The 223,863-nt window shown below is 71.9% G+C and carries 212 protein-coding genes, 1 rRNA gene, 1 pseudogene and 1 riboswitch (1 of these 215 only partly in view); of the genes and pseudogenes, 118 read left to right on the top strand and 96 right to left on the bottom strand.

Annotated elements, in window-relative coordinates:
• Positions 1–143: 143 nt before the first annotated feature.
• The 11 genes from rrf (at position 144) to ABZZ20_RS00055 (ending at position 10,618) form a co-directional block, all read left to right on the top strand.
• Positions 144–260: ribosomal RNA gene (gene rrf / locus ABZZ20_RS00005) — 5S ribosomal RNA — on the top strand.
• A gap of 118 nt (positions 261–378) precedes the next feature.
• Entirely contained in the window at positions 379–969 is a 591-nt protein-coding gene (locus tag ABZZ20_RS00010) for a CDP-alcohol phosphatidyltransferase family protein (protein WP_356865007.1), read from the top strand.
• Between the two features lie 99 nt (positions 970–1,068).
• On the top strand, positions 1,069–3,564 hold the full coding sequence (locus tag ABZZ20_RS00015) for a mannose-1-phosphate guanyltransferase (RefSeq protein WP_356865009.1): 2,496 nt from the start codon (positions 1,069–1,071) through the stop codon (positions 3,562–3,564).
• 133 nt (positions 3,565–3,697) lie between these two features.
• Positions 3,698–4,612 (top strand): DUF881 domain-containing protein, encoded by a 915-nt coding sequence (locus ABZZ20_RS00020; RefSeq protein ID WP_356865011.1) that lies wholly within the window; start codon positions 3,698–3,700, stop codon positions 4,610–4,612.
• Positions 4,609–4,941, top strand: a complete 333-nt coding sequence (locus ABZZ20_RS00025) for a small basic family protein (protein WP_030158423.1) — start codon at positions 4,609–4,611, stop codon at positions 4,939–4,941. Before ABZZ20_RS00020 ends, ABZZ20_RS00025 begins: the two co-directional genes overlap by 4 nt.
• A 5-nt stretch (positions 4,942–4,946) precedes the next feature.
• The gene (locus tag ABZZ20_RS00030) at positions 4,947–5,858 is read left to right on the top strand and encodes a DUF881 domain-containing protein (RefSeq protein ID WP_356865013.1); all 912 of its coding nucleotides are present in this window, start codon (positions 4,947–4,949) and stop codon (positions 5,856–5,858) included.
• Positions 5,859–6,341: 483 nt separating this feature from the next.
• The gene (locus ABZZ20_RS00035; RefSeq protein ID WP_356865015.1) at positions 6,342–6,884 is read left to right on the top strand and encodes an FHA domain-containing protein; all 543 of its coding nucleotides are present in this window, start codon (positions 6,342–6,344) and stop codon (positions 6,882–6,884) included.
• 42 nt (positions 6,885–6,926) lie between these two features.
• Entirely contained in the window at positions 6,927–7,688 is a 762-nt protein-coding gene (locus ABZZ20_RS00040; protein WP_356865017.1) for a MerR family transcriptional regulator, read from the top strand.
• 64 nt (positions 7,689–7,752) lie between these two features.
• Positions 7,753–8,226, top strand: coding sequence for a bifunctional nuclease family protein (locus ABZZ20_RS00045; protein ID WP_030009777.1), 474 nt, complete (start codon positions 7,753–7,755; stop codon positions 8,224–8,226).
• Between the two features lie 179 nt (positions 8,227–8,405).
• Positions 8,406–9,044 (top strand): MerR family transcriptional regulator, encoded by a 639-nt coding sequence (locus ABZZ20_RS00050; RefSeq protein WP_356865019.1) that lies wholly within the window; start codon positions 8,406–8,408, stop codon positions 9,042–9,044.
• Positions 9,045–9,145: 101 nt separating this feature from the next.
• The gene (locus tag ABZZ20_RS00055) at positions 9,146–10,618 is read left to right on the top strand and encodes a DNA polymerase IV (RefSeq protein WP_356865021.1); all 1,473 of its coding nucleotides are present in this window, start codon (positions 9,146–9,148) and stop codon (positions 10,616–10,618) included.
• Positions 10,619–10,680: 62 nt separating this feature from the next.
• On the opposite strand, the gene ABZZ20_RS00060 is transcribed toward ABZZ20_RS00055, so the two are convergent.
• On the bottom strand, positions 10,681–11,055 hold the full coding sequence (locus ABZZ20_RS00060; protein ID WP_356865022.1) for a PRC-barrel domain-containing protein: 375 nt from the start codon (positions 11,053–11,055) through the stop codon (positions 10,681–10,683).
• Between the two features lie 113 nt (positions 11,056–11,168).
• Positions 11,169–11,267, top strand: a riboswitch (glycine riboswitch).
• Between the two features lie 198 nt (positions 11,268–11,465).
• Here ABZZ20_RS00060 and gcvP point away from each other — a divergent pair.
• Complete coding sequence (gene gcvP / locus ABZZ20_RS00065) at positions 11,466–14,351, top strand: aminomethyl-transferring glycine dehydrogenase (protein ID WP_356865024.1); 2,886 nt, start codon at positions 11,466–11,468, stop codon at positions 14,349–14,351.
• A 118-nt stretch (positions 14,352–14,469) separates the two neighbouring features.
• Here the strand turns inward: gcvP and ABZZ20_RS00070 are convergent, their stop codons facing one another.
• Positions 14,470–14,676, bottom strand: coding sequence for a DUF5999 family protein (locus ABZZ20_RS00070; protein WP_356865026.1), 207 nt, complete (start codon positions 14,674–14,676; stop codon positions 14,470–14,472).
• A 323-nt stretch (positions 14,677–14,999) separates the two neighbouring features.
• Positions 15,000–15,620 carry a hypothetical protein gene (locus tag ABZZ20_RS00075; protein ID WP_356865028.1) on the bottom strand — a complete coding sequence of 207 codons (621 nt, stop codon included), beginning with the start codon at positions 15,618–15,620 and terminating at the stop codon, positions 15,000–15,002.
• A gap of 493 nt (positions 15,621–16,113) precedes the next feature.
• On the opposite strand from ABZZ20_RS00075, the gene ABZZ20_RS00080 reads away from it, so the two are divergent.
• Both ABZZ20_RS00080 and ABZZ20_RS00085 read left to right on the top strand, forming a co-directional pair.
• Complete coding sequence (locus ABZZ20_RS00080; RefSeq protein WP_356865030.1) at positions 16,114–17,649, top strand: glutamate-cysteine ligase family protein; 1,536 nt, start codon at positions 16,114–16,116, stop codon at positions 17,647–17,649.
• 101 nt (positions 17,650–17,750) lie between these two features.
• Complete coding sequence (locus ABZZ20_RS00085; protein ID WP_356865032.1) at positions 17,751–18,548, top strand: type II CAAX endopeptidase family protein; 798 nt, start codon at positions 17,751–17,753, stop codon at positions 18,546–18,548.
• Positions 18,549–18,583: 35 nt separating this feature from the next.
• Here ABZZ20_RS00085 and ABZZ20_RS00090 read toward each other — a convergent pair whose 3' ends face one another.
• Positions 18,584–19,402 (bottom strand): PhzF family phenazine biosynthesis isomerase, encoded by an 819-nt coding sequence (locus tag ABZZ20_RS00090; RefSeq protein ID WP_356865034.1) that lies wholly within the window; start codon positions 19,400–19,402, stop codon positions 18,584–18,586.
• 170 nt (positions 19,403–19,572) lie between these two features.
• Between ABZZ20_RS00090 and ABZZ20_RS00095 the strand changes: the two genes are divergently transcribed.
• Complete coding sequence (locus tag ABZZ20_RS00095) at positions 19,573–20,202, top strand: PadR family transcriptional regulator (protein ID WP_356865036.1); 630 nt, start codon at positions 19,573–19,575, stop codon at positions 20,200–20,202.
• Between the two features lie 158 nt (positions 20,203–20,360).
• Here ABZZ20_RS00095 and ABZZ20_RS00100 read toward each other — a convergent pair whose 3' ends face one another.
• Positions 20,361–20,789 (bottom strand): SRPBCC family protein, encoded by a 429-nt coding sequence (locus tag ABZZ20_RS00100; protein ID WP_356865037.1) that lies wholly within the window; start codon positions 20,787–20,789, stop codon positions 20,361–20,363.
• 171 nt (positions 20,790–20,960) lie between these two features.
• On the opposite strand from ABZZ20_RS00100, the gene ABZZ20_RS00105 reads away from it, so the two are divergent.
• Together ABZZ20_RS00105 and ABZZ20_RS00110 are read left to right on the top strand one after the other, a co-directional pair.
• A complete protein-coding gene (locus tag ABZZ20_RS00105) occupies positions 20,961–21,917 on the top strand; it encodes a DMT family transporter (RefSeq protein ID WP_356865039.1) in 957 nt (318 codons plus the stop codon).
• Positions 21,918–22,083: 166 nt separating this feature from the next.
• The gene (locus ABZZ20_RS00110) at positions 22,084–23,082 is read left to right on the top strand and encodes an EamA family transporter (protein WP_356865041.1); all 999 of its coding nucleotides are present in this window, start codon (positions 22,084–22,086) and stop codon (positions 23,080–23,082) included.
• On the opposite strand, the gene ABZZ20_RS00115 is transcribed toward ABZZ20_RS00110, so the two are convergent.
• The gene (locus ABZZ20_RS00115) at positions 23,064–23,738 is read right to left on the bottom strand and encodes a pyridoxamine 5'-phosphate oxidase family protein (protein ID WP_356866081.1); all 675 of its coding nucleotides are present in this window, start codon (positions 23,736–23,738) and stop codon (positions 23,064–23,066) included. The genes ABZZ20_RS00110 and ABZZ20_RS00115 overlap by 19 nt on opposite strands.
• Before the next feature lie 64 nt (positions 23,739–23,802).
• On the opposite strand from ABZZ20_RS00115, the gene ABZZ20_RS00120 reads away from it, so the two are divergent.
• Complete coding sequence (locus ABZZ20_RS00120; protein WP_356865043.1) at positions 23,803–25,134, top strand: aminotransferase class I/II-fold pyridoxal phosphate-dependent enzyme; 1,332 nt, start codon at positions 23,803–23,805, stop codon at positions 25,132–25,134.
• Between the two features lie 173 nt (positions 25,135–25,307).
• Here ABZZ20_RS00120 and ABZZ20_RS00125 read toward each other — a convergent pair whose 3' ends face one another.
• Complete coding sequence (locus ABZZ20_RS00125; protein ID WP_356865045.1) at positions 25,308–26,270, bottom strand: DMT family transporter; 963 nt, start codon at positions 26,268–26,270, stop codon at positions 25,308–25,310.
• 74 nt (positions 26,271–26,344) lie between these two features.
• On the opposite strand from ABZZ20_RS00125, the gene ABZZ20_RS00130 reads away from it, so the two are divergent.
• Positions 26,345–27,244, top strand: a complete 900-nt coding sequence (locus ABZZ20_RS00130) for a LysR substrate-binding domain-containing protein (protein ID WP_356865047.1) — start codon at positions 26,345–26,347, stop codon at positions 27,242–27,244.
• Between the two features lie 39 nt (positions 27,245–27,283).
• Here the strand turns inward: ABZZ20_RS00130 and ABZZ20_RS00135 are convergent, their stop codons facing one another.
• Complete coding sequence (locus ABZZ20_RS00135; RefSeq protein WP_356865049.1) at positions 27,284–27,742, bottom strand: pyridoxamine 5'-phosphate oxidase family protein; 459 nt, start codon at positions 27,740–27,742, stop codon at positions 27,284–27,286.
• A 76-nt stretch (positions 27,743–27,818) separates the two neighbouring features.
• On the opposite strand from ABZZ20_RS00135, the gene ABZZ20_RS00140 reads away from it, so the two are divergent.
• Positions 27,819–28,433, top strand: a complete 615-nt coding sequence (locus ABZZ20_RS00140) for a cysteine hydrolase (RefSeq protein WP_356865051.1) — start codon at positions 27,819–27,821, stop codon at positions 28,431–28,433.
• 93 nt (positions 28,434–28,526) lie between these two features.
• On the opposite strand, the gene ABZZ20_RS00145 is transcribed toward ABZZ20_RS00140, so the two are convergent.
• Both ABZZ20_RS00145 and ABZZ20_RS00150 read right to left on the bottom strand, forming a co-directional pair.
• A complete protein-coding gene (locus ABZZ20_RS00145; protein WP_356865053.1) occupies positions 28,527–29,462 on the bottom strand; it encodes a hexose kinase in 936 nt (311 codons plus the stop codon).
• Positions 29,463–29,551: 89 nt separating this feature from the next.
• Positions 29,552–29,731, bottom strand: coding sequence for a hypothetical protein (locus tag ABZZ20_RS00150; protein WP_356865055.1), 180 nt, complete (start codon positions 29,729–29,731; stop codon positions 29,552–29,554).
• Between the two features lie 245 nt (positions 29,732–29,976).
• Here ABZZ20_RS00150 and ABZZ20_RS00155 point away from each other — a divergent pair, with 245 nt between their 5' ends.
• The 10 genes from ABZZ20_RS00155 to ABZZ20_RS00200 all read left to right on the top strand — a co-directional run bounded on the left by ABZZ20_RS00155 (position 29,977) and on the right by ABZZ20_RS00200 (position 39,366).
• Complete coding sequence (locus ABZZ20_RS00155) at positions 29,977–31,059, top strand: lysylphosphatidylglycerol synthase transmembrane domain-containing protein (RefSeq protein WP_356865057.1); 1,083 nt, start codon at positions 29,977–29,979, stop codon at positions 31,057–31,059.
• Between the two features lie 93 nt (positions 31,060–31,152).
• Entirely contained in the window at positions 31,153–32,088 is a 936-nt protein-coding gene (locus ABZZ20_RS00160) for an ATP-binding cassette domain-containing protein (protein ID WP_356865059.1), read from the top strand.
• Entirely contained in the window at positions 32,085–32,912 is an 828-nt protein-coding gene (locus ABZZ20_RS00165; protein ID WP_356865061.1) for an ABC transporter permease, read from the top strand. The genes ABZZ20_RS00160 and ABZZ20_RS00165 overlap by 4 nt, the downstream gene beginning before the upstream one ends.
• 344 nt (positions 32,913–33,256) lie before the next feature.
• A complete protein-coding gene (locus tag ABZZ20_RS00170) occupies positions 33,257–34,102 on the top strand; it encodes a HipA family kinase (RefSeq protein ID WP_356865063.1) in 846 nt (281 codons plus the stop codon).
• On the top strand, positions 34,099–34,482 hold the full coding sequence (locus ABZZ20_RS00175; protein WP_356865065.1) for a DUF3037 domain-containing protein: 384 nt from the start codon (positions 34,099–34,101) through the stop codon (positions 34,480–34,482). The genes ABZZ20_RS00170 and ABZZ20_RS00175 overlap by 4 nt, the downstream gene beginning before the upstream one ends.
• A 180-nt stretch (positions 34,483–34,662) precedes the next feature.
• Entirely contained in the window at positions 34,663–35,424 is a 762-nt protein-coding gene (gene fabG / locus ABZZ20_RS00180; RefSeq protein ID WP_356865067.1) for a 3-oxoacyl-ACP reductase FabG, read from the top strand.
• Between the two features lie 21 nt (positions 35,425–35,445).
• Positions 35,446–36,216 (top strand): SDR family oxidoreductase, encoded by a 771-nt coding sequence (locus ABZZ20_RS00185; protein ID WP_356865069.1) that lies wholly within the window; start codon positions 35,446–35,448, stop codon positions 36,214–36,216.
• 152 nt (positions 36,217–36,368) lie between these two features.
• Positions 36,369–37,952 carry an ABC transporter substrate-binding protein gene (locus ABZZ20_RS00190; RefSeq protein WP_356865071.1) on the top strand — a complete coding sequence of 528 codons (1,584 nt, stop codon included), beginning with the start codon at positions 36,369–36,371 and terminating at the stop codon, positions 37,950–37,952.
• 125 nt (positions 37,953–38,077) lie between these two features.
• Positions 38,078–38,746, top strand: coding sequence for a uracil-DNA glycosylase (locus ABZZ20_RS00195; protein ID WP_356866083.1), 669 nt, complete (start codon positions 38,078–38,080; stop codon positions 38,744–38,746).
• Positions 38,747–38,841: 95 nt separating this feature from the next.
• A complete protein-coding gene (locus tag ABZZ20_RS00200; RefSeq protein ID WP_356866085.1) occupies positions 38,842–39,366 on the top strand; it encodes a hypothetical protein in 525 nt (174 codons plus the stop codon).
• A 40-nt stretch (positions 39,367–39,406) separates the two neighbouring features.
• Here ABZZ20_RS00200 and ABZZ20_RS00205 read toward each other — a convergent pair whose 3' ends face one another.
• Both ABZZ20_RS00205 and ABZZ20_RS00210 read right to left on the bottom strand, forming a co-directional pair.
• Positions 39,407–39,967 carry a hypothetical protein gene (locus ABZZ20_RS00205; protein WP_356865072.1) on the bottom strand — a complete coding sequence of 187 codons (561 nt, stop codon included), beginning with the start codon at positions 39,965–39,967 and terminating at the stop codon, positions 39,407–39,409.
• Between the two features lie 126 nt (positions 39,968–40,093).
• Positions 40,094–40,618, bottom strand: a complete 525-nt coding sequence (locus tag ABZZ20_RS00210; protein WP_356865074.1) for a DinB family protein — start codon at positions 40,616–40,618, stop codon at positions 40,094–40,096.
• An 83-nt stretch (positions 40,619–40,701) separates the two neighbouring features.
• On the opposite strand from ABZZ20_RS00210, the gene ABZZ20_RS00215 reads away from it, so the two are divergent.
• A complete protein-coding gene (locus tag ABZZ20_RS00215; protein WP_356865076.1) occupies positions 40,702–41,607 on the top strand; it encodes a Gfo/Idh/MocA family oxidoreductase in 906 nt (301 codons plus the stop codon).
• On the opposite strand, the gene lnt is transcribed toward ABZZ20_RS00215, so the two are convergent.
• From lnt to ABZZ20_RS00240, 5 genes are all read right to left on the bottom strand, one after another.
• Complete coding sequence (gene lnt, locus ABZZ20_RS00220) at positions 41,552–43,144, bottom strand: apolipoprotein N-acyltransferase (protein WP_356865078.1); 1,593 nt, start codon at positions 43,142–43,144, stop codon at positions 41,552–41,554. The two genes, ABZZ20_RS00215 and lnt, sit on opposite strands and share 56 nt — an antisense overlap.
• A gap of 58 nt (positions 43,145–43,202) precedes the next feature.
• Complete coding sequence (locus ABZZ20_RS00225; RefSeq protein ID WP_356865080.1) at positions 43,203–43,673, bottom strand: nuclear transport factor 2 family protein; 471 nt, start codon at positions 43,671–43,673, stop codon at positions 43,203–43,205.
• 69 nt (positions 43,674–43,742) lie between these two features.
• Entirely contained in the window at positions 43,743–43,919 is a 177-nt protein-coding gene (locus ABZZ20_RS00230) for a hypothetical protein (protein ID WP_099893904.1), read from the bottom strand.
• A gap of 124 nt (positions 43,920–44,043) precedes the next feature.
• Positions 44,044–44,922 (bottom strand): undecaprenyl-diphosphate phosphatase, encoded by an 879-nt coding sequence (locus tag ABZZ20_RS00235; protein ID WP_356865082.1) that lies wholly within the window; start codon positions 44,920–44,922, stop codon positions 44,044–44,046.
• A gap of 48 nt (positions 44,923–44,970) precedes the next feature.
• On the bottom strand, positions 44,971–45,696 hold the full coding sequence (locus ABZZ20_RS00240; RefSeq protein WP_356865084.1) for a TVP38/TMEM64 family protein: 726 nt from the start codon (positions 45,694–45,696) through the stop codon (positions 44,971–44,973).
• A 49-nt stretch (positions 45,697–45,745) separates the two neighbouring features.
• Here ABZZ20_RS00240 and ABZZ20_RS00245 point away from each other — a divergent pair, with 49 nt between their 5' ends.
• From ABZZ20_RS00245 to ABZZ20_RS00265, 5 genes are all read left to right on the top strand, one after another.
• The gene (locus ABZZ20_RS00245; protein ID WP_356865086.1) at positions 45,746–46,465 is read left to right on the top strand and encodes a DNA alkylation repair protein; all 720 of its coding nucleotides are present in this window, start codon (positions 45,746–45,748) and stop codon (positions 46,463–46,465) included.
• A 52-nt stretch (positions 46,466–46,517) separates the two neighbouring features.
• Complete coding sequence (locus tag ABZZ20_RS00250; protein ID WP_356865088.1) at positions 46,518–46,688, top strand: hypothetical protein; 171 nt, start codon at positions 46,518–46,520, stop codon at positions 46,686–46,688.
• Between the two features lie 101 nt (positions 46,689–46,789).
• The gene (gene tuf, locus ABZZ20_RS00255) at positions 46,790–47,971 is read left to right on the top strand and encodes an elongation factor Tu (RefSeq protein WP_356865090.1); all 1,182 of its coding nucleotides are present in this window, start codon (positions 46,790–46,792) and stop codon (positions 47,969–47,971) included.
• Positions 47,972–48,090: 119 nt separating this feature from the next.
• Positions 48,091–48,936, top strand: coding sequence for a patatin-like phospholipase family protein (locus ABZZ20_RS00260; protein ID WP_356865092.1), 846 nt, complete (start codon positions 48,091–48,093; stop codon positions 48,934–48,936).
• A gap of 90 nt (positions 48,937–49,026) precedes the next feature.
• Positions 49,027–49,818 carry a fused MFS/spermidine synthase gene (locus tag ABZZ20_RS00265; protein ID WP_356866087.1) on the top strand — a complete coding sequence of 264 codons (792 nt, stop codon included), beginning with the start codon at positions 49,027–49,029 and terminating at the stop codon, positions 49,816–49,818.
• Between the two features lie 27 nt (positions 49,819–49,845).
• On the opposite strand, the gene ABZZ20_RS00270 is transcribed toward ABZZ20_RS00265, so the two are convergent.
• Both ABZZ20_RS00270 and ABZZ20_RS00275 read right to left on the bottom strand, forming a co-directional pair.
• The gene (locus tag ABZZ20_RS00270; protein WP_356865094.1) at positions 49,846–51,180 is read right to left on the bottom strand and encodes an MFS transporter; all 1,335 of its coding nucleotides are present in this window, start codon (positions 51,178–51,180) and stop codon (positions 49,846–49,848) included.
• A gap of 94 nt (positions 51,181–51,274) precedes the next feature.
• Positions 51,275–52,291: a hypothetical protein gene (locus tag ABZZ20_RS00275; RefSeq protein ID WP_356865096.1), complete on the bottom strand. Its 1,017-nt coding sequence runs from the start codon at positions 52,289–52,291 to the stop codon at positions 51,275–51,277.
• A 96-nt stretch (positions 52,292–52,387) separates the two neighbouring features.
• On the opposite strand from ABZZ20_RS00275, the gene ABZZ20_RS00280 reads away from it, so the two are divergent.
• The 4 genes from ABZZ20_RS00280 (at position 52,388) to ABZZ20_RS00295 (ending at position 54,672) form a co-directional block, all read left to right on the top strand.
• Positions 52,388–52,840, top strand: coding sequence for a DUF4442 domain-containing protein (locus tag ABZZ20_RS00280; RefSeq protein ID WP_356865098.1), 453 nt, complete (start codon positions 52,388–52,390; stop codon positions 52,838–52,840).
• 251 nt (positions 52,841–53,091) lie between these two features.
• Positions 53,092–53,226 carry a twin-arginine translocation signal domain-containing protein gene (locus ABZZ20_RS00285; RefSeq protein WP_356865100.1) on the top strand — a complete coding sequence of 45 codons (135 nt, stop codon included), beginning with the start codon at positions 53,092–53,094 and terminating at the stop codon, positions 53,224–53,226.
• Positions 53,227–53,775: 549 nt separating this feature from the next.
• A complete protein-coding gene (locus tag ABZZ20_RS00290; RefSeq protein WP_356866089.1) occupies positions 53,776–53,949 on the top strand; it encodes a fibronectin type III-like domain-contianing protein in 174 nt (57 codons plus the stop codon).
• Between the two features lie 57 nt (positions 53,950–54,006).
• Positions 54,007–54,672, top strand: coding sequence for a DedA family protein (locus tag ABZZ20_RS00295; RefSeq protein ID WP_356865102.1), 666 nt, complete (start codon positions 54,007–54,009; stop codon positions 54,670–54,672).
• A 140-nt stretch (positions 54,673–54,812) separates the two neighbouring features.
• On the opposite strand, the gene ABZZ20_RS00300 is transcribed toward ABZZ20_RS00295, so the two are convergent.
• Positions 54,813–55,364, bottom strand: a complete 552-nt coding sequence (locus ABZZ20_RS00300) for a gamma carbonic anhydrase family protein (RefSeq protein ID WP_356865104.1) — start codon at positions 55,362–55,364, stop codon at positions 54,813–54,815.
• Positions 55,365–55,501: 137 nt separating this feature from the next.
• On the opposite strand from ABZZ20_RS00300, the gene ABZZ20_RS00305 reads away from it, so the two are divergent.
• Positions 55,502–56,287, top strand: a complete 786-nt coding sequence (locus ABZZ20_RS00305) for an acyltransferase (protein ID WP_356865106.1) — start codon at positions 55,502–55,504, stop codon at positions 56,285–56,287.
• A gap of 42 nt (positions 56,288–56,329) precedes the next feature.
• Here the strand turns inward: ABZZ20_RS00305 and ABZZ20_RS00310 are convergent, their stop codons facing one another.
• Positions 56,330–57,196: a DMT family transporter gene (locus tag ABZZ20_RS00310; RefSeq protein ID WP_356865108.1), complete on the bottom strand. Its 867-nt coding sequence runs from the start codon at positions 57,194–57,196 to the stop codon at positions 56,330–56,332.
• Between the two features lie 131 nt (positions 57,197–57,327).
• On the opposite strand from ABZZ20_RS00310, the gene ABZZ20_RS00315 reads away from it, so the two are divergent.
• Complete coding sequence (locus tag ABZZ20_RS00315) at positions 57,328–57,924, top strand: XRE family transcriptional regulator (RefSeq protein ID WP_356865109.1); 597 nt, start codon at positions 57,328–57,330, stop codon at positions 57,922–57,924.
• A gap of 31 nt (positions 57,925–57,955) precedes the next feature.
• Here the strand turns inward: ABZZ20_RS00315 and ABZZ20_RS00320 are convergent, their stop codons facing one another.
• Positions 57,956–58,366 (bottom strand): CoA-binding protein, encoded by a 411-nt coding sequence (locus ABZZ20_RS00320; RefSeq protein ID WP_356865111.1) that lies wholly within the window; start codon positions 58,364–58,366, stop codon positions 57,956–57,958.
• Positions 58,367–58,466: 100 nt separating this feature from the next.
• On the opposite strand from ABZZ20_RS00320, the gene ABZZ20_RS00325 reads away from it, so the two are divergent.
• From ABZZ20_RS00325 to ABZZ20_RS00335, 3 genes are all read left to right on the top strand, one after another.
• A complete protein-coding gene (locus ABZZ20_RS00325) occupies positions 58,467–59,093 on the top strand; it encodes a YigZ family protein (protein ID WP_356865113.1) in 627 nt (208 codons plus the stop codon).
• 100 nt (positions 59,094–59,193) lie between these two features.
• The gene (locus tag ABZZ20_RS00330) at positions 59,194–60,360 is read left to right on the top strand and encodes an exonuclease SbcCD subunit D (protein ID WP_356865115.1); all 1,167 of its coding nucleotides are present in this window, start codon (positions 59,194–59,196) and stop codon (positions 60,358–60,360) included.
• Positions 60,357–63,368 (top strand): SMC family ATPase, encoded by a 3,012-nt coding sequence (locus tag ABZZ20_RS00335; RefSeq protein ID WP_356865117.1) that lies wholly within the window; start codon positions 60,357–60,359, stop codon positions 63,366–63,368. The genes ABZZ20_RS00330 and ABZZ20_RS00335 overlap by 4 nt, the downstream gene beginning before the upstream one ends.
• Here the strand turns inward: ABZZ20_RS00335 and ABZZ20_RS00340 are convergent.
• On the bottom strand, positions 63,358–63,804 hold the full coding sequence (locus tag ABZZ20_RS00340; RefSeq protein ID WP_356865119.1) for an Lrp/AsnC family transcriptional regulator: 447 nt from the start codon (positions 63,802–63,804) through the stop codon (positions 63,358–63,360). The two genes, ABZZ20_RS00335 and ABZZ20_RS00340, sit on opposite strands and share 11 nt — an antisense overlap.
• 93 nt (positions 63,805–63,897) lie before the next feature.
• Here ABZZ20_RS00340 and ABZZ20_RS00345 point away from each other — a divergent pair, with 93 nt between their 5' ends.
• Positions 63,898–64,449, top strand: a complete 552-nt coding sequence (locus ABZZ20_RS00345; RefSeq protein ID WP_356865121.1) for a rhodanese-like domain-containing protein — start codon at positions 63,898–63,900, stop codon at positions 64,447–64,449.
• An 81-nt stretch (positions 64,450–64,530) separates the two neighbouring features.
• Here ABZZ20_RS00345 and ABZZ20_RS00350 read toward each other — a convergent pair whose 3' ends face one another.
• The 4 genes from ABZZ20_RS00350 to ABZZ20_RS00365 form a co-directional block, all read right to left on the bottom strand.
• Positions 64,531–66,240 carry a DUF885 domain-containing protein gene (locus tag ABZZ20_RS00350; RefSeq protein ID WP_356865123.1) on the bottom strand — a complete coding sequence of 570 codons (1,710 nt, stop codon included), beginning with the start codon at positions 66,238–66,240 and terminating at the stop codon, positions 64,531–64,533.
• 119 nt (positions 66,241–66,359) lie between these two features.
• On the bottom strand, positions 66,360–67,814 hold the full coding sequence (locus tag ABZZ20_RS00355; protein ID WP_356865125.1) for a GNAT family N-acetyltransferase: 1,455 nt from the start codon (positions 67,812–67,814) through the stop codon (positions 66,360–66,362).
• Positions 67,815–67,986: 172 nt separating this feature from the next.
• The gene (locus ABZZ20_RS00360) at positions 67,987–69,573 is read right to left on the bottom strand and encodes an alkaline phosphatase D family protein (RefSeq protein WP_356865127.1); all 1,587 of its coding nucleotides are present in this window, start codon (positions 69,571–69,573) and stop codon (positions 67,987–67,989) included.
• A gap of 116 nt (positions 69,574–69,689) precedes the next feature.
• On the bottom strand, positions 69,690–70,541 hold the full coding sequence (locus ABZZ20_RS00365; RefSeq protein WP_356865129.1) for an alpha/beta fold hydrolase: 852 nt from the start codon (positions 70,539–70,541) through the stop codon (positions 69,690–69,692).
• 296 nt (positions 70,542–70,837) lie between these two features.
• Between ABZZ20_RS00365 and ABZZ20_RS00370 the strand changes: the two genes are divergently transcribed.
• Entirely contained in the window at positions 70,838–71,596 is a 759-nt protein-coding gene (locus tag ABZZ20_RS00370; RefSeq protein ID WP_356865131.1) for a GntR family transcriptional regulator, read from the top strand.
• A 134-nt stretch (positions 71,597–71,730) separates the two neighbouring features.
• Here the strand turns inward: ABZZ20_RS00370 and ABZZ20_RS00375 are convergent, their stop codons facing one another.
• The 3 genes from ABZZ20_RS00375 to ABZZ20_RS00385 form a co-directional block, all read right to left on the bottom strand.
• Positions 71,731–72,888 carry an ROK family transcriptional regulator gene (locus ABZZ20_RS00375; protein WP_356865133.1) on the bottom strand — a complete coding sequence of 386 codons (1,158 nt, stop codon included), beginning with the start codon at positions 72,886–72,888 and terminating at the stop codon, positions 71,731–71,733.
• Between the two features lie 101 nt (positions 72,889–72,989).
• Positions 72,990–73,640: a response regulator transcription factor gene (locus ABZZ20_RS00380; RefSeq protein ID WP_356865135.1), complete on the bottom strand. Its 651-nt coding sequence runs from the start codon at positions 73,638–73,640 to the stop codon at positions 72,990–72,992.
• Between the two features lie 4 nt (positions 73,641–73,644).
• Positions 73,645–74,820, bottom strand: a complete 1,176-nt coding sequence (locus ABZZ20_RS00385) for a histidine kinase (RefSeq protein ID WP_356865136.1) — start codon at positions 74,818–74,820, stop codon at positions 73,645–73,647.
• Between the two features lie 108 nt (positions 74,821–74,928).
• Between ABZZ20_RS00385 and ABZZ20_RS00390 the strand changes: the two genes are divergently transcribed.
• From ABZZ20_RS00390 to ABZZ20_RS00400, 3 genes are read left to right on the top strand one after another with little or no spacing between them, the layout of a single operon-like run.
• Positions 74,929–75,840 (top strand): ATP-binding cassette domain-containing protein, encoded by a 912-nt coding sequence (locus ABZZ20_RS00390; protein WP_356865138.1) that lies wholly within the window; start codon positions 74,929–74,931, stop codon positions 75,838–75,840.
• A gap of 30 nt (positions 75,841–75,870) precedes the next feature.
• The gene (locus ABZZ20_RS00395) at positions 75,871–76,620 is read left to right on the top strand and encodes an ABC transporter permease subunit (protein ID WP_356865140.1); all 750 of its coding nucleotides are present in this window, start codon (positions 75,871–75,873) and stop codon (positions 76,618–76,620) included.
• 40 nt (positions 76,621–76,660) lie between these two features.
• Positions 76,661–77,095, top strand: a complete 435-nt coding sequence (locus tag ABZZ20_RS00400; protein ID WP_356865142.1) for a hypothetical protein — start codon at positions 76,661–76,663, stop codon at positions 77,093–77,095.
• A gap of 2 nt (positions 77,096–77,097) precedes the next feature.
• Here the strand turns inward: ABZZ20_RS00400 and mug are convergent, their stop codons facing one another.
• The 5 genes from mug to ABZZ20_RS00425 form a co-directional block, all read right to left on the bottom strand.
• Positions 77,098–77,652, bottom strand: coding sequence for a G/U mismatch-specific DNA glycosylase (gene mug, locus ABZZ20_RS00405; RefSeq protein WP_356866091.1), 555 nt, complete (start codon positions 77,650–77,652; stop codon positions 77,098–77,100).
• Positions 77,649–79,082, bottom strand: coding sequence for an adenylosuccinate lyase (gene purB / locus ABZZ20_RS00410; protein ID WP_356865144.1), 1,434 nt, complete (start codon positions 79,080–79,082; stop codon positions 77,649–77,651). The genes mug and purB overlap by 4 nt, the downstream gene beginning before the upstream one ends.
• Positions 79,083–79,153: 71 nt before the next feature.
• Positions 79,154–79,945, bottom strand: coding sequence for an SGNH/GDSL hydrolase family protein (locus ABZZ20_RS00415; RefSeq protein WP_356865146.1), 792 nt, complete (start codon positions 79,943–79,945; stop codon positions 79,154–79,156).
• Positions 79,946–80,012: 67 nt separating this feature from the next.
• A complete protein-coding gene (locus ABZZ20_RS00420) occupies positions 80,013–81,038 on the bottom strand; it encodes a hemolysin family protein (RefSeq protein WP_356865148.1) in 1,026 nt (341 codons plus the stop codon).
• Positions 81,035–82,375 carry a hemolysin family protein gene (locus ABZZ20_RS00425; protein ID WP_356865150.1) on the bottom strand — a complete coding sequence of 447 codons (1,341 nt, stop codon included), beginning with the start codon at positions 82,373–82,375 and terminating at the stop codon, positions 81,035–81,037. Before ABZZ20_RS00425 ends, ABZZ20_RS00420 begins: the two co-directional genes overlap by 4 nt.
• A 204-nt stretch (positions 82,376–82,579) precedes the next feature.
• On the opposite strand from ABZZ20_RS00425, the gene ABZZ20_RS00430 reads away from it, so the two are divergent.
• Positions 82,580–83,005: a GNAT family N-acetyltransferase gene (locus ABZZ20_RS00430; protein WP_356865152.1), complete on the top strand. Its 426-nt coding sequence runs from the start codon at positions 82,580–82,582 to the stop codon at positions 83,003–83,005.
• A 3-nt stretch (positions 83,006–83,008) separates the two neighbouring features.
• Here ABZZ20_RS00430 and ABZZ20_RS00435 read toward each other — a convergent pair whose 3' ends face one another.
• The 4 genes from ABZZ20_RS00435 to bioB all read right to left on the bottom strand — a co-directional run bounded on the left by ABZZ20_RS00435 (position 83,009) and on the right by bioB (position 87,152).
• Positions 83,009–83,671: a class I SAM-dependent methyltransferase gene (locus tag ABZZ20_RS00435; protein WP_356865154.1), complete on the bottom strand. Its 663-nt coding sequence runs from the start codon at positions 83,669–83,671 to the stop codon at positions 83,009–83,011.
• Positions 83,672–83,892: 221 nt separating this feature from the next.
• Complete coding sequence (gene bioD / locus ABZZ20_RS00440) at positions 83,893–84,612, bottom strand: dethiobiotin synthase (RefSeq protein WP_356865156.1); 720 nt, start codon at positions 84,610–84,612, stop codon at positions 83,893–83,895.
• Position 84,613: 1 nt separating this feature from the next.
• A complete protein-coding gene (locus tag ABZZ20_RS00445; RefSeq protein WP_356865158.1) occupies positions 84,614–85,927 on the bottom strand; it encodes an adenosylmethionine--8-amino-7-oxononanoate transaminase in 1,314 nt (437 codons plus the stop codon).
• The gene (gene bioB, locus ABZZ20_RS00450; RefSeq protein ID WP_356865160.1) at positions 85,920–87,152 is read right to left on the bottom strand and encodes a biotin synthase BioB; all 1,233 of its coding nucleotides are present in this window, start codon (positions 87,150–87,152) and stop codon (positions 85,920–85,922) included. Before bioB ends, ABZZ20_RS00445 begins: the two co-directional genes overlap by 8 nt.
• A gap of 156 nt (positions 87,153–87,308) precedes the next feature.
• Between bioB and ABZZ20_RS00455 the strand changes: the two genes are divergently transcribed.
• The gene (locus ABZZ20_RS00455) at positions 87,309–88,481 is read left to right on the top strand and encodes an 8-amino-7-oxononanoate synthase (RefSeq protein ID WP_356865162.1); all 1,173 of its coding nucleotides are present in this window, start codon (positions 87,309–87,311) and stop codon (positions 88,479–88,481) included.
• A gap of 4 nt (positions 88,482–88,485) precedes the next feature.
• Here the strand turns inward: ABZZ20_RS00455 and ABZZ20_RS00460 are convergent, their stop codons facing one another.
• Together ABZZ20_RS00460 and ABZZ20_RS00465 are read right to left on the bottom strand one after the other, a co-directional pair.
• Positions 88,486–88,707 carry a DUF397 domain-containing protein gene (locus tag ABZZ20_RS00460; protein WP_356865164.1) on the bottom strand — a complete coding sequence of 74 codons (222 nt, stop codon included), beginning with the start codon at positions 88,705–88,707 and terminating at the stop codon, positions 88,486–88,488.
• A 12-nt stretch (positions 88,708–88,719) separates the two neighbouring features.
• Positions 88,720–89,604 (bottom strand): helix-turn-helix transcriptional regulator, encoded by an 885-nt coding sequence (locus ABZZ20_RS00465; protein WP_356865166.1) that lies wholly within the window; start codon positions 89,602–89,604, stop codon positions 88,720–88,722.
• 196 nt (positions 89,605–89,800) lie between these two features.
• Here ABZZ20_RS00465 and ABZZ20_RS00470 point away from each other — a divergent pair, with 196 nt between their 5' ends.
• Positions 89,801–90,250 (top strand): ATP-binding protein, encoded by a 450-nt coding sequence (locus ABZZ20_RS00470; RefSeq protein ID WP_356865168.1) that lies wholly within the window; start codon positions 89,801–89,803, stop codon positions 90,248–90,250.
• A 7-nt stretch (positions 90,251–90,257) separates the two neighbouring features.
• On the opposite strand, the gene ABZZ20_RS00475 is transcribed toward ABZZ20_RS00470, so the two are convergent.
• On the bottom strand, positions 90,258–90,647 hold the full coding sequence (locus ABZZ20_RS00475; protein ID WP_356865170.1) for a VOC family protein: 390 nt from the start codon (positions 90,645–90,647) through the stop codon (positions 90,258–90,260).
• 351 nt (positions 90,648–90,998) lie between these two features.
• Between ABZZ20_RS00475 and ABZZ20_RS00480 the strand changes: the two genes are divergently transcribed.
• The 7 genes from ABZZ20_RS00480 to ABZZ20_RS00510 all read left to right on the top strand — a co-directional run bounded on the left by ABZZ20_RS00480 (position 90,999) and on the right by ABZZ20_RS00510 (position 97,450).
• Positions 90,999–91,301: an urease subunit gamma gene (locus tag ABZZ20_RS00480; RefSeq protein ID WP_356866093.1), complete on the top strand. Its 303-nt coding sequence runs from the start codon at positions 90,999–91,001 to the stop codon at positions 91,299–91,301.
• 14 nt (positions 91,302–91,315) lie between these two features.
• Positions 91,316–91,627: an urease subunit beta gene (locus tag ABZZ20_RS00485; RefSeq protein WP_356865172.1), complete on the top strand. Its 312-nt coding sequence runs from the start codon at positions 91,316–91,318 to the stop codon at positions 91,625–91,627.
• Entirely contained in the window at positions 91,620–93,341 is a 1,722-nt protein-coding gene (locus tag ABZZ20_RS00490; protein ID WP_356865174.1) for an urease subunit alpha, read from the top strand. The genes ABZZ20_RS00485 and ABZZ20_RS00490 overlap by 8 nt, the downstream gene beginning before the upstream one ends.
• A 43-nt stretch (positions 93,342–93,384) precedes the next feature.
• The gene (locus ABZZ20_RS00495; RefSeq protein ID WP_356865176.1) at positions 93,385–94,059 is read left to right on the top strand and encodes an urease accessory UreF family protein; all 675 of its coding nucleotides are present in this window, start codon (positions 93,385–93,387) and stop codon (positions 94,057–94,059) included.
• A 29-nt stretch (positions 94,060–94,088) separates the two neighbouring features.
• Positions 94,089–94,784 (top strand): urease accessory protein UreG, encoded by a 696-nt coding sequence (gene ureG / locus ABZZ20_RS00500; RefSeq protein ID WP_356865178.1) that lies wholly within the window; start codon positions 94,089–94,091, stop codon positions 94,782–94,784.
• On the top strand, positions 94,781–95,587 hold the full coding sequence (locus tag ABZZ20_RS00505; protein ID WP_356865180.1) for an urease accessory protein UreD: 807 nt from the start codon (positions 94,781–94,783) through the stop codon (positions 95,585–95,587). Before ureG ends, ABZZ20_RS00505 begins: the two co-directional genes overlap by 4 nt.
• A gap of 192 nt (positions 95,588–95,779) precedes the next feature.
• The gene (locus ABZZ20_RS00510) at positions 95,780–97,450 is read left to right on the top strand and encodes an alpha/beta hydrolase (protein WP_356865182.1); all 1,671 of its coding nucleotides are present in this window, start codon (positions 95,780–95,782) and stop codon (positions 97,448–97,450) included.
• Positions 97,451–97,546: 96 nt separating this feature from the next.
• Here the strand turns inward: ABZZ20_RS00510 and ABZZ20_RS00515 are convergent, their stop codons facing one another.
• The 6 genes from ABZZ20_RS00515 to ABZZ20_RS00540 all read right to left on the bottom strand — a co-directional run bounded on the left by ABZZ20_RS00515 (position 97,547) and on the right by ABZZ20_RS00540 (position 103,008).
• Positions 97,547–98,257, bottom strand: a complete 711-nt coding sequence (locus tag ABZZ20_RS00515; protein ID WP_356865184.1) for a lysophospholipid acyltransferase family protein — start codon at positions 98,255–98,257, stop codon at positions 97,547–97,549.
• A gap of 274 nt (positions 98,258–98,531) precedes the next feature.
• Positions 98,532–98,690 (bottom strand): hypothetical protein, encoded by a 159-nt coding sequence (locus ABZZ20_RS00520; protein ID WP_356865185.1) that lies wholly within the window; start codon positions 98,688–98,690, stop codon positions 98,532–98,534.
• Positions 98,691–98,722: 32 nt separating this feature from the next.
• A complete protein-coding gene (locus ABZZ20_RS00525; protein WP_356865186.1) occupies positions 98,723–99,679 on the bottom strand; it encodes a cytochrome c oxidase assembly protein in 957 nt (318 codons plus the stop codon).
• A gap of 92 nt (positions 99,680–99,771) precedes the next feature.
• A complete protein-coding gene (locus ABZZ20_RS00530) occupies positions 99,772–100,797 on the bottom strand; it encodes a 6-phosphofructokinase (protein ID WP_356865188.1) in 1,026 nt (341 codons plus the stop codon).
• Between the two features lie 224 nt (positions 100,798–101,021).
• Positions 101,022–101,750 carry a glutamine amidotransferase gene (locus tag ABZZ20_RS00535; protein ID WP_356865190.1) on the bottom strand — a complete coding sequence of 243 codons (729 nt, stop codon included), beginning with the start codon at positions 101,748–101,750 and terminating at the stop codon, positions 101,022–101,024.
• A 19-nt stretch (positions 101,751–101,769) separates the two neighbouring features.
• Positions 101,770–103,008, bottom strand: coding sequence for a MurT ligase domain-containing protein (locus tag ABZZ20_RS00540; protein ID WP_356865192.1), 1,239 nt, complete (start codon positions 103,006–103,008; stop codon positions 101,770–101,772).
• A gap of 123 nt (positions 103,009–103,131) precedes the next feature.
• Between ABZZ20_RS00540 and def the strand changes: the two genes are divergently transcribed.
• Entirely contained in the window at positions 103,132–103,686 is a 555-nt protein-coding gene (def, locus tag ABZZ20_RS00545; RefSeq protein WP_356865194.1) for a peptide deformylase, read from the top strand.
• Between the two features lie 93 nt (positions 103,687–103,779).
• On the opposite strand, the gene ABZZ20_RS00550 is transcribed toward def, so the two are convergent.
• Complete coding sequence (locus ABZZ20_RS00550; RefSeq protein ID WP_356865196.1) at positions 103,780–104,424, bottom strand: TetR family transcriptional regulator; 645 nt, start codon at positions 104,422–104,424, stop codon at positions 103,780–103,782.
• A gap of 193 nt (positions 104,425–104,617) precedes the next feature.
• Between ABZZ20_RS00550 and ABZZ20_RS00555 the strand changes: the two genes are divergently transcribed.
• The gene (locus tag ABZZ20_RS00555) at positions 104,618–105,847 is read left to right on the top strand and encodes an acyl-CoA dehydrogenase family protein (protein ID WP_356865198.1); all 1,230 of its coding nucleotides are present in this window, start codon (positions 104,618–104,620) and stop codon (positions 105,845–105,847) included.
• A 172-nt stretch (positions 105,848–106,019) separates the two neighbouring features.
• On the opposite strand, the gene ABZZ20_RS00560 is transcribed toward ABZZ20_RS00555, so the two are convergent.
• A complete protein-coding gene (locus ABZZ20_RS00560) occupies positions 106,020–106,457 on the bottom strand; it encodes an SRPBCC family protein (RefSeq protein WP_356865200.1) in 438 nt (145 codons plus the stop codon).
• Positions 106,458–106,612: 155 nt separating this feature from the next.
• On the opposite strand from ABZZ20_RS00560, the gene ABZZ20_RS00565 reads away from it, so the two are divergent.
• Positions 106,613–106,798 (top strand): DUF5999 family protein, encoded by a 186-nt coding sequence (locus ABZZ20_RS00565; RefSeq protein ID WP_030300124.1) that lies wholly within the window; start codon positions 106,613–106,615, stop codon positions 106,796–106,798.
• A 143-nt stretch (positions 106,799–106,941) separates the two neighbouring features.
• Here the strand turns inward: ABZZ20_RS00565 and ABZZ20_RS00570 are convergent, their stop codons facing one another.
• Together ABZZ20_RS00570 and ABZZ20_RS00575 are read right to left on the bottom strand one after the other, a co-directional pair.
• Positions 106,942–109,041, bottom strand: a complete 2,100-nt coding sequence (locus tag ABZZ20_RS00570) for an NB-ARC domain-containing protein (RefSeq protein WP_356865202.1) — start codon at positions 109,039–109,041, stop codon at positions 106,942–106,944.
• 85 nt (positions 109,042–109,126) lie between these two features.
• Positions 109,127–110,077: a fibronectin type III domain-containing protein gene (locus ABZZ20_RS00575; RefSeq protein WP_356865204.1), complete on the bottom strand. Its 951-nt coding sequence runs from the start codon at positions 110,075–110,077 to the stop codon at positions 109,127–109,129.
• Between the two features lie 508 nt (positions 110,078–110,585).
• Here ABZZ20_RS00575 and ABZZ20_RS00580 point away from each other — a divergent pair.
• Positions 110,586–110,780 (top strand): hypothetical protein, encoded by a 195-nt coding sequence (locus ABZZ20_RS00580; RefSeq protein ID WP_356865206.1) that lies wholly within the window; start codon positions 110,586–110,588, stop codon positions 110,778–110,780.
• 302 nt (positions 110,781–111,082) lie between these two features.
• Here the strand turns inward: ABZZ20_RS00580 and ABZZ20_RS00585 are convergent, their stop codons facing one another.
• From ABZZ20_RS00585 to ABZZ20_RS00595, 3 genes are all read right to left on the bottom strand, one after another.
• Entirely contained in the window at positions 111,083–111,700 is a 618-nt protein-coding gene (locus tag ABZZ20_RS00585) for a cytochrome b/b6 domain-containing protein (RefSeq protein WP_356865208.1), read from the bottom strand.
• Positions 111,684–112,349 carry a molybdopterin-dependent oxidoreductase gene (locus ABZZ20_RS00590; RefSeq protein WP_356866095.1) on the bottom strand — a complete coding sequence of 222 codons (666 nt, stop codon included), beginning with the start codon at positions 112,347–112,349 and terminating at the stop codon, positions 111,684–111,686. The genes ABZZ20_RS00585 and ABZZ20_RS00590 overlap by 17 nt, the downstream gene beginning before the upstream one ends.
• Positions 112,350–112,582: 233 nt before the next feature.
• Positions 112,583–113,251 (bottom strand): DUF6445 family protein, encoded by a 669-nt coding sequence (locus tag ABZZ20_RS00595; protein ID WP_356865210.1) that lies wholly within the window; start codon positions 113,249–113,251, stop codon positions 112,583–112,585.
• 157 nt (positions 113,252–113,408) lie between these two features.
• Between ABZZ20_RS00595 and ABZZ20_RS00600 the strand changes: the two genes are divergently transcribed.
• A complete protein-coding gene (locus ABZZ20_RS00600; protein WP_356865212.1) occupies positions 113,409–114,068 on the top strand; it encodes a DUF2278 family protein in 660 nt (219 codons plus the stop codon).
• 33 nt (positions 114,069–114,101) lie between these two features.
• On the opposite strand, the gene ABZZ20_RS00605 is transcribed toward ABZZ20_RS00600, so the two are convergent.
• Positions 114,102–114,530, bottom strand: coding sequence for an LPXTG cell wall anchor domain-containing protein (locus ABZZ20_RS00605; protein ID WP_356865214.1), 429 nt, complete (start codon positions 114,528–114,530; stop codon positions 114,102–114,104).
• Positions 114,531–114,707: 177 nt separating this feature from the next.
• On the opposite strand from ABZZ20_RS00605, the gene ABZZ20_RS00610 reads away from it, so the two are divergent.
• The 3 genes from ABZZ20_RS00610 to ABZZ20_RS00620 are packed head-to-tail and all read left to right on the top strand — an operon-like array spanning position 114,708 to position 117,393.
• On the top strand, positions 114,708–115,955 hold the full coding sequence (locus tag ABZZ20_RS00610) for a sensor histidine kinase (RefSeq protein WP_356865216.1): 1,248 nt from the start codon (positions 114,708–114,710) through the stop codon (positions 115,953–115,955).
• Entirely contained in the window at positions 115,943–116,593 is a 651-nt protein-coding gene (locus ABZZ20_RS00615; protein WP_356865218.1) for a response regulator transcription factor, read from the top strand. The genes ABZZ20_RS00610 and ABZZ20_RS00615 overlap by 13 nt, the downstream gene beginning before the upstream one ends.
• On the top strand, positions 116,590–117,393 hold the full coding sequence (locus tag ABZZ20_RS00620; protein ID WP_356865220.1) for a hypothetical protein: 804 nt from the start codon (positions 116,590–116,592) through the stop codon (positions 117,391–117,393). Before ABZZ20_RS00615 ends, ABZZ20_RS00620 begins: the two co-directional genes overlap by 4 nt.
• A gap of 132 nt (positions 117,394–117,525) precedes the next feature.
• Here ABZZ20_RS00620 and ABZZ20_RS00625 read toward each other — a convergent pair whose 3' ends face one another.
• Complete coding sequence (locus ABZZ20_RS00625; protein ID WP_356865222.1) at positions 117,526–118,356, bottom strand: hypothetical protein; 831 nt, start codon at positions 118,354–118,356, stop codon at positions 117,526–117,528.
• Positions 118,356–119,636, bottom strand: coding sequence for a VWA domain-containing protein (locus tag ABZZ20_RS00630; protein ID WP_356865224.1), 1,281 nt, complete (start codon positions 119,634–119,636; stop codon positions 118,356–118,358). The genes ABZZ20_RS00625 and ABZZ20_RS00630 overlap by 1 nt, the downstream gene beginning before the upstream one ends.
• Positions 119,637–119,812: 176 nt before the next feature.
• On the opposite strand from ABZZ20_RS00630, the pseudogene ABZZ20_RS00635 reads away from it, so the two are divergent.
• The 3 genes and pseudogenes from ABZZ20_RS00635 to ABZZ20_RS00645 all read left to right on the top strand — a co-directional run.
• Positions 119,813–119,973, top strand: a pseudogene (locus ABZZ20_RS00635) (dipeptide epimerase); the annotation flags it as partial.
• Complete coding sequence (locus ABZZ20_RS00640) at positions 119,950–120,093, top strand: hypothetical protein (RefSeq protein WP_356866158.1); 144 nt, start codon at positions 119,950–119,952, stop codon at positions 120,091–120,093. The pseudogene ABZZ20_RS00635 and the gene ABZZ20_RS00640, both read left to right, overlap by 24 nt.
• Positions 120,094–120,220: 127 nt before the next feature.
• Positions 120,221–120,499 carry a hypothetical protein gene (locus tag ABZZ20_RS00645; RefSeq protein WP_356865226.1) on the top strand — a complete coding sequence of 93 codons (279 nt, stop codon included), beginning with the start codon at positions 120,221–120,223 and terminating at the stop codon, positions 120,497–120,499.
• Positions 120,500–120,571: 72 nt separating this feature from the next.
• Here the strand turns inward: ABZZ20_RS00645 and ABZZ20_RS00650 are convergent, their stop codons facing one another.
• Positions 120,572–124,051 carry a M28 family peptidase gene (locus ABZZ20_RS00650; protein WP_356865228.1) on the bottom strand — a complete coding sequence of 1,160 codons (3,480 nt, stop codon included), beginning with the start codon at positions 124,049–124,051 and terminating at the stop codon, positions 120,572–120,574.
• Between the two features lie 178 nt (positions 124,052–124,229).
• Here ABZZ20_RS00650 and ABZZ20_RS00655 point away from each other — a divergent pair, with 178 nt between their 5' ends.
• On the top strand, positions 124,230–125,189 hold the full coding sequence (locus tag ABZZ20_RS00655; protein ID WP_356865230.1) for a LysR family transcriptional regulator: 960 nt from the start codon (positions 124,230–124,232) through the stop codon (positions 125,187–125,189).
• Between the two features lie 51 nt (positions 125,190–125,240).
• Here the strand turns inward: ABZZ20_RS00655 and ABZZ20_RS00660 are convergent, their stop codons facing one another.
• The 4 genes from ABZZ20_RS00660 to ABZZ20_RS00675 all read right to left on the bottom strand — a co-directional run bounded on the left by ABZZ20_RS00660 (position 125,241) and on the right by ABZZ20_RS00675 (position 130,541).
• A complete protein-coding gene (locus tag ABZZ20_RS00660; RefSeq protein WP_356865232.1) occupies positions 125,241–125,870 on the bottom strand; it encodes a TetR/AcrR family transcriptional regulator in 630 nt (209 codons plus the stop codon).
• Positions 125,871–125,979: 109 nt separating this feature from the next.
• A complete protein-coding gene (locus ABZZ20_RS00665; RefSeq protein ID WP_356865234.1) occupies positions 125,980–128,043 on the bottom strand; it encodes a discoidin domain-containing protein in 2,064 nt (687 codons plus the stop codon).
• A 343-nt stretch (positions 128,044–128,386) separates the two neighbouring features.
• Positions 128,387–129,574, bottom strand: a complete 1,188-nt coding sequence (locus ABZZ20_RS00670; RefSeq protein WP_356865236.1) for an aromatic amino acid transaminase — start codon at positions 129,572–129,574, stop codon at positions 128,387–128,389.
• Positions 129,567–130,541, bottom strand: coding sequence for a DMT family transporter (locus ABZZ20_RS00675; RefSeq protein WP_356865238.1), 975 nt, complete (start codon positions 130,539–130,541; stop codon positions 129,567–129,569). Before ABZZ20_RS00675 ends, ABZZ20_RS00670 begins: the two co-directional genes overlap by 8 nt.
• Before the next feature lie 127 nt (positions 130,542–130,668).
• Here ABZZ20_RS00675 and ABZZ20_RS00680 point away from each other — a divergent pair, with 127 nt between their 5' ends.
• A complete protein-coding gene (locus ABZZ20_RS00680) occupies positions 130,669–131,127 on the top strand; it encodes an Lrp/AsnC family transcriptional regulator (RefSeq protein ID WP_356865240.1) in 459 nt (152 codons plus the stop codon).
• Here ABZZ20_RS00680 and ABZZ20_RS00685 read toward each other — a convergent pair.
• Together ABZZ20_RS00685 and ABZZ20_RS00690 are read right to left on the bottom strand one after the other, a co-directional pair.
• Positions 131,109–131,744, bottom strand: a complete 636-nt coding sequence (locus ABZZ20_RS00685) for a hypothetical protein (protein WP_356865242.1) — start codon at positions 131,742–131,744, stop codon at positions 131,109–131,111. The genes ABZZ20_RS00680 and ABZZ20_RS00685 overlap by 19 nt on opposite strands.
• Complete coding sequence (locus ABZZ20_RS00690; RefSeq protein WP_356865244.1) at positions 131,744–133,207, bottom strand: hypothetical protein; 1,464 nt, start codon at positions 133,205–133,207, stop codon at positions 131,744–131,746. The genes ABZZ20_RS00685 and ABZZ20_RS00690 overlap by 1 nt, the downstream gene beginning before the upstream one ends.
• Before the next feature lie 430 nt (positions 133,208–133,637).
• On the opposite strand from ABZZ20_RS00690, the gene ABZZ20_RS00695 reads away from it, so the two are divergent.
• The 18 genes from ABZZ20_RS00695 (at position 133,638) to ABZZ20_RS00780 (ending at position 157,521) form a co-directional block, all read left to right on the top strand.
• Positions 133,638–134,921, top strand: a complete 1,284-nt coding sequence (locus ABZZ20_RS00695) for a tryptophan 2,3-dioxygenase (protein WP_356865246.1) — start codon at positions 133,638–133,640, stop codon at positions 134,919–134,921.
• Between the two features lie 30 nt (positions 134,922–134,951).
• Entirely contained in the window at positions 134,952–135,836 is an 885-nt protein-coding gene (locus ABZZ20_RS00700) for a hypothetical protein (protein WP_356865248.1), read from the top strand.
• A 15-nt stretch (positions 135,837–135,851) separates the two neighbouring features.
• Positions 135,852–136,151, top strand: coding sequence for an acyl carrier protein (locus ABZZ20_RS00705; RefSeq protein WP_356865250.1), 300 nt, complete (start codon positions 135,852–135,854; stop codon positions 136,149–136,151).
• Positions 136,148–140,533: an amino acid adenylation domain-containing protein gene (locus tag ABZZ20_RS00710; protein ID WP_356865252.1), complete on the top strand. Its 4,386-nt coding sequence runs from the start codon at positions 136,148–136,150 to the stop codon at positions 140,531–140,533. Before ABZZ20_RS00705 ends, ABZZ20_RS00710 begins: the two co-directional genes overlap by 4 nt.
• A 253-nt stretch (positions 140,534–140,786) precedes the next feature.
• Positions 140,787–142,109, top strand: a complete 1,323-nt coding sequence (locus ABZZ20_RS00715) for a hypothetical protein (protein WP_356865254.1) — start codon at positions 140,787–140,789, stop codon at positions 142,107–142,109.
• Between the two features lie 32 nt (positions 142,110–142,141).
• Positions 142,142–143,212 (top strand): SAM-dependent methyltransferase, encoded by a 1,071-nt coding sequence (locus ABZZ20_RS00720; protein ID WP_356865256.1) that lies wholly within the window; start codon positions 142,142–142,144, stop codon positions 143,210–143,212.
• Complete coding sequence (locus tag ABZZ20_RS00725) at positions 143,212–144,591, top strand: MFS transporter (protein ID WP_356865258.1); 1,380 nt, start codon at positions 143,212–143,214, stop codon at positions 144,589–144,591. The genes ABZZ20_RS00720 and ABZZ20_RS00725 overlap by 1 nt, the downstream gene beginning before the upstream one ends.
• A gap of 260 nt (positions 144,592–144,851) precedes the next feature.
• Positions 144,852–145,592 carry a GNAT family N-acetyltransferase gene (locus ABZZ20_RS00730; protein ID WP_356865260.1) on the top strand — a complete coding sequence of 247 codons (741 nt, stop codon included), beginning with the start codon at positions 144,852–144,854 and terminating at the stop codon, positions 145,590–145,592.
• Positions 145,593–145,653: 61 nt separating this feature from the next.
• A complete protein-coding gene (locus ABZZ20_RS00735; RefSeq protein WP_356865262.1) occupies positions 145,654–146,937 on the top strand; it encodes an ATP-grasp domain-containing protein in 1,284 nt (427 codons plus the stop codon).
• Between the two features lie 99 nt (positions 146,938–147,036).
• On the top strand, positions 147,037–147,408 hold the full coding sequence (locus ABZZ20_RS00740; protein WP_356865264.1) for a cupin domain-containing protein: 372 nt from the start codon (positions 147,037–147,039) through the stop codon (positions 147,406–147,408).
• Positions 147,405–148,493, top strand: coding sequence for a histidinol-phosphate transaminase (locus ABZZ20_RS00745; RefSeq protein ID WP_356865266.1), 1,089 nt, complete (start codon positions 147,405–147,407; stop codon positions 148,491–148,493). The genes ABZZ20_RS00740 and ABZZ20_RS00745 overlap by 4 nt, the downstream gene beginning before the upstream one ends.
• Before the next feature lie 55 nt (positions 148,494–148,548).
• Positions 148,549–149,238: a GNAT family N-acetyltransferase gene (locus tag ABZZ20_RS00750; RefSeq protein ID WP_356865268.1), complete on the top strand. Its 690-nt coding sequence runs from the start codon at positions 148,549–148,551 to the stop codon at positions 149,236–149,238.
• A 36-nt stretch (positions 149,239–149,274) separates the two neighbouring features.
• Positions 149,275–150,696, top strand: a complete 1,422-nt coding sequence (locus ABZZ20_RS00755; protein ID WP_356865270.1) for a lysine 2,3-aminomutase — start codon at positions 149,275–149,277, stop codon at positions 150,694–150,696.
• Positions 150,693–151,772, top strand: coding sequence for an L-erythro-3,5-diaminohexanoate dehydrogenase (locus tag ABZZ20_RS00760; RefSeq protein WP_356865272.1), 1,080 nt, complete (start codon positions 150,693–150,695; stop codon positions 151,770–151,772). Before ABZZ20_RS00755 ends, ABZZ20_RS00760 begins: the two co-directional genes overlap by 4 nt.
• Entirely contained in the window at positions 151,769–153,412 is a 1,644-nt protein-coding gene (locus ABZZ20_RS00765) for a lysine 5,6-aminomutase subunit alpha (RefSeq protein ID WP_356865274.1), read from the top strand. The genes ABZZ20_RS00760 and ABZZ20_RS00765 overlap by 4 nt, the downstream gene beginning before the upstream one ends.
• Entirely contained in the window at positions 153,409–154,260 is an 852-nt protein-coding gene (locus ABZZ20_RS00770; RefSeq protein ID WP_356865276.1) for an OAM dimerization domain-containing protein, read from the top strand. The genes ABZZ20_RS00765 and ABZZ20_RS00770 overlap by 4 nt, the downstream gene beginning before the upstream one ends.
• A 68-nt stretch (positions 154,261–154,328) precedes the next feature.
• Positions 154,329–155,939 (top strand): amino acid adenylation domain-containing protein, encoded by a 1,611-nt coding sequence (locus ABZZ20_RS00775; protein WP_356865278.1) that lies wholly within the window; start codon positions 154,329–154,331, stop codon positions 155,937–155,939.
• A gap of 241 nt (positions 155,940–156,180) precedes the next feature.
• A complete protein-coding gene (locus tag ABZZ20_RS00780; RefSeq protein WP_356865280.1) occupies positions 156,181–157,521 on the top strand; it encodes a diacylglycerol kinase family protein in 1,341 nt (446 codons plus the stop codon).
• Between the two features lie 220 nt (positions 157,522–157,741).
• On the opposite strand, the gene ABZZ20_RS00785 is transcribed toward ABZZ20_RS00780, so the two are convergent.
• The 5 genes from ABZZ20_RS00785 to ABZZ20_RS00805 form a co-directional block, all read right to left on the bottom strand.
• On the bottom strand, positions 157,742–160,462 hold the full coding sequence (locus ABZZ20_RS00785) for an HAD-IC family P-type ATPase (protein WP_356865282.1): 2,721 nt from the start codon (positions 160,460–160,462) through the stop codon (positions 157,742–157,744).
• 64 nt (positions 160,463–160,526) lie between these two features.
• Positions 160,527–161,546 carry a polyphosphate kinase 2 family protein gene (locus ABZZ20_RS00790; protein ID WP_356865284.1) on the bottom strand — a complete coding sequence of 340 codons (1,020 nt, stop codon included), beginning with the start codon at positions 161,544–161,546 and terminating at the stop codon, positions 160,527–160,529.
• Positions 161,547–161,549: 3 nt separating this feature from the next.
• Positions 161,550–162,026 carry a three-helix bundle dimerization domain-containing protein gene (locus tag ABZZ20_RS00795; protein WP_356865286.1) on the bottom strand — a complete coding sequence of 159 codons (477 nt, stop codon included), beginning with the start codon at positions 162,024–162,026 and terminating at the stop codon, positions 161,550–161,552.
• Positions 162,027–162,736: 710 nt separating this feature from the next.
• A complete protein-coding gene (locus ABZZ20_RS00800) occupies positions 162,737–163,084 on the bottom strand; it encodes a hypothetical protein (RefSeq protein WP_356866097.1) in 348 nt (115 codons plus the stop codon).
• Positions 163,085–163,089: 5 nt separating this feature from the next.
• The gene (locus ABZZ20_RS00805; protein WP_356865288.1) at positions 163,090–163,689 is read right to left on the bottom strand and encodes an RNA polymerase sigma factor; all 600 of its coding nucleotides are present in this window, start codon (positions 163,687–163,689) and stop codon (positions 163,090–163,092) included.
• A 441-nt stretch (positions 163,690–164,130) separates the two neighbouring features.
• Here ABZZ20_RS00805 and ABZZ20_RS00810 point away from each other — a divergent pair, with 441 nt between their 5' ends.
• A complete protein-coding gene (locus ABZZ20_RS00810; protein ID WP_356865290.1) occupies positions 164,131–164,346 on the top strand; it encodes a hypothetical protein in 216 nt (71 codons plus the stop codon).
• A 235-nt stretch (positions 164,347–164,581) separates the two neighbouring features.
• Here ABZZ20_RS00810 and ABZZ20_RS00815 read toward each other — a convergent pair whose 3' ends face one another.
• On the bottom strand, positions 164,582–166,282 hold the full coding sequence (locus tag ABZZ20_RS00815) for a protein kinase (RefSeq protein ID WP_356865292.1): 1,701 nt from the start codon (positions 166,280–166,282) through the stop codon (positions 164,582–164,584).
• Between the two features lie 781 nt (positions 166,283–167,063).
• Here ABZZ20_RS00815 and ABZZ20_RS00820 point away from each other — a divergent pair.
• Both ABZZ20_RS00820 and ABZZ20_RS00825 read left to right on the top strand, forming a co-directional pair.
• Positions 167,064–167,552, top strand: coding sequence for a hypothetical protein (locus ABZZ20_RS00820; protein WP_356866160.1), 489 nt, complete (start codon positions 167,064–167,066; stop codon positions 167,550–167,552).
• A gap of 703 nt (positions 167,553–168,255) precedes the next feature.
• Positions 168,256–168,438, top strand: coding sequence for a hypothetical protein (locus tag ABZZ20_RS00825; RefSeq protein ID WP_356865294.1), 183 nt, complete (start codon positions 168,256–168,258; stop codon positions 168,436–168,438).
• Between the two features lie 191 nt (positions 168,439–168,629).
• On the opposite strand, the gene ABZZ20_RS00830 is transcribed toward ABZZ20_RS00825, so the two are convergent.
• A complete protein-coding gene (locus ABZZ20_RS00830; RefSeq protein WP_356866099.1) occupies positions 168,630–169,085 on the bottom strand; it encodes an SAM-dependent methyltransferase in 456 nt (151 codons plus the stop codon).
• 21 nt (positions 169,086–169,106) lie between these two features.
• Positions 169,107–169,895: a hypothetical protein gene (locus tag ABZZ20_RS00835; protein WP_356865296.1), complete on the bottom strand. Its 789-nt coding sequence runs from the start codon at positions 169,893–169,895 to the stop codon at positions 169,107–169,109.
• 136 nt (positions 169,896–170,031) lie between these two features.
• Here ABZZ20_RS00835 and ABZZ20_RS00840 point away from each other — a divergent pair, with 136 nt between their 5' ends.
• The gene (locus ABZZ20_RS00840) at positions 170,032–170,946 is read left to right on the top strand and encodes an oxygenase MpaB family protein (RefSeq protein ID WP_356865298.1); all 915 of its coding nucleotides are present in this window, start codon (positions 170,032–170,034) and stop codon (positions 170,944–170,946) included.
• A gap of 66 nt (positions 170,947–171,012) precedes the next feature.
• Here ABZZ20_RS00840 and ABZZ20_RS00845 read toward each other — a convergent pair whose 3' ends face one another.
• Positions 171,013–171,612: a methyltransferase domain-containing protein gene (locus ABZZ20_RS00845; protein WP_356865299.1), complete on the bottom strand. Its 600-nt coding sequence runs from the start codon at positions 171,610–171,612 to the stop codon at positions 171,013–171,015.
• Between the two features lie 209 nt (positions 171,613–171,821).
• On the opposite strand from ABZZ20_RS00845, the gene ABZZ20_RS00850 reads away from it, so the two are divergent.
• The 5 genes from ABZZ20_RS00850 to ABZZ20_RS00870 all read left to right on the top strand — a co-directional run bounded on the left by ABZZ20_RS00850 (position 171,822) and on the right by ABZZ20_RS00870 (position 176,902).
• Positions 171,822–172,631 carry an MHYT domain-containing protein gene (locus ABZZ20_RS00850; RefSeq protein ID WP_356865301.1) on the top strand — a complete coding sequence of 270 codons (810 nt, stop codon included), beginning with the start codon at positions 171,822–171,824 and terminating at the stop codon, positions 172,629–172,631.
• A 69-nt stretch (positions 172,632–172,700) separates the two neighbouring features.
• Entirely contained in the window at positions 172,701–175,403 is a 2,703-nt protein-coding gene (locus tag ABZZ20_RS00855; protein WP_356865303.1) for an ATP-binding protein, read from the top strand.
• Complete coding sequence (locus ABZZ20_RS00860; protein WP_356865305.1) at positions 175,403–175,846, top strand: roadblock/LC7 domain-containing protein; 444 nt, start codon at positions 175,403–175,405, stop codon at positions 175,844–175,846. The genes ABZZ20_RS00855 and ABZZ20_RS00860 overlap by 1 nt, the downstream gene beginning before the upstream one ends.
• Positions 175,847–175,862: 16 nt before the next feature.
• Positions 175,863–176,243 carry a DUF742 domain-containing protein gene (locus tag ABZZ20_RS00865; RefSeq protein WP_356865307.1) on the top strand — a complete coding sequence of 127 codons (381 nt, stop codon included), beginning with the start codon at positions 175,863–175,865 and terminating at the stop codon, positions 176,241–176,243.
• A complete protein-coding gene (locus ABZZ20_RS00870; protein WP_356865309.1) occupies positions 176,243–176,902 on the top strand; it encodes an ATP/GTP-binding protein in 660 nt (219 codons plus the stop codon). Before ABZZ20_RS00865 ends, ABZZ20_RS00870 begins: the two co-directional genes overlap by 1 nt.
• A gap of 29 nt (positions 176,903–176,931) precedes the next feature.
• On the opposite strand, the gene ABZZ20_RS00875 is transcribed toward ABZZ20_RS00870, so the two are convergent.
• A complete protein-coding gene (locus tag ABZZ20_RS00875; protein ID WP_356865311.1) occupies positions 176,932–177,360 on the bottom strand; it encodes a PPOX class F420-dependent oxidoreductase in 429 nt (142 codons plus the stop codon).
• A 108-nt stretch (positions 177,361–177,468) separates the two neighbouring features.
• Between ABZZ20_RS00875 and ABZZ20_RS00880 the strand changes: the two genes are divergently transcribed.
• Both ABZZ20_RS00880 and ABZZ20_RS00885 read left to right on the top strand, forming a co-directional pair.
• Entirely contained in the window at positions 177,469–177,867 is a 399-nt protein-coding gene (locus ABZZ20_RS00880) for a roadblock/LC7 domain-containing protein (protein ID WP_356865313.1), read from the top strand.
• 191 nt (positions 177,868–178,058) lie between these two features.
• On the top strand, positions 178,059–178,877 hold the full coding sequence (locus tag ABZZ20_RS00885) for a DUF6397 family protein (protein WP_356865315.1): 819 nt from the start codon (positions 178,059–178,061) through the stop codon (positions 178,875–178,877).
• Here ABZZ20_RS00885 and ABZZ20_RS00890 read toward each other — a convergent pair.
• The 3 genes from ABZZ20_RS00890 to ABZZ20_RS00900 are packed head-to-tail and all read right to left on the bottom strand — an operon-like array spanning position 178,841 to position 182,743.
• Positions 178,841–179,242: a YchJ family protein gene (locus tag ABZZ20_RS00890; RefSeq protein WP_356865317.1), complete on the bottom strand. Its 402-nt coding sequence runs from the start codon at positions 179,240–179,242 to the stop codon at positions 178,841–178,843. The two genes, ABZZ20_RS00885 and ABZZ20_RS00890, sit on opposite strands and share 37 nt — an antisense overlap.
• 8 nt (positions 179,243–179,250) lie before the next feature.
• On the bottom strand, positions 179,251–180,168 hold the full coding sequence (locus ABZZ20_RS00895; RefSeq protein WP_356865319.1) for an acyl-CoA thioesterase II: 918 nt from the start codon (positions 180,166–180,168) through the stop codon (positions 179,251–179,253).
• A gap of 52 nt (positions 180,169–180,220) precedes the next feature.
• On the bottom strand, positions 180,221–182,743 hold the full coding sequence (locus tag ABZZ20_RS00900; RefSeq protein WP_356865321.1) for a DUF3516 domain-containing protein: 2,523 nt from the start codon (positions 182,741–182,743) through the stop codon (positions 180,221–180,223).
• A gap of 144 nt (positions 182,744–182,887) precedes the next feature.
• Between ABZZ20_RS00900 and ABZZ20_RS00905 the strand changes: the two genes are divergently transcribed.
• Positions 182,888–183,679, top strand: coding sequence for a metal-dependent hydrolase (locus tag ABZZ20_RS00905; protein ID WP_356865323.1), 792 nt, complete (start codon positions 182,888–182,890; stop codon positions 183,677–183,679).
• A 188-nt stretch (positions 183,680–183,867) separates the two neighbouring features.
• Here ABZZ20_RS00905 and ABZZ20_RS00910 read toward each other — a convergent pair whose 3' ends face one another.
• The 4 genes from ABZZ20_RS00910 to ABZZ20_RS00925 form a co-directional block, all read right to left on the bottom strand.
• Positions 183,868–185,649, bottom strand: coding sequence for an ABC transporter ATP-binding protein (locus tag ABZZ20_RS00910; RefSeq protein WP_356865325.1), 1,782 nt, complete (start codon positions 185,647–185,649; stop codon positions 183,868–183,870).
• The gene (locus tag ABZZ20_RS00915; protein WP_356865327.1) at positions 185,646–187,487 is read right to left on the bottom strand and encodes an ABC transporter ATP-binding protein; all 1,842 of its coding nucleotides are present in this window, start codon (positions 187,485–187,487) and stop codon (positions 185,646–185,648) included. The genes ABZZ20_RS00910 and ABZZ20_RS00915 overlap by 4 nt, the downstream gene beginning before the upstream one ends.
• A gap of 150 nt (positions 187,488–187,637) precedes the next feature.
• A complete protein-coding gene (locus tag ABZZ20_RS00920; RefSeq protein WP_356865329.1) occupies positions 187,638–190,574 on the bottom strand; it encodes an FAD-binding and (Fe-S)-binding domain-containing protein in 2,937 nt (978 codons plus the stop codon).
• Between the two features lie 67 nt (positions 190,575–190,641).
• A complete protein-coding gene (locus ABZZ20_RS00925) occupies positions 190,642–191,103 on the bottom strand; it encodes a MarR family transcriptional regulator (RefSeq protein WP_356865331.1) in 462 nt (153 codons plus the stop codon).
• 85 nt (positions 191,104–191,188) lie between these two features.
• On the opposite strand from ABZZ20_RS00925, the gene ABZZ20_RS00930 reads away from it, so the two are divergent.
• Positions 191,189–193,120: an ABC transporter ATP-binding protein gene (locus ABZZ20_RS00930; RefSeq protein ID WP_356865333.1), complete on the top strand. Its 1,932-nt coding sequence runs from the start codon at positions 191,189–191,191 to the stop codon at positions 193,118–193,120.
• A 63-nt stretch (positions 193,121–193,183) separates the two neighbouring features.
• Positions 193,184–194,083 (top strand): endolytic transglycosylase MltG, encoded by a 900-nt coding sequence (gene mltG, locus ABZZ20_RS00935; protein WP_356865335.1) that lies wholly within the window; start codon positions 193,184–193,186, stop codon positions 194,081–194,083.
• Here the strand turns inward: mltG and ABZZ20_RS00940 are convergent.
• From ABZZ20_RS00940 to ABZZ20_RS00955, 4 genes are all read right to left on the bottom strand, one after another.
• The gene (locus tag ABZZ20_RS00940; protein WP_356866100.1) at positions 194,080–195,204 is read right to left on the bottom strand and encodes an FAD-dependent oxidoreductase; all 1,125 of its coding nucleotides are present in this window, start codon (positions 195,202–195,204) and stop codon (positions 194,080–194,082) included. The genes mltG and ABZZ20_RS00940 overlap by 4 nt on opposite strands.
• Before the next feature lie 73 nt (positions 195,205–195,277).
• A complete protein-coding gene (locus ABZZ20_RS00945) occupies positions 195,278–196,639 on the bottom strand; it encodes a cytochrome P450 (RefSeq protein ID WP_356865337.1) in 1,362 nt (453 codons plus the stop codon).
• A 213-nt stretch (positions 196,640–196,852) separates the two neighbouring features.
• Complete coding sequence (locus tag ABZZ20_RS00950; RefSeq protein ID WP_356865339.1) at positions 196,853–197,521, bottom strand: HAD family phosphatase; 669 nt, start codon at positions 197,519–197,521, stop codon at positions 196,853–196,855.
• 64 nt (positions 197,522–197,585) lie between these two features.
• A complete protein-coding gene (locus tag ABZZ20_RS00955; RefSeq protein WP_356865341.1) occupies positions 197,586–198,065 on the bottom strand; it encodes an Lrp/AsnC family transcriptional regulator in 480 nt (159 codons plus the stop codon).
• Between the two features lie 152 nt (positions 198,066–198,217).
• On the opposite strand from ABZZ20_RS00955, the gene ABZZ20_RS00960 reads away from it, so the two are divergent.
• The 3 genes from ABZZ20_RS00960 to ABZZ20_RS00970 are packed head-to-tail and all read left to right on the top strand — an operon-like array spanning position 198,218 to position 202,531.
• Positions 198,218–199,960 carry an SDR family oxidoreductase gene (locus tag ABZZ20_RS00960; RefSeq protein WP_356865343.1) on the top strand — a complete coding sequence of 581 codons (1,743 nt, stop codon included), beginning with the start codon at positions 198,218–198,220 and terminating at the stop codon, positions 199,958–199,960.
• An 18-nt stretch (positions 199,961–199,978) separates the two neighbouring features.
• The gene (locus tag ABZZ20_RS00965; RefSeq protein WP_356865345.1) at positions 199,979–201,352 is read left to right on the top strand and encodes a deoxyribodipyrimidine photo-lyase; all 1,374 of its coding nucleotides are present in this window, start codon (positions 199,979–199,981) and stop codon (positions 201,350–201,352) included.
• Positions 201,353–201,397: 45 nt separating this feature from the next.
• Positions 201,398–202,531: a MerR family transcriptional regulator gene (locus tag ABZZ20_RS00970; protein WP_356865347.1), complete on the top strand. Its 1,134-nt coding sequence runs from the start codon at positions 201,398–201,400 to the stop codon at positions 202,529–202,531.
• Here the strand turns inward: ABZZ20_RS00970 and ABZZ20_RS00975 are convergent.
• Positions 202,458–203,033 (bottom strand): sigma-70 family RNA polymerase sigma factor, encoded by a 576-nt coding sequence (locus ABZZ20_RS00975; RefSeq protein ID WP_356865349.1) that lies wholly within the window; start codon positions 203,031–203,033, stop codon positions 202,458–202,460. The genes ABZZ20_RS00970 and ABZZ20_RS00975 overlap by 74 nt on opposite strands.
• Before the next feature lie 130 nt (positions 203,034–203,163).
• Here ABZZ20_RS00975 and ABZZ20_RS00980 point away from each other — a divergent pair, with 130 nt between their 5' ends.
• From ABZZ20_RS00980 to ABZZ20_RS01005, 6 genes are all read left to right on the top strand, one after another.
• A complete protein-coding gene (locus ABZZ20_RS00980; RefSeq protein ID WP_356865351.1) occupies positions 203,164–203,757 on the top strand; it encodes a histidine phosphatase family protein in 594 nt (197 codons plus the stop codon).
• A 47-nt stretch (positions 203,758–203,804) separates the two neighbouring features.
• A complete protein-coding gene (locus tag ABZZ20_RS00985) occupies positions 203,805–206,000 on the top strand; it encodes an FUSC family protein (RefSeq protein ID WP_356865353.1) in 2,196 nt (731 codons plus the stop codon).
• A 159-nt stretch (positions 206,001–206,159) separates the two neighbouring features.
• Positions 206,160–206,840 carry a class I SAM-dependent methyltransferase gene (locus ABZZ20_RS00990; protein ID WP_356865355.1) on the top strand — a complete coding sequence of 227 codons (681 nt, stop codon included), beginning with the start codon at positions 206,160–206,162 and terminating at the stop codon, positions 206,838–206,840.
• A gap of 288 nt (positions 206,841–207,128) precedes the next feature.
• Positions 207,129–208,622 (top strand): FUSC family protein, encoded by a 1,494-nt coding sequence (locus tag ABZZ20_RS00995; RefSeq protein WP_356866102.1) that lies wholly within the window; start codon positions 207,129–207,131, stop codon positions 208,620–208,622.
• 321 nt (positions 208,623–208,943) lie between these two features.
• Positions 208,944–210,080: a nitric oxide synthase oxygenase gene (locus tag ABZZ20_RS01000; protein WP_356865357.1), complete on the top strand. Its 1,137-nt coding sequence runs from the start codon at positions 208,944–208,946 to the stop codon at positions 210,078–210,080.
• A gap of 86 nt (positions 210,081–210,166) precedes the next feature.
• On the top strand, positions 210,167–211,225 hold the full coding sequence (locus ABZZ20_RS01005; protein ID WP_356866104.1) for a lactonase family protein: 1,059 nt from the start codon (positions 210,167–210,169) through the stop codon (positions 211,223–211,225).
• 152 nt (positions 211,226–211,377) lie between these two features.
• On the opposite strand, the gene ABZZ20_RS01010 is transcribed toward ABZZ20_RS01005, so the two are convergent.
• The 3 genes from ABZZ20_RS01010 to ABZZ20_RS01020 all read right to left on the bottom strand — a co-directional run bounded on the left by ABZZ20_RS01010 (position 211,378) and on the right by ABZZ20_RS01020 (position 214,209).
• Complete coding sequence (locus ABZZ20_RS01010; protein ID WP_356865359.1) at positions 211,378–212,298, bottom strand: hypothetical protein; 921 nt, start codon at positions 212,296–212,298, stop codon at positions 211,378–211,380.
• Positions 212,299–212,407: 109 nt separating this feature from the next.
• Positions 212,408–213,094 carry a uracil-DNA glycosylase gene (locus ABZZ20_RS01015; protein WP_356865361.1) on the bottom strand — a complete coding sequence of 229 codons (687 nt, stop codon included), beginning with the start codon at positions 213,092–213,094 and terminating at the stop codon, positions 212,408–212,410.
• 23 nt (positions 213,095–213,117) lie between these two features.
• Positions 213,118–214,209 carry an exo-alpha-sialidase gene (locus ABZZ20_RS01020; protein ID WP_356865363.1) on the bottom strand — a complete coding sequence of 364 codons (1,092 nt, stop codon included), beginning with the start codon at positions 214,207–214,209 and terminating at the stop codon, positions 213,118–213,120.
• Positions 214,210–214,424: 215 nt separating this feature from the next.
• On the opposite strand from ABZZ20_RS01020, the gene ABZZ20_RS01025 reads away from it, so the two are divergent.
• From ABZZ20_RS01025 to ABZZ20_RS01035, 3 genes are all read left to right on the top strand, one after another.
• A complete protein-coding gene (locus ABZZ20_RS01025; RefSeq protein WP_356866106.1) occupies positions 214,425–215,795 on the top strand; it encodes a wax ester/triacylglycerol synthase family O-acyltransferase in 1,371 nt (456 codons plus the stop codon).
• A gap of 80 nt (positions 215,796–215,875) precedes the next feature.
• The gene (locus ABZZ20_RS01030) at positions 215,876–216,997 is read left to right on the top strand and encodes an NADH:flavin oxidoreductase/NADH oxidase (RefSeq protein WP_356865365.1); all 1,122 of its coding nucleotides are present in this window, start codon (positions 215,876–215,878) and stop codon (positions 216,995–216,997) included.
• 105 nt (positions 216,998–217,102) lie between these two features.
• Positions 217,103–217,459, top strand: coding sequence for a helix-turn-helix transcriptional regulator (locus ABZZ20_RS01035; RefSeq protein ID WP_356865367.1), 357 nt, complete (start codon positions 217,103–217,105; stop codon positions 217,457–217,459).
• On the opposite strand, the gene ABZZ20_RS01040 is transcribed toward ABZZ20_RS01035, so the two are convergent.
• Positions 217,456–218,844, bottom strand: a complete 1,389-nt coding sequence (locus ABZZ20_RS01040) for an FAD-dependent oxidoreductase (protein ID WP_356865369.1) — start codon at positions 218,842–218,844, stop codon at positions 217,456–217,458. The two genes, ABZZ20_RS01035 and ABZZ20_RS01040, sit on opposite strands and share 4 nt — an antisense overlap.
• Positions 218,845–218,896: 52 nt before the next feature.
• Positions 218,897–219,550 carry a DUF305 domain-containing protein gene (locus tag ABZZ20_RS01045; protein WP_356865371.1) on the bottom strand — a complete coding sequence of 218 codons (654 nt, stop codon included), beginning with the start codon at positions 219,548–219,550 and terminating at the stop codon, positions 218,897–218,899.
• A 77-nt stretch (positions 219,551–219,627) separates the two neighbouring features.
• Between ABZZ20_RS01045 and ABZZ20_RS01050 the strand changes: the two genes are divergently transcribed.
• On the top strand, positions 219,628–221,112 hold the full coding sequence (locus ABZZ20_RS01050) for a hypothetical protein (RefSeq protein ID WP_356865373.1): 1,485 nt from the start codon (positions 219,628–219,630) through the stop codon (positions 221,110–221,112).
• 13 nt (positions 221,113–221,125) lie between these two features.
• On the opposite strand, the gene ABZZ20_RS01055 is transcribed toward ABZZ20_RS01050, so the two are convergent.
• From ABZZ20_RS01055 to ABZZ20_RS01070, 4 genes are all read right to left on the bottom strand, one after another.
• A complete protein-coding gene (locus ABZZ20_RS01055) occupies positions 221,126–221,758 on the bottom strand; it encodes a helix-turn-helix domain-containing protein (RefSeq protein ID WP_356865375.1) in 633 nt (210 codons plus the stop codon).
• A 102-nt stretch (positions 221,759–221,860) separates the two neighbouring features.
• Entirely contained in the window at positions 221,861–222,529 is a 669-nt protein-coding gene (locus tag ABZZ20_RS01060; protein WP_356865377.1) for a phosphatase PAP2 family protein, read from the bottom strand.
• Between the two features lie 74 nt (positions 222,530–222,603).
• Positions 222,604–223,542: a M56 family metallopeptidase gene (locus tag ABZZ20_RS01065; protein WP_356865379.1), complete on the bottom strand. Its 939-nt coding sequence runs from the start codon at positions 223,540–223,542 to the stop codon at positions 222,604–222,606.
• 81 nt (positions 223,543–223,623) lie between these two features.
• Positions 223,624–223,863 carry the 3' portion of a DUF5134 domain-containing protein gene (locus tag ABZZ20_RS01070; protein WP_356865381.1) on the bottom strand. 306 nt of this gene lie beyond the right edge of the window, so 240 of the gene's 546 nt are visible here — the last part of the coding sequence; its start codon lies off the right edge, out of view; its stop codon occupies positions 223,624–223,626.

Raw genomic sequence — 223,863 nt, forward strand, 5'->3', positions numbered from 1 at the left:
CCAGATGTGGAAGCCCGGTAACGGGTGGAGCTGACTGGTACTAATAGGCCGAGGGCTTGTCCTCAGTTGCTCGCGTCCACTGTGTTAGTTCTGAAATAACGAACGGCTGTGAAAACACCAGCATGTTCTAAATTTCATAGTGTTTCGGTGGTCATAGCGTTAGGGAAACGCCCGGTTACATTCCGAACCCGGAAGCTAAGCCTTTCAGCGCCGATGGTACTGCAGGGGGGACCCTGTGGGAGAGTAGGACGCCGCCGAACAATCATTGTGAGAAAGCCCCGCACCTTATGGTGCGGGGCTTTCCTGCGTTCAGGGTTCCTTCCTGTTCCTGTAGGGTCAGGAGGCATCGTTCGTACGTTCAACAGTGGAGGCCCCCGGGTGGAGGTCCAGGAGACTCGGGTTCAGACGGACCGAATTTTCACGATTCCGAACATCCTGAGCATGGCTCGCCTCGCAGGCGTGCCCCTGTTCCTCTGGCTGATTCTGGAGGAGTACGACGGCTGGGCCCTGGCCGTCCTGATGCTGAGCGGGGTCAGCGACTACCTCGACGGCAAGCTGGCACGGCGCTGGAATCAGATCAGTAGCCTCGGCCGACTGCTGGATCCGGCTGCGGACCGGCTGTACATCCTTTCCACGCTCTTCGGCCTGACCTATCGAGACATTCTGCCGCTGTGGCTCACCGGGGCGCTGCTCGCCCGTGAGCTGATGCTGCTGGTCATGGTCTGGATCCTGCGCCGTCACGGCTATCCGCCACCGCAGGTCAACTTCCTCGGCAAGGCCGCGACCTTCAACCTGATGTACGCCTTCCCCCTGCTGTTGCTCAGCGACGGCACGGGTTGGTTGGCCTGGATGGGGGCAGTTTTCGGATGGGCGTTCGCCGGATGGGGTACAACCCTCTACTGGTGGGCAGGAATCCTTTACGTGGTGCAGGTCCGCCGGCTCGTGAAGGCGGACGCCGCGGCCGATTGAGCTCGCTCGGCGTCGGGCTGACACGGAGGATTTGCGAGTCACCGTCCGAGACGGGTGTGGTCGGCGAGAACGTCGTCTCTCAAGGAGGACTCTTCCGACATGAAGGCCGTCGTGATGGCCGGTGGCGAAGGCACTCGTCTTCGCCCCATGACCTCGAGCATGCCCAAGCCGCTCCTACCGGTGGCCAACCGGCCGATCATGGAGCACGTGCTCAGGCTGCTCAAGCGGCATGGGCTCAGTGAGACCGTGGTCACCGTGCAGTTCTTGGCATCGCTCGTCAAGAATTACTTCGGTGACGGCGAAGAGCTCGGAATGGAGCTCACCTATGCCAACGAGGAGAAGCCACTCGGCACTGCCGGCAGTGTGAAGAACGCCGAGGAGGCCCTGAAGGACGACGCGTTCCTCGTCATTTCCGGTGATGCCCTCACGGACTTCGACCTCACTGACCTCATCCGCTTCCACAAGGAGAAGGGCGCACTGGTCACGGTGTGCCTGACCCGGGTGCCGAATCCGCTGGAATTCGGCATCACCATCGTGGACGAGGCGGGCAAGGTTGAGCGTTTCCTGGAGAAACCGACCTGGGGACAGGTGTTCTCGGACACCGTCAACACCGGTATCTACGTGATGGAGCCCGAGGTCTTCAATTACGTGGACCCGGATGTTCCGGTCGACTGGTCCGGCGATGTCTTCCCACAGCTGATGAAGGAAGGCCGGCCGATCTACGGCTACGTGGCCGAGGGCTACTGGGAGGACGTAGGCACCCACGAGAGCTACGTCAAGGCGCAGGCCGACGTACTGGAGGGCAAGGTCCAGGTCGAGATGGACGGCTTCGAGATCTCGCCCGGGGTGTGGATCGCCGAAGGCGCCGAGGTGAGCCCCGACGCGGTGCTGCGCGGGCCGCTGTACATCGGGGACTACGCCAAGGTCGAGGCCGGTGTGGAGATTCGCGAGCACACCGTCGTCGGGTCGAACGTCGTCGTCAAGAGCGGGGCGTTCCTCCACAAGGCCGTCATCCACGACAACGTCTACATCGGGCCCCACAGCAATCTGCGCGGTTGTGTCATCGGTAAGAACACCGACATCATGCGGGCCGCCCGGATCGAGGACGGCGCCGTCATCGGTGACGAGTGTCTGGTCGGCGAGGAATCGATTATCCAGGGGAACGTGCGCGTCTACCCCTTCAAGACGATCGAGGCCGGTGCCTTCGTCAACACGTCGGTGATCTGGGAGTCGCGCGGGCAGGCGCACCTCTTCGGTGCCCGTGGAGTCTCCGGGATCCTGAACGTGGAGATCACACCCGAGCTGGTGGTCCGGCTCGCCGGTGCGTACGCGACGACCCTGAAGAAGGGGGCGACGGTCACCACCGCACGTGACCACTCCCGAGGCGCCCGCGCACTGAAGCGGGCCGTGATCTCGGCGCTCCAGGCCAGCGCCATCAACGTGCGCGACCTGGAGAACGTTCCGCTTCCCGTGGCGCGGCAGCAAACCGCGCGCGGCAGTGACGGCGGAATCGTGCTACGGACCTCGCCCGGTGTGCCCGACTCGGTGGACATCATGTTCCTGGACGAGAGGGGAGCGGACCTCTCGCTCCAGCAGCAGCGCAAGTTGGACCGGGTGTACGCGCGGCAGGAGTACCGGAGGGCGTTCCCGGGCGAGATCGGTGACCTCCAGTTCCCGGGCAGCGTCTTCGACGCCTACACGGGCTCGCTGCTGCGGCGGGTGGACATCACCGGGATCGCGGATTCCGGGCTCAAGGTGGTCGTGGACGCCTCCAACGGCAGTGCCGGGCTCGTCCTGCCGAGCCTGTTGGGCCGGCTCGGTGTGGACGCGCTGACGATCAATCCGGGGCTCGACGAGTCCAGGCCGACGGAGACCGCGGAGTCCCGGCGGGCCGGGCTGGTGCGCCTCGGGGAGATCGTGGCTTCCGCGCGGGCCGCCTTCGGGGTGCGGTTCGACCCCGTGGGAGAACGGATCTCCCTCGTGGACGAGCGCGGACGGATCATCGAGGACGACCGGGCGCTGCTGGTGATGCTCGACCTGGTGGCCGCGGAGAAGCGCAGCGGCAAGGTGGCGCTGCCGGTGACCACGACCCGGATCGCCGAGCAGGTGGCGGCGTACCACGGCACGCAGGTGGAGTGGACGACGACCTCGCCCGACGATCTGACGCGGGTGGGCCGGGCGGAGAACACGATCTTCGGCGGAGACGGCAGGGGCGGATACATCGTCCCGGAGTTCAGCAGCGTGTTCGACGGGTCGGCGGCCTTCGTCCAGCTGATCGGCCTGGTGGCACGGACCCAGCTCACGTTGAGCCAGATCGATGCGCGGATACCGCGAGCCCATGTACTCAAGCGGGACGTACCGACCCCGTGGGCGGTGAAGGGGCTCGTGATGCGGCGGGTCGTGGAGGCGGCGGGGGACCGGCAGGTGGACACCACCGACGGCGTACGGGTGGTGGAGGCCGACGGGCGGTGGGCGCTGGTGCTGCCGGACCCGGCGGAAGCCGTCACGCACCTGTGGGCCGAAGGCCCCGACGATGCCTCCGCGCAGGCGCTGCTCGACGAGTGGGCGAGCGTGGTGGACGGCGCCGGACAGTGAGCGCCGAGCAGTGAGCGCCGGGGACGGCGCGACGTAATAGGGGCGGGACGACGTCCGGTGGGCCGGGGGCGGGGCGGTTGCTCCCTGTCCACCGGATGGGCGCATTCGGTGCGGGCGGCGCCGACATGCGACGATGAGCGGCATGTCGCAGCCGCCCCACAACCGGAGCTCGGTGCCGGCGCCCCCTGCGCGCCCGGACGCATCCATGTCGCTGCTGACGCACGTGATGGACCACAGTCTCGACGAGGGCTACGCGGAGGCGTCGGCCCGGCGCGAGGCGGAGGGCACGGCGGGTCTGCCGCGCACCCTGAAGGCCAAACTGGCGCTCGCCGCCGGACTCGTGCTCGCTGCCATGGTCGTCACGCTCGGTGCCGCCCAGGCGCGGATAGCCGCGCCCGTGCTCGCCAAGGAGCGCCAGGAGCTGATCGACCGGGTCCAGCGGGCCGACGAGCGCGCGGACGGCCTGGAGCAGGACATCGAGCGGCTGAGGGCGAACGTACTGAGCCGCCAGCGCGAGGCGCTCAAGCAGCACGGTGGCGATCAGGGGCAGCTCGTGGCGCTGCTTTCCGGTGCCACGGAAGTCCGGGGGCCGGGGGTCAAACTGGTCGTCGACGACGCGAAGGGCTCCTCTTCGGCTGCCGGCGGCAAACCGCGCGAGAACGCCGGGTTCTCGGACACCGGCCGGGTCCGGGACCGCGACATGCAGAAGATCGTCAACGGTCTCTGGCAGTCCGGGGCCGAGGCCATCTCGATCAACGGACAGCGGCTGACGGCGCTGTCCGCGATCAGGGCCGCGGGTGACGCGATACTGGTCGACAACAGGCCGCTGGTACCGCCGTACGAGGTGCTGGCGGTGGGGGACAAGAAGCGGCTCGGCACCGCGTTCCAGGATTCTGCGGACGGCCAGTACCTGCACGTACTGCAGGAGAGCTACGGAATCCGCTACACCCTGTCCGCCGCCGACGAGGTGCGGCTGCCGGCCGCGTCGAGCCTGACCGTACGTACAGCTACAGCTGCAGCAGAAGAGCCGAAGAAGGGTGCATCGTGATCGCGGTACTGGGCCTGGTGGCCGGAGTGGTGGTCGGACTTCTGGTCCGGCCCGAAGTGCCGGCCGTCGTGGAGCCTTATCTGCCGATCGCCGTGGTGGCGGCGCTGGACGCGGTGTTCGGCGGTCTGCGCGCGATGCTCGACGGCATCTTCGTGGACAAGGTCTTCGTGGTGTCGTTCCTGTCGAACGTGGTCGTCGCCGCGCTGATCGTCTTCCTCGGCGACAAGCTGGGCGTCGGCTCACAGCTGTCCACCGGCGTGGTCGTGGTACTCGGCATCCGCATCTTCTCCAACGCCGCGGCCATCCGCCGGCACGTGTTCCGGGCGTGAGGCCGATGAGTACGAACGACAATCCGCCCGAGGAGCCGATGGGCTCGGAGCTGCCGCCGCAGGACGAGCCGGTGCAGGGTGCGCGGCCCGGGGCGAAGGCCGATCGGCCGGCGGAGGAGCCCGGTGCGTCCGCAACATCTGCCGCACCCGCAGAATCCGCAGCACCGGCAGCACCCGCCCCGCCGGTCGAGCCCGCGCAGACGGGTCGGCAGCGGCTGGCGGCCGGTCTGTGGCCGCCGCGCGTGAGTCGGGCCCAATTGATCGTCGCGCTGCTCCTGTTCGTCCTCGGGCTGGGTCTGGCCATTCAGGTGCGGTCGAACAGCGACTCCAGCGCGCTGCGCGGGGCCCGCCAGGAGGACCTCGTAAGGATCCTGGACGAGCTCGACGGGCGGACCAAGCGCCTGGAAGACGAGAAGCAGCAGCTGGAGGACCAGCGCAAGGAGCTGGAGAGCAGCTCCAACCAGGCCGAGGAGGCCCGCCGCCAGACCGTGGAGAAGGAACGCCAACTTGGGATCTTGGCCGGTACGGTGGCGGCGCAGGGCCCGGGCATCACGCTGAAGATCACCGACCCCAAGGGTCAGGTGCAGTCGGACCAGCTGCTGGACACGCTCCAGGAGCTGCGGGCGGCCGGTGCCGAGGCGATCCAGATCAACGGTGTGCGCATCGTGGCGGGCTCGTACTTCTCGGACGAGGGCGGCGGGATCGCGATCGACGGTAAGAAGATCACACAGCCCTACGAGTTCAAGGTGATCGGAAAATCGCAGGATCTGGAGCCGGCCCTGAACATCCCCGGCGGTGTCGTGCAGACGCTGGAGAAGGAACAGGCGACCGTCGCCGTCACACGGTCGGCGAAGATCGTTGTGGATGTCTTGCGGGCTGCGAAGCAGCCTGACTACGCTCGGTCGTCATCGTCATGATGCGAGACGGAGGGCGGACGGGCCCACGCGGGCTGATGCCTGCGGGGGGTCGGCGCACTGAAGTCGTGGTGCGTGGTGGAAACTGTCTGGTGGTTACGGACGTTGTGAGAATGTCCGGGTCGGCAGGTTGTGCATTCGGAGTTCGTCCTGCCCCACGGGCGGGTCTGTTTCGTTCAAGGGGAATCGCCCGTGAAGTTGTTTGAGAAGTTGTTCGGCAAGAAGAGCCGTGAAGAAAGCGGTGCGGCCAGGCACCGTGCAGGGCAGGGAGAGGTGGAAGGGCAGGGCGACCGGCCGCTCTTCCGTGACGAGGTCGCCGGCGCGGGGGTGGTTCCGGGCGTGCCGGGCGCGTCGGCTGTTGACCCCGCCGGTTCCGGACGCATAGGTTTCGGTGAACCATCAACCTCAAGTGCGGGTGGAGGGTTTGCCCCCGACCCGTATGCCACCAATGCCTCCGCGGGGCAGCCGCGGCGCGAGGAGCCGTCCATGTCGGCCGAGCAGGTTTGCAGCAGGTGCGGACACCGCAGCGATGCGGCCAGCCGGTTCTGCTCCAACTGCGGCGCGCCGCTGCGGGCGGGTCTGACGCCGGAGCGTGCCTCGGAGACCACGTCCACCATCTCGATCTCGGGCCTTGAGGCCTACGAGGCCGAGGTGTCGGGGCAACAGCACGTGTCGTCCTCGCTGTCTCCCGAGGCCCAGGCCGCGGTGGAAGCCCTGCCCCCGGGTTCCGCCCTGCTGATCGTGCGGCGCGGCCCCAACTCCGGCAGCCGCTTCCTGCTGGACGGTGAGCTGACCACGGCGGGCCGGCATCCGCAGAGCGACATCTTCCTGGACGACGTCACGGTCTCCCGGCGGCATGTCGAGTTCCGCAGGAGCCAGGACGGTGGCTTCACCGTCGCCGACGTCGGCAGCCTCAACGGCACGTACGTGAACCGTGAGCCGATCGACTCGGTCGCCCTGAACAACGGCGACGAGGTGCAGATCGGCAAGTACCGACTGGTCTTCTACGCGAGCCTGAGGGGCATCTGACCCTCCCCCAGACTCCGTCCGGGGGACCCCATGGAAGGTCCCATGCTGCGCACCCCGACAGGCGGTGCCGGAAACGGCACCGCCGGCTCGGCCGGGCGGCTGGTGAGCATCGGCACGGTGCTCACCCTGCTGCGCGACGAGTTTCCCGAAGTCACGATCTCGAAGATTCGTTTCCTGGAGGCGGAGGGGCTCGTCGAGCCCAGGCGCACACCTTCCGGGTACCGCAAGTTCAGCACCGAGGACGTCGAGCGGCTGGCCCGCATCCTGCGCCTGCAGCGCGATCACTACCTGCCGTTGAAAGTCATTCGCGAGCAGCTGGACGCCCTTGCACGCGGTGAGCAGATCCGCATCCCGGCGCCCACGGCGCACGGGGATTCCGCCGATGCCGCCGGCCCCGGAGCCGTCTACGGCGAGGTCGGCCGGGAGCGGCCGACTGCGGCCCGGGTGGGTCGCGCCGAGCTGATCGCCGCGGCCGACGTGGACGAGGTACAGCTGGCGGAGTGGGAGTCGTACGGGCTGATCGGCGAGGCTCCCGGCGGCGGATTCGACCCCGAGGCGGTCACCGTGGCCCGCCTGGTGGCGGATCTGGGCCGCTTCGGGCTGGAACCGCGGCACCTGCGGGCCATGAAGGCCGCTGCGGACCGGGAGGCGGGCCTGGTGGAGCAGGTCGTCGCACCGCTGCGCCGGCACCGCAACCCGCAGACCAGAGCCCACGCCGAGGCCACGATGAAAGAGCTCGCGGGACTCTCCGTACGGCTCCACGAGGCCTTGGTGCAGACCGCTCTCGGGGTCCGTCTGCGCTGATGGCGTAGATCCCCGTCGCGGGCCCGACTACCCAAACCTGCCGGGCAGGTCCTAGGGTTACTGTGTGAACGAGCTCGACGTTGTGGGTGTCCGGGTGGAAATGCCCTCCAACCAACCGATCGTGCTCCTGCGTGAAGTGGGAGGCGACCGGTACCTCCCCATCTGGATCGGACCAGGGGAGGCGACCGCCATTGCCTTCGCGCAGCAGGGCATGGCCCCTGCCCGGCCGCTGACGCACGACCTGTTCAAGGACGTGCTGGAGGCGATCGGCGAGGAGCTCACCGAGGTCCGGATCACGGATCTGCGGGAGGGTGTCTTCTACGCGGAGCTGGTCTTTGCCAGCGGGGTCGAGGTGAGTGCGCGGCCTTCCGACGCCATAGCGCTCGCCCTGCGCACGGGGACCCCGATCTACGGCAGCGACGGGGTGCTGGACGACGCCGGAATCGCGATTCCGGACGAGCAGGAGGACGAGGTGGAGAAGTTCCGCGAGTTCCTCGACCAGATCTCCCCGGAGGACTTCGGCACCGGGCCGCAGTGAGGTGCTGACCTTGCCGTCCATCAGGCGCCGTCAGCCCATTCGACCAGCCTTTCCCGCAAAAGGGCACGCGAAACCACTCTCAGGGTGATTATCACTCGGCGTGCCGAGTGTGGCGATCGTTGACGCACCCCTGGTGACTGCCTACCTTCGAGGGGGCAGGTCAAGGACGGAGGGTCGGCGTGAGAGTCACGGGCGACGGTACGACCGGGGGCATCCCCGCACGAAGTGACGGTGGGCCGTACCCGCTCCACGGCAGTGCGGCGGGCTCCGCGCGCCGTCAGCCGGAGACGGCGCCGGTCGCACCGGGTGGTGCGGAGCCGGCACCCGAGCAGGTCGGCTACCGGGGGCCGACGGCGTGCGCCGCCGCGGGCATCACCTACCGGCAGCTCGACTACTGGGCGCGGACCGGCTTGGTCGAGCCGACCGTGCGCGCCGCGTACGGTTCCGGCACCCAGCGCCTCTACAGCTTCCGGGACGTCGTCGTCCTCAAGATCGTCAAGCGCTTCCTGGATACCGGTGTGGCGTTGCAGAACATCCGGACCGCCGTGCAGCACCTGAGGGACCGCGGTTTCTCCGACCTCGAACGCATGACGCTGATGAGCGACGGTGCCACGGTGTACGAGTGCACCTCCCCGGACCAGGTCGTGAGCCTGCTCCAGGGCGGGCAGGGCGTCTTCGGGATCGCGGTCGGCGTGGTCTGGCGCGATGTCGAGAACGCGCTGTCCCAGCTGCACGGGGAGCGGGTCGATACCGGCGAGACGGTGATCGGGCACAACCCGACGGACGAGCTGGCCGCACGGCGCAACCGAGTCGGTTGAGGCCGGTCGTCGGCCCTACCGGTGCGCGGGCCGGGTCCGGCTCTGCCGTGTAGCGCCCGGGTAGCCGTCGATTGTCAGTGGTGTGAGGCAGCATCGGTGCTGTGAGAGCCGCGCCGACCATCCTGCACCTCGACATGGACGCCTTCTACGCGTCCGTGGAGCAGGCGTCCAAGCCCAGCCTGCGGGGGAAGGCCGTGATCGTCGGCGGGCTCGGGCCGCGCGGGGTGGTCGCCACCGCTTCGTACGAGGCCAGGCGTTTCGGCGTGCATTCGGCGATGCCGATGGCCCAGGCCCGCCGGCTCTGCCCGAACGGGGCGTACCTGATCCCTCGCTTCAGCTTGTACCGGTCGGTGAGCGACGTGGTCATGGCCCTGTTGCGGGAGCTGTCTCCGCTCGTGGAGCCGCTCAGCCTCGACGAGGCCTTCGTGGACCTGGAGGCTGGCCACACCGCCTTCGATGCGGAGTCCGCGTTGGAGACGGGGAAACGACTGCGGGCCGAGATCCTGGCCAGGACCGGGCTTAGCGCGTCGGTGGGGCTGGCCGGGTCGAAGATGCTGGCGAAGGTGGCCTCCGAGGAGGCGAAACCGGACGGGCTGTTGCTGATCGAGCCGGGGACGGAGCGGGCCCTGCTCGCACCGATGTCGGTACGGACCCTGCCCGGGGTGGGACCGGCCACCGGGGAACACCTGCGGCGGGCCGGCATCACCACCGTGGGTGAGCTGGCCGAAGCCGGGGAGGACGAGCTGGTCCGGATGGTCGGGCGCTCGCACGGGGTCGGCCTCTACCGGATGGCGTTGGGGCTGGACGACCGACCCGTCGTCGCCGAGCGCGACGCGAAGTCCGTGTCGGTCGAGGACACCTTCGACGTGGACCTGCACGACCGGGTGCGGATCCGGATCGAGGTGCAGCGGCTCGCGGACCGGTGCGTGCAGAGATTGCGGGCCTCCGGGCACTCGGGTCGCACGATCGTGCTGAAGGTGCGGCGCTACGACTTCTCCACCCTGACGCGCTCCGAGACGCTCCGGGGGCCCACCGACGACCCCGCGGTGGTCCGGGAGGCGGCGGCGCGGCTCCTGGAGGCCGTGGACACCACGGGCGGGGTGCGGCTGCTGGGGGTCGGGGTGACCGGGCTGGCGGACTACACCCAGGAGGATCTCTTCGCGCAGTCCCTCGCAGCCGAGGCGGCAGCTGCACGGGGCGCGGAAGCCGAGGCACGTGCAGCGACTACCGAAGACGGCGGGGACGGCGGAGATGGCGGAGACGGCGGAGACAGTGAGGGCGGCCGGCCTGGTGCGCCCGGTGGGCCGGCAGAAGCTCGGGAGGGCGCGGGGGCAGCCGAGGGGTCCGGGGAGCCGGATCCCGCCCGGGAGCGCCGTTGGGCGGCCGGGAGTGACGTACTCCACGCCGTCTACGGCCCGGGGTGGGTGCAGGGCAGTGGAGTGGGGAGGGTGACCGTGCGGTTCGAGCAGCCCGGATCGCCGCCCGGCCGGGTGCGTACCTTCCGGGTGGAGGACCCCGACCTGGAGCCGTCCGATCCGCTGCCGCTCGTAGGGAGGACCGTGCCGGAGGGCTGAGCGGATTGCGTCCGGGTGACGGTCATCCGCCCGCGAGGCCGCCCGGACCTACCCGGACGCGCTCAGGTGGTGGTGTCCTCGCCGTTCGCCAGGTGGCCGAAGTCGCGCTGGATGTCCGACGGGAGGGAGACGTCCAGACCGTAGTGGTGGTAGAGCTGGAGTTCCTGTTCGGGCGAGAGGTGACGGCCGACGCCGAAGTCCGGGGCGTCTTTGATGAGGGAACGCTCGAAGGGGACCCGCAGCGTGTCGTCGACCACCTCGCTCGGTTCCAGCGGGACGAACGCGTCCCGACCGAACAGGCCCGTCCGGACGGCGGCCCATTCGGGCACGCCCGTGGCATCGTCGAGGTAGACCTCGTCGACGGTGCCGATCTTGGTTCCGTTGCGGTCGAACGCCTTGCGGCCGATCAGGCTGCGCGGATCGATGTCGGTCTGCACGGTCCCTCCACATGGTCGCAACTCCTCCGTAATGACAACAAAAGTGCATTTCCGCGGAGGGGGCCACTCGAGGGAGGCCCCGGAACCTCGCTGGTAGGCTGGGTGGTGGCTGTTGACCCTGTGCGGGAGAGTCCTCCGAGTGAGCGTGACGGAGGCGCCGAAGGAGCAAATCCTCCCCGGAATCTCTCAGGCATACGTACCGCACGTGACGAGGCCACTCTGGAAAGCAGGGGCGGGTACCGGGCGCACAGTGCCGGTTCCCCTCCTCACCGACGGTGAAAGCCGGACCGCGCGGGCGACCCCGCGAGGCCCGGTGAAGCTCTCAGGTTGAGATGACAGAGGGGGAGGCCGTCCGGGTGCCCGCGCCGTGGTGCCCCTCGCAGGTCGTACGACCCAGGAGGCCTCCGTACATGACCGCCAACCGCATTCCGCTCTCCCAGCTGGAGCGAGGCATCCCCTTCGAGCAGCGCCACATCGGCCCTGATGCCGAGGCGCAGGCCAAGATGCTCGCCCACGTGGGCTACGGCTCGCTGGACGAACTGACCGCCGCCGCGGTCCCGGATGTGATCAAGAGCGCCGAGGCGCTGAACCTGCCCGAGGCGCGGACCGAGGCCGAGGTGCTGGCCGAGCTGCGCTCGCTCGCCGACCGCAACCAGGTCCTGTCGTCGATGATCGGTCTCGGCTACTACGGGACCTTCACCCCGCCGGTGATCCTGCGCAACGTCATGGAGAACCCGGCCTGGTACACCGCTTACACGCCGTACCAGCCGGAGATCTCGCAGGGCCGCCTTGAGGCGCTCCTCAACTTCCAGACCGTCGTCGCCGACCTGACGGGCCTGCCGACCTCCGGTGCCTCCCTGCTCGACGAGGGCACCGCCGCCGCCGAGGCCATGACGCTGGCCCGCCGCGTGGGCAAGGCCAAGGGCAACGTCTTCCTCGTCGACGCCGACGCGCTGCCGCAGACCATCGCGGTGATCGAGACCCGTGCCGAGCCGAGCGGCATCGAGGTCGTCGTCGCCGACCTGTCCGCCGGCATCCCGGCCGAGATCGCCGAGCGCGGCATCTACGGCGTGCTGCTCCAGTACCCGGGCGCCTCCGGTGCCGTACGGGACATCAAGCCGGTCATCGACCAGGCCCACGAGCTCGGCGCGATCGTCGCCGTCTCCGCCGACCTGCTCGCCCTGACCCTGCTGACCTCTCCAGGCGCCCTCGGCGCGGACATCGCGGTCGGCACCACCCAGCGCTTCGGCGTCCCGATGGGCTTCGGCGGCCCGCACGCCGGCTACATGGCCGTCCAGGACAAGCACGCCCGCTCGCTGCCCGGCCGCCTCGTCGGCGTCTCCGTGGACGCGGACGGCAACAAGGCGTACCGCCTGGCGCTGCAGACCCGTGAGCAGCACATCCGCCGTGAGAAGGCCACCAGCAACATCTGCACCGCGCAGGTGCTGCTCGCCGTCATGGCCGGCATGTACGCCGTCTACCACGGCCCCGACGGTCTGCGGACGATCGCCCGCCGCACGCACCGCTACGCGGCGCTGCTGGCGGCCGGTCTGACGGCCGGCGGGATCGAGCTCGTGCACGGCAGCTACTTCGACACCCTCACCGCGCGCGTCCCGGGCCGGGCCGCCGAGGTCGTCGCCGCCGCCCGCGAGGGCGGGGTCAACCTGTTCCAGGTCGACGCCGACCACGTCGCGGTCTCCTGCGACGAGACGACCCTGCGCGCCCACGTCGAGGCCGTCTGGGCCGCCTTCGGCGTCAACGCGGACATCGAGGCGCTCGACGGGACCACCGCCGACGCGCTGCCCGAGGGCCTGCTGCGCTCGGACGCTTACCTGACCCACCCGGTCTTCCACCAGCACCGCAGCGAGACCGCGATGCTGCGCTACCTGCGCAAGCTGGCGGACAAGGACTACGCGCTGGACCGCGGCATGATCCCGCTGGGCTCCTGCACCATGAAGCTCAACGCGACCACCGAGATGGAGCCGGTCACCTGGCCCGAATTCGGCCAGCTGCACCCGTTCGCTCCGGTCGAGCAGGCCGAGGGGTACCTCACGCTCATCAACGAGCTGGAGGAACGTCTCTGCGAGGTCACCGGCTACGACAAGGTCTCCATCCAGCCCAACGCCGGCTCCCAGGGTGAGCTCGCCGGCCTGCTGGCCGTGCGCGCCTACCACCGTGCGAACGGCGACGAACAGCGCACCATCTGCCTCATCCCGTCCTCCGCGCACGGCACCAACGCCGCCAGCGCCGTGATGGCCGGCATGAAGGTGGTCGTCGTCAAGACCGCCGACGACGGCGAGGTGGACACGGACGACCTGCGCGCCAAGATCGAGCAGTACCGCAACGAGCTCGCCGTGCTGATGATCACGTACCCCTCGACGCACGGTGTCTTCGAGGAGCACGTCGCCGACATCTGCGCCCAGGTGCACGATGCGGGCGGCCAGGTCTACGTGGACGGCGCCAACCTCAACGCCCTGGTGGGCCTGGCCAAGCCGGGTCACTTCGGCGGCGACGTCTCGCACCTGAACCTGCACAAGACCTTCTGCATCCCGCACGGCGGCGGCGGTCCGGGCGTCGGCCCGGTCGGTGTCCGGGCCCACCTGGCTCCGTACCTGCCGAACCACCCGCTGCAGCCGACCGCGGGCCCCGAGACGGGCGTCGGCCCGATCTCCGCGGCCCCCTGGGGTTCGGCCGGCATCCTGCCGATCTCCTGGTCGTACGTGCGCCTCATGGGTGGCGAGGGCCTCAAGCGCGCCACCCAGGTGGCCGTGCTCGGCGCCAACTACATCGCCAAGCGTCTGGAGCCGCACTACCCGGTGCTCTACACCGGCCCGGGCAACCTGGTCGCGCACGAGTGCATCATCGACCTGCGCCCGCTGTCGAAGGCGACGGGCGTGAGCGTGGACGACATCGCCAAGCGTCTGATCGACTACGGCTTCCACGCGCCGACCATGTCCTTCCCGGTGGCCGGCACGCTGATGATCGAGCCGACGGAGTCCGAGGACCTCGCCGAGATCGACCGCTTCTGCGACGCGATGATCGCCATCCGCGCCGAGATCGAGCGGGTCGCGGGCGGCGAGTGGCCGGTGGACGACAACCCGCTGGCCAACTCCCCGCACACGGCGGCGGCGCTGGGCGGCGAGTGGAACCACCCGTACACCCGCGACGAGGCCGTCTTCCCCGGCGGAGTCACGGCGGCGGACAAGTACTGGCCGCCGGTGCGCCGCATCGACGGTGCGTTCGGCGACCGCAACCTGGTCTGCTCCTGCCCGCCGCTGGACGAGTACGACAACTGAGCCGCACGGCGACATGACACATTCGTCTGATACGACGGTGTGACGAAGGGGCCGGTCCGGGAGAATGACTCCTGGGCCGGCCCCTTTCCGTTCCGTGCTGTCGTCGGCTAGGCCACTTCTAGGCCGCCTTCATCACCTGCGCCGCCGCGAGCGGGCGGTGTGGCGCAATGATCTGGCCGTCCGGCAGCAGCTCGCCGGTGTCCTCGAAGAGCAGGACGCCGTTGCACAGCAGACTCCAGCCCTGTTCCGGGTGGTTGGCCACGGGCTTGGCGGCCTCGCGGTCGGCGGAGTGGGCTGACGGGCACGCTGGCTGGTGCTGGCACATGGATGCGTTCTTTCGCTGCGGTGTGGTCTGTGTGCTGCGGCTCGATGCGTTGTTCATGGCCGCCCCCCGTATCAACGTCTTGGTTCGGTCAGGGTCCCAGTGTTCCCCTCCGGACTTGGGTCCGCAGGGATTTCCCGGCAGCTGTCCTCATAGATTGATGACGCATCACTCGTGCGGGCGGTTCAGCTCAACTCCCCTGTCATTTCGGGTGGTTCACGGGTGGTCCGAGTGGGCTAGGCCAAATGGGCCGGACGGGTCACGGGCTCGGAACGGGCCTGTTCAGCCCGTACTCGGCTCCTGCTCAGAACCTGCTCGGCCCCTGCTCAGGCGGCCGGCGCGGCCACCGAGGGCGGGAGCGGTGGGCTCGGCGGGGTGAGCCGATGGGTCATCACGGGCAGCAGTTCGGAAACGGGATGCGGCCGGTACGCGGCGATGCCGGGCGGGGCCGGCGCGAGGGGCACCAGCAGGTCCGCGGCCGCCGGCAGTCCGGCGGAGGCGTCCGCGCCGACGGCTCCGTGCAGCCAGAGCGTCAGCATGTACAACTCCGGTACGGAGAGCAGCCGCGGCTGGTAGTTCTTGCCGAGCGATTCCGCTTGGCGCAGGGCCCGTTCGGTGGCGGCTACGTAGGGCCCCTCGAAGAAGTGGGAGAAGACCCAGCCGTCCGGGGTGAGCCGGGTGTCCGCAGCGGCGACGTAGCGGTCACCGCTGCGGATCAGGAACCGCCACGCGGTCAGCCGGGTGCGGGGCGGGCGGCCCCCCGCCGCCAGCTCGGAGACGTTGAGCCGGTCGAGGACGTGGACCGGAAGCGGCAGTTCGGCGGTCATCGGACCCTGTAGCGCGCGCAGGGCCGGAGTGTGCGCCTCGTGGACGGCGGTGGGGGAACCGAGTGCCGCGAGGACGCTGCGCAGGGCGGGCGCGGGAGCCGGAGGGACATGCAGCGGCATGGTGGGTCGCCTCTCACTTGGGAGACCTGTGGAATGGGGCAGGTGCGGACGGCGCTGTCGCATTTTGGGGCCAGAGGGGGGCTGAGGGGCAATGGCCGCGCGCCAACTCTCTGCCTCGTTTGCGGAGTTTATACGACATGTGTTCGCGCAGTGTTTCGGCTAGCCGTCCCGGCTATTGCCGACAAGGCGTTTACCGGTCCCGCTGGCATGGCTTCCATGCCGGTGGTACGCGAACGTGTCGCCCTGACCTCGGAGGTTACCGGACAGGGGCTCGGCTGGAAAGCGTCAGCTATCCGGAACCGGCACAATCGATGCGGAATTTGCATACCGCGTCTTGCCAAGTGAATGTGCCATAGCGCCCTTCGGCCAAACCGGCGCGCGCTCCCCGCCATGCACGCCCCCTCGGCGTTATCGATCACGGCTCCGGGGCATCATCGACCGTACATGCGCGCCTGGATGCCGGGGCCAGGCTCACTCGAGGAGGGACGCTTCGATGGGGGAGAAGGTCGTGGCGGGCGGATTCGACCTGTCCGATCGGCAGCGATATCGGAGGAAGCTTCACGAGTGCTTGGAGGGGCTGGAGCGGCTTCTGGCGGAGAAGAGGTTCGATCGCCCGAAGAATATGATGGGGCTGGAGATCGAGCTGAATCTCGCGGGCGCCGACGGGCTGCCGAGGATGGTGAATGCCCAAGTTCTGGAACGGATTGCGAGCACCGATTTCCAGACCGAACTAGGAATGTTCAACCTGGAGGTGAACGTACTTCCGCACCGGCTCGGCGGCCGGGTATTCGACCAGCTCGCCGAGGAACTGAGTGCAGGCCTCGGGTACGCCCACCGGCAGGCCGCGGAGATCGACGCCGGGGTGGTGATGATCGGCATCCTGCCGACGATCACCCGCTCCGACCTGGTCGCCGCCAACCTCTCGGCGGTGGACCGCTACTCGCTCCTGAACGAGCAGATCCTGATGATGCGCGGTGAGGACTTCCTGCTCGACATCGACGGGGTCGAGCGGCTCACCTGGCACACGGGATCGATCGTTCCGGAGGCCGCCTGCACCTCCGTACAGCTGCACCTCCAGGTGACGCCGGGCCGGTTCGCCGACGTGTGGAACGCGGCGCAGGCGGTGACCGCCGTACAGATAGCCGTCGGCGCCAACTCGCCGTTCCTGTTCGGACGGGAACTGTGGCGCGAGTCGCGGCCACCGCTCTTCACGCAGGCCACCGATACCCGGCCGCCGGAGCTCCAGGCGCAGGGGGTACGGCCGCGGACCTGGTTCGGGGAGCGCTGGGTGGAATCGGCGTACGAGCTCTTCGCCGAGAACGTCCGCTACTTCCCCTCCCTGCTGCCGATCTGCGACGAGGAGGAGCCCCTGCGCGTGCTCGCCGAGGGCGGCGTCCCGAGCCTCCAGGAGCTCGTCCTGCACAACGGCACGGTCTACCGGTGGAACCGGCCCGTGTACGGGGTCGCCGACGGGGTGCCGCACCTGCGGGTGGAGAACCGCGTGCTGCCGGCCGGTCCGACCGTCGCCGACGTCGTCGCGAACGCCGCCTTCTACTACGGGCTCGTCCGCACCCTCGCCGACGAGCAGCGGCCGGTGTGGACCCGGCTGCCGTTCGCCGAGGCGGAGGCCAACTTCGACGCGGCCTGTCGGTACGGGATCGATGCGCGGCTGCGGTGGCCGCGCCGCGGCCGGGGCGGCACGCTGGCCAGCGTGCCCGCGGTACGGCTGGTGCTGGACGAGTTGCTGCCGATGGCGGCGGCGGGACTGGACGCCTGGGGCATCGAGCCCGCCGACCGGGACCACTACCTCGGCATCATCGAGGAGCGCTGCCAGCGGCGGGTCAACGGGGCGACCTGGCAGGTGGACACCTACCACCGGGCGCTCGCGGCCGGCATGGACCGGGACGCGGCGCTGGCGGCGATCACCCGGCGCTACAGCGAGCTGATGCACAAGGGCGATCCCGTGCACACCTGGCCGGTGGGGCTGGCGGAGGAGGAGGTGAGCGCCCCGGTGCCGGCCCGGCGCTGAGCCCGCCGCTCCGCCCGGGTTCCGAGTCCGGTGATCCCGTTCCTCCGCCGAAGAGGCAGTATGGGGTGAACGGAAACGGGACGGCGGGACGGGAGTCGGGCGTGCGGTTGGAGCCGGAGCCGGAGGTCAAGGCGTTGCGCGAGGGCGGGCGGGGGGTCCTGCGCACCGAGACGCTGCTCGTGCTGGCCCTGTCCTTGGGAGCGAGCGCCTTCTCGTCGCTGATCAGCTTCATCGGCTCGCTGACCAAGCCCGGCGGCCTCAAGGACCAGGCCGCCACGCTCAACGGTTCGTACGCCCCCGGCCGGCCCTGGCTGGACCTGGCCTGGCAGCTGTTCGGCATCGGCACCGCACTGGTGCCGGTGCTGCTGGTCGCCCACCTGCTGACCCGGGAGGGGGCGCCGGGGCTGCGGGTGCTCGGCTTCGACCGCACCCGGCCGGGTTGGGACCTGGGGCGCGGCGCCCTGGTCGCGGCCGGGATCGGGAGCGCGGGGCTGGCCTTCTATCTGGCGGCGCGGGCGAGCGGGTTCAACCTGACGGTGGTGCCGGAGGCGCTGCCGGACGTGTGGTGGAAGTTCCCCGTACTGATCCTCTCCGCGCTGCAGAACGCCGTGGTGGAAGAGGTCATCGTGCTGGCCTATCTGCTGCGCCGGCTCGATCAGCTGGGGTGGTCGCCGACGGCCGCGCTGCTGGCCAGCTCGGTGCTGCGCGGCTCGTACCACCTCTACCAGGGCATCGGCGGTTTCCTCGGCAACATGGTGATGGGTGTGGTCTTCGTCCTGGCCTACCGCCGCTGGGGGCGGGTGGGGCCGCTCGTCGTCGCCCACGCGCTGCTCGACATCGTGGCCTTCGGCGGGTACGCGCTGCTCGCAGGCAAGGTGGGTTGGCTGCCGACCCCATAGTTCCCGGTGCCGGGGGTCGAACTACCGGCCCGGGATCAGGGGCGCGCCAGGAGTTCGCCGTCGATGACCGTGACCGCCCTGCCGGTCAGGCGCGTGCGGTCGCCCACCAGCCGGACCGCGACGCGCCCCGTGCGGGCCCCGCCCTGGAGGCCGACGAGTTCGGTACGACCCAGCCGGGCGGCCCAGAACGGCGCGAGGGCGGTGTGAGCGCTTCCGGTGACCGGGTCCTCGTCGATCCCGAAGGCCGGGAAGAAGCCGCGTGAGACGAAGTCGTACCCGCGCGAGGGGTCTTCGGCGGCCGCGGTGACGATCACCCCGCGGCGGCCGTAGCCGCGCAGGGCGGCGATGTCCGGGGCGAGTTGGCGCACGGTCCGCTCGTCGGCCAGCTCGACGACCAGGTCGCCGATGTGCTCGGACGTGTCGTGAACGGACATGATCTGGGCCCCCAGTGCGCGCTGCACCTCGGCGTCGGCCTCCACCCGCGTCAGCGAGGACGTGGGGAAGTCCATGGTGATCGCGCCGTCCTCGGCGCTGTCGGTCGTGAGGATGCCGCACCGCGCGGAGAACCGGATCGGCCCTTTCGCGAGGCCGGTCGTCGCGATCACGTGCGCGGTGGCGAGCGTGGCGTGGCCGCACATGTCGACCTCGGTGGACGGGGTGAACCAGCGCAGCGCCCAGTCGGCGTCCCTGCCGGGCGGCAGCGGCCGGGCGAAGGCGGTCTCGGAGAGGTTGACCTCGGCGGCGACCTGCTGGAGCCAAGGGTCCGGGGGGAACTCCCCGTCGAAGAGCAGGACCCCGGCGGGGTTGCCGCTGAAGGGGCGGTCGGTGAAGGCGTCGACGATTCGGAGGCGCATGTCCCGACGATACGGCGGATCCTCGGTCCTCGACACAGGGAAACGACCTGGTCAAAGGCGTGTTCGTTAAGAGTTTCCGATATATCGTTGATGCATCGCGATGGGTCAACGATAGTTGAGGTATCGCACGAGCGATAACGAGATCACCGAAAGACGAAAGGAGCGCAGTCATGCGTTCACACGGACAGCACGGACAGCACGGACACGACCACGGGCACGAGCACGGCCGGGGCCACGGCCACTGCGGGCCCGATCGTCGGGAGGAGTTCAAGGGGCGTCGTGCCGCCTTCGGCCCGTTCGGACCGCCTTTCGGCGGCGGCCCCTTCGGCGGGCGCGGGGGGCGCGGGGGACCGCGTGGACGGGCCCGGCGGGGAGACGTGCGCGCCTCGATCCTGGCGCTGCTCAAGGACCGCCCGATGCACGGCTACGAGATGATCCAGGAGATCGGCGAGCGTAGCGGCGGGGCCTGGAAGCCCAGCCCGGGCTCGGTCTACCCGACCCTTCAGCTGCTGGAGGACGAAGGGCTCATCACCAGCGAGAGCGAGGGCGGCAAGAAACTGTTCACGCTCACCGATGCCGGCCGTATCGAGGCCGAGTCGGGCCCGGAAGCCCCCTGGGCCGACGCCGGGCGCGGGTTCGACTTCGAGGCCATGCACGAGGTGCGTACGGCCGGTGTCGGCCTGATGGAGGCCTTCGGGCAGGTCTTCAAGACCGGCTCGCCGGAACAGCGCGAGAAGGCGCTCGCGGTCATCAACGACGCCCGCAAGAAGCTCTACCTGATCCTGGCCGACGAACACTGACTCTGATCGGCGGTCGCACGGGCGCGCCCCGCGGGTCCTCTTGCAGGGCGCGCCATCGTGCGTACGGAGGTGCTCGGGCCCGCGCTCGGGCCCGCGCTCGGGCCCGCGCTCGGGCTCATGCTCGGGCCCGCGTTCGGGCCCGCGTCCGGGGGAGAAGGTCAGGCGACCAGGCCGGCGAGCTTGCGGAGCGACTCGTTCAGGGCGGCCGTGGCGGAATCCTTGAGCTTGCCCGCCATCAGGGAGACGGCCGCACCGGTGAACTCCCCGTGGATGCGGACCGTGGTGGCCCCGCCGTCCGGGATCAGGGTGTAGCGGGTGAGGACCGCGACTCCCATCGGCCCCTTGCCCGTGATGGCGAAGAGGCGTTCCTCCTCCAGCTCGGACACGGTCCACAGGACCTCTGCCGGGAAGCCCATCATCTTCATGTTCTCCTCGAAGGTGGCGCCGACCGCGAGGGTCTCGGGGCCGCCCTTGGGGAAGCTGGTGTGCGTCATGCTCCACTGGCCGTACGCCGCCCAGTCGGTCAGTTGGGCCCAGAGCTTCGCGGCGGGCGCCTCGATGCGTGATTCCGCGGTGACTTCAGCCATGCGACCGGCCCTCCTCGTCGGGTACGTGCGGCGGAACGTAGCCGCGGCGGCCGGAACATTCAATACTGACGACCTGTCAGAAATGACTACCCCGGTCACGGTGGGTGTCGGATGCATCTCAACAGGTGTCACACGCGTGACGGTCCTGACCTGCCCTGCCATGATGGCCCGATGCAAGCGTCAGGGAGAAACGCCGGACTGGGCCTCGCGCTCGTCTCGGCGTTCGCGTTCGGTGGTTCGGGTGTGGCGGCGAAGCCGCTGATCGAGGCGGGTCTGGACCCGCTGCACATGGTCTGGCTCAGGGTGGCCGGGGCGGCGCTGGTGCTGTCCCCGCTGGCCTGGCGGCACCGCGATCTGCTGCTGCGCAAACCCCTGCTGCTCGCCGGCTTCGGACTCGTCGCCGTCGCGGGCGTCCAGGCCTTCTACTTCGCCTCCCTGTCCCGGATCCCCGTCGGCGTGGCCCTGTTGCTGGAGTACCTCGGTCCGGCGCTACTGCTCGGCTGGATCCGCTTCGTGCAGCGCAAGCCGGTGACCCGGGCCGCCGCGGCCGGCGCCGCGGTGGCCGTCGTGGGGCTGGCCTGCGTGGTCGAGATCTGGTCCGGGCTGAGCCTGGACCTGCTCGGGGTACTGCTCGGTCTTGCCGCGGCCTGTTGCCAGGCCTTCTACTTCGTCTTCGCGGACCAGGGTGCCGACGGTGACGACGTGCCCGACCCGCTCGGTGTGATCGCGTACGGGATGCTCGTCGGCGCGCTGGTGATGACGGTGATCGCCCGCCCGTGGGAGATCGACTGGCAGGTGCTGGGCGGGCAGGCGGCGATGGGGGACCTTTCGGTGCCCGCGTGGGTGCTGCTCGGCTGGGTGGTGCTGATCGCGACCGTCTTCGCGTACCTGACCGGCGTGGTCTCGGTGCGCAAGCTCTCGCCCCAGGTAGCGGGCGTCGTGGCCTGTCTGGAGGCGGTCGTGGCCACCGTCTTCGCCTGGATCCTGCTGGGCGAGCACCTCTCGACCCCGCAGACCGTCGGCGGCGCGCTGGTGCTGGGCGGAGCCTTCATCGCACAGTCCTCGCGGCCCACCCCGCCGGGGGCGGCGGATCCGGCCGTGCTGGACCGCGAGACGACGGCGGCCTAGAGTGCCGATCATGCATTCGACCGTGCTTCCGCCGCCCGCCGCCTAGCCGCGGGCAGACGCTCAACCGTACGAGGACCCGGCCCGGGGAGTTCCCGGGCGGGTTCGTGCTGCCCGCGAAGCGATGACCTCCTTCTTCTCATCCTTCACGCATGCGCGGAGCACACACGTGTCGAACCATTCGCCCGCTGCCGGGCGCAGTTTGCTGTACCTCGTCGTCGCCGGCGCCGCCTGGGGCACTGCCGGGGCGGCCGCCTCCCTCCTCTTCCTCGCCAGTGACCTCGGTCCGCTCGCCCTGTCGTTCTGGCGGTGCGCCGGCGGGCTGGCGGTGCTGCTCGGGGTGCTCGCCGTACGCAGGCCCCGGGTGCCGGCGTCGGCGCGTCCGTCGACCGGTCCGTCAGTACGGCCTTCTGCTCGACCGTCGGTCCGGTCGCTCGTCGGGACCGGGCTGATGTTCACGCTCTTCCAGTCCGCTTACTTCGGCGCCGTGCGCGAGACCGGCCTCGCGGTCGGCACGGTGGTCACCCTCGGCGCCGGGCCGGTACTGATCGCGGTCGGAGCGCGGTACTGGATGGGCGAGCGGCTCGGCCGGGGCGGAACGGTCGCCGTCGCCGGCGCGCTCGCCGGGCTGGCCGTGCTCGTCCTGGGCGGCGGGGGCGCCGAGGTGCGGCCGCTCGGCGTCGGCTGGGCGCTGCTGTCGGCCGCAGGCTACGCGGGGATGACCCTGCGGGCCCGCTGGCTCGGGCAGCGCGGGGCGGGCGGGGATCCGCTGGTCACCACCGCCTGGTCGGTCGGGGTGGGCACGGTGTGCCTGCTACCGCTCGCTGCCCTGGAGGGGCTGCTGCCGCATACCGCCGAACTCGGGCGGGTGCTCTGGCTGCTGGTGTACGTCGCCACGGTGCCGACGGCTCTGGCGTACGCGTTGTACTTCACCGGCGCTGCCGCGGTGCGCGCGGCGACGGTGTCCGTGATCATGCTGATCGAGCCGGTCAGCGCGGCGGTGATCGCGGTGCTGGTACTCGGCGAGCGGCTGACCGGCGCCGTGGTGCTGGGGACCGTACTGCTGTTGACCGCCGTGGGGGCGCTGATCGCGGCCGAGGCGCGGCGGCCGGCGGCCGGGCCCGAGGTCGGGCCCGCCGCCGTGCGGGTTCAGAGCGCCGCGAGGTAGTCCGGCGCGGCGATCCCGTCGGCCAGGTCGTCGGCCGGGACCGGGGTCCCGTGCACCGTCGCGACCGGTACCACGCCCGACCAGAAGGGCAGGTCCAGGTCCTCGGGTTCGTCGTTGGGGCCGCCGGTGCGCAGCTTCGCCGACACCTCGGTCAGGTCCAGACGGATCACCGCGGTGGCGGCGAGCTCCTTGGCGTTGGCGGGCCGGGAGTCGGCCGAGCGGCCCGGGACCACGTGGTCGACGAGGGCGTCCAGTGCCGTCCGGCGTTCGTCCTCGTCGGTCACCTGGTAAGCCGTGCCGTGTACGACCACCGAGCGGTAGTTGATCGAGTGGTGGAAGGCCGAGCGGGCCAGCACCAGGCCGTCCACGTGCGTCACGGTCAGGCAGACCGGCAGCCCCGGGTCGGCCTGGCCGACGGCGAGCAGCGGGCGGGAGCCGGTCGAGCCGTGGACGTAGAGGGTCTCGCCGACCCGGCCGTAGAGGGTCGGCAGGACCACCGGGGCACCGTCGCGGACGAAGCCGAGGTGGCAGACGTAGCCCTGGTCGAGTATCGAGTGGACCGTCTCGCGGTCGTAGCGCGCCCGTTCGCGGGAACGGCTCGGGACGGTGCGGTCGGTGGGCTCGTAGGCACCGGCCGGCTCGTTCGTCCCGTGCATCTCTTGCGTCTCGGTCGTGGCGGTCATGAGGCGCGCTCCGTTGTACTAGTGCATACTTGTCTTTGTGCTAGGAGAGTATCGGATCGCAGGGCGTCGCGCAGCGGATATCGCAGCCAGTGTCGAAGCGGGCGTCGCAACGGGCGCGCTCGCACCAGGAGCGTTGTTGCCGCCGATGCGGGAGCTGGCGGGCGTGCTGGGGGTGAACCCGAACACCGTGGCCGCCGCGTACCGGACCCTGCGCGAGCGCGGGGTCATCGAGACCGACGGGCGGCGCGGCAGCCGGGTACGGGGCCGCCCGGCGAGCGCGCCGCGGGACGAGTTGCGCATGGCGTTGCCGCCCGGGGCGCGGGACGTGGCGTCGGGGAATCCGGACGTGCGATTGCTCCCCGGGCTGGAGGGGGCTCTGGCGCAGGCCGCGCGCCGGTACGCGCAAGCGCCGACGCTCTACGGCGACGACCCGGTGGTGCCGGACCTGGCGCGGCTGGCCCGCGCCGGCTTCGACGCGGACGGGGTGCCGGCAGGACCGGTGGCGGTGACCTCGGGCGCGCTGGACGGGGTCGAGCGGGTACTGGCCGCCCATCTGCGGCCCGGGGACGCGGTGGCGGTCGAGGACCCGGGGTGGGGCAGCGTGCTGGACCTGGCGGCGGCGCTGGGCCTGCGGGTGGTACCGGTGGAGGTGGACGACGACGGGCCGGTCGTCCCGTCGGTGGAGCGGGTGTTGGCGCAGGGCGTGCGGGCGCTGCTGGTGACGGCGCGTGCGCAGAACCCGACGGGGGCCGCGGTGAGCGCGCGAAGAGCAGTGGAGCTGCGCGGCCTGCTGGCCCGGCATCCGGAGGTGCTGGTGGTCGACGACGACCACGGACACGCCATCGTCGACCTGCCGCTGCACTCGCTCGGCGGGGTGACCCGCCACTGGGCGCTGGTGCGGTCCACGGCGAAGGCGTACGGGCCGGACCTGCGGCTCGCGGTGCTGACCGGAGACCCCGTGACGCTGGACCGGGTGCGGGGACGGCAGCGGCTGGGACCGGGGTGGGTGAGCCGGCTGCTCCAGTACGCGGTGGTCGAGCTGTGGACCTCGGGGGCGGTGGACGCTGCGGCGGTCGCGCGGTCCTACGGGGAGCGGCGGGACGGGCTGGTCGCGGCGCTGAGGGAGCGGGGCGTTCGGGCGTACGGACGGAGCGGGATGAACGTGTGGGTGCCGGTGGCCGATGAGACCGGGGCGGTGACGAGGCTGCTGTCGGCGGGGTGGGCGGTGGCCCCGGGCAGCCGGTACCGGGTGGAGTCGGGTCCCGGCGTGCGGGTGACCGTGTCCGGTCTGCAGCCGGGGGATGTGTCGGGCCTCGCCGATGCGCTGGCCGCGGCCGTACGTCCGGCGACGGGCGGTCGCTTCGACTGACGGTGCCCCGCACATCCGTGCGGGGCGGGGCGGCTCAGCGGCCGAGCCGTTCCCCGAGCCGCATCGGGTCGGGGAGCGACTCGCTCGGGCCGACGGAGCGCGGGGGCGCCGACGTCATCCGTTGCCCCGGGCGGCGCGTTGATCGCCGGGCCCGATCGACGGGCCGACCGTGCTCACGCGGGTCGCGCGGGCTTCGCCCCGGGGCGGGTTTGGGTCAGGGCCGCGCCGGCCAGTACGACGGCCGCGCCCACCGGGGTGTTCCAGTGGAGCTGCTCGCCGAGGATCAGGACGCCCGCCGTGGTGGCGACGACCGGGATGAAATAGGTGACCATCTGGGCCGTGGTGGGCCCGACCTCGCCCACCAACCCGTACTGCATCTGGAGGGCCATGCCCGTCCCGAGGGCGCCGAGGGCGATCACCGACAGGGTCGGCCAGAGCGGGAACGCGCCGGGTGCCGTGGTGAACACGGCGCTGACCAGGAGCAGTTGGAACGTGGACAGCAGCAGCTGGGCGCCGGTCAGGGCCACCGGGGACCCCGGGGTGGACGCGAGGGTGCGCCGGACGTAGATCCAGCCGATGGGGTAGCACAGCGAGGCCAGCAGGGCGAGCGCGGTGCCCTTGGCGTCGATGCCCGAGAAGCCCTGCCAGGCGCCGAGGACGGTCAGTACGCCGAGGAAGCCCAGGCCCAGGCCCGCGAAGCGACGGCGGGTCGGGCGGTCCTCCGACAGGGCCACCATCGACAGCGCCATGCCCCACAGCGGCGAGGTGGCGTTGCAGATGCCGGCCAGGCTGGACGGGATGCTGAGCTCGGCGTAGGAGAAGAGCGAGAACGGGGCGGTGTTGAGCAGGAGCGCCGCCACGGTGAGGTGGGCCCAGGTGTGGCGGCCCCGGGGGAGCGCCTCGCGGCGGACCAGGAGCACCGCGAGCAGGGCCAGCGCACCGAACAGCACCCGGCCGAAGGCCACCTGGAAGGGCGCGTACGCCTGAGTGCCCACCTTGATCAGGAGGAAACTGAAGCCCCAGACCACCGAGAGGATCGCGAACCGGATCCGCCAGTTCACGCGGGTGGTCCCGGTGGTCCGGGTGGCGGTGGCCGGCGATGGGAGGGTGGGGCGAGGGGTGGTGGGTGCGCTCATGAAGAGAACTCTGCACCGCTCAACTAAGTAGGACAAGCGAGACTTCTTGTGGATGACGGCGTAGCATCACTTACATGTTGAATCTGGAGCGCCTGCGCACCCTCGACGCCCTCGCCCGTCACGGTTCGGTCAGCGGCGCGGCCGACGGGCTCCACGTCACCACCTCCGCGGTGTCCCAGCAGATGGCCAAGCTGGAGCGCGAGGTCGGCCAGCCCCTGCTGGCCAAGAACGGACGCGGCGTGCGGCTCACGGACGCGGGTCGGCTGCTCGCCGATCACGCGGCCCGGATCATCTCCCAGGTGGAGCTCGCCCAGGCCGATGTGGAGGCCCAGCGGGGTTGCGCCGTGGGCGAGTTGCGGATCGGCGCCTTCCCCACCGCGATGCGCGGACTGCTGCCCCAGACCCTCACCGCGCTGCGCGCCGGACACCCCGAACTGCGCCCGCTGGTGCGCGAGCAGGAGCCCGAGGAGAGCATGGCCGCGGTCGTCCGCGGGGACCTCGACCTCGCCCTGGCCATCGACTGGCACAACAAGCGGATGCCGGTCCCCGTCGAGCTCACGCGGGCTCATCTGCTCGACGACTCCTGTGACATCGCGGTGCCCGCCGACCACCGGCTGGCGGCGCGCGACCGGATCTCCCTCGCCGAGTTCGCCGACGAGGACTGGATCTCCTGGAACGAGGGCCAGTTCTGCCACGAGTGGCTCGTGTACACCCTGCGCGGCACCGGCATCGAGCCGCGCATCGCGCACATCGCCGAGGAGCACCACACCCAGCTGGCCTTCGTGGAGGCCGGGCTCGGGGTGTGCGTGACGCCCCGGCTCGGGCGCGGCCCGGTGCCGCCCGGAGTCCGGCTGCTGCCGGTGAGCGACGCCGTCCGGCGCCACGTGTACGTCGTGTGGCGGGCGGACGCCGATCGGCGGCCCTCGATCCGGGCCGCCGTCACCGCACTCCAGGAAGTCGCCGCTGCGCGGTGAGGCCCGCGGCCCGCTCGACGACCTCCCGGGGCGATACACCTAGAGCTTGCGGAAGTCCCAGGAGACGATCGACTCCGGGGTGAGGCGGATCCAGGCGTGGCGTCCGTCGTGCGGCATCTCCTCGATCCCGAAGTTCTTGGTCGGGAAGAGTCGTTCCGGCACGGCGAGCTCCGGGCAGGGTTCGCCCGTGCGCGGGGCCTCGCCCACGAACACGGCGCTGCCGCAGAGTTCGACCCCGCGCAGGTCGTCGTACGTCTCGCCCGCGTCCACGACGACCGAGACCCGCGGGTCGCCGCGCAGGTCGGACCAGCGGCGGCTGCGCGTGATCGAGTACAGCCACAGGGAAGTGCCGTCCCAGGCGAACCACAGGGCGCCCACGTGCGGGCGGCCGTCCCGGGAAACCGTCGCCACCCGGCAGGTGCGCTGTTCGCGCAGGAACGCGTCCACTTCCTCGTCGGTCATCATGATGCGGCGGCCCCGCCGCTGTGCGCCGTCCATCCGTCCCGCACCCCTTCACATCTGACTGTGTGTCAGGAAGCATGGGGGATCGATGGTCGTCACGCCAGGGGGAGCCATGCCGGAACTCGATCCCGCCACCACCGCGCTGCTCACCGTCGAGTGCCAGAGGGGTGTCGTCGGCGAGGAGAGCGCCCTGCCCGAGCTGGCGAAGGAGGCGCGGGACTCGGGGATGCTGGGGCGGGTGGCCGCGCTGGTCGATGCCGCGCACGGCGCCGGCGTACAGGTGCTGCACGCGGTCGCCGAACGGCGTCCGGACGGGCGCGGCGCCAATGCCAACGCGCGGCTGTTCCGGGCCGCGGGGAAGTTGCCCGTACGGCAGCTGTCCGGGAGTCGGGCGGTCGAGGTGGCGGCCCCCATCGAGGTCGCCGAGCACGACCTGGTGGTCCGTCGACTGCACGGGCTCTCGCCCCTCGCCGGCACCGACGTGGACCCCCTGCTGCGCAACCTCGGCATCCGCACCCTCGTCGTCGTGGGGGTCTCCTCGAACATCGCGATCCCGAACGCGGTCTTCGACGCCGTGAACCTCGGGTACCGCGTCGTGGTGCCCGGCGACGCCGTCGCGGGAGTGCCCGCCGCCTACACGGCCGAGGTGATCCGCAACTCCCTCGCGCTGGTCGCCACCATCACCACGGCCGGAGCCCTGCTCGAACAGTGGGCCCCCGCGCGCTGACCCCCGTAACCTGGGCGGGTCCGAAGTGATCGCGACCCGCTATGTCACACGGTCGAATTGCCGTATCGCGGGGCAGGGTCGAAGGCCCCGGCGTCATGCATCGGTCCGGAACCTGGTCCGCACCTGGGAGCGCAGGGACAGGGCCACGTCCCGGTCGAAGGACTCGGTGCTGGGGGTGAGCATCGCTGCGGCAGCCACGGCCACCCCCAGCGCGCAGGCGCTGACGGGATCCTCTCCGGCGGCCAGGCGTGTGGTGAGGGCGGCGACCATGCCGTCTCCCGCCCCGGCATCGCTCAGCGGCTCGTCGGGCAGCGGCGGCGCGTAGATCTCGGTGTGGCCGTGGCCGGTCGAGCACACCGCGCCCAACTCTCCGAGGGTGGTGACGGCGATCTCGGCGGCCCCTGTGGTGAGCAGGTGCTCGTTGATGGCTCGGGCGTCGTCGAAGCTACGGACGGGCTGGCCGGTCAGGCTCTCGGCCTCTGTCCGGTTGCACCTGAAGAGGAACACGCCCTCCGCGAGTGCTTCGCGAAGCGCCGGCCCGGAGGTGTCCAGGACCAGTCGGGATCCGGCCTTCTTGATACGGCGGGCGACGGCCGCGTAGAAGTCCTCGGGCAAGCCGCCGGGCAGGCTGCCGCTGGCCACGACGTACGGGCAACTCCCGACGGCCCGCTCCAGCGCGTCCAGGGCCCTCAGCCCCTCGTGGTCGTGCAGTTGCGGGCCGGGTGGCACGATGTGGTAGCTGCGGTGCGATTCGGCCTCGAACAGCACGAGTGCTTCGCGGGTTTCCTCGTCGATCCCGACGGCGACGTGGTCGATGCCCTCTTCGTCCAGCAGCCGGTTCAGGCGCAGGCCGACCTCGCCTCCGGCGGTGTGGACGGCGGTGGCCCGTCCTCCGAGCCGCACGACATGACGGGCGACGTTGATCCCTCCGCCCCCCGCGGCCACCGACCTGACCCGGGCACGGTTCTTGCCGATGCCCTCCAGGTGACCGACCTCCCAGCAGAGATCGACCGCGGGATTCATCGTCAAGGTGAGAATCGACGGCCTGGCCGCATCCCCCGATACCCCTGCACCGTCGCTAGTCCTGGCTGTGGTGGGGCCCGGCGTCGCGGCCGTGCTCATCGCCGTGCCCCGGTGGTCGCGCTGACTCCTGCCCGGCGCACCGCCTGCCGGGCGCAGCCCCGCTCGTGGCGGTTCGAGGAGCTCGGGGCCTGTTCCCACACGCTGCGGTCGATGCCGATGCCGATGCCGATGCCGATGCCGATTCCACCGGTCCGGCGTCGTGCGGGAAGCGTCATCGCACTCACCTCCGTGGACAGCGACACGTCCGACCCGACTTCCATACTGAAACAGCCTGATGCCACCTGCATGCCGGCTCACGGCTGGGCCTGTTCCGCGGCACGTGGATCTACGAGGAGCATCTTCTACCCGGGGCTGCCGACAGCCACCGACACGGACCGAGCACCGGTACGGTCCGGCAGGTGTTCGGCCCGCCTCGGCGACTTACCGTGCTGGTGGCGAACCTGACCGTAACGTGGCCTGCATGGCGGATGACACGGGCAGACCGGACGGTGCCGGCAATCCGGTGTCCCGTCTGCTGTCCGTGCGGGCCCGGCACCCGTTGTGGTGGCTGGTGTCGGCAGTCTTCGTGTCAGCCGCTGCGGTCGCTGCCGTGAACCGGCGCCACGACATCGCTTCGGCCCTGCGTCTGATGGGGGCGGTCCGGCCGGGTTGGCTGGGACTGGCGGCCCTCCTCGAAGCGCTGTCCCTGGTCTGCATGGCGGCGATACAGGGGCGGCTGCTGAGGATGGGCGGGGCCCGCCTGAGAGTTCGTCTGGTGGGCGTTATGGTCGTGGCAGCCAACGCAGTGGCCGGGGCGTTTCCCGGTGGCGCGGCATTCGCCGCCGCCTGGTTGTTCGGACAGTTGCGGCGCCGTCAGGTCTCGGCGGTGCTCGCAGGGTCCGTCCTCGCAGTCTCCGGACTGATGTCCGGTCTCGCACTGTTCTTGATGCTGGTGGTCGGTGTTCTGGCCAGCACAGGAGCGGGGCCTGCCGCCGGCCTGCGCTCTGCCGTGCTCTGGCTGGCGGCGGCCCTCGTTCTCGTCACCGCAGGAACGGTCGCCTTGTCACGGATTCCTCCCGTGCGGCGCCGGGCCTGGCGGGCATGGCGGCGGATCGGGGTCCGCACTCCCCGCATGTGGAACATCGAGGACGGGCTGTCCCACCTCGTCCGCCACGTGAGAGCAAACCAGCCCGGCGTGCGCCCGTGGCTGAGGCCGTTCGCCCTCGCCGTCTCCAACTGGCTTCTCGACGCAGCCTGCCTCGTCGCCTGCGCGTGGGGACTGGGTATCACTCTGCCCTGGCCGGGGACACTGATCGCCTACACCCTCACCCAGATGACGGGAGCCCTGCGGCTCACGCCCGGCAGCCTCGGAGTCGTCGAAACCAGCCTCACCGCGCTCCTGGTCTTCTACGGGCTGCACACCGATCAGGCCATCGCGCTGACGCTCCTGTACCGGATCGCGAGCTACTGGGTGCTGCAGCCGGTCGGCTGGGCGAGCTGGCTCGGCCTCACGATCGTCTCACGCCGCCAGACGCACACCCTGCGTAAGGGGCCGGAGACGTGACGCGGGCCGTCCCGGTCTTATGCGGTGGGCACCTTCCGGCCGCGGGGCGAGAATGGAGGGGACAGGTTCTCTGCTACGCCAGAAGGTGGGCCGGTGGGCCAGGCGGCGATCAGCGTGACCGGTCTGAGCAAGAGGTTCGGGACGGTGACGGCACTGGAGTCGGTGGACTTCGATGTCCGGCCCGGTACCGTCTTCGGCCTCCTGGGACCCAACGGCGCGGGCAAGAGCACCGCGATCCGGATCCTGACGACGATCGTGCCCCCCAGCGCAGGCCATGCCGAAGTCCTCGGGCACGACGTGGTCCGCGAGGCGGCGGCCGTGCGGGGCGTGATCGGGCTTGCCGGACAGTACGCGGCGGTGGACAAGAACCTCACCGGCCGGGAGAACCTGCGCATGATCGGACGACTCACCCACCTGCGGCATTCCCGGATCCGCGCACGGGCAGCCGAACTGCTGGAACGCTTCGACCTCACCAACGCCGGCGACCGACCCGTGCGGACTTACTCCGGCGGTATGCGAAGACGTCTGGACGTCGCAGCCGCGCTCGTCCCCGACCCACCCGTCCTCTTCCTCGACGAGCCCACCACCGGCCTCGACCCCCACAGCCGCAACGCCCTGTGGGACATGATCCGCCAGCTCGTCGACGACGGCACGACCGTCCTGCTGACCACTCAGTACCTTGAGGAAGCCGACCGCCTCGCGCAACGGGTCGTCGTCATCGACCACGGACGGGTGATCGCCGACGACACCCCCGCTCTCCTCAAAGCGCGCCTGGGCAGCACCGTCATCGAGTTCGACATGGGGGAAGCCGCGCGCGCCCTGTCGGCGTGCGCACTACTACGGCAACACTGCACCGAGTCACCCCGCACCGACGGACCCCGGCTCCGCCTGACCTCACCCGACGGGTCCCGCCAACTGCTGGACGTGCTCCGACTGCTCGAAGCGCACGGCCTGGTTCCCCGTACCGTCTCCGTACGGGAAGCCAGCCTCGACGATGTGTTCCTCCAGCTGACCGGCGACCAGCCATGACCCGTTCCGGCACCGTCCTCGCGCAGCGCCCCGCACCGCTCGTCCGGCCCGGGACGCGACTCGCGCGGACCGTCCAGGACGGGCTGACCGTCGCATGGCGGAATCTGATCGCCCTGCGACGCGTACCGCGACTGCTGGTGTTCTCGACCATCCAGCCGCTGGTCTTCGTCCTGATGTTCCGGTACGTGTTCGGCGGCGTCGTCGCCCCGTCCCTCCACGGGGTCAGCTACGTCGACTTCCTGATCCCCGGGATCTTCGTGCAAACGGCGGTCTTCGGGGCGATGAACACGGCGATCGGCCTGGCCACCGACATGCAGACCGGCCTGATGGAGCGATTCCGGTCGCTGCCGATGGCCCGGTCCGCAGTGCTCGTGGGGCGAACCACCGCAGACCTCTTGCGCAACGTCTTCGTGGTCTCGCTGATGACCGGGGTGGGGTTCGCCATCGGGTTCCGCATCCACGCGGGTGTGCCGGCGCTGCTGGGCGGAATTCTGCTGGTGCTCGCTTTCGGCTTCGCGATGTCCTGGATCTTCGCGGTCGTCGGCATGGCGGTGGGCGACCCGGAAACCGCTCAGGCTGCCGCGTTCCCGGTACTGGCGCCCCTGGTCTTCGCCTCCGCGGCGTTCGTCCCCGTCAGCACCATGCCCGGATGGCTACAGACGTTCGCACGACACCAGCCGGTGTCACAGACAGCCGAAGCCGTCCGGGTCCTGGTCCTCGGCGGACCGGCCGCACATGACGTCTGGCAGGCGCTCGTCTGGGACGCGGCCATTGTCCTGGTGTTCGCACCGCTGGGCGTCTGGCTCTACCGCAGGGCGGTGTGAGACCTGGCAGGCGAGGAGCCGCGGGATCACCCGGGCGCGCGGGCGGCAACCGCACCCGCCGAGCGCAGCAGCCGCCTGATCGCCGAGATCCGGTGAGGATCGCGCCCCGCTGGTGAGTCGAGTTCCGTTGTACCCGGCGCCGTCGAACTCGGTGGAATCTCAAGAGGGCGTAACGATCATGGCGCCTGCTCTGGCGGTGGGAGCCCCCGATACTCGGTGGGGAGCGGGACACTGACTGGAACTTCCCAGATTCTCCCCAGGGCCCAAGGCTGCCAGGCCGGAGGGACATGCAGGAGGAGACGTCCTTTTGATTGCAAGGCGTAATGAATGGATACCCTGGGAAAATGCTTACAGAAGTGACAGCGACACGCTATGTCACGCCCCTGCGTGAGGGCGGCTCGCTGCCGGGGATCGTCGAGGCCGACGACCTCGGTACCTACGTCATGAAATTCACCGGAGCCGGCCAGGGGCGCAAGACCCTGGTCGCCGAAGTCGTCTGCGGCCGGCTGGCCCAGCGGCTGGGCCTGCGGGTCCCGCGGCTGGTACAGATGCAACTCGACCCCGTGATCGGGCTCGGCGAGCCCGACCAAGAGGTCCAGGAGCTACTGAAGGCCAGCGGCGGACTCAACCTCGGAATGGACTACCTGCCCGGGTCGATCGGCTTCGATCCGCTCGCCTATCAGGTGGACCCTGCCGAGGCCGGGCGGGTGGTCTGGTTCGATGCCTTGATCAACAACGTCGACCGGTCCTGGCGCAACCCGAACATGCTGGTCTGGCACGGAGAACTCTGGCTCATCGACCACGGCGCCACCATGATCTGGCACCACAACTGGCCCACCGCCGGCAGTGCCGCGGCCAAGCCGTACAACGCCTCCGACCACGTCCTGGCCCCGGTCGGCCCAGACGTCGAGGCCGCCGCCGCCGCGCTCGCGCCCCTGGTGACCCGGGAACTGCTGGACGAGGTCATCGCCGACGTTCCCGACGAGTGGCTGGTCGACGAGCCCGGCTTCGACTCCACCGACGCGGTGCGCCGCGCCTACGTGGAGGTCCTGCTACCGCGCGCGGCGACGATCCACGAGATGATCTCGATGGTGCCCGAGGTGAAGGCTCCCTCGAAGCCGCCCGGCTGGCTGACCGAGCACCTGACCGAATGGCCCCACAAGACCAAGAAGAAGAGCGGCAGCGAGTGACCAAGCGGGACGTGTTCGAGTACGCGCTGGTGCGCGTGGTGCCGCGGATGGAGCGCGGCGAGTGCTTCAACGCCGGCGTGATCGTCTACTGCCGGGCGCGCTCGTACGTGGCCGCGCGCACCCACCTGGACGAGGCCAAGCTCCGCGTCCTGGACCCCGAGGCCGATGTGGCCGGCGTCCGGGCCGCCCTGCGCGGGGTCGAGGGCGTGTGCACCGGCGGCGAGTGGGCCGGCCAGGCGGCGGGCGACGACGCGGGCCGCCGGTTCCGCTGGCTGATCGCGCCGCGCAGCACGGTGGTGCAGCCCGGGCCGGTGCACACGGGGCTGACGACCGACCCGGAGGCCGAGGTGGAACGGCTGCTCGACCTGCTGGTTCGCTGACCAGCAGGACGATCTCGGACGGTGGTCGATACCGGCGATCCGTACGACCTGGGTGCCCTGGGGCCCGGTGCCGTTGACACCGAGTGCCAGGGCTCCTAGCGTCTCCTCACTGAAGCTACTAAGCGGTTGCTCACCTCCGGGGAGCCGCTGATGAGGATTCCGAGGGCGAGGAGATCCACCATGTCCACCACCGAGCAGCGCGTCGCGATCGTGACCGGGGCGGCCCGGGGCATCGGCGCGGCAACCGCCGTGCGCCTGGCCGCCGAGGGCCGGGCGGTCGCCGTACTCGATCTCGACGAGACGGCCTGCAAGGACACCGTCGAGACGATCACGGCTGCGGGCGGGAAGGCCCTGGCAGTCGGCTGCGACGTCTCCGACGCGGCACAGGTGGAGGCGGCCGTCGAGCGGGTCGCGAGCGTCCTGGGTGCCCCGACCATCCTGGTCAACAACGCCGGTGTGCTGCGCGACAACCTGCTCTTCAAGATGAGCGAGAGCGACTGGGACACCGTCATGAACGTGCACCTGCGCGGTGCGTTCCTGATGTCGAAAGCCTGTCAGAAGTACATGGTGGAGGCCAAGTTCGGCCGCATCGTGAACCTTTCCAGCAGTTCGGCGCTCGGTAACCGCGGGCAGGTCAACTACTCCGCGGCCAAGGCCGGCCTCCAGGGCTTCACCAAGACGCTGGCCATCGAGCTCGGCAAGTTCGGCGTCACCGCCAATGCGGTCGCCCCCGGTTTCATCGTCACGGAGATGACCGCCCAGACGGCCGCTCGCGTGGGCATGGGATTCGAGGACTTCCAGGCCGCCGCGGCCACCCAGATCCCCGTCCAGCGCGTCGGTCGCCCGGACGACATCGCCAACGCGATCGCCTTCTTCACGGGCGAGGCCGCCGGCTTCGTCTCAGGCCAGGTCATGTACGTGGCCGGCGGCCCGCTCAACTGACGAGAGGCAGGGTGCACGGTCATGGCGGACAGCAAGAACGGCAGGACGGACAGCGGCAGGGTCGCGCTGATCACCGGGGCGAGCCGGGGCATCGGCTACGGCATCGCCGAGGCCCTGGTCGCCCGGGGCGACCGGGTGTGCATCACCGGGCGCAACGAGGACGCCCTCAAGGAGGCCGTGGAGGCGCTCGGCGCGGACCGAGTGATCGGGGTCGCGGGCAAGGCGCACGACGAGGCTCACCAGGCCTTCGCGGTCGAGCGGACGATGGAGGCCTTCGGGCGGGTCGACTTCTTGATCAACAACGCGGGTACCAACCCGGTCTTCGGTCCGATCGCGGACCTGGACCTCGGTGTCGCGCGCAAGGTCTTCGAGACCAACGTGATCTCGGCGCTCGGCTTCGCCCAGCGGACCTGGCACGCGTGGCAGAAGGAGAACGGCGGAGCGATCGTGAACATCGCCTCCATCGCCGGCGTCTCGGCATCGCCCTTCATCGGCGCGTACGGGATGAGCAAGGCCGCCATGGTCAACCTCACCCTGCAGCTCGCCCACGAGATGGCGCCCGGCGTGCGGGTCAACGCGATCGCCCCCGCGGTGGTCAAGACGAAGTTCGCGCAGGCGCTCTACGAGGGACGGGAGCAGGAGGCCGCCGCGGCCTATCCGCTCGGACGGCTCGGCCTTCCGGAGGACATCGGCGGAGCTGCGGCTTTTCTTACATCCGCACAAGCGGAATGGATCACAGGGCAAACTCTGATCGTTGACGGAGGAATGTTCCTGAATGCCGGAGTGCACTGACCGATAATCGGACGCATTTGCCTCCCGAAGGGAGGCAAATGCGTACCTAATATGTACGAAATCGGTCAAGTGCCACATGAAACCTGCCCATTGGATTTGTGAGGCACTGCGGTAGGGTCTGCCGCACCCCTGGCTGATCGAGGAGCGTGCACGTGTTCATCCGGACCAGATGCCTGCAGATCACTGCGGCCCTTGCGTCCATATCCCTGCTCGCCGGATGCGGTCTGCTTTCGGACGACAGCAGTGACGCCGCGAAGAGAATCGTCGTCGGCACGACGAGCGCCCCGAGCACCCTCGATCCCGCGGCGGCCTGGGACGGTTCCTGGGAGCTGTACCGGAACGTCTACCAGACCCTGCTGGCCTTCCCTACGGGCTCCACCAAGCCCCAGCCGGACGCCGCGCAGGCCTGCGAGTTCACCGACTCCGCGAACGAGTCGTACCGGTGCACCCTGAAGAAGGGCCTGAAGTTCTCCAACGGCGAGGCGCTCGACTCCAAGGCGGTCAAGTACTCGCTCGACCGGATTCGGACGATCAACTCCCAGACCGGTCCGCTGGGCCTCTTCGGCAGCCTGGACAAGATCGAGACCCCGGACGCGTTGACGGTCGTCTTCCACCTGAAGACCCCCGACGCCACCTTCCCCTTCGTCCTCGGCTCGCCGGCCGCCTCGCTGGTCGCGCCCAAGGAGTACCCGGCCGACAAGGTGCGGGAGGACGGCAAGGTCACCGGCTCCGGCCCGTTCGTGCTCGACTCGTACAAGGAGGGCAGCGAGGCGGTCCTCGGCAAGAACGGGACCTACAACGGCTTCGCGAACCGGCGCAACGACGGGGTGACCATCCGCTACTTCGCGGACTCCACCAAGATGATCGCCGCGCTCAAGGGCAAGGAGATCGACGCCACCTACCGCGGTCTGTCGGCCCCCGAGATCAAGGAGCTGCAGACCCCCGCCTCGCACGCGCAGGGCGTCCAGGTCGTCGAGAACGTCGGCGCCGAGATCCGCTACCTGATCTTCAACCCCAAGGACCCGCAGGTCGCCAAGCTGCCGGTGCGCCAGGCCATCGCCCAGGTCGTCGACCGCGGCGCGATCGTCTCGAAGGTGTACCAGGGCACCGCCGAACCGCTGTACTCGATGGTCCCCAAGGGTGTCGTGGGTCACAAGACGCCCTTCTACGACAAGTACGGCCAGGCGGACGTCGCCAAGGCCAAGAAGATCCTCAAGGACGCCGGGATCACCCAGCCCGTGGAGCTGACCTTCTGGTACACCACGGACCGCTACGGTGCCTCCACCGCCGACGAGTTCACCGAGCTCAAGCGCCAGCTGGACGAGAGCGGGCTCTTCAAGGTCACCCTGCGCGGCCAGCCCTGGAAGGTGTTCCAGGTCGGCTACAAGAACGGCGAGTACCCGGTCTTCGGCCGCGGCTGGTTCCCCGACTTCCCGGACCCGGACAACTTCATCGCGCCGTTCGTCGGCAAGGAGAACGCGGTCGGCACCCCGTACGAGCCCACCGAGATCATCACCGACCTGCTGCCCAAGTCCCGCCGCGAGAGCGACCGCTCGGCCGGCGTCCGCGAGTTCGAGCAGGCTCAGCAGATCTTCGCCGAGGACGTCCGGCTGCTGCCGCTGTGGCAGGGCAAGATGTACGTCGCCGCCCGCGAGGACATCGCCGGCGCCGAGCGGGCGCTCGACCCGCAGACCGTCTTCCAGATGTGGGAGCTGTACCGCAAGACCAGCTGGTAGCCCTGCCGCGGGCGCCCGTGGGCGCCCGCGGATGGAGGCGTTGTCAGTGGCCCCCGGTAAGTTCTGGAGCAGTTGCACCGAGCAGTTGCACGGAACTTGTACCGGAGGTTGTAGACGTGACGCAGATGCTGCCCGAGTCCTGGCTCCCCGTCCTCGGCGGGGAGCTGGACCAGCCCTACTTCAAGGAGCTCACCGAGTTCGTCGAGAAGGAGCGGGCGAACGGGCCGGTCTACCCGCCCCGCGAGCAGGTCTTCGCGGCCCTGGAGGCCACTCCCTTCGAGAAGGTGAAGGTCCTGGTCCTCGGCCAGGACCCCTACCACGGAGCCGGCCAGGGCCACGGCCTGTGCTTCTCCGTGCGGCCCGGGGTCAAGATCCCGCCGTCGCTGCGCAACATCTACAAGGAGATGCACGCCGAGCTGGGCACGCCCATTCCGGACAACGGGTACCTGATGCCGTGGGCCGAGCAGGGCGTCCTGCTCCTCAACGCGGTGCTCACCGTCCGCGAGGCCGAGCCCAACTCGCACAAGGGCAAGGGCTGGGAGAAGTTCACCGACGCGGTGATCCGCGCGGTGGCCGACCGCCCGGACCCCGCCGTCTTCGTGCTGTGGGGCGCGTACGCGCAGAAGAAGCTCCCGCTGATCGACGAGGAGCGGCACGTGGTCGTCAAGGGCGCCCACCCCTCGCCGCTGTCGGCCAAGAAGTTCTTCGGGTCCCGGCCCTTCACGCAGATCAACGAGGCCGTCGCCGCGCAGGGCCATGAGCCGATCGACTGGACGATCCCGGACCTGGGCTGATACCCCACCGCGCCTCGGCGCCGTTGCCAATGCCTCCGGCTAGCGTCGTGACGATCAGACCGGAGCAGGTCTGGCAGAGCAAGCCGGAGGCCGCCGTGACGGAGCAGCAGGAGGCGTCGGAGGACGCCGTCATGACCAGGATCGGTCAGGCCGTCATCCTGCTGCACGCCGGTGACCGCGAGGAGGCCCGCAACCGGCTCGGTGCGATCTGGACCGAGATCGGCGAGGAAGGGGACTCCCTCCACCGGTGCACGCTCGCGCACTACATGGCAGACGCCCAGGACGATCCCGCCGACGAACTGGCCTGGGACCTGCGGGCCCTGAACGCCGCCGAGGGGCTGGACCGGAGGCTGCGGGAAGAGCTGCCCGCGCAGCACGAGCCGCACCAGGCGGTGCGCGTGTTCTACCCGTCCCTGCACCTCAGCCTGGCCGCCGACTACGTGAAACTGCGGCGGCCCGAGGCAGCGCGGGTGCACCTGGCCCGGGCCAGAGCCGCCACCGGGGCCCTGACGGACGACGGGTACGGGAACGGCGTGCGGGCGGCCATCGCCCGGTTGGAGCGGCGACTGGCCGCGGAACCGGGCGAGGGGCCCCGGCCGTTCCCGGAGCAGAACTCCTAGTGCTGTGACCGGTGAACCCTTCCGGTCACAGCACTGCGGGTCAGCCGCCGTGGACGCCCCCACAGATCCGGGCCTCCGGGCTGTCCGGGCGCCAGTGGCCGTGCCGGCGGCCCAGCGCGCACACGTCGCCGGGCCGGACCGGAAGCTCCTTCATCAGCTCGCGCGGCACCCCCGCGTCCGGCCGCAGGGGGTCCGTACGGCCCCCCTTGCCCGCTGAGGCGCGCGCGGCGGGCAGTCGTGGCTCCGGGATGTCCGGAACCGGCGGGGCGGCCCGAGAGGGCCCCTCGGCGGCCTCGGCCGCCGTGCCCGCCGCACTGCGCGGGGCGGACTGCCGACTGGCCGCGGAGGGCGTCGGCTGCACGGACCGCCCCGGTACCGCCCCCAGGCCTTCCAAGACCTCCAGCGCCTCCAGGGCGGGTGCCTGGACCTCCACCGGGGTCGCCCCCGCTCCGACGCGGGCCTCGTGCTGCGGCGGCACCCCCGTGGTGGGGGCGGTCGCCGGCTGCATCGGCGTGGGGGTCACATTCACGCAACCGGAGACGGCCGAGACGGCACAGGCGACTCCGAGCAGCAGCTTCGTCGTGGTTCGGGTTGGATGCACTCGCGCAACTCTGCTGTGCGAAGACCCCGTTGCGATAACCCGGAGCCGATATTCACCCCGCACGGGTGACGGACATCCGCCGGACACCGGGCCCGGCCCCCCGCCCGCCGACCACCCCGACGGACCTCAGTCGCCCGTGGAACCGTCGATCTGTTCGCGCAGCAGGTCCGCGTGGCCGTTGTGGCGCGCGTACTCCTCGATCATGTGCGTGTAGACCCAACGGAGGCTGAACGTCTCGCCCCGACGATGGCTCTCGGGCTTCGACAGCATGTCCAGCGAACGGCCCGCCGCAGCCTGCCGTGCCCCTTCGACCTCGGTCTGCCAGGTCTGTTCGGCCTCGGCCCAGGTGTCGGTGTCGCCGATGTGGAAGTCCCCGTCCGGGTCCTCCTGCGTGCAGTACAGCTCGGGGAGGTCCTCGCCCAGCATGATCTCCCGGAACCAGTACCGCTCCACCTCCGCCATGTGCCGTACGAGGCCCAGCAGGCTGAGTTCGGAGGGGGCGAGCGGCCGGCGGCGCAACTCCTCGTCCTGGAGCCCCTCGCACTTCCAGACGAGGGTCGCGCGGTGGTAGTCGAGCCATCCCTCCAGCATCTCCCGCTCGTTCGCGGTGGTGGAGGGCTCGGTGCGGTGGGATCCGGAGGTGGTGGTCATGGTCGACATCCTCGGTGAACCAGTCCCCGGCCACCAGCGATTAAGCTGCCGAAGTCCCGCAAGGATCAACCTGGAGGTTTCCGGTGAAGGTCGGCGTCATCGGACTCGGCGACATCGCTCAGAAGGCGTACCTGCCCGTCCTCACCGCGCGCCCGGGCGTGGAACTGCACCTGCAGACCCGCACCCCCGCCACGCTGGAGCGGGTCGGGGAGGTCCACCACATCCCGACCGCGCGCCGGCACGTGGACCTGGACGAGCTGCTGGCCCAGGGCCTCGACGCGGCGTTCGTGCACGCCCCGACCGCCGTTCACCCCGAGATCGTGGCGCGGCTGATCGAGGCGGGGGTGCCGACGTACGTGGACAAGCCGCTCGCCTACGCGCTCGACGACTCGCGGCGGCTGGTGGAACTGGCCGAGGAGCGAGGGGTGTCGCTCGCCGTCGGCTTCAACCGCCGCTACGCGCCCGGCTACGTGCAGTGCGCCGAGCACCCGCGCGACCTGATCGTCATGCAGAAGAACCGGGTCGGTCTCCCCGAGGACCCGCGGACCTTCGTCCTCGACGACTTCATCCACGTCGTCGACACCCTGCGCTTCCTGCTGCCGGGCGAGGCCGACCACATCGACGTCCGGGCGCAGGTGCGCGACGGGCTGATGCACCAGGTCGTGCTCCAAGTGTCGGGCCCCGGGTTCACCGCGCTCGGCATCATGAACCGACTGTCCGGTTCCACCGAGGAGATCCTGGAGGTGTCCGGCCAGGACACCAAGCGGCAGGTCGTCAACCTCGCCGAGATCATCGACCACCGGGGCCAGCCGACCGTGCGCCGCCGCGGGGACTGGGTGTCGGTCGCCCGGCAGCGCGGTATCGAGCAGGCCGTGGACGCCTTCCTGGAGGCCGTCGCAGTGGGCAGGACGCTCAGCGCCCGCGACGCCCTGCTCACCCACGAGCTGTGCGAGCGGGTGGTGGCGTCCGCTCTGGAGCAGTCCTCCTGAGCCGCAGGGACCGGGTCCCCTCGACCGCGCCGTACGCCACCAGCAGCGCGAGGGCGGCCCCCACAGCCCAGTCCCCGAAGCGGACGTAGAGGGTCGTGCCGTGGGCGAGCGGGACCTCGTACACCTGCGCCGTGCTCGCGGAGATGGGCAGCGCCCGGCCGATCCGCTCGCCCGACGGACCGTGCACCTCGCTGATGCCGGTGAGGGTGGCGTGCACCACGGGGCGGCCGTCCTCCGCGGCGCGCAGGGCCGCGAGCGAGGCGTGCTGCGCCGGGGCCCAGCTGTGCTGGAACGTGGACGTGGCCGACTGGGCGATCAGCAGGTCGGACCCGTCACGGGTGAGCCGGCGGCTCATGTCGGGGAACGCCGACTCGAAGCAGACCAGCGGGCCGAGGCGGACGCCGGGCTGCCCCGGCAGGTTCATCACCACCGGGCTCTGGCCGCGCTTGCGGTCCTCCCCGGCGGCCTTGCCGACCGAGGAGGCCCAGCCGAGCAGGGACCGTGCCGGTACGTACTCGCCGAAGGGGACCAGGCGCATCTTGTCGTACCGGTCGCCGGTCGGTCCGTCGGGGCCGACGAGGACCGAGCTCTTGTAGATGCTGCCCCCGGTCGCCGCATCGGCTGCCGCGGCGGGCGGGGCGGCCGGCCCCGGCGGGCGGCGCGCATCGACGTTGACCAGGAGCGGAGCCCCGACCTCGGCGGACAGCGCGGCCAGCCGCCGCGCGAGGTCCGGGCGCGCCGCGAGGTCCGCGCCGACGCTGCTCTCGCCCCACACCACCAGGTCCACCGGCTTCCCCGCCAGCGGACGCGTCAGCCGTTCCCCGACGGCGAACCGCCGGTCCGCGCTGTCCGGGCCGTCCGCCACCTGCCCCGGCTGCACCACGGCCACGTGCAGCGTGCCCGACACCTCGGGTCGTGGTGCCCACAGCCACGCCGCCCCCGTCAGCAGCGCACACCCCGTCACCCCGGCCACCGCCGGGACCCGAGCCCCCGGCGCCGCGATCAGCAGCACCAGCGCGCAGTTCACCGACACCACCAGCAGGCTCACCAGCCACACCCCGCCCACCGAGGCGATCCGCAAGGCAGCCGGCACCTGCCACTGGCTCGCTCCCAGCAGCCCCCACGGCCCGCCCAGCCCCTGCCACGACCGGACCAGTTCCGACAGCAGCCAGCCCGCCGGTACCAGCAGCAGTGCGGCCCCGGCACGGCCCGGCGTCGGGGCCCCGCCGAGCAGCTCCCGCACCAGCAGGGCCCAGGGGATCCAGAGCAGGCCCAGCAGGGCCGCCAGCGGCAGCAGGAACACGTGGAGGCTGGGCAGCAGCCAGTGGTGGACGGCCAGGATGAACCCGGCGCCGCCGAGCCAGCCCTCCAGGGCCGCGCGCCGTCCGGTGGGGGCCGACCTCAGCAGCAGCATCCAGGGCACGAGGGCGACGTACGCGAACCACCACAGCGCGGGGGCGGGGAAGGCGAGGCACGGCAAAGCCCCGGCGGCGGCTGCGCCCGCCGCACGCCACCACCGGGTCCGTTTCGCGACCATGAGGGCCTCCGCCTCCAGTGTGGAACACGGCCGTACGACCGGCTCGCCGGGGCGGCGGCTAGGCGGACGCGTGCCGCCACTTCTCGTGCACGGTGACGCGCTGGAGCCGCCAGCCGTCGTGGGCGGTACGGGCGAGGTCGAAGGCGTAGCGGCCGGCGGCGACGAAGTTCGGCGCGGTGACCGTCCCGTCGAAGTCGGCGCCGGCCAGTCGCATGGGATTGAGGAAGTCCGCCCGCACCTCGGCAAGGTCGCTGGGCCAGCCGTCGCGGTCCTCGAACCGGATCAGCCGGTTGACGATGAGGTGCTGGCGCACCGGGAACAGCTTCATGGTCTCCGCGAGCCAGTCCGCGACCTCGGCGGCCGGGCCCTCGATCCCGCCCGCCGAGCTGTAGTCGGCCCGCCCGGCGGGCGTGAACAGCGCGCGGTACGCCGCCCAGTCGCCGTCGTCCACGGCCACCGCGTACCCCGTGACCACCTCGTCGATCGCCAGCCGGTCCATGACCGTGGCGAGGTCCACACGCTGCGTCATCGGGTCAGTGTGTGGGTGCGGGGCGGCGAGGCCAAGGGGCATGCGCGCACCGGATCTGCGCCCGCGCGATCAGTGACCGGAATGCGCCTCCCGCTGCCGGACCACGACGAGGAACGCATCGGTGGCCAGGTCCATCACCACCTCGGCCGGTACGCCCTCGCGCATCCGCTCCGCCGCATACTCCTCGGCGGGCCAACTTCCCCTCGGACTTCCGGCCGGAAACCGCTCCAGCACCACTCGACCCATGGGACACCCCCTACTGCTTGCCTTCAGGTCTCTTCAGGTCTCTCCAGGCACAACGACGCGGAGGCCACCCGGGAACGTTCCCGAGCGGCCTCCGATTCACGCGAAGCGGTGAGCGACGGCAGTGCTACCCGGCCGACTCGGCGGCGTAGGGGCTGAGCACGTCCATGCCGATCAGCACGAACAGTGCGATGCCCAGTGCGATCCGGTAGACCACGAAGGGCATGAAGCTCTTGCTGGAAATGAACTTCATGAACCACGCGATGACGGCATAGCCCACGAAGAACGCGATGACGGTCGCGAAGATCGTCGGCCCCCACGAGATGTGACCCGGGCTCTCGACCACGTCCTTGATCTCGAACGCACCCGACGCCAGCACGGCCGGGATGGCGAGGAGGAAGGAATAGCGGGCCGCCGCCTCACGGGTGAAGCCCAGCAGCAGACCGCCGGAGATCGTCGCACCGGAGCGGGAGACGCCCGGGATCAGGGCCATCGCCTGGCAGAGACCGAAGATCAGGCCGTCCTTGACGCCCAGTTCCTTGAGCGTCTTGCGCTCGCGGATGGCGCGGTGGCGCCCCCCCTCCTCGTCGCGGGCGGCCAGCCGGTCCGCGATGCCGAGGACGACGCCCATCACGATCAGCGTGGTGGCGGTCAGCCGCAGATCGCGGGCCGGGCCCGTGATCTGGTCCTTGAAGGCGATACCGAGGACACCGATCGGGATCGAGCCGACGATCACCAGCCAGCCCATCTTGGCGTCCTGCTCCGAGCGCATGGCCTTGTTGAACAGCGAGCGGAACCACGTGGAGATGATCCGCGCGATGTCCTTGCGGAAGTAGATCAGCACGGCGGCCTCGGTGCCGATCTGGGTGATCGCGGTGAAGGCCGCGCCCGGGTCCTGCCAGCCGGCGAATGCCGCGGTCAGCCGGAGGTGGGCGCTGGAGGAGATCGGGAGGAACTCCGTAAGCCCCTGGACGAGACCGAGGATTAGGGATTCGAACCAGCTCATGTCGGGGTGCGCTCGTCCTTGTGATCGTCGGGCAGTTCGGCTCCGATGCTAGGGCCCGTGGGGAGCGGCGCCGACCACAGGGGGGTGCTGCGGGACATGATCGTACGATCTGCGCCCCGCTGCGGGCCCGAGCCGGTGCCGCTTGCGCCACGCAACGACCGCCGCAGCCACCGCCGAAACGGCGATGAAGGCGAACGAGGCGAGGAAGGCGGGGGAGCCCGGGGAGGAGGCGCTGGCCCCGGCGACGACGTACGCGGCGGTGTTCGGAACGACCCCGATCGCGGTGGCGAGGAGGAAGGGCAGCCACCCACAACGGGACACCGCCGCACAGTAGTTGGCCACCGCGAACGGAAGGCCGGGGAAGATCCGCACCGCCAGCACCGAGCGGAAGCCGTGCCGCGCCAGCTGGTCGTCGGCCGCCCGGAGCCAGCGACCGCGCACGAGGGGACGCAAGGCGTCCTGGCCCATCATCCGGCCGAGGCCGAAGGAGACGCCGGCGCCGAGCACCGAGCCACCGACCGCCGCGAGCAGGCCGAACGGGGCCCCGAAGAGGGCCCCCGCGGCCAGGTTGAGGAGCGGGCGCGGCACCAGGGCCGCCGTGGCCAGTCCGTACAGCGCGGCGAACAGCAGCACCGCCGAGCCCACCGGGAGGCCAGGGGGCCAGCCCTCCGAGAGGATGCGCTGGGGCTCGTACAGCACGACGCACGCTCCGGCCGCCACGAGCAGCACGACGAGCAGCGACAGCCGGGTCCACGGCGCGAGGAGGAGGGACATCCGGGGAGAGTAGCCGACGTATGCGACGTCGCGCCGTAATCTGGGCCTCATGCGGTCGAACGACGTGCGTCCCCCGGAGATCCCGCCCAGCGCCCTCGCTGACACGCTCCTCGACCGGCTCACCTCGACGTACGGCGCCGCCGCCGACCCGCGGCAGGCGCGGCCCATGGCCGCGTACATGAAGGACGCGGCACCCTTCCTCGGCCTGCGCACCCCGCTGCGCCGCGAGCTCTCGCAAGCGGTGACGGGGCGGACCCCGAAGCCCGCGGAGGCGGACCTGACCGCCCTCGTACTGCGGTGCTGGGAGCTCCCCGAGCGCGAATACCACTACTTCGCGGTGGACTACCTGCGCCGCCACGTCACGGTGTGCTCCTCCGGCTTCCTGCCCGTCGTCCGGCACGTGATCGTCACCGTCCCGTGGTGGGACACCGTGGACCTCCTCGCGGTGCACGCCGTAGGACCGCTGGTGGCCGCCGATCCGGGGCTGACGGCCGTCATGGACGAGTGGAGCCGGGACGAGGACCTCTGGCTCGTCCGCAGCGCCCTCCTCCACCAGCTGCGCTACAAGTCCGCCACGGACTCCGAACGGCTCTTCGCCTACTGCCGCCGCCAGAGCGGCCACCCGGACTTCTTCGTCCGCAAGGCCATCGGCTGGGCGCTGCGCGAGTACGCGAAGACCGACGCGGAGGCGGTCCGCGCCTTCGTCGCCGCTCATCGGGACGCATTGTCCCCGCTGTCCGTGCGCGAGGCGCTCAAGAACGCCCGCTAGGCACAGGGAAATTCGTTCGACGGGCCGTGAGCGGTCCGGCAGGATCAGGGGCATGTCCCGGTACGCCTTCCCCGCAGCGCCGTCCGCAGTCGCGGACGCGCCGAAGGCTGCCGCGTTCCTCCCCGAGGCATTCCTCGTCGAGGCGTTCGCCTTCGAAGCGGTCGCCGTCGAAGCGCTCGCCGATGCATTCGCCGTCGGCGCGATCGACGGCGCGCGAAGCTGACCCTTCCCGGACAGTCCGGCGGACCCCACAGGGGGAGGGTCGGCTCGGTTCCAGGGGTCCCGTAGCAGCTTCAGGTCATCGAACGACACGGGAAGAACATCATGGCCAAGACGGCCTTCGTGCGCACCAAGCCGCACCTCAACATCGGCACCATGGGTCACGTCGACCACGGCAAGACCACCCTCACCGCCGCCATCACCAAGGTCCTCGCCGAGCGCGGCGGCGCCTCCTTCGTGCCCTTCGACCGCATCGACCGGGCGCCGGAGGAGGCCCGGCGCGGGATCACCATCAACCTCACCCACGTCGAGTACGAGACCGACACCCGGCACTACGCCCACGTGGACATGCCCGGACATGCCGACTACGTCAAGAACATGGTCACCGGCGCCGCGCAGCTCGACGGGGCGATCCTCGTCGTGTCCGCACTCGACGGGGTCATGCCGCAGACCGCCGAGCACGTGCTCCTGGCCCGGCAAGTGGGCGTCGACCACATCGTCGTCGCGCTCAACAAGGCCGACGCCGGGGACCCCGAGCTCACCGACCTGGTCGAGCTGGAGGTCCGCGAGTTGCTCACCGCCCACGGGTACGGCGGGGACGGCGCCCCGGTCGTACGGGTCTCCGGGCTCGGGGCGCTGGAGGGCGACCCGCACTGGACCGGGGCGATCGAGGCGCTGCTCGACGCCGTGGACACGTACGTACCGATGCCGGTGCGGTACACGGACGCTCCGTTCCTGCTGCCGGTGGAGAACGTGCTGACCATCACCGGGCGCGGGACGGTCGTGACCGGCGCCGTCGAGCGCGGGAGCGTGCGCACCGGTGACCGCGTGAGCGTGCTCGGCGGCGACGGCGAGCCCGTCGAGACGGTCGTGACCGGACTGGAGACCTTCGGCAAGCCGATGGAGTCCGCCGAGGCCGGCGACAACGTGGCGCTGCTGCTGCGCGGGGTGCCGCGTGACGGGGTGCGCCGCGGCCAGGTGGTCGCCGCGCCCGGGAGCGTGGTGCCCAGGCGACGTTTCACCGCGCAGGTGTACGTGCTCTCCGCCCGGGAGGGCGGGCGCACGACGCCGGTGGCGTCCGGGTACCGGCCGCAGTTCTACATCCGCACCGCCGATGTGGTGGGGGACGTGGACCTGGGCGTGGCCGGGACGGCCCGGCCGGGGGAGACCGTCGCGATGACCGTTGAACTCGGCCGGGACGTACCCCTGGAGGCCGGGCTCGGCTTCGCGATCCGTGAAGGCGGACGGACGGTCGGGGCGGGGACGGTGACGGCCGTGCTCGACTGAACCGCCGACCGCCCCGCCCCACTGCTCCACCGCCCCCGCCGACCGACACCCCGCCGTGGTGGCGGCAGTCCGGTTGCGTCAGACTGCCGTCACCACGGGTGTGAGGAGAGGGGGCCGGGATGGGCGGCGGTACGGCACTGGTGCTCGGCGGCGGGGGACTCACCGGCGTCGGCTGGGAGTCCGGGATGCTTTACGGGCTCGCGCGGGCGGGCGTGGACCTGGCCGCCGCCGACCTCGTCGTCGGCACCTCGGCGGGCTCTCTGGTGGGCGCCCAGCTCACCTCCGGGCTGCTCACCCCGCAAGAACTGTTCGAGCGGCAGCTTGGCGACCCCGCCGGAGAGACCGTGGCCAGGTTCGGGGCGGGACTCGTCGCCCGGTACGCCGTCGCGATGATGAGGTCGAGGGACCCGGAGGGCTACCGCAGACGGGTCGGCGCCCTCGCGCTGGCCGCCACCACCGGCGAGGAGGCGGAGCGGCGCAAGATACTGGAGGCCCGGCTCGTCTCGCACACCTGGCCCGAGCGCAGGCTCGTCGTCACCGCCGTCGACGCGCTCAGCGGTGAGCTGGCCGCCTTCGACCGGGAGAGCGGGGCCGGGCTGGTCGACGCGGTCTGCGCGAGCTGCGCGGTGCCCGGGGTGTGGCCGCCGGTCACGGTGGACGGCCGCCGGTTCATCGACGGCGGAATCAGGTCCGCGACCAACGCCGACCTCGCCTCGGGGTACGCGCGGGTGGTGATCCTCGCCCCGATGGCGCTCGGATCCGGTCTCGTCCCCGCACCGGCCGCCCAGGCGGCGCGGCTGCGGGAGGCGGGGGCCCGGGTGCTGCTGATCACCCCGTCCGCGCAGGCCCGCAAGGCCTTCGGCCGCAACGTCCTGGATCCGGGGAAGCGGGCCCCGGCGGCGCGCGCGGGGCTCGCGCAGGCCGTGGAGCACGCCGCCGAGGCGGCCGAGGTCTGGGCTGGCTGACGGCCCGATCGCCGACTGCCCGACAATGGTGCGGTGAGCGACGAACAGATCCCGGTGATCCGGGACGTGTGCCAGGGCACCGCCAAGCTGATGCCGGACGTGGACCGGGAGCGGGCGTGGCTGCTGACCGTCGACGGCGCACCCCAGTCGTACGTGGACCTCGACGACCCGGAACACCTGGAGTTCGAGTACGTCCGCCGGCTCGCACACGTCCTGGACTGCGTGGCACCGGCGGGGGTCGCGCTGGACGTCCTGCACCTCGGCGGCGGGGCCCTGACGCTGCCCCGGTACGCGGCGGCGACCCGGCCGGGCTCCCGTCAGACGGTGGTCGAGTTCGACGCCCAACTCGTGGAGCTGGTCGCGGAGCACCTGCCGCTGCCGGCCCGATCGGACGTCACCGTGCACGCTGCCGATGCACGGGCCTGGCTGGAGGGCGCCCCCGCAGACCGTGCGGACATCATGGTCGCCGACGTGTTCGGCGGCTCTCGGGTGCCGGCGCAGCTGACCTCCGTCGAGTACGTGCGTGAGGTGGCCCGGGTGCTGCGGCCGGGCGGGGTGTACGCGGCGAACCTGGCCGACGGCGCGCCGTTCGCCTTCCTGCGGGCGCAGCTGGCCAATTTCGGGGCGGTGTTCAAAGAGCTCGCGCTCGTCGCGGAGCCGGGCGTGCTGCGCGGGCGCCGCTTCGGGAACGCGGTGCTGCTCGCCTCGGACGCGGAGCTGCCCGTGGGCGCGCTGGCACGGCGGTGCGCGGCGGACGCGTTTCCCGCGCGGGTGGAGGCGGGGGCGGCCCTGGCACGGTTCACGAAGGGGGCCGTGCCGGTCGGGGACGCGGACGCCGTCGCCTCTCCGGAGCCGCCGGAGGGTGCGTTCAGCGTGGGCTGAGCCCGACGGTCGCGTCCCCGCGGGACCTCACCTGCCGGTGGGGCCGGCGGCGGTGACCGGGTCCCCGGTGGCGGGAGTGGGAACGGCTCCGTGGACGGAAGAAGCCTTCGGGGCAAGGGCCTTGCGGGTCAGCCGGCGGACGTCCGGGACGACGAGGACCGCCGCCGTGCCCAGTACGACCAGCGCGGCGCAGCCCCACAGCGCTGACGTGCGGCCGAAGGCCGACTCGACCGGGCCGGCCACGGCGGTGGCCAGCGGGAGCATCGACACCGAGCCGAACCAGTCGTAGGCGGAGACCCGGGAGAACTTCTCCTCCGGGATCTCCTGGTGCATGGTCGTCATCCAGTTCACACCGAACACCTCGATGGCCGTGCCGCTGACGAACATCACCGCGCACAGGCCCCACACCGGAAGCGGGATCGCCAGCCCCGCCGACGGCAGCGCCAGCGGGAACACGCACAGGGTGCCGACCAGCAGCAGCCGGCGCGGCTTCCACACCATCATCAGGACGGCCCCGGCGATGGTGCCGATGCCGAAGAAGGCCAGCGCCATGCCCCAGGGCGCGGGCCCGCCCAGCTGGTCGCGGGCGACGAGCGGACCGTACACGGCCTCCGCCGCGCCGACGACGGCAACGACCACGGAGAACTGGAGCACGATGCTCCACAGCCAGGGCCGGGTCCGGAACTCCACCCAGCCCTCGCGCAGATCGGCCAGCAGACCGCCGCCGGGCGCCCGGTCGGCGACGTGGCTGACGTCCAGGAAGGCACGGAGGGCTCCGGCCAGCGCGAACGCCGCCGCGTCCACGGCCAGCACCCAGCCGGGGCCGATCGCGGCGATCATGGCTCCGCCGAGGGCCGCCCCGCCGATGCCGGCGCCGTTCATGGCCATCCGGAACAGGGCGAAGGCGCGATTGGCGTGTTCGCCGGAGACGCTGGAGAGCAGCATGCCCTCGGCGGCCGGGTTGAAGAAGGCCGTACCGGTGCCGCACAAGGCGGTGAGCAGCATCATCTGCCACAGCTGTGGGTCCCCGGCGAGGACGAGTACGGCGAAGGCGGCCTGCGAGACGCAGTTGAGGGCGTTCGCCGCGACCATCACGCGGTGCCGCGGCAGCCGGTCGGCGAGCGCGCCGCCGATGAGCAGGAAGAGGACGAGCGGTAGCGTACGGGCGGCCGCCACCAGACCCACGTCGCCGCCGGACCCGCCTGCTTCCAGGACGGCGAAGGCCGAGGCGATGAGCGCTCCGTGGCTGCCGAGGTTCGTCACGACCGCTGCGCCCGTCAGCAAGGTGTAGTTGCGGCCGGCCCAGGCGGGTCGGCGGCGGCGCGCGGACGTACGGGAGGGGGCGGCGGGGGGAGGGCTCACCCCCGGACTATCCACGCCCCGGGCCGAGAATCCAAACGGATTACGGCCCGGGCGCGGGGTCTGACGGACGGGGCGAGGACGCAGGAGCAGCGGGTCAGCTATTGCTGCCGGTTCCGTTGAGGCGCACTGAGCTGAGGATCTTCTCCTGGGTCTCCTGCGTGACCTCGCCCTCGACGCCCGCGGCGGTGAACAGCACCCAGCTGGAGAAGTCGCCGTTCGCGGTCTTGAAGCTGAACGCGATGGACTTGCCGTCCGAAGAGCACTTGTTCTCCTTGGGCACGCCGATCGCGGTGGCGGTCGCCATGTGGCCCTTCAGGCCGGAGGAGGTTGTGTACTCCTTGGGCTCCGACACCTTGACGGTGCCCTTCGGCGCCTTCTGCGCGAAGGCCGCGAACGCCCAGTTGGCGGCCTCGTTCTTCACCGCCTCGGCGGTGTCCTTGGCGCCCTGGCCGCCCTTGGTGCCGGTGCCGGCGAGTTCGGTCGTCTCCTCACGGCCGTCCTTGTCGGAGTCGACCTTGCACCAGTCCTCCTTGAGGAAGGCCGGCGCGGAGAAGCTGATGATCGGCTTGCCGTCGTTCTTGACCGCGTCGGAGAAGCCGGCGATGACGCCGGAGCTCGACACGTTCCACTCCGGCGGGACGTCGAAGGCGGTGCCGTACTTCGGGTTGACGACGACCTTCCAGCCCGGGATCACCGGCTTGAGGTCGCCGCCGGCGCGCGGGTTGGCGCCGGGCGAGGCGGGCGCGGCGGAGGAGGGCGGTGCGGAGGAGGCGGCGGCGGGCTTGTTGTCCGCCTCATCGTTCTTCTTGTCGTCCCGGGTGAGGACGAACGCTCCGGTGGCGGCTGCCGCCACGACGACCGCGGCCGCCGCGACGATGGCCACGGTCTTGGTGGCGTACGGGCTCCCGCCGCCCCCCTGAGGCTGCACGGCCTGCTGGGGCTGGCCCCAGGGCTGGACCGGCGGGGGCGTCTGGTAGCCCGCTTGCGGGTAGCCGTAGCCGGGCTGCTGCTGGTACGGGTTCGGCTGTCCCGGCTGCTGCTGGTACGGGTTCTGTTGCGCGTCCTGAGGGTTCTGCTGTCCCCCGGGCGGCTGCTGCTGTCCTGGCCACATGGCCGGTAACGATAGTGGGAGGGGGTGCAGGGAGCCACGGCCGCCCCCGAGCCCGCTCTGGTCAACCACATCTACCCATGGGTAACATCGCGTGCCATGAGCGCAGAACAGATGAACGTGGGCGAACTGCTCGCTGCGACGGTGCCGATGGCCCGGACCCTGAACCTCCAGTTCCTGGAGACCACCCCCGAGCGCGCCGTCGTCCGGCTGCCGGACCAGCCCGACTACCACAACCACGTGGGCGGCCCGCACGCCGGCGCCATGTTCACCCTCGCCGAGTCCGCGAGCGGCGCGATCGTCCTGGCCGCCTTCGGCGACCAGCTCTCTCGGGCCGTGCCCCTCGCAGTCAAGGCCGAGATCGGCTACAAGAAGCTCGCCAAGGGCGTCGTGACGGCCACCGCCACCCTCGGCCGCCCGGCCGCCGAGGTCGTCGCCGAACTCGACGCCGGCGGTCGCCCCGAGTTCCCCGTCACCATCGCCATCCAGCGTGAGGACGAAGCCGTGACGGGCGAGATGACCGTGGTCTGGACGCTGCGCCCCAACGCGTAGCGGACCGGCCTGGGGGCGTGGTCACCTCGGGTGCGCGGCGCGGCGAGGCGAGGCCGAAGCGGATCGATTGGTTCCAGCGTGACCGGAGTCGCGCTCGTCCGTTCCGGCCCGATCGGGGCCGCCGCCGCAGGGCTGAACCTCGGCAGGGCGGTGGCGCGTCCGAACCGGCCCCGAGGCCCGGCGGCGCACAGTTGGCGTGGGCGCGGTCCGGCGCGGGCTGCGCCCGCCGACCCACGCCGCAGGGAGCGCCCATGAGCGAGGCCGTGTCCAGACGTTCGGCGATGCGCCTGTTCGGGGTGGTCGGCGCCGTCTTGGGGACGGGGGGCTGTGTGCCCGCCGTGCCGCCCGGCGCGGTTCCCCGTACGACCCCGCCCGCAGAGACGTGACGCCGCCCGCCGACCTGCACGACCGGGGCGTGGACGGGGGGCGGAGCTGGAGCCATGAGGGCGAGTTCACGTTTGCCGTGGACGACGAGTGGACCCTGCTCGTCCACTACTCCGGCAAGCGACCCGGCGTACGTCTCGACGGTGAGGAACTGTTCCCGGTGCGCCAGGGCGCGGCCGAGCACCTCGCCGGCGGACTGCTCGGTGCGGCGCCCGACGGGCTCACCGTCCGCCGCCGCACGCTCGCCCTCACCGCGGGCACGCACCGGCTCGCCGTTACCGCGGAGGGCGGCGACGGGGGTCAGCGGTTCCGGCTGACGCACACCACGAACGCGACCCGGGCGGCCGACCTCGCCGAGGCCGTGAAGACCGCGAAGGGGGTTCGCAGCGTGGTGCTCTTCGCCTACGAGGACGCCACCGAGGGCACCGACCGGACCTCGCTCGGGCTGCCGGGCGGGCAGGCGCGGCTGATCGCGGCGGTCACCGCCGCCATCCGAGGACCTGAAGCTCGACCAGCCGGTCCGTACGCTGGTCGGCTACCGCAGGCTCACCCTGGCGTCGGGGGAGGCGCAGCGCGTGGTCCTCGACATCGACGCCCGCGCGCTGTCCTCCTGGGACCCCGAACGGCACGCGTGGGTGCTGGGTTCAGGCCGTCGCGAGGTGTTCGCGGGCCGTTCCTCCCGCGAACTGCCACTGCGGGCAAAGGCTGTGGTCAAGAGCAGATAGGCTGCCCGTTCGGCGTGTCACAGGGGACGCGCCGGGACGAATCGGGAGGGCGTACCGGTGCACATCCAGGAATGGCTGGAGACGATTCCGGCGGTCAGCATCTATCTCCTGGTGGGTCTGGTCATCGGACTGGAGAGCCTCGGCATCCCGCTGCCCGGGGAGATCATCCTCGTCAGCTCGGCGCTGCTGGCCTCGCAGCACGGGGAGATCGACCCCGTGGTCCTGGGGGTCTGCGCGTCCACCGGGGCGATCGTGGGCGACTCGATCGGCTACGCGATCGGGCGCAGGGGCGGCAAGCCGCTGCTCGAACGGCTGGGCCGGCGCTTCCCGAAGCACTTCGGGCCGATGCACGTGGCCCAGGCGGAGCGCGCCTTCGAGAAGTGGGGCATGTGGGCCGTCTTCTTCGGGCGGTTCGTGGCGTTGCTGCGGATCTTCGCCGGTCCGCTGGCGGGCGTGCTGCGCATGCCGTACTGGCGTTTCCTGGTCGCGAACATCCTCGGCGGAATCCTCTGGGCGGGCGGTACGACGGCCGTCATCTACTCCATCGGGATCGTCGCGGAGCCGTGGTTGAAGGGGTTCTCCTGGGTCGCGCTGGTGCTGGCGCTGGTGATCGGGGTCACCGTGACGCTGGTGCTCCGCGCCCGGATGAAGAAGGCCTCCGCCGCCACCGCTGCCTCCGCCGCCACTGAGGCCGCCGCGAGCACGGCAGCGGCCGAACACTGACGCGTCCACCGGCGCAGGGCGGGCCGGCGGGGCGGTCCGCAGTGGGGCGGTCCGCCGGTGGGATGGTCCGTCGGTGGGGTGCTCCGCGGGCGGGGCGCTCGCCGTCTCCGGGAGGGCGGCGAGCCCGCGCGTACCACTGCCTACTGCGCCGGCGTCACCGCGGCGCGGTGCTGCTCGGCCAGGTCCACGTACATCAGGGCGTTGACCTTGATGCCCTCGCGCTCCTCGTCGGTCAGCTCGCGCCGCACCTTCGCCGGCACGCCCGCGACCAGCGAACCGGGCGGGACCACCATGCCCTGCGGGACCAGTGCCTGTGCCGCCACCAGCGAGCCGGCGCCGATCACCGCGCCGTTGAGGACCGTCGCACCCATGCCGATGAGACAGTCGTCCTCGACGGTGCAGCCGTGCACCACGGCGTTGTGGCCGATGGAGACGCGCTCGCCGATGGAGACCGGGAAACCGGGGTCCACGTGCACCGTGCAGTTGTCCTGCACGTTGCTGTCCGCGCCGAGTGAGATGGGGCCGCAATCGGCGCGCAGCACCGCCGAGTACCAGATGCTCGCACCCGGGGCCAAGGTGACGTCGCCGACCACGACGGAGGTGGGTGCCGTGAAGGCCGCGGGGTCGATCTGCGGGCTCTTGCCGCCCACGCCCGCTACGAGTGCCCGGCCTCGGTCCGTGTGATGCGTCATGTTCTCTTCCTCGGTTTCGTGTCTGCCGTGCCCTGCCGTGTCGCGCTATCGGCACGGTAGGGCACGGGCCCGGGCCGGCCGTCGATGGGGCGAAGATCACGGCGCGCTCCGAGCGCCCGGCGCGTTACGGTGGCCGGGTGCCGAAGAAGCAGAACACGTTCTCATCCTTGACGGCCCTGCGCCGCAGGCTCGCCAACCGCGCGGTCCACGCCGGTTGGCGCTGGATGCAACAGGCCGGTGCGGTCACCGCGCAGACCCCCGGCCGGCTGCGCTTCGGCGCGATCGGGCACGGCACCCGTCTGGCCTTCCCGCAGGGCACGGTCTTCGGCGAGCCGTGGATCCGGCTCGGTGACCACTGCATCATCGCCGAGCAGGTCACCCTGACCGCGGGCATGATGCCCGGTCTCGACCTCGGAACCGAGCCGGTGCTCGTCCTCGGCAACGGCGTGGTGCTGGGTCGGGACACCCACGTCATCGCCGACACCCGGATCACCATCGGTGACGACACCTTCTGCGGGCCCGGCGTGTACATCACCTCCACGAACCACAGCTACGACGATCCGCACCAGCCCGTCGGCAAGCAGTGGCCACGCAGCGCGCCGGTGGAGATCGGCCCGGGCTGCTGGCTCGGCACGGGCGCGGTGATCCTGCCCGGGGCGCGGCTGGGCCGCAACGTGGTGGTTGCCGCGGGGGCCGTCGTACGGGGCGAGGTGCCGGACCACGCCGTGGTGGCCGGGGCGCCGGCGCGGATCGTCCGCCGGTGGCAGCCGGAGACGGGCTGGCAGCCGCCGCTGCGGACCCCGGCGCCGGTGCCGATCCCCGAAGGCGTGACCCCGCAACAGCTGCGCGCGCTGGCGGAACTGCCGGAAGCGGCGGTGGAGGTAGCGCAGCAGCGCACGACCGAGACGGCCGAGGCGGGCTGACCGGCCGAGGCGGCCCGAGGCGGTGGAGGCGGCCGGGGCCGGTCAGCCCGCCGCGAGGAGGACCGTACCCGCGAGCGCGAGGCCGGCGCCGGCCGCCTGGACGGCCCGGAGCCGTTCCTTGAGCACCGCGAAGGCGGCGACTGCGGTGATGACCGGGTAGAGCGAGGAGAGTACGGCGGCCAGGGTCACCGGACCGTGCTGGGCGGCGATCGAGTACGTGCCGTTCGCCGCGACGTCCGCGAGGCCGACGAAGGCCAGTGCGGGCAGCAGCCCCCACAGGATCCGCGGGCTGGTGCCCGCCGGCAGGGCCGGTGTGCCGCGCCGGGTCCGGACCCACAGCGCCGCGCCGCCCGCGGCCACGTTGGTGACCCGCTGGACGAACAGGGCGAGGAAGAGTCCGGTGATGCTGTGGGAGGCGTGCGCGATCAGGGCCATGACCGCACCGAACCCGAAGGCGGCGGTCAGGGTGAGGACGACCGTCTGGCGCTGCACGGGCGCACCGCGCAGCTCCGGGCCGCCCGCCAGAACGATGCCCACGACGGCCACCGCGATGCCACCGAACTGGCCGAGCCCGGGCCGTTCGCCCAGCGCCAGCCCCGCGGCGACGGGCACGACCACACCGAGCGAGCCCAGGGGTGAGACCACGCCCATCGGGCCGAGGGCCAGTGCCTTGTAGAAGCTGAGCATGGCCACCGGCCCGACCAGGCCCGCGGCGACGGCGAACCACAGCTGCGGCCCGGCTTCCCGCCAGGCACCGGTGCCCAGGACGGCCGCCCCGAGCGCGACGACGGCGAGGACCTGCGACAGCACGACCACCGTGAGCGCCGGCAGTCTGCGCGTCAGCAGCCCGCCGCTGAAGTCGGCGAGACCCCACAGCACGGCTGTGGCCAGGGCGAAGAGGGCGGTCATGACAGGGCCTCGCAGTACAGTGCATTGAACGGTGGAGTGCAGGCGGGTGTCATGCACGATAGTTCAGCATATTGAACTACGCCAGTTAGGATAATGGACCAAAGGTCTCAGTGAAGGGGGAGCCGGACTCCGTGGCGGACCTGGAAAAGCTCACGCAGTCGCTGGCCGCGAACCTCAAGCGCTGGCGCGGCGAGCGCGGATTCACCCTGGATGCGTTGGCCGCCCGGTCGGGCGTCAGCCGAGGCATGATCATCCAGATCGAGCAGGCCCGAACCAATCCCAGCGTGGGCACCACCGTGCGACTGGCCGACGCACTCGGCGTCAGCATCTCCACGCTCCTCGACTACGACCGGGGCCCACAGGTCAGGATCGTGCTCCCGGAGGAGTCCGCGCGGATATGGTCCACCGAGGCGGGCAGCTCCACGACCATGCTGATCGGCACGGACGAACGCGGGCCGATGGAGCTGTGGACCTGGCACCTGGTGCCCGGCGAGGCCACCGAATCCGCCCCCCACCCCGCCGGCACCATCGAAATGCTGCACGTGACGGCTGGTGAGCTGACGTTGATCGTCGGCGTACAGGAGTTCCGCGTACCGGCCGGCGCCGCGGCCACCTTCGAGGCGAATCTCGCGCACGCCTACCGCAACGACGGCTCCGTGCCGATGGAGATGACCCTCGCCGTGTCCATCCCGCCGGTGAACGGGCACGAGACGCCGGTGCATCCCTGACGGGCCGCCCGCCGCGCACGCCGGACCCCGGTCACCCGCGCAGCGCCGGGATCTCGATCGCCGGACACCGGTCCATCACCATCTCCAGGCCCGCTTCGCGGGTGCGTGCGAAAGCGGTCTCGTCGATCACGTTCAACTGGAACCAGACGGCCTTCGCACCGGCCGCCACGGCCTCGTCGGCGACCGTCCCGGCGAGCGCACTGTTCACGAAGACGTCCACCACGTCCACCTTGAACGGGATCTCCCCGAGCGAGGCGTACCCCTGCTCGCCGTGCACCGTCTCCGCCTTCGGGTGGACGGGGACCACGCGCTTGCCGAACCGCTGGAGCGCGCGGGCCACCCCGTAGGCCGCCCGGTCCTCGTTGTTGGACAGGCCCACCACGGCCCAGGTGTCGCCGAGCTCGGTGAGGATCTTGCGGATGGTTGCCGGGTCGCCGTACACGCGTGCCGCCTCCTGTTGCCTTCCGGGTGCGGTCCGCTGCTCCGGACCGCACCCGGATCAACCGAAAGGACAGGCGACCGATTCCCCGTAGGGTGGAGCGGTGAAGTCAGACCAGTACGTGACGGTGGCCCGCGAGGGCGTGCACGAATCCGAGATCAACCGCTCGCGCTTCCTGTGCGCGCTCGCGCCCGCCGCGACCGAGGAGGACGCGCAGGCGTTCGTCGCGCGCATCCGCAAGGAGCACCCCACCGCCACGCACAACTGCTACGCGTACGTCATCGGCGCCGACGCCTCCGTCCAGAAGGCCAGTGACGACGGCGAGCCCGGCGGTACCGCCGGGGTGCCCATGCTGCAGATGCTGATGCGCCGCAACGTCCGGTACGCGGTGGCCGTGGTCACCCGCTACTACGGCGGCGTGAAGCTCGGCGCCGGCGGTCTGATCCGGGCGTACGGCGGAGTCGTCGGCGAGGCCCTCGACGAACTCGGCACCGTCACCCGCCGCCGCTACCGGCTGGCCACCGTCACCGTGGACCACCAGCGAGCCGGAAAGACCCAGAACGACCTGCGCTCCACCGGCCGGACCGTCGTGGACCTGCGCTACGGGGCCGCGGTCGAGATCGAAGTCGCCCTGCCCGAGGCGGACCTACCCGGCTTCGAGGCCTGGCTCGCCGACAGCACGGCGGGGACCGCCACCCTCACGCTCGGCGGAGAGACGTACGCGGCATGAGGGCTCCCGTGACGCGTTAGCGTAGAGGGGTCCAGCGAGCGGGAGACGACCAGGGGGACGGAAGAAACATGTGCGGAGAGACGGCCGGCGGGGCCGGCGAATGAAGCTCCTGCACACCTCCGACTGGCATCTGGGCCGGTCCTTCCACCGCGTGAACCTCCTCGGTGCCCAGGCCGACTTCGTCGACCACCTCGTCGAGACCGTCCGGGAGCACGAGATCGACGCCGTCCTCGTCGCCGGCGACGTCTACGACCGTGCCGTACCCCCGCTGCCCGCCGTCGAACTCTACGACCGGGCCCTGCACCGACTGGCCGACCTCGGCGTGCCCACCGTGATGATCTCCGGTAACCACGACTCCGCCCGCCGGCTCGGCGTCGGCGCCCGGCTGATCGACCGGGCCGGGATCCACCTGCGGACCGACCCCGCGGGCTGCGCCGACCCCGTGGTGCTGGCCGACGTACACGGAGACGTGGCGCTGTACGGGCTGCCGTACCTGGAGCCCGCGCTCGTCAAGGACCAGCTCGGCGCCGAGAAGGCCAGCCACCGGGCCGTGCTGGGCGCGGCCATGGACCGGGTCCGCGCCGACCTCGCCACCCGCGCCCCCGGCACCCGCTCCGTCGTCCTCGCCCACGCCTTCGTCGCCGGCGGGCAAGCCAGTGAGAGCGAGCGCGACATCGCCGTCGGCGGCGTCGAGGCCGTGCCCGCCTCCGTGTTCGACGGGGTGGACTACGCCGCCCTCGGTCACCTCCACGGCTGCCAGACGATCAACGAACGGGTCCGCTACTCCGGTTCCCCCCTCGCCTACTCCTTCTCCGAAGCGGACCACCGCAAGAGCATGTGGCTCGTCGAGCTCGGCGCAGCCGGCGAGATCACCGCCGAGCGGATCGACACCCCCGTGCCGCGCCCGCTCGCCCGGCTCCGCGGGCGGCTGGAGGAACTCCTCGAAGGGGCCTCGTACAGCGCGTACGAGGACTCCTGGATCGAGGCCACCCTCACCGACCCGGTCCGGCCCGAGGACCCCATGGCCCGGCTCACCACCCGCTTCCCGCACACCCTGAGCCTCGCCTTCGCACCCGAGGGCCGCAAGGAGGAGGGCGCCGCCTCGTACGCCCAGCGCCTCAAGGGCCGCACCGACCAGGAGATCGCCGAGGACTTCGTCGCCCACGTGCGCGGCGGCGGTATCGCCGACGAGGCCGAACGGGCCGTCCTCCACGGCGCCTTCGAGGACGTGCGGGCCGAGGACAGCCGGCAGGAGACCCACCGATGAGGCTGCACCGGCTCAAGGTCACCGCCTTCGGCCCCTTCGCCGAACCCCAGGAAATCGACTTCGACGCGCTGTCCGGCGCCGGGATCTTCCTGCTGCACGGCCCCACCGGCGCGGGCAAGACCTCCGTCCTCGACGCAGTCTGCTACGCCCTGTACGGCTCGGTGCCCGGTCCCCGCCAGGCCCCCGGCACCAGTCTGCGCAGCGACCACGCCCCGGCCGGGACCCCGACCGAGGTCACCCTCGAACTCACCGCGGGCGGGCGGCGCCTGGAGATCACCCGGCGCCCCGAGCAGGACCGGCCGAAGAAGCGCGGCACCGGAACCACCAAGGACAAGGCGCAGAGTTGGCTGCGCGAGTACGACGGGCAGCAGTGGCTCGCGCTCAGCCGTTCCCACCAAGAGATCGGCGAGGAAATCGAGCAGCTGCTCGGCATGAGTCGCGAACAGTTCTGCCAGGTGGTGCTGTTGCCGCAGGGCGAGTTCGCCAAGTTCCTCCGGGCCGACGAGGTGGCGCGCGGCCGGCTGTTGGGCCGGCTCTTCGACACCCGCCGCTTCGCCGCCGTCGAGACCCTGCTCGCCGAGCGCCGGCGGGCCGCCGAGGCCAAGGTCCGCGCCGGCGACGAGAGGGTCCTCGGCATCGCACAGCGGATCGCGCAGGCCGCCGGCGACAGCGCCGACCTGCGGGCCTGGCCACTGCCCGGGCACCAGCCGGGCGATCCCGGACTCGCCGAGGCGATCCGGGCCTGGGCGGCCGTCGCGCGGTGCGCCGCCCGGGAGCAGCGGGACGTCGCCGAATACGCCCTGGCCGCCGTCGAGGGCCGGCACGCCGCCGCCCGGCGGGCCGCCGAGGAGACGCGGGAGCTCGACCGTCTCCAGCGCCGCCACGCCGAGACGGCCCGGCGGGCGGCCCTGCTCGCCGAGGCGGAGCCCGAACGGGAACGGGTGCGCGAACTGCTCGACCGGGCCCGCCGCGGCGCCCTGGTGGCCCCCGCCCTCGAACTGCGCGGAGCCGCGACCGCTGCCCACCTGTCTGCCGCGCACGCTGAGTCCGCCGCCCGTGCGCAACTCCCCCCGGCCCTTGCCGAAGCCGGCACCGAACAGCTCGCCGCCGTGGAGCAGCGGCTGCGTGAGGACCTCGGCGCACTCGGCGCCGCCCAGCGTGCGGAGCAGCGCAGCGCCGAGATCGGGCGCGAGCGGGCCACCCTGGAACGGGAGGCCCGGGACGCCGAGGAGCAGCTGCGGGAGTCCGCCGACTGGCTCGCGCGCTGGGAGACCATCCGGACCGGGCTGGTGGAGCGGGTGGACGCCGCCCAGCAGGCCGCGACCCTGGCCGAGCAGCTCGCGGGACGCCTGGAGCCGGCCCGGATGCACCTGAACGCCTCTCGCCGGCGGGACGAGCTGGATGCCGCCGCGGAGCGGGCCGAGGGCGAACTGCTGTCCCTACGCGAGGAGTCGACCGCCGCCCGGGAGCGCTGGTTGGAGCTCAAGGAGGCCCGGCTGCGCGGGATCGCCGCCGAGCTCGCACAGGCGTTGGTGGCGGGGGAGGCCTGCACGGTGTGCGGATCGGCAGAGCACCCCGCTCCGGCGCGCCCGTCCCCCGGGCACGTGGACCGGGCCGCCGAGGACGCCGCCCACGCCCGCTACGAGGAGGCCGAGGAGCGCCGGACCGCAGTCGAGCGCACGCTCGCCGCGGTTCAGGAGGCCCGCACCGAGGCGGCGGCGGCCGCCGGGGAGGCAACCACCGAGGAACTCCTCGCGCTGACCTCGGACCTGAGTTCCCGACATGCCGCCGCCCATGCCACGGCCGCCGGACTGCACGAAGCCCGGGAGCGACTGGCCCGCGCCGAACGGGAACACGCCGCACGCAGCTCCGAACGGCTCGACGCCGAGCGCCGGGCCGCAGCCAGGGCCTCCCGGCGCGAGGCCCTGGACCAGGAGCAGGCCTCGCTGGAGGCCGAGTTGGCCCTCGTACGGGGCGACGCGCCCACGGTCGCGGCCCGCGCCCGGACCCTTGAGGACCGGGTCCGGATGGTCACCGGGGCCGCCGCCGCGCTGCGCCGGGCCGAGACCACCGCCGCCCGGCTCAAAGAGGCGGACGACCAGCTCGCCGACGCCGCCTTCAGGGCCGGCTTCGACACCGTCGAGGCCGCCGCGGACGCGGTCCTGCCCGACTACGAACGCAGCGCGCTGCAGCACCGGCTCGACGCCTGGCAGGCGGAGGAGGCCATGCTCGCCGACCGGCGCGGCGAACGCGACACCGCCGCCGCGGCGGCCCTGCCCCCGGCCGATCCGGACACCGCCGAGGCCCACGCCGAGCGGGCCGCGGCCCGATTGCGCACGGCCGGCTCGGTCTTCGACGCGGCCCGAGCGCGCTGCGGGGAGCTGGACCGGCTGTCCCGGCAGGCGGAGCAGGAGCTGCGCGCCCTCGGTCCGCTGCGCGAGGCGTACGACCGGGTGGCCCGGCTGGCGGGTCTGACCGCGGGCACCTCTGCCGACAACGAGCGCAAGATGCGGCTGGAGGCGTACGTCCTGGCCGCCCGCCTGGAGCAGGTCGCGGCGGCGGCGACGGTGCGGCTGCTGCGGATGTCCGGGGGCCGCTACACCCTGGTCCACTCCGACGCCAGGGGGAGCGGCAGGGGGCGTTCCGGCCTCGGGCTGCACGTGGTGGACGCCTGGACGGGCAGCGAGCGCGACACCGCCACGCTGTCGGGCGGCGAGACCTTCTTCGCCTCGCTCGCCCTGGCGTTGGGTCTGGCCGACGTGGTCACCGACGAGGCCGGCGGCATGCGCCTGGACACCCTCTTCATCGACGAGGGTTTCGGCAGCCTGGACGACCAGGCGCTGGACGAGGTGCTAGACGTACTCGACTCGCTGCGCGAACGGGACCGCAGCGTCGGCATCGTCAGCCACGTCGCAGACCTGCGGACCCGGGTCCAGGCCCAGCTGGAGATCGTCAAGCAGCGCGGCGGCTCGGTCGTGCGCCACCGTACGGCGGCGATCACGGGCTGAGCGGGCGGCGGGGGAGGGGCGAGGAGTACACGATGCTGGTGGTGACGGCGCCGAGGCCCGCGATCCGGCCCGCGACCTCCTCCAGATGCCTCATCGAGCGGGCGGCGACCTTGAGCACGAAACAGTCGTCGCCCGTGACGTGATGGGCCTCCAGGATCTCCGGAGTGGCCTCCACCAGGTCGTGGAACGGCTTGTAGTTCCCGTGCGGATAGCGCAGCCGGACCAGCGCCAGGACGGACTTGCCCAGCTTCTCCGGATCCACGACGGCGGTGTACCCCGTGATCACGCCCGCTTCCTCGAGGCGGCGGACCCGCTCGGTGACCGCACTCGCGGACATGGAGACGGCGCGTGCGAGATCGGCGAAGCTGGCCCGGCCGTCCTCTTGGAGGGCCGTCAGGATGCGCCAGTCGGTGGCGTCGGGGGAATGGTCGGTCATGCGGCGATGTAACAGGGGAATCCCCGGCCGTTCAAGAGGAAGGCCGGGGAATGCCGCTTCCCGAGAGGACCCGGCGCTCGTAGATTTCGAGCCATGACGACGACACCCCACGCTGCCGCTCCGGCTGTTTCCGCCGCTCCTGCCCCTCCTGCCGCTCCTGCGGTGTCCGCCAACCCCGTGCTGCGGGTGCCTCCAGCGACCCCGGCCGCGGCGACCGCCTACTTCGCCGCGAGCCTGGCCTTCCACGCGGACGTGTCCGACGTCGGCGCTGCCTTCAAGGCCCACCGGGAGCAGGGCGCCGAGCTAGGCTTCCAGCTGATCGACTCCCGTTCCACCCCGGCCTGGGACCAGGCGCACGTGCCCGGCGCGATCCACATGCCGACCGCGCTGATCCCCGAGCAGGCCGAGCAGCTCCTCGACAAGAACACCCCCGTGGTCACGTACTGCTGGGGCCCCGGCTGCAACGGCGGGGCCCGCTCCGCCCTTGCGCTGGCCCGGCTCGGCTTCCAGGTCAAGGAGATGCTCGGCGGCATCGAGTACTGGATCCGCGAAGGGTTCGAGGTCGAGACCTGGCAGGGCAACCAGCAGCGCGCCGAGGCGGACCCGCTGACCGCGCCCACCGACTCCGACGACTGCGGCTGCTGAAGCCGTACCGGAACGCCGTACGGGCCGCTCGCTCCGGGGAGGAGACGAGCGGCCCGCACGGACGGGGGCCGATGGCGCGGATCAGAGCTTCGACAGCTCGTCCACCAGGTCGTCCAGGCCCAGCGACCCCTGCGACAGCGCCGCCATGTGCCACGCCTTCAGGTCGAAGGAGTCGCCGTGCGCGGCGCGGGCGTTGTCCCGGCCCAGCAGCCAGGCCCGCTCGCCCAGCTTGTAGCCGATCGCCTGCCCCGGCATCGACAGGTAGCGCGTCACCTCGCTCTCGATGAAGTCCGCAGGCCGGCCGCTGTGCTGACCGAAGAATTCCTGCGCCAGGTCGACCGTCCACCGCTCGCCCGGGTGGAACGGAGAGTCCGCCGGGATCTCCAGGCCCAGGTGCATGCCGATGTCCACGATGACCCGCGCGGCGCGCATCATCTGGCAGTCCAGGTAGCCCAGGCGCTGCTCGGCGTCCTTGAGGTAGCCCAGCTCGTCCATCAGGCGTTCGGCGTACAGGGCCCAGCCCTCGACGTTGGCGCTGACGAGGCCGACGCTGGCCTGGTAGCGGGAGAGCTGGTCCGCGACGTGCGTCCACTGCGCCAGCTGGAGGTGGTGGCCCGGGACGCCCTCGTGGTACCAGGTGGAGACCAGGTCGTACACCGGGAAGCGGGTCTGGCCCATCGTGGGCAGCCAGGTGCGTCCGGGGCGTGAGAAGTCCTCGGACGGGTTGGTGTAGTACGGAGCTGCCGCGCCGCCCGGCGGGGCGATCATGGACTCTACGCGCTTCACCCGTTCGGCGAGCTCGAAATGGGTGCCGTCGAGGTTCTCGATGGCTTCGTCCATGATGCCCTGGAGCCAGGCCTGGACCTCCTCGACGCCCTCGATGTGGGTGCCGTGCTCGTCCAGGTACTTCAGCACTTCCCACGGACCGGCGCCCGGCAGGACCTTGCCCGCCTCGGCCTTCATCTCGGCGAGCAACCGGTGGTACTCCGACCAGCCGTAGGCGTACGCCTCGTCCAGGTCCAGGTCCGTACCGTTGAAGTACCGCGACCACCGGGCGTAGCGCTCGCGGCCCACCGGGTCCGGCGCATCGGCGACGGCGGGGGCGTACACCGTGCGCATCCAGTTGCGCAGCTCGGCGAGGGCCGCGGTCGCGCCGGCGGCGCCCGAGTCCAGTTCGGCGCGCAGCGCCTGCGGGCCGCGGGCCGCGAACTCGCCGAAGAAGCCGAGGCCTTCGCCTTCGCCGTCTTCGCCCGTCCAGGTGGCGAGCTGGTCGATGAAGGTGGCGGTGGCGCGCGGCCCTCCGTACAGGCCGCGGTCCAGGCCGAGTCGGAGGCTCTCGCGGTAGCCGGCGAGGGCGGCGGGAACCGCGCGCAGCCGCTCGGCGATCGCCGCCCAGTCCTCGTCCGTCTCGGCCGGGGTCAGGGTGAAGACGTCGCGGACGGCGTGCGCGGGGGAGTGGATGTTGCTGACGGCGCGCAGGTCCTCGTCCGCCTCGTACACCGCGAGTTCGGCGTTGAGGCGCTCGCGCAGCAGGCGGGCGCAGCGGCGCTCCGCGTCGCTGTCGGCGCCGGGCAGCAACTCGGCGGCGTCTAGGCGGGCGAGGGTGGCGCGGGACAGGTCGGCGGCTGCCGCGCGGCCGGCGGGGGAGAAGTCCGGGAGCCGGCTGGAGCTCGCCGCGACACCGAGGTAGGTGCCCGTGATGGGATCGATGGCAATGAGGTCGTCGACATAGGCGTCGGCGACCTGACGGGGCAGCCGGGAAGCGCTGTCGCTGCGAAGGGTCTCTGACATGCGGCCATCTTCGTACGGGGGACGGCCCCGCGTCATCACCGTTTGCCGTCAGCCTGCTGACGTGTGCGGGAGCGGTGGACCGACATCCCGCTCCCGCACCGTCATTGCCACCCGTGGGCTCAGTGGCGGTTCTGCTGCCCGTACGGCTGCTGCGCGCGCGGCAACTCGTACGGGAGCTGCGCGACGGCCTGACCGGCTCCCAGCGGCAGCCGGCGAAGGCGCGCGTCCAGCCGCGCCGTGATCACCAGGGTACCCTCCTCGATCTGGTAGTCGAGGGGGAGGCCGAGGCCTCGCATGGCCGCGACCATGCCGGTGTTGGCGGCCTGGGTGACCGCGTACACGCTGTCGCAACCGGCCTCGACCGCCATCGCGATCAGGCGGCGCAGCAACTCGGAACCGATGCCACGGCGCTGCCAGTCGTCCTCGATCAGGAGCGCGACCTCGGTCTCGTCCCCGTCCCACAGCAGGTGACCGAGGGCGACCAACTTGCCGGAGGCGGTGGTGGCCGCGAGGGTGCGACCGAACCGGGGGCTCAACAGATGGCCGAGGTAGCGGTCGGCGTCGGCGACGGGCCCGTGGTAGCGCAGGCCGAGGGTGCGCTCGGAGCAGCGGTCGTGCATCGCGCGGGCGGCGGCCAGATCGGAGCCGTCGGCCCGGCGCACAGTGATCTCGTTGCCCTCGGGCAGGGTCAGCACGTCCTGGCTGCGCGGGACGCGCGGGCCGAGCCGGGCGTCGAGCTCGACGAGTGCGCGCGCCCGGGCGAACTCGGTCGGGGTGAAGGGCAGGTAGGGGCGCTCCACGGTGATCGCACCGCCCGAGGGGTCGCGCAACCGCATCACCGTCGCCTCCAGCGCGCCCTCGACCGGGGCGTCGGCGCCCGCGTGGGGGCGGCCGGAGAGAGTCGTGGCCGGGATCGAGTGGATGGTGCACCGGCCCAGCAGCTGGCGCAGGGCGAGCGGGAGCTCGGCGGCGTCCAGGGCGGTGCGGGTGGCCAGTCCCAGAACCCGGGTCGGGGTGTCGACCAGGTCGTGCGCGTCGGCGCGCTCGATCCAGGTGTTGCGGCCCCCGGCCCCGGCGATGGCGCGCGAGAGGTCGGCGGACGGCAAGTGCTGCGGGGAGCGCAGCAGGAACTCGTCGACGGTGCCGCCCTCGGGGAGAGGGTGGGTCTGCAGGGTCAGGATGTCCACGCCGTTACCTGCGAGGGCGGTGCAGAGCGCGGCCAGGCTGCCCGGCTCGTCCCGGACGGTCGTCCGCATCCGCCACAGGGAGGTGGTGGCGGTGCCGGACGGAGACTCGGCCGTGGCCGCGCCCCGGGCCGGATCGGAGGGTGCCGTGGCCCGCGGCGGCGGCGCATGGCTGTGGCGCCGCGCCCACCACGTGTGGAACGCCGCCGTGACCAGGAGTGCGAGGGCCGAAGCGACCAGCAGGATCGGGCCGCTCGGGCCGTGTGCGACGAGATTGGCGATGCCGTCGGCGACCGCGACGGCGCAGAACAGCGCAGCCAGTTCGACGAGGTCGCGGCGCCAGTGGTGGCGGTGGGGACGGTGGGCGGGGACGGGAGCACGTTCAGTCATGCATGCCACTGTGGCGCAGGGGTGTTGCGTGATCACGAACGATCTGTGACCGACTGGTTAAGTGTCCGTCTGGCCGATTTCGCCCTGTTTTCCGGCGAGTTTCCGGCGCCCAGCAGCCGAAGCAGGAGTAGGCGTTGGGGTTGGGGTAGGCGTAGGAGCGGGTCCTGCGGTCCTACTGGCCCACGCGCCCGGGCTGGAGCGTCTTGGTGAAGAGTACGCCGCCTCCCTGGCGCCGCAGTCGGACGGTGAGTTCCCCGCACGCACCGTCGATCTCGACCTCTCCGTAGTACGGGGGGTTCTCGGACGGAGACATGTTGGTGAGCGGGGCCGATTGGACGTACGCGGTCTCGGGGCCGAACGTGGCGTCGAGTTTCCCGGCCGGGAACCCGCCCGCACCGACGGGGCCGGAGACGAACTCCCAGAACGGGGCGAAGTCACTGAACGCGGCCCGCTCGGGGGCGTAGTGGTTCGCGGCCGTGTAGTGGACGTCGGCGGTGAGCCAGAGGGTGCCCGTGATGTGCTGGTGTTTGATGTGCCGCAGGAGTTCGGCCATCTGGAGCTCGCGACCGAGCGGGACGCCCGGATCGCCCTGGGCGACGGCCTCGAAGTTCGCTGTCCCGTCGGCGACGACGATGCCCAGTGGCATGTCGGAGGCGAGGACCTTCCAGGTGGCACGGGAACGCGACAGCTCGCGCTTGAGCCAGGCCAGTTGCTCCTGCCCGAGGATGCCGATGGGGTCCAAGGTCTGGCGGCCCGGGGAGTTCGCGTCGCGGTAGGTGCGCATGTCGAGCACGAAGACGTCGAGCAGCGGCCCGTAGCGCATCACCCGGTAGATCCGGCCCTCGGTGCGGCCGCCGCGGAGGTCGGTGACGGGGAAGTACTCGCCGAAGGCCTGGCGGGCGCGGCCGGCGAGGGTGTCGATGTCCCGCACGGTGTAGCGGGGGTCCTCGATCACCTGGCCGGGGTACCAGTTGTTGCGCACCTCGTGGTCGTCCCACTGGGCGAGGACCGGCACCTGCGCGTTGAAGTCGCGCAGGTTGCGGTCGAGCAGGTTGTAGCGGAAGTTCCCGCGGAACTCGTCGAGGGTCTCCGCGACCTTCGCCTTCTCCTCGGTGGTGATGTTGCGCCAGATGCTGCCGTCGCGCAGTGGGACGGCAGCCTGGATGGGCCCGTCGGCGTAGATCGTGTCACCGCTGAAGAGGAAGAAGTCCGGGTCGCGTTGACGCATCTCGTCGAAGACGCGGTAGCCGCCGAGGTCCGGGTTGATGCCCCAGCCCTGGCCCGCCAGGTCCCCCGACCACAGGAAACGCACGTCGTGGCGGCGGGAGACGGGGGTGGTCCGGAAGGTGCCGCGGACCGGCTCGCCGGTGCGGCGCGGGTCGTCCGGGTGGGCGACGAAGACCCGGTAGTGGATCTGCTGGCCCGGCGGCAGGTCGCGCAGGGTGGTGGTGCCGGTGAAATCGGTGCCGGGCCCCAGGAACGGACCGCCGTGGCGGCGGACGCCGTAGCGGAACGACTCGCTCGGGGAGGTCTCGACGTACATCCGCGCCGGGCCGTCGGAGCGCGTCCAGACGGTGGCCGAGTGGGCGGTGATCTCACCGGACTGGGTGCCCCAGGGCGCGCTCGGGCGGCCGGAGCGGGAGAACGCCGGGGCGGTCACGGATGCGGCGAACGCGGGCGCCGCCATCGCGCTGGATAGGGCGAGGCCCACCGGAACGGCGAGCGAACCGCCGAGCAGGGACCGTCGGGTGTGTGGCATCGGTGCCATCGGAGCGTCTCCAGGGGCCGGCGGGGGACGGGTCGAACCAGTGTGCCGTCGCACACCGGCCCGCCCGCGTCGCCCAATCGAACCGTGGATGAACAGCCGTCAGCCGCTCAGCCCACCTGGCCGAATGTCGCCCGTACCGTGTCCAGAACCACGCGGGAGACCAGCGCCGGGTCGTCGTTCATCGGGACGTGGCCGCATCCCCGGAGCCGCACCAGCCGGGCGTCGGGAATCGTGTGCTTGGCGCGCACGCCCTGGCGAGGCAGTAGCAGCCGGTCGCGCGAGCCCCACGCAATGGTGACCGGCAGACCGGGGACGTCCGAGGTGAACCGTACGGAGCGGCCCGCGGCGAGGGTCTCCTCGAAGCCGGTGGCCTCGCGCAGGGCGAGGGTCTCGGCGACCACGGCTTCGGGTGAACGGCGGCCCGGGTGGGCGTAGATGGTGCCGGTGAGCGCGGTCCTTCCGGCGGCGCTGCGCGAGAGCCGCTCCAGGGTGGACGGGGGCAGTGCGAGTGCCCCGACGCGCATCGCCCGGAGGGTGGCGAAGGCGTACTTGCGCTCGGCCTCGGTCCAGAATCCGGCCGGGGAGAGCGCCGTGACCGAGCGGACCAGGTTGCTGCGACCCATTTCGAGGGCGAGGAGCCCGCCGAGGGAGTTGCCGACGACGTGCGGGCGCTCGACGCCGAGCGCCGAGCAGAGCGCGCCGAGGGCGGGGACGAAGGTTGCCAGGTCCCACGCGACCCCTTCGGGCAGGGGACTCGAGGCGCCGAAACCGGGAAGGTCGACGGCGATCACGTCGTGGTCGGCGGCCAGGATGTCGGTCACCGGGTGCCAGGCCTGGAAATGGTGGCCGATGCCGTGTAGCAGGAGGAGCGGTGCCCCGGCCCCCTTGCGCTCGTACGCGACGGTGGCGGTGCGGGGGCCCAGCGGCGAATCGATCGGGAAGGAGACCGTGGTGGTCATGCTGCTCCTCGTCGGGTGGACGCGTGCGAGACGGGCTGTCAGTAGTGACTGACGCCATGATGACCGCCCGGTAGCCCCGTGGGACAAGCGTCAGGGGCGTGTCGGGGCGGGCGAGAACATCGCATGAACGGCTTGATGCGTATGCCCGATCTGCCCGGTAAAGGGGTGAGGATTGGTCTTGACCAAGGGGGTGCGCCGTCCTATCGTCGCAGGGATAGTGCAGGAACCTTTAATAAACAAAGGCGCGGAACTGCCGCTGGAACACGGCGATTGCAGCGATGGCAGGAGGATTCAGGGTGGGGACCACGCAGCTCGAAACGGTGCCGGAGCCGAAGTACTGGCACCTGAAGACCGTCCTCAGCGAGGCGCTCGACCAGGACTTCGCCGTCGGAGAGGTCCTGCCGAACGAGCGTGAGCTCGCCGCCCGCTTCGGAGTCGCCCGCGCCACCCTCCGACAGGCCCTTGAACAGCTGGAACTCGAAGGCCGCCTGCAACGCCGCCGCGGAGTCGGCACCACCGTCGCCCCGCCGCGCGTCGGCGTGGACGTCGGCGGTACCCGGCACGGCTGGCCCGGCGAGAGCAGCGACGGCTGGGAGGCCGTGGGCGTCACCGAGACGCTGCCGCCCACCGCCGTCCTGAAGCTCCTCGGAGGGGCCGCCGACCAGCCCGTGCACACCGTGCGCCGGACCCGGGTCACCCACGGCCAGGCCGTCGCCGCCGAGCTGCTGTACGTGCCGGCAGCCTCCGTGCCCGGCCTCCCCGCCATCGACGCCCCGGCCGGACCCGCCCGCGCCCGTGCCGTCCTGCGCGAGCTCCAGCGCCTGGCCCTCGATGGCCAGGACCGCTCGGTGGAACTCGGCTCGGCCCGCGCGGAGGACGCCAAGGAACTGGACCGGCTGCCAGGGGCGCCCGTGCTCGTGGTCACCACCCGCTACTTCACCGCCGAGGGGACGACCGCCGTCTCGGTCGCCACGTACCGCGCGGACACCTGCCGCCTGACCTTCGGTGACTCGGGTGACGTGGAGATCACCCACGAAGCCCGCGTCGCCTCCTGATCCTCGCGGTCGCTCCGCACCAGACAGGCCCGCCCCCACCCCGGCACTCGCCGGCCGGGCCGGGCTCTTCTGGTCTCCGGTCCGTGACGGCTGATGCCTGCGGTGGCGCTGTGCGCGGCTCGCCGGGCGTGGGGTCAGCGGCGGCGGGTCGTCACCGTCTTCTCCACGGCGAAGAGTTCCTCCTCCACGTGGTCCAGCGCCAGCCTCAGGGCTCCGGTGGCCACCGCGGCCTCGCCGAGCAGGGACTGGGCCACCCGCGGAGGACGCAGGCAGTAGCGTTCCAGCTCGCGCCGCAGCGGATCCAGGACCCCGTTCAGACCGGCTGCCCAACCGCCTACCACGACCAGCTCCGGATCCATGGCCAGGACCAGCGCCGCGACGTCGTGCACGAGCCGTTGGATGAATCGCTCCACCGCGGCCACGGCCCGCTCGTCGCCCCGTTTGGCCATCGCGAAGACCTCGGCCACCGCCTGCTCGTCCAGGGGGTGGAGCGGTTCGCCGGTCGTGGACAGCAGCTTCTCGGGCGTGACCTCACGGCCCAGCAGGTGCAGGGCACCGATCTCACCCGCCGCCCCGCCGAATCCGCGGTGCAATCTGCCGCCGATCAGTGAACCGGCTCCCGGACTGAGCCCCGCCATCACGAACACGATGTCGTCGGTGTCCTGCGCAGCGCCCTTCCAGTGCTCGGCGACCGCGGCGGCGTTGGCGTCGTTCTCCACCTGCACCGGGCAGCGGAACGAACGCCGCAGCCGCTCACCGAGCGGTAGACCGGTCCAGCCGGGCAGGGCGGTACCGAGGCGAACGGTGCCGTCCGCCTCCACGATCCCGGGGCTACCGACCCCGACCGCCCGCAGGGAGTCGCGCGGTACGCCGGCCCGTCGCAGCAGATCGGCCACCGCTGCCCGCACCCGCTCCAGCCGCTCGTCGGCGGACGCCGTCTCGGCGACATCCTTGGTACCGGCGCCGATCACCCGCCCGTCCAGCCCGGACAGCAGCACGGCGATCCGGTGCGAGCCGATCTCGATGCCGAGGAGGTGGCCCGCCTCCGCCCGGAAGCGGTAGCGCCTGGCCGGTCGGCCTTGGCGGCGTGCCCCCTCCTCCGCGCCGGCCTCGACGACGAGCCCGGTCCCGATCAGTCCCTCGACCACGCCTTCTACGGTCGGCCGGGACAGCCCCGTCACCCGGGTGAGGTCGGTGAGCGTCGGAGATTCGGCCGCGCGCAGTGCGCGCAGCACCACGGCCGAGTTGATCCGCCGGAGCAGAGAGGGGTCCCCGCCGGTCAGCTGCCCCAACGTGTGTCCTCCCAGCTAGCGAGCTTGTCTGCCGGATCGTACTGCGCCCCAGGTGCTGCGGCGAGAACCAGCCCCCCATCGGCCGGAACCTGCCGCTCCTCTCAGGCTGGGGTGACGAATCCCGACTCGTACGCCGTGATGACGGCCTGGGTCCGGTCGCGTGCCCCCAGCTTGCCCAGAATCGCGCTCACGTGTGACTTCACCGTCTCCGTGCCGACGATCAACTCGCGGGCGATCTCGACGTTGGTCAACCCTCGCGTCATCAGCCGCAGTACCGCCTCCTCCCGCTCGGTCAGCGCGGCCCGCTCCAGCACCGCCCGCGCCTGCCGGTTCCCGTACTCCGCGGCCAAGGCCCGCACGGCCGCGGGGAACAGCAGGGTCTCCCCCTCCGCCACCAACCGCACCGCGTGCACGATCTCGGCAGGGCGGGCCCGTTTCAGTAGGAACCCGTCCGCCCCGGCCCGCAGTGCCTGGTAGACGTACTCGTCGTTCTCGAACGTGGTCACCACCAGGATCTTCGGCGGGGAGTCCACGGTCCGCAGCACGGCCCGGGTCGCCTCGATCCCGTCGAGCAACGGCATCCGCACGTCCATGGCGACGACGTCCGGCCTCAGCTGCCGCACGAGCGGGACGACCGAGGCGCCGTCGGCCGCCTCACCCACCACTTCGATGTCGGGCTGGGCATCCAGAACGGCACGCAAACCCGCGCGCACCAGGGGTTCGTCATCGACGAGCAGTACGGTAACCGGCATCCGGTCAGCGTATTCGCTCCAGCGGAAGTCGCGCGCGCACTCTCCAACTGCCCTCGAACGGCCCGGTCTCGGCCTCTCCGCCGAGTAGCGCGGCCCGCTCCCGCATCCCGCGCAGCCCGCTCCCACCGCCCGCCATGACGTTGGGACGCTCCGGCAACGGGTTCGTCACCTCCAGGTCCAGCCTCCCTACGGCCATCTCCACGCGGACTTTGACGGGCACCGGACCGCAGTGCCGCAGCACGTTGGTGAGCGCCTCTTGCAGGATCCGGTACCCCTCCCGGGCTACCGGCCCGGGCAACTGCTCCAGGGGTCCGGTCAGTTGTGCGTCCACGGCGGAGCCGGAGGCCCGAGCCGACTCCAACAACCTGTCCGCCTCAGCCAACGTCGGTCGTTGCGAAGGCGATTGCGTCGACTCGCGCAGCACGAGCAGCACGCGTTCCAGGTCCTCCAAGGCAGCGCGGCCCGTGTCCTCGATCGCGCTCAGCGCCCGTTCGGTGAACTCCGGGTCGGCGGCGGCCCGCGCCGCCCCCGCCTGCACCACGGCCACCGTCAGCGCGTGCCCGATCGTATCGTGCAGCTCCCGGGCGATACGGGTCCGCTCCAGCAACTGCTCGGTGCGGGCCTCCAGCGCACTCACCCGCTCACCGGCCGAAGGCCCCAGCAGCCGGCGGGCGATCGTGGTGATCAGCTCGCCGAGCAGCACGACGATGACGATGAGCAGGACCAACGGCAACGGCGCGAGCAGCGCGGCCGCCCAGGGCGGGGGAGCGAAGGGCAACGTGACGTCCGTACCGCCGGGCTTCCCGAGCGCGGTCGCAACGAGCTCGACGGTGATGACCGGCAACCACACCGTCGCGAACAGGGCGGCGATCGAGACGGCGAGCCGTATCTCCAACCACAGGAGGGTCCGCCACCGGTCGCTCCACCGTGTGGATTTGACCGTGGTGATACCACCATCGGCGGAGTCCTGGTCGTGCGGGGTGAGGAGGAATTGTGCCTGCAGTCCCTCGGCCAGTCGCATCCAGGGCATCAGTCCCAGCGGTATGACGATCAGCAGCGGTACCCACGGAGCCTCCGGCTCTATGAACATCCAGACGGCCAGCATCAGCACGGGCACACACAGATGCACCCAGCGTGAGTAGGTCACCGGTTGGAACGGAGCTCGGAGCAGTCGGTACATGTCTCCATGGTGGCAGCGCCCGCCCCACGGCCGTCTCCCCCACGTGGGGGAGACGGCACCCTCGCACGGGGGAGGGAAGAGGGTGGGGCGTCCGGCGAATCTTGAGCCATGAACAGCATCGAGATCCGAGAACTGACGAAGGAATACGGCCGTACCCGGGCCGTGGACCGCCTCACCTTTGATGTCCTGCCCGGGCGGGTCACGGGGTTCCTCGGCCCGAACGGCGCCGGGAAGTCCACGACGATGCGCCTGCTGCTGGGCCTTGACCGGGTCACGTCCGGGACGGCCACCATCGACGGATCGCGCTTCACCGACCTTCCCGACCCGCTCCATCGGGTCGGCGCCCTCCTGGACGCACAGTCGGCCCATGGCGGGCGTACCGCCCGGGACCACCTCCGGTTTCTCGCTGCAGGCAACCGCATCCCGACGCGCCGGGTGGAAGAGGTGCTGGAACAGGCAGGGATAGCCTCGGCCGCCAAGCGGCGGATCAAGACCTTCTCGCTCGGCATGCGCCAGCGCCTCGGCATAGCCGCCGCCCTGCTGGGCGACCCCGGCGTGCTCCTGCTGGACGAGCCGACCAACGGTCTCGACCCCGAGGGCATCATCTGGATCCGTGAGCTGATGCGCGACCTGGCCGCCGAAGGGCGCACGGTCCTGGTATCCAGCCATCTGATGTCCGAGACCGCGGCGCTCGCCGACCACCTGGTCGTGCTGGGCCGGGGGAAGCTACTGGCCGACACCTCGGTGGAGGAGTTCATCGACGCCCGCAGTACGCCCAGGGTGCGGCTGCGTACCTCCGACCCGATCCGGATGCGGTCGGCCCTGGCCGGGGACGGCTTCGAGATGGTGTCCGCCGAGGACGGGCGCTGGACCGTTGACGGCATACAGGCCGAGCAACTCGGCGATTTGGCTGCCCGGGAGGGCATTCCCGTGCTCGAACTCTCCGACGAGCGAGCCTCATTGGAACAGGCCTATCTGGAACTCACCTCCGAGCACGCCCAGTTCACTGCGACCCGCTGACTCACTTCCACCCTCACAGGAGACTTCGCCATGAGCACCGCTCTGCCCACCGTCCCCGTCCTCCACTCGGAATGGATCAAGATAAGGTCCCTGCGGGGTACCTTCGGGGCGCTGATAGCCATCCTCGTCGCGACCGCCGGGATCCAGACGCTGACGGCTGCCGCGATCGGCCGGGCCGAAGCCGGCAGCATGGGCGATGACCCGCTCCTCGCCGCGTTCTACGGCATCAACTTCGGGCAGGTCGCCGCCATCGCCTTCGGCGCGACGGCGCTGTCGTCGGAATTCCACAACGGCGCGCTGCGCACGTCCCTGACTGCGGTGCCCGACCGCACCCGGTTCTACCTGTCGAAGATCGCGATGGTCGGCGGACTCGCCTTGCTGATGGGGCAGATCACCGGTCTCGTCACCTTCGTCGCGGGCCAGGCGTTCATGGGGCCGTACGCCATCGAACTGGGCAGTCCCGGGACCTTCCGGGCCGTCTTCGGTAGCGGCCTGTACCTCATGCTCATGGCATTGTTCGCGGCCGGACTGACTGCGGTGCTGCGCAGCGCAACAGCCGTCCTGAGCTTGCTCATACCCTTCGTGCTGATGGTGTCGTTCGTCATCGGGGCGACAGCAGGAGGCGTGGCCCAGTTCCTGCCGGACCGGGCCGGTCAGCTGGTGATGCGCCTGGAGATGCCCGGCGACCTCGGCCCCTGGACCGGGCTGGGTGTGACGGCCCTGTGGGCGACGGCTGCACTGATCTGCGGCTGGATAGCGGTGCGCCGGCGCGACGCGTGACGCCGAGCCAGTTGTCAGTGGTCGCCGGGATACTGACGGCATGACCACGGCAGAGCATCTCGACACGATCGACCGGCTCCGAGCGCGTGACTTCCCCGAGGTCTGGGGGAGGTCCGAAGTGGGCACCAGCGGGCCCGGCTACCACCTCGCGGAGCTGGGCGGGAGCCGGTGGTACGGGGACGAGGACGCGGCCGACCGAGTGGCGTACGAGGACCAGGTGTCCGCCGAGTACGAGGCACTGATCCACCGGCTTCAGGAGCGCTGGGGCAGACCGGACGTGTTCACCCTCCACAGCCTGAAGCTGCGCGCGGAGGCGGAAGAGATGCCCCAGCCGTGGCGGGAGATCGGCGGCACCGCCGACCACCTGCACCTTTGGCGAGCCGAAGACCGCTGGATCGCTGTCTACGAGGCCCGGTGGGGGGCCGACCACTCGCCGCAGCTGATGGCTGCGGTGACCGTGATCGACCCGCCCTAGGCTTAGGGAGTGGCCTCGGGAGCCAACTCGGCGGCGGCGCGGAGGCGGGCGAATTCCTGGGCCATGGTCTCGGCGGTCCAGTGGGCGTTGAGACCGCTGGGGTTCGGGAGCGCCCAGATGCGGGTGGAGCCGATGGTCCGGTCCTGGGGGCCGATCTGCGCCTTTCGCTCGCCGAAGGCGGTGCGGTAGGCGGTGATCCCGACAACCGCCAGCCACTGCGGGCGCAGCCGTTCCACCTTGGCCGTCAGTATCCGGCCGCCCTCGCGGAACTCCTCGGCGCTCAGCTCGTCGGCCCGGGCCGTGGCACGGGCGACGACGTTGGTGATGCCGAGCCGGTAGGTCAGCAACTCTTCCTGTTCCGCCGGATCCATGCGGCGCGGGGTGAAGCCGGACAGGTGTAGGACGGGCCAGAAGCGGTTGCCGGGGCGGGCGAAGTGATGGCCCGTAGCAGCGGAGAGGAGGCCCGGATTGATCCCGCAGAACAGCACACGCAGACCGCCCGCGACCACGTCCGGGAGGACGTGGTCGCGGGCGGCGCTCAGCTCGTCGGGGGTCAGAGGATCGACCCCGGCGTGTACCCGGCGGCCTCCGGGTGCTGCTTGGCGATGTCCTCGATGCGGGAGACGACGACGGCGACCTGGTCACCGGCGGCGCCCGTGAAGGACAGCTTGTCGGCCATCAGTGCGTCGAGCTGCGCCCGGTCCAGGGGCATCCGCTCGTCGGCGGCCAGCTTGTCGAGCAGTTCGTTGCGCTCGGCGCCCTGCTCGCGCATGGCGAGCGCGGAGGCCACCGCGTGCTCCTTGATGACCTCGTGGGCGGCCTCGCGACCGACACCGGCCCGCACCGCGCCCATCAGGACCTTGGTGGTCGCGAGGAACGGCAGGTAGCGGTCCAGCTCGCGGGCCACGACCGCAGGGAAGGCGCCGAACTCGTCGAGGACCGTCAGGAAGGTCTCCAGCAGGCCGTCGAAGGCGAAGAACGCGTCGGGCAGGGCCACCCGGCGGACCACGGAACAGGAGACGTCGCCCTCGTTCCACTGGTCGCCGGCGAGCTCGCCGGTCATCGAGGCATAGCCGCGCAGGATGACCATCAGGCCGTTGACGCGCTCGCAGGAGCGGGTGTTCATCTTGTGCGGCATCGCAGAGGAGCCGACCTGGCCGGGCTTGAAGCCCTCGGTGACCAGCTCGTGGCCGGCCATCAGGCGGATCGTCTTCGCGATGGACGAGGGGGCGGCGGCCAGCTGCACCAGGGCGGTGACCACGTCGTAGTCGAGCGAGCGCGGGTAGACCTGGCCGACCGAGGTGAAGGCCTGGGCGAAGCCGAGGTGGGCGGCGATCCGCTGCTCCAGCTCGGCGAGCTTGGCGGCGTCCCCGCCCAGCAGGTCGAGCATGTCCTGGGCGGTGCCGACCGGGCCCTTGATCCCGCGCAGCGGGTAGCGGCCGAGCAGGTTCTCCAGGCGGTCGTACGCGACCAGCAGTTCGTCGGCCGCGGTGGCGAAGCGCTTGCCCAGGGTCGTCGCCTGCGCGGCGACGTTGTGGGAGCGGCCGGCCATGACCAGCTCGGCGTGCTCGCCGGCCAGCTTGCCGAGGCGGGCGAGCACGGCCACGGTGCGGTCGCGGGCCAGCTCCAGGGAGAGCCGGATCTGCAGCTGCTCGACGTTCTCGGTCAGGTCGCGGGAGGTCATGCCCTTGTGGACGTGCTCGTGGCCGGCGAGGGCGTTGAACTCCTCGATCCGGGCCTTCACGTCGTGCCGGGTGACCTTCTCGCGCTCGGCGATGGAGGCGAGGTCGACGGTCTCCAAGACGCGCTCGTAGTCGGCGAGGGCGGCGTCCGGGACCTCGATGCCGAGGTCCTTCTGGGCGCGCAGCACGGCGAGCCACAGCCGCCGCTCCAGCGTCACCTTGTACTCGGGGGACCACAGGACGGCGAGCTCCGCGGAGGCGTAGCGGCCGGCCAGGACATTGGGGATGCGGGGCTTGGCTGTCACGTGTAGGGATTCTACTTGTGCCGCCGCTGTGCGTTTACGCAGGTAGGGACCCCGCCCCAGATTGTGCCTTGCTACGAGAGCCGCTCGCCCGAAGCGGCCTCGTACGGGAGCAGCTCCGGGCGCTTGGCCGGTCGGCCGTCCCCGGACGAGCGGCCCGTCAGACGGCGGCCGACCCAGGGCAGCAGGTGCTGCCGCGCGAAGCTCAGGTCCTGGGAGCGGCGCACGGCCCAGCCCGGTGCCACCGCGGGCGGAAGCTCGGTTCGCCAGTCCTGCTCGGGCGGCAGGCCCAGTGCCTGCCAGACCGCCTCCGCCACCCGGCGGTGGCCCTCGGCGGTCAGGTGCAGCCGGTCCACGTCCCACATGCGGGGGTCGCCGAGTACGGCGGCCCCGTACAGGTCCACCACGAGAGCTCCGTGCCGTGCGGAGAGCTCCTCGATGATGGCGAAGAGTTCCTCCATGCGCGGCCGGAAGCGCTCCATCACCGGTCCGTTGCGCCCCGGCGAGCGCATCAGCACCAGCGTCTTGCAGGAAGGGGCCAGCAGTGCGACGGACTCTTCCAGGTGGCCGCGTACCCGCCCCATGTCCACCTTGGGGCGCAGGGCGTCGTTCAGGCCGCCCACCAGCGTCACGATGTCGGCGCGCATCGACGCCGCCACCGGGGCCTGGTCCGCGGCGATCTGGCCGATCAGCTTTCCGCGGACGGCGAGGTTCGCATACCGGAAGCCGGGCTCTCGCGCCGCGAGGCGGGCGGCCAGCAGGTCGGCCCAGCCCCGGTAGGAGCCGTCCGGCAGCAGATCGGACATTCCTTCGGTGAAGGAGTCGCCGACCGCGACGAAACTGGTGTAGGTCGCATTCATCTCCATGGCGGAGCGATGTTACCGCGCGGTACCCCGACCCTGCGGGGCCGGGACCCTTCCCGGGGCGGGCGCGTCAGGTGGAGGCCGGCCTCCCGAAGAGTTCGCGCAGCACGTCCTCCATCGTCACCAGGCCCGTCATCGCCGCATCCGGGCCGAGCACCGCCGCCAGGTGCGTCCGACTGCGCCGCATCGCCGTCAGCACGTCGTCCAGCGGGGTCTCCGCCCGCACCTGGGCGATCGCCCGCAGCGCGGACACCGGGAACGGCTGGGTCCGCTCGGGCCCGTCCGCATCCAGGGCGTCCTTGACGTGCAGGTAGCCGAGGATCCTGTGCTGTGCGTCGATCACGGGGAAGCGGGAGTACCCCGACGCGGCCGACAGTCGTTCGAGCCCCGCCGGGGTGATGCCCTCCTGGGCCACCACGACCCGGTCCGACGGCAGCACCACGTCCTTCACGGGCCGCCTGCCCAGCTCCAGGGCGTCGTGCAGCCGCTCGCTCGCCCGGCCGTCGATCAGCCCCGCCTCGCTGGAGTCCTTGACGATCCGTGCCAGCTCGTCGTCCGTGAAGGTCGCGGAGACCTCGTCCTTCACCTCCACCCGCAGCAGCCGCAGCAGGGCACTGGCGAAGGCGTTGATCATGAAGATCACCGGCTTCAGGGCCCGGGTCAGGGTCACCAGCGGGGGGCCCAGGAGCAGTGCGGTGCGCACGGGCTCGGACAACGCCACGTTCTTCGGCAGCATCTCGCCGAAGAGCATGTGCAGGTACGTCGCCAGGGCCAGCGCCACGGCGAAGGAGATCGCGTGCGTCAGCCCGGCGGGCACTCCGAAGAGGTCGAACAGCGGGGTCAGGAGATGTGCGATGGCCGGTTCGGCCACCACGCCCAGGACCAGCGTGCACAGCGTGATGCCCAGCTGCGCCGCCGCCATCAGCGCCGACACGTGCTCCAGCCCCCACAGCACGGAGCGGCCCCGCCGATCGCCCCGTTCGGCGTACGGCTCGATCTGGCTGCGCCGGACCGAGATCAGTGCGAACTCCGCGCCGACGAAGAAGGCGTTCACGACCAGGGTCGCCAGGCCGATCAGCAATTGGACCAGCGTCATCGGGCTGCCTCCCCGCCCTCGCCCTGCGACGGTTCGGCCGGCGCGTGCAGCAGCACCCGCGCCGCCCGTCGTCCGCTGGCGTCCACCACGTCGATCCGCCAACCACCCAGCTCCATGCTGTCGCCGACGGCCGGGATCCGGCCCAGCTCGGTCGCTATCAGCCCGGCGAGGGTCTCGTACGGGCCGTCCGGTACGCGCAGGCCGATCCGTTCCAGCTGGTCGGTGCGCGCGGCACCGTCGGCGGAGTAGAGCCGGCGCCCGGAGGCGTCCGTACCCGCCGGGGCCAGGTCCGGGGTCTCGTGCGGGTCGTGCTCGTCGCGCACCTCGCCGACGACTTCCTCGACGATGTCTTCCAGGGTCACCACGCCGGCCGTGCCGCCGTACTCGTCGATCACCACGGCCATCGTCTGCTTGCCGGACAGCAGGTCCAGCAGTCGGTCCACGGTCAGCGACTCCGGTACGAGCAGCGGCTCGCGCAGCAGTTGGGAGACGGAGCGGCGGTGACGTTCCTCGGCGGGCAGTGCCAGCACGTCCTTGACGTGGACCGTGCCGACGACGGTGTCGAGGCTGCCCCGGTAGACGGGGAAGCGCGACAGGCCGGTCGCGAGCGTCGCGTTCGCCACGTCCTCTGCGGTGGTCTGCACGTCGAGTGCGGTCACCTGGACCCGCGGTGTCATGACGTTCTCGGCCGTCAGGTCGGCCAGGTTCAGGGTTCGCATGAACCGCTCAGCGGTGTCCTTCTCCAGTGCACCCGCCTTGGCGGAGTGCCGGGCCAGCGCCACCAGCTCCTGCGGGGTGCGTGCGGAGGCCAGTTCCTCGGCGGGCTCCATGCCGAACCGTCGCACCATGTGGTTCGCCGTGCTGTTCAGGTGGCTGATGAACGGCCGGAAGGCCCGGCTGAACAGCCGTTGCATCGAGGCGACCCGCTTGGCGACGGCCAGCGGGGAGGAGATCGCCCAGTTCTTCGGCACCAGCTCGCCGACGACCATCAGGACGACGGTCGACAGCGCGGTACCCAGGACCAGGGCGGTGGAGGAGGCCGCTCCGGCCGACAGCCCCATCGCCTCGAAGGGACCCTGGAGCAGAGCGGCGATCGAGGGCTTGGAGATCATGCCGATGACCAGGCCGGTCGCGGTGATGCCGAGCTGGGCACCGGAGAGCTGGAACGTCAGACTGCGGACGGCCGTCAAGGCGCTCTCGGCCCCGCGCTCACCGCGCTCGACCGCTCGTTCGAGCTCGCTGCGCTCGACCGTGGTCAGCGAGAACTCAGCCGCAACGAAGGCTCCACAGGCAACACAGAGCAGCAGCGCCACGACGAGTAGGAGCACTTCGGTCATCGAACGGTCACCTCCGTCCCATGATCGGCCAGGAGGCGGGGGATCGCGCGGTGTCGAGTACTCGGGGGCTCGCCCATGGGCGGAGGCTCACACCTTTCACTGCTGGGAACGGTCCGATGGGAACTACTATCCACATGGTAAAGGAAGAGCAAAGGGCGCGGATCATCCTTTTGGCGGAACGCGCCCGGATGGTGGGATCCGGGCATGAACGATCTTCACGTCGGTCCTGCGTCGGCCTGCGACCTCACCACCGTGCTGGACTTCTGGACGACCGCTGCCGAGGGGACGAGTATCAGCGACGACCCGGCCGGGGTCGAGCAGCTCCTCGCCCGCGATCCGCACGCGCTGCTCCTCGCCCGGCGCGACGGCGAGCTCGTCGGGACCGTGATCGCCGGGTTCGACGGCTGGCGCTGCCACCTCTACCGGCTCGCGGTCCACCCGGCACACCGCCGTCAGGGCATCGGGTCGGCGTTGCTGGCGGCTGCGGAGGAACGTTTCGTGGCACTCGGTGGGCGGCGTGCGGACGCGATGGTCCTCAACCGGAACGAGCGGGCGCACGGCGCGTGGGACGCCGCCGGGTACCACCCCGAGCACCATTGGACGCGCTGGGTCAAACCGCTGGGGGGCTGAGACCTATCCGGGAGCGCGGCGGGCCGAGCCGATCACGCAGTACGAGGTGGGGAACGCCGGTCCGCTCTCGGGCAGCCGGAAAGTGCGGTACGAGACGCTCCGGAAACCTGCGGCCCTGATCGCGGCGACGGGGTCCCGGAAGGTGTGGCACCCGCCGAAGAGGTGGGGCCACACGGTCCGGTCCAACGTCCGCTGGAAAGCCGCCATGGCAGGGGTGGGCGCGCGACCGTGCTCGAAGAAGCGGAGCTCGGCGTCGGGGCGCAGCACGCGGTGCAGCTCCGCGAGCGAGCGGGGCAGGTCCCGCACGGAGCACAGCACGAGGCAGGCGACGGCGGCGTCGAAGGCCTCGCTCTTGACGGGGAGGGCCTCGGCGAAGCCGGGCACCACGTCGACGGGGACCTCGGAGCGGAGGGCGGCGTCGGTCGCGAGCCTGCGCAGGCTGCGTTCCGGTTCCACGGCGACCACTTCGGAGACCGCGCGGGGGTAGTGGGCGAAGTTCAGCCCGTTGCCCGCGCCGATCTCGATCACCCGGCCGGTCACGCCGTGGAGGAGCTCCCGGCGGAGGGCGGGGAGGGCGGGTTGCCGCTCCGCCAGCGTGCTGGCGCGGGCGTAGACGCGGGCGAATAGGGGGTGCGGGCGGGGGCTTGCGGGGTGGCGCAGCGGCATGGGGGCCTCCCGGACGACGTACGCGTACGCATACCGTCAGTCTCCCCGCGTCGGGCCGATGCATCCCCGGTGCGGTGCGGTGCGGTGCGGTCCCGTCTAGTGCGGTGCCGTCCCGTCCCGTCTCGTGCGGTGCCTCGTCGGGGGCTCACCCCCACGGGGACGGCCCGGCCCGGCGGCGACTTCCGCTTCCGCCGCCGGGGCCGTGCAGCCGTTCCCGTGCGTCAGGCGGGCCAGCGCCGTAGGAAGGAATCCGGGCACCAGGTCCCCGACAGGGACGGGGCCAGCCAACTGGGCGCCGCCTTGCGGAAGGATTCCGGAAGGAGGGACCCCGAGGCTTCCGGGATCGCGCCCAGCAGGGGTATTCCGGCGGACGAGGGCAGGTCCGCCAGGTTGCAGCGGGAGGCCAGGTCCGGCTCCGCCGGCCAGCTGCCGATGACCACGCCCAGGGCCTCCACCCCCCGGGCCCGCAGGGCCTCCGCCGTCAGGGTCGTGGAGTTCAGTGTCCCGAGGGCTGCCGGAGCGACCACCAGGACCGGTGCGTCCAGCAGGCGGGCCGCGTCGGCCAGGGTGTGGCCCGCTTCGTCGAAGCGGACCAGGAGGCCGCCCGCGCCCTCCACCAGGACCAGGTCGTGGGACCGGGCGAGCCGGCTCGCGGCTTCCGCGACGGCGGTCGGTGAGACCGTGGGCAGGCCCGAGCGGCGGGCCGCCGTGTCAGGGGCCAACGGCTCCGGGTAGCGGGCCAGTTCGACGGCCGTGACGGTGGGGCCCGCCAGGCGGGCCGCTTCCGCCGCGTCGCCCGGTTCCGTCGCGTCCACGCCCGTCTGCGCGGGCTTGAGGACGGCCACCGAGCGGCCCGACGCCACCGCGGCCGCCGCGATCGCCGAGGTGACCACCGTCTTGCCGATCTCCGTGCCGGTGCCCGAGACCATGAGTACGGTCATGTCAGGCCTCCGCCGCCGCCGCGCACACCGCGCGGCAGATGCGGGCCACGTCGGCGTCACCCGTGACGAACGGCGGCATCGTGTAGACCAGGTCCCGGAACGGGCGCAGCCAGACGCCCTCCCGGACCGCTGCCCGCGTCGCCGCCGCCATGTCCACCGGGTGGGTCAGTTGGACCACGCCGATGGCGCCCAGGACGCGTACGTCCCGGACACCGGGCAGGTCCCGCGCCGGTGCCAGGCCCTCCAGGAGGCCCGCCTCGATGCGCTTGACCTCGCCCTGCCAGTCCTGGCCGAGGAGCAGGTCGATCGAGGCCAGTGCCACGGCGGTGGCGAGCGGGTTGCCCATGAAGGTCGGTCCGTGGGCCAGCACAGGTACCTCGCCCTGCGAGATCCCGGCTGCGATCCGCTCCGTGCAGAGGGTGGCCGCCAGGGTGAGGTAGCCGCCGGTCAGGGACTTGCCCAGGCACATCACGTCCGGCGTGATCCCGGCGTGGTCCGCCGCGAACAGGGCGCCGGTGCGGCCGAAGCCCGTCGCGATCTCGTCCAGGACGAGCAGGACGTCGTACTCGTCGCACAGTTCGCGCAGCGCCCGCAGGTAGCCGGGGTGATGGAAGCGCATGCCCCCCGCGCCCTGGACCACCGGTTCCACGATCACCGCGGCCAGTTCGTCCGCGTGCGCGGAGACCAGGGAGCGCAGGTGGTCCACGTACGCCGGGTCCACGGGCGCGTCGAAGCCGCTCGGCGGGACGTCGGCGAACACCTGGCGCGGGAGGATGCCCGACCAGAGTTCGTGCATGCCGCCCTCGGGGTCGCAGACGCCCATCGGCGTCCAGGTGTCCCCGTGGTAGCCGCCGCGCCAGGTGAGGAGCCTGGTCTTGCCGGGTCGCCCGATGGAGCGCCAGTACTGGAGGCACATCTTGACGGCGACCTCGACGGAGACCGAGCCGGAGTCGGCGAGGAAGACGTGCTCCAGGCCGGGCGGGGTGATCTCGACCAGTCGGGCGGCCAGGCGGACGGCGGGCTCGTGGGTGAGCCCGCCGAACATCACGTGTGACATACGGCCGAGTTGCTCGGTCGCGGCCTCGTTCAGCGCCGGGTGGTTGTACCCGTGGATCGCCGACCACCAGGACGACATGCCGTCGACCAGCTCCGCCTGCCCCTGCGCGGGCTCGGCCAGCCGCAGCCGGACGCCCGAGGCGGAGGAGACGACCAGCGGCTCCTGCCGCCCGGGCATCGGACCGTACGGGTGCCAGACGTGCTGCCGGTCCAGCGCGAGGAGCTCGGTGGCCGGCAGCGAGTGGTGCAGGTCAGGCATTGGGGGCGAGGTCCGTTCCCGCGCCCCGACGACGGACCGCCACCAGGTCCGAGCGCACCTCGCCCGCCTGCGCCTGCGCCTGCGCCTGCGCCTGGGCGGTTGCGGCCTCGTGTTCGTGGCCCGAGCAGCCCCCGCACGCCGAGCCGCAGCCCGCGTCCGCCGCCGAGGAGCCGCACGGCCCGTGGGCCGCCGCGCCCGTGGCCGCCGTGGCCGCCGCGTCCGAGCGGTGCGCGGGCAGGGTCGTCGTACCCGCGCCCTCCACCTCGAAGCCGGCGTCCGCGATCATGTCGAGGTCGGCCTGGCCGGCCTGGCCCTCACTGGTGAGGTAGTCGCCGAGGAAGATCGAGTTGACCAGGTGCAGGGCCAGCGGCTGCATGGTGCGCAGGTGCACCTCGCGCCCGCCGGCGAGCCGGACCTCGATGTCGGGGCAGACGAACCTCACCATCGCCAGGATCCGCAGGCAGCGCTGCGGGGTGAGGTTCCACTCCTTGGCCAGCGGGGTGCCCTCGAACGGGATCAGGAAGTTGACCGGCACCGAGTCGGGGTCCAACTCGCGCAGCGAGTAGACGACGTCGACCAGGTCCTCGTCGCTCTCGCCCATGCCCGCGATCAGGCCGGAGCAGGCGGACAGTCCCGCCGCGTGGGCCTTCTGCACGGTGTCGACCCGGTCCGCGTAGGTGTGGGTCTTGGTGATCTGGCCGTACGTCGCCTCGGAGGTGTTGAGGTTGTGGTTGTACGCGTCGGCACCCGCGTCCTTCAGGCGCTCGGCCTGGCCGTCGGAGAGCAGGCCGAGGCAGGCACAGACCTCGACGCCCTCGTTCTGCTCCTTGATCGCCTCGATCGTCTTGCCGACCCGCTCCACGTCACGGTCCGTCGGGCCGCGCCCGCTCGCCACCAGGCACACGCGCTTCGCGCCGCCCGCGACCCCGGCCGCGGCGGCCTGGGAGGCCTCCTCCGGCTTGAGCCACGTGTACTTGAGGATCTCCGCCTTCGACCCCAGTCGCTGGGAGCAGTAGGAGCAGTCCTCCGGGCAGAGCCCGGACTTCAGGTTGACCAGGTAGTTCAGCTTGACCCGACGCCCGAACCACTGGCGGCGCACCTTGCCGGCCGCAGCCACCACGTCGAGCAGTTCGTCGTCAGAGGTCGCCAGCACGGCGAGCGCCTCTTCGCGGGTCGGCAGCTCGCGCCGCAGCCCCTTGTCCACCAGGGTGTTCAGCAGGTCCATGACGCCGATCCTGGACCACACGACCACTCCCGGCCAAGGAGAGATCGCACAACATGGCCGGAACGGAGTGTGTGTATCACCACACCTGGCACTCAAGTCGCGGCCGTTAGGGTCAGGCACGCCTGTGGACAGCCGACAAAACGCGAGGAACCGCCGATGCCCCAGCACAGCCCCGATCCCGCTGACGTGTTCGCCTGGATCGACAACGCGGAGCGGGCCCGTGAGCAGGCCGGACTCGTCCGGACGCTGCGCCCCCGCCCGGCGTCCTCCACGCTGCTGGACCTCGCGAGCAACGACTACCTCGGTCTGTCCCGGCACCCCGAGACCGTGCGCGGCGCGTGCGAGGCGGCCGAGCGGTGGGGCGCGGGAGCCACTGGATCGCGGCTGGTGACCGGTACGACCGAGCTTCATGCGGAGCTCGAACGGGAACTGGCCACCTTCTGCGGTTTCGAGGCCGCGCTCGTCCTGTCCTCCGGGTACGCGGCCAACCTGGCGGCCGTCACCGCGCTCAGCGACCGGGGCACCCTGGTCGTCTCCGACGCCGGCAACCACGCCTCGATCGTCGACGGCTGCCGGCTCTCCCGCGCCGGGACCGCCGTGATCCCCCACGCGGACCCGGAGGCCGCGCGCAAGACCCTCGCCACGCACGAGGGCCGCGCACTGCTGGTCAGCGACTCGGTGTTCTCCGTGGACGGGGACGCCGCCCCGCTCGCCGGGTACGCGGACGCCTGCCGGGAGGAGGGTGCGGCCCTGCTCGTGGACGACGCCCACGGGCTGGGCGTGCTGGGGGAGGGCGGCCGGGGAGCCCTGCACGCCGCGGGACTCGCGGGCGCGCCCGGGGTGGTGGCCACGCTCACGCTCTCGAAGTCGATGGGCAGCCAGGGGGGAGCCGTGCTCGGCCCGGCCAAGGTGATCCGCCACCTCGTCAACACGGCGCGGACCTTCATCTTCGACACCGGGCTGGCGCCGGCCGCCGTGGGAGCGGCGCTGGCGAGCCTGCGCCTGCTGGAGCGGGAACCGGAGCGTGCCGGCCGGGCCCGCGAGGTGGCCGACCGGCTGTACGGGCGGCTCACCGCGTCCGGCCTGACCGCGGCCCGGCCGGACGCGGCCGTGGTGTCGGTGCGAGCCCCGTCGGCTTCGGCGGCACTGCGCTGGGCCGCCGACTGCCGCGAGGCAGGTCTGTCCGTGGGGTGCTTCCGGCCGCCGTCCGTGCCGGACGGCATTTCCCGGCTCCGCCTGACCGCGCGGGCCGATCTCACGGGGGACGAGATCGATCGGGCCGTCGAGACGATCCTGCGGACCGCTCCGGCCGGAGCCACGGCCCGCTAGGGCGTCACGCGGACACGTCCGCCCTCACGGATGCGAGGAAGCCGTCCCAGGCCGGCCCGGTGAAGAGTACGGCCGGGCCGGCCGTCCGCTTGGAGTCGCGGACGGCGAGCAGGCCGCCGCCGAGGACGGCCGTTTCCACGCAGTTGTTCATTCCGGTGCTGCGGCTGCTCCGCCGCCACCGCGCTCTGATCAGGAGTCCGCTGGTGGTGAGGGGGGTTGCGGACACGGGGGTGCCTCCTTACGCGTCGTCAGCGAGTGAGCTGATGAGATCCGACGAGTCCTGGGGCGGGAGGGCGTGCGCCTGGATGGTGCGGAATGCGGCGCTGTACGCCTCGAGGTCTTCCTTCCGCTCCAGATAGAGGCTACTCGTCAAATGGTCGAGTACCACCACATCCAGATCGGCGATGTCCGGAAATGAGAAGATGACGAACGGTCCGGTCAGGCCGAGATGACCCCCCACGCTGAACGGCAATACCTGCAAACGCACTTGGGGCAGCCGTGCCACTCGCACCAGGTGTCGCAACTGCGCCGCCATCACCCCGGGTCCCCCGATCTGCCGCCGCAGCACCGCCTCGTCCAGTACGGCGCTCAACTCCAGCGGCGGATCGGCTCGCAGTACCGACTGCCGCGCCAGCCGTACGTCGACCAGCGCATCGACCTTCGGCTCCGGCAGGCCGCCCAGCGCGGCCCGGGTCACCGCCCTCGCGTACTCGGCGGTCTGCAACAGCCCCGGAACTACCGAGAGTTCCACGGTGCGCGCGGAGCGGGCTCCCGCTTCGAGGCTGATGAAGTCCCGGTACTCCTGCGGTAGCAGTCCGCGGTAGTCGTGCCACCACTGGCGGCCCCTCCCGGTGTCGGCGTCCGGCCCGGGGGCGGACGCCGAGGCCAACAGGGCCTCCAGTAAGGCCCGCTGCTCGGGGCTCACGACCTCCCCGTAGACGTCCAGGAGGAGGTGGATGTCCTCCGGTTTGACGCCACTGCGTCCGGTTTCGATGCGGCTGATTTTCGACTGGTGCCACCCCGCGATCCGGGCCGCCTCACCACTGGTGAGTCCGGTCCGGTCGCGCAGCGCGCGCAGTTCCTCGCCGAGTTTGCGCCGACGCACCGCGGGACCGTGCTGCACACCCGCCTCCTTCCACCGGCACAGCTCGCACCAGTCTGCCGTCCAAATACGCTCTTCCGTAGCAGAGTTCACCGCATTGAGCGACAGATATATGCATATCTTGGGTGAACGGCAGCACCGGCAGGAAGATGGGTGCACTCTGGCGTCCAGCACGTATCCGGGGCGGTTTCGCCCCGGTGGGAAAGGGATCGTCGCCATGGCAGATCACCAGGAAGCGTCCATCACTCTGCCGAGCGATCCCGCCTCGGTCGCCGCTGCCCGCCGCTACGTGGCGGAGGTGCTCTGCGAATGGGGAATGTCCGACGAGGCCGACACCGCCGACAGCGTCCGGCTGATCGTCTCGGAACTCGCCACCAACGCCGTGCAGCACACCTTCGGGCAATCGCCCACCTTCACCGTCGACGTCCGCCTCGAACGCGGGGAGTGGCTGCGCGTCGGGGTGACCGACAGCCACCCGCGTTGGCCCCGGCGCCTCCCGGCCGCCGTCCAGCAGGACAACGGCCGGGGGATGGTCATCATCCGCTGGCTCACCGCGGAGGCGGGTGGCCGGCTCTCGGTCAGCCCCACCGAGGACGGCGGCAAGACCGTGTGGATCGCCCTTCCCTGGCCCGCGGGGACTCCGGTGCGGCGCGCCACCGGCTGTTGAGCCCCGCTCAGCCCTGACCGCGCTCCGCGGCGCCGCGCTCGATGCACAGCTCGTTGCCCTCCGGATCGGCGAGCACCACCCATCCGGTTCCGTCCTCCCGGCGGCGGTCGTCCACCAGCCTCGCCCCGAGACCGATCAGCCGCTCGACGGTCTCGTCACGGGTTCCCGTGGGCGGCTGGATATCCAAGTGGACGCGGTTCTTCACGGTTTTGGACTCCGGTACCCGGATGAAGAGCAGACCCGGGACACCGGGCTGGCCCGCGTCCAACAGGATCTCGTCGTCACCTTCCGCGTCGTCCGGGTGGATCGGGAAGCCGGTCACACCGGACCAGAACGCGGCGACGCCGTAGGGGTCGAGGGCATCGAAGGTGATGTGGCGGACGGGATTGAGGAACATGCGTCTCCTCCATGGCGGGTCCGCCCGGCGGTGGCCGGGGGAAGGGGCCGTATGCGGAAAAGGGGGCCGTATACGGAAACCGGCCGCGGGCGGCACCGGAGTCGAACCGGGCGCCTTCCCGAAACGTGGGTTAACGCGGCGGAAAAACGCGACCCCTAGCGTGGCGGCCGAGGTCTACCGTCAATGATCACCCATCAGCGGGCAAAGGAGCGGTGCTCGGAACGGAAAGCCTTTACCTGCGATGAGGCAAGACACGCTTGGCTCGGATACATGCAGGTCAACAAAGCGTTGAAAGCACCTAGGGTCGGCTCGGCGCGAACGTGATCTTGTCCTGGAAGCTTGGTGATACGAGTGCAACTGACACCGCACGAGCAGGAGAGACTGCTCATCCACGTGGCCGCCGACGTGGCCGAGAGGCGAAGGGCGCGCGGGGTTCTGCTCAACCACCCCGAGGCGGTGGCCCTGATCACTTCGCACATCCTCGAAGGGGCCCGTGACGGGCGGACCGTGGCGGAGCTCATGATCACCGGCCGCACCGTGCTCAGCCGTGCAGAAGTGATGGAGGGGATCCCCGAGATGATCCACGACGTCCAGGTCGAAGCGACCTTCCCGGACGGCACGAAGCTCGTCACCGTCCACGACCCGATCGTCTGAAGGGGAGTACCCGCATGATCCCCGGCGAAATCGTCTACGGGGACGGTCCGGTGCGCCTCAACGAGGGCCGCCCCGTCACCCGCCTCACCGTGCTCAACGCCGCCGACCGGCCCGTGCAGGTCGGATCCCACTACCACTTCGCCGAAGCCAACCCCGGCCTCGCCTTCGACCGCCCGGCAGCCCGCGGTCTCCGGCTCAACATCGCCGCCGGCACCGCCGTACGCTTCGAGCCGGGCATCCCGGTCGCCGTGGAACTCGTACCGCTGCGCGGGCTGCGCACCGTACCCGGTCTGCGCGGGGAGACCGGAGGGCCGCTCGATGGCTGAGCTCGACCGCAGGACGTATGCCGACCTCTTCGGGCCGACCGTCGGTGACCGGATCCGCCTGGCCGACACCGACCTCTTCATCGAGATCGAGCAGGACCTCGCCGGCGGACCCGGACGTTCCGGCGACGAAGCCGTGTTCGGCGGCGGCAAGGTGATCCGCGAGTCCATGGGGCAGGCCCGCACCACGTGCGCCGAGGGGGCCCCCGACACGGTCATCACCGGTGTCGTCGTCCTCGACCACTGGGGCATCGTCAAGGCCGACGTCGGCATCCGCGACGGCCGGATCTGCGGGATCGGCAAGGCCGGCAACCCCGACACCATGGACGGGGTGGAGCCCACCCTCGTCATCGGCCCCGAGACCGAGATCATCGCGGGCAACGGGAAGATCGTCACGGCCGGCGCCATCGACGCCCACGTGCACTTCATCTCCCCGACCGTCATCGAGGAGGCCCTCGCCTCCGGCATCACCACCCTCGTCGGCGGCGGCACCGGACCCGCCGAGGGCACCAAGGCCACCACCGTCACCCCCGGACCCTGGCACATGGCCCGGATGTTCGCGGCGCTGGAGGCCTATCCCGTCAACATCGGCCTGCTCGGCAAGGGCAACACGATGTCCCGCGAGGCCATGCACTCCCAACTGCGCGGCGGCGCACTCGGCTTCAAGATCCACGAGGACTGGGGGGCCACCCCCGCCGTGATCGACGCCTGCCTGAGCGTGGCCGACGAGACCGGCGCCCAGGTCGCCATCCACACCGACACCCTCAACGAGGCCGGATTCGTCGGAGACACCCTCGCCGCCATCGCAGGCCGGACCATCCACTCGTACCACACCGAGGGCGCGGGCGGCGGCCACGCGCCCGACATCATCACCGTGGTCTCCGAGCCGAACGTCCTGCCCAGCTCCACCAACCCGACCCGGCCGCACACCGTCAACACGATCGAGGAACACCTCGACATGCTGATGGTCTGCCACCACCTCAACCCGGCCGTCCCCGAGGACCTCGCCTTCGCCGAGTCGCGGATCCGGCCCTCGACCATCGCCGCCGAGGACGTCCTGCACGACCTCGGGGCCATCTCGATCATCTCCTCCGACTCGCAGGCCATGGGCCGCGTCGGCGAGGTCGTGATGCGCACCTGGCAGACGGCCCACGTGATGAAGAAGCGGCGCGGCTTCCTGGCCGGCGACGGCCCCGCCGACAACCAGCGCGTCCGCCGCTACGTCGCGAAGTACACCGTCAACCCCGCCGTCGCCCAGGGGCTCGCCCGCGAGATCGGCTCGATCGAGACCGGCAAGCTCGCCGACCTGGTGCTCTGGACGCCCGCCTTCTTCGGGGTCAAGCCCGAGCTGGTCATCAAGGGCGGCCAGATCGCCTACGCCCAGATGGGCGACGCGAACGCCTCCATCCCCACCCCGCAGCCGGTGCTGCCCCGACCGATGTTCGGCAGCCGCGGCCGGGCCCCCGGGCTGAACTCGGTCAACTTCACCGCCCGCGCCGCACTCGACGACGGACTGCCCGAACGGCTGGGGCTCGACAAGCCGTTCGTGGCCATCGAGAGCACCCGCACGGTGAGCAAGACGGACATGCGCAACAACGACGCGATGCCGAGGGTCGAGGTCGACGCGGACACCTTCACCGTCACCATCGACGGGGAGGTCGTGGAGCCCGCGCCCGCGGTGGAACTGCCCATGGCACAGAGATACTTCCTGTTTTGAACCGGCCCCTTGCGGTGTGGCCGCCTGCGAAGGGCGCACTCCGGTGAGCCGCGCCGCACTGCTCGTGCTCGCCGACGGCCGCTTTCCCGCCGGCGGCCACGCCCACTCGGGCGGGGCCGAAGCCGCCTGCAAGGCGGGTCGCATCCACGACGCCGCCACCTTGCAGGAGTTCTGCCGCGGCCGGCTCCACACGGCCGGGCTCGTCGCCGCCGGACTGGCAGCCGCCGCAGCCCTTGGGCTCGACCCGGAGGCCCTCGACGCCGCCGCCGACGCCCGGACCCCGTCGCCCGCGCTGCGCACCGCGGCGCGGCGGCAGGGCCGCCAGTTGCTGAGGGCCGCCCGGGCCACCTGGCCCGCCGCCGAACTCGAAGCGCTGGCCGCCGCCTTCCCGCGCGGGGCGCACCAGCCAGTGGTGCTCGGAGTGACCGCGAGGGCGGCCGGACTCGGGCCGCTCGATGCCGCGCACGTGGCGGCGTACGAGGGCGTCAGCGGGCCGGCGAGCGCGACGGTACGGCTGCTCGGCCTGGACCCCTTCGAGGCGAGCGGAGTCCTGGCCCGGCTCGCTCCCGAGATCGACGTCGTCTGCGACCGGGCCGTACGCGCCGCCCGGCGGGCCCTGTCGGAAGGCCCTGACGCCCTGCCGGCGGCCTCCTCGCCGCTGCTGGAGATCGCAGCGGAGATCCACGCCGACTGGGCGGTCCGGCTGTTCGCGTCCTGACCCCCTCCACGAAGTACAGGAGACCCCCCATGCACCTCGACCACGGTGTGACCTTCCCCCAGCGCCACACCCACAGTGCCGAGCCGGTACGGGCGGACGGTTCGCGTCGCGCCCTGCGCATCGGCCTCGGCGGACCCGTCGGTTCCGGCAAGACGGCCACCGTCGCCGCGCTCTGCCGCGCCCTGCGCGCCGAACTGTCCATGGCCGTCGTCACCAACGACATCTACACGCGGGAGGACGCGGAGTTCCTGCTCCGCGAAGCCGTCCTGCCGCCCGAGCGGATCAGTGCCGTGGAGACCGGCGCCTGCCCGCACACCGCCATCCGCGACGACATCTCCGCCAACCTGGAAGCGGTGGAGGAGCTGGAAGAGGCCTTCCAGCAGATCGCCCCGCTCGACCTGATCCTCGTCGAGTCGGGCGGCGACAACCTCACCGCCACCTTCTCCCGCGGCCTCGTCGACGCCCAGATCTTCGTCATCGACGTGGCCGGTGGCGACGACATCCCGCGCAAGGGCGGCCCCGGCGTCACCACCGCCGACCTGCTCGTCGTGAACAAGACCGACCTCGCCCCGTACGTGGGCTCCGACCTGGACCGGATGGCCCGCGACGCAGCCGAACAGCGCGGTGAACTCCCCGTCGCCTTCCAGTCCCTGCGCGCCGAGGACGGCATCGCCCCGGTGGCTGCGTGGGTGCGCGAGCGGATCGCGGCCTGGGCCGCCCGGTGAGTCCTACGGCGACCGGTGCGCCCCCCGTCGCACCGCCCGCCCCGGCTCCGGCCGGCGTACGGGCCACCGCCAAGATCGCGGCCGTCGCCGACGGACGCGGCGGTACCGCCCTGCCGCTGCTGGCCGGGCAGGGGCCGCTCGCGCTGCGCCGCACCCGGGGCAGGGAGGCGGAGGCCGGCGTGGTGCTGGTCGGTGCGATGAGCGCCCCGCTCGGCGGTGACCACCTCACGGTGGAGGCCTCCGCCGGTCCCGGGGCCCGGTTGGCCCTGACCTCGGCGGCGGCCACCCTGGCCCTGCCCGGCCGCACGGGTGAGCCCGCGCGGTACGACGTACGGCTGACGCTGGCCGGGGACTCGGTGGTGCGGTGGCTGCCGGAGCCGCTGGTCTCGGTGCGCGGCAGTGACCTGCGGGTGCACACCCGCGTCGAACTCGCTCCTGCGGCCCGGCTGGTGCTGCGCGAGGAGCAGGTGCTCGGCCGGACGGGGGAGGGGCCCGGCCTGCTGCGCAGCCGCCTCGCCGTCACCCGGGGCGGGCGCCCGCTGCTGGACCAGGAGCTCGCCTGCGGACCGGGTGCGCCCGGTGGTTGGGACGGTCCGGCAGGGCTCGCGGGACACCGGGCGCTGGGTCAGCTCCTGGTCGTGGACCCGGACTTCGCCGCATCCGCGCCCGCCGCCGCGGTGCTGGGGGAGTTCGCCGTGGTCACTCCACTGGCCGGTCCGGCCGTCCTCGTGACAGTTCTGGCGCCCGATGCGCTGCGGCTGCGGGAGCTGCTCGACGCGGCGTGTCGGACGTACGGCCGGTGAGCGCGGAGCGAACCTGGGACGAAGTGGACACCGCTCAGCGGTACACGCCTTTCCGGTTATCGGGTTGGCAAAGAACGTGACCTTGCTCTGTTGCCAGGTGCAGGTCAAGCGAAAGGATCCACCTGCATCGACCGATCGAACCCGACCGACCCGGCCCTTACCGGCCGGGTCCGACGCAGGGGGAACAACCACGTGATACGCACTGCAGCGCTGGGGAGCGCTGCCACTCTGATCACCGGAGCGCTGGCCGCGAGCCTGCTGCTGGCCCCGCCGGCGGCTGCGGCCTCTTCCAGTCACAACACCCCGCTCCCGGAGGCGCTGGGCGTCCAGCTGGCCGCCGCCCGTGCCGCCCGTACCGGGATCGAGTGGAAGGACTGTCCTGCCGACTGGGGCTACGCGGCCCCCATCCAGTGCGGCTGGGTCAAGGTCCCGCTCGACTACGCCAAGCCGTTCGGCAAGACCATTGACCTCGCGGTCGACCGCGCCGTCAGCACCGGCACCAAGCAGGAGCGCCAGGGCGCGCTCCTCTACAACCCGGGTGGCCCCGGCGGCTCCGGGATGCGCTTCCCGCGCCGCGTCACCACCAAGTCCCCGCTGTGGGTGAACACCTCCAAGGCGTACGACTTCGTGGGCTTCGACCCCCGCGGTGTCGGCCACTCGGCGCCCATCTCGTGCATCGACCCGCAGGAGTTCGTCAAGGCTCCCAAGGCCGACCCGGTCCCGGACACCGAGGCCGACAAGAGCGCCCAGCGCAAGCTCGCCGCGGAGTACGCGGACGGCTGCAAGGAGCGCAGCGGCGAGATGCTGCCGTACATGACGACGCCGAACATCGCCCGCGACCTGGACGTCATCCGCGCCGCCCTCGGCGAGAAGAAGCTGAACTTCATCGGCGTCTCGTACGGCACCTACATCGGCGGGGTCTACGCGACCCTGTTCCCGACCCACGTGCGCCGCATGATCGTCGACAGCGTGGTCAACCCGGCGCAGGACAACATCTGGTACGAGGCGAACCTCGGCCAGGACGTCGCCTTCCAGATGCGCTGGAACGACTGGCAGGACTGGGTCGCCAAGAACGACGCCGTCTTCCACATCGGCGACACCCGCGCCAAGGTCGAGGCCAAGTGGCAGGAGCTGCGCGCCAAGGCCAAGGCCAACCCGCTCGGCGGCGTCGTCGGCCCGGCCGAGCTCATCGGCTTCTTCCAGGGCGCCCCGTACTACGACTCCTCCTGGGTCCCCGTCGCGCAGGCGTTCAGCGCCTACGTGGCCGGTAACGAGCAGCCCCTGATCGACGCCATTGCCCCGGACATGTCCGACATCCAGGGCAACATCGCCTCGGAGAACGGCAACGCCGTCTACACCGCGGTCGAGTGCGCCGACGCCAAGTGGCCCACCAGCTGGACCAAGTGGGACGCGGACAACACCAAGCTGCACGAGCAGTACCCCTTCCTGACCTGGTCCAACGCGTGGATGAACCTGCCCTGCGCGACCTGGAAGTCCAAGCAGAGCAAGCCGATCGCGGTCGGTGCCAAGTACGGTCTGGCGCCGGTGCTGATCGTCCAGTCCGAGCGTGACGCGGCCACGCCGTACGAGGGTGGCGTCGAGCTGCACCGCCGTCTCGCCGGATCGCGTCTGATCACGGAGCAGGGTGCCGGCTCGCACGGTGTCACCAGCCTCGTGAACCCCTGCATCAACACCCGGGTGGACGCCTACCTGCTGTCCGGCAAGGTCGACGCCCAGGACGTGACGTGCGGCCCGCACGCCGCTCCGGTCGCCCCGGCCGCAGCCCCGGCCACCGCGAAGTCGCTGGCCAAGGCCCCGGCATCCGACCTCCCCGCGCTGGAGGACCTGCCGGCCGTTCGCTAGGGCCTGCAGTGGCGTAACGCGGTACAGCGGTGCAGCGGTACCGCGAGCGCAGCACAACAAGCACTACGAGCACCACCGCACTGCACGGGAGAAGGCTCAGCGCGTCTTGCGCCGGGCCTTCTTCCGTGCTTCCTCCTCCTCCGCCTTGACCTCGGCGGCGTACCGGTCGACGTACTCCTGGCCGGACAGTTGGAGGACGGCGTACATGATCTCGTCGGTGACGGCCCGCAGCACGGCCCGTTCACCCTCCAGCCCGGCGTAGCGCGAGAAGTCCATCGGTCGGCCGAAGCGGATCGTCACCCGCCGGATCTTCGGGATCTTCTGCCCGGGCGGCTGAATCTCGAAGGTGCCGAGCATCGCGCACGGCACGACGGGTACCCGGGCCCCGAGCGCCATGGCGGCCACACCCACCTTGCCCTTGTAAAGCCGTCCGTCGTGCGAGCGGGTGCCCTCCGGGTAGATGCCCAGCAGCTCGCCCTTGGCCAGCACCCCCAGTCCCTCGCGCAGCGCGGCCTGCCCGGCGTCCTTGCCCGACCGGTCCACCGGGATCTGCCCGGCGCTGCGGAAGAAGAACGCGGTCAGCCGCCCCTTCACCCCGGGACCGGTGAAGTACTCCGCCTTCGCGAGGAACGTGATCCGACGCTTGAGGATCGCGGGCATCAGGAAGTGGTCTGAGAAGGACAGGTGGTTGCCCGCGATGATCGCGGCCCCCTCCGGCGGGATGTTCTCCAGTCCCTCGATGCGCGGCCGGAACAGCAGCCGCAGCAGCGGACCGAGCAGCACGTGCTTGAGCAAGTGGTAGAACACCGGGGCGTGGTCCCTTCGGCTGGCGGTCAGGTCAGTGTGCCGGACGCGCTCCCGGCCGGGCAGGCGAACGGGAATCCGCCCGGCGGGCACGGTGCGGCCCCTGCCAGATAGAACGGACGGCACCAGTGGGGGTTCACGCAGCCACCGACCGTTATCGGCCAAAACGCCTGCCGTGCGGAGGGGCGGGTGGGGCGGACGTGCCGGTCGGGACCGGCCGCGGGCACGCCGGGGCCCGTACCGCCCGCGGGCTGCGGTCGAGCGGATCCAGGTGGATTCAGGTGTTGCGGGAGGCGGCCATCGCGGCCGTCAGCAGCCCCAGTACCACCCAGCCGAACCACAGCCAGCCATTGCTGCCGAGGGCCACGGAATACGTGGCGACGGCTACCAGAGCGGCGAAGGTCATGACGGCCATCGCCTTAACGGATCCGGTCATGCCCCATGGTGGCGCGCGAAGGCGGTACTCCGCTACTGGCCACGCGCTTGGAGCGAGGCCAGATAGGAGTTGTACGCCTCCAGCTCCTGGTCGCCGTCCCGGTCCGCGGCCCGGTCGGAGCGCTTCGCCGCCCGCTGCTCGGAGTGGTACCACTGGTAGACCAGCGCGATCAGCACCAGGACCGAGGGGATCTCGCTGAACGCCCAGGCGATACCGCCGCCCCACTGCTGGTCGAGCAGCGGCTCGATCCCGAGGGAGGCCGGCGGGTTCGCATACGTCTTGATCATCGGCTCGCTGGCCATCATCAGGGCGATGCCGAAGAAGGCGTGGAAGGGCATGCCGGCGAAGAGTTCCAGCATCCGCATCACGTATCCCGGGCGGTGCGGGCCCGGGTCCACGCCCATGATCGGCCAGAAGAAGACCAGGCCGACGGCGAGGAAGTGCACCATCATGCCGATGTGCCCGGCCTTGCTCTCCATCAGGAAGTCGAAGATCGGGGTGAAGTACAGGGCGTAGAGGCTGGCGATGAACATCGGGATGGTGAACGCCGGGTGGGTGATCACCTTCATGTAGCGGCTGTGCAGCAGCATCAGCAGCAGCTCGCGCGGCCCCTTGTGGCCGCGGGCGGCGGGCGGCAGCGCGCGCAGCGCCAACGTCACCGGCGCGCCCAGGAGCAGCAGGATCGGCGAGAGCATGCTGATCACCATGTGCTGGACCATGTGCACGCTAAACATGACCATGCCGTAGTCGTTCAGCTTGGTGCACATCACCAGGGCGATGGTCAGCACGCCGACGGTGAAGGCGACGGTCCGGCCCAGCGGCCAGGCGTCCCCGCGCTGGCGCAGCCGCACCACGCCCCACAGGTACAGGCCGAGGCCCACGAGCGAGCCGATGAGGAAGAAGGCGTCGAAGGAGAACTCCAGCCCCCGACCGAGGGTGAACGGCGGCAGGTCCATGTTCATGTCCATGCCGTGACCGCTGTGATCCATCTGTCCACTCCCTTGACCTGTGGTGCCCCACCACAGTAGTGCCGCCCCCGGACGCGCATGCGTTCGGGGGCGGTGTCACAAGGGGGGAAACATCACAGAACGGTCTGCGCCTCGTCGTAGCGGTCCGCCGGGACCGTCTTGAGCGTCTGCACGGCCTCGGCGAGCGGGACCATCTCGATCTCGGTGCCGCGCAGGGCGGTCAGCATGCCGAACTGGCCGCGGTGCGCGGCCTCGACCGCGTGCCAGCCGAAGCGGGTGGCGAGGACTCGGTCGTACGCGGTGGGGGTGCCGCCGCGCTGGACGTGGCCGAGGATGACCGGGCGGGCCTCCTTGCCCAGGCGCCGCTCCAGCTCGACCGCGAGCAGGTTGCCGATGCCGGCGAAGCGCTCGTGACCGTACTGGTCGGTGCCGCCCTCCTGGAAGTCCATCGATCCGGCCCGCGGCTTGGCGCCCTCGGCGACCACGACGATCGCGAAGCGCTTGCCCGCGGAGAACCGCTCACCGACGATCGCCGTCAGTTCGTCGATGTCGAAGGGGCGCTCCGGGACGACGATGGCGTGCGCACCGGCCGCCATGCCCGAGTGCAGGGCGATCCAGCCGGTGTGGCGGCCCATGACCTCCACGACCATCACGCGCTGGTGGGACTCGGCGGTGGTCTTCAGTCGGTCCAGGGCCTCGGTGGCGACCCCGACGGCGGTGTCGAAGCCGAAGGTGACGTCGGTCGAGGCGATGTCGTTGTCGATCGTCTTCGGGACGCCGACGATCGGCAGGCCGGCCTGCGCGAGCAGGTTCGCGGCCTTCAGCGTGCCCTCGCCGCCGATCGGGATGACGGCGTCCAGTCCGAGGTCGGCGAGGTGCCCGCGGGCCCGCTCCACGCCGTCGCGCAGGTGCGCGGGCTGGACGCGGGAGGAGCCCAGGATCGTGCCGCCGCGGGCCAGGATGCCGCTCACGGCGTCGAGGTCGAGCTTGCGGTAGTCGCACTCCAGCAGGCCGCGCCATCCGTCGTGGAAGCCGATGACCTCGTCTCCGTGGTCGACGACGGCGCGGTGGACGACGGAGCGGATGACGGCATTGAGGCCGGGGCAGTCGCCTCCGGAAGTGAGCACACCAATGCGCATGGCAGGAAGAACCTTTGCAACGTGGGCCGACGACCGGACCACGTCGTCCGGTTGGAACTACCTGTCACCCTACAAGCGGATCCGTGCCCGGCTGAACCATCCTCCACATGCTGGTCAGATCCGTCGTGCGAACGCACCTCGGCCCGGACCCCCCGAGGGGAATCCGGGCCGAATGCAGGCCGTGCACGGGCCCTGCACGTGCGTAAAGCCGGCTGACGCGGGCGTTACGCAGGCTGCGTGGCCGCCGAGATGCGCTCGGCGCGCAGCGCCTCGTACCACCGGTCGTCGATGGGCGGCAGCGCGTTCACATCGAGGGCCAGCTTGAGCAGCAGGTCCGCGATCTGCGGGTTGCGGGCCATCACGGGGCCGTGCATGTAGGTGCCGAAGACCGTGTCGTTGTACGCGCCCTCCGTGCCGTCTCCCGTACCGTTTCCGCGGCCCAGGTGGGTGCGGGCGAACGGCCTCGCCGTCGGGCCGAGGTGGGTTACGCCCTGGTGGTTCTCGAAGCCCGTCAGCTGTGGCAGGCCCAGCCGCGGGTCGATGTCGGCGAGGACGTCGCCGACGCACCGCTCGCCCTCGCCGCGCACGGTCACGACGTCCAGCAGGCCGAGGCCCTCCTGGCGCTCGCCCATGTCGTTGACGAACTCTTTGCCGAGGATCTGGTAGCCGGCGCAGACGGAGAAGACGATCGCCCCGTTCGAGACGGCCCGCTCCAGACCGCCGTCGCGCACCAGACGCTCCGCGGCGAGCCGCTGGGGCCGGTCCTCACCGCCGCCGATCAGGTAGATGTCGCCCGAGGTGGGGATGGGTTGGTCGCTGCGCACGTCCACGCGCTGCACGTCCAGGCCGCGCTGGCGCGCCCGGCGCTCCACCACGAGGGCGTTGCCCTGGTCTCCGTACGTGCTCAGCAGGTCCGGGTAGACCCACACCAGACGCAGGCTGTTGTCGCTCATGCTGTTGTCCTTGAGGGTTCTAGTTGCCGACGCGGCGGCGCACGTCCTGGAAGGCGGTGTAGTTGGCGATCAGTTCGATCTGCCCGGGCGGCGCCAGCTGCACGGCCTCGTCGAGGGTCTCGCACACTCGGAAGTCCAGGCCCGCGACCTCGAGGCGGACCGCCAGGTCCAGCTTGCGGTCGCCGATCACGAAGATCGGGTGGCCGGCCAGGCGCGGGTAGTCCACGTCCCACAGCCAGGAGGTGTCCGTGCCGTCGGCGCCGCGCGCGTTGACCGAAAGGATCACCGGAGTGGGCGGCGGGTCGATCAGCGAAAACGTTTCGAGCCAGCCCGCCGGGTTCTTCGCGAGCAGCAGGCGCAGCTCGCGGCCCTGGAAGCTGACCACGTCGTACCGGCCGGCGACGGCCTGCACCTGGTACATCCGCTCCAGCGCGACCTGCGGCGGCACGCCGAAGACGGCGGCCACGGCGGCCGAGGTGGCCGCGTTCGCCTTGTTGGCGCGGCCGGGCAGCTGCAGGTGGATCGGCCAGGCGCTGCCGTGCGGGTCCAGTACGTGGTCCCCGGACAGCACCCAGCTCGGGGTGGGACGCCGGAAGCCGCACTCGCCGCAGAACCAGTCGTCGCCGGGGCGCTGCATCACGCCACCGCAGGAGGGGCACGACCAGGCGTCGTCCTTCCACTCCTGGCCGGCGGCGACCCACACCACGTTCTGCGACGAGGACGCCGACCACACGATGAGCGGGTCGTCGCAGTTCGCGACGATGACGGCCTTGGATCCGGAGAGGCCCTCGCGCCACTTCTCCGCGAGCATGCGGGTCTCGGCGGCGCGGTCCAGCTGGTCGCGGGAGAGGTTGAGCAGGGCGATCACCTTGGGGGTGACGTCCCGGGCCACTCCGGCGAGGTACTTCTCGTCCACCTCGATGACGCCGTACTTGGCGTCGGAGCCGCCCGCGAGGGCGGAGGTGATGCCCGCGGGCATGTTCGCGCCGAGGGCGTTGGAGACGACCGGGCCGCTGGCCCGCAGGGCCTCGGCGATCAGCCGGGTCGTCGTGGTCTTGCCGTTCGTCGCGGAGACGAGGACGACGTCGAGATGTTGCGCGAGCGCTCCGAGAAGATCGGGGTCGAGTTTGAGTGCGACCTTGCCACCGATCACCGATCCGCTTCCGCGTCCCGCGGCCCGCGACACCGCCGCCGCGGCCTTGCCCGCCGTCACGGCCAGCTTGGCCCGCGGCGAAAGCGGCTCTGTGTTGCCTGCCATCGTCCCTTGTCCTCCTTGCGTCGGTCGGCCCCAGCCTATCCAGTACCGGCCGGGGCCTTGACCGCGGCGCCCCAGGGCCGCCGCAGATCTCCTCATATATTCGCCCGTCGTACCCTTACGGCCATGCGACAGCGCCCCATTCCCGGTACCACCGGCCTCGTCCGCACCATGAGCCTGCTGGGCGATCCGGTGCTCCACTCGGCCTGCACGGAGGTCACCGCATTCGGCCCGGCCCTCGACCGGTTGATCGAGGACATGTTCGCGACGATGTACGCCGCTGACGGCGTGGGCCTCGCCGCGAACCAGATCGGCGTCGGGCAACGGGTGTTCGTCTACGACTGCCCCGACGACGAGGACGTGCGCCATGTCGGGCACGTCGTCAACCCGCGTCTGGTGGCGGCCGACGGGGACGAGTTCCTCGGCCCCGAGGGCTGTCTGTCGCTGCCCGGTCTGGAGGCGGGCACGGTCCGCCACGACCGCGCGGTCGTCGAAGGCGTCACCTCCGACGGCGCGCCCGTGCGGATCGAGGGCACGGGGTTCTTCGCCCGATGCCTCCAGCACGAGTGCGACCACCTCGACGGCACGGTCTACGCGGACCGGGTCACCGGGCTGCGTGCGCGGCGGCTGCGTCGGGCGATCCGCCGGACGCCGTGGGGCGCCGGGGCGCTGCGCGGCTGAACCGTCGCTCGTGCGCGGGCCCGAAGGCGCCGTGGTGGCGGGCGGGTTCCGGTGCGCGGCGGGGAGCCGCGCCCGGGAGGGCTCGCGACCGGGCTAGAAGCCCGGGCCGTCCACGCGGTTGCCGGCCGTGGCCAGGCGGCCCCACAGCAGGTCGGTGAGACCGGTGACCAACTCCGCGCGTTCGCACGGGCGTTCGCCGAGCCACCAGTCGCCCGCGGCGTGCATCATGCCGACGATCCCGTGACCCCAGATGCGGGCCAGGCGCTCCCCGCCCGGGCCGAGGTCCACGCGCTCGCCGATCACTTCGGCCAGCTCCTCGCCGAGTCGGCGCAGCAACGGGGCCGAGTGCAGGCCCACGTCGAAGCCGCGCTCGGTGGTGTGCGAGTCCTCGGCCGGGTGCATCAGGAACCGGTACACCTGAGGGCGGGCCTCGATGGCCGCGAGATAGGTGTCGAGGGTGGACTCGACCCGGCGCCGGCGTTCCGCCGGGGCATCGAGCGCGGCCCGCAGCGAGTCGAGCAGGGCGTCGGTGTGCCGGACGGCGAGCGCCTGGTACAGCCCTGCCTTGTCGCCGAAGTGGCGGTAGAGGATCGGCTTGGTGATGCCGGCCTCGGCCGCGATGGCATTCATGGATGCTTTGGGGCCGTCCCGGAGGACGACCCGGTCGGCAGCTTCGAGCAGCTCCCGCCTGCGGCGCTCGGCCGCTCCCGGTTCGCCGGCCTGCTGAGTGGTCTCCATGACGTGTTTCTCTCCCCGCCCTTGCGATGGTGCGTGTCGCCCACGCAACGTAACACCCCGCACACCCCTACGAAGGAATCGGCTGCGCCATGGACGAGTGCGCTTGACAGTGCTTACTCGCCGGTAACAGACTGTGGCCACCGTAAGGGTTACCGCTAGTAACGCACTGGTGGGATGCACAGGTGGAGGGGACATGGCGGAGTTCACCATGGAGCTCAATGACGACCAGAAGCAGGTGCGGGACTGGATCCACGGCTTCGCGGCCGATGTGATCCGGCCCGCGGCCGCGGAATGGGACGAGCGCGAAGAGACTCCGTGGCCCGTCATCCAGGAGGCCGCGAAGGTCGGCATCTACTCGCTCGACTTCTACGCCCAGCAGTTCTTCGACCCGACCGGCCTCGGCATCCCGATGGCCATGGAGGAACTGTTCTGGGGCGACGCGGGGATCGCCCTGTCGATCGTGGGCACCGGGCTCGCTGCCATCGGCGTCGTGGCCAACGGCACCGAGGAGCAGATCGGGACCTGGATCCCGCAGATGTACGGCACCCCCGACGACGTGAAGGTGGCCGCCTTCTGCTCCTCGGAGCCGGACGCCGGCTCCGACGTCGGCTCGATGCGTACCCGGGCGGTCTACGACCAGGCCAAGGACGAATGGGTGCTCAACGGCACCAAGACCTGGGCGACCAACGGCGGCATCGCCAACGTCCACATCGTCGTCGCCGTCGTCGATCCGGACCTCGGCACCAGGGGCCACGCCTCCTTCATCGTGCCGCCGAACACCCCCGGCCTGTCCCAGGGGCAGAAGTTCAAGAAGCACGGCATCCGCGCCTCGCACACGGCCGAGGTGGTCCTGGAGGACGTACGCGTGCCCGGCTCCTGCCTGTTGGGCGGCAAGGAGAAGCTGGACGAGCGGCTCGCGCGGGCCCGTGAGCGCGCTGGGGCCGGTGGCGGCGAGCGCGTGAAGAACGCGGCCATGGCCACCTTCGAGGCCTCCCGCCCGGCGGTCGGTGCCATGGCCGTCGGGACCGCGCGCGCGGCGTACGAGGTCGCCCTCGACTACGCCAAGACCCGTACGCAGTTCGGTCGCCCGATCATCGACAACCAGGGCGTGGCCTTCCAGCTCGCCGACATGCGGACGCAGATCGACGCGGCCCGCCTGCTGGTGTGGCGGGCCTCTTGGATGGCGGTCGCGGGCAAACCCTTCACCTCGGCGGAGGGCTCGATGTCGAAGCTGTTCGCGAGCGAGATGTCGAAGCAGGTCACCGCCCAGGCGGTCCAGATCCTCGGTGGCAACGGCTACACCCGCGAGTACCCCGTGGAGCGCATGCACCGCGACAGCGCGATCTACACCATCTTCGAGGGCACCAGCGAGATCCAGCGGCTCGTGATCGCCCGTACGATCTCGCAGTTGCCGATCCGATAGCGCGGGGCCGTGACGGCGCCCCCGGCACCCTGCCCGGTGTCCGGGGGCCCTTGCCTGCGCCCCCGGAAGCCGGGTTCCGGTCGAGGCCCACCGGAGAAGTGACGGAGGCGGGGGACACGTAGAGGGGCACCCCCCTGGCGGTCCCGCCGCGGCCCGGGAGGGGCCGGGCCCCTCAGGGGCGCAGCAGTCGGGCGAGGGCGCGACCGAAGACCCACCGGGCCGCAGTGGCGACCAGGGGATCGAAAGGCCGCCCCAAGCCGCGGACGCGCACCTCCTCGTGCCACTGCACCACCGATCCGCCGGCGGGCCCGGGGCGGACCTCGATCTCCGCCCAACCCGTGATCACGCGACCCCGTTTGACCAGCCGGACCAGCCCTGCCGATGCCACCGAAGGCGGTCGCCAGACCGCGACTTCCATCGGATCGTCGAACGTGATCCTGCCCACGCCCGTACGCGCCGTGAAGATCGTTCCGACGTCCGTGGGCGGCGCCGTCCCGACGGTCGTTCGGGTGAGCGGGACCAGGGCGCCATGGCGTTCCCAGTCCGTCAGTCGCAGCCACGCCTCGGAAGGGGGCAGGGGCGTTTGGCGAACGATCCGGATACCGGGCATGAGCGCATCGTAATCGGGCATACACACCCTGAACTGGACCCCGAATATGGGTTCCGTCCGGGGGCGGCGATCAGCAATACTCACCGCCACCGTGGATCGCGGATTCGACCGGGTGACCACCGGCCCTCCCGCCCCACTTTGCGAGGAGGTGCGCCATGTGCTCACACCAGCCCCCCTGCCCGTCCGCCGACAGCGCCGATCACGACGCCGCTCGTACCGTGGCCTTCCATCCCGAACAGGGTTGGAGTCTGCTCTGCAACGGCTTGGTGATCTTCGACGATACCGGTGAGCTGCTCCCCGACGGCCGCGCGGTGGAACCCCGCCGCCCGGCCCTGGTCTGAGCGAGGAGGCCGCATGCGCCAGCAGCTGATCCGCAAGCCCGTTCCCAAGCCCGCACCCCGAGACCTGGACCTGCGCACCCCGTCGGGCAGACCCCTCCCGTACTGACGGGAGCCCCGACCTCGTGCGGTCCACCGGCTGGGGTTCAGCCGGTGGACGCCGCCGCGCCGCCCTGGAAGGCGCTCTCGTATGCCTCGTCGCCGATCGCCGCGCGGGCCTGTCGTTCGCCCTGGTCCCGCAGGGCCGTCAGCGAGGGCGATCCCATCTGCGGCCGGCCCACCGTGCGCCACCAGGCGTGCCCGGTGCCCAGCAGGCGCGCCGCCAGTTCCCCGTCGCCCAGCGCCGCCACTGCCGCCGCGAGCAGGTCCAGGCCGAGTGCGATGCCGAAGCGGTCGCCGAGCAGCCGCTTGCCGGAGAGCATCGCCCGTACGTGCCGCGCCGCCTCCCCGTGGTGGCCGAGCCCGAGCGCCGCAACGGCCAGTACGTAGTCCGCGTACGCCCGCAGCCACCGCTCGCCCAGCTCCGTGCACGCCTCGCGCAGCCCCCGCGCCTCCTCGGCGGCCTCCTCGAAGCGCTCCAGGTCGCACAGGGCGTAGCCGGTGGCCAGCCGGCACAGGAGCCAGCCCGGCCCGCTGGTCCGGCCGCCGTGGCCGGCCCGTGCCCGCGGGCCCGCCAGGGCGAGCGCCCGTATCGGGTCCCCGGGCATCAGCACCGACACCGCATGCAGGTAGGCGGCGCGCAGTTCCGGCTCCGGATCCGCCAGCCGGTCCGCGGCGCGGGTGCACTCCTCGCCCAGCTTCCGGGCCGTGTCCATGTCGCCCTGGAGCATGGCGGTCAGTCCGAGGGCCCACACGGCCTGCGCGTACGCGGCCCCCGTGCGCGCGTCGGCCGTGAGGAGTGCCCGTTCCAGGAAGTTCCGGCCCTCGTGCACGTGGCCGCACGAGAACCAGAAGAACCATAGGGTCCCGGCCATGTCGAGCGCGGTCGCCGGGTCGGTCCCCAGGAGGTGCTCCAGGGCCGTGCGCAGTTGCGCGTGCTCGGCGGTCATCCTGCGGTACCAGTCCACCTGGCCCGGACCCAGCCAACCCCGATCGGCGGCCTGGGAGAGCGCCGCGTACCAGTGGGCGTGCCGGTCGGCCACCGTACGGCGCTCGTCGAGCTCGATCAGCCAGTCCTGGCCGTACTCGCGGATCGTGTCCAGCATCCGGTAGCGGGCGCCGGCACCCCGCTCCTGGGTGCGCCGCACGACGGACTTCGCGACGAGCCCCGCGAGCACCCGCTCCACCCGGGACGCGGGCAGCGGGCCGCCCGAGCAGACCGCCCGGGCGGCGGCGACGTCGAAGTCCCCGGTGAAGACCGACAGTCGGGCCCACAGCAGCCGTTCGACGGGTTCGCACAGCTCGTGGCTCCATCCGATCGCGGTGCGCATCGTCCGGTGCCGCGGCTGGAACACCAGCCCGGTGTCGGCCAGCACGTCGAAGCGGGCGCCGAGGCGCTGCGCCATCTGCTCCAGCGACCACAGCCGCAGCCGGGCGCCGGCGAGTTCCAGGGCGAGCGGGATCCCGTCCAGGCGCCGGCACACCTCGGCCGCGAGCCTGACCCGTACGGGGTCCGCGAAGATGGCCGCGGCCTGCGGGGTCGCGGCCAGTGCGCGGTCGCGGAAGAGTGCAAGGGCGTCGCTGTCGGGTCCCTCGCAGGGCAACGGGCAGAGCTCGAAGACGTTCTCGCAGGGGCTGTCGAGGGGTTCCCGGGAGGTGATCAGCACCGTCAGACCGGGTGCGGACTGCAGGAGTTCACCGACCAGGTGGCGGCACTCGGCCACCATGTGCTCGCAGGTGTCCAGGACGAGGAGGAGTTCCTTGTCGGCCACCCATGCGCACAGTTCCTCGTCAAGCGGGCGGGCGGAGTGGCCGGCCAGGCCGACGGCGTGGGCGACCGTCGCAGTGAGCAGACTGGGGTCGTGCAGCGGAGAGAGCTCCACCCACCAGACACCGTCGGGCCGCGCCTGTTCAGGGTCGGCGGCTGCCCGCAGCGCGAGCCGGGACTTGCCGACGCCGCCCACCCCGGTGAGGGTGATCAGTCTGCGCTCACGCATCAGACCGTGCAGCTCGGCGAGTTCGTCCCCCCGGCCGATGAAGCCCGCGGGCTGCGGCGGCAGGTTGCCCGGCACGGGTGTGACGGCAGGATCGGGCTCGCCGTCCGTGGAATCCGCCCTTTTCCTGTTGAACTCGTACTCACCGAACACGAATGTATTGTGCGCGATCTTCTTGCCCGGGAGTGTCGTTCCCTTCGGATCGCTGTCACGTCACCGGGAGTGTCGACGCGTACTGTCACGCCCCCAGTACGATGCGCCGTTCCGCGGAGAAGGCCCCCCAGTTGCCGTCGGGCAGCCGGGCGCGCAGCTTGAGCGTCCATACCGTGCCGGCCGGCTCCGTCACCGTGAGCCGGTGCTCCGCCCGGCCGGAGGCGGGCACGGCGCCGGCGCCGAACTGGATGACGGTGACGGGCCTACCGTTGACGTGGAGTTCGTACTCGCCGGTCGGGCGCCCGGTGTTCGGGGCGGTCCAGGTCAGTGTGACCGAGCCGGGCGAGGCGGTTGCGGTGAATTCGGAGGGGGCGGTGTCCGGGCCCTGACCGGCGGAGGGCGGGGTGGTCACGTCCACCGCAGGGCCGTCGGGGGAGGAGTTGTCCGCACCGTCGCGGGCCCGGACGGTGAAGGTGTAGGCCGTGTCGGGCTGGAGGCCGGTCACGGTGGTGCCGGTGTCGGCGGGTCCGACCGTGTGGATCCGGATGCCGCCCTGGTAGACGTCGTACGCGGTCACCCCGTTGTCGTCAGTCGCCGCGGCCCAGGAGAGGGTGACGGCCCGTGGCCCGTCCGCCCGGCCGGTGGTGCGGGCGGGGGCGGTGGGAGCCCGGTGGTCCTCGGCCCGGGCGGCCGGGGTGGTGGCCGCGACGGACGCGCTGGGGGCGGACGTGTTGCCGGCGGCGTCGCGGGCTCGGACGGTGAAGGCGTAGGCGGTCTGCGGTGCGAGGCCGGTGACGTCCACCATCGTCCTGTCTGCCGGGAGTTCCCGCACCAGCCGGCCCGCCTGGAAGACCTGGTAGTTGGTCACTGCGTCGGCCGGGTCCGGCGCCTGCCACATGACGTGGACGGAGGTGGCGCTGCCCGCCTGCGCGGTGATCCCCGCGGGGACGGCCGGGGGCGTGGTGTCGGACTCCGTGCAGCCGCCGAGCCCGGCAGCGGTCAGGCAGAGGACGAGCAGGGGGGCGGTGCGTCGCACGTGGCCCTCCTCGGCTTCGGTTTCCGCGCGTCCCTCGTAAAGGTCTAGACATATATGGCACGGGTGCGGGCGGCCCGGCAAGACCCCTGCGTGTGGAAGTGGCCGGACGGTCGCCGATCGGACCCGGCGTGTCGGACCCGGCCCGGATCCGCTCACCCGGCCAACCCGGGCGTCGGACGACGCCCCGCTGCAGCCCGACTGTTGGGCTCCCGCCCCGGTGCTGCGTTCACGCAGGCCGGTCCGCGACGAGACGACCGCGAAGCCGCCCGCCTCCACACCCGCCCTGGTGGGAGCGTTGAAGGAGTACCGCATCGACACCGGGACCGGCCTCCTCGCCATTCACCCGGCCACCGTGCCGCTCGCCCGCGGCACGACCGTACGAACGGATCGGACGCCGTCGTCAAGCACTGATCACCCGTCACGGACGGTCAACACCCGTACGGCGGACACGTGTTTCGCCCGAAGGCACCCCCTCCTGCGCCACGATGGCGCGCCTAAGGAGGCTTCGATGGTGATTTCACTCTCCCTGGTCGTGCTGCTCCTCATCCTCGCCTGGATCTTCATGCGCAGCGGCGGCCTCAAGTTCTCCCACGCCCTCGTTTGCGTGCTGCTCGGCTTCTACCTGGCGAGCAGCAGCATGGCGGCAACCATCCACGACGGCCTGTCGGCCACGGCCCAAGTGGTCTCCGCACTGCGGCCGTAGGGCCTTCGGAGGTGACCGACCGTTGCGTCTTCGTGAACCATCCGGTCCTTCCATGGACTCCTCGGGCAGCACTGGCGTCTGTCGGCGGCGCGACGTCCCACGCACGGTCAACAGGGTCGAAGAGAAAGGAGGAAGACCGGATGTTCCGAAGAGCGCCGAACTGCGCCGTGGTCCCCGATCGTCGTCGAGAACCCTCGGACCCGAAGGCACCGCCTACGGCGACTCCTTCAACGGCATCGTCGAGGTCCGCAACGGCGGCTGAGGCCGGGCCGGTCGGTGGGGCAGCAGGGCGGCCCCACGGATCAGCGGTCGGCCCGCCACAGCGGGTGCTCGCGCTCGGCCCACTCCTGCGCGACGGAACCGGTGCGCATGCCGCGCCGGGCCTCCGGATCGCCGAGGGCCTTGCCGACGTGGCCGGCGAGCACCACGGCGACGGCGAGCGCCAGCCAGTCGTGGACGAAGGTCGCGGCCGTGCGCCACACCAGCGGCGCGAGGCCGGTCAACCACATCAGCAGACCGGTGCCCAGCATCACGAGGACCGCCCCGGCCAGCCAGCCCGCGTACACCTTCTGCCCGGCGTTGAACTTTCCGGCCGGCCGCCCGCCCGTGGGGTCCCGGCGCAGCGCGGACCGCAGCCAGACCCGGTCGTGGGGTCCGAAGCGACCCAGCCTGACCAGGTCGGCGCGCAGCGCCCGCGAGACCAGGCCCAGCAGGAGCGGCACGGCCAGCAACAGGCCCGACCAGGTGTGCGCGGTGACGACGAGGTGCCGGCGGCCCACCAGTTCGGCGAGCGGCGGCAGGTACAGGCAGGCCGCGGACGAGACGCACAGGCCCATCAGCACCGCGGTGGCCCGGTGGACGTGGCGCTCGGTGCGGCTGAACCGCGGGACCCGCCCGGCGGGGTCAGACGGTCGGGGCATCGTCGCGTCCGTTCGACCTGCCGACCCAGGCATCGACGTCGTATCCGACCCGCTCCCAGTAGCCGGGTTCGACGTCACGGGTGAGCGTGATGCCGGACAGCCACTTCGCCGACTTGTAGAAGTACATGGGGGCCACGTACAGCCGGGCCGGTCCGCCGTGCGAATGGTTCAGCGGCCTGTCCTGCATCCGCAGCGCCACCACGACGTCGTCCCGGCGGGCCTGCGGCAGGGTGAGGCTCTCGGTGTACGAGCCGTCGAAGCAGTTGAACCGGATCGCCCGTGCTTCCGGGAGCACCCCGGCCGCGTCCAGCAGCCGCCACAGCGGCACCCCCTCGAAGGGAGTCTCCGGCACCCGCCAGCCGGTGACGCACTGGACGTCGCGCACCACCCGGGTCTGCGGGAGCCGTTGCAGCGCGTCGAGGGTGTACGTGACCGGGCGCTCGACCAGGCCGTCGACGGTGAGCCGGTAGTTCTCCGGACCCCGTTCGGGAACGGACGGGGCCACCGAGTAGTAGCGGAACCCCCCGGCGTTCGGCAGCAGCTGGGTGAGGCCGGTGGGGTCCCGGTCCGCGGTGGCGCCGAGGACCGCTTCGATGCCGCCCTGGAGATGGGGAGCGGCGACCACCCCGACGGCGCCGAGGCCGACCATCCCGAGGACCAGTCGGCGGCCGATCGGCGCGCCCTGCCGGTCGGGGTCCGTGTGTGGTGCTGTAGGTGCTTGGCTCACGCGCCGATTCGACCACCGCCGGGGTCCGGACACCAGGTCCGGCGCCCATCCGTCAGACTTCCGTCACACCTCGCGGGCCGGCCGGATCACCGGCCCGCGTCCCGAGGGAACCGTCGAAGGTCGCCGGCCCGCACCCCGAGGGGCGGGCCGGCAGGTCAGGCCTTCCAGAAGAAGACGGCCGTCATCCGCTTCTCCTCCAGGGTCCGGCCCCAGTACCCGGTGGCGCTGTGGATCAGGTTGGCGGAGTAGAGCAGCAGCCGGTTGGCGCGGTGGGGGACCCGTACGTCCTCCTCGAAGGAGTCGGGGGACACGAAGCGGGTGCCCAGCGCATCGACCAGGTTGTTGTGCGGCGCGATCACCTGGTTGCCGCCCAGCGAGCCGCCGGGCAGGCTCTGGCGGTAGAAGCTGGTCCCGCAGTCCTTGGGCACCTTCGGGTTGAGGTAGAGCACGGCGGCGTAGCGGCACAGGCTCCGCGAATCGGTGTGCGGACGCGGCTCGCATTCGCCCTCGCCCACGACCTGGACGCAGTTGTGGTTGAACGTACCGCCGCCCGCGGGGCGCTCGGCCCAGATCTTCTGGGCTCCGGTGGTCTTGCGTACGAGCCGTTCCACCAGGGCCAGTTCGTCGGGTTCCAGACCCGGCATGGCGCGCAGCCCGGGCCAACTCTCGGGCTTGTGCGGATAGCCCTCGGTCCAGTCGTCCTTGGCCAGGCAGCGCTCCCGCACGGCGTCCGGATCGGGCAGTACGTCGTCCAGTACCCAGTAGTCGCGTCCGCGGGTCGGTCTGCGGTACGGGAGGACCGGGAGGGGAGGAGGTAGGGGCATGGGAGGGACCGTAGCCACGGTGCCGGTGCGGCTCGCTCCACAAGCAGTCAACGTTGCGTCAAGTGTTCACCATGGGCGGCGGAACAGTCGGGGGACGAGCCACGGGACACGTCCCGTGGCGCCCGCGGCCGGCCGGGCCGGGTGGTTCACTGACGGCATGCCGCTCGAAAACTACGGGGTGCTGTCGGGGACCCTGCACCGCCACTTCCGCGACCAGCCCGACGACCAGGGCCGCTGGTTCCACGTCCATCTGGAGGTCGACACGCCCGCGGGTCGCTACGCGTGCGCCGTCGACGTGGACAGCAAGCAATCCACCGTCGGCGTTCAGTGGAAGGTGTTCACCCTGTACGCCTCCGTGCTGGACCCGGTCGCGTCGCCGTCGCCCGGGTACCATGACCTCGCCCGCACCTCCGGGTCGGGCGCGATCGACTACCTCCGGCATCCGGCGCTCGCGGATCGCCCCGGCTGCCTCCTCGGCGGCCACCCGCCGCAGTGGGTCCAGCGCATCCTGGACCGGTTGAATCCGCCCCGTCCCTGGATCTCGGGCTCCTACCTGGAGGCCTCTCAGGCCCTGGAGCCGATCCTGGTCCCCGGGCGGCCGGTCCTGGTGTTCGGGGAGCCCTTCGACGAAGGGCTCGGCATGCACAACATCCACCAGAACCAGGGGGATCCGTACGGCAGTCAGTGGTGGCCGGACAATGGCACCTGGCAGGACGGGGCCACGCTGACGCGGCGCGAGGACGGACTGTTCGACGTGTTCATCTCCAAGTTCTCGACGCAGAAGGAACCCACCGACGCCGACGGCCACCCGGTCTAGTGCTGTGGCCGGTGAACCCTTCCGGCCACAGCACTATGCGTAGCGCCCCGGGCCGCTCCGGCCGTTGCCCGGCCGACGGACCGCCACGGCGGTGCAGAGCGCGGCGAGGGGCAGTTCCGCACACACCGCGAGCGCCGTGGCCGTCGCCCGGGCGCTGCCGGGAGCCGCGGTCGTCACGTCGAACCAGGCGTCCATCACCAGGAGCGCTGCCGTCGCGGCGGCCAGCGGCGCGGCGCGTGGATCGTGCCGCCTCAACAGGAGCCCCGTACCGCCGAGGCCGGTGGCCAGCACGGCGTCCAACCCGATCCACGCGGTGGACCAGTTGGACACCTCGGCGGTGTGCGGCAGCGTCTTCGCCAGCACCACCATCCAGGGGAGCAGAGCCGCTCCCGCGCCGATGAGCAGGGCGGCGGCCGGCCGGGGCGTGCGGCCGGCGTGGAAGCGCGGGGCGACGAGCGTCATGGCGGTGGTGCTCCTTCCGGCCCGGCGGTCCGTCCCCCGGGTCCGGCGACCACTCTGGTCGCACGGCGGACCGGAATCAGTAGCGGCACCGTCCGAACCGGCGGTGGCACTAGCTACACCTCCGAGCGGGCACCAGGGTGATGGCACGGCTCTGACCAGTGCGATTACCGTACGGGTATGGGACTTTCCGGGGCTTCGAGGCGTACCACTACCTGGATCGCCGACCATGCGCCCTGGTCGCCGTGGGCCCGGCGCAACACGGCGTTCACCGTGGCCTCGATCCCCATGGCCCTGCCCGCCGCGTCCGGGTTCACGTACGCGGTCGTGGCGCCGGGTCGCACGCCGGCCGTGCTGCTCGCGGTGCTGCTCCTGGGACCACTGCTCACCCTCCTCCAACGCAGCCGGTTCCGGGAGCTGCTGGGGATGGACATACCGGCCGTCGGGTACCAGCACCGGCCGCTCGTTCCGCGCGGGTTGCTCGAACGGATCCGCTCCGAGTCGACCTGGCGGCAGTACGGGTACCACCTGCTGGTCAGTCCGTTGGCCGGCATCGGCGGGGTACTGATCGTCCTCGCCTGGGCCGGCGGGGTCACCGGGGCCACCGTCTACGCCTGGGCGTGGCTGCTGCCCGTCGGGGACCGCGAGGCGGGTTGGACCCAGGACTTCGACGCGGCCACCGTGTTGGGCTGCCTGCTGCTGCTGGCCGCACCCTGGCTCACCGCAGCCCTGGCCCGGCTCGACGCCGTCGCCGCGGTCGCTCTGCTCGGACCCAACCGGGCCAAGGAGTTGGCACGCCGCGTCGAGGACCTCGCGGAGAGCCGGGCCGGCGTGCTCGACGCCGCCGACCTCGAACGTCGGCGCATCGAACGGGACCTGCACGACGGCGCCCAGCAACGGCTGGTCGCCCTCGCCATGAACCTCGGCATCGCCCGCGCCACGCTCACCGACCTGCCGCCCGAGGCGAAGGCCGTGATCGACGAGGCCCACCGCGAGGCCAAGGAGGCCATCGAGGAACTCAACAACCTGGTACGGGGACTGCATCCGGCGGTACTGGAGGACCGGGGGCTCGACGCGGCCCTCTCCGGGATCGCGGCACGCGCGCCCCTGCCCGTCGAACTGACCGTGGAACTGGCGCGGCGCCCGGACCCCACCGTGGAGGCCGTCGCCTATTTCGTCGTCTCCGAAGCCCTCGCCAACGTCGCCAAACACGCCCGCGCCTCCCGCTGCCGCGTGGACGCCCGCCGCGACGCCGACCTGCTGCGCATCACCGTCACCGACGACGGGGTGGGCGGCGCGGACCCGGCCCGGGGCACCGGACTCGTGGGCCTGCGCAAACGCGTAGGGTCGGTCGACGGAACCATCCTGATCAACAGCCCCCTCGGGGGCCCGACCGTCGTGACTGTGGAGCTGCCGTGCGGGCTGTGATCGCCGAGGATTCGGTGCTGCTGCGAATAGGGCTGGTCAAGGTCCTCGACATGGCCGGCTTCGAGGTGGCCGCCGAAGCGGGGGACGCCGAGACCCTGCTCGCCGCCGTCGCCGAACACGAGCCCGACCTGGCGCTGGTCGACGTGCGCATGCCGCCCGGATTCACCGACGAGGGCGTGCGCGCCGCCCTGATGATCCGTCAACAGTGGCCCACGACCTCGGTCCTCCTGCTCTCGCAGTACGTCGAGGAACGCTACGCCGCCGATCTGCTGGCCAGCCGGACCGGGGGCATCGGATACCTGCTCAAGCAACGGGTCGCCGACGTAGAGGAGTTCATCGACGCCCTCAAGCGGGTCGCGGCCGGCGGCACCGCCCTCGACCCGCAGGTCGTCTCGCAGCTGCTGCTGCGCCGCGGCGGCATCGATCCCCTGGAACGACTCACCCCGCGCGAGCGGGAGGTCCTCGCCCTGATGGCCGAGGGTCGTTCCAACGCCGGCATCGCGGCCCATTTGGTCATCAGCGAAAGCGCGGTCGCCAAGCACATCAACAACATCCTTGCCAAGCTCGACCTGCCGCAGGCCGACGGAGACCACCGGCGGGTCCTGGCGGTCCTGCGCTTCCTGGACGGCACGTCGTGAGCGGGGGCGGCGCGCCGCCCCGCTCGCCGCAGCGCACGGCGTGGATCGTGGTCGCGATCCTCAGCGCCGTGCTCGTCGTCGCCCCGGTCGCCCGACAGGTCTGGTCGTACCGGTCCACCCAGAGCGGGACGCTGAACGGGGGCAGCGGTGAACGGTCGGTGGCCGCCCTGGAGATCGACGCCGGCAGCGCCGACGTGCGCATCAGTCCCCGTTCCGACCGCCAGGTGGCCTACCGGGCCGACATGCGCTGGTCGCTGACCCGGCCGGAGATCGAGGAGAGCTGGCTCGGTGACACCCTGCGGCTGACGCCTCGCTGCCCGGCGGCCGGAGGCGTCATGAAATCCAGCGTCGGCTGTTCCGTCGACCTGGGCGTCACCGTGCCCGCCGGCATCCCGGTGAAGGTGACCGCAGGATCGGGAACCGTGGACATAAGCGGGCTGGGCGCGGCCGTCGACGCGGAGGTCGGGGCGGGGCAGCTGCGGCTGAGCGCGCTGAGCGGACCCCTGCGGGCGAGCGTCGGCTCGGGCTCGCTCGACGCCTCGGGACTCACCTCGCCACAGGCCGACATCCGGGCCGGGGCGGGCGCCGCCGTGGCCCGCTTCGCGGCTCCGCCGCAGCGGGTCACCGCCCGGGCGGGTACGGGCCGGCTCCGGCTGACCGTGCCCACCGCGACCAGGTTCCAGGTCACGGCCCGTGCGGGTTCCGGTCACTGCGAGGTCGCACCCGGGATGCACGATCCCGCGGCCCCCGGCCGGCTGGACATATCGACGGCCGCGGGTCGTGCCGAGGCGGGCTACTGAGGCGCACCCCACCACGCGGCCGGGCCGCCCTCGACGGCGGCTTCGGCCGCGTCTGCCGGGCCTTCGGAACTTCGGGCCTTCGGGCCTTCGCCTGGGGGCGGCCACGCCGGGGGCGTGGCCGCCGGTCCGGTGTCAGGCGCCGGGGGGTACCCGTGAGGGGCGGCCCGTTCCACGGGTGAGCGAGTACCCGAAGATGCCGGCGAGGGCGCCGAGCAGTCCGCCCGCCGCGGTCCAGATCCAGCGGTCGGACCACCGGCCGCCGGACCAGCCGTCGGCCGGCGCGCCGACTGCCGCCGGCTGCTGCTTCGCCGAACTCCCTGAGCCCGTCTGCACGGTCTTGCCGATCCCGGGTACGAGCGGCGCCGCGAGCGCGCCGTCCACGGCGAAGGCGCCGCCCGTGTCCTTGGTGGTGGCCTCGACCTCGGCCCGTACCGGGAGGCCGAGGTCCTCCTCCGCCACGCCGACGACCGTCAGCCGTACGTAGTAGCTGCCGGGCAGCGGGTCGTTGGCCCAGGGTTCCGCCCCCGGGCGGACGGTGCGCAGGGTGCAGGACAGCTCGACCGAGGCTGCTTCCTTGGCCGCCGCTGCCGTCTGCTTGCCGTACATGCACGGCTGGCGGCGGCGCAGCCCGTCGTAGACGTCGAGCTGCCAGGTTGAGGCGCCGTGCCGGTTCGCCGCCGGTGGCAGCTTCACCGAGGCCTTGACCGTGGCCCGCTCACCCGAGTCCAGCGGGACCACCCAGTAGAGGTAGTCGCCGGTGGACGCGTCGGCCGTGGCGCGCTGGCCCGGCTGGACCGCCGTGGCGGTGCGGAAGGCCGTACCCGCCTCGGTCGGTCCGGACGCCTTGCCGCCCGGGCTCGCGCTCGCGCTCGCCGACGGGGTGTCCGCCGAGGCCGCGCCGGCCGCGCCGAGTGCGCCGCCGACGGTGAGGGCAGCGGCGGTCAGTATGCGTACGGTACGCATCAGTTCGTCCTCCAGACCGAGATACGCCAGCGGGAGATCCAGCCCCACAGCAGGCCGGCGACGAGTCCGGCGAGCACCAGCACGCCGAGCAGCCACCAGCCGCGGCCGAGACCGAACGCCGCCACGTCCGAGGCGTCGTCGGGCCCGTCGACCAGGTCGATCGTGAGCTCGACGGGCAGGCCCGGGTCCGTCTTGACCGAGGCGGGCGCCGAGAAGGAGCTGCTGACCTGGAGGCAGACGGTCTCCGCGACCGGCTTGCCGTCCCCGTCCGTGTCGGCGTCGCCCAGTTCGGCCTTCGGGTAGCGCAGGCCGGTCGAGATCACGTCGGTGCGTCCGTCGCCCGCTTCCGAACCGCGGACGATCTCCCGTCCGTGCACGGTCGTCGCCCGCAGCACGACGCCGTAGTCGTTGTTGACCGCGCGGTCGGCGGCGATGCTCACCGAAGCGCGCAGTTCCTGGCCGGGCTTGACGTCGACCCGGTACCAGCGGTGCTCGCCGAACGTCTCGCGGTCGGTGTACAGGCCCGCCCCCAGCTGCGGTGCACCCGCACACTGCTTGGCGCCCTCGGTCGCCACCGGGGTGACGACCGGGGTGGCCGCCCGGTCCACCAACTGCTTCACACGACCGGAGAGTTCGGCGGTGTGCTGCACCGAGGTGTAGGTGCCACCGGTGGCCTCGGCGATGCAGATCAGCTGGTTGCGCGTCTTGGCGTCCGGGACGAGCCCGAGCGTGTCGATGACGAGGTGGATGCCTTTGGCCGCGATGTCCCGCGCGACCTCGCACGGGTCGAGCGGGGCGCAGGTGTCCTCGCCGTCCGTGATGAGCACGATCCGCCGGGTGGCGTCGCCCCCCTTGAGGTCCTCGGCCGCGCCCAGCAGGGCCGGCCCGATGGGGGTCCAGCCGGTGGGGGCCAGGGTGGCCACCGCGGCCTTCGCCTCGGTCCGGTCGAGCTTGCCGACCGGGTAGAGCTGCTTGGTGTCCTTGCAGCCGAGCTGCCGGTCCTCGCCGGGATAGGTGGCCCCGAGGGTGCGTATCCCGAGCTGCACCTCGTCCGGTGTGGCGTCCAGTACCTCGTTGAAGGCCTGCTTCGCCGCGACCATCCGGGACTTGCCGTCGATGTCGGTCGCCCGCATCGATCCGCTGACGTCCAGGACGAGTTCGACCTTGGGGGACTCCTTCGCCACCGGTTCGCCGGCGACGGCATTCGCCGGGAAGAGCCCGACCGCCAGAGTGGCCAACAGGCCGCAGGCCCCGGCCGCCACCCATTTTCTTGTGATCATCGCCGGATCGTATTGAGGATCGAGCGCCAAACCAAACCGTTCCCCCGTACCGGGGTTCACGCTCGATGGCCACCCCTACGGGGCCGAAGCGGTCGGCTGGGCCCGCTGCCCCACCGTCCTCGACCCGGCCGCGCCGACCGGACCGGAGTACCCGTACCCGTGGGCGGCGGTGCCGGATGAGCCCGACCCGGCACACCGGGCGACTCGAACTGGCGCAGCCGCTGCGCATCTCCCGTTCCGTGATGGCGCGCCGCGCCGCGCCGCAGTCCGGGCGACCGTCGAGCACGGCGGGCTGCGCGGCCACGGCGAGGCGGTGAGCAGCGCGTACCTCGGCCTGCCGGCCGAACGGACCACGGCGCACCTGGAACGGTCCCGTGCCGGCCTCGAAGGCCTCCCCGATCCGGAGACCGCCTGGCACGTGCTCGCTCGGCGTCGAGGCCGCCGGGCCACCCTGTGAGGACCGCGGCCGGCAGGTCGTCGGTGCCGGCGTGCGACCCACGACCCGGCACCCACGACCTGCCGGCGCCGCCGCCCGCGACTACCCTGGACGAGGGGACGGCGTGCAGTGCCCCGGAGGCGACCCCATGAGACGACGCCATCACTTCCACATCGATCATGCCGGGCACTCCGTCAGCGCCACCGTCGAGACCGGCCACCGGGTCGAGGTGGAGATCCTGGTCGACGGCAAGGAGACCGGCCACGGCACCACGCACGATGACCGGCCGGTCACCGTGCAGGTGGAACTGCCGACCGATCCGCCGCAGACGGTGTCCGTCCGTACGACACCCGGCCCCGGTGTTCCCCGCTGCGTCCTCGAAGCCCCGGACGCGGTTCCGCAGGTGATGTCCCCGCGCCCCTACTGACACGGCCGAGCGGCGTGCGACCCGACCGTGAAAGCCGGGTCGCACGCCGCTCGGGACGGGCTCAGGCGGGCGTCAGCCCACCTGGAGGGTGACGTCGTCCACCACGAAGGAGGTCTGGAGGGACTGGTCCTCCGCGCCCTGGAACTTCAGGCTGACGGTCTGGCCGGCGAACCGGGACACGTCGTAGCTCTTGAGCACGTAGCCCGGGGCCGCGTCCAGGTTGGACAGGGTCTCCAGGGTCTGGCCGCCCACCGAGACGGTGAACCGGTCGTAGACCACGTTCTCGTTCTCGTCGGTGTCGATGTGGAGGTAGAAGGAGAGCCGGCCCGTGGCGCAGCCGGAGGGGAGGGTCAGCGACTGCGAGGCGCTGTCCGTGTGCGAGCTGCCGTAGCCGTTCAACCAGGCCATGTAGGCGCCGCCGTGCGCGACCTGGCCGGACTGGTTGGTGATGACCCCGGAGGTGGCGGTCCACGGGCTGCTCCCGCTTTCGAAGTCGCCGTTGGCGACCACCTGGCGCGGGGTGCACGTGCCCCCGCCGTCGCCGACGGTCAGGGTGTAGGTCGTGCTGTGTCCGACCGTGCCGCTACCGGTGACGGTCAGGGTGTACGTCCCCTGCGCGGTGCCGGCACCGACCTGGACCGTGAGCGTCGAGGAGCTGCCGGACTGCACCGAGGTCGGGTTGAGCGTCGCGGTCACGCCGGACGGGGCTCCGGAGACGGACAGTGCGACCGTCTGGGGGTTGCCGCTCACGGTGGTGGTGTTCACCGTGGAGGTGACGCTGCCGCCCGGATTGGCGGAGCCGGCGGCCGGGGACGTGCTGATCGAGAAGTCCTGCGCCGGGGTGTCCCCGCCGACGGCCTGCTTCCATATCGCGTAGGCGACGCCGTCGGCGCTGCGGTCCAGGACCGTCGCGTTGATGTTGTTCGCGGTGTCGCAGGAGCTGTGGTAGCAGGAGTCGTACGCCGCGTTGGCGGTGCCGCCCCACTTCGTGGCCTGTGCCGAGGTCTTGCGGGCGCTGGCGCCGGCCGCGTAGCCGGACGTGGGGATGCCGCCCTGCTGGAAGGAGTAGTCGTCACTGCGGCCCTGGCCCTCGGTGTTCTCCTCGGGGGCGAGGTTCAGCGAGGTCCAGTACGCCTTCAGGGGAGCGGCGGTGGTGGAGTTGAGGTTGTTGATGAAGTAGCCGCCGTTGGGCGAGCCGACCATGTCGAAGTTGTAGTAGCCCTTGATGGCGGCCTTCTGCGCGCTGCTGAGCTGGCCCACGTAGAACTCCGAGCCGTTCAGGCCCTGCTCCTCGTCGGTCCACCAGGCGAAGCGCACGTGCTTGGTCATGGTGGGGTTCTTCTGCGCGAGGACGAGCGCGTTCTCCAGCAGGGTCGCGGAGCCCGAGCCGTTGTCGTTGATGCCCGGACCCGCAGAGACGCTGTCGAGGTGGGCGCCGAACATGACGATCTGGTCGGCCGGGCCGCCAGGCCAGTCCGCGATCAGGTTGTTGGACGGGTAGGTGCACGAGGTGCAGTTCTGCTCGGTGACGGTGAAGCCGGCCGCCTGCAGCTTGCCCTTGACGTACGCCAGGGACTGGTTGTACCCGGCGCTGCCGGCCCGACGGTTTCCGCCGTTCTGCGAGGCGATCGTGTTCAGCTGGGTCAGGTGCGCCTGGACGTTGGCCACGTTGATGTTGGGCGGGTCGGTGCCCGGCGGGGTCCCACCGACGTTGAGCGCGTAGTCGACGGTGTGCGCGAGGCTCGGGCCCTGGCCCTTGACGGTGACGGTGGAGGCTCCCGGCGCCGCGTTGGACGTGGCGGAGAGGGTCAGCGTCGAGGACTGGCCGGACTGCACGGTGGCCGGGTTGAACGAGGCGGTCACTCCCGACGGCAGGCCCGTGGCGGTGAGGGTCACCTGCTGGGCCTGCCCGGTGGTGGTGTTGGTGGTCACGGTGGTGGTCACCGAGGCGCCCTGCTGGACGGTGCCCGACGGCGGGTTCAGCGCCAGCGAGAAGTCGTCGTTCTGACCGCTCGGGGTGCAGGTCGGGTCGCCGGACTGGGCAGGCACACTGATGGCGTCCCAGGCGGCCTTGGTCCTGGTGAACAGGTTGCAGGTGGTCGGGTCGAGCGACTTCGCGGAGCTGAGGGTCGCCGTCCGGTACTTCTTGTAGGACATGCTGCTGGTCTTGAGCAGCATGCCGCCGTAGAAGATCTTGCCGGCGTTCTGGACGCCCACGCCGGTGACCGTGGACTGGTTGCAGGTGGGGCTGCTCGGCTTGCCGCCGCCCGGGTTGCTGCCTTCGGCCAGCAGGTAGAACCAGTGGTTCAGGGGCCCGGCCGCCGCGTGGACCTCCGTGCCGGGTATTGCGGAGCTGTAGCAGGCCGGGTCGTTGTTGACGGCCGGCGGGTTGTACATGTTCCGGATCGGTCCCCGGCCCTGGAGGTCGATCATCTCGCCGACGGTGTAGTCCGGAGTGTCGTACGGGGCCGGCTCGTTGGCGTACGCCTCGGTCAGCGCGCCGAAGATGTCTCCGGTGCCCTCGCCGAGCCCGGCCTCCTGGCCGCTGGTGCCGCCGGGGGTGTTGGAGTCGATGGCGTGCCCGTACTCGTGGCCCACCACGTCGATCCCGGCGATCCACTCGTTGGCGCTGTTGTGCCCGATGGTGACCGAGCTGCCGTCCCAGTAGGCGTTGAGGTCACCGAGGCCCACCTTGCCGGGGAAGCTGCGGCCGTTGCCGCTGACGCCGTTGCGGCCCAGCCACTGACCGAGCATGTCCCACTGCTTCTGAGCGGCGAACATGAGGTCCGTACAGCCGGTTTCCTTCGACGTCGCACTGCCCGTGCCCCAGGAGTCCGAGGACTTCGTGAAGACGCTGCCGGTGCTGTAGTCCGCGCAGCTCAGACCGGGCCGGTTCGGGTCGCGCAGCGAGTACGAGCCGCCCGAGGCCGTGGTGTCGATGGTGAGCGGGTTCGGGCCGTTCCACTTGCTGGTGCCGCTGCCGGCCACGACCTCGTCGTGACGGTCGACGACCTTGCCGGTGCGGGCGTCGACGAAGACGTGCAGCTTGCTCGGCGCCGTCTTGGTGCTGCCGGAGAGGACGGTCTCCCAGGCGAGGAACTGCTTGTCGTCCTTGATCTTGACGACGAGCCGGCTGTCGAGCACCTTGTCGACCTTCGCCAGCTCCGCGCGTGAAGTGGCCTCCGCCGCCTTCGCGGTGACGGAGGGGGTGGTCGCCACGTCGATCACGGTGGAGGAGGCCGACTGGAGGGCGCGGACCCGTCCTTCGCCGTCGGCGAGGACGACCGCGTCGCCGCCGACGACCGGCAGGCCGCGGTAGCTGCGTTCGTAGGAGACGGAGTACAGGTCCTTGACCCAGGGGGTGACCAGGCGCCGGTCGTACTGCTGCTGGGGCGAGTTGACCAGGGTGTCGAGACCGCTCCTGACCGCCGCGTCGGCGGCGGCGACCGCGCGCTCGGCGGACTTCGCCCGTGGGGACGGGGCGGGCTGGGCGTGCGGTGCGGCGGACGCGGCGGTGGCCAGCGTGCCGGCGAGGCCCGCGGTCAGCGCCATGGCCGCCACGGAAGCCATCCATCTGGTGGGCTGCAAGAGTCCACTCCGATCGTGTGTGGGGGGTTGCGGCTGGCTGTTCGCGCCGAGTATGGGCGTGGACATGGCGAGATTGGGACATCTCTGCGCGCATAAGACCCGCGTTATGGTGCGGTGAGGTCACGCTGCGTACGCTGCCGGGATGCAGCTGGAGTTGAGGCATCTGCAAGCCGTGTGCCAGATAGCGGAGTCCGGAAGCCTGGGCGGCGCGGCGCGGCGGCTGGGCGTCTCCCAGCCGGCGCTCTCCGCGCAACTGCGCAGGATCGAGCGGGTCACCGGCGGCGAACTGTTCGTCCGCGGCCGGCACGGTGTGGAACCCACCCCGCTCGGCCAGTTCGTGTTGGCCAAGGCCCGCCGCGTGCTCAACGAGATGGAGACGCTCGGAGCGGAGACGCGCGCCATGGCGACCGACGCCCCGCTGCGGCTCGGCTGCATCCTGCTCGTGCTGATCGACGGCCTGCTCGCACGGACGGACCTGATCCTGTCCGGGCGGGAGATCACGGTGGACGTGGAGCACTCGGTGACCGCACTGGTACGGATGCTCGGGGCGGGTCGGTACGACGTCATCGTGTACGGCGAGGTGAACGACCACGAGGTCGCGCTGCCCCAAGGGGCCCTGGCCCGGACCCTCGTGCCCAAGGAGCCCTTCTGCGTCCGGATGTCCACCCGGCACCCCCTCGCGGGGCGGGACGTCCTGGACCTCGCCGACCTGGCCGACGAGCTGTGGATGACCCTGGTGGAGGACGACGACGGCGGACCGGAGGCCCTGGTCGAGGCCTGCGCGAAGGCCGGCTTCGTCCCTTCCCTGCGCTACCGGATCACCGACCGCAAGATGCGCCACGACCTGGTGGCGGCGGGCCGCGCCATCTCCCTCACCCAGCCCACGGCCCCCGCCGTGGAGGGCACGGTGATGCGCCCGCTGCTGGGCACCCCGATCACGGGCCGCATCCGGCTCGCCTGGAACCGCTCGGCCGTTTCCCCCGGGCAGGCGGAAGCCCTCTACCGTGCGGCGGCCGGTGCGTACCTGGCCAACGTGGACAACAACGCCTTCCACCGGACGTGGTGGAACGCCCACCCGGAGGCCCACCCGCTGCTCGGGTGAGAGGCCGACCCGCAGTGCGTTCCAAGGGCTCCAGCGGGCCCGGTCCGCTCCTCAGGTGGGGACGTGGCCGGTGTACGGGAGGAGCTGTCCGTCGAGGACCAGGCCCGCGACGTGGTCGGTGACCATGTCGAGGATCTCCGCCGCCGCGGTGCCGTCGCCCAGGACCAGGAAGTTCAGGGTCAGCCCGTCCGTCATCGCCGCCAGATAGCGGGCCAGCACGGGGACGGGGACGCTCAGTTCGACGTCCGTGCCGCGACGCGCCTGCTCGATGAGTTCGCCGTACGTGTCGCAGTACAACGCGTACTGCCGCCGCGCCAGGTGTTCGAACCCCGGCTCGCGCAGGGCGTACTGCGTGAGCTCGTACGTGAGCATGTGTTCGGCGGGGTGGGCGCGGACGTGGTCCCAGTACGCCTGGAACCCGGCCCGGACGGTCTCGTGGAGGGTGGTGCGCGGCCGGATCGCTTCCTTCACGACGGCCAGGTAGTGCTCGGTGATCGTCTCGATGACGGATTCGAGCAGCGCCTGCTTGGAGTCGAAGCAGTAGTGGAAGACGCTCAGTGACACGCCCGCCTCGGCGGCGATCGACCGCGTCGTCGTCCTGGGGACGCCGTCACGGGTCATCGCGCGGATCGCGGCCTCGGTCAGCTGCCGACGCCGCTGCGCCAACGGCATCCGTGCCATGCGGATTCGGTTCCCTTCGTTCGCGTGCCGCGCCGGACGGTCGCCGGGGCCGGCCGGATCGGCTCACCCGATCCGGCCGGCCCCGGCTCCGGAGGTCGCCCCGGCGCCGTCAGCTGCTGTAGACGCCGACCTCGTGCAGGGAGTAGCCCCACTGGGTGCCGCGCCCCACACCGTGGATGCGTACGTAACGGGCCGGCACGCCGGCGAACTGGGCCGTGTCCAGGCCGCCGTCACCGGTGGTGGTGGACCACACGGTCTGCCAGTTCGTGTCGTCGGCGGAGACCTCGATGCGGTACGACCTCCCGTACGCGCGTTCCCAGTCGAGGGTGACGCGCTTGACGAGGCCGGGGGATCCGAGGTCGATGCGCAGCCACTGGTCGTCGCTCCAGTCGCTCGCCCAGCGGGTGCCCGTGTTGCCGTCCACGGCACGGCCGGGCGCGTAGCTGACGAACGGGTTCCACTCGGCGGAGCTGGCCGAGGCGGACGCGCCCGCGGCGAGGTTGACCCCGGCCTTGTGCTGCTCGGACGCCCCCCAGGTGTGGAGGTAGGACTCGGCGCCCTTGAAGAGGTCGTCCACGACCCCCTGGCCACCGACGAGCCGGATGTCCTCGATCCAGTCGGGGACCAGGCCGTAGTGCGAGGCGCCGTCGGTGTTGAGGTCCCAGGTGCGCTGGCCGGTGGTCTGCTTGTCGATGACGGAGCCGCCGTCGGTGCTGCGGAACGGGTACTTCACCGGGTTCGGGGTCTCGGCGCCGCGCGGGCCCGGCCAGCCGCCGACCCCGTTCATGTCGGTGCCGTACCCGTAGCCCACGTGGTACTTGTCGCGCAGCGCGTCCGTGCGCTTGGCCTCCGCGCTGAACGCCTCGGAGCCGCTCATGTACTGGGCGGCGAACCCGCCGAGCTTGTAGAGGCGTTCGGTCCAGCCCAGGTCCATCCAGCTGTGCGAGGAGATCACGCCCGGGTACGACTCGGACTCAAGGATGTCGAAGGCCCGGCCCGCCGCCTTGACGCTCATGTGGTCGACCTCGAGCATCATCTTGCGCTTCATCATGCCGCGCACGGCGTACTCGCCGAGGTCGGTGAGACCGCGGGTGTTGCACTGCGAGTCAGCGGCGTACGAGGGGACCGCCACCCCGGCCGGCAGCTCCTTCTGTGCCGAAGGCGCCGGCGCCAGGCCGATCGGGTTGTCGTGCTGCGGGCCGGCGCACTGCTCGGTCTTCCAGAAGGTGCCGGTGGACAGGAACTGCCCCACGTTGATCGCCGTACCGAGGGCGCCCTCGTCGAAGCGCACCCCGCACAGCGCGTTGTCGAACTTGTGGCACAGGAACATGCTGCGGACGCCGATCCGGTGCAGCTCGTCGAGACCGCGGTCGATGTCCTCCTTGCTGCACTGGGCGATGTCCAGGATCTGCTTGCAGCCGAACGGCTCGGAGGTCTCCACGCCCAGGACCACGGCAAGCTTGCCCTGCTGGATCACGTCACGGGCCTGCGCGGAGTCGGTGACGATCCGGAACCAGCCCTTGCCCGGGCCGCCGTACATCTTGTCGATGTAGGCCTGCATGTCGTAGGACTTCTGCGCTTCGAGGCGGATGGCGGTCATCTCGTCGCAGCTGCGGTCCTTGAAGAAGTAGACCGAGCAGATCACCCCGTTGGTGACCAGGTCGTTGACGAGCACCCGCTGACCGCCGCGCCAGGCACGTTCGATCCAGGCGTAGTAGTTCTGCTGGTGGGTCAGCGAGTCGTGGGCGGGCCAGTCCTTGAACGTCGGCCACCCGTTCGGGTCGTGCTTGCCGTCCCCGCCCTTGGTCACGAAGTCGAAAATGGCCAGCGAGCCGTCGGGGTAGTGCTCCGGGCAGTCCTTGAGGGCGTCGGCGACGCCCAGGTCGGAGAAGGCCTTGCCGCAGATCAGCCGGCCCCCGAAGCCCTCGTTGGACATGATGTGGTCGTGGGCGTCGACGAAGCCCCGGACCTGGCCCTGGGCGTCGGTCCCCTTGAAAGGCTCGCCCGTGACGTTGATCTGTGAGTCGGGCGCGGGCCGCGCGGTGGGGTTCCACCAGCCGGCCTCGGTCTCGGCGGCGGCGCCGGGCGCGGGGCCGAGGGCCATGGCCAGCACGGTGAGGAGCAGGGCCAGCACCGCGAGGGGGCCGCGCCTGCTGTGGGGAGATCGGGTCATGGTCATCACTCACGTCGTCGGTCGGCGGAGGGCGCGGTCGAGGACGCAGACCGTCTGAGGGAGCCGGTGAATTGTCATGTCCCGCGCAGGCAGTGCGACGAGAATCGTCACTGGCGCGAGCAGAGTCAATAGTCCGGGACAGATGACCTGATGGAATGTCAGCTTGAGCGCCCCGGGGCGGGCCGGGGCGTGGCGTGGCGGGGAAGGCGAAGGGGGCTGCGAGGAAGACGCCGCCCGCGAACCCGCCGGCGGGGAACCGGAGCGCACCTACCGTCGTCGCCCCCGTGCCCCGCCGGCCCGCACCCGCGGGCGGACGCCGCGGGGCGGGCGAACCTTTCCGGTCCTAGCCCTCGTCGAGGACGGCCGCGATCCCTTGCGCGAGGCAGGAGATCCGGTGCGCCGGGATTCCCGCGATGTTGATGCGCCCCGCGGTCGTTCCGTAGATCGCGAACCGGCTCCGCATCCGCAGCATCTGGCGCGGCGTGAGCGGCAGCATCGAGAACATGCCCTTCTGCCGTGCCAGCACATCGGCCGGAGCGCCCCAGCCCAGCGCGGTCAACTCCGAGGTCAGATCCCGCCGGTTGGACTCGATGCGCCCGCGCATCTCGTCGAGCTCGGTGCGCCAGAGGTCCCGCAGCCCGTCGTCCTCCAGGATCGTCGTCACGACCGCGGCGCCGTGCTCCGGCGGCATGGAGTAGAGGGTACGGGCCGCGTTCTGCAGCGCCGTTTCCACGTGCCGCAGCGACTGGCGGGACGAGCCGAGCACGACGGCGCAGCCGGTGCGGTCGCTGTACAGGCCGAAGTTCTTCGAACAGCTGATGGCGATGAGCATCTCCGGCACCCGCTCGGCGAGCATCCGGGTGGCCGCCAGATCGGCTTCCAGGCCGTCGCCGAGCCCGTGGTACGCGAGGTCCACGAACGGCACCCAGCCGTTCCGCTCGGCGAGCTCGGCCAGGGCCTCCCAGGCCCGGGCGGACGGGTCCACCCCGGTGGGGTTGTGGCAGCAGCCCTGGAGCAGGACGACGTCGTCGCGCCGCGCCCCGGCCAGGTCGTGCAGCATGCCCGTCGTGTCGGCCCGGCCCTCGGCGTCGAGCCAGCCGTACGTCCGCACGGTCAGGCCGGCGGCCTCCAGGATGGGCCGGTGGTTGACGTACGCGGGGTCGCTGATCCACACCGTCGTGCCCGGCCGGGTCCGGCAGATCAGATCGGCCAGCAGGCGCAGCGCGCCGCTCCCCGCGACCGTCTGGACCGCCACGGCCCGCTCGGTCACCCCGCCGGAGCCCAGCACCATCGAGAGCATCGCCCGGTTGAAGGAGGTGTTGCCGGAGAGCCCGCGGTACTCCTTGGAAGCCGAGCGCTCCGCGAGGCGCATCTCGGCCTCGCGGACGGCAGCCATGACCGGGGTGCCGCCCGTCTGGTCGCGGTAGACGCCGAGGACGAGGTTCAGGCGCTCGGGCCGCGCGTCGGCGCCGTACGCCTCGGTCAGGTCCCACAGCGGGTCGACGGGCGGCGGGAGGAGGAGCTCAAGCATGGACGGGAACCTCGGGCTGGGAGCTGGGGCGGGGGCGCCGGTTGGCGAGGGCGACACCCGCGGTGATGAGGGGGACGCCGACGAGTACGGCCACGGTCGGCGACTCGTCGAGCAGGGGGACGGCGAGCAGGACCACGGCGACCGGGCTGAGGCTGCCGACGGTGGAGCTGCGCTCCGCGCCCAGACTGCGGATGGCGAAGGCGTACAGCAGCCCGGCGCACAGACCGACGCCCAGTCCCTGCACCACCAGGAACAGGACTATGTCGCTCCCTGCCGCCGAAGCCAGGCCGGTGGGCAGTACGCCGGTCAGGACCAGCAGTGCCATCACCGCGAACGAGGGCAGGCACAGCAGCCCGATCGATCCGACCGGATCGAGGTCCACTTCCTTCAGTCCGACCGTGTACAGGGCCCAGAGCCCGCTGGCGACGAGCAGGATGCCGGAGCCGGCCAGCACGTGCGTGTTGAGCGGGACGACGTAGCGCCAGACCAAGGCGACCACGCCGACCGCGATCAGCCCGAGCCCGGCCGCCTGCGTCCCGCGGGGCGCGCCCCGACCGCCGGCGACCATCAGTGCGGAGACGAACAACGGCACCATCCCGGGGACGATCGAACCGACGAACGCCGCCGACGTGAGGGAGCCGCCGTACATCGCGGCCAGGAAGAACGGCACCCCGGCGCCGCAGGCGATCTTGAGCGCTGCGGCCGGGCGCACGGCCGCGATCCGCCGGCGACGCCGCCACAGCGCGGGCGCCAGGACGAGGAGCGGGACCCCGAAGCGCAGCAGGGCCGCGTCGGCGGGCAGCAGGGAGGAGGTGCTCAGGGCCCGGGCGCTGAGCGCGAAGGCGGCCCAGATCAGTACGGTCACGACCAGCGCCAGGGTGCCCTGCGCCTGCGGGGAGAGCCCTCGGGGGCCGGCGGTGCGGGCCGATGGGGGCGCCGCCGCGGGCACGGCATTCGTGGTGACCAAGGGGGCTCCTTCAGCCTCGTGGGCCGGAACCGGCCAGGAAGCAACGCTAGATCTTTTGTCGGGGCAGCCGATTGCCAGTTCTGCCCCTCGGACATACGTTTGGGGCAGAATCTGCCAAGGAGTGGTGATGGACGCGGTCGATCTGCAGATCATCCGGGAGTTGCAGGCCGACGGGCGGCTGTCCAACCAGGACCTCGCCGACCGGGTCAGGCTGTCCCCGTCGCCCTGTCTGCGCCGGGTGCGGCGCCTGGAGGAAGCCGGTCTGATCCGCGGGTACACGGCCATGGTCGACCAGGTCGCCTTCGGCCTGCCGATCACCGTGTTCGTCCGGATACGCCTGGACCGGCACACGAAGGAGGCGGTGAGCGTCTTCGAGGAGCACGTCGCCGTGATCGAGCACATTCAGGACTGCTATCTGATGGCCGGAAGCAGCGACTACCTCCTGAGGGTGGTCATCGAGAGCCTGGAGGCGTACGAGGCCCTGGTCCGCCACCGCATCCACGCCATCCCCGGCATCGCCTCGATCGAGTCGAGCTTCGCGTTCGGCAGCGTGAAGCAGTCCAGGGTCTATCCCAGCCCCGCGTGAGGGGGCGCGACCGGGGGCGGCGCCTGGAGGGGTAGCAGGTCGATGGGGGAGTGCAGGTGCAGTGTCGCGGGCAGGTCCAGCCGTCCCTGGCGGGACAGGAGGACGCGCTGCCGCACGGAGAGCCGTGCCTCGACCGTGCACGCCGCGCCGCGCAGGGCGATCAGCTGCCCGTCGCGGACGACGGCGACGAGCCCGCTGATCCGGAAGACGACGGTGAGCTCCACGTCGACGGTGGCGGCGCGGGCGCCGTCCACCAGCACGTCCACGTAGGGGCGGTGCGTGGAGGTGATGCTGTGAGTGGCCAGCGCGACGACCTCCTCGCTGCCCAGCGTCCGCCGGGTCCGGCGGGCGGCGGCCTTCAGGGCGGCGTGCTTGGACCAGCCCCCGGCCGCCAGGGAGATGAGGTCCAGGTCGAGAAAGCCGTCGATGACGGAGGCCAGTTCCGTTTCGACGGCTCGGCCCGCGGTGCTGGTGAGGCCCCGTACGCCGGGGAGGATGCCCGAGGCGGCCTCGTTCTCGTGCAGGAATTCGGCGAGCTCGTGGGTGCTGCGTCCCTCCTCCCGGCCGAGCAGGAAGGCCCGGACGGTGAGTGGCTCTACGACGGGGGCCGTGGTCATCAGCGTTCCTCCTCGAAGGTCTGGTCCCCCGGGTCCTCGTGCGGCTCCAGCCGTACGGTGCGGGTCGGCCGGTCGGTGTCCCGGTCGGGCTCGGTCAGGTCCGTCATCGCGGTGGTGGGGCGGATCTGGGCGCTGACGTGCTCGTGCACCCAGCGCGGTCCCCGGTGGGCGCGGCTGAGGAACACGAATCCGGCGGCGGCCAACAGGAGCACGCCGAGCAGGCTCGGGCCGACGACCCATCCGACGGGGGTCGTGGTGTTGGTGGAGTGGGGCGTCACGTCGATGGGGGTGCTGTCGCCCGGATCGGTGCGGCCGGGGTCGGCGCCACCCGGATCGGTCTGGCCCGGTTGCGTACCGCCGGGTTCCGTCTGACCGGGTTGCGTACCGCCGGGTTGCGTACCGCCGGGTTCCGTACCGCCGGGACGTGTGGGGCCCGTCACGCTGAACGTGGCCTCGGCCGCCTGTTCCGGCTCCGCCGTGCAGCGCGCCAGCAGCGTGTAGTCGCCTTCGGCCGCTCCCGGTCGTATCCCGAGTGCCGCGGTGAACGTGCCGTCGTCCGACACCGCGTGCGTGTCGAGCGGCTCACCGTCCCACAACAAGTCCACAGTTGAACAGTTGAACCCGGAACCGGAGACCGTCACCCGCGCGGTACCGGCCGGCCCCGACGTGGGATCGAGCGTCACCGTCGGGTTCTGCTCCGTCCCGGCGCCGGGGGTCACGGTGAACGGCGCCTCGGCGGAGATCTCCCCGTACCCGACGCACACGGCCGTTATGGTGTGGACTCCGGGAGCGGCGTCGTCCGGCACGGGAAGGCCGGCCGTGAAGGTGCCGTCCTCGACGGTGAGCTGCTCGGGGGCGACGGCCTCGACGGGGCTGTTGTCCCAGCGGAGCGCGGCCACTCCGGTTCCGGTTCCTCCGTCGACGTCGTTCGCCGCACAGCGGTCGAATCCCGAGCCGGCCACGCGGATCGAAGTCTGCACGGTGCCCTCGGACGGCTCAAGCGCCAGACGGGGCTCGGCCGCGGGCTCGGGCCGCAGTTCCACGGTGAACGTGGACGTGGCGGTGAGGTGCCCCTTTCCCTTCAGGGTGCAGGTGGCGGTCACGTCGTAGCCACCGGGGGTGGCGTCGGACGGTGCCGTGACGTCGGTCTCGAACTCGCCGGATTCGAGGTCCGCGCGGGTGACACTGGGGTTGGCGCCCTCCCAGGTGACGTGGATGTCACCGGCGCTCGCCCCGCTGCCACCGTAGGGCGCGTAGGTGTGGCAGTCCTCGAAGCCGTAACCGCGTACGACGATCCGGGTGCCGGGCAGGCCGTGGGTGGGGCTGAGCTCGATGGATCGGGCGGTCTCGACCCGGCCCGGCGGTGCGGAAGCAGCCGTGGCGACAAGTGGGCCCCAGGCGAGCGCCGTGCTCAGGAGCACTGCGGTCAGCGATCGGGCGGCCAATCGGGCAATGGGAAACATGACCCTCCGTGAGCTGCTTCCCATTCTCCTCCGTCGAGTCCGCGACGCCCAGTCCGCCGAGGAATCCGTCGAGTTCGAGGAGCGCTCGGCGCCGACGTGCAGGCAGGTCGTACCTGGTGTTGTGGGTGGACAGCTGTCCGTGCTCCGGAAGCCTTCGGTCCCGGGCGATGCGCCCCGCCACGATGAGCGCGCGTCCGTACGCCGTGAGTCCCGTCGTGTCCCCCCCCGGGGCGAGTCCGCCCGGCGTTGAGAAGACTCCCCCGTGCGACCGACACCGGCGAACCGGAATATTCATCTGAATTGATCACTGCGTGAGGTGCCCGGGCAGCGGGTTCCGGGTTCCGTCCGCCGTGCAGCAGGACTTGAGCGACTCTCCAGGATCTGTGGCGAATCTCGAGTGACCCACCGTTCGCCGTTGAGGAGATTCACCATGGATGTCACCGAGGAACCGCTTTGGCGTGAACTCTGCGGCTGGCGCGATTGCGGCGGTAGGCGGGACTTTCCGTACCAAGCCGTGATCAGCCACCTGCGTGCCGTCGGCAAGCACTTCCTCCCGCACCGGATCCTGGAGGTCCTCGCGGAGTGCCGGGACGTGCTGTCCGCGCGGCCGTCCGGAACGCACGGCGACGCCGATGCGGGAACCGTGCTCGCTCGTTTCCTCGGTGTCGTCCTGGACAAGTTCGACGACCGCTACGACTACCCCAGCTACACGGCCCTGCCGCTGCTGAGGGGGTCCGGGCCGGCGACGCCCGGCGACTGGCAGGCGCTGCGCCGCCGCCGCGACCGGACGGTCCTGCTGTTGCTCGCGGACCTGGTCGGTTTCGAACGCCGCGTCCTGGACGGCGCCCCGTCCGACCCTCAGGGCATGCTTCCCACGCCCCTGCTGTTGAACAAGCGGTTACGGCTCGCGGCGCGTGTGATGGAGGCGGCTGCACTGCGCGTCCTGGACGGCGCCGTCGACCCCGTCGCGGTCGCCACGACCCCGGGCCGGACCCCGGCCGGCGAACTGGCCGACGCGGTGATCGCCACCGCCAGTGACGAGGAGCGGCTGCTCCTGCTCACCAGCGTGCAGCCCGTCTACGTCCTCCACGATGAGTACCTGTTCCTGCGGGTCCTGCAGTCGTTCGAGGCGACCTTCACCTTCATGTCCGCGACGCTGGACGCGGCCGTGGGCGTCCTGCGCGGCGAACGCCCGGCCGAGGCGGCCGCGCTGATCGCCTCGGTCGCCGACGTGCTGCGCGAGTCCCTGCCGCTGTTCTCGCTGCTGGCCACCATGCAGCCCGAGTCCTTCCAGGAGTTCCGGCAGTTCACGGACGGCGCGAGCGCCATCCAGTCGGAGGGCTACAAGACCTTCGAGTCGTACTGCTCCACTCCCGCCCGAGCGCGGCTCGATTCGCCTGCGTTCACCTCTGTACCTGACGTGCGCGACGCGGTACTGGCCGGACGGGAGACCGTCCAGGGCACCTGGGAGGACGTGATCTCCAGCGGCTGGCTCTCCGAGCCGGACGCCGCCGTCGTGCGCGCCGCCGCCCGGCAACTGGAGGCGGTGCACCAGCGGTGGAAGCAGACGCACTACCGGCTCGCCGTCCGGATGATCGGTGAGCGGACCGGCACCGGTGCCACCGAGGGGGTGCCGTACTTGAAGTCGGTCATCTCCAACCGGCTCTTCCCCGCCATGGAGAACGCCTTGGAACACCAGCCCGTCGCCGGCTGACCGATCCCGAACCGGAGGACACCAAAGCTTATGAGCAAGCGAGCCACGACCGGGCGACCGGGGGCCGCCCGCCGCGCACTGAACCCGCAGGCGGAAGACCGGTTGCTGGTCTTCGAGTACGACCGGGGCAGCAACTACGAGGAGGACACCCGGCTCACCACGGCCCTGTCCGCGCTGCTCCCGGAGGACGGGCTCGTCCACCCCGACCAGCGGCTGTTCCAGTCCGTGCACCTCATCACGGAGTACGCGTGGGCGGCGATGCACTTCGAGATGGTCCGCGCGGTCGGCCTCCTCGACGAGAGCGACTTCCTGCTGACCGCGCAGGTGCTGGACCGGTCCGCCGCCCTGGGCCGGATCCCGGTGCAGGCGTTGCACACGCTGGTGGAGTTCCTGCCACAGACCGCCCTGCTCACCATGCGCGACACGTTCCCCGAGAACACGACGGGACTGGACTCTCCCGGCGCCCGCAACCTGCGCCGTGCCGCGCAGCCGCTGTGGGCGGCGTTCACCCGTGCGCTGGAGCGCTCCGACCTCACGCCCGAGGACCTGATCACCGCCCAGGGCCGCACCACCCGGCCCGCCGAGACGGAGCGCGCCGCGGCCGAACTGGCCCTGGTGCGACAGAGCCTGATACGCCTCGACGGGGCGGTCGCGGACTGGAAGCAGCTCCACCTGCGCATGGTGTGGGGCCAGTTGGGCGGTCACCCGGAGGCCGCCGCGTATTCCCCCGCCGGGTCGTCCGGTACCGGGTCGCGCCCCGAGGGCGGCCCCTCCTGTCCCATGCAGCCGACCAGCCTGCGCGGCGAGTCCACGCTCAGCCTGCGCAAGATGGCCGAACGCACGCTGTTTCCGCAGCTCTGGGACTCCGTGGATGCCATCTACCGACGTTTCGTACCCGCCGACGCGGCCTCCTGACCCCGAGGAACCTCCATGACATCGACGCTTCCCCCCGACGGCACGACGGCGGAACTGGCAGCCCTGACGCGTACCGCCTGGGCCGAGGGCCTGGGCCACGACGAGTTCCACGACGACGAGAACTTCTTCGAGGTCGGCGGCCACTCCATGTGCGCCGTGCGGATCGTGCGCTCCCTGAAGACCCGGCTGGGCATACCCCTGAGCGTGCGCGACTTCTTCGCCCACCCGACCGTCGCCGGACTGGCCCTGTACCTCAGCGAGGTCGTCGCGACCGCCGGCGACGGCGGCCCGGTCCGCGCGGAGGCCGGAGCGTGACCGCCGCCTCCTCCGCCCAGCTGGAGATCTGGCTCGCCGACCGCTGCGAACCCGATGCCGGCCGCTACAACATCCCGTTCTCCCTTGAGTTCCGCGGCCGGCTCGACGAGCGGGCCCTGCGAGCGGCACTGGCCGACGTCCTGGTGCGCCACCCGGCGCCCGCCGGACGGTTCGACACGGAGAACGGCACGCTCCTGCACATCGCCGAGCCGGCCGCAACGGTCCCGCTGCACATCGCCGCGCGCCCCGGCCCGTACGACCGGGAGGCCGCGCTCGCCGATGCTTCCCGGGCCGCCGAGCGCCCCCTCGACCCGGGCACCGCGCCCCTGCTGCGCGCCGAGGTGCTGCGGCACGACGACGGCTCCCTCGTCACGCTGACGGTGCACCACATCGTCGCGGACGGCCGCTCCGTGGAGGTACTCGCCGAGGACCTGATCCAGGCCTACCGCAGCCGGGCCACCGGCGGCGACCCGGGCTTCGACGTGGTACCGGTACCTGTCCCGCGCCCGGCCGCCGCGGCACCCGACGCCTACTGGACGCAACTCCTCGACGGCGACCCCGCGCTGCTCGCCCCGCTGCCCGACCTGGTGCGCCCCGAGGACGGACTGCGCGGCCCGGCCGGCTGGACCGAGCGCCCCCTGACCGCGGAACGACTGGCGGCGCTGCGCTCCCTCGCCGCCCGTGAGGGCGTCAGCCCGGCCATGGTGCTGCTCGCCGTGTGGAGCCTCCTGCTGCACGCCTGGTCCGGCGAGGACGACGGCGTGCTCGGCATGCCGTTCGCCGGACGTGACGAGCCGGGCGCCGAGGACGCCGTCGGCCTGTTCACCCGCGTGCTGCCCGTCCGGACCGTGCACGAGGCGGCCCGCCCGTTCGGCGACTACGCCGCCGCCCTCGGCGAACAGGTCCTGGAGTCGATGGAGGCGCACGCCGAGGCCGGCGACCCGCCGCCCGGCTCCACCCCGCTCTACTCGGCGGTCTTCCTGCACCAGCCGCAGGCCTCCGCGTCCTGGCAGCTGCCGGACGCCGAGGTCCGGCTGCTGCACCCGAACACCGCCGTCGCCAAGTACGACCTGGCGTTCGCGGCCGTCGAGGCCCCGGACCGGCTCGTGCTGCGCATCGACCACGACCGGGCCCTCTACACGTCCGCCACGGCCGAGCTGATGGCGGAGCAGATCGACCGCATGCTGGAGGCCGCCGTACGGCCCGGCACCACCTGCCGCGACCTGCTGGCCTCGCTCGCCACCGTGCGGCCCCCGGCCGGGAACCCCGCGTCGAGCACTCCGGTCACCGCGGCCACCGTCCCGCAGCTCGTCCTGGAACAGGCGCGCCGGGACCCCGATGCGCTCGCCGTCGTCCACAACGGCGAACGGCTCACCTACGGCGAACTCGTGCGCGACGCCGCCCGGATGGCGCACTGGCTGCGCATCCAGGGCGTGCGCACGGACGACCTCGTGGCGCTGCTGCTGCGCCCGGGCCGGGACACGGTGACCACGATGCTCGCCGTCGGTCTGGCCGGTGCCGCCTACCTGCCGCTCGACCCCGCCTACCCGGACGCCCAGTTGCAGATGGTGGTCGCCGACGCAGGCCCCCGGCTGCTCCTCGCCGAGCCCGGCGAGGAGCACCGGGTGACGGGGCTGCCCGTGCACACCCCGCAGGCCCTCCGGCTCGGCTCCGCCGCGCTGCCGGTGTCCGCACCGGAGACCTCGGCCGGTCCGGACACGGCGTTCAACGTGCTCTACACGTCCGGGTCCACGGGCCGCCCCAAGGGCGTGGTGCTGCACCACGGCGGCGTGCTGCGGATGATGCACCGCCCCGAGTTCCTGCCGCTCGGCCCCGACGACACCGTCTCGCACCTTTCGCCGCTCAACTTCGACGGCGCCACGTACGAGATATGGGGCGCCCTCACACACGGCGCGGCCCTGGCCGTCCTCGACAAGGAGCTCGTCCTCAGTCCCCGAGAACTGCGCACAGCCGTCCGCGAGCTGGAGGTGACCACCCTGCTGGTCACCACACCGTTGCTGAACCGGCTGATCGAGGACGCGCCCGACCTGCTGCAGTCGCTGCGCCGCGTCTACTTCGGCGGCGAGATCATCTCCGTCCCCCACGTCCGCAAGGCACTGCGTTGGGCGCGACCGGGCACCCTGCTGCACAGCTACGGCCCCACCGAGAACTCCTTCACCTCGTCCTGGCACCCCATCGAGGAGGTCGTGGACGGCGCGCGCACCGTGCCGATCGGCCGCGCCGTGCCCGACACGCAGCTGTACGTGGTGCTCGAAGGCACCCTGACCCCCGCACCGCCGTACGTACCGGGCGAGCTGGTGCTCGGTGGCGCGGGCGTGGCCCGCGGCTACCTGGGCGATCCGCGGCGCACCGCGGAACGCTTCGTACCGGATCCCTTCGGTGACGAACCGGGCGCCCGGCTGTACCGCACCGGCGACCGGGTGCGCTGGGCCGCGGACGGGCAGTTGGAGTTCATCGGCCGCGCCGACAACCAGGTGAAGATCCGCAGTCAGCGCGTCGAGCTCGGCGAGGTCGAATCGGCGCTGCGGGCCCACCCGGAGGTGCGGGGCGCCTTCGTCACCACGCGGATCAACGGCCGCGCAGAGAAGGAGATCGTCGGCTACGCCGTCCTGGAACGCGCTGCCGCCCTCGATTCCGTACGGGCCCATCTGCGGCGCGCGCTACCGCAGTTCGCCGTGCCCTCGCACCTGCTGGTGCTCGACGAACTGCCGCTGACCCCGAACGGCAAGATCGACCGCAAGCGGCTGCCCGCCCCGCTGGACCCGGCTGCGGCGCCCGCCGCACCGGCCGCACCCGCGCCCCGTGCGGTGCACGAGAGCGATCCGACGGCCGACGGGGTGACCGCCGCGGTCCTGAAGGCCTGGCGGGAGGTGCTGCCCGGCCGCACCTTCGACCGGGAGACCAACTTCTTCGAAGCGGGCGGCCACTCGCTGCTCCTCGTCAAGCTCCAGGACGCGCTGCGCGCCGCCACCGGCACCGGCCCGACCGTGGCCGAGCTCATGCGGCACACCACTGTCCGCGCCCAGGCCCGACTCATCGGCGGCACGGCCGCCGACGCGGAGGAGACGTCCGCGGCACGCCCGCCCCGGGCAACGGTGCGGGAGGCGGCGGACGACGATCTGATCGCCGTGATCGGCATGGGCGCCCGGTTCGCCGGCGCACCCGACCTGGACGCCTTCTGGGACAACCTCGCGGCCGGCCGCGACTGTTTCAGCGAGGGCCCGGGCCCGCTGGTGACCGAACGGGAGGACGGCACCCGGCGCGTCGCCCGTTGGGGCATGCTCGCCGACGGCACCGGCTACGACGCCGGCCTGCTCGGCTTCACCGCCGAGGACGTCGCGGCGGGCGACCCCCAGCAGGGCGTCCTGCACGAGGTGTTGTGGGCGGCCGTCGAGGACGCTTCCCTGCGCCTGTCCGACATCGCCCACCGCACCAGTTTGTACGCAGGCTGCCCGCGCGTGCTCCGCACCGACGGCGAGGCCCGGGTCGACGACGTCGTCAACGCCGACCCGACGTTCGTCGCTTCCCGCTTCGCCTACCTGCACGACCTGTGGGGAGAGGCGCTCCTCCTCGACACGGCCTGTTCCACCGGCCTGTACGCCGTCCACCTGGCCTGCCGTGCGCTGCTGCGCGGCGAGAGCGACTACGCCCTGGCCGGCGCCGTGTCACTCGACGGCGAGTCCGACGGGTCGTACACCTTCCGCCCCGGCTTCCTGTACGCGGACGACGGCGTGTGCCGGCCGTTCGACCGGCGGGCCTCGGGCACCGTCGGCGGGTTCGGTGCGGGTGCGCTGCTGCTGCGCAGGCTCTCCGACGCGGAGCGGGACGGGGACCCGATCCACGCCGTGATCCGGGGCAGCGCCGTCAACAACGACGGACGGGCCCGCGTCGGCTACTCCGCGCCCGGCGTGGAGGGACAGGCCCGCGTCATCGGCCAGGCGCTCGCCGCGGCCGGCGTCACGGGCACCGACATCGGGTACGTGGAGGCGCACGGCACCGGCACGCGGCTCGGTGACGCGATCGAGGCGACGGCGCTCGGCGAGGCCCTGGGCACGACGGGCCCGGCCGTCGCGGTCGGCTCCGTGAAGGCGTCGATCGGCCACTGCAACACGGCCGCGGGCATCGCCGGCCTGATCAAGGCCGTCCTCGCCGTGCACCACGGCGTACTGCCCGGCACGCCGAACGTGAGCGACCCGATCGACGAACTGGCCGCGCTCCGTGGCCGGTTCGCCCTGCTGACCGAGAGCCGGGCGTGGGATTCCCCCGCGGGCCGGCCGCGTACGGCAGGTGTGAGCTCCTTCGGCGTCGGCGGTACGAACGCGCACGTGGTCGTCCAGGAACACGCGCGGGAGGGGGCGTGACCCCGACCGTGCCGCGCCCGACGCGGCTCCCGACCCGTCCCCGGCACGCCCTGTGGAACGCCGGCGGTGGCCACGCGAGGCCGGACAGTGCCCCCGGACGGGCCCCGGCCGCCGACCCGACTGCCGAACCGGTCGCCAACCCGGCTGCCGCCCCGGCCGCGCACGCGTCCACCACCACACACCTCCTCCGGCCCGCAGCAGCGGGCAGGGGCGCCATCCACACCCGTACACGGGAAAGGGCGTGAGTTCCATCATGAGCACGACATTCTTGGAGGGAGCCGGCGCGCCGCGCGTCCTCGCCGTGTCGGCCCGCGACGAAGACGCCGTGGCGGCCGTGTGCCAGCGGCTCGCGGAGCGACTGGAGGGCGATCCCGCGCTCGGGCCGGACGACGTGGCCGTCACGCTCGCGCACGGACGGGAGCGGTTCGCCGTGCGGCGCGCCGTCACCGGCAGGGACCGCGCCGAACTCGCCGCCGCCCTGCGCGAAGCGGCCCGGGACCCGCGACCGACCGAAGCCGCCGGAGCCCTGGTCCTCGACCTCGGCGACGGCTCCGCGGTCACGGACGGCACCCCGGACCTGCCGCAGGTGGCCGAGGCGGTCGCACAGGCCGAGGCCCTGCAGCTGCCCCCCGGCTCCGACCGGTCGGCCGCCCGCACCGCCGCCGTGCTCCACGGCACCGGCGTGTGGCTGGCGGCCCGCGGCCTGCGGCCCCTCGCGGTCCGCGGCCAGGGCCCCGGCGCAGCCGCCGCGGCAGCCCTCCACGGCGCCCTGACCCTGCCCGACGCGCTCCGTGCAGCTGCCGACCGCACCACCGTCCCGGCGGCCCCCGAACCCGGTCGATCCGTATCGGTCGTCCGCCTGACCGCCCCCCGCTCCGCCGCGCCGGACGCCCCCTCGGCGCTCCCCGGCGGCCTCGCCGGAACCGGACTGTGCCTCGACCCCCTGGACCCCCACTCCTACGCGCACCTGTTCGCCGCCCTGTGGGAGCGGGGCGTCGATGTCGACTGCTCGCTCGACCGCGGCGGACGACGCGTACGACTGCCCGGCTACCCGTTCCGGCGGTCCGGCGAGGTCACCGGACCGGTCAGCGGACTGCGACCGCTCACCCCGCACGAGCAGCGCTGGCTCTTCCACGACCTCGTGCGGCGCGGCAGCGCCGCCGAGCACACCCTGTGCGCAACGGCCGTACTGCCCGGCCCGCTGCCCGAGCCGCGGGCCGCCGAGACCGCGCTCGCCGCGCTACAGCAGCGCCATCCCGCGCTGCGCACCGTCTTCACCCAGCACGGTGGCCGCTGGTTCGCCCGCACCTCGCCGGCCCCCGCGCCGGTGACCCACCTCGGCCGGGACCAGCGAAACGAGGTGCTCGCTCAAGTGCGGGCCGCCACAGTCGAAGCGTCCTTCGCCGCGGCCGACGCCCCGCTGGTGCGCTGCGCGCTGGCTCCGACGGGGGACGGCTGGGCCGTAGCGCTCGCCGTGTACGCCCCGGTCGCCGGGTCCTCGTCGGCGGACGAACTGCTCGCCGAGTGGGTCGAGCTGGCCGGATCCTCCCTCCGACCGGCCGCCGCCACCCTCTGATCCACCCCTGCCCTACCCCCGAAAGGACCCCCATGACAGCCGTACAGGACCACCTCGCCGCCGCTGCGACGCCTGCCGACTGGGCCGGTGCCGCTCCCGCCCCGATGGGCGTCGACCAGGCGTTCAACGGCTACGTCGCCGGTACCGTCGTCAACGCGCTCGACCGGCTCGGCATCTGGGAACGGCTCGCCGCCAACCCGCTGCTCGACCTGCGCGCCGTCGCCGCCGAGGCCGGCCCCGCCGTCCGCGAGCGGGTGCTGCGCGAGATCGTCCGCGCCGCCGCCACCTGCGGCTGGCTCCGCCTCCAGGACGGCGGCGACACCGCGCTGCTGACCAGCGCGGGCCAGGAGATGCTCCGCATGCGCGGCTACTTCACCTGGGGCGTCGGCGGATACAACGAGGTGTTCGCGCAGGCCCACCGGATCGCCACCGGAGAGGCCGAGTTCGGTACGGACGTGCTGCGCGACGAGGCGATGGTGGCCCTCGGCTCCGGCCAGAACGACCGTTCCTTCATGGCCGGCACCCTCGACTCCGTCCTCGCCGACGTCGACTTCTCGGTCCTCGCCGACCTCGGCAGCGGCATTTCCGCCCGGGTTTCGCGGGTCGTCGGCGAGCGCCCCGGCACCCGCGGCCTGGGCCTCGACATCAGCGGCCCGGCCACCGAGCTCGGCCACCGCACCATCGCCGAAGCGGGTCTCGCCGACCGGGTCCAGGCGATCCAGACGGACGTGCTCGACGTGTGCCACCGCGCGGCGCACCGCGACCGGCTCGCCGAGGTCGACACGGTCATGAGCTTCTTCCTCCTGCACGACCTGCTGGCGAACCCCGAGACCCGCCCGCAGACGTTCACGCGGATGCGGGAGGCGTTCCCGGCAGCCCGCACGTTCGTCCTCGCCGACACGATGCTGCGTCCCCACTCCGAGGACTCGACGGCGCTGCCGGTCTTCTCCCTGGGCTACGAGCTCGCGCACGCGCTCATGGGCGTACCGCTGCACACCAAGGAGACGTACGAGGAGCTGTTCGCCGCGGCCGGTCTGGTGCCGCGCCGGGTCGTGCCGTTCGGCACCCCCCACTCGTGGCTGTACGTTCTGGAGGCGCACTGATGCCCAACCCCGTCGCGGTGCTGCGGGAGTTCTCCCCCCGCACCCGCACCGTCCTCGCCGTCAACGCGGTCAACTCGTTCGGCGGCGGTCTCGTGCTGCCGTTCCTGTGGATCTACTTGAACGACGTGCGCGGACTGCCCGCATGGGTGCCCGCCGTGACGCTCGCTGTGCAGGCGGCCACGGCGGTGGTCGGGGGACTTATGTGGGGTGCGGTGCTCGACCGCTTCCCGCCGCGTACCACGGTCCCGCTGGTGATGGCGGTGGCTGGCGTCGGCACTGCCCTGTACGCGCAGGCGACCGGAGCGCCGACCGCGCTGGCCGCCGCCGTCGTGTACGGCTTCGGGATCAGCGGGGTGGGCACGGTGCTGCGCTTCCTGTACGCGGGGGCCTCCTCCGCACGGGAACGGGGACTGGCCTACTCGGCGGACTACGCCGTGTTCAACGCGATGACCGGGCTCGGCGTACTCGTCGGCGGCGTCGTGGCCTCGCTGGACACGGGGTCGCGAGCAGCCCGTTTCGTCGCGCTGTACCTCGCGGACGGAGCGACGTTCCTGCTGGCCGGAGCCGCCCTGTTCTGGCTGCTGCCGAAGGCCGTCGGGGCGGACGGCAAGAACGACGGGAGCACGGAGGGCACGCCGCGGATCGGCTACCGCGACGTGCTGACCCAGCGGCACATCGGGGCCTTGCTGGCCGCCCTGGCCATGTGCTCGCTCGTCTCGTACGGGCAGTTCCGCTCCGGTCTGCCCGGCTATCTGACCCAGGGCGGTGCCCTCGGGCCGGAGGGCATCTCCGGTGCCTTCGCGGTCAACATCCTCGTTGCGGTGGGCGCGCAGTTCCTGCTGGCCGAACGCATCCAGACGATCCGCCGCAGCACGGTCCTCGCCGTCTCCGGCGCGGTGTGGGCCCTGGCCTGGGCGCTGGTCCTGGTCGCCGGCCTGCAGCGGGGCGGCGCCGCGCTCGGCCTCGCCCTGGCCGGAGTGGTGCTGCTGTCGGTGGGCGAAGCCCTGGTCTTCCCGGTGGTGACCTCCCTGCTGAACGACCTGGCAGCGGAACGGGTCCGGGGAAGGGTCAACGCCCTGCTGTCCGTGGCCATTTCGACCGGATCGGTCGCCGGGCCCGCGCTCGCCGGCGCGACGCTGCCCTGGGCCGACGGCCTCGGTCTGATGGTGGTCCTGCTGGGCGGCTGTCTCGCCGTCGTGGCAGTGGCCGTACGGTTGCGCACGACCCTCACCGCGCAGGCGGACCTGCCCGCGCCGGAGGAGGACCCCACCGCCAGCGCCGACGCATGCGCCGCAGCGGAGCCCGACGCGGAGACGGCAGGTCCGGATGCCGGGACCGCGCAGCCGACCGCGCCCGAGCCCGTGAAGGCGGCGGCTTAGAGCGCGGCCCACGGATCGGGCCGGATCTGCGGGCGCCCGGGCGCCCCGGGCGCCGCGAGTGCGGCAAGGCCGTACGACCGGCCCCGGCCCCGGCTGCCCGGGGCCCGGCCCGGCCGCCGCACCCCCCGACCCGTCGAAGCACCACCCACCGGCCGTGGCCGGGCCGCCGCGGTGCCGCCCGTCGAGCGCACCGTGTCCACCGGCCGCGCGCCCGCGTGATCCGAACACCGAACTCCCTTGTCTCCGAGGTGCCGTACACCATGAAGAACTGGCCGCTCACCGGAATCAGCGTCCGCACGTCCCGCATCGAACTGCGCTGGCCCACGCCTGCGGATCTCGACGCGCTCGCGGACCGGGCCGTCGAGGGGGTGCACGCTCCCGGGTTCATGCCGTTCTTCTCACAGTGGACCGACGGCAGCCCCGAGGAGGTCGCGCGCCGCGTGCTGCAGCGCCACTGGAACGCCATGGCCTCCTGGTCGCCGGAGGACTGGACGCTCTACCTGGTCGTCGTGCACGACGGCGAGGTCATCGGTTCGCAGAGCCTGGGTGCGCGGGACTTCGGCGTCACCCGGGAGGTGCTGCTGACGTCCTGGCTGGCCCTGAGCCGGCAGGGCGAGGGCCTGGGCGGACACGCCCGGGCCGCCGCGCTGGAACTGGCGTTCACCGGGCTGGGCGCCGAGCAGGCCTTCTCCGTGGTGCGCCGCGGCAACGACGCCTCACAGGGCGTGTGCCGCAAGTTCGGCTTCGAGCACGACGGCAGCCAGATCAACGCGGTCCGCGGCGAGCAGGTGGTCAGCGACCGGTTCCGGCTCGGCCGCGAGCGCTGGTCGGCTCACCGTGCCGTCGAGGCAGAGGTGTCGGGTACGGAGTCCGCGCTGCCGCTGTTCGGAATCGGGACCGTGGCCGCCGGCCGGGGCGGCGCCACCCTCCCGTCCACTCCTTTGGCGAGCGTGCTGTCCGGCGTGCGGTACGCCGCGGAGTCCGACCAGCCCACGCCGTAGCGCCTACGGAAGCGGGCCCGGGAAGGAGCCCGCTTCCGTGCCCGAAGAAAGGAAGTCCCCCATGCCCGAGCATCCCGTCATCGTCGTCGTGTACGACACGGGCTCCGCATCCCTCATCGACATCGTCGACGGCCTGGAGCCGCTCGGCACGCCGCTGCTGGCGCTGTGGCCGTCCGACCACACCGAAGACGTCGGACCGCTGGCAGAGGAGCTGGCACCCGTCGTCCGGCTGGACGCACGGGACCTCGATGCGTCGGCCGCCCTGCTCCGTCCGTTCTCCCCGGACGCCGTCCTGACGTTCAGCGAGTCGAAACAGGCCGTGACCGCCGAGCTCGCCGAGCGACTGGGTCTGCCGTACCACACCCCGGCCACGGTGGAGCTGCTGCGCGACAAGTTCGCCCAGCGCCGGCGGCTGCGCGAACGAGGCGTCGACTCGGTGCGCTCGTACCTGCTGCACCGGCCGCAGGAGTGGGCGCAGGCCGTCGCCGCCGTGGGCCTGCCGGCCGTGCTCAAGCCGTCGAGCGGCGAGGGCAGCCGCAGCACCCACCTGGTGGAGGACGCGGGGGAGGGCGCCGAGTTGGTGGAGCGCCTGCTGTCGGGGGAACGGGCGGAGACGTCCCTGGTGCTGGAGGAGTACCTGCGCGGGCGGGACTGCGGCCGCTTCGGCGACTACATCTCGGTGGAGTCCGCAGTGACCGACGGGCGGATCTCGCACTGGGCGGTCACCGGCAAGTTCCCGCTGGCGCCGCCGTTCCGTGAGGTCGGCAACCTACGGCCGGCCCCCCTGCCGGACTCCGAGCGGACCGAGGCCCTGGACCTGGTGTCGGCCGCCCTGGAAGCGCTGGGGGTCACCACCGGGGTCACCCACACCGAACTGAAGCTCACCCCGGACGGTCCGCGGATCATCGAGGTGAACGGACGGCTGGGCGGCTGGCAGACCCAGTTGGCCCGGCTGGGCGGCGGGATGCCCGCCGTCGAACGCGCGGGGCGGGTCGCGCTCGGCGAGGACGTCTCGCGCGTCCGGGCCGACGAGGACCAGGTGGTCTTCGTCCGGTTCGTACCCGCGCCGCCCGACGGCGGCACGTACGTCTCCATGCGGGGGCTGCGGGCCGCGCAGGCCCTGGAGGGCGTGGCGAACGTCGTCATTCCGTTCTCCCCCGGCGCGCTGCTCCCCGCCGGGGTGCACTCCAGCGAACTGGCCTGGGTGGAGGGCGTGGTGCCGGACCACGACACGATGTTCAAGCTTGTGGACCGCGCCCTGGCCACCCTGTCCTTCACGGTGGAGGGCCCGGACGGGGAATTGCGCACCGTGACCGACGTCCCGGGGGCCGTACCGGCCTGCTGACGTCGCGCCCCGGCCGGTTCCGTGCTCCAGCGCCGCTCGAGCGGGATCGTCCAGGCTCAGCCCATCGAGAGGACCATAGCTGGAAAGGGAGTGGCCCTAGTGGCAACCGCCGAGATCCGCACCGACGTACCGAAGTTCCTGCCGGTCGCCGGCCACCACGAGCCCGCCCCCTTCTACCTGACGGCGGACATGTTCGGCGGTGTGCCGGTGCAGCTGGCGGGCGGCCCCATCGACCACCTGGTGGGCCGTCCCGTCGCCGACCCGCACCGGCACGAGGTCGCCGAGATCTACTTCCTCGTATCGCCCCACCCGGGCGGCGCCCGCATCGAGGTGACCGTCGACGGGGAGACGCACGAGCTGTCCTCGCCGGCGCTGCTGCACGTGCCGGCCGGGGCCGAGCACCGTTTCCTCACCCTGGAGGCGGAGCCAGGCAGTTACTGCTTCGGCGTGCTGCTGGGGGACGCCGCGTGACGACCGCCGCGATCGGTGCCGGCCCCGCCCGGCTGCACCTGAGTGAGAACCCGTACGGATCGAGCCCGTGGGCGCTGAAGGCCGCCCGCGAGGCCCTCGCACCCACGGCCCAGTACCCGGACCCGGCCCGCAAGGACGCCCTGGAGGCCATCGCCGAATGGGCCCGCGTCGACCGGGCGCAGGTCGCCGTCGCGAACGGCAGCGACGAGCTGGTCCTGTTGAGCGCACTTGCGCTCGGTGACCGAGACCGCCCCGGCGTCACCACCGCAGGGACGTTCCCCGGTTACCGGATCTGTCTGACGGCGGTGGGCCGCGGGTGCGAGGAGATCCCCCTCGACGGCATCCACACCGACGTCGAGGCCGTCGCGGCGGCGATGGACCGGGCGGGCGTCGTCTACCTGTGCCACCCGCACAACCCGAGCGGGGCGGTGCTCGACCGGGGTCGTTTCGACCGGCTGGTCGAGCAGGCCGCGGTCACGGGCACGCCGCTGGTGATCGACGAGGCCTACCTGGAATTCGCCCCGGCCGGCACCCCGCAGGTGCGCGACTACCTCGGAAGCGGCGCCCCGCTGCTGTCGCTGCGGACCTTCTCCAAGGCGTACGGTCTCGCCGCGCTCCGCATCGGCTACGCCGTGGGCAGCGCCGACCTCGTCGCCGAGCTGCGCGCGGTCCAGGACACCATGCCCTTCAGCGTCAACGCCGTCGCCCAGGCCGCGGCCGTCGCGGCGCTCGCCGACCAGGACCACCTGGAGGACGTGCACCGCCGCAACGCGCTGCGACGGGAATGGTTCCAGGGCGAACTCCTGCTGCGCGGGCGGCAGTCGCTGCCCTCCGCGACCAACTTCGTGGCCGTCCCCGTGGCCGACTCGGCGACCGCCGAGCGGCTACTGGCCGAGGAGTACGGCATCCTCGTGCGCGACGCGGGCCGGTTCGGGTTCGCCGGCCACCTGCGCGTCTCCCTCGGCTCCGAGGACGACCTCGTACGGCTCCTCGACGCCCTCGACGAGATCGACCCGGCCGCCGCCCTCCCCGAGGACGCCCGGCCGCTCCGGACCGCACCCGCCGGGGCCCCTTCCGTCTGCTGATCACAGCCGACCGCCGTCGCCCAACCGCGCGGCACCGCTCTACCAGGAGAACTCCGTGACGCACGCTGTCATCATCAACCCCCGTCAGCAGTACGCCGTGTGGCCCAGCGGGAACGATCTGCCCGCAGGATGGCGGACGATCGGCTGGACCGGCACCGAGCAGGCGTGCCTGGACCGGATCGCCGAGCTGTGGACGGACGGCCGCCCCGCCCCCGTGCGCGAGGCCGCCGCCGAGGACGCCGCCCGGCCCGCCCTGCAACTGCTGGCGACCGACCGGCTGTGGCTGCGTGAGGTGCTGCCCGCGGAGGCGCGGCAGATCACGGCCGGCGAGCCGGCCGGTCTCGACTGGCTGGGGGGCGCGCCCAGCGCCGAGACGCAGATCGCGGCGAAGATGCTCGTCCGGGCCGCCGACGCGGGACTGCACCAGTACGGCTGGGGCATGTACCTGCTGGTGCGGGCCCAGGACGCCCGGGTCGTCGGCGCGATGGGGTTCCACGGGCCGCCGTCCGACGGCTCGGCGGAGATCGGGTTCGACCTCGCCGAGCAGGCCAGGGGCCAGGGGTACGCCACGGAGGCGCTCGGTGAACTGGCCGCGTGGACGCTGCGGCAGTCCGGGGTCGACACGGTCGTCGCCACGACCACCGAGGACAACACCGCCTCGCAGCGCGTCATGGAACGGGCCGGCTTCACGCTCCTACCGGAACGCGATGCCGAAGACCTGCTCGTCTACCGCCTAACCCACTGACCGGCGATCCGCCGAGGAACCGAGGAACCGAGGAACATGGTGTCCCGTTCACTGCGCGCCGACGCCGTCCCCGCGGACACCGTCGCCGAGCCCCTGCCGCAGCCCTACATCTACCGTCGTCACGAAGCCGTCGAACCGGACTGGCGGCGCTTCCCCGGATGGCGCGACGTCACCGAACAGCAGTGGCGCGACCCGCAGTGGCAGCGCGCCCACTGCGTCAAGAACGTGCGCCAACTGCACGAGATCGCCGGGTCCGGGCTCGACGAGGCGTTCTACGCCGACCTCGAGGCCGACCAGCGCGAACACGCCACGATGTCGATCCTGCTGCCGCCGCACGTGCTGAACACGATGGCGCCGCACGCACCCGTCGAGACGGCCGCCTGGTACGAGGACCCGGTGCGCCGGTACATGCTGCCGGTCGCCTCCGACCGGCATCCGTTGTGGCCCAGCCATCCGCTCGCCTCCCGCGACTCGCTGCACGAGGTGGAGATGTGGGCGGTGGAGGGCCTGACGCACCGCTATCCGACGAAGGTGCTCGCCGAACTGGTGACCACCTGCCCGCAGTACTGCGGGCACTGCACCCGGATGGACCTCGTCGGCACCTCGACCCCGCAGGTCACCAAGTACCGCTTCGTACTGCGTCCCGCCGACCGGCTGGACCGCATGATCGATTACCTGCGTGCCACGCCGACGGTCCGCGACGTCGTCGTGTCCGGCGGAGACGTGGCCAACGTGCCCTGGCCGCGGCTGGAGGCCTTCGTCGGCCGGCTGCTGGAACTGGACTCGGTACGGGACATCCGGCTGGCCAGCAAGGGCCTGATCGGGCTGCCCCAGCACTGGCTGTCCCCGCAGGTGCTCGACGGCGTCGCCAGACTGTCCGCCCGGGCCCGGGAGCGCGGCGTGTCGCTGGCCCTGCACACCCACGCCAACGCGGCGCAGCAGATCACGCCGCTGGTCGCGGAGGCGTCCCGGGCGCTGCTGGCGGCGGGCCTGCGCGACGTGCGCAATCAGGGCGTACTGCTGGACGGCGTCAACAGCACGCCCGAGGCACTGCTCGACCTGTGCTTCGCCCTGCTCGACTCGGCCGGGGTCATGCCGTACTACTTCTACCTCTGCGACATGATCCCGGGCGCCGAGCACTGGCGGCTGCCGCTGTCCCGCGCCCAGGCGCTGCAGCGCTCGATCATGGGCTACCTGCCGGGGTTCGCCACGCCGCGGGTCGTCTGCGACGTTCCGTACGTCGGGAAGCGCTGGGTGGACCAGACCGACGCCTACGACCGCGAGCGCGGCATCTCTTACTGGACCAAGAACTACCGCACGACGGTCGACCAGGACGACCCGGAGGCGCTGGACCGGGTGCACCACTACTACGACCCGGTGCACACCCTGCCCGAGGAGGGGCGCAAGTGGTGGACCAGCGCCGAGGCCGCCGAGACGCTGATGTGCGAGGCGTCATGACGTCCGGCGCGACACGCACCTCCTCGCCGTTCGGGCTGCACCGGGTCCTGGAGCCCGCCGGCGTACTGCCCCAGGCCGCCCGGCGGCTGGACACCGATCCGCAGCTCGCGCCCGACGAGGTCCGCATCGACGTCACGTGCCTGAACCTGGACGCGGCGTCGCTGCGGCAGTTGCGCGAGGCGCACGGCGGAGACGGGGACGCCGTGCGGCGCACGGTGTGCGACCTGGTCCGGGACCGCGGCAAGATACACAATCCGGTGACCGGGTCGGGCGGCATGCTGATCGGCACCGTCGCCGCCGTGGGGCCGCAGTCGCCGCTGGGCCTGCGGCCCGGCGACCGGGTCGCCACCCTGGTGTCCCTCACCCTGACGCCGTTGCAGATCACCGACGGGCTGCGTGACTGGGACGGGCTGAGCGAGCGCGTCCCGGCGCGGGGCCACGCGATCCTCTTCGGCCGGTCGATCGCCGCCGTCCTGCCGGACGACCTGCCCGACGAACTCGCCCTGTCCGTACTGGACGTGTGCGGCGCGCCGGCCCTCACCGCCCGGATCGTCGACTCGTACACCCGGTCCGGGACCGCTCCCTGCGTGCTGGTGCTCGGCGCATCCGGCAAGTCCGGATCGCTGGCGCTGGCGGCTGCCCGCCGCGCTGGCGCCGGCCGACTGGTCGGCGTGGTGCCCGATGCGGCGGAGGAGGCCGCGCTGCGCGCCGCTGGACTCGCCGACGAAGTGGTGCGGGCCGACGCCCGGGACGCGCTCGCCCTGCACGAGCTGCTCGACGGCGCGGGCGGTCCGGCCGACGTGACTGTCGTGTGCACGGACGTGGGTGGATGCGAGCACGCGGCAGTGCTGGGCACCCGCGACGGCGGCTCGGTCGTGTTCTTCTCGATGGCGACGTCGTTCAGTGCGGCGGCGCTCGGCGCCGAGGGGCTGGCCCGCGACGTCACCTTGCTGATCGGAAACGGCTACCAGCCGGGTCACAGCGCCCTCGCCCTCGACCTGGTCCGCGAGGTGCCGGGCGTACGCGCCCTGTTCGACCGTACCGCGGGACATGCGGGGAACGGAGACGTGCGATGACCGCCCCCGCCCCCGCGTCGGCAGACGCGCCCGCGCCTGCCTCTGTACCGGTCCGGGTCGGCCGAACCGGACCGACCGTCCCCGGAAAGCTGGGCCTGGACCCGGACACGGTGGCACGGGCCCGTGAGCTGGCGGCCCGCGCCGGCCGTCCCGTCGTCGATCTCGCCCGATCCCACACCACCGTGTCCGTCGAGCGCGCCACCCTGCGCCTGGCCGGACTGGACGGTGCCGACCCCGAGGGCATCCCGTGGGTGAACCGGCTCGTCGACACCGTGGCCGACGCCGTTGGACTGGAGCACGGCGTATGCCTGCCGGTGTGGGACGCGCTGCGCACCGGCCGGTACCGGAACCTGGCCGATCTGGCGGCCTGCGCCGCCGCCCGCACCGTGTCGTTCCGGATCCCCGCGGGCGCGGACGCGGACGAGGCGGCGCGCGCGGCCCGGAGCGCGGTCGCCCGGGGCATCGACACCATCGACGCCCGCCGCGCAGAACGCACGCGCATGGCGGCGGAACTGGGCGATCCGCCCGCCCCCTGGATCTACCTGATCGTGGCCACGGGCGACATCTACGAGGACATCCGGCAGGCCCAGGCGGCGGCCCGCGGCGGCGCCGACGTGATCGCGGTCATCCGTTCCACCGGCCAGTCGCTCCTCGACTACGTTCCGGAGGGCGCGACCCGCGAGGGGTACGCAGGCACCTACGCCACGCGCGAGAACTTCCGGCTGATGCGCGCCGCACTCGACGAGGTGTCCGCCGAGCTGGGCCGCTACGTACGGCTCACCAACTACGCGTCCGGGCTGTGCATGCCGGAGATCGCCGCCCTGGCCGGGCTGGAACGTCTCGACATGATGCTCAACGACTCGATGTACGGAATCCTCTTCCGAGACATCAACCCCGTGCGTACCTTCGTCGACCAGCGGTTCTCGCGGCAGCTGCACGCCCGCGCCGGCATCCTCATCAACACGGGCGAGGACAACTACCTCACCACCGCCGACGCCGTCGACGCAGCCCACACGGTGACGGCCAGTCAGCTGCTCAACGAGTACTTCGCCAAGGAGGCGGGGCTGCCGGACGGACAGCTCGGTCTCGGCCATGCCTTCGAGATCGACCCGGACCGGCCGGAGTCGTTCCGCCTGGAGCTGGCCCACGCCCTGCTGGCCCGCGAGCTCTTTCCGGACGCACCGCTCAAGTGGATGCCGCCGACCCGGCACATGACCGGCGACGTCTTCCGCGGCTACCTGCTCAACGGCTTCTTCAACCTGGCCGGAGCACTCACCGGGCAGAGCATCCTGCTGGTCGGGATGATGACGGAGGCCGTGGTCACCCCGTTCCTGTCCGACCGCGACCTGGCCCTGCAGAACGTCCGATACGTCCTGGGCGCGGCCGGCTCGCTGGCCGAGGACTTCCGCCCCGCCCGGGACGGGTTCATCGCCCGGCGCGCCCACGACGTGCTCGACGAGGCCGTAGGGCTGCTGGCGCACATCTGCGACGAAGGCCTGCTGGACGCCATTGGGCGCGGCACCTTCGGCGGTATGCGGCGTCCCGCGGACGGCGGCCGCGGGGCGGACGGCGTGGTGCGCCGCGCACCCGGCTACTGCAATCCGGCCGCCGACATCCTGGATGGAACCGAGGCCCGATGATCACCGATCCCCAGCCCGCCAATTCTCAGCCCCTCAACACCCAGCCCGTCGACTCCCAGCCCGTCGACTCCCTGACCACGGGCCCGGTCCGCCCCTACGGCGACACCACTGACGACGGCATGGTGCAACTGTCCTTCACCCTGCCCCTGCCGCACGGCGCCCGCGCCGAGGGCGCCGCGCTCCAACTCGCCCGCCGGATGGGGATGGAGCGCCCGCTGCTGGTGCACAGCAAGGCAGTCGGCGGCACCGACTTCAGTTTCTTCGTCGTGTACGGAGCCGTCGCCCACGCCGTGGACCTCGCGCAGGTGCAGGTGGCGGAGCGCGACTATCCGCTGCTCTCCGCCAAGGAGGCGGACACGGCGATCCGTGACGGGCTCGGACGCAAGCTCGTCGTCCTCGGTGCCTGCATCGGCACCGACGCGCACACCGTCGGCATCGACGCCATCCTCAACATCAAGGGGTTCGCGGGCGAGAAGGGCCTGGAGTACTACAAGGCGATGCGCGTCCTCAACCTGGGCGCGCAGGTGCCGGTCGACGAACTGGTGCGCAGGGCGCGGGCCGAGCAGGCCGACGCGGTCCTGGTGTCCCAGGCCGTCACCCAACGCGATGCCCACCTCACCAACGTGCGCGAGCTGAGCGCGGAACTGCGGGCCGAGTTCGCGGACCACGAGCGGCCGCTTCTGGTGGTCGGCGGTCCCCGGTTCGACGCCTCGTCGGCCGCCACGCTCGGCGCCGATCGGATCTTCGGCCGCGGCACCACACCGGGCGACGTGGCGAGCTACCTGGTGCACGCACTGGTCCCCGCCGCGTCCCCCGTGTCCGCGGCCGTCCTGGAGGGCGCCGTCTGACGGTCCGCCCCGCCCGCGGACCCGCTCCGTCCCTCGCCCGCCCCGCAACGTTCCCCTGGGAGGATCCGATGAACACCCACACCGGCGTCGACACGCTGCCGGCCCCGAACCGGCCCGCCGGTGACGTCGACGGTCCGCTGACGGCCGCCGGCGCGGACCCGGCCGGGTCCGCGCGACCCGCCGACCGCATCGACACCCGCTTCGCCGGCGCCGCCGTACGCAACGCCGCCCGCACCGCGACCTGCGACGCCGACGGTACGACGTCCTACCTCGAACTGGACCGGCTCGCAGACGAGATCGCGCAGCGCCTCCAGGGCCGCACCGGCCCGGGCCGACTGGTGGCGCTGCGTGCCGCCCGCAGCCGCTACGCGCCCGGCGCCGTCCTCGGCATCCTGCGTTCCGGCGCCGCGTACCTGCCGGTCGACCCCAACTACCCGGCGGCCCGTCAGGAGTACCTGCTCCAGGACTCCGGCACCGAACTGGTGCTGTCCGACAGCGGCCTGCTGGCCGACGAGACCCCGATCGCCGAGGCGGGCCCCTTCGTACTGGCGGCCCGCACCGCGTCCCGTGCGGGTGCCGCCGCGCCGCCGCTCCTCCCCGACGACACCGCGTACGTCATCTACACCTCGGGCTCCACCGGCAACCCCAAGGGCTGCATGGTCGGCCACGCCCAGGTCCTCGCCCTGATGGACGCCGCCGTGCCGCTGCTCGGCACCGGCGCGGACGACGTGTGGACGCTCTTCCATTCGCTGAGCTTCGACTTCAGCGTCTGGGAGCTGTGGGGGCCGCTGCTGTACGGCGGCCTGCTGGTCGTCGTCGACCGGGAGGCCGCGACGGACCCGCTGGAGTTCGCCGGACTGCTGGCCTCCCGGCGCGTGACCGTCCTGAACCAGGTGCCGTCGGCGTTCGGCAACCTCGTCGCCGAGGCCGTCGCCGAGCAGGTCCGCCTGCCCGACCTGCGCCGGGTCGTCTTCGGTGGCGAGGCGCTCGTGCCCGCGGACGTGGAGCGCTGGTGGGACGCCGGGATCGCACCGGACGCGGAACTGATCAACATGTACGGGATCACCGAAACCACGGTCCACGTCACCCACTGCCCGCTGACCCGCGAGACGTTGCGGGACGCCGTGCCCGGCCGGACACCGATCGGCCGTCCGCTCCCGCACCTCGCGGTCACCCTGAGGGACGCCGGGGGGCGGCCCGTGCCGGTCGGCGAGCCGGGCGAGATCTGCGTCGGCGGCACCGGCGTCAGCCACGGCTACCTGGGGCGGCCCGACCTGACCGCGGCACGTTTCGTCGATGCCGGGGACGGGGCCGGTCGGTACTACCGCAGCGGTGACTGGGCGGTCGCCGACGCCGACGGCCTGTTGTACTACGCCGGCCGTCAGGACGGCCAGGTCAAGCTGCGCGGGTTCCGCATCGAACTCGGCGAGATCGAGTCGGCGCTGCGCGCCGTGCCGGGCGTGGCGGGCGCGGCCTGTCTGGTGACCCGGGACGGTCACGGCGACCCGTCGCTCACCGCGTACGTCGTGGCGGACCGCGACACCGTGCCGGCGTCAATGGTCCGTACGACGCTCGCCGAGCGTCTGCCGGCGCACATGGTGCCGCAGCACGTCCGCCACCTGGACCGGCTGCCGGTGACCGCGCACGGGAAGCTCGACCGCGCGGCCCTGGCCGCGTAGCGCGGCACGGACCGCAGCGCTCGACACCGGCACTGCGGTCCGACCCCGCAGAGGTCACGGTGGGCCGCGGAGCGTCGTGCAAGCGAACGGACGTGCTGGAAAGCCGTCGACGTGCTCGGATGCCCGGTGGACATGCCGCGCGGGGTGACCGCTCGTAGCCTGAAGCTGGATGCCCGTGGACGTCCCTGTCCACGGGAAGAGGTTTCTGCCCGGCGGTCGGCGGGCGGCGGGAGGTTGCCCCATGAGCAGGCGCGGGACCGCCCGCCTGTCCCTCGCGGCGGGCACTGCGGCGATTCTGGTGCTGGTGGTCTTCGGCGAACTCTCAAGCCTCGTGCTCATGGGGGTGGGATGGGCGGGCCTGGTGCTCACGGCGGCCGGCGTGTGGTGGATGCTCACCCGCACCGGCTGGATCAGGGTGCTGGCCGCGCTGCTGGTGGTCGCCGTGCCGCTCGGTGTCCTGGTTCTGTACGCGACCGCCGGGCTGCTCTGGGTCGTCCTGCTCTCGCTCGGTCTATGGGCGCTGGCCGTTTCCGCGGGCAGGGCCGCCCTCGCCGAAGACCGTCCGCCGAGCATGCCGGAGCGCTCCGTCAGCCGGGCCGAGCATCCGTTCCTGATCATGAATCCGCGCTCGGGCGGCGGAAAGGTCGAGAAGTTCCACCTGGCGGAGCGGGCCAGGGCCCTGGGAGCCGAGGTCGTCGTGCTGGATCCGGACCGGCGGCAGGACGTGGCCGAGCTGGCACAGCGGGCCGTCCGGGGCGGAGCAGATCTGCTCGGCGTGGCGGGTGGCGACGGTACGCAGGCACTGGTCGCCGGCGTGGCTGCGGAGCACGACATTCCCTTCATGGTGATCAGCGCCGGCACCCGAAACCACTTCGCCATGGACCTGGGCCTGGACCGGCAGGACCCCTCCCGGTGTCTGGAGGCACTGACCGACGGCGTCGAGCTGCGCATCGACCTCGGCTACCTCCATGCGGGAGAGCCCGTGGACCGGAGCGCGGGGCGCGTCTTCATCAACAACGCCTCGTTCGGCGTGTACGCGGAAGTGGTGCAGAGTCCCGCCTATCGCGACGACAAGGCCCGCACGATCCTGGAGATGCTGCCGGATCTGCTGACTCACCACAGCGGCGCGCGGCTGAGTGTCCGTGCCGGTTCGCTGACCATGGAGGGTCCCCAGGCCGTACTGGTGAGCAACAACCCCTACCAGAGGGGTGACCCGGCCGGGCTGGGGCGCCGGGAGCGTCTGGACTCCGGCGAGCTGGGGGTGCTGGGCGTCGGCGTCGGCAACACCGCCGAAGCGACGGAGCTCCTGCTGCGGGGCGGGCAGGGCCGTGGGCTGACCGAGGGTACCGCCCGGGAGGTCGTCGTCGACGCCGACGCTCCCGTCATCCCGGTCGGTGTCGACGGTGAAGCGTTGACGATGCCGACTCCGGTGCGCTGCCGTCTCGCGCCCGGCGCTCTGCGCGTGCGCGTGCCACGGCGCCGGCCGGGCGTACCGCACAGCACGCCGCCGATGGACTGGGGCCGGGTGCGGCGCCTGGCGCTGACGATGGGGCAGGTGGCGGCAGGACGCGGCGCCGCCTGATCACCGGCTGGTGCCGGTCCGGCCGACGAACGGCGTCCGGTGTGAACCGCCTGCGGTACGGGTGCGGTCAGGGGTCATGCCATGCGACACCAGAAGCGTGGTCAGGACGACTCCCGCGACTAGTCCTTGGCCAGCCCACTGGCGCTGGTAGGACGACACCGCACGCGGGCGAGGACGGGGGAACAGCCGACGCATCAGAGGACGGGGAACAGCCGACGCATCACGTGCTTCTCGACCGGCGGGCCAGGAGCTTGCCCAGTTCCCACAGGAGCAGGAGCGCGAAGGCGGACAGCAGGGCCCAGCCGAACTGCCGCGCGTTGATCGACGTTGTTCCGAGGAGCCTGCGGAAGCCGTCCATCTGGGTCACCAGCACCGTCAGCGCGAACTGGACCAGGGCCACCCGGTTCATCTGCTTGCTGTCGAAGGTGGACGGGGTCAGCACCGAATCCGTCTCGCTGCGGCACTCGAACGCGGCCACGATCAGACAGAGGGCGAAGGCGGTGAACGCGATCGACTGACCGGTCTCGACGCTGTCGAAGTGGGCCTCGCCGAGCTTGATGAGTCCGAGCAGGACGATGCTGATCGCCAGCCCGCCGATTCCGACCGTGAGCAGTACGGGGCGGGTGAGCACCGATTCCCCTCGCGGACGCGGCCTGCGCTTCATGAGCCCGGGGCTCTCCTGGTCGAAGCCCAGAGCGAAGCCGAAGGAGGCGTTGACCACGAAGTGGATCCACAGCACCTGCGGCGGGGTGAAGGGCTCACCGGCGGCGATGTTGAAGACGGTGGCCCCGAGGAAGGTCACCACGAAGGTGACCAGCAGCAGCAGTACGAACCGGATGTACTTGGTGAGGTTGTCGTAGATCCGCCGGCCCTGCTCCACGGCGTAGACGATGGTGGCGAAGTTGTCGTCGGAGAGGATCATGCGTCCGGCGTTCTTCGCCACGTCCGTGCCGCTGCCCATGGCGATACCGATGTCGGCCGCCTTGATGGCGGGCGCGTCATTGACGCCGTCCCCGGTCATCGCCACGACGTCGCCCTTCTTCTTGAGCGTGTTGGCGAGCAGCACCTTGTGCTCCGGTGCGACGCGCCCCACCACACCGATGTCGTCGATGCGCGCGAGTTGCTCCTCCTCGCTCATGGCGGCGAAATCGGCGCCGAGGACGGCCTCGCCGGGAATGCCGAGCTGCCGGGCGATCGCCGCACCGGTGGTGACGTCGTCTCCGGTCACCATGCGGACCCGGATGTGCCCGGCCTGGGCGTCGGCCACGGCAGCCTTGGCGGCCTCGCGGGGCGGATCGACCATGCCGACGAGACTGGTCATCCGCAGGTCGGTGACGTACGTGAGCAGGTCGCCCTCCGGATCGAAGCCGGCGGGGTCCAGATCACGGGTGGCCGCAGCCATCACCCGGCGCCCCTCGCCGCCCATCCGTTCGGTCTGCGCCTGGGCACGCCCGGCCAGGTCGGCGTCCCACGCAACGGTCTCGCCCGCCGCGAATGCTGTGGTGGCCCGCGCCACCACCGCCGGGACCGCGCCCTTGACGAAGCACCGGACGACCTGCTGCCCGGAGGCGTCGACCGCCGAATTGAAGGTGGCCATCAGTTTGTAGCCCGGGTCGAACGGCAGCGTGGCGAGCCGGGGCAGGCTCTCCCTGGTGGCATCGACGTCCAGCCCGGCCTTGTGCGCGAGCAGCAGCAGCGCGCCCTCGGTGGGATCGCCCACCACCTTGCCGTCCACCAGCTTCGCGTCGTTGGCCACCAGGTACGGCAGAATCGCCTCCTCGATGCGGTCGGTGGAACCTGCGGCGTGGTGGATCTTCCCTTCGAGCCCGTAGCCGGTGCCCGAGACGGTGTACCGGTCGGTGGGGCTGATCACTTCGACGGCGGTCATCTGGTTCATCGTCAGGGTGCCGGTCTTGTCCGAGTTGATCGCCGACGTGTACGCCAGGGTCTCGACCGAGGGCAGTTCCTTGACGATGGCGTTCCGCTCCGCCAGGTTGAGGCTGCCGACGGACAGGATGGCCTGGGTCACGGTCGGCAGGGCCTCTGGGATGGCGGCGATGGCCAGTGAGACCGCGCTGATGAACAGGGCGTCCCAGGCCTGGTCCCGTTGCCGCCCCAAGGCGAACATCACGATCATGGTCAGGCCCGCCGCTCCGGTGATCCACAGCGTCAGGGTGTCGAGCTCCTTGGTGAGCGGTGGCAGCTCCTTCTCGGTGGCCGACAGCATTCCGGAGATCTTGCCGAGTTCGGTGCGGGCGCCGGTCGCGGTGACGACGAGTACGCCGCTGCCATGGGTGACCGGGGTGTTCATGAACGCCATGTTCGTCTGGTCGCCGGGTGTCGGTCGGGCGCCCTCCAGCGTGCCGGTGTCCTTCGAGGCGGGAACGCTCTCGCCGGTGAGCGCCGACTCGTCGATCTGCAGGGCACTGGCTTCGATGATGCGTCCGTCCGCCGCCACTTGGTCCCCGGCGGCGATGAGCACGATGTCGCCGACGACGAGCTGTTCGGCGGGGATCTCGGCCTCCGTCCCGTCCCTGCGCACCCTCGCCGTCGCCTTCATCATCGACTGCAGCGCGTTCATCGCGCTCTCGGCCTTGCCCTCCTGGCGCAGGCCGATGATCGCGTTCAGCAGGGTCAGGACGACCAGCAGGATGGCGGTGGTCCACTCCCTGATGAGTAGCGAGACGACCGCCGCGGCCAAGAGGACGAGCTGCATGTAGCTGCGGTACTGCATGAGGAACCGGCGCCAGGTCGGAGTTCGCTTCTCCTCGGGCAGCGAGTTCGGGCCGTGCGCGGTCAGGAGTTCCGCGGCCCGTGCCGCGGAGAGACCGACCGCAGGATCGACGCCGAACGCAGCTACGACCTCCTCGGGAGCACGCGTGTACCAGCCGCCCTCCGAAGCCCGAGGCTCCTTTCCCACCGAATCCGACCGCACCGTCATCGTTCTGCCTCCGATCCGTGTCCCCGGACGCGTCCGGGCCGATCGCGCGCCGATCCGACAGGCCCTAGCCGCGCTTCTTCTTCCTTTTCTTCTTCTTCGGCCTGTTCCCCGTCTGCCCGTCTCCGCGGTCAGTGGTTCCGGAGGCCGATGGATGTACGGAGGCGTACGGATCGGCCGGGGTCCCGGCGGGGGCTTCCTGCTCCAGCTCCCACTTGGTGACGAGCAGATCCCTGCGCGCCTCGTTCCCCACGTCGGGGTACTGGGGGTCGATGTCCATCAGGGTGTGCACGAGGACCGCCGCCGCCGAGATCCGGGCGAACCACTTCCGGTCCGCCGGCACGACGTACCACGGCGCCCACTTCGTACTCGTGGCCGACAGCATCTCGGAGAACGCGTCCTGGTAGTCGTCCCACCGGCGCCGCTCCCGGACGTCGGCCGCAGAGAACTTCCAGTTCTTCTCCGGCAGGTCGATCCGCTTCAGGAAGCGGGTGCGCTGCTCTTCCTTGGACAGGTTCAGAAAGATCTTCACCACTTTGAACCCGTTGTCCGTGAGGTGGCGCTCCCAGTCGTTGATCTCCCGGTAGCGTCGGTCCCACAGGCCCGACCGACGTGCGCTCTCCGGCAGCTTCTGCCGTACGAGGTGCTCGGGATGGACCCGAACGACCAGGACCTCCTCGTAGTGCGAGCGATTGAAGATGGCGATCTCGCCGCGCGTGGGCAGCCGCTGGGCGTAACGCCACAGGTAGTCGTGGTCGAGCTCCTCGGCGGAGGGCACCTTGAAGCTGCTGACCCGGACGCCCTGGGGATTGACACCGCTCATCACGTGGCGGATCGTCCCGTCCTTGCCACCGGCGTCGAGTGCCTGGAGACAGAGCAGTACGCCGTACGTGTCCTGGGCGGCCAGCCGATCCTGGTACTCGGCCAGCAACGACACTCCGGTCCGCAGCAGCTCGATCCCTTTCCGCTTCTTCAGACCGGCCTTGTAGCGGGGATCGAAGTCCCGGTCCAGGCGCACCTTCGATCCCGGTTTCACCCGTAGTGGCCGGATGAAATCCGCGATGCGTTCGGCTCTCTCGTCCGTCATCACCTATGAGTCCTTTACTGAGTCCTTCTCCGGTCCGGGGTGGGCAGGCGTCTCGGCGGCCAAGTCGATCACAGCCGGCTCCGCACCGCTTCGGGGCCCGTTGGACGGTGTTGCGTCCGGCTCCGGGCCGTCTTCCACGTCGGCGACGGCCTGACCGGCAGCCGTGCGACAGACGGCACTGAGCGTCTTCCGGGACCGGCGTTCGACCAGGATCGGGACGTAGGCTCTGACCCTGGCCCGGTGGAACGATTCGTACGCGGTCCTGACCGTCGCCTCGACCGTCGCCGCGTCCACAGAGGGATAGGCGGCCCTCAGCCGAGCCACGGTGTTCCGGATGGAGACGAGTTCGTCCTGCGAGTCGAGCGGCGGGCGGTTCGGCGGCCCTACGGGATCGGCGCGCTCCACCGGCCCGGAGCGATGACCCAAGCCCTCGACGGGCAGGCGCGCGCCGACTTGGGGCGCCTGCTCTTCGACCGTCATGGCGGCACTGATCCCATGTCCCATGACCTCCAGACCGCAGAACCCCCGCATCTCGCCATCGCCGCGAGAAGGCCTTCGCGCTCATTGTCTGCTCGCCCGGACAAGATCGCTCCCCGGGGCAGCGGTCGAGACGCCACAGATGGAGGCGTCGGTGCACTGCCGCGGGGCCGCAGACCGAGCGGACTCGCCCCCGCGCAGCGGGCCACCGGGCCCGGAGGGTCTGCTGGCAGGGGCCGACGAGGCGGAACGCGGCCGGCTGGCCGCTGTGCCGTCGTGGAGGCCGGGGGCCGTGTGCGGCCCCCGCAGCCGCCCGCCGACCCGTGGTCGAGGCCATCCGAGCAGCCGAGAGAACCCGGACAGCGAGAACCTCGTCCGTCGCGGGTCCGAGGAGAAGACGAGGATCCCCGCTGGCAGTCCCTTGCAGGACACGCCGCACGTCGGTGGGTCCGTCAGCAGCACGCATGGAGGGCCGTGACGCCTGCCGGGCCCGTCGGGGTGCCTGCCCGCAGTCGCCCGTTCTCAGAGCGGGACGCCGCACCGCCGGCGATCCGGTTGCTGAGCAGTACGCAGAAGACCATTGGCTGACGTGCCGAGGATCGGCCCCGACCCGATACAGCGCCGCGTCAACCGCCGTTCCGAACCTCCGTCTTCGGTCGGCGGTTTCCCGCCCACGAGTTGGGGGTGAATTCGACGGTTGGCGGCCCTTTGTGTCAGCGGCTGTCGGCTGGCGGCTCGTGCGCGGCGTTCGCCGCCGGGTGAGCCTTGGCGAGGGTGCAGACGCCGTCCACGCACTGGCGCTCCAGACGGCCGCGCGAGATGGTCTGCGCCAGGCCGACCATCCAGCAGGTGGGGCAGCCGCGGAAGGCGATCAGGGCCAACGGTGCCGCCAGCAGAGTGGCCGGGCCGGCGACGGGCACCAGGGCGATCGAGCCGAGGATCAGCCCGAAGCCGATGACGCCACGCGCCAGGTGGCGTGGGACGGACTTGCTGGCGAAGTTCGTACCGGGCCCCCCGGACTGCGCGGTGGCCCGGGCCTTCGCGCCCTGCGCGGTGTTCACGGTGTTCACGGTTGTGAGTCTCCTCCGGCTGGTTGGTCGATGGCTTGGCCGGGCGCTCGGTCGGTCGCTGCCAGTGAGTGACGGAGGGCTGCGCGCGCTCTGTGCAGCCGCGATTTCATCGCGGCGTTGCTCAGACCGAGTGAACGGGCGACGGTCTTGCCTGGCAGGCCCTGCACGTCCCGCATGATCAGGACCTGCCGCTGGTCACGGGGAAGGGCACTGACCGCAGCCGCGATCCGCTCCACCTCCAGCCTGTGCAGCACCGCGTCCTCGGCGGACCGTTCCGCGGACGAGTCCGGTTCGGTCGACGCCTCGTCCCTCCGCGAGACGAGTTGCCGTACCTGCCGGAGGCATTCGTTGCGCACGATCCGGAACATCCATGAGGCGAGCGCACCAGTGGCCCTCAAGGTGCCGATCTTCCGGTAGAGGGTGATCAGCGCCTCCTGTGCCGCGTCCTCCGCGTCCTGCGGCGATGCGCACAGCGACATGGCGAACTTGCGCACATGAGGCTGCGATTCCATGACGACGGTGGCGAGCGAAGTGGCATCGCCGTCCTGAGCGGCCTTGATCAGCCGGTCGTCCGGCCAAGCGAATCGTTGTTTCATCTGTTACTCATATTCGGAAGGCGCCCTGCGCGGCGCTGGTCAGCGTCGGCTCTTGTAGCGCCGCATCAGGTGCCAACTGCACGCGCCCACGAGCAGGGCTCCGATCACAATGAGGCCAGCGACCATCATGGGTGTTTCCTCCCGGTTCTGCCGGCCCGTTCGGCCGGTACGCAGATAAGAGGCGGGGAGGTCCGGAAAGGATTCACCTCCGGTCGAAGTTTTCTGTGCACGGTCCATGGCCCCGCTCGCGCAGCCACGGCACGCGGTCCGGGACGGTCACCACGCGGCCAGGAAGGTGAGGGGGGATCCTCCGTCAGGTGCGGGCGCGAGCGCCCGTCACGGCCACCCGAGGGCGCCGCCCACGTGACCTTCCGCAAGCGGACGGGGAGTTGGGCCCGGACACATGGCGCCATCCGCGCGGAGTAGGAAGAAACGATCACCATGGCCGCCCGGCCGCCCGGCCGCCCGGCCGCCCGGCCGCCCGGCCGCCCGGCCGCCAGGTTGCTCGTCGTCACGGCACTGCCGCTCGCGCCCGCCTCGTTCTTCACCGCCGACCCGGCGGTCACGCGTGACATCGCGCGCCCCCAGCTGTCGGCCACCGCCGAAGCTCGGTGCGACGTCGCGGACGGAGATCACCGGGATCTCCCGCCGAGGTGACGGTCACCGAGAAGCCCCTGGCCGGCGTCGTGTGCGGCGGGCTCCCAGCAGGTCAACGACGACAGTCCGGGCCGTCGGCGGTGCGGCGCGTGGTCTCCCGCGGGTGGGGAAGCGGTCGGCGTCGGCCCAGCGTCGCGCCCTGTCCACGCCCATGCCGAGCAGCCGAGCAGCCGAGCCGCCTGACCGATGGAGTAGGGCTCCGGACGCGCAGCATACGTCGGGTGGCGGCGGGAGGCTAACACGCGGGGGACGAGCCCTTCTGGCCGGTGAGGTCACGGTTGTACAGCCACCCGGTGGTGTTCGTGCCGTCCACGCGCACGTACGTCCACTGATTGCCGTACGAGTTGACGATGTAGCAGTGGTACCAGAGCTTCGTGCCGTCCTTGACCAGGGCGCCGGTGGGGCAGTTCTGGTACGGCGCGGCCAGTAGGTGGTGGTCGCCGGAAATGTAGCCGTAGGTGCCCGGCTTCGGGTCCTTGTGGGTCCAGCCGGTGCAGCCCGTCGGTACGGGGCTCGGCTGGGCCGGGCCGGGGGAGGACGCCGTCGAGGAGGGTGGCGCCGTGTCCGACTTCTTCGAGGCGGCGGCGGACGGCTTGGCCCGGGACCCGGAACCGGAGGGTGAGGGCCCCGTGGTGTCCGTGTCCTTGCCCGGTAGGCCGCCGGCCGCCGGGGAGCCACTACCGGGCACCGGCACCGGCGTCGGCGCCGCCACCCGCACCTGGTCACCGCCGCCCCCCGTGGTCACGGCGTAGGTGACACCGCCGGCTGCGAGTACTGCGACGGCCGCCGCGGCTATCGCGACCCGGCTGCGGCGGCGCGCCCGGTCCGCGACCTCGGAGTTCCGTGCGGCGGTCGGCGGCTGGCCCGGCGGGGGGAATCCGTTGTGCTGAGCCGGGACATGAGGTTGCGGAAACGATACGGCGCCCACACCGCCACCGACCACGCCACCGACCACGCCACCGACGACCGGCGGCGGCCCGAAGCCGACGGGCGGCCCCACGACGGACGGTGCCGTCGGGGTCGGCGCCCCGGCGGTGGGACTCGGCTGCGCGGGCTGCGCCCCGGCTCCGCCCGCCGCCACCCGTTCCAGCATCGCGCGGGCCTGGTCGGCGGTGGGCCGGATATCCGGCTCCTTCGCCATCAGAGCCAGCAGAACCGGCGCGAGCGGTCCCGCCCGCCGGGGCTCGGGCAGCGGTTCGGCGACGATCGCGGCCAACGTGGACCACACCGAAGTGCGGCGGAACGGCGAGACGCCCTCCACTGCCGCGTACAGGGTCATCCCGAGCGACCAGATGTCCGAGGCCGGGCCGGGCTCCCTGCCCTGCGCGCGCTCCGGCGGCAGGTAATCGAGCGAGCCGACCAGCTCACCGCTGCGGGTCAGTTTCGCCATGGCCTCGTCGCCGGAGGCCTCCATGGTGGCGATGCCGAAGTCAGTGAGCACGACCCGGCCGCCCCGCTCCAGCAGCACGTTGCCCGGCTTCACGTCCCGGTGCAGGACGCCGGCCTGGTGCGCGGCGTCGAGCGCGTCCATCAGCTTGGCGCCGATCGCGGCGGCCTCGTACGGGTCGAGCGCGCCGCGCTGCGCCACCAAGTCGTCGAGCGAGGGTCCGTCGACGAGTTCCATGACGATGACCGGCAGGCCCTGCTCCTGGGTCACGTCGTGCACGGTGACCACCCCGCTGTGCCGGATGCGGGCGGCGGCCTGCGCCTCGCGCTCCATCCGGGAGCGCAGGTCGGCCAGTTCGGACTCGCTCGCGTCGGTGTAGGCCCGCAGGACCTTGACGGCGACCTCCCTGGCGAGCAGTTCGTCGACGGCCCGCGCGACCACTCCCATGCCGCCGCGGCCGATCACGGAGGTCACCCGGTAGCGCCCCCCGAGCACCTTGCCGACGAGATCCCCGTCGTTCTCTCGCCCCTTTTGGCCCGCTGGCACCACATGCTCCGTTCCACGACCGGTATTCGTTTCGACGCCCTGACGGGGCACAAGCGTAGATGCATGATCGACCGGCAGGTCGTGCGGTCGACGCCCGCGCCCCGGCGGCCCTCAGGTTCGCGGCAGATGCGACGTCGTGTTTTCGTAGCCGGCACTGCCGGGCCGCTCGGCCGGGGCATAGGAGAAGGCTTTCAGCATTCCGGTCTCGAAAGCGTCGCAGGAGGACAGTTCGGCACGGCCGCCCAACGCACCTACCAGGCCGTCCGCGCGAGCTCGGAGGCGCGGCGCTGAGCCGGCTGGCCACCGCCATGATGCACGGCCAGGACCTGCCGTCCCTGCTCGAGTAGGTAAGGGAGGACTTCGGCCTGGACGCGGTCAGCCTGCTGGAGAGGGATACCGGGCATGGCGCCGAGCTCCGCTGGTACGTCCTTGCCGGCGCCGGCGAGGATCCACCCGAGCGCCCTTATGACGCCGACGTGGAGAGCCCCGTTGGCGACAACGTCACGTTGGCCGCCCGTGGGTTGTCGCTGAGCAGTGACGACCAGCGCGTACTGGCAGCGTGCGCGGCCCAATTGGGTATGGCGTACTCCCACGGTCGCCTTGCCGCCCACGATGCCGAATCGGGCCTGCGCGCCCCAGCCGAACACACCAGGGTCTCTTTGCTCCTCATCGCGAGCCGAGACCTGCGGGGTCCGCTCCGCACGGCTGGCGACGCGCTGAGCAGCCTGGGTACCCTCGCGGACCCTGGGGGGAGGCCCGCATCCTCGACACGGCCCGCTCATCCTTGCGCCGAGCGGGTCGGCTCGTCTCGGATCTCGACGACCTGAGCCGACTGTATGCCGGCTCACCCGACCTCCACCTGCGCCCGGTCGACCTGGACGAGCTACTGACCGCCGTGATGGACGCCCTGGGTCCTGGCCGTACGCTTCGCTGCATCCTTCCGGAGCAACTGCCCCATGTGATCGCCTACGCGGCCGTTCGGGCCCGTGTGCCCACCACTCTGACAGCAGAGGCGCAGCGGCACAGCGTGCCGGACCGGCGCGCGCGGTGGACCGTATCGCGGTCGATGCGCTGCGCCAGCTGTCGCAGGGCGGTCGCGCCGTACAGCAGGGTGCCGCGCTGGATCGGGTTGCTTCGTCGCGACCTCATCCGGGTCGAGGCGGCCGAACTTCACTGGCTCTACGCGGAACACCGCATCAGCGACACCACTCGCCGCGGCCTCCAGCGCACCCTGGACCTGGAGGAGGCGCGGCTGGACCTGGCGAGATGCTGATCAACCGGATCCGTGCCGCCTGCGGCGAGACGGATCTACCGCACGGCGCCGGCTTCTCCAGAGCATCGTGCCGGCCTCCCGCCCCTGGTGGACGGATGCGCAGCCGCGGGCCGTCGGCGATCACGCGCAGCTCCGGCCATGGGTGCCGCTGCCGCAGGACTACGATCCCCACTTTGCGCAGGAGTCACGATGGCGAGGAGTCACGGTCTGCTCGGCGTAGCTCTCCGGCTGCCAGGACGACATATGCAGCACAGACGAAGAGCAGGGCAGGGATTGCGAGCATGCTGCGTTGATCGCTCTCCAGGACAGCCTGGTACTGACCTTAGGAGATCTCGACCCTGCCGCGCGCGTCCGGCGTGGTGGATGACGAACCGCAGCCAGCACGGAGGCCGCACTTCCATATGATCAGGAGTTCCGCCTCCGCCAGCTCCACCCGGGCCCACGGACCGCCGCCAGGACTTCGCGATCACCGCCGCGGGCTGCCCGGAGCGGCCCCCATGGTTGTCCCGGCCCCTGGCCTCCACGAGCGCTGCGTCGGCCACTCGCCGTCGAGAATCGTCGCCGGATCATGCGGTCGGGGCCTGACCGGGGCTTGACCGGGGCCTGACCGGGGCCAGGTCGGGCAGCGGCGGCCGGGAACGTGTCGTCGCGGCGGCGCGTTGAGGGGGTAGTGGTGGACGACGACACGTGGAGGTGTCCGCAGATGTCCAAGCGCGGCAAGGTCGCGGTTGCCGGAGTCGCGGTAGCCATCCTGTTGTTCTGGACGGTCGGGTTCTGGGCCGGCCTGCTGGTCCTGATCGGAGTGCCGGCGGCGGCCTATCTGCTGCTGGACTCCTCCCAGCGGCGCCGACTGCGGGGGATATCCAGAAAGCAGCTCGGCCGCTGAGCGAGCGGTCGCGTGGCTGACGGCCGGCACTTCGGGATGCGTACGGGCGGGCGCGCGGGGCCGGCGGTGGCTCTGCGTGCGGGCCTGGTGGGCCGGTATGCGGGCGGAGCGGCGCCGCTGCCCGCCCTGTCGGACATCCGGCCCCCGGCCGGCTGTGCCACCGTTGGTGCCCGGACCGTATCGGCGCCCGGCTAGTAGTAGTCCCGCATCAAGGTCGTGGCCCACTCCGGCTGGTTCGGTTCGCCACGTGGACCGAACTCGACCATGTACGGCTTGAGGTCGAGGACCGGGGTGCCGTGCACCGCGTCCAGGCCCTCCACGTGCACGTCCAGGCCGTCCACCTTCAGGATCCGGCACCGGGAGACACCCAGCCGGTTCGGCCTGTTCTTGCCGCGCTGGGCGAAGATGCCGACCAGCGGCCAGTCCGGGTTGCCCCGCGGGCGCCGCGCGCCCGTCTCTACCTTCTCCACCGGAACGCGGTCGAAGTGGTAGACGACCTCGAGGTGCGAGAACTCCGCCAGTCCGTACAGGGACTCCGGGCCGAACCGCTCGGCGTCCAGGCGGATCACCGCCGTCTCCCGCCCCCAGTCGTCGTCCGCCACCACCGTGCGGCCCCCCACCACCACGGCCACCGGTTCCGATACCACCGGCACTGGATCTCCCTCGCTTCAGGCCGGGCGCACCGCGACGCGATCCAGCGCCGCCAGCAGCTCCGGAAGTTTCGGTAGTTCATGATCCCCGTCATGGGGAACCGTGAGGACCTCGCTCGGTTCCTCGTCCAGCAGCACGAAGGCCGTGCCGTCGGTGCGGGCCACCAGTGACCACCCGGGTCCGTCCACCCGCAGGATCCGCGCGCCCACGGCTGCGAAGGAGGACCGCACCCGCCCGGGCGGCGGCGGGCTCTGCGTGTATTCCAGGGCTTCCTTGAGCGCCCGTGCGAGCCCGGGGTGCGCCGCGGCAGCCGCCCCGCCGTCCGTCGCGACGCGGTCGCCCCACTGGGCCCACTCCCGGGCGATCTGGTCCGCGCCCATCCGCCGCTGCACCGGCCCCCACGCCTCGGCCGAGGGCGGTGACAGTGGAACCCGCCCGGTGCCGTCCGCACCCTGTTCCGGATCGTGTGGCTCCGGTATGCCCGGGGTCGCCACCGACAGGTCCAGCGGCCAGCCCGCCAGCGAAACCACGATCGTCCGCTCGTCGGGGGACAGGTCGTACGCCATGCCGCAGTCCCAGGAAGCGATCGCCGCGGCCACGAGCGACACGTCGTCCACGACGACCGTCCAGCGCGCACCGTCCTCGTCCTGGCCGAGCACCAGCCCGTACCCCTGCGCGGCCGGCTTCACGCCCAGCAGCGCGCAGGCCTGCGGGAAGTCGTCACCCAGGAGGCTGGGAAACTGCGCGGGGGTCAGCAGTACGGCGGTGAGCACGTAGAGCGAACCGCCCCCCTCCTCGTCGGACACGTGGCCTCCCCGGTCGCTCTCTCGTCGGCGCACCCTAACCAGTCGGTAACCCCGGCGTCGAGAGCTTGCGGGCGGCGATTTCCAAGCCCGCTACCTGCACGTAGAGTTGGTCACCCGCCACAGAAAGGGACACCCGGTGCAGCGTTACGACCGGCTGAGGGAGATCCTCCGTCTCGACCCCGACAAGGACTTCCTCACCATCTACCGGCTCACCGCCACGTATGAGTTCCCCTGGGACTTCACCCGGGCCCTGGAGCTCGCCCTCTTCCGCACGTACGCCGTCCCCAGCATCGGTCGTCTGCTGGCCGAGACCGCCGAGTTCACCGACCGCCCGCAGAAGCGCTACGACGACACGGCGCTGCTCCTCGACGCCGTCGTGGAGCACGGGTTCGAGAGCGAGACCGCCCGCACCGCGATCCGTCGCGTCAACCAGATGCACCGCAGCTACGACATCAGCAACGAGGACATGCGTTACGTCCTGTGCACTTTCGTGGTGATTCCGGCACGCTGGTTGGACGCCTACGGCTGGCGTCCGATGACCCACCACGAGCGCCGGGCCAGCGCGAACTACTACGCCACGCTCGGCCGACACATGGGCATCACGGACATCCCGGGCTCCTACGAGGAGTTCGAGGAAACCCTGAACGCCTACGAGGAGGCCCATTTCGGCTGGGACGAGGGTGGCCGCCAGGTCGCCGACTCCACCATCGGCCTGATGGCCTCCTGGTACCCGGCACCCCTCGCTCCCGCCGTGCGCGGAGCGAGCATCGCACTCCTCGACGAGCCGCTGCTCTCCGCCTTCCGCTACGAGCGTCCGCGCCCGCAGGTCCAGCGGCTGGTCCGCGGCGCCCTGTGGCTGCGCGGACGAGCGGTGCGACTGCTGCCCCCGCGCCGGGTCCCGCACTACGCGCGGCAGAACCCGGAGATCAAGAGTTACCCCCACGGCTACGACGTGGGCGAGCTCGGCACGTTCCCCGTGCCCGGCTCGGGGGGATGCCCCGTGCCGCATCCCCGCCGCCCGGCCGGAGCCGAGGCCCAGCCTCCGGCGTGATCCGGGGCACCTCCGCGGACGCCGGGCGAGGTGCCGACGTACCGGCGTCGTGAGGGGTGTGCCGGGTCAGGCGCGGCGCACCGCGAGGACCAGGAAGCGGGCGTCCTCGTCGGCGTACGAGATCATTTCCCAGCCCGAACCGGTCAGCAGGGGGCGGAGGTTGTGCTCGGCCCGCAGGTCGTCCGGCGTCAGCGCGCGACCGTGCCGGGCGGCCAGGGCCGCTCGCCCGATCGGGTGAAACAGGGCGAGCCGGCCGCCGGGCCGAACCACACGGGCCAACTCACTCAGGTTCGCCGCCGGGTCGGGCAGGTGCGCGATGAGTCCGGCGGCGAAGACCGCGTCGAGCGCCCGGTCGCGCAGCGGCAGCCGGGCCACGTCCGCGAGCAGCAGCGTGCCCTCGGCGTCCCGACCGGACCGCTGCGCGGCGGCCAGCATCTGCGGGGTGAGGTCCGCGCCGAGCACGGTACCCGTCGGACCGACGGCGGCGCGCAGTGCGGGGAGCGCCCGCCCGGTCCCGCAGCCCGCGTCGAGCACGCGGTCTCCGGGTCGCAGACCGAACTCGGCCACGGCCGTCGCGAACGCGGGGCCGTCCTCGGGGAACTTCCTGTCCCAGTCGGCGGCGCGTGCCCCGAAGAAATCCTGCACGTGCGTGTGGTCTTCGCTCATGCGCACATGATCCCGCACTTCTCCGTGCGTGTGGGCGGTGCGGAGCTCGCGGGCGGAGTGGGCGGAGTGGGCGAGGCGGGCGATGCGTGTGCAAGGAGACACGCCGTGTGATCGCAGACGTACGCATCTCTGTCATATTCCAGCAGTTCCAGCGGCTTTCGAAATGCGCCCCTTGTTCGTCCCGTCACCCGGACTAGCGTCCCGGGGCCATGGGACACCTAGACCACGCGGCCTACGGCTGGCTGACCCCCGTACTGTCGTACGCCATGGCGTCGATCGGCGCGGCCCTCGGGCTGCGCTGCACCGTCCGCGCGCTCGCCGCGACGACGCGGTCCTCCCGCCGCAACTGGCTCCTCACTGCGGCCTCCGCCATCGGCACCGGCATCTGGACGATGCACTTCGTCGCGATGCTCGGCTTCAACGTCACCGGCACCGAGATCCACTACAACGTGCCGCTGACCGTCCTCAGCCTCCTCGTCGCCGTGCTCGTCGTCGGCGCGGGCGTGTTCGCCGTCGGCTACGGACGGGGCCGCAGCCGGGCCCTGGTCATCGGCGGCCTCACCACCGGGCTCGGCGTCGCCAGCATGCACTACCTCGGCATGGCCGCCCTCCGCCTGCACGGCAGCATCTCCTACGCCCCGCTCGTCGTCGGGCTCTCGGTCGTCATCGCAGTCGTCGCAGCCACCGCTGCCCTGTGGGCCGCGCTCAACATCAAGTCGTCGGTCGCCGTGGCCGCCGCCTCGCTCGTCATGGGCGCCGCCGTCAGCAGCATGCACTACACCGGGATGCTGGCCGTCGCCGTCCACGTCGCTCCCTCGGGCCAGACCCTGCCCGGTGCCACCGCGATGCAGTTCATCTTCCCGCTCGCCGTCGGGCTCGGCTCGTACCTCTTCATCACCTCGGCGTTCGTCGCGCTGTCGCCGACCGCTGACGAACGTGCCGCTTCTGCTTCAGCTTCCGGTCCCGCACCCGCCGGTCGGCGCGTGGGCGAGCGGGCAACGGCCGCGCCGGCCCACTGACCTGACACGACCTGACCTGGCCCGTCCTCACACCCCGACCCCGTAGGACCGCACCCGGAACGAGGAGCCATGCGCACACCCCGCAGAAGACCGGAAGCAGCGGCGCCGCAGCTGCCCGCGCCCCCGGCCCGCGGTCGCCGGGCCCACGCCGGACCGCCCGCCGAGGAGCCGGCGGCGGAGCAGGTCCGGCGCAGCGCCCGTCCTGGCCCGGCGGCCGACGCCGACGGCCGCGGGTCCGCCCGGTTACGGCTGCGCCTACGCCCCGGCACCGTACGGGCGAAGATCGTGTCGCTCCTGATGGTCCCGATCGTCTCCCTGCTCGCCCTCTGGGGCTTCGCGGCCGTCACCACCGCGCAGGACATCGCCCGGCTCAGCCGTGTCCAGCGGGTCGACGCGCAGATACGCACTCCCGTTGCGGCTGCCGTGACCGAGCTCCAGGCCGAACGTCGCGCCGCCCTCCGACACCTGGCCGACCCCGCCACCGACCAGCGCGCCGCCCTGGAGCAGCAGTCGCGCCGCACCGACGCCGCCGTCCGCAGGCTCCGACTCGGCGACCGGCACACCGTCGCCGAGTCCGGCGACTACCGCACCGACGTGGTCGTGCGCGTCGGCGCCTTCGTGGCCGCCGCCGAGTCGCTCGACTCCACCCGCAAGGACGTCGCCGAGCGCCGGGCGACCCCGGACGCGGCGTACGAGACGTACACCCGCGTGGTCGACACCGCGCTCGCAGCCAACGGCTCGCTCTCCGGAGGGGACGAGGCCGAACTCGGCCCCGCCGCCCGCGTCCTGCTCGAATTCGCCCGGGCCGGCGAACTCCTCTCCCGCGAGGACGCACTGATCGCCGTACCGGGCCCGCGTACCGTCGAAACGCTTCGGCGTCTCACCGGCGTCATCGAGGCCCGCCGCGCCCTCACCGCGAGCTCCGTCGACGACCTGCCCGCCGCCCAGCGAGCCGCCTGGCAGTCCGTCGCCAAGAGCGCCGCCCACGCCGAGCTGACCACCACCGAGGACCGGGTGCTCGCCACCGGCCCCGCTGCCGCCACCGGCCCGGCCGCAGCCAAGGAGACCCGTGGTGTGCCGACCGGCTGGGACGCCGCGTACACGAGCATCAGCACCTCGATGCGGGAGATCGAAACCGCCGCGCACGCAGGCACCGTTGACCGCACCGACTCCTTGGCACAGGGCGCACTCAGCCCCGCCGGAGCCGCCGGGCTGCTGGGCCTGGCCGCCGTCGCCGCCTCCCTCGTCATCTCGGTCCGCATCGGCCGCACCCTCGTCGTGGAACTCGTCTCGCTGCGCAACACCGCTCTGGAGATCGCCCACCGTAGGCTTCCGCAGGCCATGGACCGGCTGCGCGCGGGCCAGAGCGTTGACGTCGACGTCGAGGTCGACGCCGGGACCCCGCCCGGACCGCCCGCCGACGACGAGATCAGCCAGGTCGGCGAGGCGCTGGTCACCGTTCATCGGGCCGCGCTCAGCGCCGCCGTCGAGCGGGCCGAGCTCGCCAGCGGGGTGAGCGGCGTGTTCGTCAACCTGGCCCGCCGCAGCCAGGTCCTGGTGCACAAGCAACTCACCCTGCTCGACTCCATGGAGCGGCGCGCCGACGACCCCGGCGAACTCGGCGACCTCTTCCGCCTCGACCACCTCACGACGCGGATGCGCCGGCACGCGGAGAGCTTGATCATCCTGTCGGGCGCTGCTCCGGGGCGCGCCTGGAGGATGCCGGTCCCGCTCACGAACGTCGTACGGGCCGCCGTCTCCGAGATCGAGGACTACCCGCGGGTGGAGGTTCGCCAGCTGGTGGAGGTCGCCGTGATCGGCGGCGCGGTCGCCGACCTCACGCACCTGCTCGCAGAACTCATCGAGAACGCGACCCAGTTCTCCCCGCCCCACACCAAGGTTCGCGTCAGCGGTGAGCCCGTCGGCGCCGGATACGTCCTGGAAGTCGAGGACCGGGGGCTCGGCATGGGCCGCGGGACCCTCCACGACGCCAACCGGCGCATCGAGCAGTCCGAGGCCCTCGACCTGTTCGACAGCGACCGGCTCGGGCTTTTCGTGGTCAGCCGGCTCTCGGCCCGGCACGGCGTGAAGGTGCACCTGCGCACCTCGCCGTACGGGGGCACCACGGCAGTGGTGCTCTTGCCGAACTCCCTGCTCCAGGGCGCCATCGAGGCAGGCGCCGCCCCGGATCCGGCTCCGGCCGCGGAGCCGCCGCTCGACGCCTCGGAGGAACCGCGGGAGACGGCACCGCGGCCGTCCGCGATGACCGTGGTGCGGGAGGACGCCCGCCCCTGCGGAGTACGGGAGGAGGCGCGCGGCATCCAGGCCCCGGACCGCAGTCCCGTAGGGGAGGAGCCGCGCAGGGCCCCGGTCGCATCCCTGAGGCCGCGGGGCCCTGTGGGCGGCGCGGTAGTTCGTACGCAGGCCCCACCGACTCCGGCCCCGGCGGCAGCTCGGGCTCCGGCGCCGTCTCCGGCCCCGGCTCCGGTGGCGGGGCCGCGGCCCGGTCGAGGCTCCGCCCCGGTCCCCGACGCCCAGGCCGGCACCGACCCGTCGGCCACCGAACTGCCGCGTCGGGTACGTCAGACCAGCCTGGTCCCGCAGCTGCGCGAGAGCCCCGCCCCGCAGGTCCCGGCCGGGGTGCGCCTCCCTGAGGAGCCGCCTGGGCGCAGCCCGGAGCAGGCCCGGGACCGGATGACGGCCTACCGGGCCGGTTGGGTTCGCGGCGTCCAGGAGAACTCCGCCCCTGCAGGCAGTGAAGGAGAAGTGTGATGATCGAGCACGAGAGGTTCGACCTCGACGGAGTCCGCCGGTCCGGCGAACTCGACTGGTTGCTGGACGACCTGGTGGTTCGTGTCCGCGAGGTGCGTCATGCCGTGGTCCTGTCCAACGACGGTCTGGCGGTGGGTGCGTCCTCTGCGCTCAGCAGGGAGGACGCCGAACACCTGGCCGCGGTGGCCTCCGGCTTCCACAGCCTGGCGAAGGGCGCAGGTCGGCACTTCCACGTCGGGGGCGTGCGCCAGACGCTGGTGGAGATGGACGAGGGGTTCCTCTTCGTCGCTGCCGCCGGGGACGGCTCCTGCCTGACCGTACTCAGTGCCGCCAACGCCGACATCGGATTGATCGCCTACGAGATGGCCCGGCTCGTGAAGCGGGTCGGGGAGCACCTGTACACGCCACCGCGGTTCACGGCGCGGCCGCCGGCCGCCGGCTGAGACGGCGGTCGGGTACGTGAACGGCCAGTGGTACGACGCCGACGCGGGTCCGCTCGTCCGGCCGTACGCCATGACGGGCGGGCGCACGAAGCCGGGACCCCACGGGGTCCGGTTCGATCTGATCGCGCTGGTCGTCGTGGACGCCGGGGGCACCGATGCGGCGGCCGAGTCGCTGCTCGGCCCGGAACACCGGGCGCTGCTCGGGCTCTGTCGGTCCGAGACCCAGTCGGTGGCGGAGCTCGCCGCGGACGCGGACCTGCCCGTGGGCGTGGTGCGGGTGCTGCTCGGGGACCTGCTGGAGGGCGGTCACGTCAAGGTCAGCCGGCCGGTGCCGCCGGCCAGGCTGCCGGACGAGCGGATTCTGCGTGAAGTCATCGAGGGATTGCGAGCGCTGTGATGGGACAACACCACAACGGACCCGTGGGGCCGGCCCCGGTGTCCGATACCGGCCCGGAGGCCGACGACGACCTGGCCGCGCTCGCACTGAAGATACTCGTGGCGGGCGGCTTCGGGGTCGGCAAGACCACGCTGGTCGGCGCCGTCAGCGAGATCCGGCCGCTGCGGACGGAGGAACTGCTCAGCGAGGCCGGTGAGTCGGTCGACGACACGGGTGGGGTGGCCCAGAAGTCGACCACGACGGTGGCCATGGATTTCGGGCGGATCACCATCCGGTCCGGGCTGTCCCTCTACCTGTTCGGGACGCCGGGGCAGGACCGGTTCTGGTTTCTGTGGGACGAGCTGTCGCGGGGAGCGTTGGGTGCGGTGGTGCTCGCCGACACGCGACGGCTGGAGGACTGCTTCCCGGCGGTGGACTACTTCGAGCACCGGCGCATCCCGTTCGTGGTGGCGGTCAACTGCTTCACGGACGCGCGGCGGTACGGGGCGCGCGAGGTGTCACGGGCACTGGACCTGGAGCCGGGGACACCGGTGGTGCTGTGCGATGCGCGGGACAAGGACTCGGGGAAGGAAGTGCTGATCAGGTTGGTCGAGTACGCCGGGCGGGTGCACACCGCCCGGCTCCTGGACTCGGTGGAGCCGCAGGCCGATTCCGTATGAGGCGACCGGCGGGTGCGCAGCCGATCGCGTCAGTCGGCCACGCCGGAGACGGAGATCACCTTGTCGATCGTGACGCGGACGAGGAGTTCGCCGGGGACGGCGTTGCGGCGGCCGAAGGCCTCGGCGCTTTCCGCGCCCATGTAGCGCGCGCCGATCCGCGTCGCCCAGCGGCGCATCTCGTCGAGGTCCTCGGTGATCTCCGCGCGGCCCTGGAAGATGACGTGGGAGAACGGTGGCCGTTCGTCGTCCACGCAGAGCGCGACGCGGCCGTCACGGATCAGGTTGCCTCCCTTGACCGTGCCCTTTCCGGTGTTGAACACGAAGGAATCGCCGTCGAGGACGAACCAGACGGGTGCGATGTGCGGGCTTCCGTCCTCGCGGACGGTGGACAGCTTTCCCGTGCGGGTCCCGGCCGAGACGAATGCCCGCCATTCCTCTTGAGTCATCTTCCTCGCCATGAGGACATCCTCCTTGCCGGAAAGCCGCTGGTGGGGAAGGCTTGCGGCACTTACTACCAGGGGTGGGGCGCAGCCGCACCGGGCGGCGTCAACGGGGAGGGGCTCGAAATGGCACTGGACAAGCAGCTCGACTGGCTGCTGGACGATCTGACGCGCAGGGTTCAGCAGGTCAGGCACGCGGTGGTGCTGTCCAACGACGGCCTGGTCACGGGTGCGAGCGCAGGGTTGGTGCGGGAGGACGCGGAGCACCTGGCGGCGGTGGCAGCCGGGCTGCAGAGCCTGGCGAAGGGGTCGGGCCGGCACTTCAGGGCCGGCGAGGTCCGGCAGACGATGGTCGAGTACGACGACGGCGTGCTGTTCGTCATGGCGGCGGGCTCGGGGAGTTCCCTGTGCGTGCTCAGCGCTGCCGAGGCGGACATCGGGCAGGTTGCGTACGAGATGACGCTGCTGGTCAACCGCGTGGGAGAGCACCTGGGCGTGGCGGAGCGGCGGATCACCGGGGGCTGAGGGCGGCGGCTCCCGGACGCGCCGGCGGGCAGACCGGACCGCGTGGCGGCAGCCTGTACGGAGTTATCCACAGGCCTCGCGCGATGTCGTAGCTCTGGGTTACGGTCTTCACACAGAGTGATCACCTACTCGTGGGGGAGGCCGTCATGGAGGTCACGACGCGGAAGGGGTGCGTCCCGCCGGATGCAGGGGTGCACGCATCACCGGAGGTACGGGCGCCCGAGCGGCACCGGACGGATGCGAGGCCGGACCCGGCCGTCGGCGGTGCCCGGGCCGCCGGGGTGTTGGGGCTGACCCGGAGCGAGTTCGCCAGGGCCGTCGAGCTGGGCATCGTGCACGCCGGACAGCCGACGCGCTGCGGAGCCGCACGGTACACGGGGGCGGAGTTGGACCGGGTCGCGGCCTCGGAGGGATTCCCGGACGCGCTGCGCGAACGGGTCGAAACGGTGGCCGGCGCCGAGGCTGCGGGCAGGGTGCTGGGCATCAGCCCGGGCCGGTTCACCCGGCTCGCGCGCTGCGGGCACATCACCCCCGTGGGCTACCGGATCAACCGGTACCGGACGGTGGTCTGGCTCTATCTGGCCGCGGAGTTAAGGGATTTCGCCGCCCGGGACCAGGGGATGCTGCGCGGGAGCGCGCCGCCGACGGACCGGGAGCTGATGGCGGCCCATGCGGATCTGCGGCCACGGAAGTGGCGCGGTCGGCATGTGGGCCTGTTGCTGAGACGAACCACCGATCCCTGGGGGCGGGCCGCCGTACTGGCCTCCGTGCTCCCGGAGGAAGAGGTGCGGGCGGCCGTGCCCGATCCGGCGGAGCGGATCGTGCTCGCCGCCCTCGCTCCGCCCCCGCCGTACGGCCATCCGCAGATCCCGGCCGCGGCGGCCGTGGCGGACAGGCTGTTGACGGCGGAGCCGCCGGCCGAGATCCATTGGTACCGCGCCAGCCTGGACTTCGCCCTGTCCAGGGCGCGCGGTCAGTCGAAGTCGACGGGGGAGAGGGGGCCGACGTAGACCCAGGCACCGCCCTCCCGCGTGAAGGCGCTGTGCTCGTGGAGGGAACCGGTGTGCCCGCCCTCGCGGTAGTGCGCCCGGAACTCCACCGAACCTTCCGTCTCGAACATCCCACCGCGCTCGGTGCCGAGCACCTCCAGTCGCACCCAGCGCTGCCCCGGATCCAGGTCGAGCCGGTCGGGCCGGGTGTTCGGATGCCAGGAGCGCAGCAGGTAGGCGGTGTCGCCGACGGCGAACGCGCTGAACCGGGAGCGCATCAACAGCTCGGCGGTGGGCGCCTGCTGGGCACCGGAGTGGAAGCGGCCGCAGCACTCGGAGTAGCTGGCGGGCAGCCCGCAAGGACAGGGGAGGACGGGGGTGGCCATGGGTGTGCTCAGCTCTTCGGGGTCGATTCGGTCGGCCCGTTCGACCGGGGCGACGGGGACTGGTAGGGGCGGAAGAGGCCTTCCTGGACGACGGAGACCAGCAGCCTGCCCTCCAGGTCGTAGATGCGGCCACGGGCCAGGCCCCGGCCGCCGTGCGCGATGGGCGACTCCTGGTCGTACAGGAACCACTCGTCCGCGCGGAACGGCCGGTGGAACCACATCGCGTGGTCCAGTGAGGCCATGTCGAACCCGCGCATGCCCCACAGCGGTTCCACGGGAATGCGCACGGCGTCGAGGAGGGTCATGTCGCTGGCGTAGGTGAGGGCGCAGGTGTGTACGAGCGGGTCGTCGCCCAGCGGGCCGACCGCGCGCATCCACACCGCGCTGCGGGGGTCGGCGTCCTTGAGCTCCTTCGGAGTCCAGCGGAGCCGGTCCACGTACCTGATGTCGAACGGCTGGCGTCGGGCCATGCGTTCCAGCGCCTCGGGCAGCGTACCCAAGTGCTCGCGGACCTCGTCCACGACCTTGGGGAGCGTGTCCGGGTGGGGAAAGTCGAGTCGAGGAGGCAGCTGGTGCTCGATGCTGCCCTCCTCAGGATGATGGAAGGAGGCGGTCAGGTTGAAGATCGTCTTGCCTTGCTGGACCGCGGTGACGCGACGCGTGGTGAAGGACCGCCCGTCACGCACCCGCTCCACCTGGTACACGATCGGCACCCCGGGAAGGCCGGGGCGCAGGAAGTACGCGTGCAGGGAGTGGACCGGGCGCTCGCTCTCGGTGGTGCGGCCGGCGGCCACCAGCGCCTGGCCGGCGACCTGCCCGCCGAAGACCCTCTGGAGGGACTCCTGCGGGCTGGCGCCGCGGAAGATGTTGACCTCGATCTGCTCCAGGTCGAGCAGATCGACCAGCCTCTCGGCGGGGTTCGTCATCAGGGGTTCTCCACGGTCGGGTGCGGCGGGGCCGGTCGCTTGCGGGGGTCGGTCAGAGGGTGCCGAGCTCGCCGACCGAGGTGAGTCGGATGACCGCCCGGCCCTCCTCGTCGGAGGCCGCGAGGTCGACCTCGGCGCTGATGCCCCAGCCGTGGTCCCCGTTCGGGTCCGCGAAGGTCTGGCGGACGCGCCACAGGCCGTGCGCAGGGTCCTCCTCGATCTGGAGCAGCTTCGGACCGCGCGCGTCGGGGCCGGTGCCCAGGTCGTCGTACTCGTCCCAGTAGGCGTCCATGGCTTCGCCCCAGGCGTCGGCGTCCCAGCCGGACTCGCCGTCCAGCTCGCCCAGCTCGTTGATGTGATCCAGCGCGGCCAACTCGACCCGGCGGAACATGGCGTTGCGGACCAGTACGCGGAAGGCGCGCGCGTTCGCGGTGACCGGCTTGACCTGGTCGGCCTTCTCCTGGGCCTGCTCCGCCGTCTCCACCTCCGGGTTCGCCAGCTGCTCCCACTCGTCGAGCAGGCTGGAGTCGACCTGGCGGACGAGCTCGCCCAACCAGGCGATGAGGTCCTGGAGGTCCTCGGACTTGAGGTCGTCGGGGATGGTGTGGTCCAGCGCCTTGTACGCGCTCGCCAGGTAGCGCAGCACGATGCCCTCGGTGCGGGCGAGTTCGTAGAAGGAGGTGAACTCGGTGAAGGTCATCGCACGCTCGTACATGTCGCGGATGATCGACTTCGGGGAGACCGGGTGGTCACCGACCCACGGGTGGCTCTTGCGGTACACGTCGTAGGCGTGGAACAGGAGCTCTTCGAGCGGCTTGGGATAGGTGACGTCCTGGAGCCGCTCCATCCGCTCCTCGTACTCGATCCCGTCGGCCTTCATCGCGCCCACGGCGATGCCGCGTTCCTTGTTCTGCTGCGCGGCCAGGATCTGGCGCGGGTCGTCCAGCGTGGATTCGACGACGGAGACCATGTCCAGCGCGTAGGAGGGGGACTCGGGGTCCAGCAGGTCGAAGGAGGCCAGCGCGAAGGTGGACAGCGGCTGATTGAGTGCGAAGTCCTGCTGGAGGTCGACCGTGAGCCGGATGGTGCGGCCTTCCGCGTCCGGGGTGTCGAGCTTCTCGACCACCCCGCCGTCCAGCAGCGAGCGGTAGATGGCGATGGCCCGGCGGATGTGCCGCAGCTGGGCCTTGCGCGGCTCGTGGTTGTCCTCGAGGAGGTGGCGCATGGCCTGGAAGGCGTCGCCCGGACGGGCGATGACCGACAGCAGCATGATGTTGGTGACCTTGAACCGGGACGTGAGCGGCTCCGGGTCGGCGGCGATGAGCTTCTCAAAGGTGGTGTCCGACCAGGCGACGAAGCCCTCGGGAGCCTTCTTGCGCACCACCTTGCGGCGCTTCTTGGGGTCGTCGCCCGCCTTCGCGAGCGCCTTCTCGTTCTCGATGACGTGCTCGGGTGCCTGGGCGACCACGTACCCCGCCGTGTCGAAGCCCGCCCGACCCGCGCGGCCGGCGATCTGGTGGAACTCACGGGCACGCAGGGTCCGGACCCGGTTGCCGTCGTACTTGGTGAGCGCCGTGAACAGCACGGTGCGGATCGGCACGTTGACGCCGACACCGAGGGTGTCGGTACCGCAGATCACCTTCAGCAGGCCGGCCTGGGCCAGCTTCTCGACCAGACGTCGGTACTTCGGCAGCATGCCGGCGTGGTGGACGCCGATGCCGTGCCGGACGTAGCGGGAGAGGTTCTGGCCGAACTTGGTGGTGAAGCGGAAATTGCCGATCAGTTCGGCGATCTTGTCCTTCTCCTCGCGGGTGCACATGTTGATGCTCATCAGCGACTGCGCCCGCTCGACCGCCTGGGCCTGGGTGAAGTGCACGATGTACACGGGGGCCTGCCGGGTCTCCAGCAGCTCGGTGATCGTGTCGGTGATCGGCGTCGTGACGTACTCGTACGACAGCGGGACGGGCCGGCTCGCCGAGCGGACCACCGAGGTCGGCCGACCGGTGCGTCGGGTCAGGTCCTCCTCGAACCGCTTCACGTCGCCGAGGGTCGCCGACATCAGGATGAACTGTGCCTGCGGGAGTTCCAGCAGCGGGATCTGCCAGGCCCAGCCGCGGTCCGGCTCGGCATAGAAGTGGAACTCGTCCATGACGACCTGGCCGATGTCGGCGTACTTGCCGTCGCGCAGGGCGATGGAGGCCAGCACCTCGGCGGTGCAGCAGATCACCGGGGCGTCCGCGTTCACGGAGGCGTCGCCGGTCAGCATTCCCACGTTCTCGGTGCCGAAGAGCTTGCACAGGTCGAAGAACTTCTCCGACACCAGCGCCTTGATCGGAGCGGTGTAGAAGGTCACCTTGTCCTGGGCGAGGGCGGTGAAGTGCGCACCCGCAGCGACGAGGCTCTTGCCCGAGCCCGTCGGGGTGGACAAGATCACGTTCGCCCCGGAGACGACCTCGATCAGAGCCTCCTCCTGAGCCGGGTACAGGGTGATGCCCTGATCCTCCGCCCACGAGGAGAAAGCCTCGAAGAGGGCGTCGGGGTCGGCGTTCGGCGGGAGCTGATCAATGAGGGTCACACCCCCCATCTTGCCTGGCTTCCTGCCGGATGAGGGAACCGGCGGGAAGAATGAAGATCACCGCCGGTACGCTGTGCCGTTGACCGGGCCCGAATGAAACCGTCAACGGGGCCCGACCACCACACGACTGGGGCGGGTACGACCATGATGGGTCCGGCGCACTCACTGTCCGGGGCGGCAGCCTGGCTGGGGGTGGGTGCGGCGGCTGCAGCCGCCGGGCACCCGATGCCCTGGCCCGTCCTCGTCGTCGGCGCGCTCATCTGTGCCGGCGCAGCCCTCGCCCCCGACCTCGACCACAAGTCGGCGACGATCTCCCGTGCCTTCGGCCCGCTCTCCCGCGGCCTGTGCGAGGTGGTCGACAAGATCTCCTACGCCGTCTACAAGGCCACCCGCGCTCCGAAGGACGCCCGTCGCACCGGCGGCCACCGCACCCTGACGCACACCTGGCTGTGGGCCGTCCTGATCGGCGCCGGCTCCTCCGCGCTGGCGGTCTCCACCGACCGCTGGGGCGTGCTCGTGCTGCTCTTCGTCCACCTGGTGCTGGCCGTCGAAGGCCTGCTGTGGCGGGCTGCCCGGATGTCCAGCGACATCCTGGTCTGGCTGCTCGGCGCCACCAGCGCCTGGATCCTGGCCGGCGTGCTCGACCAGCCCGGCAACGGCGCCGGTTGGCTGTTCACCGACCCCGGTCAGGAGTACCTCTGGCTCGGCCTGCCGATCCTGCTCGGCGCCCTGGTTCACGACATCGGCGACGCGCTGACCGTCTCCGGCTGCCCCGTCCTGTGGCCCCTGCCCATCGCCGGGAAGCGCTGGTACCCCATCGGCCCGCCCAAGGGGATGCGCTTCCGGGCCGGCAGCTGGGTGGAGCTCAAGGTCCTCATGCCGGTGTTCATGCTGCTCGGCGGCATAGGCGGTGCCTCGGCCCTCGGATTCATATAGTGCTGTGACCGGAAAGGTTCACCGGCCCGCGGGCTGCCGGTCCGGACGACCCGGGCGCCCCGGGCGACCCGGATGATCCGGACGTTTCCCGCCGTACGGGTGCTCCGGATCGCCCGTACGGGTCCCGGGCTCCCGGGCCCGTACGTCGGCCATCGCGCGACGGCGGGCACACGGGCGCGCCGTGCGGGTCAGCCGTGCCAGGAGCGCCACAGGGCGGCGTACGCTCCGTCCGCCGCCACCAGATCCTCGTGCGAGCCCAGCTCGCTGATCCGGCCGCCCTCGACGACCGCGATCACGTCCGCGTCGTGCGCGGTGTGCAGCCGGTGGGCGATCGCGATGACCGTACGCCCGTCCAGCACCCGTGCCAACGACCGCTCCAAGTGTCGCGCGGCGCGCGGATCCAGCAGTGAGGTGGCCTCGTCCAGCACCAGAGTGTGCGGGTCCGCCAGCACCAGCCGGGCCAGCGCGATCTGCTGCGCCTGCGCCGGGGTCAGCGCCGTACCGCCGGAGCCGACCTCGGTGTCCAGGCCGGCCTCCAGGGCTCGGGCCCAGCCGTCCGCGTCCACCGCATCCAGCGCCTCCCACAGTTCGGCGTCACCCGCCTGTGTCCGCGCCAGCCGGAGGTTGTCACGGAGCGAACCCACGAACACGTGGTGCTCCTGGTTGACGAGGGCCACCTGCTCGCGCACCCGCTCCGCGGGCATCCGCGACAGCCGGGCCCCGCCGAGGGTCACCTCGCCGGTGCGCGGGGCGTAGATGCCCGCCAGCAGCCGGCCGAGGGTGGACTTGCCCGCGCCGGAGGGACCGACCAGTGCCATCCGGGTGCCGGGCGGCACGGACATGGACACCTGGTGCAGCACGTCCACCCCCTCGCTGTAGCCGAAGCGGACCTCGTCGGCCCGGACGTCGCGCCCGTCCGGGGAGACGGCCGCGTCACCGGCGTCCGGCTCGATCTCCCGCACGCCCACCAGGCGGGCGAGGGAAACCTGGGCGACCTGGAGTTCGTCGTACCAGCGCAGGATCAGGCCGATCGGATCGATCATCATCTGGGCCAGCAGAGCGCCCGTGGTCAGCTGCCCCACCGACATCCAGCCCTGTAGTACGCAGTAGCCGCCGATCATCAGTACGGAGCCGAGGATGGTCACGAAGGCGACGTTGATGACCGGGAACAGAACCGTCCGCAGGAACAGCGTGTACCGCTCCCAGGCCGTCCACTCCTTGATGCGGCGCTCCGACAGCGCGATCCGGCTCGCCCCGAGGCGGTGCGCCTCGACCGTGCGGCCCGCGTCCACCGTCTCGGTGAGCGCCGCCGAAACGGCCGCGTACCCGGCGGCCTCCGAGCGGTACGCCGAGGGCGCCCTCTTGAAGTACCAGCGGCAGCCGATCAGCAGCACCGGTAGCGCCAACAATGCGGCCAGGGCCAACGGCGGTGCGGTCACCACGAGCGCCCCGTAGAGCAGTCCGGCCCAGACCACGCCGATGGCCAGCTGTGGTACGGCCTCGCGCATGGCGTTGGCCAGGCGGTCGATGTCGGTGGTGATGCGCGACAGCAGGTCACCGGTGCCGGCCCGTTCGAGCACGCCCGGCGGCAGGCCCACCGACCGTACGAGGAAGTCCTCGCGCAGATCGGCCAGCATCTCCTCGCCGAGCATCGCGCCGCGCAGCCGGACGAGCCGGACGAAGAACGTCTGGACGGCGAGCGCCAGTGCGAACAAGAGGGCCACGCGCCCCAGATGGAGCTCGCGAGCCCCAGCCGAGAGCTCGTCCACGACCTGGCCCAGCAGGTACGGGCCGACCATGGAGGAGGTCACCGCCACCGTGTTGACGGTCACCAGCACCACGAAGGCCCGCCGGTGCCGCCGGAACAGGCCCCGGACGTAGCCCCGTACGGTCGCCGACGTGCCCACGGGCAGGGTGGCGGCCGATTCGGGGGCCGCCGGATCGTAGTGCGGCGGAGCCACGCCGATCATGCGGATTCCTCGATCTCTGTGAGTGCTCTTTCCAGCCGGGTCAGTTCCACCCCGGCCAGCCGCTGTTCCTCGTCGGTCTCGCGGGTGACGACCGCCCGGTAGAGCGGTTCGCCGTGCAGCAGTTCGCGATGCGTACCGGTTGCTGCCACCGTGCCTTCGTGGATCAGGACCACCCGTTCGGCGCGGTCCAGCAGCAACGGCGAGGAGGCCAGGACCACCGTGGTGCGCCCGGCGCGCAGGGCGCTGATCCCGTCCGCGATCCGTGCCTCGGTGTGCGAGTCGACCGCCGAGGTCGGTTCGTCCAGCACCAGCACCTCCGGGTCGGTGGCCAGGGACCGCGCCAGCGCGAGCCGCTGGCGCTGTCCGCCGGACAGGGATCGGCCGCGCTCGGTGATCCGGGCGTCCATCGGGTCGTCGATTCCGTCCGGCGCCGACTGCAGCAACGCGTCGAGGACGTCGCCGCACTGGGCGGCGGCCAGTGCCGCCCCGGGCTCGACCGCTCCGGACGCGGGTACGGCGAACAGCTCACGCAGGGTGCCGGACAGCAGAACCGGATCCTTGTCCTGTACGAGGACCAGCGTGCGCGCGGTGTCCAGCGCGAGCTCGTCGAGCGCGACCCCGCCCAGCAGTACCGAGCCTCGCTCGCCAGGGGCCTCGTCGTCGGCCGGGTGGCCGCCGAGGCGCTCGGCGAGCCGGCCCGCCATGTCGGGGTCGCCGCACACCACGGCGGTGAGTCGGCCCGCCGGGGCCAGCAGTCCGGTCTCGGGGTCGTAGAGGTCGCCGCCCGGTGCCGGAGCCTGCGCCACCGCGTCGGCGGTCGATGCCGGCTCGGGTGCGTTCGTACGCGTCAGCGACAGCACCCGGGCGGCCCGTTGGGCGGAGGGCCGCGAGAAGGAGTACGCCATGGCGATCTCCTCGAAGTGGCGCAACGGGTAGAGCATCGTCGCCACCGCACTGAACGCCGCGACGAGTTCACCGACGGCCAGCCGCCCGTCCTGGACGAGGACGGAGCCGTACCAGACCACGGAGATCAGCAGGACGCCCGGGAGCAGCACTTGGACCGCGGAGATCAGCGCCCACATGCGGGCGCTGCGGACGGCGGCCTTGCGGACCTCCTGCGAGGCCTCGCGGTAGCGGCCCAGGAACAGTTCCTCGCCGCCGATGCCACGCAGCACCCGCAGGCCCGCCACCGTGTCGGAGGCCAGTTCGGTGGCCTTGCCCGCCTTCTCGCGCTGGACGTCGGCCCGTTGGGTGGCGCGGGGCAGCAGCGGCAGCACGGACAGGGCGAGCACCGGGACACCGATCGCGACGACCACACCGATCGAAGGCGCGTAGAACAGCAGGCCGATGCAGATGACGACGACGGAGAGGGCGGCGGCGAGGAAGCGGGAGACCGCTTCGACGAACCAGCCGATCTTCTCCACGTCACCCGTGGAGACCGCCACCACTTCGCCCGCCGCGACCCGTCGGGTCAGGGCCGAGCCCAGCTCGGCGGTCTTGCGGGCGAGCAGTTGCTGCACGCGTGCGGAGGCGGTGATCCAGTTGGTGACGGCGGCCCGGTGGAGCATGGCGTCGCCGACCGCGATGGCCGTACCGGTCAGCAGCAGCAGCAGCGCGCCGACCAGGAGCAGCCGGGCGCCGTCGCGGTCCACGACCGCGTCGACGCCCAGGCCCACCGCGTACGGCAGTCCGGCGACGCCGCAGAAGTGCACCAGCCCCCAGTACAGGCTCTTGAGCTGTCCGCCGAGTTGGCCCCGCCCCAGCCACACCAGGAAGCGCGGGCCGGAGCGAGCATCTGGTACCCCGGGGTCCGGATACGGAAGATCGCTGATCTGCATGACGCCTCATGACTGGTCGGGTGGTTCAAACCGTGCAAGGTTCGCCTTCCGGGCCGGTTCGAGGCAATCGATTTTGCGTTGGCCAAAGCCTGACGCAATCAGGTCTGCGGCCCGGCCGGCCGACCACCAGGTCGAGGACCCACCGCCAGGTCAAGGACGCGTGGCCCGCTCCAGTTCCAGCAGGGCCGAGTAGTAGCTGCGGCCGGTGGCCCGGTCCATCCCGACTTCGCACATCCGGTTCGCCGAGAGGTGTGCGTCGAACGTGCGCGCCGTCACCTCCGCCGCCTCGCGTTCCGTCGCCGACGCCGCCAACTCCGGATGCAACATGCCCCGGTCGCCCGCGAAGGCGCAGCAGCCCACATCGTCCGGAACCACCACTTCCGCTGCGCAGGCCTCGGCCACTGCCCGCAGCTGCGCCTCATCACCCAAATGGCGCATCGAGCACGTGGGATGCAGCACCGCCGAGCCCACCGTGCGCCGGACTTCCAGGTGCGGCAGCAGTGCGTCCGCCGCCCACACGATCGAGTCGAGGACCGTCAGTTCCGCGTGCAGCGCCCGGTTGTCTTCGGTCAGGTACGGGACCACCTCGTGCGCGAGCCCCAGCGTGCAGGAGGACGCGTCGACGACCAGCGGCAGGCGCCCGCCGGCGGTCCAACCCCAGGCGGCCTCCACGATCCGGTTGGCCATCACCCGGTTCCCGGCGTCGTAGCCCTTGGAGTGCCAGATCGTCGCGCAGCAGGTGCCGGTGACGTCGCCCGGGATCCACACCGGTCGGCCGGCCCGCTCCGCGAGCGCCACGACGGCCTCGGGCAAGGAGGGACCCGGGCGCCCCTCGGGACCGCCGAAGATCCGGTTGATGCAGGCCGGGTAGTACACGGCCGACGCGCCCGTCCGCCGGGTTACGGGCAGCTTCTTGGCGGCTGCTGCGGGGATCTGTGGCAGCCACTGCGGCACCAGTTCGGGGCGTACGACCCTGCGCGCGGATGCGGTGACCGCCCCCAGGAGCCGGTTACCGCCCCGGTCGGCGATCTTGCCGGCGGCGGCCACGGTCAGCCGGACGCCGGCCTCCACGGCCGCGAAGTGCTGCGCGGCGAATGCGGCCACGCGCTCCTCGCGCGGACCGTTGCGGCGGTGGCGGAAGTCCCGCATCAGGGCGCCCGTGTCGATGCCGACCGGGCAGGCCAGTCTGCAGGTGGAGTCGCCGGCGCAGGTGTCCACGGCGTCGTACCCGTAGGAAGCGAGGAGGCCGTCCAGCACCCGGGAGCCCGGCTGCTGGCGCACCATCTCACGGCGCAGCACGATCCGTTGGCGGGGCGTGGTCGTGAGGTCCTCGCTGGGGCAGGTCGGTTCGCAAAAGCCGCACTCGATGCACGGATCGGCCACGGCCTCCACATGCGGAATGGTCTTCAGCCCGCGCAGATGGGCCTTCGGGTCGCGGTCGAGGAGGATGCGTGGGGCGAGCAGCCCGTCCGGGTCGACCACGCGCTTGGTCCGCCACATCAACGCGGTGGCCTGGGGCCCCCACTCCAGCTCCACGAAGGGTGCCATGTTCCGACCGGTGGAGTGCTCGGCCTTGAGCGAGCCGTCGAACCGCTCCACCGTCAGACGGCAGAAGGCGTCCATGAACGCCTCGTACCGTGCGACGTCGGAGGGCTCCGAGGCGTCGAAGGCGAGCAGGAAGTGCAGGTTGCCGTGGGCCGCGTGGCCGGCGACGGCCGCGTCGAAGCCGTGCTCGGCCTGGAGTGCCAGCAGCGCCTCGCATGCCTCGGCCAGCCGGGAGGGCGGCACCGCGAAGTCCTCGGTGATCAAGGTGGTGCCCGAGGCGCGGGCTCCGCCGACGGCCGTGACGAAGGCCTTGCGGGCCTTCCAGTAGCCGTTGACGGTCCTCGGGTCCCGGGTGAAGGAGTTGGTGATCGAGGCCACCGGCGCGACCAGGTCCAAACGGGCGAGCACCTCGGCCGCCCTGCGTTCGTACGCGACGCGGACCGCTTCGTCGGGAGCGCGGAACTCCACCAGCAGGGCGGTGGTGTCCTTCGGCAGGTCCGCCCAGTCGGCGGGTACGCCCTCGACGCTGACCGACGCGCGCAGGGTGTTGCCATCCATCACCTCGACGGCGAGCGCCCCCACCTCCGTGAAGAGTGGTACGGCAGCTGCTGCGGCGGGCAGCGAGGGGAAGAACAGCAGGGCGCTGGTGAGCTCGCGGTCCAGCGGCAGGGTGTCGAAGACGACCTCGGCGATGAAGCCGAGCGTGCCCTCCGAGCCGACCATCAGCCCGCGCAGGATCTCGACGGGGGTGGTGCCGTCCAGGTAGGCGTCGAGCCGGTATCCGGTGGTGTTCTTGATCTCGTACTTCGCCCGGATCCGGGCGACGAGCGCCGGGTCGGCCTCGATCTCCCGCTTGATCTCCATCAGCCCGTGGCACAGCGCCGGTTCCGCACGTGCCAGCTCCTCGTCGGCCAGCGGGTCCGCGGTGTCCACGACCGTCCCGCCGGGCAGTACGACCGTGAGGGACGAGAGCGTGCGGTACGCGTTGCGCGTGGTCCCCGCCGTCATGCCGGAGGCGTTGTTGGCGACGACTCCGCCGAGGGTGCACGCGATGGCACTGGCCGGGTCGGGCCCGAGGACCCGGCCGTGGCGGGCGAGCGCGGCGTTGGCCCGCGCAACGGTGGTTCCGGGCCGGATCCGGGCTAGCCGACCGCCCTGCAGCACCTCGATGCCGCGCCAGTGGCGGCGTACGTCGACCAGGATGTCCTCACCCTGTGCCTGGCCGTTGAGCGAGGTCGCGGCGGCGCGGAAGACGACCTCGCGCCCGCGTCCGTGGGCGTAGGAGAGGACCGCGGAGACGTCGTCGATGTCCTCGGCGATCACGACCACCTGCGGCACGAACCGGTACGGCGAAGCGTCGGAGGCGTAGCGGACCAGGTCGGAGACCTTGCACAGCACCTTTTCGGCACCCAGCAGCTCCGTCAACTCGGTCCGCAGCGGCTCCGGGGTGCCGGCGGCGCGGTGCTCGGGGACCCGGTCGGGGGCGGGACCGCTGACGCTGCGCGGGCGCAGGGCCCCGGGCTCCGGTTCCAGTAGCGGCATGCGCGACCCCTTGACTACTCGTTCGGCCCAATCCGCGGGCGCGTCTCCCGGCCCCGGGGCGACCTGGTCAGCAGCGGCGTCCCAGTGGGGCGTCCGTCAGCGTGTTCAGCAGGCCGCCCAGCACCTCGCGCTGCTCCGCGGTCAACGGAGCCAGGATCTCTTCTGCCGCGTCGGTTCGCGCGTTGCGGAGCCGGCGCAGCGTGGCGCGCCCCGTGTCGGTGAGCTCGATCCTTATGACGCGGCGGTTCGCCGGGTCGGGTGCGCGGCGCACGCACTCGGCGGCCTCCAGGCCGTCCACCAGCGTGGTCACGGCGCGGGGCACGACTTCCAGCCGGGCCGCCAGGTCCGCCATCCGGGGCGGCTGGTCGCCGTCGTAGTGCGAGACGAGGCGCAGCAGTCGGCTCTGGGCAGGGGTGATGCCCAGCGGTTCCAGGTGGTGCTTCTGGATCCGGTGGAGCCGACGGGTCAGCCGCAGCAGCTGTTCGGCGAGCACGCCGTCTGTGCTGTCGGTTTCGGAAGCGGTGCTCATACTGGGAACAATACCAGGACCAGATTCATTGTGAGCATAGGTAACAATGAGCTATGCTCATTCGAGTCTCGTCAGAAGGAGGCCCATGCGCCCCGAAGAACCGAAGTGGACCCCATCGAAAGAAGCCCTCGATCCCAACCGGCCCGCCCCTGCGGACCAGCCCCGTGAGCTGCGCCGGATCGTGGGACTGTTCCGTCCCTACCGTGGCCGTCTGGCCGTCGTGGGGCTGCTCGTCTGTGCCTCCTCGCTCGTGGGCGTGGCCTCGCCGTTCCTGCTGAAGGAGATCCTGGACGTCGCCATCCCCGAAGGGCGTACCGGGCTGCTCAGCCTGCTCGCGCTCGGCATGATCCTCACCGCCGTCGTCACCAGCGTCTTCGGCGTGCTCCAGACCCTGATCTCCACCACGGTCGGCCAGCGCGTCATGCACGACCTGCGGACCGCCGTCTACGCCCAGCTGCAGCGGATGCCGCTGGCCTTCTTCACCCGTACCCGCACCGGCGAGGTGCAGTCCCGCATAGCCAACGACATCGGCGGCATGCAGGCCACCGTCACCTCGACCGCGACCTCGCTCGTGTCCAACCTCACGGCCGTGATCGCCTCCGTCGTCGCGATGCTCGCACTCGACTGGCGGCTCACCCTCGTCTCCCTGCTCCTCCTGCCCGTGTTCGTGTGGATCAGCCGACGGGTCGGCCGCGAGCGCAAGAAGATCACCTTGCGGCGGCAGAAGCAGATGGCCGCCATGGCCGCGACGGTCACCGAGTCCCTGTCGGTGAGCGGCATCCTGCTCGGCCGCACGATGGGCCGTGCCGATTCGCTGACGCAGTCCTTCTCCGACGAGTCCGAGAAGCTCGTCGACCTGGAGGTGCGCTCCAGCATGGCCGGGCGGTGGCGGATGTCCACCATCGGCATCGTCATGGCTGCCATGCCCGCACTCATCTACTGGGCCGCGGGCATTGCCCTGCAGTCGGGCTCCCCTTCACTCTCGGTCGGCACCCTGGTCGCCTTCGTCACCCTCCAGCAGGGCCTGTTCCGGCCCGCCGTGAGCCTGCTGTCGACCGGCGTACAGATCCAGACCTCGCTCGCCCTGTTCGGTCGGATCTTCGAGTACCTCGACCTGCCGGTGGACATCACCGAGCGCGAGGAACCGGTGCGCCTGGACCGGGCCAAGGGCGAGATCCGGCTGGAGGGCGTGCACTTCGCTTACGACTCCAAGCACGGGCCCACGCTGACGGGGATCGACATCACCGTCCCGGCCGGCGGCTCCCTCGCCGTGGTCGGCCCGACCGGTTCGGGCAAGAGCACCCTGAGCTACCTCGTGCCCCGGCTCTACGACGTGACGGGCGGCCGGGTCACCCTCGACGGGGTGGACGTGCGCGACCTCGACTTCGACTCGTTGGCCCGTTCGATAGGCGTGGTCTCCCAGGAGACCTACCTCTTCCATGCCTCAGTCGCCGACAACCTGCGCTTCGCCAAGCCGGACGCCACCGACGAGGAGATAGCCGAGGCGGCCCGAGCGGCCCAGATCCACGACCACATCGAGTCCCTGCCCGACGGGTACGACACCCTGGTCGGCGAGCGCGGTTACCGCTTCTCCGGTGGCGAGAAGCAGCGCCTCGCCATCGCCCGCACCATCCTGCGGGACCCGCCCGTGCTGATCCTCGACGAGGCCACCAGCGCGCTCGACACCCGCACCGAGCACGCCGTGCAGCGGGCCATCGACAACCTGTCCCAGGGCCGGACCACGATCACCATCGCGCACCGGTTGTCCACCGTCCGCGACGCCGACCAGATAGTCGTCCTGGACAAGGGCAGGATCGCCGAGCGCGGTACGCACGAGGAACTGCTGCAGGCCGATGGCCGGTACGCCGCCCTCGTCCGCCGGGACCAGGAAGCCGCGCTCACGCCCGAGGCGGCCGCGGGCCGGCAGGTCACGGCGGCCTCGGAGACCGAGATCGGGACACCGGTCGGGGCGGGTCCGGTCGAGGAGTCCGCGCAGCCGACTCCGGTGAATGTGTGATCGTAGGATGAGCGCTTGGGCGTCATGTCGGGAATTTCGGGCTTCACGGGTTAGCGTGCCCGCATGCGTCATGAGTACCGGCCGCCACGGCGTCGTTCCCGGCTCACCCGCCGGGGCCGTCTGGCGCTCCTCCTCAGCATGTTGCTCGCGATCTGGGCGATCACCCTCCTTCCGCTGATACGGAGTGAGGAAGCCCCCGAGAAGCCACGCCGGTTGACCATCCCCGAGGGGTGGCGGGCCCCTCAGGTCTACGCCGCGATCGACCGTGAACTGAAGCTCCCGGCGGGCTCCACCAAGGCGGCGGTCGCCACGGCTCCACTCGCGCTGCCCGCAGAGGCGAAGGGCAATCCGGAAGGCTTCCTGTTCCCGACGACCTACCCGGTGACCTCGAAGTCCACGCCGGCCGGCCTGCTCGCGTACATGGTGCGGACGGCCAATCAGCATCTCGCCACCAAAGCCGTCGCGGACGGCGGCACCCTGCACGGGATGACCCCCTATCAGACGGCCACCCTCGCCAGCATCATCGAGGCGGAGGCCGAATCCCGCGCTGACAAGGGCAAGGTCGCCCGAGTGGTGCACAACCGGCTGGCCCGGTCCATGCCGCTCCAGATGGACTCCACCATCAACTACGCCTTGGGCCGCAGCACGGTGGACACCAAACTCAGCGACACCCGGATCAACAGCCCCTTCAACACCTATCAGCGCCAGGGGCTCCCGCCGACGCCGATCGGTAGCCCCGGGCTGGAGGCCATGACTGCGGCCGTTGCGCCGACGCCCGGCGACTGGCTGTTCTTCGTCACCGTGAAACTGAGGGACACGCGGTTCTCGGCGACGTACAAGGAGCACAAGAGGAACGTCGCGGAATTCAACCGGATCCGGGCCGACGCGAACGCCAGGAGCAGCGCGGGTGCGGGGAGCGACGCGAACGCCGGTCGTGTCCAGGCGGGCCACCGCGCCGGTTAGGCGGAGGCGACCGCCGCTTCGCTGATTCCGGCGGCGTCGCGGGCCAGCAGAAGGCGGATCTCGCGCACTGCGGCCCGGCCCGCGCGGTTGGCGCCGATCGTCGAGGCCGACGGGCCGTAGCCGACCAGGTGGATCCGCTCGTCCCGGGCCGCGCGGGTGCCTTCGAGTCGGATGCCGCCGCCCGGCTCGCGCAGGCGCAGCGGGGCCAGGTGGTCGATCGCGGCCCGGAACCCGGTGGCCCACAGGATCACGTCGGCAGCCACGTGCCGTCCGTCCGCCCACGCGACGCCGTCCGGCGTGATCCGGTCGAACACGGGTAGGCGGTCGAGCACCCCCGAGGCCAGCCCGGCCGCGACGGCCTCGTTCAGCGGGAGCCCGGTCACGCTGACCACGCTTTGCGGGGGCAGCCCCCGACGCACCCGTTCGTCGACCAGGGCCACGGCCGCCCGCCCCTCGGCCTCGCCGAAGCCGCCCTCGCGGAACACCGGGGGCCGGCGGGTCACCCAGGTGGTCTCCGCCGCCACCTCGGCGATCTCCAGGAGGTGTTGCACCGCCGAAGTGCCGCCGCCCACCACGACCACCCGGGCCCCGGCGAACTCGTGCGGGCCCGGGTAGCTCGCGGTGTGCAGCTGGCGGCCCCGGAACGTCTCCTGGCCCGGGTAGCGCGGCCAGAACGGGCGGTCCCAGGTGCCGGTGCCGTTGATCAGGGCCCGCGCGGACCAGGCCCCGACCGAGGACTCCACCCTCAGCCGCCCGGCCGTCCCCTCCCGTACCGCCGTGACGTCCACGGGCCGCCGTACGCTCAGGCCGAACCGGTCCTCGTACGCGGCGAAGTACTCCCCGATCACCGCCGAGGACGGCCGCTGGGGGTCGGCGTCGGTGAGTTCCATACCGGGCAGCGCGTGCATCCCGTGGACTTTGGCGTACGTCAGCGACGGCCAGCGGAACTGCCAGGCGCCGCCCGGACGCGGCGCACGGTCCAGCACCACGTGGTCGATCCCCGCCCGGGCCAGGTGGTAGGCGCTGGACAGCCCTGCCTGCCCGGCGCCGACGATCACCACGTCGACGTCCTCGCCCCCATCCCCGCCCCCACGCTCGATCCCGACTGCCGCACGCCGCATCAATTCGTTCACGGTTCTACTAACTCGCGGTGGCGGGCGGATCTTCCCTCCCGCTCGGGCGCGGCGCCCGCCGCTACGGCCGCACCGGCCGCACGGTCGCAGGGACCGGGCCGGTCGGCTGCAGGGTGAGCCCCGGGAAGACCGCCGCCGGGTCGGGTCCGGTGTCCAGGTGGAAGCGGCGGGCCAGGACCGCCAGTACCAAGGCCGCCTCCACCAGTGCGAACCTCGCGCCCAGGCAGGCCCGCGGGCCCCCGCCGAACGGAAACCAGGCGTGTTCCGGCACCGGATGCGGGGCGTTCGCGTCCCAGCGCTCCGGGCGGAAGGCCTCCGGATCGGGGAACCACCGTGCGTCGCGTTGCACCGACCATGGACTGGTCCACACGCCCGTGCCCGCGGGTACCCGACGCCCGCCGATCACCGCGCCCTCCCCGGCCACCGCCGAGATCAGCCAGACCGGCGGATACAGCCGCAGCGCCTCCTTGACGACCTGCTGGGTCCAGGTGAGCCGCGCATAGTCCTCGTACGTCGGCAGCCGCCCGCCGAGCACCCGGTCCAGCTCCTCGCTCAGCCGGGCCCGCGCCGCGGGGGCGCCCGAGAGCAGCTGCCAGGCCCAGGTCAAGGTGGTCGAGGTGGTCTCGTGGCCCCCGATGTAGAGGGTGATCGACTCGTCCCGCAGCTCCGTGCGGGACAGCGGCCCGCCGTGTTCGTCGCGGGCCGCGAGCAGTCGGCCGAGCAGGTCGTCCCGTTCCGCTCCGCGCGCCGAGGCCGCCTCGTGCTCCCGTATGACGTGCTCGACCTCCCGGTCGAGGACGGCCACCGCCGCCCGCATCCGGCGTCGCCCGGGAGTGCGCACCCAGGGCGGCAGGAACAGCGTCAGCCCTCGGAACTCGGCCCCGAGTTCCCGCTGGGCAGTGGCCATCGCCTCGCTGATGGGCGCCTCCCGGCCTGCTGCGTCGCTCCCGAACAGGGTGCGCACCGCAATCCGCTGGGTGAGTCCGGCCATCTCCCGGTGCACGTCGATCCGCGAGCCCTCGCTCCACCCGCCGGCCAGCGCGTCGGCGCACTCCACCATCGTGGCGGCGTACGAGCGCACCTGCCGGGGCCGAACGGCCGGCTGCACCAGCGCCCGCTTGCGCCGCCAGTCCTCGCCGGTCGCGACGACGACCCCGTTGCCGAGGAGCTGGCGGAAGGCCCAGCCCAGGGTTTGCGGCCGGAACGTGCTCTCGACCGCGCCGAGGAGTTCGGCCGCGTGCTCGGGCCGGGACACCATTATGTTGCGCTGCGGGCCGAGCGCCCACGGCACCCAGTCTCCGTAGTCGTCGCGCAGGGACTCGAAGAAGGCGAGCGGATCACGGGCGAAGGCGGGGAGGTTCCCGAGGAACGGCCAGCGGCGCGGTCCGCGCTCGGCGTCCGAGGGCAGCAGGGTGGCGGTCACGCCCGCATGGTGACAGCGCGCCGCCCAGGCCGCCAGAGGCCCGCACCCTCCCGGGAGCGCGCCCGGCCCGTCGCAGTGGTCCGACGCCCGGCCGCGGTGGCGGGGGTGCCCGGTGCCCCGTCCGCCTCAGGACCTGGCCTCAAAGGCCCGGCCTCAGGACCCGGCCTCAGGACCTGGCCTGGGAACCGGGACCCGCCCCTGGGACCGGCCGGCTCAGCGAGAAGCGAGCCATGCGCAGGCGGTGTCCGCGCTGAACCCCTGCTGGCCGGAGCGGAAGAGCAGCCCGGCAGCCGTGAAGGCCGGGTCGTCGGCGGTGGCCGTCACGTACGGGACCGCCACGCAACCCATGCCGGCCGCGTGGGCGGCCTGCGCGCCCGGCACCGCGTCCTCGAAGACCACGCAGTCGGCGGGGTCCGCGCCGAGGCGGCGGGCCGCCTCCAGGAAGACGTCCGGAGCCGGCTTGCCGAACGCCACCTCCTCGGCGGAGACGGCCGTCGTCAGCAGCGCGTCCAGGCCCGTGCCGATCAGCACCGCGTCGATCGCCTCGCGGGAGGAGCCCGAGGCCACCGCCATCGAGACGCCCTCCGCGTACAGCCGCTCCACGCACGTGCGCATTTCCGGGAAGACCTCGGTCCCGGCGCGGGCCAGCTCCAGGTAGGCGGCGTTCTGCTCGGCGAGCAACTGTTCCACCGGGGCCGGGATTCCGTACCGCCGCTTGAGGATCTCCAACGTCTCCAGGGTGCCGATCCCGATGAAGCGGGAGTGCTGCTCCCAGGTGAAATCGGGGACGCCGTGGTGCTCCAGGGTGCGGCGCCCGGACTCGTAGTAGTTCGGTTCGCTGTCCACGAGGGTGCCGTCGAGATCGAATATGACGGAAATCATCAGCTTTTCCCGTTCTACCTTCTCTTCCCGTTGTGCCGTGTCTGCGGCTGTCCCGGCCGTCCTGTCAGGACGTGCGCGCTGCCCGTCCCACGGACTCGACCAGCGGCAGCAGCCGGTGGGCGACCCGCTCGCGCAGCGCCACCTCCGTACGGGTGCGGACCACGCCCGGGAGCCGGATCAGCCGTTGGATCACGTCCTCCAGGTGCGCGTTGTCCCGGGCCGCCACCCGGGTCAGTAGATCCCCGCCGCCGGTGATCGAAAAGGCCTCGATGATCTCGGGCACGGCGGCCAGCGCCTCGCCGACCTCGTCCAGGTGCCCCTGGGTGACCTCGATGTGGACGAACGCCAGCACCGGATGGCCCAGCGCGGCGGGGGAGAGTACGGGACCGGTTCCGGTGATCACCCCGGTGCGCTCCAGCCGGTCCAGCCGGGCCTGCAGGGTGCCGCGCGCGACCCCTAGGAGCCGGGCGTACTCGCGGACGCTGGTGCGCGGCTGCTCGATCAGCAGGCGCAGAATTCGGGTGTCGAGTTCGTCCACCGCCATGCCGCGACTGTACCAACGGCCCAGTGGAGCGGCCCGCCGTGGCGGTGCGGCGGCAGGTGCATCCGAACGCACCGGTCCGCCGGAATCCCTCACGGGGCTGCGAACGCGACCACGCACGAAGACCCGGGCCCGTACGAAGAGCGGAGACAGCCATGACCGGTCTGCACTGCCTGGTCACCGGGGCCACCGGCTACATCGGAGGCCGCCTGGTGCCCCAGCTCCTCGACGCCGGACACCACGTCCGGTGCCTGGCCAGGTCCCCCGAGAAGCTGCGCGACCACCCCTGGGCCGGGCGGGCCGAGATCGTGCGCGGCGACGCCACCGACGCCGAATCCGTCGCCGCGGCGCTCCAGGGCATCGACGTCGCCTACTACCTGGTCCATGCCCTCGGCGGGGGATCCGGATTCGAGGCCCGCGACCGCGCCGCCGCCCGGATCTTCGCCGAGCAGGCCCGCGCGGCCGGTGTCCGCCGCATCGTCTACCTCGGCGGCCTCACCCCGGCCGGCATCCCGGTGCGCGACCTCTCCCCGCACCTGCGCTCCCGTGCCGAGGTCGGCGAGATCCTCCTCGCCTCGGGGGTGCCCACCACCGTCCTGCGCGCCGCCGTCATCATCGGCTCCGGCTCCGCCTCCTTCGAAATGCTGCGCTACCTGACCGAGCGGCTACCCGTCATGGTCACTCCCAGCTGGGTCGGCACCCGCGTCCAGCCCATCGCCGTCCGCGACGTCCTGCGCTATCTCGTCGGCAGCGCCACCATGCCGCCCGAGGTCAACCGCGCCTTCGACATCGGCGGCCCCGACGTGGTCACGTACGAGGAGATGATGCGCCGGTACGCCGCAGTCGCCCAACTGCCCCGGCGGTTCATCCTGCGCGTCCCCTTGCTGACCCCGCGGCTGTCCAGCCACTGGATCGGTCTGGTCACCCCGGTGCCGCGGTCCCTGGCCCGGCCGCTCGCCGAATCGTTGCGCCACGAGGTGGTCTGCACCGAGCACGACATCGCCCGCTACGTCCCCGACCCGCCCGGTGCTCCCATCGACTTCGACCAGGCGCTGGCGCTCGCCCTCCAGCGCGTGCGGGAGGCGAAGGTGACCACCCGCTGGTCCTCCGCCGGGGTGCCGGGCGCGCCCAGCGACCCGCTGCCCACCGACCCCGACTGGGCCGGCGGCAGCCTCTACACCGACGAGCGCGAGCGTGCCGTCGACGCCTCGCCCGCCGCACTGTGGCGGGTGGTGGAGGGCATCGGCGGGGAGAACGGCTGGTACTCGTTCCCGCTGGCCTGGGCAGTGCGGGGATGGCTGGACCGGCTCGTCGGCGGGGTCGGCATCCGGCGCGGGCGGCGCGACGCGGCCCGGCTGCGGGTGGGGGATTCCCTGGACTTCTGGCGGGTCGAGGAGATCGAACCGGGCCGACTGCTGCGGCTGCGCGCCGAGATGCGGCTCCCGGGGCTGGCCTGGCTGGAGATGTACGCGGAGCCGGAACCGGGCCGGAAGCCGGAGCCGGAGCCGGAGCCGGAGCCGGAGCCGGGCCGGAAGCCGGAGCCGGAGCCGGAGCCGGGCCGGAAGCCGGAGCCCGAGCGGGGCCGGGACCCGGGGCAGGGCGGCGCGGGCCCGCGCGCCCGCTACCGGCAGCGGGCCCTGTTCCACCCGCACGGCCTGCTCGGCCACCTCTACTGGTGGAGCGTGTCGCCCTTCCACTCCGTCGTCTTCAACGGCATGGCCCGCAACATCGCCCGTGCCGCCCGCCGCTTGGACGAAGCGGACGCCGCGTCCCGGGCCCGCCAGCCCGAAGGCCCGGCATCCCGATCCGCCGGGCCCACCGCATCCGTGGCGCCCGCACCGGCCGAAGTACCGGACGACAGCCGTTCACCGAAGCCCCCACCACCCCCACGGCCCTGACGCGGAGCGAGAGAACCCATGAACGTCGCGGTGGTCCTGTACACCTCGGACCTGCGCCTGCACGACCATCCGCCGCTGCTTGCGGCGCTGTCCTCCTGCGACCAGGTGGTCCCGCTCTTCGTCCGTGACCGTGCCGTCGATGCGGCCGGCTTCGCCGCCCCCAACCGGCTCGCCTTCCTCGCCGACTGCCTCACCGACCTCGACGCCGGACTGCGGGAGCGCGGAGGCCGTCTGGTGCTGCGCTCCGGCGACGCCGTGGCCGAGGTCTGCGCCCTCGTCCAGGAGTGTGACGCCGACGAGGTCCACATGGCGGCCGGAGTCAGCGCGTACGCGCACGCCCGCGAGGAAAGGCTCCGCTACGCCCTCGAAGCCGAGGGCCGGCGCCTCTACGTGCACGAGGCGGTGATCACCGCCGCCGCCCCCGGGGCCGTACTGCCCGCCGGCTCCGACCACTTCGCCGTGTTCACCCCCTACCACCGCCGCTGGTCCGAGCTGCCGCCCCGTACGGTCGCCGCCGCCCCGCGCTCCGTCCCGGTGCCCGACGCCATCGGCTCCGATCCGCTGCCGCGGCGCGCAGCCGTCACCGGGGTTTCGCCGGGCCTCGCACGCGGCGGCGAGCGCGAGGCCCGCGACCTCCTGACGCGCTGGCTGCGCGCTGGCGTCCCGCACTACGAGGACACCCACGACGACCTCGCCGGCGACGCCACCTCCCGACTCTCCCCGCACCTGCACTTCGGCACCCTGTCGCCGACCGAGACCGTCCACCGCGCCCGCGCCGTCGGCGGCTCCGGCGCCGAAGCGTTCGTCCGGCAGATCTGCTGGCGCGACTTCCACCACCAGGTGCTCGCCGCCCGGCCCGACACCGCCGTACGGGACTACCGGGACCGCAGCGACCGCTGGCGCACCGGGGCGGCGGCCGAGGAGGAGACCGAGGCCTGGAAGGAGGGCCGCACGGGTTACCCGGTGGTCGACGCGGCCATGCGTCAACTGCGCCACGAGGGCTGGATGCACAACCGTGGCCGGCTACTCGCCGCCAGCTTCCTCACCAAGACCCTGTACGTGGACTGGAGGGTCGGGGCCCGGCACTTCCTGGACCTCCTCGTGGACGGCGACCTGGCCAACAACCAGCTCAACTGGCAGTGGGTGGCCGGGACGGGCACCGACACCCGACCCAACCGGGTCCTCAACCCGATCCGCCAAGGCCTGCGGTACGACCCGACGGGCCAGTACGTGCACCGCTGGGTGCCGGAGCTCGCCGATCTCGCCGCCCCACAGGTGCACGAGCCGTGGCGGCTGCCCGGCCTGGAGCGTGCCCGGTACGACTACCCGGACCCGGTCGTGGAACTCTCCGACGGGCTCGACCGGTTCCGACGGGGACGGGGCGTCGCGTGAGGGCCCGGCCCACCTCCGCGGTCGTATCGTGAGCGGGTGGACCGCGTGACTGCGACACCCCCGCAGGACCAGGGCGACGCCGCGCTGAGCACCGGAGCCGTGGCCCGGCGCCTCGGGGTCTCGCCGACGACCCTGCGCTCCTGGGAGCGCCGGTACGCCATCGGCCCGGCCAGCCGTGAGGCCGGGCGCCACCGTCGCTGGACCCCGCGGGACATCGCCCGTCTGGAACTGATGTGCCGGCTCACCGCCCAGGGGGTACCGCCCGCCGAGGCGGCCCGGGCCGCACTGGGCGGTGAGCCGGGGGCGTCCGGGACCCGGGCAGCGGAACGGCCGACGAGCCCAGGGGCACCAGCACCGGCACCGGCACCCGCACCGTCATCCACCTGGACGCCGGTACGGACACCCGAACGGACGTCAGCAGAGACACCGGCACGGGGACCGTCACTCGCACCGACCCCGGGTGGCCCGGGTGGCCCGGGCGCCCTCCCGCTCGGGCCGGTCCGCCCGGAGTGCCGGGGGCTGTCGCGGGCCGCCGTACGCCTGGACGCGCCGACCGTGGCGGAGCTGCTGGACGCGGCCCTGGCCGAACACGGTCTGATCACCGCGTGGGAAGAGGTCATCGCGCCGACCCTGCACGCCGTGGGCCGCAAATGGGCTTCTGCCGGTGAGCGCTACGTGGAGGTCGAACACCTGCTGTCCTGGCACGTCTCCTCGGCCCTGCACCGGATCCGGCCCGTGCCCGAGCCGCCCCGGACACCGCCCGTACTCCTCGCCTGCGTGCCCGGCGAGCAGCACAGCCTGCCCCTGGAGGCGCTGACCGCGGCGCTCGGTGAGCGGGGCCTGCCCACGCGGATGTTCGGCCCGGCGCTGCCCGCCGAGGCCCTGCACGCAGCCGTACGGCGGACCGGCCCGCGCGCCGTCGTGCTGTGGGCGCAGTCCCGTACGACCGCCGACCCCGCCCTGGCCCGGTCGGTGTCCGCCATCGAGTGGGGGGTACGGGGCGCGCGCGCCCACTCGGTGCTGCTGCTCGCCGGACCCGGCTGGGGCGCCGGCACACCGGCCCCGCGCACCGAGCGCCTGCACGGGCTGCGCTCGGGCCTGGCGGTCATCGAGTCGCTGGCACCGCCGCGGGCATCGACCGGCGCAGCTGGTGCAGAGCCCTTCGCATATGGCTCTTGACGGTGCCGAGCGGTAGCCCGGTGCGGTCCGCGATCTGCATCTGGGTCAGGTCCCCGTAGAAGGCGAGCCGTAGCACCCGCTGCTGTGCCACGGGAAGCCTGGCCAGCTCCCCGAGGACCACCACCCGGTCCACGACCTGCTCCGCCTCGTGGCGCGCCGGGCTCCCGGGGAGGTCGGCGGCCCCGGAGGCGACGCGCGCGGCGGCCTCAGCCGCCCGGGCCCGCCGGGTCCGCGCCTCCAGCGCGTCGGCCACCTTGTGCCGGGTGATTCCGGTGATCCAGGCGCCGAGCCCGCCGGGACCGGGCCGGTAGCGGTGCCGGCCGTTCCAGGCGGCGAGGAATACCTGCTGCGTGACGTCCTCGGCCTCCCGTTCGTCGCCCAGGCACCGCCGGGCGAGCGAGTGCACCAGTGGCCGCCAGCGGCGGTAGACCGCCTCCATGCAGCGTTCGTCGCCCGTGGCGAAACCGTTCGCGACCCGGTTCTCCTGCTCTCTTTCGTCCATGACACGAGCCTCGCCAGCACGGACGGGACGGCCAACTCGCAGCGTTTCCGCATCGAATCCATCCCGGGGGCCGTGACATGCCGCCCGGGTGCTCCGGCGTCGCCCTGCCGGAAGGCTTAGGGTCCCAAGAGTGAGTGACCTACTGCTGGTGAGGCACGGCGAGACGGCATGGAGCGCCACGGGGCGCCACACCGGGCGCACCGACGTGCCGCTGACCGCCGCCGGGGTAGAGGAGGCCATCTCGCTGGCCCCGTTCTTCCGTGACCGGACCCCCGCCCTGGTGCTGACCAGCCCGCTGCGCCGGGCCGTCGTAACGGCCCGACTCGCCGGGCTGAGCGGCGGGGAGACCGACCCCGACCTGTACGAATGGGACTACGGCGGCTACGAGGGCGTGACCACGGCGGAGATCCGGCGGAGCCGGCCGCGCTGGTCGTTGTGGACCGACGGCGTCCCGCCCGGCGACCCGGATCACCCCGGCGAGAGCGCCGCACAGGTCGGCGCCCGTGCGGACCGCGTCCTGGCCCGTGCGGCTCGGACCCTGTCCGGGGAGCGCGGTGACGCCGTGGTGGTGGCCCACGGCCACTTCCTGCGCGTCCTCACGGCCCGCTACCTGGGCCTGCCGCCGCAAGAGGGCCGGCTCTTCCTGCTGCGCACGGGCACGGTCAGCGTCCTGTCCACCGAACACGGGCTCCCGGTGGTCGCGGGCTGGAACACCCGCCCCTAAGTCCCGCATGCCGAGAGGGCGGCGGGGTCGCATGGGATTCTGAAACCGTGCGTGCCCTCCAGGAGCTTCGTACGGGTACCGGTCCCCAGCCGGTGGCCGCACGCCGGGCCGTGCGGACCACGCTCGCCGCCTGCACCGGCTTCTACGGGTTCCTGTACGGAGCGGGTCAGCCCGTCAGCGCCACCTACGCCCTCTTCGCCGCCGTCTCGCTGGCCGGGCTGTCCCGGATCCCGGGGACCGGACGGCAGCGCGCCGCGGTCATGGTGCGGCTGCTCCCGGTCGCCTGCCTGCTGGTGACCGCGGGCACCTTCCTCGCCGTCAGGACCTGGAGCGCCGTGTTGGGCACGGCGGTCATCGGCTTCTGCGTCGCCTTCGCCGCGGCGGCCGGGCCCCGACCCGCGGGCGCCGCCGCCGGCCTCCAACTGCTGTACATCCTCCCGAGCTTCCCGCCGTACGCCCCGCACACCCTCGACGAGCGGCTGACCGGCACCGTCGCCGGCCTGGTGCTGCTGATCCTGGCCGAGGCGTGGGTGCTGCCCGATACGCGGGTCCCCACGTACGCGGAGCGGGCCGCCGACGCAGTGGCCGAGGCGGCCCGGTGCGCCGCCGCGCTGGAGCAGCCGCCCCACGCCCTGGCCGCGGCGGCGGCCGACCGGGCCCGGGCAGCCGCCGAGTCGCTGAGGCCGTCCCGGGTCCCGGAGGCGGAGCGGCCCGCCGGACCCGGCGTGCGCGAGCGGGCGCTGGCCCACACCGGGCTGGCCGCGCGCACCCTGCTGTCCCGGCTCCGCGACCTGCCCGCACCCGCGGCCGGGCGTCCGCCGGTGCAGGCCGGGCTCGATCTCCTGGGGGCGGTCCGCGCGTCGGCCGCCGGGACCGCCACGCTGCTGCGCGGCGGCGGCCCGCCCGCCGGGGGCTCGGCGGAGCTGCGCGGGCTGCGGGCCCGGACCGCGGGAACACTCGCCGCCCTGCCGGACGCCCGTCGCAGGCAGGCCGCGCTCCTGGAGGTGGCCGACGCCGCACTCGTGCTCCGGGCGGCGGCCGACCTCGCGGTGGAGGGGCGCGCGGCGGCCCGGGACATCGACCCCCCGGACCGGTTCTGGTACGCCTGGCTGAGCCCGCTGCGGCTGTGGTGGCACCGCCTCGCCGTGCACACCGGACCGAGGTCCGTGTACTTCCAGAACGCCGTACGGATGGCCCTGGCCCTCGCCGTGACCCGTACCGTCGCCGGCGTCGAATCCCTCCCGCACGGCTTTTGGGCGATGCTCGCGGTCCTCAGCCTCACCCGGACCACGGCCGTACAGACCCGGGGGACCGTGCGCACCGCACTGATCGGTACGTTCCTGGGCGCCGTCGCCGCGGGCAGCGTGCTCGCGGCGGCCAGCGGGACGAGCATCGTGTACGAACTCATGCTGCCACCGCTGATGTTGGCCGCCTTCTGCGTCGGGCCCGTGCGCGGGGTGGGCTGGGCGCAGGCCCTGTTCACGCTGGTGGTCGCCATTGCCTTCGCCCAGCTGTCGCCCGTCACCTGGCGGCTGGCCGAGATCCGCTTCCTGGACGTGCTCGTCGGCAGCGCCATCGGCATGGTGTGCGGGGTGCTGGCCTGGCCGCGCGGAGCCCACGACGAACTGGGTCGGGCCGTGGCCGGGCTGCTGCGCGCCGCTGCCGATGACGTCGAGGTGACCACCGCCGCCGTGGCACCCCAGGGGCTGCCGGAGCTGCCGGAGCCGGTGCCGCCGGTGGCCCGCCGGGTCCGGATCACGTTGACGATGGCCGAATCGGCGTACGCCCAGTACCAGAGCGAGACGCAGCGGCCGGCCGGCCCGGGCCGGGACTGGCATGCCGCCGTGATGACCGGGCACCACGTGCTCTGGGGCGCCGAGCGGGTCCTGGAGAGCCGGGGCGGTACGCCGATTGCGGGGCCCGCGGCGGATGAACTCCGCACGTACGCGGCCCGGGTGGCGGCCGGGTTGCGCCGGGCGGCGGCCCGGGCCGACGTCCCGCGAGCGGCGGGGCCGAAGAGCCCATCGGGGCCATCGGGGCCATCGGGGCCATGGGAGCCATTGGGACAGGGCGGGCCGGAGGGCGGTACCCGGGATCGGACTTCCGGCGCGCCCGGCCGGACTGCGCCCCTCGACGCGGGGCCCGCGTACTTCGCCGCGACGGCCTGGCTCGACTCGCTGACCGCGGACCTGGAGCTCATCGAGTCGCGCCATCCCTCCGTCGAAGGCCGCATCCCCGGTTGAGCTGACGGACACCCGGGCGGCCCGTGCGGCCCGCACCGCGACACCTCGCACGGCAGTGGCGCCGCCCCGCCGTTTCCCCGGCGCGCGTCGGGGCAGAACCTACCGCGACGGAGAGCGGCCCCGGCGCCGCGGAGCGCGAACCGAGGGTGAGGGGCGGCGATGAGCGGTCGCAAGTCCGCGGCGGAGGTGTTCGACGAGGTCGGCGCACGGTACGAGGAGGTGTTCGGGCGGGTTCCCGGACAGCTCGCCGCGTTGGACTGGCTCAGCGCTCGGCTCGCCCCGGGCGCCCACGTGCTGGACGTGGGCAGCGGTACCGGCCGGCCGACCGCCGAGGCCCTCGCGCGCGCCGGCTGCGCGGTGACCGGCATCGACGTTTCGGCGCACATGGTCGCCCTCGCACGGGCCAGGGTGCCCCAGGCCCGCTTCGAGCAGGCCGACGTACGGACGTACGGGGCTGCGGAGCGCGGCTATGACGCGGTGTGCGCGTTCTTCCCCCTGCTGGTGATGTCCCAACGGGACGTGGGTCGGGCGCTGGAGCGGATGGCGTCGTGGGTGGCGCCCGGCGGGTACTTCGTCATGGCCACCGTGCCGGGCGACATCGACGACCTCGACATCGTGTGGATGGGGCACGAGGTGACCGTCAGCAGCCTGTCCACCGAGGAGCACCTGCGCCGCCTGACCGCGGCCGGGCTGGAGGTGCTGGAGCACCACACCGAGGTGTTCCGGCCGGAGGCCGGACCGGCTGGGGCCGCCGGCCACACGGGGTCGGCCCGGCCCGTCGAGCCGGAGGAGCACCTCTTCTGCTACGCGCGCCGACCTGCCCGACCGCGGAGCGGCTGACCGAGCCGGTCGGTCCCACGGCTGGTCCGTTGGCCGTGGGCGGCCTGACCGTGCCCCGCGGTACTGGGCCAATGGACCAGTGAGGGGGGCCCGTGTTGAGCCAGTGGGCCTTCGGATGCTTATCTGTGTCGTATCCATGTAATTTCGGCGCCGCGCAGCGCCGGGCGGCAACGAGGCCGGTCCGGAGCGCGGTGCCTTCGCTGTGCCCGCCTGCTGCCCACCACCCCCGGGCGGCCGTCGGGCCGGCGCGCACCACCTTGAGGGGGGCGGCACACCGCCGTGAAGAGGATGTTCGTGGCTCCGGATCCGGGGCGCCTGAGATTGAGGAACTCGCTGCGGGCCGTGATCGGCGTCGGGCTCGCCGTCGCCGTCGCCGAGGTGTGCGGCCTCTCCCTCACCGCGTCCATCACCGGGGGGCTGGCCGCCCTGCTCGCCCTGTTCACCGTGCTCGACTCCAGCGTGCACGCCCAGCGCGTGACGAGCGCGCTGCTTCCCGTCGCCGGGTTCCCGGTCCTCGCACTGGCCACCACCCTGCACGGGACGCCGCTCGCCCGGGACGCCGCCTTCCTCGCCGTCGTGTTCGTCGGGGTCTACGCCCGCCGCTGGGGGCCGCGCGGGCACGCCCTCGGGGTCTTCGGCTTCATGATGTTCTTCGTCACGCAGTTCCTGCACGCCGTCCCCGGCCAGCTGCCCGAGCTGTACGCCGCAGTCGGGCTGGCGCTGCTCTCCGCCGGAGCCGTGCGGTTCCTGCTGTGGCCCATCGAGCGGCGCACCCCGCCCCCCGCCGCGCCGCCCGGCCTGCCCGGTACCGGCCTGGCCCGGCCGACCACGCGGCAGGCCTTCCAGGCCATCGCGGCCTGCGCCTTCGCGCTCGGCATCGGGCAGGCGCTCTCCGAGGACCGCTGGTACTGGGCCGTCGGCACCGCCTGGTGGATCTTCGTCAACACCACCTCCCGCGGGGAGACCCTCGTCCGCGGATTCCGGCGGGTCCTCGGCACGGTCGTCGGCATCGCCGCCGGCCTGCTGGTCGCCGTACCGCTGCACGGTGCTCCCGCGCCCACCGCCGCACTGGTCGCCGTATGCGTCTTCGGGATCTTCTACACCGCGGCTCCCTCGTACTCCTGGATGATGTTCTTCGTCACGGTCATGGCCGGCTTGCTCTACGGGCTCCTCGGTGTGCTGCACCCCGGGCTGCTGCTCCTGCGCTTCCAGGAGACCGCGATCGGGGCGCTGGGCGCCGCCCTCGCCGTGGTGCTCGTCCTCCCGGTGACCACCCACGCCGCCAACGACGCCTGGATCCAGCGCGCCCTGCACTGCGTACGAGCCTCCACCGCGGCTTCCCTCGACCGCCTCGCCGGGGACCCCGCAGCCGATCCGGCTCCGCACGCCGCCGAACTCGAACTGTTGCTGGGCCGTGTACGGATGGCCCTCGCGCCCCTGGTCCACCCGCTGAGCCCGCTGCGGGCCCGCAAGGCCCGGGCCCGCCAGGTCCTCGGGCTGCTCGACGACTGCGCCCGGGAGGTGCGCGGACTGGTGGCCGTCGCCGCCGACCCGTTGGCCTCGCACGACGCCCGACTGGCGGCAGCGTGCTGGCGGGTGGAGGCGGCAGTGGAGGCGCTGACCGCTCCGCAGGGTGCGGCGGAGCCCGCCGCCCCCGCCCCTCCCCGGCCCGCTGCTGAGGAGCGGGCCCTCGCGCACCTGCACGGTCTGGAGCACGCCCTCGTCGCCCTCCACGCCCCGCTGCGCACCGACCCGCGCTCGCCCCTCGTCATCAGTGCCTGATCGCGTCTGACTGCCGCTGACCGCCTGCGACCGCGCTCGATCGGGGCGGGCGGGCCGGGCGGCCATCGCGGGTGCGGCACCGTTCACCTCTGGTGGGAGGGGTTACGCGCGACGTCAGAGGTCAGACCATTGATCGTGGCGGATCGTACGCCCCGTCAGCTCCGCCCGCAGGGCGATGGCCCGAAGAGCACTCGGCGGAGTGTTCCGAATCTGCCTGCCGCACCCGTCTCACCTGCGGCATGTACAACGGGTGATTGTTCACAGCACATTCGTTCAGCACGTACAGGGTGGATCTGGTTGGACAGGGGGTAACCGCCCGGGATGGAAATACTTCAACAGCGCTCGACCGCAGCCCAAGTGTGGGAAGCGGCCGAGGAGTTCATCCGACTCTTCCACCGGGAGAATCCGCAGGCCGGTGACCCGCGGGCTCGGCTCGCCTCCGTGCGGGCCGAGCTCGCGGAGACGGGCGGGTACCGGCACACCCCGCAGGAGCTCGCCCACGGGGCCAGGGTCGCCTGGCGCAACAGCAACCGCTGTATAGGCAGGCTCTACTGGAACTCCCTGCGGGTGCGCGACCGCCGCGACCTCACCGAGGCCGACGAGATCGCTGCGGAATGCTTCCAGCACCTGCGCGAGGCGACCAACGGGGGCAAGGTCAGACCCACCATCACCGTCTTCGCCCCGGACACCCCGCAGCGCCCCGGTCCGCTGATCTGGAGCGAGCAGCTCGTCCGGTACGCCGGCTACGGCGACCACCACTCGATCACCGTGGGCGACGCCCGCAACGCGCCGCTCACCAGGGCGTTGCTCGGCCTCGGCTGGACCGGCGGCGCCGGCACCCCCTTCGACCTGCTCCCGCTGGTGGTCCAGGGAGTGGACGACAAACCCCGCTGGTTCGACACCCCGCCCGACGCCGTGCTGGAGGTCCCGATCGAGCACCCCGACGAACCCGGCTGGGCGGACTGGGGGCTGCGCTGGCACGCCGTGCCCGCCATCTCCAACATGTGCCTGGAGATCGGCGGCATCCACTATCCGGCCGCCCCCTTCAACGGGTGGTACATGGGCACCGAGATCGGTGCCCGCAACCTCGCGGACACCGACCGGTACCACCTCCTCCCCGCCGTTGCCCGCCGCCTCGGTCTCGACACCTCCAGCGACCGCTCGCTGTGGAAGGACCGGGCGCTCGTGGAGCTCAACCGGGCCGTGCTGCACTCCTTCGACCGGGCCGGGGTCACCATCGCCGACCACCACTCCGAGTCCCGGCGCTTCCTCAGCCACATAGAGCGGGAGGAGCGCAAGGGGCGGGAGGTGGGCGCCGACTGGTCCTGGATCGTGCCGCCGATCTCGGGCTCCGCCACCCCGGTCTTCCACCGCACCTACGACGACCGGCCGAGCTCGACGGCGTACGTGCACCACCCCGGCGCACAGGAACGCGCCCAGGGGCGAGATCTGGTCTAGACCTTCTGTTAACGTCGGCTGCGCACGGATCGATCCGAAGCGGTGGAGAGGGGCGTCCAGTGGGCGACACGGACGGTACGGACGTCGTGAGCGGGGCGGACCGGGGCGGTGAACCCCGGGTCCGCATCGGCTCGTTCACCTCGGGAGGCGGTCGGGGCGTCACCACCGCGGCCGTCGATCCGGCGACCGGAGCGCTGACCCTGCTCTCCGTCAACGACGCGATCGCGGACCCTTCGTACCTCACCTTCGACCGGGACACCGGAGTGCTCTATGCCGTGAGCGAGACCGAACCGGGCGCTGCCGCCGCTTTCCGACCCACCCCCGAGGGCCTCACCGCCCTCGGTCCCGCCGTCCGGGTGGGCGGCTCCGGGCCGACGCACCTCAGCGTGGCCGGGCGTCGACTGCTGACCGCCCACTACACGTCCGGCAGCGTCAGCAGCCTCCCGCTCGCGGCGGACGGCAGTCTGTCCGGGCCCGCCTCGGTCCTCGCCCACCGCGGCTCCGGCCCCGACGCGAGCCGCCAGGAACGGCCGCACGCCCACCAGGTACTGCCCGACCCCAGCGGCAATTGGGTGCTCAGCGTGGACCTCGGTACCGATTCGGTACGGGTCTGCGTGCCGGACCCGGCCACCGGCGCCCTCCGCCTCCACGGGGAGACCGCGCTGCGCGCCGGGACGGGGCCGCGGCACCTCGCCTTCCATCCGGACGGGATGGTGGTCTACGTCCTGCACGAGCTGGAGCCGCAGCTGACCGTCTGCCGTTGGTATCCGGGCTCCGGGCGACTGGAACCGGTCGGCGAGGTTCCGGTGGCTTCTACGGGCGCTCCAGGGGCCGTACGGGTCTATCCCTCGGCCGTGGTGGCCTCGCCCGACGGTCGCTTCGTGTGGGCGGCGGTGCGCGGCACCGACACCCTCGCCACCTTCTCGCTCGCCGGCGGGGCCGAGAAGCCGCGTCTCGCGGGCAGTGTGGCTTGCGGCGGCAGTTGGCCGCGGGACCTCGCCATCGACCCCTCGGGGCGCAGGCTGTACGCGGCCAACGAGCGCTCCGGGGACGTCACCTGGTTCGACGTCGACCCGTTGACCGGGCTGCCGCGCCGGGCCGGCTCGCTGCCGGTGCCAGCCGCCACCTGCGTGGTCTTCGGCTGACCGGGCCCGCCGGAGTCCCGCTGCACGCACGAGGGCCCGTGTCCCGGGGCCCCGGACGGAGTCCGGGGTGCGGTTCCGGGCACGGGCCCTCGTGCCAGCGGCCCTGGCCACCTCCCCCGGACGGGGTCCGCGGGAAGGCGGCCAGGGAAGGGTCAGCGGGCGCCGGCGCCCTGGCTGATGCCCAGCGCCGCGGAGTACTGGGTGACGACGAGCTTGCCGAGCGCCGAGTAGGCGCCGAGCACCTCGGCGGTCGCGCAATCGGCCTCCTTGCAGGCCGTGTCCAGCAGCCCTTCGGCGGCCTCCGGGCCGATCAGGTACGGGGCCAGCGCGAGCTGCGTGGAGCCCTCGCTGCGCAGCTGCTCGGCGACCGCGGCCACCGAGCCCTCCTGGTCGAGGGCGGCGGCCTTGACCGGCACGGCGAGGCGCGCGGCCAGCAGCATTCCGGTGACCCCGGCGACCTGGACGGCCTCCTCGCCGCCGGTGGTGGCCACGATGATGCCGTCGGCGGCGGTGGTGACGGTGAACAGCCGGGCGCGGTCGGCGCGGGCCAGCCCCGCCTCGGAGAGCCGCACGTGCAGGCCCTCGGCGAGCAGCGGGTGCGGGCCGAGCACCTCGGCCAGCTCGGCGGCGGCCGAGGAGTCCATCACGGCCTGGCGCATCCGGCGCAGCAGGTCGGCGTCCGGGCCGGCCAGCAGCGGGACGACCACGGCGTCCGGGCCGGTCGGCGCGGGCACCTCGTGGCCGGCAGCGCGGGCGAACTCCGCGCGCGCGACGCGCTCGGCCGCGACCGCGGTCAGTACGCCGGAGAGCGCCGGGAACTCGGCGGCCTCGGCGTCATCGCCCTCAAGAAAGCCGATGCGGGCGTCCAGGCCCGGCAGCTCGGAGCGGCCGATGCTGATGATCTCTTCCGCGAGCCCTCGCGAGGCGGCCGAGGGGGCACCGGGCACGGCGAGCACCAGCGCGGGCGCGCCCTCGGGCGCCACCGCGGGCTCGGGTCGGCGGTGCCGTCCGGCAGGGCGGGGTCGCGGCATTCGTACGGGCAGGCCATTTGCGGGCCCAGTGGGGGAGCTCATGGCGCCGCATGCTACTGGCTTATCGGAACGCAGTGTTCGGGCAGGGCCTTAACGGGCGGCTTCTGTCCGTATTTATCCGTTGAATGTCGTATACGGTTCAACCGAATGGTCAACTGGCTGCGGGGAGTCGCCAGTCCACCGGCTGTGCCCCCTGGCGGACCAGCAGATCGTTCGCCCGGCTGAACGGCTTGGAGCCGAAGAACCCGTTGTCGGCGGACATGGGGGAGGGGTGGACGGACTCCACGGCCGGCAACTCGCCCAGCAGCGGCCGCAGATTGCGCGCTTCCCGGCCCCACAGCACCGACACCAGCGGCTTCCCGCGCGCCGCCAGCGCTCGGATCGCCTGCTCGGTGACCGCCTCCCAGCCCTTGCCGCGGTGCGCGTTGGGTTTGCGCGGGGCGGTGGTCAGGGAGCGGTTGAGCAGCAGTACCCCCTGGCGCGTCCACGGGGTCAGGTCACCGTTCGCCGGACGCGGCACCCCGAGGTCCGCGTACAGCTCGCGGAAGATGTTGTCCAGACTGGGCGGCCACGGGCTGACGTCGGGCGCCACCGAGAAGGACAGGCCCATGGCGTGCCCCGGGGTGGGGTAGGGGTCCTGGCCGACGATCAGCACCTTGACCTCGTCGAAGGGCTGCTGGAAGGCGCGCAGTACGTGCGCCCCGGCCGGCAGGTACGTTCTCCCCGCGGCGATCTCGGCGCGGAGGAAGTCGCCCATGGCGGCGATCTGCGCCGCCACCGGCTCCAGAGCCCGGGCCCAGCCCGGTTCGACGATCTCGTTCAACGGTCTTGCTGCCACAGTGAGTCACTCTACTGGCCGATTCAGTGAGCCAGTACCGCAGCCCGGACACACAGCACGTCGGGCAGGTGACCGGCCAGCAGTTGCCAGCTGTCGCCGTCGTCGTGGCTGGCGTACAGCTCGCCGTTGCGGTTGCCGAAGTAGACTCCCGCCGGGTCGGCGTCGTCCGTGCACAGGGCGTCCCGCAGCACCGTCCCGTAGTGGTTCCCGGCGGGCAGCCCGCGCGTGAGCGGCTCCCAGGTGGCGCCCGCGTCCCGGGTGCGGAAGACGCGGCACCGGTGTTCGGCCGGGACCCGGTCGGAGTCCGCGTTGAGCGGGAAGACGTAGGCGGTGTCCGGCCGGTGCGGGTGCGCGGCCACCGCGAAGCCGAAGTCGGAGGGCAGTCCGCCGCCGATGTCCGTCCACCGGGCTCCCGCGTCGTCGCTGCGGTACACCCCCCAGTGGTTCTGCAGGTACAGCCGGCGTCGGTCCCCGGCGTCCTGGGCGATCTTGTGTACGCACTGGCCGAACTCCGGGTGCGGATCTGGCAGGAACACCGCCGAGACCCCCTCGTTGGACGGGACCCAGCTGGCCCCGCCGTCCCGGGTCCGGAACACCCCGGCGGTGGAGACCGCCACCGTCACTGCGTCGGGATCGCCCGGGTCGGTCAGCACCGTGTGCAGGCCCTCACCTCCGCCGCCCGGCACCCAACTCCTGCGGCTCGGGTGCTCCCACAGCGGTCGGACCAGCTCGAAGGACTCCCCGCGGTCGGTCGAGCGGAACAGTGCTGCGGGCTCCGTGCCGGCGTACACCACGTCCGGGGCCTCGGGGCCGGCCGGATGCAGCTGCCAGACCCGTTCCAGGGAGGCCCCGGTGTCCTTGGGGAACTTCACGGCCGGCGCGGCGGGCTCGTGCCAGCTCGCCCCCAGGTCGTCGGAGCTGAAGATGGACGGCCCCCAGTGCGAGCTGTCCCCGCCGACCAGCAGCCGGGGGGTCGCCCCGCGTCGATCGACTGCGACGGCGTAGACGGCCTGGGCGTTGAAATGGGGTCCGTCGAACGTCCACGGGCCGCCGTCCCGCCTGAGGCCGATGAAGAGGCCCTTGCGGGTTCCCGCGAGCAGGAGCACCTCTGCCATGGTCGACACCTCCGGCCTTCGCCGTCCCGGTCGTCGTGCTGAGCACCTTCCGGCCAGTCTGCACCCGGCCCCCGTCAGTGGCTCGGTAGCCGCTCCGCTGGGCCGACCAGTCGGTCGCCATCGATCAACAGGCGTACGCAAAGGGTGGCTACTTGATCGTAGGAGGCCGAAAGGGGTTGACTTCCACCTCTGCCACCGCACGCGAGAGGCAATACGTGGCCACCGAGCACCTTTCCCCGCTCGACCTCGCCTTCTGGCGGATCGAATCCGCCGCCCACCCCATGCACCTCGGCGCCCTAGCGGTCTTCGAAGCCGCCCCGCAGGCCCCCGGCCCCGTGGCAGGCCCCGGTCCCGGTCCCGAGGCGGACCCCGGGTGCGACCCCGCGCTCCGGGCCGCCGAACTGCTCACCGCCCGCTGCGTCGCCGTCCCCGGCCTGCGCCGCCGCATCCGCGACGTGCTGCTGCCGGTCGGCGCGGCGGCCTGGTCGCCCGATGCGGACTTCGATCCGGCCCGGCACGTTTTCCTGGTCCGCACCGCCGACCCGCAGGTCGCCGCCGGGACCCTGATGGCACGACCGCTGGACCGGGACCGGGCGCCCTGGGAGGCGCACGTCCTGGCCGGACCGGATCCGAGCTCCTTCGCGGTGCTGTTCAAGTTCCACCACGCCCTCGCCGACGGGCTCGGCGCCCTCGCGCTGGCGGCCGAGCTCTTCGACGAGGGCCCGCCCGTACGGGGTCCCGCCCGGCCCCTCCCCGCACCGGCGCCCACCGGCTCCGTCCTGCGCAACCTCCCGGGGATCCTGGCCGCCCGGGTCCAGGACGTCGGCCAGGCCCTGGAGATCGGCGCCTCCGTCGCCCGTGCCGGGCTGCCGCTCGGCGTTCCGGCCGCCCTGACGGCCGTCCCGGCGCGGACCGGGACCCGCGCGGTGGCCGGCCTCGCGCTCGACCTCGACGACGTCAACCGCATCCGGAAGGTCGCCGGCGGCACCGTCAACGACGTGCTGATCGCCCTGGTCGCGGGGGCCCTGCGGCGCTGGCTGGTGGGCCGAGGGGGCCCCGAGCCGGTGGGGCCGGGTCCGCGGGCCCTGGTACCGGTATCCCGCCGCAGGCCCGGCAGAGCCGCGAAGTACGGCAACCGGCTCTCCGGCTACCTGCTCCGGCTCCCGATCGCCGAGTCGGACCCGCTGCTGCGCCTGGATCGGGTGCGCACCGGAATGGACCGCAACAAGGAGGTCGGACCCGCTCGCGGCGCCGGGGCCGTCGCACTGTTGGCCGACCACGTCCCTCCGCTCGGGCACCGGCTCGGCGGCCCGTTGGTCGCCCAGGCGGCGCGGTTGCTCTTCGACATCCTGGTCAGCAGCGTCCCCCTGCCCAGTTTCACGTTCTCCCTCGGCGGTAGCCGGGTCCGGGAGGTCTATCCGCTCGCTCCGTTGGCCTGCGGCCACTCGCTCGCGGTCGCGGTCTCCACGTACAAGGGCACGGTCCACTACGGCCTGGTCGCCGACGCGGCCGCCGTGCCGGACCTGGCGGCGCTCGCGGAGGCCCTGCGTGCCGAGCTCGACATGCTTGTACGAGAGATGTCGTAGTACGAAGAAATTCGTAGTACGGTGAGTCTCGTACGAGCCGTCGATCGACGGCGCGCCCGGCCCCATCCGGAGAGTCCTTCATGCGTGCTGCCCCCGTCACAGCCCCCGCCGCTCCCGCTGCTTTCGCCGCCCTCTTCGCACCCCTCGCGCTGCGTTCGATCACCGTCCCGAACCGGGTGTGGATGGCGCCGATGTGCCAACACGTCGCCGAGGCGTCCGGGCCGGCTGCCGGCGTGGCCCACACCTGGCACCTCGCGCACTACGCCGCCCGTGCGGTGGGCGGTACGGGCCTGATCCTCCAGGAAGCCACCGCTGTTTCCCCGGAGGGCCGGATCTCCCCGTACGACCTCGGCATCTGGAACGACGCCCAGGTCGAGGCGCTGCGTCCGATCACCTCCTTCCTCAAGGAGCAGGGGACCGTTCCCGGCATCCAGATAGCCCACGCCGGGCGCAAGGCCTCCACCGGCCGCCCCTGGGAGGGCGGGCGCTATGTCGGCCCGGAGGCGGACGGCTGGCTGCCGAGCGCCCCGAGCCCGGTGCCGTTCGACGAGGGCGACCCGGTGCCGCACGAGCTGACGATCGATCAGATCCACGAGATCACTGCTCAGTTCGCGGCGGCTGCCGGGCGTGCGCTGGCCGCCGGCTACGAGGTCGTAGAGATCCACGGAGCCCACGGCTACCTCATCGGCGAGTTCCTCTCCGCCGAGAGCAACCGGCGCACCGACGAGTACGGCGGCTCCTTCGAGAACCGGGCCCGCTTCGCCCTCGAAGTCGTGGACGCCGTACTGGCGGTGTGGCCGGAGCAACTGCCGCTGTTCTTCCGCGTCTCCGCCACCGACTGGCTGGACGAGTCGGGCTGGACTCCCGCGGACACGGTCCGGCTGGCCGGACTGCTCAAGGAGCACGGCGTGGACCTCCTGGACGTGTCCACCGGCGGGATGGCCCCGCGCGCGACCATTCCGGTGGGCCCCGGCTACCAGGTGCCGTTCGCCGCCGAGGTGAAGGCCGGAACCGGCCTCCCGGTCGCCGCCGTCGGTCTCATCACCGAGCCGGAACAGGCCGGGAAGATCCTGGCCGAGGGGGAGGCGGACGCGGTCCTGCTGGGGCGCGAGTTGCTGCGCGACCCGTACTGGGCCCGCCGTGCAGCCGCCGAACTGGGGGCGGAGGTCCGGGTGCCCACCCCGTACCACCGGGCCTGGTAGCCCGGCGGCAACCTCCGGCTCCGCAGTGGGCAACCCGTACGGCAGGGTCGATGTACTACGGTGGTTCTCGTACGAGAACGGAGTCGGGCGAGCGGAGCAGCAGACGTGACGGACACGGCCACCACCCGCCCGCGCACCCTCGCCCATCCCGGGCTCCAGGAGATCCGGTTGGAGGCGGTGCTCCACGCGCTCTCGGACCCGGTCCGGCTGTCGATCGTCCGGGACCTCGCCGCCGCGCCGGACGAGTTGGCCTGCTCGTACTTCGTGCTGCCCGTGACCAAGTCGACGACCACGCACCACTTCCGCGTCCTGCGCGAGGCCGGAGTGATCCGTCAGACCTACGTCGGCACGGCGAAGATGAACGCACTGCGCCGTCAGGAGCTCCAGACACTGTTCCCGCACCTGCTGGACAGCGTGCTCGCGGCAGCCGCCGCGGAGGAGGAGCGCCGGGCCGGCCCTTAGCCGCCGCCCCTGGTGGATCCGCCGGTGGTGCCCGCCCCCGCTGCGCCCAGCAGTCCCGCCCAGTCCGGGATCTTCACCGAGTGGCGGCCCAGTGAGCGCCCGAGGCCAGCCTCCGCCGCTTCGATGGCCGTCCAGCCCTGCCATTCCACCGGATGTAGACCCGCTGCGCGCAGGGCGTCGAGCGGGTCCCCCGGCAGCTCCCGCCGGGCCAGTGCCGCCGCGTCCTGGAGCAGTGAGGACGCGGTCTCCTTGGCGCAGGGCCGGTTGGTGCCGATCACCCCGGTCGGGCCGCGCTTGATCCAGCCCGCCACGTACTCGCCGACCGAGGCCCGGCCCGCGCGCATCACCCGCCCCGCTGCGTGCGGGACCGTCGCCGTCGCCGGATCGAAGGGCAGGCCCGGCAGGGGGACGCCCCGGTACCCCACCGAGCGCAGCACCAACTGCGCCTCCACGTCCTCGTAGGCTCCCGTCCCGGTGACCCCGCCCCGGCCGTCCGGGGCCGTCCGCTCGAAGCGCATCCCGCGGACCCGGCCGTCGGGACCGCCCAGTACCCGAACCGGGCGCAGGTAGAACCGCATGTGGATCCGGCGCTCCGCGTCACCCGGCTCCTGCTCCGCCCAGCCGCGCAGCACCTCCAGGTTGCGCCGGGCCACCGCGGGCAGTGCGGCGGCCGTCCCGGGGTCGGCGTACGCGGGATCGAGCGCCAGCTCCGCGGGGTTCACGAGGACGCCCACACCCGGGAGCGTGCCCAGCTCCCGCAGTTCCTTGGTGGTGAACCTGCCCTGCGAGGGCCCGCGTCGGGCCACCATCGACACCGACGTCACCCCGCTGTCCGCGAGCGCGCCCAGGGCCGCCTGGGGCATGTCGGTCGGGGCCAGCTCCGGTTCGCCGCGGGCCAGCATCCGCGTCACGTCCACGGCGACGTTGCCGGCGCCGACGACCACGGCCGAGTTCACCCCGGGCAGGTCGAAGGCCTCGGCCGCGGCATCGGGGTGCCCGCTGTACCAGGCGACGAAGGCCGTGGCGGAGTGCACCCCGGCCAGGTCCTCGCCGGGGATGCCCAGCAGTCGGTCGCGGGCGGCCCCCACGCAGTAGACCACGGCGTGGTACAGCTCCAGCAGCCGTTCGGTGGGCAGCTGCGGCCCGCCGACCTCGACGTTGCCGAGGAAACGGATCCGCTCGTCCTCCAGTACGGCGCGGAGGCTGCCCTGAAGTGATTTGATCTTCTCGTGGTCCGGGGCCACCCCGTACCGCACCAGCCCGTACGGCGCGGGCAGCCGGTCCAGTACGTCGACGCGCACGCCCGGCACCTCGCGCTGCTGGACCAGTGTCTGAGCGGCGTAGACCCCGCTGGGGCCCGAACCGACGACGGCGACACGAAGCACGGCGGAGCTCCTCCCGCAGGTGCTCCCAGCATGCCACCGGGTGCGGCGGCCGTCAGCCCATCGCGCGCATCCGGTGGATCTCGGCGGTCTGCGTGGCGATCACCTCGTTGGCCATCTCCTCCACCGCCCCGTTGTTGCCGGCGGCCAGCGCCTCGCCCGCCATCTTCACGGCGCCCTCGTGGTGTGCGGTCATCAGGGTGAGGAAGAGCCTGTCGAAGTCGGCGCCCTCGGCCGCGGCGAGCTGCGCCAACTGCTGCTCGGTGGCCATGCCCGGCATCGGGCCGTGGTCGTGGCCGTCGGGGGCGCCGGAGGGCGCCGGGTAGCGGGCCAACCACTTCTCCATCCCGCCGATTTCCGGCTGCTGGGCGGCCGAGATCCGTTCGGCGAGTCGTTTGACCCCGTCCGCGGAGGCCCGTGTCGGGGCCAGTGCGCTCATCGTGAGGGCCTGTCGGTGGTGTTCGACCATATGACGCACGTAGGCCCGGTCGGCCGCGTTGGGGCTGTCGTCGGGCTGCCGCCGGGCGGCCTCCTCGGGGGAGAGGGTGCGGGCCTTCTCGCCTGGTCGGCCGGGGGCGATGACCGCCGCGCCGCCCTTCTTCGCGGCGTCCCCGTCGTCGCCGCTGCGGCAGCCGGCCAGGACGAGCAGGATCCCCGCGGCCAGGACCGCCGCGGTGCTTCGACCGAGTAACCCTTTTGCCATGTCCATGAAAGGAACATACTGCCGGGGTCCTGGTTCCGTTCCCACCCCGAGCGGAATCGATCGGACTCCCATGGGAGGGCACAGTGACCTCGAAGCACACCACCAGAGTGCGGCACAGGAGTCTGGGGGCGGCCGTGGCCGCGGCCGGGCTGCTCACCACGCTCTTCGCGGCCGGCCCCGCGGCCGCCACCCCGGATCCGGGGGACTTAGCACCGGGCAGCGCCTCCTCGCAGGGCGCGGACCCGACCTCGGGCCGTGAACTCGCCCCCGGCGAGATCCCCGGCCAGGACGAGATCGTGCACAGCGCCAACGTCAAGCCCCTGGCCAACATCCCGAGCACGTACCCGGGAGTCATCAACACCGACCTGGCCTTCCAGGGCAAGTACGCCTACGCCGGCAACTACAACGGCTTCACGATCTACGACATCGGCAACCCCAAGGCCCCGAAGGCCGTGAGCCAGGTGCTCTGCCCCGGCGGTCAGAACGACGTGTCCGTCCAGGGAGACCTGCTCTTCCTCTCCACCGACTCCTCGCGCAGCGACGACTCCTGCAACAGCGTCTCGCAGCCCGCGACGGAGAAGTCCTCGTGGGAGGGCATCAAGATCTTCGACATCAAGGACAAGAAGAACCCCAAGTACATCAAGTCCGTCGAGACCAACTGCGGTTCCCACACCCACACGCTGGTGCCCGGCGACCGCGACATCTACCTCTACGTGGCCTCGTACTCCCCGAACGAGGCGTTCCCCGACTGCCAGCCGCCGCACGACGGCATCTCCGTCATCAAGGTCCCGAAGAAGGCCCCGACCCAGGCGGCGGTCGTCGCCTTCCCCGTCCTCTTCCCGGACGGCGGCAACCCGGGCGCTCCCACCAACCCCGGCGTCAGCAAGACCACGGGCTGCCACGACATCACCGTGTTGCCGTCGAAGAAGCTGGCGGCCGGCGCCTGCATGGGCGACGGCATCCTCTTCGACATCAGCAAGCCGGAGCAGCCGCGGGTCATCGACCGGGTGCAGGACAACGTGAACTTCGCGTTCTGGCATTCGGCGACCTTCAACGAGAAGGCCGACAAGGTGGTGTTCACCGACGAACTGGGCGGCGGTGGCGGCGCCACCTGCAACGAGGCCACCGGCCCGAACCGCGGAGCCGACGGCATCTACGACATCACGGGCAGCGGCGACCAGCGCAAGCTCGTCTTCCGCAGCTACTTCAAGATCCCGCGCCTACAGGCCGACACCGAGAACTGCGTGGCCCACAACGGCTCGCTGATCCCGGTCGGTGGCGGCCGCGACATCATGGTCCAGGCCTGGTACCAGGGCGGCGTCTCGGTGTGGGACTTCACCGACTCCGCGCGCCCCCGGGAGATCGGCTACTTCGAGCGTGGCCCGCTCACCACCGACACGCTGGGACTCGGCGGGTCCTGGTCGGCGTACTACTACAACGGACACGTCTACTCGAACGACATCGCCAAGGGCCTCGACGTACTGAGGATCGACGACTGGCGCACCGAGAGCGCCAAGTGGGTGTGGATGGACCGGCTCAACGTGCAGAGCCAGCCCGTCTACCACTGACCCCTTGCCGGTGCTAGCCGGTAGACGGAAACGTTCCGCCGGGGGGCGGTCCGCCGTCCGGCGGAACGCCGAGTTCCCAGTCCAGGCCGTAGCGCTGGAACAACTCGGCGCGCAGCATCGCCAAGGGCATCGGAGCCCCCGGCAGTAGAACCGCGACCACCGCACCCATCAGCAGGGCCCGCAGCAGCGGGTAGTCGGTGTCCACGTCCGCCGATCCGTACCGCGTGACCGTGTCCCGGAGCAGCTCCGCCAGCCGCTGCTGCTCCGGGCACTGCACGAACCCCTCGGCCTGGAGGATGCCCGCCATGTGCGTCCGCATCAGCAGCGGCTGGTCCCGGGCGAGCCCGAGTACCGCGTCGACGGCACGGGCGAGCCGCTCGCGCCCGTCGTCGGTGCGGGGCTCCCGCTCCAGCGCCGCGTCCAGCGTGAGGTGCATCAGCCGGTGCACCGCCGACTGCAGCAGTTGCCGTTTGCCCGGGAAGTAGTACGAGACCAGGCCGCGGGCCGCACCCGCACGGTCGGCGATGTCGCCGAGCGTCGTGGCTTCGTAGCCGTGCTCGGCAACGAGTTCGACCGTGGCCTGGAGCAGCCGCTCCCGGGAACGTCTGCGCAATTCTTCATTGACCGATGCGCTGCGCGGGGACATGCTTACTCCTGCGTTGACTGGCTCTGAGCCAATATACTCAGCGCACGGGATCGCCTGCTCTGGGCGACGCGGGGGATCGCCCAGAGCAGCGACGTCCACACCTCACGAAACGGCCGGTTCCGGCCGATGCCCGCGGGTGGGGAGCGAGAGCGCGAGAGCGACCACCGCAGCGCCCAGCAACCACCCGGCGACGACGTCCGATGCCCAGTGCACGCCGAGGAAAAGCCGGGTGAAACCCACCCCGAGCACGGACACGGTGGCCAGCACCCACGCCGTCCGGGCGGGGCCCGACACCCGCGCACGCCGGGGGGTCGCAGTCTGCCGCGGCAACAACGAGAGCAGCAGTCCGCACACCACCGTCGCCGTCATCGCATGCCCGGACGGGTAGGCCGCATAGTGCGCCGAGTCGACCGGATCAAGCCACACCGGGCGCTCGCGCCCCACCAGCACCTTCAGCCCCTGTTGCACCGCCGAGGCCGTCGCCGTGGCCAGCACGATCCGTAGCGCCCGCTGCCCGTCACCGCGCCGCCACAGCCACAGGCAGACGAGGGCCGCCACCGCGCGCAGGGTCCAAGGGTCCCAGACCCAGTCGGTGAGCACCCGCACGAGACCGGTGACCCCGGGCCGGGCGACGGCGTGCGCGTGCAGACTCCGCGCGACCCGGTCGTCGTACGAGAGGAGAGGCCGCCACCGGGCCGCCACCAGTGCCGTGAGGACGGCGGCGAGCAGCGCACAGCCGATCCCCGTCCGTCGTACGCCGTCGATCCGCATGCCGAGATCCTCGCACCGGACATCCGCCATGCCGGGCACACCCGCCCGCCGGGCTGTCGGGCCGCCGGACCGGATCAGGCGAGCGCGCTCAGCCCCGGCACCAACGCCACCGCCAGCGGCACAACCGGAACCAGCGTGGCCAGTACCGTCAGCCGCAGCCGGCGGCACGCGGACAGCCGGGGCGCCGCCGCCAACAGCCGCCGCACCCGCTCCGAGACGTGCGGCTGCGGGGTCGCGTACGGCCCGAACACCCCCCGGTCCTCATTGAGCCCGACCAGCGCCAGCGCGATCGTGAGCCTCCCGAACCGCCGCGAGGCCACGTCGTCGGCGGCCAGTTCGACGAGCCGGTGCATCTCCGCTTCGAACGCCGCGAACACCGGCACCTGAGGGAATCCCCCCGCCAGGGCCCGCGAACAGTGCAGCAGCCAGTCGTGCCGTGCCGCCGCGTGCCCCTGCTCGTGGGCGAGCACCGCGTCCAACTGGCTCCCCTTGAGGCGCCCGAGCGCGGCCGTGGTCACCACCAGCTGCGGAGCCGTACCCGGCAGCCACCACGCGTCGGGCCGCGTCCCCTCCAGGACGACGAGCCGGGAGCCGGCGGGATCCTCCCCCGGCAGCAGCGGCGCCCGGACGAGGAGTTCGGCGCCCCGGGCGCGCCGCCGGGCCCGGGCCCGCAGCACCTCCCGGGTCAGCCGGGCCCCGGTCCACAGCCCGCCGCCCGCCAACGCCAGCGCGGTACCCACGGCCCACGGGCCGCCGGTCGGGCCCAGCCCGTACGCATCGACCACCCCGTGCGGGGCCGCCGCGAAGAGTCGGCCGCGCACCGCCAGCCAGGCCGCGGCAGCGCTCAGCAGCATCGCCAGGGCGAAGCACAGGAGCACCGCGCCCACCACGCACTGCCACACCCACAGCGCGACGACGGGCTCACGCTCGGGCCACTCGGCCCGGGCCAGTAGACGGGGGGCGAGCACCGCGGTCAGGGCGCCGAGCAACAGGAGTGCGGCGGGGACCATCATGCTCGCCAGCCTATGAGCGCACGGCTACCTGCGGGTACGGCCTTTCCGTATTGGTGACGCAGGACACGTTTGCCCATCCGGTCACAGACTGAGCAGCATCGCCAACATTCCCATCCCCATGGCCAGTCGGCAGGCACGCGCCAGCTCGTCCGGCCCCGCGGGCAGGCCGCCGACCACCGGCTGCGCGGCCCCGCCCGGCGCCACGAGCCGCGCCCCGCCGAGCAGGACGTACCCCGCGAAATAGAGGAGCAGGGTCCCGGTGACGAGCGGCAGGCCCCCGCCGCCGTGCCCCTGCCCGGTGGTCATCGTCACCGCCATGTA

Source organism: Streptomyces sp. NPDC006430 (genome assembly GCF_040612395.1).
Classification (GTDB): Bacteria; Actinomycetota; Actinomycetes; order Streptomycetales; family Streptomycetaceae; genus Streptomyces.

What these genes read in the sequence shown, in the direction of transcription:
- ABZZ20_RS00030 (WP_356865013.1), top strand. Translation starts at nt 4,947, where the DNA reads ATGAGTACGAACGACAATCCGCCCGAGGAGCCGATGGGCTCGGAGCTG.
- ABZZ20_RS00795 (WP_356865286.1), bottom strand. Translation starts at nt 162,026, where the DNA reads ATGACGGTCGAAGAGCAGGCGCCCCAAGTCGGCGCGCGCCTGCCCGTC.
- ABZZ20_RS00625 (WP_356865222.1), bottom strand. Translation starts at nt 118,356, where the DNA reads ATGCGTACCGTACGCATACTGACCGCCGCTGCCCTCACCGTCGGCGGC.
- ABZZ20_RS01000 (WP_356865357.1), top strand. Translation starts at nt 208,944, where the DNA reads ATGGAAATACTTCAACAGCGCTCGACCGCAGCCCAAGTGTGGGAAGCG.
- tuf (WP_356865090.1), top strand. Translation starts at nt 46,790, where the DNA reads ATGGCCAAGACGGCCTTCGTGCGCACCAAGCCGCACCTCAACATCGGC.
- ABZZ20_RS00880 (WP_356865313.1), top strand. Translation starts at nt 177,469, where the DNA reads ATGGCACTGGACAAGCAGCTCGACTGGCTGCTGGACGATCTGACGCGC.
- ABZZ20_RS00345 (WP_356865121.1), top strand. Translation starts at nt 63,898, where the DNA reads ATGACGACGACACCCCACGCTGCCGCTCCGGCTGTTTCCGCCGCTCCT.
- ABZZ20_RS00845 (WP_356865299.1), bottom strand. Translation starts at nt 171,612, where the DNA reads ATGAGCGAAGACCACACGCACGTGCAGGATTTCTTCGGGGCACGCGCC.
- ABZZ20_RS00770 (WP_356865276.1), top strand. Translation starts at nt 153,409, where the DNA reads ATGATCACCGATCCCCAGCCCGCCAATTCTCAGCCCCTCAACACCCAG.
- ABZZ20_RS00040 (WP_356865017.1), top strand. Translation starts at nt 6,927, where the DNA reads ATGCTGCGCACCCCGACAGGCGGTGCCGGAAACGGCACCGCCGGCTCG.
- ABZZ20_RS00080 (WP_356865030.1), top strand. Translation starts at nt 16,114, where the DNA reads ATGGGGGAGAAGGTCGTGGCGGGCGGATTCGACCTGTCCGATCGGCAG.
- ABZZ20_RS00155 (WP_356865057.1), top strand. Translation starts at nt 29,977, where the DNA reads ATGGCGGATGACACGGGCAGACCGGACGGTGCCGGCAATCCGGTGTCC.
- ABZZ20_RS00605 (WP_356865214.1), bottom strand. Translation starts at nt 114,530, where the DNA reads ATGACGCTCGTCGCCCCGCGCTTCCACGCCGGCCGCACGCCCCGGCCG.
- ABZZ20_RS00915 (WP_356865327.1), bottom strand. Translation starts at nt 187,487, where the DNA reads ATGCAGATCAGCGATCTTCCGTATCCGGACCCCGGGGTACCAGATGCT.
- ABZZ20_RS00445 (WP_356865158.1), bottom strand. Translation starts at nt 85,927, where the DNA reads ATGCCTGACCTGCACCACTCGCTGCCGGCCACCGAGCTCCTCGCGCTG.
- ABZZ20_RS00955 (WP_356865341.1), bottom strand. Translation starts at nt 198,065, where the DNA reads ATGGCGGTGGACGAACTCGACACCCGAATTCTGCGCCTGCTGATCGAG.
- ABZZ20_RS00705 (WP_356865250.1), top strand. Translation starts at nt 135,852, where the DNA reads ATGACATCGACGCTTCCCCCCGACGGCACGACGGCGGAACTGGCAGCC.
- ABZZ20_RS00490 (WP_356865174.1), top strand. Translation starts at nt 91,620, where the DNA reads ATGGCTGAGCTCGACCGCAGGACGTATGCCGACCTCTTCGGGCCGACC.
- ABZZ20_RS00870 (WP_356865309.1), top strand. Translation starts at nt 176,243, where the DNA reads ATGGGACAACACCACAACGGACCCGTGGGGCCGGCCCCGGTGTCCGAT.
- ABZZ20_RS00990 (WP_356865355.1), top strand. Translation starts at nt 206,160, where the DNA reads ATGAGCGGTCGCAAGTCCGCGGCGGAGGTGTTCGACGAGGTCGGCGCA.
- ABZZ20_RS00090 (WP_356865034.1), bottom strand. Translation starts at nt 19,402, where the DNA reads ATGCGCCTCCGAATCGTCGACGCCTTCACCGACCGCCCCTTCAGCGGC.
- ABZZ20_RS00670 (WP_356865236.1), bottom strand. Translation starts at nt 129,574, where the DNA reads ATGCTTGAGCTCCTCCTCCCGCCGCCCGTCGACCCGCTGTGGGACCTG.
- ABZZ20_RS00590 (WP_356866095.1), bottom strand. Translation starts at nt 112,349, where the DNA reads ATGGTCGGCCTCGGCGCCGTCGGGGTGGTCGCCGCTCCCCATCTCCAG.
- ABZZ20_RS00430 (WP_356865152.1), top strand. Translation starts at nt 82,580, where the DNA reads ATGAACGATCTTCACGTCGGTCCTGCGTCGGCCTGCGACCTCACCACC.
- ABZZ20_RS00910 (WP_356865325.1), bottom strand. Translation starts at nt 185,649, where the DNA reads ATGATCGGCGTGGCTCCGCCGCACTACGATCCGGCGGCCCCCGAATCG.
- ABZZ20_RS00875 (WP_356865311.1), bottom strand. Translation starts at nt 177,360, where the DNA reads ATGGCGAGGAAGATGACTCAAGAGGAATGGCGGGCATTCGTCTCGGCC.
- ABZZ20_RS00580 (WP_356865206.1), top strand. Translation starts at nt 110,586, where the DNA reads ATGGTGATTTCACTCTCCCTGGTCGTGCTGCTCCTCATCCTCGCCTGG.
- ABZZ20_RS00975 (WP_356865349.1), bottom strand. Translation starts at nt 203,033, where the DNA reads ATGGACGAAAGAGAGCAGGAGAACCGGGTCGCGAACGGTTTCGCCACG.
- ABZZ20_RS00855 (WP_356865303.1), top strand. Translation starts at nt 172,701, where the DNA reads ATGCGCACACCCCGCAGAAGACCGGAAGCAGCGGCGCCGCAGCTGCCC.
- ABZZ20_RS00075 (WP_356865028.1), bottom strand. Translation starts at nt 15,620, where the DNA reads ATGCCGCTGCATGTCCCTCCGGCTCCCGCGCCCGCCCTGCGCAGCGTC.
- ABZZ20_RS00130 (WP_356865047.1), top strand. Translation starts at nt 26,345, where the DNA reads ATGTTGAATCTGGAGCGCCTGCGCACCCTCGACGCCCTCGCCCGTCAC.
- ABZZ20_RS00355 (WP_356865125.1), bottom strand. Translation starts at nt 67,814, where the DNA reads ATGACTGAACGTGCTCCCGTCCCCGCCCACCGTCCCCACCGCCACCAC.
- ABZZ20_RS00245 (WP_356865086.1), top strand. Translation starts at nt 45,746, where the DNA reads ATGCGGTCGAACGACGTGCGTCCCCCGGAGATCCCGCCCAGCGCCCTC.
- bioB (WP_356865160.1), bottom strand. Translation starts at nt 87,152, where the DNA reads ATGGACCTGCTGAACACCCTGGTGGACAAGGGGCTGCGGCGCGAGCTG.
- fabG (WP_356865067.1), top strand. Translation starts at nt 34,663, where the DNA reads ATGTCCACCACCGAGCAGCGCGTCGCGATCGTGACCGGGGCGGCCCGG.
- ABZZ20_RS00435 (WP_356865154.1), bottom strand. Translation starts at nt 83,671, where the DNA reads ATGCCGCTGCGCCACCCCGCAAGCCCCCGCCCGCACCCCCTATTCGCC.
- ABZZ20_RS00165 (WP_356865061.1), top strand. Translation starts at nt 32,085, where the DNA reads ATGACCCGTTCCGGCACCGTCCTCGCGCAGCGCCCCGCACCGCTCGTC.
- ABZZ20_RS00585 (WP_356865208.1), bottom strand. Translation starts at nt 111,700, where the DNA reads ATGCCCCGACCGTCTGACCCCGCCGGGCGGGTCCCGCGGTTCAGCCGC.
- ABZZ20_RS00230 (WP_099893904.1), bottom strand. Translation starts at nt 43,919, where the DNA reads ATGGGTCGAGTGGTGCTGGAGCGGTTTCCGGCCGGAAGTCCGAGGGGA.
- ABZZ20_RS00100 (WP_356865037.1), bottom strand. Translation starts at nt 20,789, where the DNA reads ATGGCTGAAGTCACCGCGGAATCACGCATCGAGGCGCCCGCCGCGAAG.
- ABZZ20_RS00715 (WP_356865254.1), top strand. Translation starts at nt 140,787, where the DNA reads ATGAGCACGACATTCTTGGAGGGAGCCGGCGCGCCGCGCGTCCTCGCC.
- ABZZ20_RS00960 (WP_356865343.1), top strand. Translation starts at nt 198,218, where the DNA reads ATGACCGGTCTGCACTGCCTGGTCACCGGGGCCACCGGCTACATCGGA.
- ABZZ20_RS00470 (WP_356865168.1), top strand. Translation starts at nt 89,801, where the DNA reads ATGGCAGATCACCAGGAAGCGTCCATCACTCTGCCGAGCGATCCCGCC.
- ABZZ20_RS00525 (WP_356865186.1), bottom strand. Translation starts at nt 99,679, where the DNA reads ATGGATCACAGCGGTCACGGCATGGACATGAACATGGACCTGCCGCCG.
- gcvP (WP_356865024.1), top strand. Translation starts at nt 11,466, where the DNA reads ATGACCGCCAACCGCATTCCGCTCTCCCAGCTGGAGCGAGGCATCCCC.
- ABZZ20_RS00395 (WP_356865140.1), top strand. Translation starts at nt 75,871, where the DNA reads ATGAGCACCGCTCTGCCCACCGTCCCCGTCCTCCACTCGGAATGGATC.
- ABZZ20_RS00655 (WP_356865230.1), top strand. Translation starts at nt 124,230, where the DNA reads ATGCAGCTGGAGTTGAGGCATCTGCAAGCCGTGTGCCAGATAGCGGAG.
- ABZZ20_RS00660 (WP_356865232.1), bottom strand. Translation starts at nt 125,870, where the DNA reads ATGGCACGGATGCCGTTGGCGCAGCGGCGTCGGCAGCTGACCGAGGCC.
- ABZZ20_RS00020 (WP_356865011.1), top strand. Translation starts at nt 3,698, where the DNA reads ATGAGCGGCATGTCGCAGCCGCCCCACAACCGGAGCTCGGTGCCGGCG.
- ABZZ20_RS00365 (WP_356865129.1), bottom strand. Translation starts at nt 70,541, where the DNA reads ATGACCACCACGGTCTCCTTCCCGATCGATTCGCCGCTGGGCCCCCGC.
- ABZZ20_RS00105 (WP_356865039.1), top strand. Translation starts at nt 20,961, where the DNA reads ATGCAAGCGTCAGGGAGAAACGCCGGACTGGGCCTCGCGCTCGTCTCG.
- def (WP_356865194.1), top strand. Translation starts at nt 103,132, where the DNA reads ATGCGACAGCGCCCCATTCCCGGTACCACCGGCCTCGTCCGCACCATG.
- ABZZ20_RS00600 (WP_356865212.1), top strand. Translation starts at nt 113,409, where the DNA reads ATGCCGCTCGAAAACTACGGGGTGCTGTCGGGGACCCTGCACCGCCAC.
- ABZZ20_RS00765 (WP_356865274.1), top strand. Translation starts at nt 151,769, where the DNA reads ATGACCGCCCCCGCCCCCGCGTCGGCAGACGCGCCCGCGCCTGCCTCT.
- ABZZ20_RS00610 (WP_356865216.1), top strand. Translation starts at nt 114,708, where the DNA reads ATGGGACTTTCCGGGGCTTCGAGGCGTACCACTACCTGGATCGCCGAC.
- ABZZ20_RS00760 (WP_356865272.1), top strand. Translation starts at nt 150,693, where the DNA reads ATGACGTCCGGCGCGACACGCACCTCCTCGCCGTTCGGGCTGCACCGG.
- ABZZ20_RS00920 (WP_356865329.1), bottom strand. Translation starts at nt 190,574, where the DNA reads ATGCCGCTACTGGAACCGGAGCCCGGGGCCCTGCGCCCGCGCAGCGTC.
- ABZZ20_RS00260 (WP_356865092.1), top strand. Translation starts at nt 48,091, where the DNA reads ATGGGCGGCGGTACGGCACTGGTGCTCGGCGGCGGGGGACTCACCGGC.
- ABZZ20_RS01045 (WP_356865371.1), bottom strand. Translation starts at nt 219,550, where the DNA reads ATGGACATGGCAAAAGGGTTACTCGGTCGAAGCACCGCGGCGGTCCTG.
- ABZZ20_RS01055 (WP_356865375.1), bottom strand. Translation starts at nt 221,758, where the DNA reads ATGTCCCCGCGCAGCGCATCGGTCAATGAAGAATTGCGCAGACGTTCC.
- ABZZ20_RS01030 (WP_356865365.1), top strand. Translation starts at nt 215,876, where the DNA reads ATGCGTGCTGCCCCCGTCACAGCCCCCGCCGCTCCCGCTGCTTTCGCC.
- ABZZ20_RS00425 (WP_356865150.1), bottom strand. Translation starts at nt 82,375, where the DNA reads ATGACCGAAGTGCTCCTACTCGTCGTGGCGCTGCTGCTCTGTGTTGCC.
- ABZZ20_RS00300 (WP_356865104.1), bottom strand. Translation starts at nt 55,364, where the DNA reads ATGACGCATCACACGGACCGAGGCCGGGCACTCGTAGCGGGCGTGGGC.
- ABZZ20_RS00905 (WP_356865323.1), top strand. Translation starts at nt 182,888, where the DNA reads ATGATGGGTCCGGCGCACTCACTGTCCGGGGCGGCAGCCTGGCTGGGG.
- ABZZ20_RS00735 (WP_356865262.1), top strand. Translation starts at nt 145,654, where the DNA reads ATGCCCGAGCATCCCGTCATCGTCGTCGTGTACGACACGGGCTCCGCA.
- ABZZ20_RS00650 (WP_356865228.1), bottom strand. Translation starts at nt 124,051, where the DNA reads ATGGCGCTGACCGCGGGCCTCGCCGGCACGCTGGCCACCGCCGCGTCC.
- ABZZ20_RS00070 (WP_356865026.1), bottom strand. Translation starts at nt 14,676, where the DNA reads ATGTGCCAGCACCAGCCAGCGTGCCCGTCAGCCCACTCCGCCGACCGC.
- ABZZ20_RS00785 (WP_356865282.1), bottom strand. Translation starts at nt 160,462, where the DNA reads ATGACGGTGCGGTCGGATTCGGTGGGAAAGGAGCCTCGGGCTTCGGAG.
- ABZZ20_RS00805 (WP_356865288.1), bottom strand. Translation starts at nt 163,689, where the DNA reads ATGAAACAACGATTCGCTTGGCCGGACGACCGGCTGATCAAGGCCGCT.
- ABZZ20_RS00275 (WP_356865096.1), bottom strand. Translation starts at nt 52,291, where the DNA reads ATGTGGCCAGGACAGCAGCAGCCGCCCGGGGGACAGCAGAACCCTCAG.
- ABZZ20_RS00285 (WP_356865100.1), top strand. Translation starts at nt 53,092, where the DNA reads ATGAGCGAGGCCGTGTCCAGACGTTCGGCGATGCGCCTGTTCGGGGTG.
- ABZZ20_RS00565 (WP_030300124.1), top strand. Translation starts at nt 106,613, where the DNA reads ATGTGCTCACACCAGCCCCCCTGCCCGTCCGCCGACAGCGCCGATCAC.
- mltG (WP_356865335.1), top strand. Translation starts at nt 193,184, where the DNA reads ATGCGTCATGAGTACCGGCCGCCACGGCGTCGTTCCCGGCTCACCCGC.
- ABZZ20_RS00695 (WP_356865246.1), top strand. Translation starts at nt 133,638, where the DNA reads ATGGATGTCACCGAGGAACCGCTTTGGCGTGAACTCTGCGGCTGGCGC.
- ABZZ20_RS00310 (WP_356865108.1), bottom strand. Translation starts at nt 57,196, where the DNA reads ATGACCGCCCTCTTCGCCCTGGCCACAGCCGTGCTGTGGGGTCTCGCC.
- ABZZ20_RS00930 (WP_356865333.1), top strand. Translation starts at nt 191,189, where the DNA reads ATGCGCCCCGAAGAACCGAAGTGGACCCCATCGAAAGAAGCCCTCGAT.
- ABZZ20_RS00095 (WP_356865036.1), top strand. Translation starts at nt 19,573, where the DNA reads ATGCGTTCACACGGACAGCACGGACAGCACGGACACGACCACGGGCAC.
- ABZZ20_RS00790 (WP_356865284.1), bottom strand. Translation starts at nt 161,546, where the DNA reads ATGACGGACGAGAGAGCCGAACGCATCGCGGATTTCATCCGGCCACTA.
- ABZZ20_RS00350 (WP_356865123.1), bottom strand. Translation starts at nt 66,240, where the DNA reads ATGTCAGAGACCCTTCGCAGCGACAGCGCTTCCCGGCTGCCCCGTCAG.
- ABZZ20_RS00555 (WP_356865198.1), top strand. Translation starts at nt 104,618, where the DNA reads ATGGCGGAGTTCACCATGGAGCTCAATGACGACCAGAAGCAGGTGCGG.
- ABZZ20_RS00775 (WP_356865278.1), top strand. Translation starts at nt 154,329, where the DNA reads ATGAACACCCACACCGGCGTCGACACGCTGCCGGCCCCGAACCGGCCC.
- ABZZ20_RS00265 (WP_356866087.1), top strand. Translation starts at nt 49,027, where the DNA reads ATGCCGGACGTGGACCGGGAGCGGGCGTGGCTGCTGACCGTCGACGGC.
- ABZZ20_RS00720 (WP_356865256.1), top strand. Translation starts at nt 142,142, where the DNA reads ATGACAGCCGTACAGGACCACCTCGCCGCCGCTGCGACGCCTGCCGAC.
- ABZZ20_RS00035 (WP_356865015.1), top strand. Translation starts at nt 6,342, where the DNA reads ATGTCGGCCGAGCAGGTTTGCAGCAGGTGCGGACACCGCAGCGATGCG.
- ABZZ20_RS00520 (WP_356865185.1), bottom strand. Translation starts at nt 98,690, where the DNA reads ATGACCGGATCCGTTAAGGCGATGGCCGTCATGACCTTCGCCGCTCTG.
- ABZZ20_RS00330 (WP_356865115.1), top strand. Translation starts at nt 59,194, where the DNA reads ATGAAGCTCCTGCACACCTCCGACTGGCATCTGGGCCGGTCCTTCCAC.
- bioD (WP_356865156.1), bottom strand. Translation starts at nt 84,612, where the DNA reads ATGACCGTACTCATGGTCTCGGGCACCGGCACGGAGATCGGCAAGACG.
- ureG (WP_356865178.1), top strand. Translation starts at nt 94,089, where the DNA reads ATGCACCTCGACCACGGTGTGACCTTCCCCCAGCGCCACACCCACAGT.
- ABZZ20_RS00755 (WP_356865270.1), top strand. Translation starts at nt 149,275, where the DNA reads ATGGTGTCCCGTTCACTGCGCGCCGACGCCGTCCCCGCGGACACCGTC.
- ABZZ20_RS00780 (WP_356865280.1), top strand. Translation starts at nt 156,181, where the DNA reads ATGAGCAGGCGCGGGACCGCCCGCCTGTCCCTCGCGGCGGGCACTGCG.
- ABZZ20_RS00170 (WP_356865063.1), top strand. Translation starts at nt 33,257, where the DNA reads ATGCTTACAGAAGTGACAGCGACACGCTATGTCACGCCCCTGCGTGAG.
- ABZZ20_RS00125 (WP_356865045.1), bottom strand. Translation starts at nt 26,270, where the DNA reads ATGAGCGCACCCACCACCCCTCGCCCCACCCTCCCATCGCCGGCCACC.
- ABZZ20_RS00595 (WP_356865210.1), bottom strand. Translation starts at nt 113,251, where the DNA reads ATGCCCCTACCTCCTCCCCTCCCGGTCCTCCCGTACCGCAGACCGACC.
- ABZZ20_RS00680 (WP_356865240.1), top strand. Translation starts at nt 130,669, where the DNA reads ATGGACGCGGTCGATCTGCAGATCATCCGGGAGTTGCAGGCCGACGGG.
- ABZZ20_RS00250 (WP_356865088.1), top strand. Translation starts at nt 46,518, where the DNA reads ATGTCCCGGTACGCCTTCCCCGCAGCGCCGTCCGCAGTCGCGGACGCG.
- ABZZ20_RS00895 (WP_356865319.1), bottom strand. Translation starts at nt 180,168, where the DNA reads ATGACGAACCCCGCCGAGAGGCTGGTCGATCTGCTCGACCTGGAGCAG.
- ABZZ20_RS01020 (WP_356865363.1), bottom strand. Translation starts at nt 214,209, where the DNA reads ATGGCAGAGGTGCTCCTGCTCGCGGGAACCCGCAAGGGCCTCTTCATC.
- ABZZ20_RS00485 (WP_356865172.1), top strand. Translation starts at nt 91,316, where the DNA reads ATGATCCCCGGCGAAATCGTCTACGGGGACGGTCCGGTGCGCCTCAAC.
- ABZZ20_RS00335 (WP_356865117.1), top strand. Translation starts at nt 60,357, where the DNA reads ATGAGGCTGCACCGGCTCAAGGTCACCGCCTTCGGCCCCTTCGCCGAA.
- ABZZ20_RS00850 (WP_356865301.1), top strand. Translation starts at nt 171,822, where the DNA reads ATGGGACACCTAGACCACGCGGCCTACGGCTGGCTGACCCCCGTACTG.
- ABZZ20_RS00950 (WP_356865339.1), bottom strand. Translation starts at nt 197,521, where the DNA reads ATGATTTCCGTCATATTCGATCTCGACGGCACCCTCGTGGACAGCGAA.
- ABZZ20_RS00475 (WP_356865170.1), bottom strand. Translation starts at nt 90,647, where the DNA reads ATGTTCCTCAATCCCGTCCGCCACATCACCTTCGATGCCCTCGACCCC.
- ABZZ20_RS00135 (WP_356865049.1), bottom strand. Translation starts at nt 27,742, where the DNA reads ATGGACGGCGCACAGCGGCGGGGCCGCCGCATCATGATGACCGACGAG.
- ABZZ20_RS00380 (WP_356865135.1), bottom strand. Translation starts at nt 73,640, where the DNA reads ATGCCGGTTACCGTACTGCTCGTCGATGACGAACCCCTGGTGCGCGCG.
- ABZZ20_RS00890 (WP_356865317.1), bottom strand. Translation starts at nt 179,242, where the DNA reads ATGGCCACCCCCGTCCTCCCCTGTCCTTGCGGGCTGCCCGCCAGCTAC.
- ABZZ20_RS00730 (WP_356865260.1), top strand. Translation starts at nt 144,852, where the DNA reads ATGAAGAACTGGCCGCTCACCGGAATCAGCGTCCGCACGTCCCGCATC.
- ABZZ20_RS00725 (WP_356865258.1), top strand. Translation starts at nt 143,212, where the DNA reads ATGCCCAACCCCGTCGCGGTGCTGCGGGAGTTCTCCCCCCGCACCCGC.
- ABZZ20_RS00965 (WP_356865345.1), top strand. Translation starts at nt 199,979, where the DNA reads ATGAACGTCGCGGTGGTCCTGTACACCTCGGACCTGCGCCTGCACGAC.
- ABZZ20_RS01060 (WP_356865377.1), bottom strand. Translation starts at nt 222,529, where the DNA reads ATGCGGATCGACGGCGTACGACGGACGGGGATCGGCTGTGCGCTGCTC.
- ABZZ20_RS00140 (WP_356865051.1), top strand. Translation starts at nt 27,819, where the DNA reads ATGCCGGAACTCGATCCCGCCACCACCGCGCTGCTCACCGTCGAGTGC.
- ABZZ20_RS00995 (WP_356866102.1), top strand. Translation starts at nt 207,129, where the DNA reads ATGTTCGTGGCTCCGGATCCGGGGCGCCTGAGATTGAGGAACTCGCTG.
- ABZZ20_RS00665 (WP_356865234.1), bottom strand. Translation starts at nt 128,043, where the DNA reads ATGACCCGATCTCCCCACAGCAGGCGCGGCCCCCTCGCGGTGCTGGCC.
- ABZZ20_RS00015 (WP_356865009.1), top strand. Translation starts at nt 1,069, where the DNA reads ATGAAGGCCGTCGTGATGGCCGGTGGCGAAGGCACTCGTCTTCGCCCC.
- ABZZ20_RS00385 (WP_356865136.1), bottom strand. Translation starts at nt 74,820, where the DNA reads ATGTACCGACTGCTCCGAGCTCCGTTCCAACCGGTGACCTACTCACGC.
- ABZZ20_RS01065 (WP_356865379.1), bottom strand. Translation starts at nt 223,542, where the DNA reads ATGATGGTCCCCGCCGCACTCCTGTTGCTCGGCGCCCTGACCGCGGTG.
- ABZZ20_RS00420 (WP_356865148.1), bottom strand. Translation starts at nt 81,038, where the DNA reads ATGACGCTGGTCCAATTGCTGATCGGCCTGGCGACCCTGGTCGTGAAC.
- ABZZ20_RS00415 (WP_356865146.1), bottom strand. Translation starts at nt 79,945, where the DNA reads ATGGAGATGAATGCGACCTACACCAGTTTCGTCGCGGTCGGCGACTCC.
- ABZZ20_RS00825 (WP_356865294.1), top strand. Translation starts at nt 168,256, where the DNA reads ATGTCCAAGCGCGGCAAGGTCGCGGTTGCCGGAGTCGCGGTAGCCATC.
- ABZZ20_RS00645 (WP_356865226.1), top strand. Translation starts at nt 120,221, where the DNA reads ATGAGACGACGCCATCACTTCCACATCGATCATGCCGGGCACTCCGTC.
- ABZZ20_RS00860 (WP_356865305.1), top strand. Translation starts at nt 175,403, where the DNA reads ATGATCGAGCACGAGAGGTTCGACCTCGACGGAGTCCGCCGGTCCGGC.
- ABZZ20_RS00690 (WP_356865244.1), bottom strand. Translation starts at nt 133,207, where the DNA reads ATGTTTCCCATTGCCCGATTGGCCGCCCGATCGCTGACCGCAGTGCTC.
- ABZZ20_RS00455 (WP_356865162.1), top strand. Translation starts at nt 87,309, where the DNA reads ATGCCCCAGCACAGCCCCGATCCCGCTGACGTGTTCGCCTGGATCGAC.
- ABZZ20_RS00530 (WP_356865188.1), bottom strand. Translation starts at nt 100,797, where the DNA reads ATGCGCATTGGTGTGCTCACTTCCGGAGGCGACTGCCCCGGCCTCAAT.
- ABZZ20_RS00240 (WP_356865084.1), bottom strand. Translation starts at nt 45,696, where the DNA reads ATGTCCCTCCTCCTCGCGCCGTGGACCCGGCTGTCGCTGCTCGTCGTG.
- ABZZ20_RS00550 (WP_356865196.1), bottom strand. Translation starts at nt 104,424, where the DNA reads ATGGAGACCACTCAGCAGGCCGGCGAACCGGGAGCGGCCGAGCGCCGC.
- ABZZ20_RS01010 (WP_356865359.1), bottom strand. Translation starts at nt 212,298, where the DNA reads ATGAGCTCCCCCACTGGGCCCGCAAATGGCCTGCCCGTACGAATGCCG.
- ABZZ20_RS00540 (WP_356865192.1), bottom strand. Translation starts at nt 103,008, where the DNA reads ATGGCAGGCAACACAGAGCCGCTTTCGCCGCGGGCCAAGCTGGCCGTG.
- ABZZ20_RS00225 (WP_356865080.1), bottom strand. Translation starts at nt 43,673, where the DNA reads ATGACGCAGCGTGTGGACCTCGCCACGGTCATGGACCGGCTGGCGATC.
- ABZZ20_RS00925 (WP_356865331.1), bottom strand. Translation starts at nt 191,103, where the DNA reads ATGAGCACCGCTTCCGAAACCGACAGCACAGACGGCGTGCTCGCCGAA.
- ABZZ20_RS00685 (WP_356865242.1), bottom strand. Translation starts at nt 131,744, where the DNA reads ATGACCACGGCCCCCGTCGTAGAGCCACTCACCGTCCGGGCCTTCCTG.
- ABZZ20_RS00940 (WP_356866100.1), bottom strand. Translation starts at nt 195,204, where the DNA reads ATGCGGCGTGCGGCAGTCGGGATCGAGCGTGGGGGCGGGGATGGGGGC.
- ABZZ20_RS00700 (WP_356865248.1), top strand. Translation starts at nt 134,952, where the DNA reads ATGAGCAAGCGAGCCACGACCGGGCGACCGGGGGCCGCCCGCCGCGCA.
- ABZZ20_RS00185 (WP_356865069.1), top strand. Translation starts at nt 35,446, where the DNA reads ATGGCGGACAGCAAGAACGGCAGGACGGACAGCGGCAGGGTCGCGCTG.
- ABZZ20_RS00810 (WP_356865290.1), top strand. Translation starts at nt 164,131, where the DNA reads ATGGCCGCCCGGCCGCCCGGCCGCCCGGCCGCCCGGCCGCCCGGCCGC.
- ABZZ20_RS00560 (WP_356865200.1), bottom strand. Translation starts at nt 106,457, where the DNA reads ATGCCCGGTATCCGGATCGTTCGCCAAACGCCCCTGCCCCCTTCCGAG.
- ABZZ20_RS00400 (WP_356865142.1), top strand. Translation starts at nt 76,661, where the DNA reads ATGACCACGGCAGAGCATCTCGACACGATCGACCGGCTCCGAGCGCGT.
- ABZZ20_RS00390 (WP_356865138.1), top strand. Translation starts at nt 74,929, where the DNA reads ATGAACAGCATCGAGATCCGAGAACTGACGAAGGAATACGGCCGTACC.
- ABZZ20_RS00535 (WP_356865190.1), bottom strand. Translation starts at nt 101,750, where the DNA reads ATGAGCGACAACAGCCTGCGTCTGGTGTGGGTCTACCCGGACCTGCTG.
- ABZZ20_RS00195 (WP_356866083.1), top strand. Translation starts at nt 38,078, where the DNA reads ATGCTGCCCGAGTCCTGGCTCCCCGTCCTCGGCGGGGAGCTGGACCAG.
- ABZZ20_RS00340 (WP_356865119.1), bottom strand. Translation starts at nt 63,804, where the DNA reads ATGACCGACCATTCCCCCGACGCCACCGACTGGCGCATCCTGACGGCC.
- ABZZ20_RS00115 (WP_356866081.1), bottom strand. Translation starts at nt 23,738, where the DNA reads ATGCACGGGACGAACGAGCCGGCCGGTGCCTACGAGCCCACCGACCGC.
- ABZZ20_RS00360 (WP_356865127.1), bottom strand. Translation starts at nt 69,573, where the DNA reads ATGCCACACACCCGACGGTCCCTGCTCGGCGGTTCGCTCGCCGTTCCG.
- ABZZ20_RS00630 (WP_356865224.1), bottom strand. Translation starts at nt 119,636, where the DNA reads ATGATCACAAGAAAATGGGTGGCGGCCGGGGCCTGCGGCCTGTTGGCC.
- ABZZ20_RS00150 (WP_356865055.1), bottom strand. Translation starts at nt 29,731, where the DNA reads ATGACGCTTCCCGCACGACGCCGGACCGGTGGAATCGGCATCGGCATC.
- ABZZ20_RS00280 (WP_356865098.1), top strand. Translation starts at nt 52,388, where the DNA reads ATGAGCGCAGAACAGATGAACGTGGGCGAACTGCTCGCTGCGACGGTG.
- ABZZ20_RS00210 (WP_356865074.1), bottom strand. Translation starts at nt 40,618, where the DNA reads ATGACCACCACCTCCGGATCCCACCGCACCGAGCCCTCCACCACCGCG.
- ABZZ20_RS00235 (WP_356865082.1), bottom strand. Translation starts at nt 44,922, where the DNA reads ATGAGCTGGTTCGAATCCCTAATCCTCGGTCTCGTCCAGGGGCTTACG.
- lnt (WP_356865078.1), bottom strand. Translation starts at nt 43,144, where the DNA reads ATGGTCGCGAAACGGACCCGGTGGTGGCGTGCGGCGGGCGCAGCCGCC.